Genomic DNA, 223,138 nt, shown 5'->3' with positions numbered 1-223,138 from the left:
CGCTCTTTTTCTGGGGCAGCCTGTGCGTTAATCTAAAATTTAAAATCCTTATAAAACTCCTCTAAATCGTAAATCATAAATCGTAAATATTTCTCTCTATTCCAACTCTATCGGATTATAGGGAAGTATTTTCGTTACTATTTTCTCGCCTTTCGGTACCGTTACAAGACCGGAATTACCGATAACGGCATTCGGATTATTCATCGCTGCTTTTTCCGCCTGCCGGAATTTTTCACGGGTCGTTTTAATATCCTTTTTCCCCTTACTTAAATAGATGGGACTTTTCCAACCGACCCTGTAAAGGGCTGTACATTCAAAAGAATAATCCCGGTCCGCATCTTCCACTTTCAGGATCAGCCCCGGCAAGCCGTTAAACTTCCAGGGACCGTTCGATAACGGAATATCCGAAGCATACCAGGCCGTATAGTAACGCCCCCGGAACAAACAGGTGGCTTTTTTACACAAATACCCTAACACTGTCAGTGTATCCGGCGAAAAGTTCCAATCAAATACCGGTTCCTTTTCCGTGTAAATATAGCTATTCAATAAAACTGTCATTTGTACCGAATATTGTCCCTTCGGATAATTTTTTATTACAATACTTCTATCTCCTGCTTTTTTAGTCCGTACCAAAGCGTTATTCACAATTTTCATCGTACTTAATTCCGGCCGTTTCATTTCTTCCGTCATAATGGAATCATTAACCAAATAAGTATAATTGGAATATCTTGATATTTGTTTCCCGATTTGCAATACCATATTCGATCTCGTCAAATTATCAGGATCAAGTTTATCTTTTCGTACCAATTGGCGGTAATGCACATTCAGATAAGTGTAATCCAAGGTATCACAAGGATCCATTTTACGAGGAGCATCCTGTTCTCCTCCTAAAAATACCACTTTCTGAGCATATAAAGAAAGATGCAACGAAAAGAAAAATACAAGCAAATAAATATATCTCATAATAGTTCATTTTCAAAGGGAAGAAACTCCGAAAAGCTCTTCCCATCTCATAGTTAACAATTCAGATTCTCCAAAGCTTCTAACAATTTCAGCATTTCCGCTGTCGTATCGTAATAAGAATTATCACTATAAATAATCTTCCCACAACTTAATTGAAAATACATCGGAGCTGCCACAACAGCTAACGTCAAAAAACACGCACTTACGAAAGCTATCATTCTCTTTTTCATAACTCATAAAGTTTAAGAAGCCGTTTTGAAAGATCATAAATCAACAACCGCTCTTTTTCTGGGGCAGCCTGTGTGTTAATCTAAAATTTAAAATCCTTATAAAACTCCTCTAAATCGTAAATCAAAAATCATAAATCGTAAATATTTCTCTCTATTCCAACTCCATCGGATTGTAAGGAAACTTCTTCCTGATATCGGAGACATCTTTAACTTTTCCGGAAGCTTGTATATTAAAACCGGGATTAGCCATCCCTGCCCGTTCTGCTTTCAAAAATTTTTCACGGGTCGTTTTGATCTCCTGAGGACGTTTTTCAATGTATATAGGACGTTCCCAAGTTACCCTATACAAGGCTGTGGCATCGAAAACATAGTCGCCACGGGCATCCGATACCCGCAGAATCAATCCCGGGAGACCGGTAAATTTCCAGGGACCGTTACTTACAGATATACCCGGAGCATACCAGGCCGTATAATGCCTTCCCCGAAACGTACAGGTGGCTTTACGACATTTATAACCCAACCATTCCGATTCTTCTTTTTCCAACTGCCAATTGAATACGGGACTGTCTTCCTCATAAAGATAGCGGTCGAAAAAAACACGCGACTGTACCTGAGTCCTTCCTTCCGGATGATTTTTTAAAATCGTCTGATAATCTCCGCTTTTATAAGTCCGGCTTACTGACCGATTCACTATGGCAAGTACACTTTCATCCGTATTTTTTAACTCATAAGCCACAATTGAATCATTATGTAATTCAATCCAGTTAGTATAATTGGATATCTGTCTTCCGATTTGAAGGATCATTTCCGACGTCTCATACTCATCCGGAATCAGTGTATCTTTTCGAACCAATTGACGGTAATGAACACACAGCCGAGCATACTCCAACGTATCCCGAGGCCAACTGTTACGGGACATTTCCTTTTCCAAACGTTCTCCCCCTTGTATAACATATTGTCCAATCAAGCAAAAATTATTCAGCAAACAAAAAAGAAAAAAAAGAGATTTGATTATATTTTTCATCCTGTTGTAGATTACATCTAAAAGTTTATTATAGTGTAGAAAGCTTATACTCGACAATTAACCGTCATACAAACTTTCCACACAACACTCTAATGAGTAAAAGCACTTATTTACAATGAATTTCTGTCATTACTTTGATAAAATCTGTCATATCTTTAGGATCCTTAACAGCATCATAATCTGTCATAACAGTTTTTCCACAGGATAATGAAATAGCGACAGTATAAGCCGATGCACTTAACACCATTCCTAACACAAACAATAATAAAACTAACATCTTTTTCATAACTCATAAAGTTTAAGAAGCTGTTTTGAAAGATCATAAATCAACAACCGCTCTTTTTCTGGGGCAGCCTGTGTGTTAATCTAAAATTTAAAATCCTTATAAAACTCCTCTAAATCGTAAATCATAAATCGTAAATATTTCTCTCTATTCCAACTCTATCGGATTATAGGGAAGTATTTTCGTTACTATTTTCTCGCCTTTCGGTACCGTCACAAGACCGGAATTACCGATAACGGCATTCGGATTATTCATCGCTGCTTTTTCTGCCTGTCGGAATTTTTCACGGGTCGTTTCAATATCTTTTTTCCTTTTACTTAAATAGATGGGACTTTTCCAATCAACCCGGTATAGAGCCGTACATTCAAAAGAATAATCCCGGTCCGCATCTTCCACTTTCAGGATCAGCCCCGGCAAGCCGTTAAACTTCCAGGGACCGTTTGATAACGGTATATCCGGAGCATACCAGGCTGTATAATAACGCCCCCGGAACAAACAGGTGGCTTTTTTACACAAATACCCTAACACTGTCAGTGTATCCGGCGAAAAGTTCCAGTCAAACTCCGGCTCCGGTTCTGTATAAATATATCGATTCAATAAAACCGGGATTTGAACCCAATACTGCCCTTTTGGATAATTTTTTATTACAATACTTCTATCTCCTGCTTTTTTAGTCCGTACCAAAGCATTATTCACAATTTTCATCGTACTTAATTCCGGCCGTTTCATTTCTTCCGTCATAATGGAATCATTAACCAAATAAGTATAATTGGAATACCTTGATATTTGTTTCCCGATTTGCAATACCATATTCGATCTCGTCAAATTATCAGGATCAAGTTTATCTTTTCGTACCAATTGGCGGTAATGCACATTCAGATAAGTGTAATCCAAGGTATCACAAGGATCCATTTTACGAGGAGCATCCTGTTCTCCTCCTAAAAATACCACTTTCTGAGCATGTAAAGAAAGATTCAACGAAAAGAAAAATACAAGCAAATAAATATATCTCATAATAGTTCATTTTCAAAGGGAAGAAACTCCGAAAAGCTCTTCCCATCTCATAGTTAACAATTCAGATTCTCCAAAGCTTCTAACAATTTCAGCATTTCCGCTGTCGTATCGTAATAAGAATTATCACTATAAATAATCTTCCCACAACTTAATTGAAAATACATCGGAGCTGCCACAACAGCTAACGTCAAAAAACACGCACTTACGAAAGCTATCATTCTCTTTTTCATAACTCATAAAGTTTAAGAAGCCGTTTTGAAAGATCATAAATCAACAACCGCTCTTTTTCTGGGGCAGCCTGTGTGTTAATCTAAAATTTAAAATCCTTATAAAACTCCTCTAAATCGTAAATCAAAAATCATAAATCGTAAATATTTCTCTCTATTCCAACTCCATCGGATTGTAAGGAAACTTCTTCCTGATATCGGAGACATCTTTAACTTTTCCGGAAGCTTGTATATTAAAACCGGGATTAGCCATCCCTGCTCGTTCTGCTTTCAAAAATTTTTCACGGGTCGTTTTGATTTCCTGAGGACGTTTCCATATAAAAATAGGACGTCTCCAAGTTACTTTATACAAGGCTGTGGCATCGAAAACATAGTCGCCACGGGCATCCGATACCCGCAGAATCAATCCCGGGAGACCGGTAAATTTCCAGGGACCGTTCGATAACGGAATATCGGGAACATACCAAGCCGTATAATGCCTTCCCCGAAAGATACAGGTGGCTTTACGACATTTATACCCCAACCATTCCGATTCTTCTTTTTCCAACTGCCAATTGAATACGGGACTGTCTTCCTCATAAAGATAACGGTCGAAAAAAACACGCGACTGTACCTGGGTCCTTCCTTCCGGATAATTTTTTAAAATCGTCTGATAATCTCCGCTTTTATAAGTTCGTTCCCCTGATCGATTTGATATTGCAAGGACACTTTCATCTGTGTTGTTTAACTCATAAGCCACAATGGAGTCATTATGCAGATTAATCCAATTGGTATAATTTGACATCTGATTACCAATTTGAAGGATCATTTCCGAGGCTGTAAAATCATCCGGACTTAACGTATCTTTTCGAACCAATTGACGGTAATGAACACACAACCAGGCATAATCCAATGTATCCCGAGGCCAACTGTCCCGTGACATCTCCTTCTCAAAGCGTTTCATATTACCTTGTAACGTATTCTGGGCACTCGAATGCAAACAACCCAGTAAACAAGAAAGAAAAGACAAAAACTTAATTATATTTTTCATCTTGTAGTAAATAAATTTATTGCAGTGCAGAAAGCTTATAGCTAATAATTTTCTATTTCATAAACTTTCTACACCACATTCTAATTAACACCAGATCTTATTTACAATGAACCTCAGTCATTACTTGTCTGAATTCTTCCATATCTTTATCATTGCTAACCATAGTGGAATCTGTCATTACAGTCTTTCCACAGGGTAATGAAATAGCGACAGTATAAGCCGATGCACTTAACACCATTCCTAACACAAACAATAATAAAACTAACATCTTTTTCATAACTCATAAAGTTTAAGTATTACCTACTCTATCAAAGCTTTTCGGTGTCCGCTTCTATCTATTCCGGAATAAATCATTTAATAAAATTATAAACAGAATGCCTTATATATTATCATATTTTAAACGATTTGATTATTTGAAAATATATTCTAAAAATTGATTTTTTACAATTATATATAAAAATAGTATATATACAAAATTAATTACTACAAATATTCAAATTAATTATTTTTATTATTATTTATCAAAATATACTTAACAAGCAAAATACAAACAAGCAAAAGCCACGACATGCAACTCATAACCAAACAGATACAAACCAAACAAGACATACAAACAAAAGAAAGTACATTTCGAATCTTTACACTTATTGTATTCTTACATCACGTATAATACATAGGATGTAATCAAAGAGCTATTTTCGGGAAACGAAGAGGAATATTGCGAAATAGACGGATTTTTTTTGTTTATCGGTGAATCCTGTTTATTTTTGGAAGCTCAAATTCAGGTCTATTGACTTATTTATTATCTTTGAGACTTTACTTAAAAACAGATTATTAAAACATTCAATATACCGCTGATTTATTGCGGATAAAAAATAAAAATCATGTCAACAATAAAATCATCTGAATTGATCACCAACGATGACGGGAGCATCTTTCACCTTCATCTGTTACCCGAAGATTTGGCTGATACAGTCATATTAGTCGGAGATCCCGGCAGAGTAGAAACAATTTCCGCTTATTTCGATACGATCGAACTTAAAAAAAGTAACCGGGAATTTTATACCGTTACCGGCCATTACAACAATCGCCGGTTATCGGTTGTCTCCACCGGAATCGGTCCGGACAACATCGACATTGTCATCAATGAATTGGATGCCTTGGTCAATATCGACCTCAAGACCAAGGAGATCAAACCTGATAAACACAGTCTGAACATTGTACGTATCGGCACTTCCGGCTCCGTTCAAGCCGATATACCTGTCGACTCATTCGTCATTTCAGAGAAAAGTATCGGATGTGATGGGGTTATTCGTTTTTACGGTGACAACCAAAGCGTATGCGACCGGGATTTTGAAGAAGCTTTTATCCGCCACTGCCAATGGGCTGCGGACGCCGCCCGTCCCTATGTCGTAAACGCTTCGGCATCTTTGGTAGAGCGTTTGCACACAGCAGGCCAAACCATCAAAGGTGTTACTCTGACTGCCGTAGGATTTTACGGTCCCCAAGGCCGTATCTTACGCTTGCCATTGGCGATGCCCGGTATCAACGACCGGATTACAGCATTCCGTTACCAAAATTACAAAGTGACGAATTACGAAATGGAAAGTGCCGCCATTACAGGATTGTGCAATCTGCTGGGCCACCATGCCGCTACAATCTGCCTGATTATCGCCAACCGGATGACAGGGGATGCTTCGGCCGACTATCATGGGTATATGAAAAAATTAATCGAATATACCTTAACCCAACTGACACGATAGGTCTTTTTAAAAACGAACATTTTGATTTTAGATTACTCCACAAGCCTCTCCCGTAAAAAGAGGAATCGGACATCATAAATCGTAAATTAAAAATAAATAAACATTATGATACAAAGGATACAAACCGTATTTTTATTGCTGACAGTTATCGTCACCGGTCTTTTATTCTATATGCCGGTAATTACTTTAAATATGCCCGGAGCGACACCGGAACAAACCGATATTTTTCAATTTTACACGACGAAATATATACAGGCTGGTACTCCTCCAGTATTTATTGAGTTCAATTGGTTTTCAATGGTGCTGAATATACTGATCACCGGACTGGCTTTTCTGTCGATATTTTTATATAAAAAACGTTTTCTGCAATTACGTCTCTGCCTGGTAAACATTATTCTGATGCTCGGAATCATCATACTGGTGAGTGTACAGGCATACAATATTACCAAGCCCGATGGCGAATGGCACCTCAATCTGGCTTTTGCCTTCCCGATTATCGGTATTATCCTCACCTGGCTGGCACTCCGCGGTATTGTAAAAGACATCGCTTTATTAAAATCATACGACAGAATCCGATAAAAATCACCAACTCAACTGATACATTATGAACACATTTAAGATTCTACTACTTCTACTTTTAACAGGTAGCGTTGCAGAAGTAACGGCATGTACCAATTTCTTATTTACCAAATCGGCAACTAAAGACGGTTCGACCTCCGTTACCTATTCGGCGGATTCCCACGTACTTTACGGCGAATTATATCATTGGCCGGCAACTGACTGGCCGGAAGGAGCTCTTGTCGATGTTTACGAATGGGACACCGGCAAATTTATGGGTAAGATTCCACAAGTCCGTCATACATACAATGTGATCGGAAATATGAACGAATTCCAATTGGCCATCGGAGAAACTACTTTCGGCGGACGCAAAGAATTGGAAAGCCAGGAAGGTGCTATTATCGATTACGGTAGTTTGATATATCTTACCTTACAACGGGCTAAAAATGCCCGGGAAGCCATCGTCGTAATGACCGGATTAGTTGAGGAATACGGTTATGCCAGTTCCGGGGAATCATTCTCAATCAGTGATCCGAATGAAGTATGGATCATGGAAATGATCGGTAAAGGAAACGGTGAAAAAGGGGCCGTATGGGTAGCCCGGATGATTCCGGACGGTTATGTATGTGCACATGCCAATCAAGCCCGTATCACAACATTTCCTCTTGACGGCAGGAGTTCGATTTCTTCGGACAAACTAAAAAATATTTACAACAAAGAAGTGACGACCGTTTATTCGAAAGACGTCATTTCTTTTGCCAAACAAAAAGGATTTTACCCCCAAGCAGCCAAAAACACGGACTTCAGCTTTTCCGACACTTATGCTCCGGTTGATTTCGGCGGAGCACGGGCTTGCGAAATCCGGGTATGGGCATTTTTCAACGAAGTAAATCCGGATATGGCCCAATATTGGGAATACGCCAAAGGCACCGATCTCCGCAAGGATGACAAAGGCTACGTTACCAATCGTATGCCTCTGTGGATCAAACCTGCCCGTAAAGTCGACGTACTGGAAATCATGGACTTTATGCGCAATCATCTGGAAGGCACGGAACTGGATATGCGTAAAGATCCGGGAGCCGGTCCATACGAATGTCCTTACCGCTGGCGTCCGATGAGTTATCAGTTAGACGGGAAAACCTACGTAAACGAACGCGCAACGGCTACACAGCAAACCGGCTTTACCTTCGTAAGCCAAAGCCGTAGCTGGTTACCGAATGAAATAGGCGGTATTCTGTGGTTCGGCGTCGACGATGCTGCCAGTACGGTTTACTTCCCGATGTACACTTCATCCGTCCGGGTACCCCATGCTTACGCCGTCGGAAACGGGAGTATGATGGAATTTACCAATAAAGCGGCTTTTTGGGTATTCAACCAGGTTACCAATTTCGCCTATACCCGTTACAATATCATTCATCCGGACATCCGTGAAAAACAGAAAGCCCTGGAGTCGCAATACAAAGCATTCGTAGAAATGGTGGATGCAGGAGCACTGCAAACAATAGAACAAAATCCCCGAATGACAATTGAATACCTGACTGATTTTTCCTGTAACACAGGTAATCAATTGGTAGATACCTGGCGCGATTTTTACGGTTATTTATTCGCCCGTTATATGGACGGTAACGTAAAAACCGCCATACCGGGACAGCAGAATCCCAAAGTTGAAAACCCGAAACTACCGGAATGGTATTTACGGACGATTGTGAACTATATGGGGGATAAGCAACAGGAAGTATCGGAATAAAACAACATTTTAATTGTAGATTTCAGATTGATGATTTTAGATTATACACACAAATCAACCCCAAAGAATTGTAGATTGACGATTTCAGATTAAAAGAATCTGACAACGAATCCGTTTATCGAACAATTTCAGATTCACAATTTATGTGTATGAAAATTTTGCAGTCAAAAATTATTTTTTCTATCTTTGCTGCCCGTTAGAATAATATGAGGGTTCCTGGAGACCCGGCTGAATATTATAATTACAACGTACGTAATCTCTTACAAAAAGCTCAGGTAGTAATATTGCGTTCGGTAAATCATTAAAAAATTAAAGAAATGGACTTAATTAAAATTGCAGAACAAGCATTTGCAAGCGAAAACAAAGTTGAGCATCCTTCTTTCGGCCCTGGAGACACCGTGAGTGTTCATTACAGAATCATTGAAGGAAACAAAGAGAGAATCCAGATTTTCCGTGGTATTGTCATTCAGATCAAAGGTCATGGCGATAACAAAACCTTTACGGTTCGGAAAATGTCAGGCAATGTCGGAGTAGAAAGAATTTTCCCGTTGAATTCTCCGTTCATTAAAGAAATCGAAATCAATAAAGTCGGAAAAGTAAGAAGAGCAAGAATTTATTACTTCCGTGAATTGACCGGTAAAAAAGCTAAAATCAAAGAAAAGAGATCCTGATCTTTTTTCTTTAAAAATAAAAGCTCTGCATTGCAGGGCTTTTTTTATTTTTTTAAATTTGTATGTTTTGTAATGCTTCTATAAGCAAAAGAACAAACAAAAACATCAACAAGAATTAAACGACTTTTAATATAACTCTAAAGCAATAATGCCGATACTTATTCAATAAGTCAACGTTTAAAATTATAGATTCAGAGGGACGATTTTAGATTAAAAGAATTTGACAACGAATCAGATTGTCAGGTAATTTAAAATTTACAATCTAACATTTATAATTTATATGCAGGTTTTTAAAAGTCGAAAATCGATAAAATAAATAATTATGGAAAACACGGAAATTATTAAAGTAGCCAGAGCTAAAGCCGAAAAATGGCTGAGTGACGCTTACGATAGTCAGACCCGGGAAGCTGTACGTCAAATGATAGAAGCATCCGATCCTACTGAATTGATTGATTCTTTTTACAACGATCTGGAATTCGGTACCGGCGGATTACGGGGTATTATGGGAGCAGGAACAAACCGGATGAATATTTATACCGTCGGTGCTGCCACCCAGGGTTTTTCCAACTACATCAACAAGATGTTTCCGGACGATAAAAACAAATCGGTTTGTATCGGACACGACTGCCGGAATAATTCCCGCTATTTTGCGGAAACGGCGGCGGCCATCTTTACAGCCAACGGTATCACGACCTATTTATTCGAAGACCTGCGGCCGACTCCTGAAATGTCTTTTGCTATCCGGGAACTGGGATGCAAAGGAGGTGTCATTATCACGGCTTCCCACAACCCGAAAGAATACAACGGTTATAAAGCTTATTGGGAAGACGGTTCCCAACTGATACCTCCCCATGACAAAAATGTCATCGAGGAAGTAAAAAAAGTGAAGGTAACAGACATAAAGTTTACGAAAGTACCGGAAAAAATCATCATTCTGGGCAAAGATTTCGACAAAAAATTCTTAGACAAAGTTAAAACCTTAAGTCTTTCACCGGAGGCCATCCAACACCAACACGACCTGAAAATCGTTTTTACCCCTTTACACGGTACAACCTATGAATTGGTGCCGGCTTCTTTACGCAACTGGGGATTTACGAATATCCATACGGTAGCGGCACAAATGATACCGGACGGCAACTTCCCGACTGTCGCTTCTGCCAATCCGGAAGAACCGGCAGCGTTCAAAATGGCTCTGGATAAAGCCCGGGAAATCGATGCAGACTTAGCAATGGCCTGTGATCCGGATGGAGACCGTATCGGCATCGCCGTAAAAAATGACAAAGGAGAATGGATACTGCTCAACGGTAACCAGACCAATATTATTTTTACCTACTACATCATCAGACGCCGGCAGGAACTTGGTTTGATGAAGGGCAATGAATACACCATCAAAACAATCGTTACGTCTGAATTGCTGAAAGAGATTGCTGAAAAAAATAACATTCCTTGCTATGACGTTTACACCGGCTTTAAATGGATAGCCGATATGATCCGGAAAAAAGGAGCCGACGGTTATATCGGTGCAGGTGAAGAATCATTCGGTTTCATGCCCGGTTCTTTTACCCGGGACAAAGATGCCGTGTCTTCAACCTCCCTCATGGCTGAAATTGCAGCCTGGGCAAAAGATCAGGGAAAAACGCTTTTCATTATCCTGAAAGAAATCTATGCCCAATACGGATTCTCGCAAGAAAAAATGATTTACATCGTCCGTAAAGGCCTGAGCGGAGCCCAGGAAATCAAAAATAAAATGGAGAACTTCCGCCACAACACCCCTACGGCAATCAACGGCAGTCCGGTTGTTATCAAAAAAGATTATGCCGATCTGACTGAAACAGACCTGATGACAGGAAAAACCCTAAAGATGGATTTCCCCACAACCAGTGATGTATTGCAGTTTTTCCTGGCTGACGGTTGTAAAATTTCCGTCCGTCCGTCCGGAACCGAACCGAAAATAAAATTTTATTTTGAGGCCCGGGCACAAATGAAATCTGTTGACGACTTCGATAAAGCACAGGCGGAAGCCAATCAAAAAATCGATGCTATTGTAAAAGACTTAGGGCTTGAATAATACATCGAACCGATGATTTACGATTTTAGGTTAATTCATAACCTAAAATCGTAAATCTAAAATTCTATCCTTCTTTCCGGTCGAAAAATTCCGGTTTGAAATTCACAAAATACAACCGCTTTCTGGCCCGGGTGACAGCAGTATACAACCATCTCCAGTATTCGTCTGTCAGCATCCCGTCCGCCACCCACCCCTGATCGATAAAAACGGCATCCCATTGTCCTCCCTGGGCCTTATGACAAGTAACCGCATAAGCGAATTTTATCTGTAAGGCATTAAAAAACTCATTTTCACGTATTTTCTCAAATCGTTTTTTACGAGAAGCCAAGTCTGTATAATCCGCTTCAACCGAACGGTACAAATCGCGGTTTTCTTCATACGTTAAAGCCGGCGCATCCGAAGTCAGGGTATCGAGCATCACCCAAGCCGTTATCTCCTCTTCATAACCGGCCAGCATCAACCGGGTCCGGGCAAAATGCCGTCCATAGAGTTCCGCCCGTTTTTCTATTTTCAAAACCGTAGCAATATCCCCGTTCGCGATAAAATCAATACGTTCATAATCTTTAGCCCAGAAATAATTATTTTTGACAATCATGATTTTATCTCCGCAACTGAAGTCTTCTTCCCGATATAAAATCATCCTTCGGACTCCTTCATTAAAACGATTGGCTCTTTTATTCGAACGACAGACAATCATCGTTTCGTCTACCCCGTACTTTCCGTAACAACTGTCGATTTCTTCCAGCAGTTCGGCTCCACCGATACGGCAGACATCCGGGAAACCGGTAATTTTCAATTCAGGAGTGGTTTTTCCACTACCGAGCAAATGCCGAACAGCCGTCGCATTGAATAAAATTCCCGATTGTTCTGCCTGCCTCATGACATCCGTCAATACAGCTTCGCAAATTTCCATATTATACAAAAAGCGAAGCGCTTCCGGGTCCAAAGCCGGACTTACATCCAAGCCGACCGGAGGCAACTGTGCCATATCCCCGATCAATACCAGGCGATTATTTCTTCCATTATAAACATATTCCATCAAATCGTCTAACAAATGTCCGGAACCAAAATTACTCTCCTCCCCGGAATTGGAAATCATAGATGCTTCATCGACAAAAAAAAGCGTATCAGTCCCGCCGTTAAATCCCAAATCGAACTCTCCTTCCCCATCCGTTGCCGATTTCTGACGATAAATCTTTTTATGAATGGTAAATGCCGAATGACCGGCATAGGCTGAAAATACTTTGGCAGCCCTTCCTGTCGGAGCCAACAAAACGACTTTATATTCGAAAGACAGAAGAGTATTGACGATTGCCGCCACCAAGGAAGTCTTCCCCGTCCCGGCATAACCTTTGAGTACAAACAAACTATCTTCTTTCTGTCCGAAAAAAAACTGTGAAAAAAGTCCGACGGCATTTTTTTGTGCCGGAGAAAATTCATAACCGAAATTTTTCAATACAATTTCTCCGAAATGTTTTCCTATCATCCGTAAATTTCTAATAGAATATAGCCTTTAATTTAATTTTTTTCCTAAATTTGCGAGCATGAATCAAGATTTTGCAGCGGCGTTTATATCGTTTGAAATCTAATGTAAAGATACTATTTATAGCTTATAGTGCAGCGAATATGCGCAATGTTTAACGTAATTAATTATACAAAATAACTTAATATGAAAAAGCTAATTATTCAGATTGTTTTAGCAGCTCTGATCATTTTCCTCGGTTACAAATGTTATGAGAGTATCATGGTCCCCCAACGGTTTAAAGCCATTAAAGAACAGAGATACGACAGAATTATACAGCGTCTCAAAGACATTCGTACGGCACAGGATGCTTACCGGAGTGTATACAACCGCTACACCTCCAGCTTCGATACCCTGATCAACTTTTTGAAAAATGATTCTGTAAAAATTGTCCGTTCAATCGGTACGCTGACTGACGAACAATTGGAAGCCGGCATGACAGAAGCAGAAGCTATCAAAAAAGGATTGATTATCCGTGAAGAAATCAAAGTAAATGCGCTTGCCAATACTTTCGGTGCGAATTATCCGGTTGATAATTTACGTTATGTACCGTTTACCAACCGGAAATATCAATTCAAAATGGGAGCCTCTAAAATTAAAACGGACTCCGGAGTAGAAGTACCTGTATTCGAAGCCCGCATATCCAATACTCAAATCTTTGAAGATTTGGATGAAGAATACCACGATCAGATTCTGGAAGAAAACGGAGAAAGATTGCGTTTGAAAAAATATCCGGGATTAAAAGTAGGTGATTTGCAGGAAGCAAATAACAATGTCGGTAACTGGGAATAATAACAAGCTGGCTACATGCAAAATATCTTTTATTTAGATAACAATTTTGTAAAAGAGAACTCTATTCAATATATTTTGTCCATCCGTTTTTCAACGGATGGACTTTCATTTTGCGTGCACGATAATTTCGATAAATTACTGGCTTTTTACTACCAGCCTTACAGTCTGGATTCACAAACCGAAGTCATTGCCAAAGTAAAAAAAGCAATTGTAGAGGAAGAACTGTTGAATTTACGTTACCGAAAGGTATACATCGTCCCTTGTAAAAAAGAAAAGACGCTGATTCCGGCCCATATCTTTAACAAGAATTACTTGTCGGATCTTTACCGCCTCTGCCATCATACAGAAAAAAACGATATCCTGCTTTACCGGAAAGTACGCCCCATGGAAGCTTATCTGGTAGAGTCGCTACCCCGTAGTTTTACTACTTTTCTAACCACACGTTACCAATCGATATGTATTGTTAACAGTGCTTATTCTTTTATCATTAACTCTTTATCATCGACTCTTATCAACCGGGAGCATCTGTTTGTCGATATACAGGACCGTTATTTCGACATTCTGCTAACCCGCAATAACGAAGTACTGTTATTCAACAGTTTCTCGTACAATTCTGTAACAGACATGGTGTACTACATGCTGAATTGCCTGAAAAATACGAATATCAATAAAAGCAATTTACAAACCACGATTTCAGGAACTTTAGCCAACGATCCCCATCTTTACGCGACGTTGAGTACCTATATTCCTACCATATCTGTATTAAACGATACCAATCTCAGTCAAATATTAAAAAATGACAGGCTGAATACTTCGGGATTTGTTCATTTGTTAAGTCTACATAAATGCGAATAATCAGTGGTACCCACAGAGGCCGGCAAATTTTTCCGGATAAGAATTTTACTGCCCGTCCGACAACCGATTTTGCCAAAGAAAATTTATTCAACGTACTCAGTAACTATATGGATTTTGAGGGCCTAAAAGCCCTGGATCTGTTCTCTGGTACCGGGAGTATCAGCTATGAGCTGGCTTCCCGGGGAGCAACTGAAATCGTAGCAGTAGAATTAAACTACAATCATTACACTTTTATCAAACGGACGATCTGCGAATTAGGCTTTAAAAGCATACGGGTATACAAAAACGACACATTTGCAGCTTGTAAGAAACTCCGGGGGCAGCAATTTAACCTCATATTCGCCGATCCCCCATACAACCTTCCGAGGATCAAAGAGGTCCCGGCTGCTATTTTCGATAACGACCTGCTGGCAGAAGAAGGTATAGCCGTTATCGAACATCCGGGAACGATCGACTATTCCGACCTCCCCTATTTCGCAGAACACCGGGAATACGGAAGTGTAAATTTCTCTATCTTCCGGAAAACAAAATCCTAATTGCAAATTTCAGCTTAAACCGAACTGATAACAAATCAGTTTATCAAACAACCTGAAATTTACAATCGCAATCAAAGCTTATAATTAGTTTTAAATAAAAAACCGCCCGAAAATTCCGGGCGGTCTCTTTATAAAAAGTTGAGTTTAGTTTTCCTCGTAAAGCACCTGGCAGGAACAAACCAAATTCCGGTCTCCATAACCATCGTCCACACGTCCCACCTGTGGCCAGAATTTATTTTCAGCCACCCAGGTCAACGGATAAGCAGCCTTACTCCGCGGATAGGCATGAGTCCAGGTATCTGCCGTCAATACCTTATGGGTATGAGGTGCATTTTTCAATACATTATCCGCTTTATCGGCTTTTCCTTCTCCGATTTCCAGAATTTCATCCCGAATCGTTTTCAAAGCTTCGATAAAACGATCAAGTTCTTCCTTCGGCTCACTCTCTGTCGGTTCGACCATCAATGTTCCATGAACCGGGAACGACAATGTAGGAGCATGGAAACCGAAGTCCATCAACCGCTTGGCAATATCCAGATCCGAAATACCGTACTCTTTGTTGAAACCGGTACAATCCCAGATCATCTCATGTCCAACCCGGCCTTTGGTACCCGTATATAAAATCTTAAAGCCTAACTTTTCAAATGAGGAAGCCAGATAGTTTGCATTCAATATCGCCATTTCGGTAACCATCTTCAAGCCTTCACCGCCTAACATCAGCAAATAGCCGTAAGTAATCGGGATCAGGCTGACGGAACCGTAGGGCGCTGCAGCAACAGCATGTATCCCTTTGTCTCCGCCCGTTTTCACAACAGCGTGTGTCGGCAGGAATTCTACCAAATGCGATGCTGCACAAATCGGTCCGACTCCGGGTCCACCTCCACCGTGAGGCATAGCAAAAGTTTTGTGCAGATTTAAATGGCAAATATCGGCCCCAATGGTTCCCGGACTGGTCAAACCGCATTGTCCGTTCATATTGGCACCGTCCATAAACAGCTGACCTCCGTTTTCGTGTACGATTTTCACCAATTCTTTAATCGATTCTTCGAAAATACCGTGAGTAGACGGATAGGTAATCATGGCTCCGGCCAGATTATCCCGGTTTGCTTCAGCTTTTGCCCGGAAATCGTCTACATCGATATTACCTTCTGCCGTACTGGCAATGATAACCGGCTTGAAACCGGCCATCGTACAGGAAGCAGGATTCGTACCATGAGCCGAAGCAGGAATCAGGATAATATCCCGGTGAGCATCTCCACGTGAGATATGATATTGGCGAATAACCATCAACGAAGCATACTCTCCGGCTGCACCTGAATTCGGCTGCAAACTACACCCCGCAAAACCGGTTACTTTGGCCAACATTTCTTCCGTTTCCCGGATCATCTGCTGATAGCCTTCTGCCTGTGAAAACGGTACAAAAGGATGAATAGCCCCAAATTCTGGCCAGGAAAGCGGCAGCATTTCAATAGCAGCGTTCAGCTTCATTGTACACGATCCCAGAGAAATCATTGAGGTCGCCAATGAAATATCCCGTCTTTCAAGATTTTTCATATAGCGCATCAAAGCCGTTTCCGAATGGTATAATTTAAATACGGGCTCGTCGAGGAATTCGTCATCACGCACCATTTCCGGATCCAATACCGTACGATCGTCGAGGAAACGGGCATATTCAGCTTTTTTCGCCGCCGCTTCCGCAAAAATGCCGATCACTGTATTGATCTCTTCCTCATTGATCTTTTCATCAGTCGATAAACCGACAGTGGGAGCACAACAACAACATTCACAATAGAATAAATTGATTTTCTTCTCCAAAGCCAGATCCCGGATACTTTCCAGTTTTATCCCTTCCGGTAATTCGAAACGAATGGTATCGAAGAATTTTCCGTATTTGAGCTTATAACCGTATTTCTGAATTTCTTCTGCTAAAATAACGGCAGCCGAATGGATGTGTTTCGCTATTCTCTCCAAACCTTCCTTACCGTGGTAAACGGCATAGAAACCGGCCATTGTTGCATCCAAAGCCTTAGCCGTACAAATATTGGAAGACGCTTTTTCCCGTTTAATGTGTTGTTCCCGGGTCTGCAAAGCCAAACGCAAAGCTTTATTTCCCTGTGCATCAATTGTCACACCGATAATACGTCCCGGAATATTGCGCTTGTATTCTTCACGGGTGGCCATATAAGCAGCACTCGGTCCGCCGTATCCCATCGGAATACCGAAACGCTGGGTAGAGCCGACAACAATATCCGCTCCCCATTCTCCCGGAGGAGTCAAAAGCACCAGACTCATAATATCGGCGGCAACGCTGATCAAGCCACCGTGGGCATGCACTTTTTCCGCAAAAGCTTTATAATCGCGTACCTGACCGTTAGCAGCCGGATACTGTACGATAGCTCCGAACACATCCGGTGTAAATTCAAACGTATCGTAATCCCCGTATACCAATTCTATTCCGAAAGGAGCCGAACGGGTAACCAATACATCTTTTGTTTGCGGGAACAACTGATTGTCTACAAACAATTTGTTGGCTCCGGACTTTTTCAGTTCCTTATTCCGCAAAGCATACATCATCTGCATCGCCTCAGCAGCAGCAGTAGCCTCATCCAGCAAAGAGCAGTTGGTAATTTCCATACCTGTCAACTCCAATATAACCGTCTGAAAATTCAAGAGAGCTTCCAGACGTCCCTGGGATACCTCTGCCTGATACGGCGTATAAGAAGTATACCAGGCCGGATTTTCCAGAATATTCCGGACGATTACCGCCGGAGATATTGTATCGTAATATCCCTGCCCGATAAAAGAACGATATATCTTATTCTTAGCAGCCACTTCCCGGATTCGTTGAAAAAACTCAGATTCCGTAAGCGGTTCCGGCAAATCCAAAATACTTTTTAAACGGATCGACTCCGGTACGGTCTGTCCGATTAATTCATCCAATGACTTTACTCCTACTACCTTCAACATCTCTTCAATGTCTTCCGGCCGAGGCCCGATATGCCTCCATAAAAATTTATCTGTCGCCATGTTATCCTGTATTTATATTTACTGAAAACGTTTTAAAAAATTACCTCGGTAAAATTAACTATAATTATTGTAGCGGCAAAGAAAGTGAGAAAACAAAACAAGCCGGAACGGCTAAAATATTTTAATTTCCAAAATATGAAAACAATACAGGCAACAATCGTAACAAGTAGCCGTTAATATTTCAAATAAGCCTTACTTTCGTCCTCACGATAACCTATTCTGAAAATAAGCGTTGACAGCTCAATTCGAATCAAAACTTCCGAATTTATAAAACACAATTTCATTCTCTCAGCTTTTCACCGTTTTCACCATCGGGCAATAAAAAAACATAAAAACAAGATATACAATCAATTAAACCGTATAAAGTAAAATTAAAATAAGCACCATTATATACATATTACAATACAAATTCACTACATTCAATAACAAAAATGTAATATGAATTTTACCAAATAAATCAATATACAAATTAATCATTGTAAATATAATAACATAAAAATTTGCAAATAAGACAATATTTATTTAACATTGCCAAACAAATTATAGAACACTATTTAACAATTAAACTTAAAATACCATGAAAACAACATTCTTAATGCTCACTCTTTCTTTATTCATCAGTTCACTAATTTTCAGTTGTAGTAATGAATCTGATTTCGAACAAGCTCCCGGATCTATTATTACAACCCGGGCCGATTCTTTAATTGTTACCCCGGCATACCAACGCTATTCTCAGGCCGTCAAAAAATTAGGAACAGAAATAAGGCAAAAATATTTGGCATTGCCGGATTCGAAAAAACAGGAATTCAAAAACAAACTCGCTGAAATTCAAAGAAATGATAAAAGTGATTTATCAAAATTACAAACACTAACGGATGAAGCCGGTGAGATTATCGGTATAAACTACAACCAAGAAATAAATACAATTAAAAAACTAGCGAATAATGTTTTTAAAGGCCATGCCATATCACGAAAAGAACTCATTATTGCTCTTAAAAAGAATAAATTAAGAAGCAGTTCATCTCCAGCTATCAAAACGATGGGACTCATCGAAGATTTGTGCCCGGAATTTTGTGAATATGATTATATAGGAACCCAAGGGGCATGTGATTATGACTACCTAACTCCTTTAACGCCTGCTGAAGATTATATAATCTGTTCTATGATGGCAATAAATAGATTTAATAATTGCCTAAGTGATTGTGGTAAATGATACATCTTCAAATATATTTTACAAATAAATTTTCTGTTACTTTATAAATCACCATTTATGAGTATAAAGATTTTACCTGTATTATTATTACTATCCTTATCACTGTTCGGACAAGAAAAGAAGCCCTACATTATTCGCGGAACGGTATCTGATCCTATCAATGAAGATGTAACGGTCTATCTTGAACAAATGGGATTGGCAATAACAGAGGGGTGGCCTCGTATCGATAGTGTAAAAATAAAAAACGGAAAATTTGTATTTAAGGGAAAAATAGACCACCCGGATCTATATCGGCTAGGTATAAAAGGGACAAATCCCAAAGGGACAATCCTTATTATAGAACCAGGAACAATAAAAGTAAATTTTTCACGAACCAATATAGATGTATCCGGAGGACCTATACAGGAAGATTTTGTAAAATATGTCGAATCATCCGACCATTTCGGAGATAATGTCGTTTATTTTATTAATAAATATATCGAACAGCCGGTTATCCGGACATTTGTATTCCGTTTTCTGAAAATTCCGAATTTGCAGCATGAATGTATGGACACCATTTATCCCAAATTATCCCAAGAAATAAAAGAGAAACTGGAACGGGAAAAACTCAAATGGGATAAACGATTAAAAAAGGTACAGGAAAAACAAAAACTGGAAGAGGAAAAGAACACTCCCGAAGCCGTTCGGACCGGGAAACCCTATACGGATTTCAAAGCCGAGAGTTCGGATGGAAGTACACTGCGGCTTTCTGAAATCCGGAAAGGCAAACGCCTCGTTTTACTCGACTTTTGGGCCTCCTGGTGCAATCCCTGCATGAAAGAAATGCCGAATATCATTCAGATATACAAAGACTATAAAGACAAGGGACTGGAAGTTGTCGGCATTTCTTTAGACCGGAATAAAGAAGCCTGGACAAAAGCCATTGAAAAAAATCAGATGAAATGGATACAATTGATCACTACCAAAGAACCGGTAAATGAAGATATCAGTGAGCTGTATCATGTAAAAGCTATTCCGTATACCATACTGATAGACTCGTCAGGCACAATCGTTGCCCGGAAATTACGGGGCGAAGAGTTACGGGAAACCGTTGAAAAATTATTGAAATAAATAACACCGCTTTTGTTAAAACATGTACAAAATTATTCTATCGCTTTTATGTATCCTCGGATATTCATGCACGGCTCCTAAACCGGATTTGGTATTATCTACCAGTATCTACGATTTCGGTATATTGGAAATGAATCACATTTACAAAGGGGCTGTAATCATAAAAATGCAGGAAAAGGAGTCTTAAAAATACAAGCAGTCGATCCCGATTGTTCATGTACGGATGTTTCCGTAACCAAAAAAGAACTTTCTGCCGGAGACACCTGTTTGTTGAAGTTCGTTTACAATACTCATTTGAAAAACGGAAAATATGAAAATTACATTTGCATTACAGCGAATACGGATTCTTTGGTTCATATCTTACAAATTAACTCATTAGTCGATCTGTAAAATTGTAAAAGAGCCCGTCCGACAATACAAAAGTCAGACGGGCCCGGTCACATTTTAAGTCACCCACATCAATTATGAATCAAAATGCATCAAATGCACATCCTTTTATCTTTATTCTGCTTTTCCCCATGATTTATTAGGTGCTTCTCCCATTTCCAATTCCAGTATCCCACCTTTCATAATATCGGCATGACTGATAAACGCCCGGTCATACGGTTTTCCGTTCAGACGGGCCGATTGGATATATTTGTTTTTAAGAGAGTTTCCCTTAGCCTGTACGACAAAACTTTTTCCTTCCGGCAACTGTATCTCGGAACGAGAGAATACCGGACTGGTAATAGCATATTCACCCGAAGCCGGATTTACCGGATAGAATCCCAAAGCCGTAAATACATACCAGGCACAAAGCGCTCCCCCGTCTTCATCTCCGGATAAACCTGTAGGCCGGTCGTCAAACCATAAATCAGCCAATTGACGGGTCCGGAATTGTGTTTTCCAGGCTGCTCCGGCATAATTATAAAGATAGGGAATATGGAAGGCCGGTTCATTCCCAACAGGAATCATACCGTGTAATCCCGTTGCATCCGGCATAAGTCCCATAAATTTCCATTTGTCGATATGAGAGGGCTCGTTAAATACATCATCCAGGCGCTGAATAAATTTCTTATTTCCCCCCATTAACCCGATTAACCCGGGAATATCGTGTTGTATATGAAAAACATGCACACAAGCATTCACCTCTGCAAAATAACTCCTGGCCCCGAAACCGTCACACAATTGAGGGTCAAAATCCGGGATCCACTCACCTTTCTCATTTTTAGGGGCGAAATACCCGATTTCCGGATTCCATAAATTGAGGTAATTTCTGGAACGTTTCATCAACAAATCATAATCTTCATCCTTTCCCAGGGCTTTTGCAAACTGAGCCAAACACCAATCGTCATAGCTCTGTTCCAATGTCACGGACACGGCTTGTCTTTTTTCCCATTTATGATCGACATAATCATAGGGCTCATCCTCTCCCGGTGCCAATGCCGGGAAGTAGCCGTGTTGTGCATAAAATTTATCCAGTTCACTGGCCGGTCCCGACCGCCAGGGCACCATCGTTCCTTCCAGCGCATTTTTCCTTATCCCCTCATACGCCTTTTCCAGATCGAAATTCCGAACACCTTTCTCATACGCCTCCGCAAATAAACTGGCCGTATGATTACCGATCATCGGCTCACCTTTCCACACAGCACTCCAGGAACCAACCCAATCTCCGCCCCATTCCGTCAGTTCGGGAAAATTCGGCATCCACCCCCACTGTTTATACATCTCCACATACGACTGTAACATATCCGCTTTTCGGTCCGGCTCCAATATCATACCCAAGGCATGCAGATTCCGATAGGTATCCCATATCCAATCGTCGTTATAGAAAGGGCGACCGTTATCAGCATGTATTTGCCGGTCGAAACCACTGTAATATTTACCGTCTTCGGAAAAATTCACCATTCGTTCATAAGTACGGTACAAACTGGTATAAAATATTCTCTTCTCCCGCTCCGTACCACCTTCTACCCGTATACGTCCCAAGGCTTTTTCCCATATCTGCCGGGAATCCTCCCGAATTGCAGCAAATGTTTTATTCCCGGTTTCTTTTTCCAGGTTTTGTCGTGCCTGTTCCACGCTGATAAAAGAAATACCGACACGGGCTTCGACTTCCGTCACTCTATCGGCACTCAGCCAACCTCCGATATTACTACCTTTTATTTCCGGAGCATCACCGGTACGGTCACCTTCCCAGATTCCCGCCTGCTCAAAAGGTTTATCCAGTTCGATATAAAAATATTGCCGGGCATACTCCACTTTTTCCCATCCCTTAATAATCCGGTTGTCTTCAATCTTCAATTCCCCCTCTCCTTTGATGCGAAAAAGCAGATTTGCCCTTTCCTTTTCCGGATAAACAAACCGAAACAGGCAACAGCGCTCTGTCGTCGTCCATTCGGCATCGATATCGTAATCTTCCAGAATAACCCGATGTCCCCAGGGATGCAATTCTTCCCGGCCGTGATCATACCAGGAACGGGCTTCCCGGAAGCCGGTTCTCAATTCGCCAGTCGTGGGCATTACCGATGCCGTCTCTCCCAAGCGATAACGGGGCATATTGATCGTGATCCCATACAAATGATCGGAAAGATAACGATCGTTTAAGCGCGGCTCCGTCAACGGATATATCCTTACCATTGCATGAGGACGATGTACCTGTGGCGTGACAGTCGTCAACAAAGGAGCTACCCCTCCGATGTTCGGATCGACATATTTTCCGACCTCCACATTTTCCCGACAAGCATTCAAGCATAAAAGGAACATGCCACCTGTCAATAATCTATAAAAATGCTTATTTCTCATTTTTCATCAAATTACACATATTATACATACAGGGCAATAATAGTACATATTTTCAAAGCAGACTAATACAATAATGACAGAAACTTATGAAATATTGAAATAGAAATTTTGTTAAAACAGTTGTCCTTGCCTCAGCGGCGTATTATATTTGTAAAAAAGTAAGCCTATCATACTATTTCGTATATTTGTAATATACACAAAAATAGGCTACTCAAAATTCAAATCCATTATTCATATTGAACGATTATTTTACACCTATGAAATACGTATTAAAAGAAATAACACCTCTTGAAAAAAACAGTTTATTCTGGATCCGGTATCATCCCAATCACCGGTTAAATTTTCCGTTACATTATCACGATGAATACGAATTATGCCTGATGGAACACATCTGCGGCAAACGGACGGTCGGTAATTTAGTCGAAGATTTCGGTAAATCGGATTTAGCCCTGATCGGCCCGGACGTACTCCACTGTTATAAAAGAGGGGAAGATTATAAGGACACCGTTTGCGAGGGCATTATTATTCAATTCGGAAAGAATCTGATACATACGGAAATTCTAAACACATATCAGTTCAGGGACATAAAAGCGATGCTCGAAAAAGCGGCTGTCGGTATTCAATTTTCAGCCGAAACGACGGCTAAAGTCAGAGAAAAGCTATACCGTCTGGTAAATCTTCAGGATTTTAGCGCCGTTACACTTTTTTTCGAGATTCTCAACGAATTGGCATTATCGGAAGACCAACGTATTCTGATACCGCCTACTTTAGAGGATTGCGGCGAAATCAACATACAACAAAGCCGCCGGATCAATAAAATTATTCAATTCGTAGAGAAAAACTACCAGCAAAAGATAACGCTGGAACAAATCGGGGAGCTGATCGGCATGTCGCCTTCTTCTGTGAGCCGTTTTTTCAAACAACGTACCCGGCACCGGTTTTGGGATTACCTGAATAATTTCCGGGTAAAAAAAGCCACCAAGATACTGATGGAAACAAACCATTCCGTATCGGAAATATGTTACGAATGCGGTTTCAACAACATTTCCAACTTCAACCGGGTGTTCAAAGAAAAGATGCAATATACCCCCAGTGAATACCGCAAAAAAATCCAGGATTCAACCGTTCCGTTAAACAGAGCGTAATCAAAATTTCAAGTTACAGGCTACAATCTCACTTCCTTCCGGAATGTTTCTGTAGCCCATAACTTGAAATCAAACTTCACACCTTACTTCCACAACGCTTTGATCGCAGCCTCCAAATTCATCCCCTGTGGACAGGATTCACTGGGAGCTATTCCCCGGCAGGTTTTCGGATCTCCGGGATTTCCGGTTGAAATCACCCGGGCCAGCGGCATTTCCAAATGTCCGTTAGGATCATTCTTTTGCAACCAATCATAAGCATACTTTAACCAAGCTTCCCGGTATTCGGGTTTCTGCAAATAAAACCAGGTAATTTCATCGTATCCCCAGGTATAATGATCGTTGACATTGGCTACACCGGGATGATCGCTTACACCGAAATTATCGAATTCAACCAGATAAGGCAAAGCCTGGCATTCCCAGCCGCTAGGGGTAATACATCCCAGACTACGTCCGTAAATTGCATCCAGATGTCCTTTTTCCAATATACCCTCCATCGGTTTTTTAGGCACTTCTTTAATGCGTAAAGGAAAAGAATTAAAATCCAATAAGCTGATCCCATTCACAATCATTCCGCCTGCCGGCGTATGAGCATCCAGTAATATCCAATGCCGGCGGGCATTCTCCCGGGCATAATTCCTGATCTTCACCAAAAAACTCTGCCAGGTTTCAAAATGCGGGTCATTCATCCCGATTAATGCAATCTGGCCCAAATGAACGGCCTCACATCCGATCTGCACATACGACCCGATCAGGTACATAAACCAAAGCTGGGTTTCTACCTGTGTTATATCCGGTACACTGCTTCCGGCTCCCCATAAATCCACATATTTTCCTTCCGGATTCAGCATCATTTCGTAAGAAAAATTCCGCTCTTCCACAGGTAAGCCCAACGCTTCGAATGTCCAGGCAGGAATCTTCAGGGTATTGACTTCCCGGGTTACAGCTTCAAAAGTGGCAGCCTGAAAAATAACACGTTTGTCAAAAGCATGTACTTTCTCAATCAACCCGCGTGCTCCGTTCCAAAATCCGGGATCACTCAATACCCGTTCGCCTCCCCAGCGGTAAATCGAACGGCCGATAAATTTAGCACCGATGTTCTTTATCAGTTCGATATCTTTCTCCTTATCGGCATAATGCCCGTCGTTGCAAAAAGGATCTACAGTCAAAAACTCAGACATCGTTGCCGACCGGCTCAGGTAATTCTCGAGTACCGGACGGCTGATTCCACCGTCAAAATCCCAGTTTCTATCTTCACAGGCAGTCAGCGCTCCACCCATCAGAACAAATCCCAAAATAACTTGTATCATTCTTTTCCGATTCATATCCGTCATTAAATAATAAATGATGTATTTCTTTTATATAACAACCTTTATTCAAGGTAAATTACAAGCAAAACCCAAAAGTTAATTGCAGATTTCAGATTGTAAATTTTAAATTGCCCGGCAACCCGATTCGTTATCAAATTCTTTTCATCTAAAATCGTCAATCTAAAATCTACAATTTATATAAAGGGTTAATAAGCCAACAATTTATTTCGTCCACAAACTCTTAATCGTCTCTTCCTGGGATTGTCCTTCAGGACAGGCATCTCCGGCCGTATTAGCCCGATAACGGGTATTGCCTTCCGGTAAAGTAACAACACGGCTACCGGGCATTTCCAGAAAACCTACCGGGTCTACCCTTTCGAGATAGCTATCGGCATAAACCAAGAATTCATTCCGATACGCTTCCGGCTGGCGGTAAAACCAACTGATTTCATCATATCCCCATGTAAAATGATCTGCCATATTAGCAGTTCCCGGATGGCTGCTGATACCGAAATTATCGAACTCTACCAGATACGGACAGCGGGTACAGCTCCAGCCGGACGGAGTGATTCCTCCCTGAGTACGTCCATAGATGGCATCAAGATAGAATTTTTTCAATTCTGCTTTCTCCGGATCTCCGGATATTTCTTTTATCCGCATAGGGAAAGAAACAAAATCGAACAACAATTTTCCATCTGCCAAAATTCCGTAACCCGGCATATGTCCGTCACACAATATCGTTCCCCGCCGTGCTTTCGTTTTAGCTGCTTCTCTGACCTTCGTCAATAAATCATTCCATCCGGCATATTGATTATCCTTGTCGCCCATGGCAATCAATTCGACCTGACCGAAATGGATGGCCTCAATCCCGATCTCCATATAACGTACTGCCATATAATAGAAAAACATACGGGTTTCCTCCCGGGTAATATCAGGTACACTCCCGTTTCCCCACTGATTAACCCCGTTTCCCGCCAGGTTTTTCATCGCATTGTAATCGAAATTACGGGTCTCGGGTGTTTTACCGAAGGCCGTAAATACCCAATCGGGAATCTCAATCTGATTCACTTTATCGGTCACGATTTCAAAAATACCGGCCTGAAAAATGATATCCGGGTCCTCTGCATGCATACGCTCGATCTTTGCCTTTGCATTCGCCAGCCATTGCGGTTGATTGAAATGATTTTCAAAACCCCAGGAATAAATCGCCCGGCCGATAAATTTAGCACCGATATTTAAAAGCATCCGTTCATCGTCTTCCGGATTGGGATATACCCCGTCATTAAAAAAACCGTCACTGGATAAAAATTCGGACTGTGTAATTGCCCTGGACAAATAACTTTCCAATACATTCTGTGCAATTTTACCCCCGGAGAAGGTATAATTTCTATCGATCGTCCTTCCCGGATTTTTTAGGTTATCATCATCCGAACATGAGCACAATGCCCATATCACCATTAATATTATTCCTAATTTTTTCATATCCTATCTGTTATTGAAAGGGAATCAAAACTATCCTTCAACGTCAGAACCATTCCTGCCGTTTTGATTCCCTTTCCGGTTACGAAGTCTGCTGACTCATTTAATAAAAACGTTATATTTCATGTATATAATCTTACGAATTACAGCTTGCTCAATTACAAGATTGTAAAGAATTAACATCAATCCATTCCGATTCTGCGGATTGTCTCAACAGAATTGTCGGTTGCGGCTTTTTCAGTACTCCGTTATCCAAAAAGTCCTTAATCAAACAGAACCCGATTTGATTATCCGTATTTTGCAAAGGAATAAAACCATCCGGACCTCCATTATCCATGATCGTCACATCTCCGCCGATATACTCTATCGATTGGAATCCTCCCAAACCATTCACCTTATAGTGATTCTTAATCGTAAAATTACCGCCTACATGCTTCAATCCACCGCCGGTAACCATCCAGCTATCCCAGTTCCAAATCTCACCGGCAGAAGGATCGCCGTTCAGTTCAAAATCGCCACCGACCCAAGACAACGAAGCAAAACCGATTCCGCCGTCATTGAGTGCCGTTGCCGGATCGACTTTAAAATTACCCTCTACACGGGCAATCTTACAAAAACCGGCACCGTTACTCATATCAGCCCAATAAGCCATTTTCGGGCAATTTTCAATAATCAGATCTCCGCCGATCTCTGTATATCCTTTAAAACCGTTGCAATTGAACAGCTCCGGATTGTTGCGCAACACAATTCCTCCCCGGCAATCAATCGATTCGAAGAAATTTTCCGTCGTCGTCAAAGCGGTATTTTCAATTGTCACGGTTCCCATTACAGTCGTGATTTTCGTCTTAATAAAAGAAACTGCATGATCGGTCACATCTGCACCCCGTATCGTCAAATTACCGATAATCTGCGAAGAAGGAGTAAAATTATTCACCTCCTCGAGTCCGTTCAATTCATAATCAGAAAAAGAAATACCACAAGCGGTCAACGAATTAACATCGATAACTTCTCCGGAAGCATTTACCAAAGTAATCACAGCAGTCGGTTTTACAATACCGAAATCCAGAAAGCCCTTGATCAGACAATATCCGACCTGGTTACTCGTTGAATTCGACGGTATATCGCCGACACCTTCTCCGCCACCGTTATTCACAATCGTAACATCTCCACCGATATATTGTATATTCTGGAAGCCGCCCAAACCGTTTATTTTCAAATGGTTTTTCAGGATAAAATCACCACCGACATACTTTAATCCACCGCCTCTTGCCAGCCAGGTATCACAATTCCAGAGATCCCCCTTATTATTGGCTTTATCGCCGTTCAACTCAAAATTACCGCCGACACGTGACAAACCGGCAAAACCGGCACCCCCTTCGGTCATTGTAGAAGCCGGATCGACTTTAAAGTTACCTTTTACCTCCGTAATGAAGCTAAAACCGGCTCCGGACCAGAAGGTCATTTCCGGGCAATTTTCAATAACAAGATCACCGCCGATAACCGTATAACCTTTGAAACCGTTACAATTCATCAAAGCCGGATTATCTTTCAACACAATACTTCCCTGACAATCCACTTTATCGAAAAATCCTTCCGTAGTCGTTGTCCCGGTATTTTCAAGCAACATTTTACCTTGTATCACTTTAATCTTACTTGCAATACCGGCCAGTACCGCATCATTGATATCCGATCCGCGCACAGTCAGATTCATTACGGTTTCATTGGCCGGCATAAACTTGTCTGCATCCGCTCTCGAACCGATGACATAACTCAAAATATCACCAGCCCCCATCTGACCTATACGGGAAGGATCCGTAGCCGCCTTCGGATGGTTATTCGCCAGCGTAATCGTACCTTCCATGATGCTGTTATCCAGTAAATATTTCACCGGCATAAGCCCGTAACTATCCGGAGCACCGGCTTTGTCCTCTCCGAAAATCATATTATCGCTTATCGTCAGACTACCCCGGAATATTTTCAAATGCAATAAACCGGCAATACTCTCCAAAGCCGGATTATCTTCTATGATCAAGCTACCGTTCATAAATTTAAACTGCTCCAATCCGTCGATAGCCTTCAAATTCTCATTCTCACTTATAGTAAGTCCTATCGTAATAGCACTCAAACGAGGCAACGCCAATTCTGTTATCCCTGTATTCCGGATAATCAAAGATTTCGCGTTCTGAAATTGCAAGGCAGATAAATCCGTAATATCTTCCCCCTCTATCGTCAAAGTACGGATATCCTGTGTCACTTTAAAAGCATTCACGTCTGCCTGAGAAGACAAGATATAATCTTTTCCCCTTTCCAGTTCCAACTTATCGTCGTCGCAAGCACCGGCAAACACGGCCAACAACAATAAGCCCAATCCTATCAAATTTTGTTTTAACTGTATCATAAGTATCTGATTAAAGTCTGATTATTGTTTATTCAAATCCTGTTCACGCTGCGGTATCGGGAAGAAATAAGCATAAGCTTCCTTTACTTCTTTATTGGTAATTTCCTGCATGACCCGGTTCGTCCGTCTCAACTCAAACAATCCATGCCCTTCAAAAGCCAATTCAAACGTCAACTCTTCCCATATGGCTTTCCGGAAAGACTCTTTATCCAATCCCGGTGTCAAGTCTCCCAGTCCGGCTCTTTCCCGGACAGCATTTACCCAACGATAGCCTTCTGTCGTCGGACCCGCAGCTTCGGCATAGCTCAACGCAACTTCGGCAAACCGTATCAGATAAATATTGGCACTGGTTCTGTTTGCCAATGAATTCGGATCCGTATATTTCCGGCAGAAAGGCTGATAAAATGCGTTCTCCGTCGGATTCGAGCTATTGATGTTATCCGGACTCCAGGTAGCCAGAACGGTTCCATTTTCATTATAAATCGTTGTCACCATCAATTTTTTACGTAAATCCAGATCATCGAAAGTATTGTAGAAATCACCGTCTACCCGGAACACACTCCAACAGGTCTGATTGCCGTCTATCACTTTTTGTACTCCGGCACCTCCGGTAATGGAAGAGGAAATCCATATAACAGGCAGACCTATTCCGAACATTTGAGGTAACTGTGAATAAGTACCCTCCATACCGCTGGCTTCCCGATTCATCGAAGTCATAAAGATATGCTCTGTCCCGTCGCTGAAATGATTTACATCATATACCCGCAACAAATCGGGGTCCAAGGCATACGTTGTCTGCTTATTCAATACCTCGTCGGCATATCCGGCAGCTTTGGCATACATCGCTTCATAGTCTTCCACCCAATCATATCCGGGAGCACCGGTCATTTTGGAAGAAGCCAGCGTCACATAAACTTTTGCCAGCAAAGCCTGGGCTCCGACCTTATCGGCACGTCCCTGATGCTTGGATATACCGCACAAATCGATAGCATGTTCGAGGTCTTCAATAATAAGCTGATAAATCTCCTGAATCGAACCGTAAGGGGCATTCGTTCCACTCGTACCCTGAACCGATTTTTTACGCAAAGGCACTTCCCCATATGTTCTCACCAGCATAAAGTAATTAAAAGCCCTCAAAAAATAAGCCTCTCCTAAGATCTGATTTTTATTCTTCTGATCGATATTATTCATCTTTACTACATTCTCAAGTACGGAGTTCGTGCGGTTTATACTGATATACGCATACTTGAAAAAGTACAGAAACTCATCTGTATTGGGATTGCAATCCCAGATATAGAGGTTCGTCTCGTTCACCCGTCCGTAATTCTTATATTGATTGGTCGTCACATCCGTCAGATAGAACAAAAAGCGCGCTCCGTATTCAATATAATTGATGGGAGAATAAGCATACAACAATGCCGACAAAGCATCCGCTTCCGTATTGTAGTAATTTTTATTGGAATATACTCCGTAAGGATCTTCTTCCAGAAAGTTCGAGCAGGAAGAGAGTCCCACACAGAACAGAGTTATATAAAGATATATTTTTTTCATCGCTATACTAATTTTTAAGTCCATTGACTCATTTCATATTTTAAATGTGTCATTCATTATTTCGGCTCAATCCAGATTAAAGCTTCATCAGAATTTCAACTCCAGACCCGTTGTAAAAGTACATGTACGCGGGAAGGCCACCGGTCCTCGCCCGTTTTCTCCCACTTCCGGATCGTATTCACTCACATTTGAGAATGTAACCGGATTGCTGACATTCAAATAAACCCTCAGATTTTTTATACATTTCAGATAATGTTCCGGTAATGTATACCCCAACGTAATATTCTGTATGCGTAAAAAAGAACCGTCTTCCACAAACCAGGAGGAAGCAAAATAGGATCGGTCTGCACGCAGGCTGGGACGATTATTGTTCGGAGTTTCGGGTGTCCAGCGTCCGGCCCTCAAAGAAGGAGCATCCAATTTCCTCGGAGAAAAAATATCGTTTCCGTACACACCGTAGAACATAACCGACAAATCCAGCCCGGATTTATGAGTCAGTTGTATATTCAAACTGGAAGTAAACTTCGGATTCGGGTCGCCGATAATGCGGCGGGCATCCGGGTCCAAAGAACCGTCTTCACGCAAACCGGCATAATTGAATTCTCCCGGACGGGTCATCTTTGTCGGATTAGCAGGCATATTCTGGATAATGCCGTCTACCTTATAACCGTAAAACACATTTATAGGCTGGCCGATAGCCAGGATATTCAGATAAGCATCGTTGAAGACACTTCCGCCATAAGGTTGATAGCGGACACCGTTAACATCCTCAATATATCCGGAATCTTCTTTTGTACCGATATTTACAACTTTATTTTTATTGGCACTGAATATCAAACCGGCATTCAAACGGAAAGCCCCCTGGGTAATGATACGGCCATTGATGGCAAATTCAAATCCCTTGTTCTGTATCTCTCCGTCATTTACCCACACTTTATCATACGCACTACTGGGTGTCAGTAATTTTTCACGCAACAAATCGGTCGTTACTTTCCGGTAATAGTCGAATGTCACATCCAAACGGTTGTTGAATAATGAAAAATCGACACCGATATCCACCTGTGATGTCTTTTCCCAGCCTAACTCATCGTTCGGCATACCACCCCACAATACATAGCGATCTCCGATACCTTCCCGGCCCACCTCTTTACCGACACCGTAAATGATGTATTCTTTTCCATCCACATAGTAATAGTTGCTTCCGAATTGTTCAAAAGTCTGATAAGGAGATATCCCCTGATTACCGGAAATACCGTAACTGGCGCGAAGTTTTAAATTATCGAATATACCCAGATTTTTTATAAACTCTTCTTCAGATAATCTCCAACTGACAGCACCCGACGGGAAGAATCCCCATTTGTTATTTTCTCCGAATTTCGACGAACCGTCGACACGCCCGGTAAAAGTAAACATATACCGGTTTTTATACGTGTAATTGATACGGGTAAAAGCAGATGCCAATTCCGTCTCGCTCCGGTAATTGCCGACATACCGATTTTCAGCACCGGCTAAATTCTCATCCTGTAACACATGATTCTGAAAACCTCGTCCCGTGATACTGGATCCCTTATTTACATTATCTTCATAACTTACTCCACCCATGGCAGAAAAACTGTGATCTTTCCCGAATAATTTATTATAGGTCAGATAAGCATCTACAATATAATTCAGGTAATTTCCGTTCGTCATACCGCCTTCTCCGTCAAAACGGTCACCGGCATCCGTATATTTCGGCGGATTATAGAAAGAGGTATTACTGGTACCGGCCCTCACATTCCCCTGGACGGCAAAATTCAGTCCGGACAAAATATCCCAATCGATCTTCAGCGAAGCATAAGCATCTACATTGTCGGCGACATTTTTACGTTGCTCGGTCATCATCACCGGATTCCCGTAATCTTTGTCAAAAGCCTTAAAATAGCTGCCGTCACCATTGTAAACCGGGAATAAAGGATTACGGGAATAATCCATACCGTAATTGTAATTTCTCTTACCTTTAAAAATACCGGCTTTGGTTTTGATCGACAGATTATTGGTTACATCGTTATCGTAAGACATATCAAAAGACAATTTATCATAGTCATCTCCGATTTGCATACCTTCCGCACTATAATATCCCAAACTGATATAATAACGACTTCTTTCGGTACTTCCTTCAACGCCCATATTGTAATCCTGCGTAATAGCGGTCCGGAAAATGTAATCCGACCAATCGGTATAATAGGGCCATTCACCGTCCCGTATTTCTGCAATAGAAGGATAATACGCTCCGTTCACATCCTTTTTCCCTACGTACAAAGCTTCCAATCCGGCATTTTCATACGCTTCGTTTTCCAACATCGCCATCTGCAAAGGATTTCTCCAATAATCCAGTTTCTTACTGAAAATACTGGCTCCGACTTTACCGCTGAACCAAACGTTGGCCTTATCCCCCTTTCCGTTCTTTGTCGTAATCATAATCACACCATTAGCTCCTCTCGAACCGTATATGGCCGTTGCAGAAGCATCTTTCAGCACTTCAATAGAAGATATGATATTCGGATTGATGGAATTGAGATTTCCGGCATCTCCCATAGGTACCCCGTCCACAACTACCAGCGGGGCATTCGAGCCGTTAATGGAGCTCGCTCCGCGGATACGTACAGTGGCTCCTCCCTGAGGGTTGTCTTCCGAATTATTGATAATCTGCAAACCGGCAACCCGTCCTTGCAGCAATTTCTCAACAGATCCCGAAGACGTTTTCGTAACTTCTGCTGCTTTTACCGATGCCACACTACCTGTCAGATCCGATTTTTTCATCGTACCGTATCCGACCACAACAACATCTTCCAAAAGCTGGGCTTCTTCTTCCATAGTAACATCTATCCTGGTACGTCCGGCTACCTTTATTTCCTGCGGAGCATAACCGATAAAGCGAAAAACCAGAATGCTCTGTGCATTGGCTTTTATTGCATAATTTCCGTCTATGTCTGTAGTTACTCCTGTAGTAGCTCCCTTTACCATAATGGCAACACCGGGTAAAGGCTGGCCGTCTCCTTTGCTTTTAACGACACCACTGACCGAAATATCCTGTGCCTGCAAAGCTGATATCCCGATAAATAGTGAAATCACCCAAAAGAATAATTTCTGTTTCATCATATTTAAATATTAAATCTGTTAGTAATTATACAACACCTTCATTTTTAAAACGTTTCCGTCGAAGAAAACAATGTAAAATATCAAAATTGCAATAAGCTTCAAAAATGAATTAGTGCACGTACAAATGTAATCGACATCAGAACACCATACTTATACTATTTTTACCAATCATGTTCATTTTTATACATTAACATTGTTAAGATGATTTCCATATAATAAATTGATATACAAATTATAACATTCAATATGTTAAAATCGGCGCCTACTGATAAATTCATATTTCAGATTTAAACTTATCGGTATATATCCTATCAATCTTCGTCAAAATTATACTATCCATGTATCAACTTTCATCCTAATTTTGACATGTCGAAAGAAAGCAATGCGTAACTTTTAATAAATAAAATCATGTTTGTACCTTTTAAAGAGATATTAAAAGATGCTTATTCAAACAAATACGCAGTCGGAGCCTTCAACTGTCTAAGCCTTGAAAATGCGATGGGAGCCATTCAGGCCGCAGAAGAACTACGCTCGCCGATCATCATTCAGTTGGCAGAAGTACAATTTCCCTACTCCCCTATGGAAAAAATGGCCCCTGTATTTATAGAAAGTGCTGAAAAAGCAAGTATACCCGTATGTGTACATCTGGATCACGGACAGAGTTTGGAAACCTGTGTGCGGGCCATGAAATTGGGATTTCAATCCATTATGTATGACGGCGCCAACCTTCCTCTGGAAGAAAACATCCGGAATACCAAAGAAATTGTACGTATAGCCCGGGCTTTAAACGTAGATATCGAAGCGGAACTCGGAAAGGTAGGCAATGCGAACAGCGAACAAGACAACGTATCGGATATTTTTACGGATGTCGACGAATCGGCATACTTTATTAAAGAAACCGCCGTAGATGCTTTAGCCATTGCTATCGGCAACCTTCACGGAAAATATGTAGCTACCCCGCAGCTAAACATAGAACGCCTGCAGGAAATCAACAATCGCAACAGACTACCTTTGGTATTACACGGAGGTAGCGGTACCAGTTTCGAAGATTTTAAATCCTGCATACACAACGGAATTTGTAAAATTAATGTAGCCACAGCTATCCAGATCGCTGTCACCAATAAGTTGGAGAAATATTTTAAAACAGTCTCCAATCCCAACTATATCGATATGAAATATCAGATGGTGGAAGCCTCCAAAGAAGCTGTTATTGAACACATGTTATTATTCGAAAGCAATGGAAAAGCCTGAACATTTGAGAAAAGGGATCATTTCTGCCGGTTCCTGGCTGGTCGATACCGTAAAATTTATTGACAAGTATCCGGTGAGCGGCAATCTGGTCACAATCGATAAAATCGAAATCGGCCTCGGCGGATGTGCTCATAACGTACTGGTCGATTTAGCCCGTCTGTCCACCGATATGCCTCTGTATGCCGGAGGCTGTATCGGAACAGATGCGAACGGAGATTTTGTAATGAATGAGATTACACGTTACGGAATCGATTCCAGATACATGTATCGTCTGGAACACGTACCGACTTCTTATACAGATGTCATGTCGGAAACAGGAGGTAATGCAAGCCGCACTTTTTTCCATTTCCGGGGGGCCAATGCCTGTCTCGGCCGGGAGCATCTCTCTCCGATAAATGTACCGGCACGTATATTTCATCTGGGATATTTACTACTGCTCGACGAATTGGATAAAAAAGACAGTGAATACGGTATCAAAGCCGCCCGGGTATTACACGAATTACAGAAAAAGGGATACGAAACCTCTGTAGATGTGGTGTCCGAAGAAAGCGACCGATTCCGTGAAATTATGCTTCCCTGTCTTCCTTATATCGATTATCTGATAATCAATGAAGTGGAAGCCGGAGCCTGTTGCCATACCCAATTGAGAGACGAGAAAGGTAAAATCTCATTGGAATCGGTAAAATCGACAGTCGGCCAACTCCTTGCACTGGGGGTAAACAAGGTATGTGCCGTCCATTTCCCGGAAGGCGGATATGCAGCCCGTAAACAAGGGGAAACCTGTTATATTCCTTCTATTCCGGTAGACAAAAAAGACATCGTATCCCCGGTTGGCGCAGGAGATGCTTTTTGTGCGGGTATGCTATACGCATTACACGAAAACCAATCCTTACAGGATGCCGTGATTTTCGCCAATACCTCCGCCCGGTTTAATCTCAGAAGCGCAACCAGTACCGGCGGTGCCCCCTGTTTAAGCGAATTAGAACATTTTATACATTTAAATTATACAAATCATGAAAAGAAGTGAAATAAACCGATATATCCGTGAAGCCATTCAATTTTTCGAATCCAATCATTTCTATTTACCCGTATGGGCACGCTGGTCCACGGCAGAATGGCAAAGTAAAGGTGAAGAATGTGATGAAATCCGTCAAAACAACCTGGGATGGGACATTACTGATTTCGGCAAAGGTCGTTTTGCGGAAGAAGGCCTTACCCTGGTGACCATCCGGAACGGTAATCTCAAATACGACAACAAACCCTACTGTGAGAAAATCATGCTGGTCCGGGAAAAACAAATCACACCTATCCATTTCCATTGGAAAAAAATGGAAGATATCATCAACAGAGGCGGCGGAAAACTCTGCATCCGTTTATGGAAAGCCGACCTTCAGGAAGAAAGGACAAATGAAGACTGCATTGTCAAAATCGACGGAGTAAAAACAAGGGTTCCGGGCGGTGGAACGGTTTGTCTGGAAAATGGCCAGAGTATTTGCTTCGAACCTTATATGTATCATACATTCTGGGCCGAAGGCGGCGACTGTATGGTAGGCGAAGTATCTACCGTCAACGACGACGCCAATGACAACCGTTTTTTTGAGCCCATAGGCCGCTTCCCGGCCATCGAAGAGGATTGTCCGGCTGAATATCTGTTGTGTACGGAATATCCGGAAAAGAATAATTGAACGTTTTAATTGCAGATTTTAGATTGACGATTTTAGATTATACCCCAATCCTTCGCTACAAGAAAAGAGAAAGCGTAAATCGAAAAGCGTAAATCAAAAATAAATGACCTATTAATGACAGATTTTGATTTAAATACACAAACAGTTACAGAGCGATTCTGACTTTAAACTGAAACATGCACCTGTAACCCGGAATAATTGAATTTAAATCGCAGGTCAAAAATAATCAATGTAAAAAACTGAATGTGATGGAGAAAATGATATCGCTCACCTGGACCGTTGGGTATATGGAGCAAAAGGACGGAACGCCGGATAAATACATTCCGGCTACAGTGCCAGGTGCCGTTCAACTGGATATTGCCCGGGCTGAAAATTACCCGGCGCTTTATTTCGCAGACAACTACAAAAAACTGAATTGGACAGAAGACCTGTATTATACCTATAAAACCGAATTCGCAAAACCGGCTTTATCTACCGGAGAAAAACTTTATTTTATATCCAAAGGCATCGATTACCAGTTTGAGATTTACCTGAATGATTATTTAATTCATGCTCAGGAAGGTATGTTCTCGCCCACGGATATTGACCTGACCCCCTATCTGGAACCGGATAACGAATTAAAAATCATCGTTTTTCCAGCCCCTAAAAAACACCGGGCTCCTGCAGACCGGACACAGGCCTCCCATGTTGTAAAACCGGCTGTCAGCTACCTGTGGGACTGGCACCCGCGCCTCATACCGCTGGGCATCTGGGACGACACGTATCTGGAAATAAGGCCTTGTAACTATGTTCGCGATATAAACCTGAACTACCGGCTTTCGGAAGACCTGACAAAAGTATATATCACCCCCGAGATCGAAGGGAAAAATGTAACCGGTTATTTTTACAAATGGCATCTGGTAGATCAAAATGAACAAACTTGCCTGGAATCGGCAGGTAAATTAACACCGACCCTGTCTTTGCCCGAAATGACATTGGAAAATCCGGCATTATGGTGGCCGCACGATCACGGAGAACCTTATTTATATCAATCCGTTTTCGAACTTATCGGTCCGGAAGGCAAGCTACAACAACGAATTACACAGAAAATCGGATTCCGGCGTATTCAATTAGTCATGAATGAAGGCAGTTGGAGCGAACCGAAAGAATTTCCCAAAAGCCGGAGTGTATCCCCCGCTCAATTCGAAATCAACGGGCGACGAATCTTCGCGAAAGGTTCCAACTGGGTTAATCCGGAAATATTTCCGGGAACAATCACGATGGAACGTTACGCCCACCTCATCGATAAAGCGGTGGAAGCCAACTTCAATATCTTCCGGATATGGGGCGGAGGTATTATCAACAAAGAAGCTTTTTATGAATTGTGTGACGAAAAAGGAATCATGGTATGGCAGGAATTTCCGCTGGCCTGCAACAATTACCCCGATGACCCGCACTATTTAAGTGTTTTGAAACAGGAAGCGACGTCCATACTGAAGCGACTTCGCAAACATGCTTCCATCTGCTTATGGTGCGGAGGAAACGAACTTTTCAACAATTGGTCAGGCATGACGGACCAGTCTCTTCCACTCCGGTTATTGAACAGTTTGTGTTTGGAATACGATCCATTGGTGCCGTTTAATCCGACCTCCCCGGTAATGGGAATGGCTCACGGGCATTATGTCTTCTACGATGAAGGAAAAGAAGTATTCCAAACTATGAACCAAAGTCATAACACAGCTTATACGGAATTCGGCATACCGGGAATCTCATCACGCCAGGTACTGGAAGAAATTATTCCGGCCGACGAGTTATGGCCACCACGTCCCAACAGTGCCTGGGAAGAACATCACGCATACGGAGCCTGGCACGGACAAACCTGGCTATGCGAGGACATCCTGGAAAAATATTTCGGAAAACCGAAATCCCTGGACGAATTGATCGAACAAAGTCAATTGCTTCAATGCGAAGGTTATAAAGCCATCTTCGAAGAAGCACGCCGTCAAAAGCCCTATTGTGCAATGGCTCTCAACTGGTGTTACAACGAGCCTTGGCCATCCGCAGCCAACAACTCCCTGCTTGTTTATCCTGCCGTCCCCAAACCGGCCTATTATGCGGTAGGACAATCCTGCCGTCCGGTTTGCAGTAGCGCCCGGCTAAGTAAACTGGTATGGCAGGAAGAAGAGTGCTTCTTTGCTGAGATTTGGATGCTGAACGATAAATTCGAAGATATGGACGACCGGAAGGTCATCGTGCACCTGGACACCGGTAACGAACGCATCGTCATCCTGAAATGGCATACCGGACTCATTAAAAACAACACGAATTTAGCCGGACCGACAGCCCGGTATAAACTTCCGCATATGTCAGGCGACCGTTTCAAACTCATCCTGGAAGTCGAAAATTATCCGGAATACAACTCGGAATACACCTTGCTGTACAGAGCCCATAAGAAAAAGAAAGGCGGTACAGCTATGATGAACGTTACCGATTAATTAAAACCACGATGAAAATAATATTATTCCTGATATTCGCATTTGCCTTAGGATGCATAGAAACATCGGCGAAAGTTAAACTTCCCAATATATTGGGGAACCATATGGTTCTACAGCAGAACACGATTATCAATCTATGGGGGTCAACTGATCCTGGCCGAAAGGTCAGGATCACAACTTCGTGGAATAACGCAGTTTACACGGTAAAAGCAAATACCGAGGGCGATTGGCATGCCGAGGTCCGGACCACCGTAGCCGGAGGTCCTTACCACATCATTTTCGACGACGGCGACCGCCTACGCCTGGATAATATTTTACTCGGGGACGTATGGGTATGCTCCGGACAATCTAATATGCAAATGCCGTTAAAAGGTTTTCCGGCTCAACCGGTATATCGTTCGACGGAAACCATATTAGAGGCTTGCCGTTACCCAAAGCTGCGTTTATTCACCGTCGAGCGCACGCCCAGCGATGTCCCGCAAACAGATTGTAAAGGTCAATGGCAAACCTCTTCCATGTCCAGTGCGGCAGATTTCAGTGCCGTCGGTTATTTCTTTGCCAAAAATCTGTCGGATGTACTGGATATCCCTATCGGTATGATTGAAAGCGACTGGGGAGGGACCCGGATTGAGACCTGGATGCCCCGGAGCTCTGCCCTAAAAATCGATAAAAATATACTGGCAACGGATTCGACAGCCGTTTATTTCGATAAAACCTCCGTACTTTACAACGGTATGATCGCTCCGATCACCCGCTTTACAGCCAAAGGTTTTATCTGGTATCAAGGCGAATCCAATAAAGGACATCACGACAAATACGCCGCTAACATGGCCGAAATGGTATCGAGCTGGAGACAATTGTGGGGAAACGACCGGATGCCTTTTTACTACGTTCAAATTGCACCCTTCGATTACGACATTCCGGAACATCAATTCGAAAATCATACGAATCCGATCTTATGTCCCTTGGTCGTAGAAGCCCAATTGCAAGCCCTGCAATTAATTCCGTATTCCGGTATGGTGGGAACCTCCGATATCGGCGACTCCTGTATAATTCATCCTCCCCGGAAAGACCTGGTCGGACAGCGCCTGGCCCTGTTAGCCCTGGCTCGTACTTATGGAATAGGGGGGCACGATGCCTGTGGTCCCATGTTCGATACGGCCAGATTTGAAAAAAATACGGTTTATGTCCGGTTCCGGTCAGAGTCGGAACTCACCCCTCTGGCACAATCCATTCGCGGATTCGAAGTCGCCGGAGCAGACCGTATCTTTTATCCGGCCGAAGCCAGTATATGCGGTGCTTACGAAGTAAAAGTTTTTTCTTCCAAAGTCCCGGCTCCCCAAGCTGTACGCTATGGTTTCAGAAACGTCATACAAGTAAACTTATACAATACGATGGGCTTACCGGCCTATCCATTCCGAACCGATCGTTGGAACGATTTCAAATAAACACAAATATGTACAACAACACGACAGTCTCATTTCGGGAAAAAGTAGGATATGGTTTAGGCGATGCAGCCTCTTCCATGTTCTGGAAACTGTTCGGCATGTATCTGCTGTTCTTTTATACCGATATATTCGGCTTAAATGCAGCAGTCGTCGGCACCATGTTTCTGATCACACGTATCTGGGATTCCCTTATTGATCCTTTGGTCGGTATCATGGCCGACCGTACCAAAAGCCGATTCGGAAAATTCCGTCCCTATATTTTATGGACCGCTATTCCTTTCGGAGTACTTGGAATCCTGACTTTTTTTACGCCGGATTTCAGTTCCACGGGAAAAATAATTTATGCTTACGTCACCTATGGGGCAATGATGATGATTTATTCCCTGATTAATGTTCCTTATGCTTCATTACTGGGAGTTATTTCAAATGATCCCAAAACCAGAACAGAATTGTCTTCCTACCGGATGATCTTTGCCTTTGGCGGAAGCATTCTGGCTCTTCTCCTGATCGAACCCTTAGTCGGCTATTTCAGCCACCACAGCTCCTCTCTGCCCGACATCCGATCCGGCTGGACAGCCGCAGTATGTATATTCGCCGTTATTGCGATACTTTTTTTCTTGTGTACCTTTTCATGGACCCGGGAAAGGGTAAAACCCATCCGGGAAGAGAAAAACAGCCTCAAAGAAGATTTTAAAGATTTACTTCACAACAAACCCTGGTGGATATTGCTTGCCTCCGGCATCTGTGCTTTAATCTTTAATTCCATCCGCGATGGAGGAGCAATCTATTATTTCAAATACTATGTCAGCTCGGATACCACCACGACAGTGGGGCAGTTATCGTTAACGACCCTCTATTTCGTATTGGGTCAGGCAGCCAACATTCTGGGCATATTGCTGGTCACTCCGATTTCTAACCGTATCGGTAAAAAGAATACCTATTTATACGCCATGGTATTGGCAACCGTATTCAGTATCGTATTTTATTTCGTCGGTAAAGGAGATATCATCCTGATCATGACCTTACAAATCCTGATCAGTATGTGTGCCGGCAGTATTTTTCCTCTTTTGTGGAGTATGTACGCCGATATCGCTGATTATTCAGAATTACGCACCGGCAGACGGGCCACCGGCCTTATCTTTTCGTCTTCCTCCATGTCTCAAAAATTCGGGTGGACATTAGGCGGTGCTGTGACCGGGTGGCTTTTGGCCGCATTCGGCTTCCAGGCCAACGTCGAACAAAGTCCGGAAGTTCTCACAGGCTTACGACTCATGTTAAGCATACTGCCGGCTGTAGGTACCCTCTTATCGGTCGGCTTTATCTTCTTTTATCCGCTGAATGAAGACAAACTGGAACACATCGAACAACAATTAACCGAACAAAGAAAAGGATAAAAAAACAGTCAGCATTATCGATATGCTGACTGTTTTTATATAAAAAAGCAGTTGATTTCTCAACTGCTTTGCGGGTGGAAGATCGGGCTCGAACCGACGACCTTCGGAACCACAATCCGACGCTCTAACCGACTGAGCTACATCCACCGTTTTGCTTTTGCGCTGCAAAGATAGTGACTATTTCCTTTTCTGCAAATTTTCAGAAGAATTATTTTAATTCACCAACTTTGTATTTCAAGCGTAAATCAAAAATCGTAAGTCAAAAGTTCTCTTCAACCCTGCATTTTAAAAATTTGTATCCCACCTTATTATCTGACTTTACGAACGTTTTTTATCCCGATTTAAAATCTAAGATCTCTCCACCAGCCGTCCGGCTTCATATTCTTTAGCAGCATATTCCAATTGCTCATACCATTCTTCCCCATAGCGGACGATCAACGGCTCTTTCAGAAAACGATAGAGCGGAATACCTTCCTGATATCCCTTTACCCGGGCTGCCGTACATATTTTCCATTTGTGATAGTTCAAGGCCTCAAAACCGGCATACCTGGCTACACGAATCGGATACAGATGACAGGATATGGGTTTGCGGAAAGTGCTTCTCCCTTCACTCCAGGCTTTCTCGATTGCACACCAGCAACACCCGTTTTCTTCAATTGCATAGGCACACTCCCGACCGTCAATCAGAGGCGTCACCCGGTCACCTTCCCGATCAAGCACAGAAAATCCCTGTTGTAAAACGGCTTCCACTCCCTCCGGCTTCATATAAGCACGAACGGCCTCATAATTTTCCTCAATCCGTTCGGTTTCTCCGCTCTCCAAAGGCGCACCGGCATCTCCCTCCACACAACAAGCCCCTTTGCAAGCCGCCAGGTCACAACAGAATTTTTTCTCGAGTATATCGAAACTCACAATAACCTCTCCAATCTGAAGCATAATCTCAAATTACAGAACATTCCAATTACAAATTATTCGGAAAAACGATTCATTTTTAATCGTCAATCAAAAATTGTCTTTCCCTCTGCCTTGTATCTTAAAAGTTTGTTCCTATCTTTCTATCCGGCTTTACGAACGTTTTTATTTCAATCTAAAATCGGAAATCAAAAATCGAAAAACGCTTATTTAATCAGGCTTTTCCCCGTCATATCGGCAGGCTGTGCAACGCCCATAATTTGCAATATGGTCGGAGCCACATCCGCCAAAACTCCTTCACGCAATGCGCCGTCTTTCTGATCGGTGACCCAAATACAGGGAACCGGATTCAAAGAATGAGCCGTATTCGGAGTTCCATCCGGATTCACAGCATTATCAGCATTACCGTGATCCGCAATAATCAATACGTCATAACCGTTAGCCTTAGCGGCAGTCACCACTTTTTTCACACAAGCATCAACCGTTTCCACCGCCTTTTGTATAGCTTCATATATACCGGTATGTCCGACCATATCTCCGTTAGCAAAATTCAGACACACAAAATCAGCAGATTTCAGATTCAATTGCTCCACCAATTTATCGGCAACCTCCGGAGCAGACATTTCGGGTAATAAATCATAAGTTGCAACCTTAGGCGAAGGTACCAATATCCGGCTTTCGCCTTCAAATTGGGCTTCACGTCCACCATTGAAAAAGAATGTCACATGAGCGTATTTTTCTGTCTCCGCAATACGCAATTGTTTCAAACCCGCTTTACTGATCACCTCTCCAAGAGTATTCTCCACATTCTCTTTATCAAACAAAATATGAAGTCCCTGGAAAGTCGCATCATAAGGAGTCATGCAACAGTAATACAACGGCATTGTCCTCATCTGATATTCCGGAATATCCCTTTGCGTCAAAGCAATAGTCAATTCTTTGGCCCGGTCATTGCGATAATTAAAGAATATTACCATATCTCCGGGTTGAATTAAACCTACAGGTCTTCCATCGCTGGTTACATGCACAATCGGCTTGATAAACTCATCCGTAATACCTTCGTCATACGATTTTTTAATGGCAGTCTCTACATGCTGCGTCTCAAAACCGGTTCCATATACCAGCATATCATAAGCTTCCTTCACACGTTCCCAACGATTATCACGGTCCATGGCATAATAGCGTCCGATTACGGAAGCAATGCGCCCGGCCGAATGTGACATATGCTCTTTTAAATCCCGGATAAATCCGAGTCCGCTGCGCGGATCAGTATCCCGTCCATCCATAAAGCAATGCACAAAAGTCTTTTCGATGCCGTATTCTTTCGAAATATCACACAATTTCTTCAAATGATCCAACGAACTGTGTACCCCTCCGTCTGAAACCAACCCCATAAAATGCACCTGCTTCTTATTGTCACGGGCATAGGTAAAAGCTTTTACAATCTCCGGATTCTGCAAAATTGAATTCTCTTTACAGGCCTTATTGATACGCACCAAATCCTGCATAACGACACGCCCGGCACCGATATTCAGGTGACCGACCTCCGAATTTCCCATCTGTCCGTCAGGCAAACCCACATTTTCCCCACTCGTAAACAAACGGGAATGAGGATATTCTTTCATTAATTCATCAACAAAAGGTGTCGGGGTCGAAAAAATAGCGTCCGATTTATCATGCTTACCGATGCCCCAACCGTCCAAAATCATTAATAATGCTCTTTTCATATCTTATTTCATTAATATTTCCACCACAAAACAAGTCTTTTAAAATTACAGATTTCAGATTGACGATTTCAGATTACCCCCACAATCCGGCTCCGCCCAAAAGAGAAAGCGTAAATCAGAAAGCGTAAATTAAAAATAAACAAACATATAAATTCCAAATAATTTGAGATACCGATCCGCAACCGGATTCGTTTCATCCAAATTATAAAGTTACAAGCGTTCCTGAAATTCAGGCTTACAAAGTTAATGTATTCTCCCGATTTCCCCACATTTATTTTTGATTTAGGATGTACGATTAAAAATAAATCCATTGCAAATTAAAAACCTTCTCAAACGCCGGTCCGTACGTCTGCGATTTAAAAGCAAAAATCAAATCCGATATAATACAGGTCAGAATTTTAACATAAACATCAGCTATAAATTCATTGAAATTTTTGGTTTAAAATAAAAAATTATCGATTTTCGATAAATATATATTGTTTCTTTAAAAATTAATCCTACATTTGCTTGTCAAAATAAAACAATGCACAGATAAATGACCAGAAAACAAAAAATAACATTACGGGTCAACATCCTATATCTCCTTTTTTTCGGAGTCATTATTGCTGCCTTTTTTTCCAGTTCCTTTATCAAGGATTTCAAAGAAGGTTTTAAAGAAGGTATTGAAAGTACACGGGTCAAACAAAGGTATAATCTTATCTCGGACGTTCCGTTACAAAGAAACATCGGGGTATACGAAACGTTTATCCGGCAAGACAGCAGTGTCAGCCTGGATGCCCGAACGACCGCAGTAGACATCCGCATCAGCGGCGCGAAAGCCTTTGCGGGCCCTACGATCAGCAGTATGCTTATCAGTATTTTCGGGATGCTCTGTTATCTGGCAATATTGATTATTGTGCTGATTATGCTTATTTTATTGAGAAAAAGTATTCGTTCCGGCAATATTTTTACCCGGGATAACATCGGTTTTATGCGGGCAATCGGTATCCTCCTGATTGTAGCCTCTTTGTTATCCGATCTCGGGCGCTACCTGGAAATCCAAACTTTAACGGAACTTCTGAAAGGAACCAAATGGCAGTTATCCGAAAATATTTTCAGTTTCCGGGATATATTTATGGGCGTCATCGTTTTGATCATTGCAGAAATTTTCTCCATTGGACACGATATTGCCGAAGACCAAGAATTAACGATATAACTATGGCTATTGTGGTAAATATAGATGTTATGATGGCTCGTCGCAAAATGTCACTCAACGAGTTATCCGAGAAAGTGGACATTACGCCGGCCAATCTTTCCATTCTGAAAACCGGAAAAGCCAAAGCGATCCGTTTTTCAACCCTGGAAGCCGTGTGTCGTGTTCTGGAGTGCCAACCCGGAGATATACTCGAATACCATCCGGACGAAGATAAAACATCCCCCAACATGGATAAATGATAATTAATTATTTTCAAATTCACTTTAATAACTTAACTTATGAAAAAATTATTAATTGCTCTTGCCTTCTGCCTGCCTGTATTAGCTTGGGCAGAATCCGGCAAAATCGACTTTGTCGAATACAAACTGGATAACGGTTTGCATGTCATCCTTCAGGAAGACCATACAACCCCGAACATCATTGTATCGGTTATGTACCATGTCGGTTCTAAAAATGAAAATCCGGAACTGACGGGATTTGCTCATTTTTTCGAACACCTGATGTTTGAAGGAACCAAAAACATCAAACGTCATGAATTCGATAAATATGTTACCAAAGTAGGCGGTAACCTGAATGCAAACACATTTTTCGACCGTACCTACTATTACGAACTGTTGCCTTCCAACGAACTGGCCCTGGGATTATGGCTGGAATCCGAACGGATGCTGCACCCGACCATCGAATCAATCGGCATCAAAACCCAAAAAGACGTTGTTTGCCAGGAAATGGGACAATCCCGGGACAATCGTCCTTACGGGCGTTTATTGACGGAAACCCTGAAAAAAGCATACACCGTTCATCCCTACAATCACGATGTATTGGGAAAAGAAGAACACATCCGTAATGCATCCGATCAGGATTTCATCGACTTCCACAATACATTTTATGTACCCAACAATGCGGTATTGACTATTGTCGGCGATTTCAACATGGCAGAAGCTAAAAAACTCGTACATGACTATTTCAACGATATCCCCAGCGGAGCTCCGGTTGTACAACCGACAATCGTTGAACCGAAAAAAACAGCGGAAGTCCGGGATACAGCCTACGATAACATTCAGATGCCGGCCCTGATTATGGCTTATCATATCCCGGGTATCACTTCCAACGATATGTATGCTGTAAACATGTTAAACACTTTATTGGCTCAGGGACAAAGTTCCCGTTTGTATTCGACGATTGTAAACGACAAGCAAATGGCAATGGAACTGGCTGCCATGCCTCTTCCGCTGGAACAACCCGGATTGTCTATCGTTTTAGCCCTCCCGAACATGAATGTAGAATTAAGTCAGTTGGAAAACGAAATTGACAAGGAAATCGATAAACTGCAAAAAGAACCGATTTCCGACAAGGAATTCCAGAAATTGCAAAACCAAATCGAAAACCAACTGGTCAGCTCCAATGCTACCATCGAAGACCGGGCATACAACCTGGCTCAAGCATACACATATTTCAAAAATACCAACGAAATAAACGAAGAACTGGCCAAGTTCAGATCTATTACCAAAGAAGACCTGCAAAAAGCTGCCCAAAAATATTTTACCAAAGATAACAGATTGGTATTATATTATTTACCTAAAAAATAAATCAGGCATACGTACTGAATAAAATTTAATTTAACAGTAAAAATTCGAACCAATGAAAAGATATTTTTTACTTCTGTTAGCTTTATGCTTTACAACAGTAGGCTTCTCCCAAATCGATAGAAGCAAAGCTCCCGCATCGGGACCGGCTCCGAAAGTAAACATCGGGGAATACCAGAGTTTCACACTGAAAAACGGTCTGAAAGTGCTGGTCGTGGAAAACAATAAAATCCCAAAAATCAATTTCAGTCTGAATTTTATTGTCGATCCGCTGGTAGAAGGCGACAAATCCAGTTACACCCAGATTGCCGGTGAGTTGTGGAAAAAAGCGACCCAAAAAAGAAATGCCAAGCAATTGAGTGAAGAAGTTGATTTCTTAGGTGCACACCTGGGAACCTCTTCCAGCTATGTCGGTGTCAGCGGATTGTCAAAATTCAAAGACCAACTGATGGAAATCCTGGCCGATGTGACGATGAATCCCTCCTTCCCACAGGAAGAATTCGACAAAATCATCCTGCAAACCAAATCCGGTTTACAGACCAGCAAAGCCGATCCCGGCAGCATTATACAAAACATCAAAAGCGTGACCCTTTGGGGACCGGAACATCCTTACGGTGATGTTATCACTGAAGAAACCGTAAACAATATCACGGTTGAAGATTGTAAAAACTACTACCAAACTTATATTCACCCGAGCAATGCTATTCTGGTTATCGTAGGCGATATCACTTTAAAAGATGCCAAAACCCTGACAGAAAAATATCTCGGTAAATGGAAAGGCGACAAAGCCCCGAAACACCAATATACTGCGCCGAAACAACCGCAAGGACGGCAAGTTGTATTCTCAAATAAAGATGCCGCAACACAGGCCAGTATACAAGTAACTTACCCGATCGATTACAAAATCGGCATGCCGGATCAATTGGCCCTCAATATTGCCAACCAGATTCTGGGTGGCGGTGATTTTCAGGCCAAATTATTGAAAAATTTACGTGAAGACAAAGGCTATACCTATGGCTCCTATTCATCCGTAGGTTCCAGCCAACTTCCCGGAGCCGGAACATTCACGGCGTATGCCGAAGTAAAAACCAATACGGCAGACAGCGCTGTAGTCGAGATATTAAAAGAAATGCAGAACATGGACAACGCCGATTTTAGCGATGAAGACATCTACCGGGTAAAAAAGACCTGGGCCGGCCAATTCTCCAGAAGCCTGGAAAATCCCCAGACCATTGCAGACTTTGCCTACTCGATTGAGCGTTACCAATTACCGAAAGACTATTTCACCACCTTCCTGCAACGCCTGGACAAAGTAACCAAAGAGGAAATCATTGCTGCTGCAAAAAAATACTTCCACCCGGAAAATGCTTATATCCTGGTTGTGACCGACAGAAGCATGAAACCCCAAATAGCCAAATTAGCCAGTAACGGCGAAGTCCTGGAACTGGACAGCGAAGGTAAACCGGTAAAAGAAGGTCCGAAAGTAGCTGCCGATGTTACCCCGGAAAAAATCGTTGCCGCTTACCTGAAAGCTTTGGGTGGAAACGACAAAGTAAAAGGCATCAAAGACATGACCGTGGAATCTGAAATCGCAATCCAGGGTATGGTGATCAATATCGTCAACAAACAACTTGTAAACGCCGACAAACCGATGTTCCTGATGGAAATGAGCATGGGCGGTAATACGATGCAGAAAATTCTTTTCGACGGAGAAAAGGCCCAGATCAGCGGTCCCGGCGGTAGTCAGACATTGGAGGGAAGCCAGACAGCTGAGATAAAAGAACAAGCCTATCCGGTTCTCGAAGCCGAATATACCCGCCTCGGTATCACCCCGACCCTCGAAGGTATCGAACAGGTAAACGGACGTGATGCATACAAACTGAAAGTAAATATGGGGAGTGCCGTTACATACAGCTTCTACGACGTAGAAAACGGTTTGAAAGTAAAATCCGTAGGCACCCAAAACGGTGTGACCAACGAAGTGACTTTCGAAGACTACCGGCCGACTGCATACGGACTTGTACAGCCCTACGCATCCAAAACAAGCATGCAAGGCATGCCGATCGAAGTCAAAGTCAAAGACATCAAAATCAACACCGGCCTGAAAGCCGAAGATTTTAAATAATTCTTTATCAAATGCCGGCTTTTACGAGCCGGCATTTTTTATACATTTTCCAGGCAAGTCCCGGGGCGAAATGCCAGACGGGGCAGATCCGCACCTTTCAACAATGCGATACCCTGGGGTACGGAATGAAACCGGGTGTATATTTCTTCTAAAAAAGGGATCAGCTCTCCCTCCGGGGGAAGTTTTATTTTCATCGTAAGTAACATATCGGTCACCAACATGCCTCCGTAAAACTCGAGTCCCTGAATTTCCTGAATCACTCCGCCGGTATCCACGACATCGGCAATCCGACCGTTTTCAAGTACGACGTATCCGTTTTTTACCAGGGGATAACCGGGTACAAAAATATAATTGGCAGCTATTTTACGTAAAGACATAGAAATTATTGATTTTTGACTGAATACACAAAAACAACCGTTAAACTATTTCAAACTGTTACTTTACAATTCAGATACAGCATAAATGACGATCAGCTTCACCAACTTAGAATCTAAGATTTACAGTTTTCTTTCTGATTTTGCGACACCATATTCCGACCGGAAATCAAAAACCGGAATTAAAAATCATACTTTTTATTAGCGCTTTACCGGCGACTTCACCGGAACTTTAGATCTTTCGGGCCGCAACAAAATATCGTCCGCCGGTACAATCGCAGCCTCCGCTTTCCCCGGAGACAAAGATTTTTTCAGGCGTTCTATGGTTTTAGGAGATGTATAGGGCCTGTACAAGGTCGTTCCCCAAATTCTCCCCCGCTTATACTTTAGCTTTTCCGGACGGTCGGTATCTGCAATCTTAATGATCAACCGGTTATAAGCCGAATCAACATATTGCGACCATTCGTAATGCCGCCGGACGGTATCCGAGGACATACGTATCTCCCGGACATGCAAGGTATCTTTATTATCCGGGGAGAGGAAGAATGCTACAATTCTGTTCGACCTTTTTTTCTCCAGCGTATCGAATTTTACCGTGGTTGAAAATTTGTAGTTTCCCGGCACAATACTGTCTATTTCTGTCACCCAGACCGGATTCAAAGTATCCAGCAACAAGGTGTCCGGCTGTGGGAAATAATTGATCGAATCTCCGGCTCTCAACTCGGCCAGCCGCCGGTTTTGCTCGGTCAACCGACGATTCAGGCTATCGATAACGATATCGTATATCTCATCAAACAAAGCAGCCTGTGCCGAATAATAACGCATGCAAGAATCAAACTCCGCCCGGTCTATTCCATACTTATCAAATACACTATTGTAATAAGCATAATTCCTTTTTTCATGATTGGTGCTATATCCTTGTGACAAAGAAAGAGCTCCGTCCGCCATATGCATATCGATCAGCAAAGCCGTAAACTTCTCCCGGTCGAGGGCTGCTTTTTTATGGGTACAAGCCACAATACACAGTAATATTATTACGCAGCAACCGATATCTTTCAGTATTGTTCTCATAAGCACATCTTAATTCTTTTGTACAAATCGGAAGAGAAGATAAAATCGTTCAATTCCTTGTTATCCGTATTTGCAATTTCCTCCTTTGTCCCTTCCCAGGCTTTCCGCCCTTCATTTATAAAAACAATTTTCTCGCCGATTTCAAAAACCGAATTCATATCGTGGGTATTGACGATTGTCGTCATATCGTATTCATGGGTGATTTCCCGGATCAGGTTATCAATAACGATAGAGGTCAAAGGATCCAGTCCGGAGTTCGGCTCATCACAAAACAGAAAACGGGGTTTCAAAACAATAGCTCTGGCAATAGCAACTCTTTTCTTCATACCCCCGCTGATCTCTGCCGGATAGGCATTATCGGCTCCGCTCAAATTTACCCGGCTAAGACAGGACAATGCCCTTTCGTTCTTTTCCGTCTCCGTCATATCGGTAAACAGATTCAAGGGGAATTTAACATTTTCCAGCACCGTCAGAGAATCGAACAAAGCCCCTCCCTGAAAAACGACTCCGATCTCCTCCCGTATCACTTTTAGCTGACGAATGTTCATACCCGTAATTTCCCGGTCGCCGTAATAAATTTTACCTTTATCAATTGTATGTAATCCGATCAGGGACTTCAGCAACACCGTTTTACCCGATCCGCTTTTTCCGATAATCAGGTTTACCTTACCCGAATCAAACGCAACATTGATATCGGACAACACCCGCTTTTCCTCAAACGATTTATATATTCCTTCTGCCCTGATCATTACAATAGAATTTGGGTTAATATCAGATTGGCCGTCAGAATAGCAATACTGCTGTCGACAACCGCTTTTGTCCCGGCTTTCCCGACCTCGAGCGCACCTCCCTGTACATTATATCCGTAAAATGCCGGTATCGAAGTAAATATAAATGCAAAGAAAAGAGTCTTGATAATGGAATAAGTCACATAATAAGGATTAAACGAAAAATGTAAGCCATAGAGAAAATCCTCAAAATTTACGACTCCACTTAATATGCCGGAAAATAATCCCCCCAATATTCCGATAAATACACTGAAAATATACAACACCGGATTAATAATAAATGAAGCGATGATCTTAGGTCCTACCAGATAAGAAACAGAATTAACCCCCATAACTTCCAACGCTTCAATTTGCTCGGTGATCTTCATACTCCCGATCTCCGAAGCAATATTACTTCCGATTTTCCCGGCCAGAATAAGACTCACTATCGTAGATGAAAATTCCAGTAAAAGGGTCTCCCGTGTAAGATAACCGATCAGATAGCGCGGCAAAAGCGGATTTGCCATATTGTAAGCCGTCTGTAAAGTAAGCACGGCCCCGATAAAGAAAGAAATAATTACCACGAGCATAATGGAATTCAATCCCAATTTTCCGAATTCGGCAACCAACTCTTTCACGTACACGCTTCTCTTCTCCGGACGGGAAAAGGCTTTCCGGATAAATAAAAGATAAGAGCCAAGCTTGTATAAAAATTTCATCTTACGATAACAACGGTTTTTACCGTTCAAAGTTATATGAAATAATGGTTCCTTTCGGAAATTTAAAAGAAAAATATAAATAAATCACGTATTTATTTAGTACATTCGGACAGTAGAAGTAAAAATAGAAAAATAAAAGAAATAATGAATCCAGAGTCATACTGTGTTATTATGGCAGGCGGTATCGGGAAACGCTTTTGGCCCGTGAGTAATCAGGCTTGTCCCAAACAATTCTCCGATATTCTCGGGGTCGGAAAAAGTTTTATCCGTCAGACCTATGAAAGGGTAAACCGTTTATTCGATCACGAGCATATCTTCATTGTTACAGGTAAGGAATACGAAGCCATTACCCGGAAACAAATACCCGAAATTCCGGTAGGTAACATATTGAAAGAACCACTCCGGCGGAATACGGCCACCTGTATTACCTATGCCGCTTCAAAAATAAAAAGCATCAATCCGGAAGCTACAATGGTGGTCCTTCCTTCCGACCATTTTATCACCAACGACGAAGCTTACCTGAATGATCTCCGCGATGGGATCGAGTTTGCCCGTACTCACGGAGGATTGCTGACCGTTGGGATTACTCCTTCCCGGGCAGAAACCCAATACGGATACATCCAGACCAAACCCCTGATGAAATCTGAAAAAATAAGTGCCGTTAAAACCTTTACCGAAAAACCGGACCTGGAATTAGCGGCTAAATTTTTTGAATCCGGGGATTTTTTATGGAACGCAGGGATTTTTATCTGGCAAGTACAGGATATACTGCGGGAAGTCCGAAAACACATCTATGATTTATACATACTTTTCGAAAATACAACTGCTCTCAACACACCGGAAGAACAAAATTTTATAGACAATATATACGGAAAATGCCCTAACCTGTCTATTGACTTCGGTATCATGGAGAAATCTTCAAAAGTATATGTCTTAAAAGGCAGTTTCGGCTGGTCGGATGTAGGTACATGGCATGCTTTCCACGCCCTGAAAACAAAGGACGAAGACAATAACTCAACCAATTCTACTCATGTGCTGTTCAGAGACTCACACAACTGTATCGTCAACGTACCCAGCCGTAAAAAAGTCATCGTCCACGGAGCCAACAATTTAATCATAGCCGAAAATAAAAATTACCTGATGATCTGTCATATCAAAGATGAAGACCACATCAAGCATTTCGAAAAACAATTGAAATATAAGAAATAAAAAAAGCGTCTGACTTCAGACGCTTTTTTCATTCTGTCTTTACGACATTTTATATTTTAATATTGCCAGAGATCCTGTTCCTGATTAAATATTTCGTTTTTAATCCGGTCAGACTCGAGTACAGCATCCATTCCGACGGCATAACTGCTGATCGTACGGTTATCGTATACATTAGACTCCTGAATGATCCGGGAACTGAAATAACGCTTCAGAAATATATCATCAAAGCTCAAACGAACCGCATCATTAGCCGAATTGAAAACCTTCTGCTTAGACAAAAGATCCCGGAATTCTCCGTAATCCACCCAGAACAACTGACTCTTCAAGATTCCGTCATAACTGTCCTCCTTCGTATATTCACGAACAGGACAAAGGGCTATGATACGGACCTCCAGACGGGAAGTCTTACGGTTTACATACCACAATTCCTTGATCAGCAAACGCTTTACCTCATCCGTATGAATCTCGCCCTCTACAACGACCTTCTCCATCTCGCCGGTCACCGTATTGCGCTTCGTTATCGTATCGCTCTGACCGCCGAAACGGGAAAGAATCTCATCATAACTTACAGGGGTCTGCAACTCATCGTCCGCATAAGCCGTCTTAAAGGACTTCTGTATCCCCTTCAGCAACATATCAATCAAAGACATCCGGCCATCCATCGGACGCGTCGGATAATACAAGGGAAGGTTCATCTTCTCGCGCAATACAAGTTCACGGATGATCGTACGGGCCCAGATTACATCAGAAGGATCAACATAAGGCAATACGATTGGAGCCTTTTCATCATGATCGGGATTCTTGATCACACTGTCAAAAAAAGTCTTCGAAGTCTGACCCGGGCAAAAAAAAGTACCTACTAAAAGAAGCAGCAACGCCAACAAAATTTTTGTCATATACTTATTCATTATTAATCGATTTTGAATGAGATTGAAGGAAGCTTACGCACCGAACCGTCAGGGCCTTTGACCATGATCTGCTCGATAACAAGGATCTGATTACGCTTCAGGTTACGGATCATCTTTAACTGCTCGCCAGTAAAGGAACCGCTGCGGGAAGACTGATCCTGGGCATAACCGTCGATAACGGTATACATGCTGAAACTCTGAACAATAAACTTCATATCGAAGTCGAAGTTCTCCATCTCAACATCTACTCCCCCGGCTGCAAGCAAAAGGTTCTTCTTGATCTTACCATCACGCTGACCACCCACCTTGGCTACAGGGTCAGGCACCTCTTTTACCCGGAATTCCTGCGTCTGTAATTTACGCTTCTGACCGTCGATCGTGGCAAAAACAGTGATCTCGCAATTACGGCCGGCAACCTTGGGACGAACGATATAGCTACCGTCAGAAGACTTCCGGATTTCACCGTTGCTGATCTGAGGCTCGATCACATCAGGGGACAAACCGGGAGCTGCAAGAGATACCGGATTATCGACTCCCACATAGAATACATTCATCTTCGTCGGAGAGATCACCACCGCAGGGTCTGCCACCTCGTATTCCATCGAAAACTCCCGCGGCAAGGTGGCACCCGAAGGAGAAACATAGTTGATTACACCCTTTAACCGATGGATGCCCACTTTCGTTGCCGACTCCGTATAGAGGCAATAATCTCCATTATACGATATGGAACGCCCGCCGACAATAACATCAGGACGCTGGGTCGTATCCACTGCCGCAAGCAGGATTCGTGCCTTAAAACGGTCGCCAGTAAGAACATAACGGGAATCCGGAATAACAAGGGCTTCAAGTTTATTGAATTTAAAAGACTCCGCATCGATCGAAGAATAAAGGTAGCGGATCACATCCGATTCTGTACTCAATACATTAGCCTGGTAAAAAGTCAGCATTGTGACCACTCCCACAAGCGGGATGCCCTCGAATTTCGAAGACTCCCAGGATTTAAACTCTCCGTCGACGGCCTTAGGCGCCTCTGTATCCAGGTTATGACGGATGGATACACGCAGAAGGGAATCCTTAGGATGGATAAAACTAAGCGATTTCTCCTGAAAACGATTCAGCAGTTCACGTAACTTTTTACCCTCGCCCTCTGTGATCATCACCTGACCACCGATATCAAGATTATCACGAGCCTGGATGTGCATCACATCCCCCTCAGGACCATCGGCAAGCAACACCATCTTTTTCTTCAGTTCCTCTATAAACACAAAAATATCCGAAGAAAGAGACTTGATCTCCAGTGCCTTGGCTCGGATAGGGGCTACCTTAGTGGAATTAAGGTTGTAAGCCATATCGATCTCATTGTAAGCCTCCGCATTCTTTTTATAAAAACCGGAAACTGTAGAGGACATCTTCTCCTGCACTCGGGTAAAGGCATCCAGAACGTCTGCCGACACATTCAGAGCAAGCATCGCTGTCAGTACAAGATACATCATGCCGATCATCTTCTGCCTCGGCGTTTCGGGACAATTCTTCGTTGACATCTAATACCCTGCTTTAGTTATTATTGACCACACTCAACATGTTTCCGTAAACGGAATTAAGAGAAGCCACATTATGGGCCAGCTGCTGCGATTCCTGACGGAAGAGCTTCGTACTGTCAAGACCCAGAGAAACATGTTCAAGCATCTCTCCCATATCACTCTGCATTCCACGGAATGATTCAAGGCAAGCTTTGGTCTCATTCACCTGCAATTCGTAGAGAGCATTCAGGGCACTGATATTCTTGTTTACCGAAGACAACTGCTGGGCATAACCAGATGTCTGGGATTTCACCGTCTGCAACTGTTCCTCCATCATTCGGCTCAGGGAATCGAAGCCTGAGGCTGAAGCTCCCATCGTAGAGGCCAGTTTTTCGCAGTTGAGCCTGATCTGAGAAGTCAGACTATCCGCTGAATCATGTAAGATCTTATGAAGATCGCTGCAACCCATAGAAAAAGTATTCAGGGATACCTCAAGCAATTCCCCGGCCTTCTCTGTCTTCTCGCCCAACTTCTCGAAAGAAGCCGCAGCCGTCGTTATTTTACGTGCAAAATCAGGAACGTTTACAGAAGCTTCGGCAAAATGATCGGCTGTCGCAACAAACTTATCGATCCCCTGACGAAGTTTATCCGCATCCGCATCGTCAAGACCCAGACTGACGCCGCTGACTCCACTTACAGGTGAAGCCGGAGATGAAAGACGGCCATGACCGGGCTGATTTACGCCCAATTTCTCCCCACTCGTTCCAAGCTCGGGAAAGACACGGGCCCAATCGTAATGCTCCATAACAGGCTCGAAAGCCGAAAGAAAAAATATAAAAGCTTCAACAAGCATTCCCACTGTCAATACTATCCCTGCACCGGGAAAGTGCATAATCTTAAACAAAGCACCCACTATTACTGCAGTAGCACCCCAACCATAAACAAAACCTGTAATAACCTTATAGGCTTTCGTTTGAAAAATCTTTGCCATACTATACTATATCAAAATTAAACACCATTTTAAAATTCTATTCTCGTCCTCACTGTCCGGAATCCGATAAAACTGCGGGCAGTATCCTGATATTCGTAAGAACGCACACCGTTTTGCAAATAGAAAGCCACATCCTTCCAGGAACCGCCTCTCACCGCTTTGCGTTTGAATATCCGGTTATCGCTATTTTTACTGGTCATTGAATAAGAGGGGTTCATATCATGTGTCACCTCATACGCAGATTCATCGTAATTATCAGCTGTCCATTCCGCTACATTCCCGGCCATATCGTACAAACCGTAGCCGTTAGGCTCATAAGTTCCGACAGGTACCGTAATACTACCGCCGTCGCCGATATAGTTTCCACGCATCGGTTTGAAATTCGCCATAAAACAACCTTTCTTATTCCGTGTATAATAACTCCCCCAGGGATAAGTAGCACCACTCAAGCCTCCACGGGCTGCATATTCCCACTCGGCCTCGGAAGGCAAACGCCAGTCCTGAACACGGTTGGAAGAGGCATTGTTGAACAAAGCAGTACGCCAGTGACAGAAAGCCTGCGCCTGATGCCAGTTAACGCCTACTACCGGATAATTATCATAACCCACATGTGAAAAATATTCCTTCACATAAGGCTCATTGTAGGCATATGTGAAATCCTTCAGCCAGCACAAAGTATCCGGATAGATACGGACAGACTTGCGCATGATAAAAGATGAACGCCCCTTTACCGCTTCCCGTTCGCCATTGGCATTGATTACGGTTCCCCCTTTATAAGTCCCGGTTTCCGGGTCATAAAAACGGTCATTGGCAGCAGCCTGCTTAAAGTCATACCAACTGAACTTATACACCAGCTTCCGCACATCCAGTTCGCCGGCAACAATCCGGTCGTCCCCGGCGTAATTCATACCTTCCAGGATTTCCTTGTATTCTTCATTCTTTTTTCCGTCAATACGCATTCTTCTGTCCAAAACAGGCGGCTCCAATACATTGCCTTTCCGGTCTTTCATCAGGAATTCTTCATACCCTTCATCTACCAGCCGTTGTCTTTTCATCGAATCCAGTACGGAATAAACGAATTGACGGTATTCGTCATTGGTGATCTCCGTCTCATCCATCCAGAAAGCTGCCAACGACACCGTACGTTGCGGAGCAGACATCGACCAGGCAATATCCTCATCATTCTGTCCGATATTCAGGCTACCGGTCGGAATTAAAACCATACCATACGGACGGGGCTCAAACCATCTTTTTACTTTACGCGTTCCCACCAATTCTCCGCCTCCGTTGTAAGGAGAACAGGCAACCATCATTACTGCTATAAAGAAAAATACGAACCGTTTAATTTGCATAATATTGATATTTTACAAAAATCTTACACTCTTATATATTTTCTCTCTTTTGCCGATATGCATACCAAAACAATAAGAAAGAGTCACTTCATGTGAATCTCCTGTATACCGACCGACATCACTAACATTCCAATCATAACTATATCCGATCAACACCCCGTTTTTAAGCTCAATCCCCCCCATAAATGTCAGGGCTTCCTCATAACGATAAGAAACGCCTGCCCAATATTTTTTATCATAAATAAAGTTAGAATTCACACTATACTGTGAAATCACAAAATCCGTCTTATAAAAAACAGACGGCTGAATATCCATTTTCGGAGACAAAGCAATCGTATAACCGGCTGTAAAATACATATGCCTGTTCCAAAAAAACTCTCCGATCTCTCCGATAGTCATTTTAGGCTTTGTCAAATGGCTTACAGATGCACCTGCATAATAATTCTTTCCGGACAAAAATACGCCTACACCTGCATCGAACATAATCTTGGATAAATCTACGTTCGCCGCTCCCAATGCCGGGTCCTGATCCGCAGGGGTAAACCCCGGACCTACAGGAATATGAAAATCTCCTGCAATTTTAGAATTCACAACACCTATTTTAATCCCCGCACTCAATATTCCAAAATTAAATATCTTCTTATAAGCATAATTCACCATAAAATGCAAATGACTTTGCATCCCTAACCTATCACTCATAATATTTAAACCGATACCACCGTCCACACGTCCCAAACGTAAAGGGGCATCTATATTAAAAGCATACGTCTCAGGTGCTCCGTCCATTTTTTGCCATTGGTTACGGTATATCCCTGAAATCGCCCAATTTCCCCGCTCTCCTGCAAATCCGGGATTTACCGTCATATGGTTATACATATTCTGACTAAACTGTGGGTCCTGCTGTGCTTTTACCAACACACTTATTGCCAGTAAAGCAATAACTATTAAACATCTTCTCATCGCACCATACCGAGTTTAGCAATTTGCTGTAAAAATAGATAAAATTATTAAAGCTTACTAAAAATTTATAGCAAAACTAAACAAAAAAAATTACACAACCACCTTAATTTCCTCAATTCTCGCATTTTTAACACACAAGACTTCAAAAAGATAATCTCCGATTACTATTTTTTCTCCTTCTGTAGGTATACTTTCATTGTAATACAAGAGACAACCGGCCAGGGTCTCATACTCTTCATTTTCCGGTAAATCCAATCCGTATTTTTCATTCAGGTAATCCACCTCCAGACGGCCGGAAAAAATATATTCATGATCCGAAACCACTTCTTCCTTCAAGTTGGGATGATCGTGCTCATCTTCAATTTCGCCGAAAATCTCCTCCATAATATCTTCTATGGTGACAATTCCGGCCGTAATTCCGAATTCATCCACAACGACAGCAATACTCCGCTGCTGTTTGATAAACAGATTCAGTAAATGAGAGGCGGACATCGTTTCAGGAACGATAATCACACCACTGAGAGCTCCGACAATATTCCTGGGATTTTTGAACAAAGAAGAGGAATGCACATATCCGATGATATTATCTATATTTTCCTTATATATCAATATGCGGGACAACCCTGTGGATATAAATAAATCCCGCAATTCCTCCATGGTCGCATCTATCGGCAAAGCCTTCAAATCCGTACGCGGAACAATACATTCGCGCAATTTTATTTCTGAAAAATCAAGAGCATTCCGGAAAAGCTTAATTTCATGTACTTCCTCTTGCGTCTCGTCCGCCATTTCACCTTCTTCGATCAGGTTATTCAGATCGACTTTCCCAAAGGCCCGGTTTTGTTCTGTCTGCCCCATTTTTTTACCGGTAAACAAACGTAGCAAAAGCCCTCCCAGCCACACCGAGAAATAAGTCACCGGAAAAAACAACAGATAAAACAAAAATACAGGAATAGCAAAAAAACGCAAAAAAGCATTCGGACGAAGCCGGAAAAGAGTTTTAGGCAAAAATTCGGCAAAAAACAGTATGATCAAAGTAGATATCAAGGTCTCCACCAACATCTTCATTCCCAAAGAAAGATCGCTTAAAAAACCGAACTGTCCGACCAGATAATCTTTCATAAAGATACCGTAGATGACCATGACCACATTATTTCCGACCAGCATGGTCGTAATATACATGCCCGAATTGGAAACAAACAGGTCGATCAATGCCTGGGCTATACTTTTATCCGACTTGCTGATTTCGATACGCAATTTGTTCGAAGCGACAAAAGCAATCTCCATCCCGGAAAAAAAAGCCGACAATAAAAGACAAATCAATATGACTGTTAATATAGACATCAGTTACTTGTATCCATTTCAAATTGAACCTCTCCGTCTGTTATATTCTTGAAAACCGGATGCTCCAGATTCTGATCCGATTCAAAACCGTCACTGCTTTCCAAAATATTATTCCCGTCTGTCAAACGCGTATAGCGATCGGAATATATCCATTCTTTCTTGGTATCCCAATACAATAGCTCTGTTTCCAGTTTCTTTCCTTCACTGTTTTTTACGACCACCTGATTCCGGGCCTCCCACAAACCGTCTTTGACAAAATTCTTTGCATATTTGGAATGGATTTCTCCGATCACATTCCCGGTTTTATCGTAATATATGACGTGAATTCCTTTCGGAAATTCATCATACTCCTCCTCTTCCGTATGTATTTTATAATACAAGGGTGTGTACATCCGGTATTTCACCCGGGCTGAATCGGAATAAGTCATAATCAGGTTCTCTCCCGACATTTCGGGCAAGACTTCCTGGTCGGTAATCCGGCTTACCTTCCGGATATCGTTTTTACAAGCGAAAAGCATTATTGCCCCGCAGAGGACAATAATGCTTTTATAAAAAGATTTTCGTGTTATAACAGACATATTCCGTTTACTATCTGAAACGCGCCGTTGTCGTCTCGTTAATCCAATCACCGACTTTCACGGAAACTCCGGGAGTAACGCTACGGAAAAACGCTTCGTCCTTACTCGGGAAATGCGGTGAATATACAGCAATTAGTTTATTGGCTTCTTCTGCCACCGAAGGATCAACCTGTTTTGCTTTGATAAATTTATCGACAGCAACCCAGAACACAGATGCATGATCGAAATCATCCTCTCCGTAATTCTTGCTGTATGCGGCATATGCATTTCCGATAAGTATATAAGCCACACCCATGTTCGGATTTAACTTCAAAGCCTCCAGAGCATTTTTCTTCGCTTCAACGAATTGTTTTTTGGAAAGCTTGATCTGTGCCAGTCTGAAATAATAATCAGCTTTAGCGGGATCCTCATTACTTCCTTTTTCAATTGCTTCTGCTAAATAAAGCTCCGTTTTATCAAACTCCTGTCTTTTCCAGAACAACATCGCCAGGTTATAAGCAGCATCGGCTGTCGGCTCCTGTTGATATAATTTTTCAGCCACCTGGGCAAACAAAACCTGATCTGTACATTCGCTTCTTCTCAATATACTGGCAATTTCTTTCAATGTCGCCAGATCATCCGGAGATTTATCAAACTTGGGCTGCAAAAATCCCACCAAGGTAGCACAATCGGCAACACCGGCATTAAAGAACAATGCATTCACCGTTGTTTTTACATCTTCATAAGCTTCTTTGGATTTTTCCGGAGCCTGAGCGATTCCTTTTTCAGCATAATCACTCAATTTCATATAAAGATCGACATACTCATCCTTGGTAATCATATCTTTTTTCAACAATTCATCAGCAACGGCAAATGTCATTTTTGCAGTAAGAGGATGCGTCTTCATCCCTTCCATCTGAATTGATTTTGTCAGATAGCCATAGGCCTCCTTAGCGGCATTCACATCGGAAATACCTCTCAGACGGTATAGATTAAAACCTTTTTTACCTATCGCATATCCTTCGCCCAAACGATTATGATTCCCGAAATATTTTATCCATTGATCGTAAATCATCATCAATGTATCCACATAAGCGGGATTTTTCGTTTTACTATACATTCCCATCATGATGTCCTCACCCCGGACATAAGTGTTCAACTGGAATTTCGGTGCATTATTGAACACATATCTCCATGCGGGTAATGCATCTTTATAATTTTTCTGTTTTACAAATTCTGTGTAAATGGAAGCTTGTTCTATCGTTTTCGTACTATCAAGTCCAAATTTTGAATCCAGTGTCTGGGCTTTGACAAAACTTCCCACAAAACACAACCCCAAGGCTAAAACAATAATTTTTCTCATAATTATTATTAAATTAAAATATCCGACTCATACTGCAAAAATCTCTTTTTTCAGCTTTCTGTGCAAAATTAGGACTATTTTTTTAAAATCCGCAGGATAAAAGCTACAATTTAAGATTTACTTACTTTTTTTATTGAATTCTAAAATATCATTTAACCCGATCATTCCCAACGATTCCTCGAAATGTATTCTTTCTCCCTGTAGCTTTTCGAGCAAACACAGGCTTCCGCCGGTAATCACAACCTGTCCTTCGGAAGTATAGCGGAAAAAATCATCTATATATCCTTTCACTTCAAAAACCATACCATTCACGACACCGTTACGGATAGCCTCTTCCGTATCCCGTCCACAATCCGTACATGTTCCGCGGGCCTCCACATAAGGCAGTTTCTCGGTAAACGCATGCAAAGCCCGGAAACGCATCTCCAGACCGGGAGAAATATTCCCCCCCAGAAACACACCATTCTCAACATAATTGTAGGTAAATGCTGTTCCGGTATCTATCACCAACAATCTCCCGGCCGGGTAAATCCGCCGGGCTGCCGTACAAATAGCGATCCGGTCGAACCCCAGTGTCACCGGGGTATTGTATCCGATTTCCAGCGGCAATAAAAGCCCAGGGGAAGCCTCCAGCCAAAAAACAGCTTCCCGGCGCAATCTCATCCGCAAATCCTCCTCGATCTTACCGCTCCCGGATAAAAACACATGTACCTCATGCTCTTTCCGCACATCCGTAATTGTCCGGAACAGTTCCTCCATTCCGACACCTTTTATCCGCATTTCTCCCAAATGAAAGAAAGCATATTTCAAGCGGGTGTTGCCAACATCTATCACTAAATTCATATCCCCTGAGAATTTACGGTTTCCTGAAACATCTTATCCACATACCTCGACATCTTCTCGACATTGGTAATCTCTGTAAAAATCAAAGACAACTTATCATTTTTTTCATTCATCCGGCAAGGCAGTTCCTGATGTTGTACAAACTTCAACAGGTTGGTAAATACTGTTGAAGCATAGAAAGCAGAAGAGGGTTCTGCAACAAAATACATCACCATCTTACCGTTTTTTACAAACAAACGCTCAACCCCCATTGCCACACACCGCCTCCGTACCCGGACAATTTCCATCAAACCTTTTACCTGCGGGGGTAATTCTCCGAACCGGTCGTGCAAAGCCCGGGTAAATTTCTCCAGCTCGCTGTCTTCCGATATATTATCCAATTCCCGGTACAATTTAATTCGCTCACTGACATTTTCTACATAAGACTCCGGAATCAGCACGGCAAAATCCGATTCGATGACACAATCCGTAACATACTCCTTCCGCGTATTCGATTCACCGGTATGCAAATCCGGGAATTCTTCTTCCCGCAACTCCAGTAAAGCCTCGTTCAAAATCCGCTGATAAGTCTCGTAACCGATTTCTGCGATAAAACCGGACTGTTCCGCCCCGAGAATATTCCCGGCTCCACGGATATCCAAGTCTTGCATAGCGATATTAAACCCACTCCCCAAACCACTGAAATCCTCGATAGCTTTCAAGCGGCGACGGGCATCCGGATTCATCAAATCCAACGAAGGTGTCAATAGATAGCAAAAAGCTTTCCGGTTCGAACGGCCTACCCTTCCCCTCAACTGATGTAAATCACTCAAACCGTAGTTCTGGGCCTGATTGATAATCATCGTATTGGCATTCGGAATATCCAGGCCCGATTCAATAATCGTAGTGGCAATAAGCACATCATAATCGCCCCGGATAAAATTGTGCATCACTTTTTCCAATTCTTCCCCGGGCATTTGTCCGTGAGCGATACAAGTCTTCACCTGGGGTATACTCCGATGCAGCATATCCTGTATATCCCGGATTGTATCCACCCGGTTATGAATGAAAAACACCTGCCCGTTGCGGGACATCTCGTATAATATCGCTTCTTTTATAAGCTTCTCGTCAAAACGGTGCAACTCTGTAACGATCGGATAACGATTGGGCGGCGGAGTCCGGATAATCGACATATCCCTCGCCCCCATCAGCGAAAATTGCAACGTTCTGGGGATGGGCGTAGCTGTCATCGTAACCGTATCCACATTGACTTTCAAACGTTTCAACTTCTCTTTCACGCCCACTCCGAACTTCTGCTCTTCATCGACGATCAACAATCCCAGGTCTTTAAACTCCACATCTTTACTGGTCAGACGGTGCGTACCGATGATAATATCGACTTTGCCCGCTTTCAAATCCGTCAGAACTTTCTTTATATCCGAACTTTTTTTCATCCGGCTGATGTATTCCACCCGGCAAGGCATCCCGTCAAGTCTTTTCCGGAACGTATTGTAATGCTGATACGCCAATATCGTCGTCGGTACCAATACGGCCACCTGCTTACTATCGGCTACAGCCTTGAATGCCGCCCGGATAGCTACTTCAGTTTTACCGAAGCCGACATCCCCGCACACCAAACGGTCCATCACCTCCGGACGTTCCATATCGTGCTTCACAGCTTCTATCGCTTTCATCTGATCCGGCGTTTCCTCATACATAAACGAAGCCTCCATTTCCTCCTGCAAATAAGTATCTTTGCTAAAAGCAAAAGCCGGTTCTTTTTTACGCCGGGCATATAAAGCGATCAGTTCCCGGGCAATATCTTTCACCCGGGATTTGGTTTTCTGCTTCAAACGGTTCCAGGCATCCCCTCCCAAACGGTTTACAACCGGCGCTACCCCATCCTTCCCCTTGTATTTTGAAATCTTATGCAAGGAATACAAACCGACATACAACTCGGAATTATTTTTATACACCAACCGGATGGCTTCCTGTTCCCGTCCGTCGTTGTTGATCTTAACCAATCCTCCGAAACGCCCGATTCCATGATCGACATGTACGACATAATCGCCCGGATGCAAATTTTGTAACTCACTCAATGTGATCGTCTCCCGCCCTTTCCGGATCCGCGTTGTCTGCAAGCGATACTTGTGATAACGGTCGAAAATCTGGTGCTCGGTGTACACACACATCCGCAGTTGCTCGTCTGAAAATCCTTCATGGATGACACCGTTCAAATGGGTAAACTCAATGGGAAAACCTTTATCCGAAAAAATATCCCGTAACCGTTGTATCTGCATCGCATTTACAGAGCAAACATACAATTTGTAACCGGCTTCCTGTTTGGTTTGCAATGTCTCTGCCAAAATATCGAAACGTTTATTGACAGCAGGCTGGGCATCACACTTCACATCAACGGTCATTCCCCGGAAATACACATCAGGCCCCCATTCTACCACCGAACAGCGATCTATATATCCGAATAACGTATCTTCCGGACTAAGCATGTTCTCGTCCAACTCCGACCGCAACGTTTTGATCTTATCGTACATATACATACCGTTCTTCACCCACCATACGGATTTTTCAGGAAAATAACTGAAAAGATCGGTAAACTCTACCCGGTCGGCAGCATCACTCAAATCCGGTACAATAGCGACCTCATCGATGACCTGTTCCGACAATTGCGACTCGACGTCGAAAAAACGGATACTATCCACATCATCCCCAAAAAAGTCTATCCGGACAGGCCGTTCCTCGGCAAAAGAATAAATATCGACAATACTGCCCCGGATGGAGAACTGCCCCGGTTCGTAAACAAAATCACTCCGGACGAAATTATATTGTTCGAATAGCTCCTCCAAAAAAGAAATCGACAGCTTATCACCTGTCCGGACGGTCATCGACAATTTTGTCAAAACCTTCTTATCCACAACCCGCTCGGCTAAAGCTTCGGGATAGGTAATCAACATACTGGCATTCCCGTTTACGATATTTTTAAGCACTTCCGTCCGCACGAGTACCGAATCGTTATCCTTTTCATCCTTACGGATCGCCCTGCGATAAGAAGAAGGCAGGAAGCACACCTGCGATTCGTCTGAAAATGCCAGGACATCATTATAAAAATAAGCCGCTTCTTCCCGGTCCGACAACACAACCACCCGAAAACCGGGACGGGTTTTGACCATCGCACTTACGATAACGGCTGTAACAGAGCCTACATTATTGATGAGTCTGTATTTTCCGTCGCCCCTGAGTTTTTCCGTCAACTTCTCTACCACAGGCGACGTCAGATAAGATTGAAGTATATCTTTTATATCCACTTCTTTTTTTTACAAAAGTAAAAAGTAAAAATTGAAAATTGAAAGCCGGAAATTGAAAATTCGGTTAAGAAAGTAAATTTTAAAATATAAAACGTCCGTAAAGACAGAATGAAAGGTGGAAAACAAAACTTTTTGAGAAAAAAGTAATTAACTTTGCCTGCAAACGACAAAAATCAGGAATCGAAGAACCGGAAACCGCAAAAGCCAGCGATACCGCAGACGCTCTATGTGCCGTGCATGACAGCCACACAAGCAGGATAAACACCGAACTCAAAACCTGTCATCCCCTAAAGGTATTTGCAAACGTTTAAGCTTATCCGGTACGATTTCTCATTATATCCAATATTTTATTTTACATCACAAATTAACGACCGACATCAGATATGGAAATCGTATTTTTAGAATCTTTAGGCATGTGCGAATGTAAAATCGCCCAACTTTGTGAACCTTTAAAAGCGCAAGGACATCATATAACCTTCTATCCCGACCGGAACGAAAAAGAAGAAGTACTTATCGAAAGAGCTCAAAACGCTGAAATTATTATCGTCAGCAACATTCCTCTCCGGAAAAGTTTTCTGGATGCCTGCCCCTGTTTGAAAATGATTTCCGTTGCATTTACCGGTCTCGATCATATCGACCTGGAAGAATGTAAAAAACGGGGGATCACCGTCGTGAATGCCGCGGGTTATGCTACCCATGCCGTAGCCGAGCTGGCAATAGGTATGATGATTGCCGTTTACCGTAAGATTGTAGGGGGAGATGCCATCACACGCATCGGAGGAAGCCGGGAAAGTTTTCTCGGCTCTGAATTACACCGTAAAACAGTCGGAATCATCGGCGCCGGTGCCATCGGGCAACAAGTAGCCCGATTAGCCTTGGCGTTCGGTTGCCGGGTAATCGCATACAACCGCACCCCCCGGACATTTGAAAACATTCAATCGGTTGACAAACCCACTCTTCTTCGGGAAGCGGACATCATCAGTATACACCTTCCGCTCACAGCAGAGACCAAAGATTTTATCGGAGAAGAAGAGTTTAATATCATGCAGCCACATGCCGTTTTAATCAATACGGCCAGAGGGCCGATTGTCAATAAGGACGCCCTCTATGAGGCATTGAGGAAAGGTAAAATTGCGGGAGCTGCCGTAGACGTATACGATCAGGAACCTCCGTTACCGGGAGGTTACGAATTATTCAACGCACCCAATTTATTAATGCTTCCCCACATGGGATATGCAACAAGAGAAGCTTTCGGCGATCGCATCCGGATTGTCATCGACAACATCCTTAACTGGCTGAATTCAACAACCCGATAATCAACATATATGCTAAAAAAATTACTTTTACTTTTTATCCTCCTTCCCTTGTTCGCAACGGGAAAAGATTTTCAGGTCAGACTGGCCATAAAAAACCTGCCTGAAGGCAACGTCCCTGTTCTCCTGAGGATATACAACGGCAATATGATTATGCTGGACAGTATTCCGGCAAAAAACGGAGAAATACTGACATTTGATATCCCGGACAATATCCCCCGCGGTATGCTGAAAGTCGTTCTGGGACCTTCAGCATATGCCAAATACACGAACGGCCAACCGACTGCGGTCGATTTCCTGTTTAACCGGGAAGACATCGAATTCTCCCTTGATTTCAACAACCCGGAAAAGACACTGAAAATTATCCGGTCGGAAGAAAACAAGGTTTATTTTGAAGCATTGCGGCACGAAATCCTGTTTTTCCGGAAACTGGCTTTGCTCGAGCAGGTAGTACTCCAATATCCGGAACAAGACGATTTTTATCACTCGGCTCTGAAATATTACCAGAAATACCAGACAGACCGGGAAAAATTACTGGATAGTATGTATGCAGCCCGCCCCCACATGCTCGCCACCAAAATTTTAAATACCCGCCGCCTGCCCTTTACAGCCGGAAATCTGTCTCCCACAGACAGGGACTCCATATACAAGCATCATTTTCTGGACAAACTCGAATTCAACGATACGACCTTATTGTATACAAACGCCTACACCGACAAATTATACCAATATATTCAGTTCTTTATAAAACCGAATCAAAGTCCGCGGGAGAATGAAGCTGCAATAATCAAAGCTCTGGATAACATTATGCCCAAACTGGAAAGCAATGAAATCGTCCGGACTCATCTGTTGCAGTTTCTGATTCAAGGATTCGAGAGTATGAAAATGGAAGAAGTACTGGCACACATTTCCGAAAACTACTTACAACAATGCAACAGTTCGATGGAAATTGTAAAACGCCGTTTGGAAAAATATCAGAAAATGGCTATCGGACAAAAGGTGCCCGACTTTACCGCCGTTGACGTACACAATAATCCCGTCAGCTTATATGCCGACATTCATCCCTATACTTTATTGATCTTCTGGCATACAAACTGTAGTTTCTGCCGGCAGTTTCTCACCGATCTGGCTAAACCGGAGATTCAGCAAATGCTGCAACATTACGACATCAATATTATCGGCATTTCCATCGACGACAACCGGGAAGACTGGATTAGCTATTCTGCCGGTCACAAACTGAATTTTTCAAACACGTTTATCGAAGGAGGATTTTACAGTGAAACAGCCGGGGAATATAATTTATTTGCGACCCCCAGCCTGTTTTTACTCGACAACAATCACACCATATTGGCTAAACCGCTGACCATAGAAGAACTGGTCAATGCGTTGAAGAAACTTTAAACAAACAAATAAACAGGTGGAAAAAATACCACCTGTTTATTGTTGCTTATTCTTTGAAATAAACCCTTTTTACCCGGTGTGCCACCCCTGTAAGCACCTCATAGGGAATGGTCCCCAACTTTTCAGCTAATTCGGTCACGGGAATATGTTTTCCGAAAATCTCGACCTCATCCCCGACCTGTATATCCGTTCCGGTAATATCCAACATACAGGTATCCATACATATATTCCCGATAATCGGTACCCGCAAGCCTTTTACCAACATTTCACCCGCTCCGTTACTCAAGCGGCGGTTTAATCCGTCGGCATACCCTACCGGAACAACGGCAATCCGGGAGTCTTGTCCGACAATTCCCTTACGGCCATATCCGACGGTTTCATGCGCCTTTACATTCCGGATAGAAGCAATATACGTTTTGAAAGTACTGACAGGCGTTAAAGCAGCTCCGACAGCACTGATCCCATGCAAACCGATTCCCAGACGTACCATATCGAAACTATACTGAGTAAAACGCTCTATCCCGGCAGAATTCAGAATATGACGCATAATCTTATAATCAAAATGCTCCTGAATCTGTCCGGTCATCTCAATAAACAAATCGATTTGCTGCTTTGTAAACTCATCATGTACCGTCTCATCGCTTCCTGCCAGATGAGAAAACACCGAACGTATAACCACCCGGCGCGGTTGCGCAAAAAATTCGAACAATGCCGGCATATCTTCCGGATCGAGTCCGGAACGGTTCATTCCCGTATTCAGTTTCAGATGTACCGGATAATTCCGGATTCCATGCTTCATCAATGTCCGGTCAAAAGCCTTCAATATATCCAAAGAATAGATTTCCGGCTCCAGATTAAACTCGATCATATTATCAAAAGCTTCCGGCTGAGGATTCATCACGGCGATCGGAATATCGATACCGTCAGCCCGCAAAGCCACTCCTTCATCAGCAAAGGCTACCATCAGGTAATCAACCCCCTGATATTGCAGTAAACCGGCAACTTCTCCGGAACCGGAGCCATAGGAAAAAGCCTTGACCATCACCGCCAGTTTCGTTCCTTCCGGCACTAAAGAACGGAAATAATTCAAGTTAGCGACCATAGCATCCATATCCACTTCCAGAATCGTATTGTGAGACTGCCGCTGTAAAAAACCGGCGATAAATTCGAATCTGAACTTACGGGCTCCCTTTATCAAAATGACCTGATCCCGAAAAGTTTCCCGGTCCTCCAGCCTTAAAAAACGGTCCGTATCCGGATAAAAACGAGCCTTCATCCCAAAATAAGACTTATGCTTCATCAAATCTTCTCCGATACCGATAAATAAGGTAACCCCCGCTTTTTCAAGCATTTCCGCTATCTCCCGGTAAAGCGCATCCTTATCCGACCCGGTATCGACAAAATCAGACAATACAACCGTCCGGGATTTCGCCTTATCCTGCATCGTCAATGTATTCAATGCCAAATGAAAAGAAGCTGAATCCGAATTGTAATAGTCGTTGATCAAAACACAACGGTTGATCCCCTCTTTGATTTCCATCCGCATAGCTATCGGCTGTAACCGGCTTACCTTCTCGGCGATTCTTTCCGGTGCAATCCCTTTCATCAACAACACGCATACGGCATTCATACAATTTTCATAGGAAGCTTCATCCGGAAAAGGAATATTGATCTGAAAAACATTTCCTTTATATGTAAGCTCTACCCTACGGCCTTTATCGGTTACCCCCAATGTCCTCGACTTCACTGCAACGCCATCGCCTTCTCCCCACAATATCACCTGCGCCTGCTTATCCGCAACGGATGCAATATAACTCAAAGCCTCACCTTCTCTGCCGATAATCGCATGGCAATACCGGAACAAAACGGCTTTTTCTGCCAATTTTTCCTGAAGCGAAGCAAAATTTTCTCCATGAGCATCCCCCAAATGAGTAAAAATACATACATCCGGACGGATCATACTTTCCAGACGAACCATTTCGCCTTTCCGGGAAATACCCGCTTCGATCAACGCTATCTCCGTAGATTCTTCTATACCGTACAACGAAAGCGGTACCCCCACTTGTGAATTATAACTCCGGGGACTCCGGTAAACGGCAAAATCATCCGATAACAATTGATAAAGCCATTCTTTGACGATCGTCTTCCCGTTACTACCTGTAATAGCAACAACCTCCGCCTTCATTTTTTCACGGTGAGTCCGGGCATAAGTTTGTAAAGCTTTCAGCACATCGTCCACCACATAAAATTTAGCCTCCAATGCCTCAAACTCTTTCCTCTTCTCACTCACTACAAAACTACGCACCCCCCGTTCATACAAACCTGTAATATAATCATGACCGTCATGATTATTTCCCTTCAATGCAAAAAACATCGTCGATTCGGGATTGTTCACCGAACGGCTGTCAATACTGATTTCCATCTTTATATAATTAAAAACACCATTCTCAAAAAAAACAACCGAAATCCCGGACGGATCACAGCAAAGGAGCAAACAAACGTGCCACAGACTCCCGTATTTTCTGCCGCTTCGGACGGAATTTCCATTTATGTATACTCTCTTCTACGCTGTCTCTCATATCTTCAACAAAAGAAGCCGCCAGATTTTTAGCAACATTCCGGTCGTATATAATCAAATTCACTTCAAAATTCTCGTCAAAGCTACGCATATCCATATTGGCAGTACCCACACTCGCCATCATCCCATCTACAACAATAACCTTGCTATGGTTAATGCCTTTCTGATACCAATACACCTTTACTCCGGCTTCCAGTAATTCCTCGACATAAGAACGCGAACACCACTGTGTCAGCCACGAATCGGATTTATGCGGTAACAATATGCGGACATCGATTCCCCCCATCGCCGCAGCTTTAATGCAGTTCAGCGTTGTCTCTCCGGGCATAAAATAAGGGGTAGAAATAAAAACGTATTTCTTTGCCGTATTGATCAGCGTAAAATAAGCCTGTTGTATCGAGGCCCAATCACTATCGGGTCCGGAAGCCACGGTTTGTACAATTACATTGCCGTCTTCTTTTTTATAAGGCATATAATCTTCCTTATTTAACAACAACTCCTGCCGGACAAAATACCAGTCTATCAGAAAAACAATCTGCAAAGAAGTCACAGCCTCCCCTTTCACCCGCAGATGCGTGTCCCGCCAGATCCCGATGCCGGGCAAACCGTTCATATAGCGATCTGCAAAATTCAAGCCTCCGACAAAGCCGGTTTCTCCGTCAATGACAATAATCTTACGGTGATTACGATAATTCGCCTTATCGGCAATCCGGTGAAAACGTACCGGCAGAAAAGGGTAAATCTGTATTCCGGCAGCCCGCATTTCCCGGATGTAAGTTTTCGGCAGACTCCAACAACCGACATCGTCAAAAATCACCCTTACCTCAACTCCGCTTTTTGCTTTTGCAATCAAGATATCTTTCAATCGGGTTGCGAGTTCTCCCGCTTCGATAATATAATATTCCAGGTGAATAAACCGTTTAGCCCTCCCCAATGCAGTGAAAATAGCCGGGAAAGTTTCCTCTCCGTTTTTCAATATATCCACTTTATTGTAACGCGTCAACAGTGCCTTGCTGTTATTAAGCAATAGTGTCATCAGTTTCCGGACATCCTTCATATCCTCCTTTTTCAGGAATTCCGTTTTCTGTACCCGCTGCTTCTGGTCCTCACTCATATATTGCAACCACTTCATATCCCCCAATCCCTTCATCGAAAACATCTTGATTTTACGGTAATTGACACCGAAATACAAATAAAAAATCATACCGACAAGAGGGACAAACAGCAATACCGCCACCCAGGCCAGTGTCCTTACCGGATTCCGGTTTTCCAACACGATATTGAATGCCACCATCAATACGGTAAGTAAATACAGTACAATTAAGGTGTAGATGACGATGACAGACCAACTCATATATTCGAAACAGGCTAGACTATTTATAATTAATTTCTTATTTTTGTTTTATGAATATCAGTATTTATACTTTATCCCAATACGCATCCGGCGAACTTAAAGATACATATGAGCCGGAAGAAATCCGCAGCATCTGTCGTCTCATTTTCATGGATGTCTTTCATTACACAAATATAGACATCCATATCCAAAAACACGAAAATTTACCGGAAAGCTTTCTCGGGAAATTTCAGGAAATCATAGCCCGCTTAAAACAGGGCGAACCGATCCAATATATCATCGGCACAACCGAATTTGCCGGTCTGACATTTACAGTCAATCCCTCAACCCTTATCCCCCGACCGGAAACAGAAGAACTGGTTTTGTGGATCAAATCCCTGGCTGCACCTTCATCACACATATTGGACATCGGAACAGGCAGCGGCTGTATTGCAATAACTCTCGCACATCTATTGCCTGACAGCCGGGTTACAGGCATAGACATTTCTGCCGATGCTCTGGCAACGGCTTCTCACAATGCCATGATCAATCTCACGAAAGTACAATTCCGGCAAGCCGATATCTTCGATTACCGGCCCGAAAGCGGCAGCCGATTCGACATCATCGTCAGCAACCCTCCTTATGTACGTATGAGTGAAAAGCAGTACATGCAACGTCAGGTAGTGGATTTCGAACCCCCGACCGCCCTCTTTGTCCCGGATAAAGACCCCTTGCTCTTTTACCGGCAAATTGCAAAATTCGGCCAAACCCATCTCCGCAAGAACGGACTGCTCTTTTTCGAGATCAACGAAGCCCTTGGACAAGACACCGTAGATTTATTAGCCCGGTATCCATATTCCGGCATTGAAATAAAAAAAGATTTTTTAGGAAAAGACCGGTTCATAAAATGTACCTACTAACTTCATCGCTCATGGATGCAAAAAATGCCCTCAACATCGTCGCCGGTTTATGCAGCAAAAAAGAATACTGTCTTCAGGAAATCCGGGAAAAACTCAAAAAATGGGATATTACGGAAAAAGACACAGCACGGATTTTGGATTTTCTGATCCAAAATAAATTCATCGATGAAAACCGCTTTGCTTTTGCATACGCCCGGGATAAATTCCGCTTCAACAAATGGGGCAAACAAAAAATCATATTGATGCTCAAACAAAAACAAATCCCTGCCGGCATTATCCGGCAAGCGGTCGAAACACTCGATAAAAAGGAATACGATACGGCTTGCCTGAACTTACTGCTTCAAAAAAAGAAAAGTTTAAAAAATGAAGATCCTTTAAAAGATAAAAATAAGCTCATCCGTTTTGCTCTTTCCCGGGGATTCGACTACGATACCATCCGGAATTGCTTACATCATCCGGAATTCCGGACAGGATACATCTCCCCTAACGAGAACGGGTCATGGGATGAGTAAAGACAAAACGGGCTCCTTTCTTATAACTTCGATCCACCCATATTTCGCCTCCCAGCATATTTACTGTAATCCGGCAAATGGCCAGTCCCAAACCGGTACCTTGTACATATTCGTTCAGCTTCGAGAATCGGTCGAAGACAACTTCCTGCTTTTCTTCCGGAATTCCACAACCTGTATCGGAAATAGCAAATACAACCTGTTTTTTCGCTTCGTCGATTTTCAATTCCAGCCGTATTTCGCCCGCTTCCGTAAACTTATTGGCATTCGACATCAGATTGATCAGTATCTGCTGCAAACGCTGTACATCCGTTTCCAATTCAAAACTCTCTACCGGCGGCTCAAAAACATAACTTACCCCTGCCTTTTTCGCCGGAGAGGTAGTGGCCAACACCCCCTGACAAAGTAAAATCAGATCACAGGTTTCATAGGTCAATTGAAGCTTCCCCGTCTCCAAACGGGAAATATCCAATATATCGTTCACCAAACGCAACAGCAAATCGGAATTGGTCTGTATGATCTCTACAAAATTTTTCTGCTCTTCCAAAGAGAAATCCTCCGATATCAAAACATTCGAGAACCCCACAATCGCATTCAAAGGAGTCCGTATCTCATGACTCATATTGGCTAAAAAAGCCGTCTTCAGCCGGTCCGATTCCTCTGCTCTCTCTTTAGCTGCCACCAATTCAACTTCCGAATCCTCCAGTTCGTCTTTCAACCGCTTTGTCCGTAAATAGAAATACAAGGTAATGATAAAACCGAATAACAAAAACCCGAAAGTCAAGCCGATAAAAAGCAATTGCACTTTATATTTAACCCAGAAAGAAACATCTTTATTCAAGAATTCAACATCCTTCGGCAAATCTTTTTCAGAAAAACCGAATTCCTTTACCTTTTGCAAATCGAATGAATATCCATTGGGAATAAATTGAAGTACATTTTTATACTCCCGGTTGCTATGAATAGTCTCATAAGCCTGCCTACCCAAATCTCTTCCTACATTCCGGTATTCCGGAATGTAACCGCCCAAAGCCCAATAACCCAAGCCGATTGAAGTCATCGAAAACACCGGTATTTTAGGATTGGCGGACATCATCGTATAAGTCGCATTTTTCATAAAATACCCTTCGTTTTTATCCACCCGCCAGGTTCCCATCAATATCACCGTTTTTTCAGGCAATGCCGCAATCTCGTCCACGATCGTGTAAATCGTATGCTTCCGTCCATCCAGACATATCAGGCCAAGCTCGGGGAAATGCCTCATTTCCTTCTTTACATGAGCCAATAAACTAACCCCACCGTAACTATTGTCCGAAATAAATGCAATATGCCGGACATCCGGATAAAGCCGCTGTATCAATTCTATATTTTTCTCGACATCATATTCATACAGAAAGCCACCGACCTTAAAATTACGCTCTTGCAAAACATCCATACTCTCCGGCTCCCAATCCGACAACACCACTTTATCGTCCGGCAATATAATCGCATTCCGACTTACCATTCCGCACAACAAGGGAACCTCCGGCATGATATTATCCTGGGAAATATAAGAAGCCCATGCCTCCTGTCCCAATAAAATAATCAACGAAGGTCTGTTTTTCTCCGAATACTTTACCAAAATCTCATGCATATGGGATTTCCACATCGGTGCTTCCGAAAAGCTCTTACAATTCATATTCTCGATAATCACCGGCTGCATCCCTCCCAATGATTTGTACTCTTCTATAAATTCGGAAATATTTTGAGCAGTCTGATAAGCTTCCGGATTATACGAACTAATGATCAGGATAGGCCTTTCATTTGCAACAGCCCAACAAGAGAAGGTGCGGAAAATAATCACACACAATATAAAAACACCTGTACCTAAACGTAAAATCATTCCCGTTTCTTTTTCGAATGCACGAAACAAAGATATTTAATTTAAATTCGTATTTTATATATCTTTGATTAAAATTTTCCTTATTCAGACAATTTGTGATAAAAACAGTTAATACCCATGAATATTTTTACAGAAACGGAAAAGTTAGCAGAAGCCCAGCTTCAGGAATTCGAACTGGCAAAAATTAATTATGCGAATTTAAAAAAAGCAGCCTATAAAACGATTCCCATTGGAACATACACATTCGAACTGCAATACAATCCGGACCGGATTCGTTCGACAGCAGCCAATATTACCCCCCGGGTATTGCAATCCCGAAAATGTTTCCTATGCTCTGAAAATTTACCGGCCGGACAAAAAGGTATTCCATACGGACAAGACTACAATATCTTCGTCAATCCCTATCCGATTTTTCAAAAGCATTTCACAGTTCCGGCCACGACACACTCCCCTCAGCTCATAAAAGGACGGTTTACGGACATGCTGGCATTAGCCAAAGACTTTCCCGCTTATACGATCTTCTATAACGGTCCCCGCAGCGGAGCCTCCGCCCCGGACCATTTCCACTTTCAAATGGCTCAACGCCATGTCATGCCTTTAGAAAAAGACATTCAACACGGGGAGATCGTACAACAGGGACACGCATATACGATAAGTACGCTCAACAACTATTTACGGAAAAATATTCTGTGCAGTTCCGGGGATTGTGATCTGCTTTCTTCCTTATTTACTCATATTTCAGAGATATTGGAAAATTCTATTCCTTCCTGTCCGGAACCGATGATTAACCTACTGACGTGGTACAGTGAAGGAATATGGACGGTCGCTATTTTTCCCCGGCGGGAACTAAGGCCCTGGCAATTTTTCGCAGAAGGGGCCGGAAAAATCTTGTTCAGCCCCGGTTGTGTCGACTTTGCCGGCCTGCTCGTCACCCCCCGTAAAGAGGACTTCGACCGCTATACGCCTGCACTATTGGCAGATCTTTTCGGACAACTGACCCTTACCGATGCAACCTGGAAAAATCTCTTGCCCTGTCTGCAAACTGTTCATCCCTGATTATCCGATAATCATTCCCACCACCGTCGCAGATAATAAAGACGCCAATGTACCAGCCAGCAAAGCACGCATACCGAACTTAGCCAACAAAGGCTTATTCTTGGGGGTTAAGCCGCCGATCCCCCCGATCTGAATACCAATGGAGGCAAAATTCGCAAAACCACATAAGAAATACGTACACATGATGATTGACTTTGCCTCCGCAAAAGCTCCGGCCGCTTTCAAATTAGCTAAATCCACATAGCCGATGAACTCCGTCATTATGACTTTTTGCCCCAACAAGCTTCCGGCATAAACCATATCATCAGCAGAAATACCGATTAACCACATCAGAGGAGATATGGCATATCCCAGAAGAAATTGCAGGTTCAATTCCGTATTCCGGCCATCCGTAATCTGTGTAATATATTCATTCAAACCGGTCATACTTCCGAACTTCACAAACAAATAATTGGCAAAAGCAATAAAAGCAACAAAAACCAACAACATACCGGCCACATTAACTGCCAGCTTTACCCCCTCCGATGCTCCGTTGGAAATAGCATCCAATATATTTTTTCCCACCTTATTCTTCGACACATGAATATCATTATTCACTTTTTCAGTCTGAGGAACAAGCAATTTCGCAAATACAACCGCACCGGGAGCTGCCATTACCGAAGCAGCCAGCAAATGCTTGGCAAATACCAGCCTCTGCACAGGATCCTCTCCTCCCAAAAAACTGATATATGCAGCCAATACCCCACCTGCAATTGTCGCCATACCCCCGGTCATCACCAGGAAAATCTCAGAAGGACTCATATCATCCAAATACTCCTTAATCATTAAAGGAGCCTCCGTTTGCCCTAAAAAAATATTACCGGCCACCGACAAAGATTCCATCCCTGAAATATTCATCAATTTTGTCATCACCCATGCCAAAGCGTATACGACCTTTTGAATGATTCCCAAATAAAACAACAGAGAAGTCAATGCCGAGAAAAATATAATTGTAGGAAGCACCTGAAAAGCAAAAATATAACCGGCCTTGGTCGTATCCATCAAATCTCCCAGAAGGAAAACACTGCCCGCCCTTGTGAAATCAAGAATTGTCACGAATATTTTCCCAAAAAATTCAAAAAACGCCTGTACAAAAGGCACATACAACACTCCGACTGCCAACAACAACTGTATGGTGAGTCCGATTCCGACCACTCTCCAGGAAATAGCCTTCCGGTTATTACTAAACAACCAGGCAATACCGACTAATGTTGCTATTCCCAACAAACCCCTCAATACAGACATGACAGACATGTGACTTTCGATATTGACAGCACTTTGTATACCGCTCCCTTGTTGAGCATAAAGTCCCCCTGCCGTCAAAAGTAATAACACAGGCACGAGACATAAAATTTTTTTCAACACACCGTTCATAAAATCAGATTTCTAATTTAGGGCGTGCAATTTAAACCTTTTTATGCAAAAAGCGAATATTTTGACAATATCTTTTCCCACAAAATATCGAATTTACTTTCTCAATTTTCTTGTTATTATTTCTTCATTTTTAAAATATTTGCACAATATTCAGTTTTATTATATCTTGCAATCCTAAAAACAGTAAAAACAATAGACATATGAAGACAATCAATTTACTATTCTTATTCGTACTTTACAGTATAGGCCTGATTTCTTGCCAGGAATCCGACTCCGGGCAAACAATCGGTATTATCCCTCAACCCACAAATTTACAAACGGCACAAGGACATTTTACCTTAACTTCCAAAACCCCTCTCAATATCGTAAAAGGAGCCGATGACCTCGGACCGGCCTGCAAATTTTTCAGTGAACTCGTTGCCCGTTCTTTAGGTAGTCCGTTGCTTACCGAACAGGGAGAAACGAAAACAGGTGCGATCAACATATACATCGATACGACATTAGCAAAAGAAGCATATACACTGCATGTCACCGGTAAAGCGATCGACATAAAAGCCGGTAGTTCATCTGCCGTATTTTATGCTTTCCAGAGCTTGCGCCAGATGATGCCGGTTTCAATAGAAAAAGGTGAAAAACAACCGGCCATTGAAATTCCGGATGTAACGATACAGGATCAGCCCCGTTTTGCTTACCGGGGACTTATGCTGGATGTATGCCGCCACCTATTTTCTCTGGATGAGATCAAGACATATATCGACATGCTGGCCATGCACAAAATGAATCGTTTTCACTGGCACCTGACGGACGACCAAGGCTGGAGAATCGAGATCAAAAAATATCCGGAACTCACCAAAATCGGAAGTATGCGTAAAGAAACCGTCATCGGACGCAACAGCGGCAAATACGACGGACAAGCATACGGTGGTTTCTACACCCAGGAAGATATAAAAGAAATCGTACAATATGCTGCCGACCGTTATATCACGGTTATCCCGGAAATAGAACTTCCCGGTCATGCATCTGCAGCTTTAGCTTCTTATCCGGAACTGGGATGTACCGGCGGACCGTACAAAGTAGTCGGGGAATGGGGCGTTTTCGACGATGTATTCTGTGCCGGTAATGACAAAACCTTTGAGTTTTTCCAAAATGTCTTTGATGAGATTATTCCATTATTCCCCTCGGAATACATTCATGTCGGCGGCGACGAATGCCCGAAAACGGCTTGGAAAAAGTGCCCGAAATGTCAAAAACGAATCAAAAAAGAAGGTCTCAAAAACGAGCACGAATTACAAAGCTATTTCATTCACCGGATCGAAAACTACCTGAATTCAAAAGGGAAAAAAATAATCGGTTGGGATGAAATCTTAGAAGGCGGCATATCCCAAACTGCTACGATCATGTCCTGGAGAGGAACGAAAGGCGGCATCGAAGCTGCACAGAAAGGCAACCAAGTCATCATGACACCCAACACCTATGCTTATCTGGACTACTACCAATCTCTGGATACCAAAAACGAACCTTTTGCAATCGGCGGATATGTCCCCGTTGAAAAGGTATATAGCCTGGAACCGACCGAAGGACTGACACCGGAAGAGGGCAATATGATTATCGGCGTACAAGGTAATCTATGGACGGAATATATCCCGAATTTCTCACAAGTACAATACATGGTGTTACCCCGTATGGCTGCCATTGCTGAAATCGGCTGGACCCCGGCAAAGCTTAAAAACTACGAAAACTTTGTCGGACGGACAATCGCCCTGATGGAACGTTATGACGCTTTGGGCTACAACTACGCCAAACACATTATGTCTGTGAGCGGCAAAACAAGTTTCGATGAAGAAAAAAGTTGTATCCGCCTTACGTTGGCTCCCAATTATCAACAAGCAGCCATCCATTATACTGTAGATGGCAGCACACCGACATTGCAGTCGCCGGTGTATAAAGAACCGCTTGACATTACCTCCGATTGCGATATCCGGGCCCAACTTTTCCGGAACGGTAAAGCAATAGGCAAAGAATTCAACCAATCGTTCAAAATCAGTCAGGCCGTAAAGAAAAAGGCCCGGTTACAGAATAAAATATCCGAAGTATACGCAGCCCAGGGTTCCCGTACCCTCACAGACGGCATACGTGGAACGGTAGATTTTCGCGACGGCAATTGGGTTGGCACCTGTAACGATGATATGATTCTGGTGGTTGATTTCGAACAACCGACAACTTACTCGAAAGTCAATGTCGGTTGCCTGAATAAAGCCGGAGACTGGATCTGTTTGCCTGTAGCTATCAGAGTATATGCTTCCGAAAACGAAAATGATTATACCCAGGTAGCCGAAATAAAAGATATAGCTAACCGCGAAGAATTCAAAGAAGAAGGCATTCACAATATTACTTTAAATATCGAAAACGGGAAATCCCGTTTCGTAAAAGTAGTTGTCGAACGTCAGAAATTCTTACCGGAAGACCATCCGGGAGCCGGAAACGCAGCATATGTATTCCTTGATGAAATAGAGATCGACTGAAACACCCTCATTCTGTTCACGAATTACCGGAAAATTTTATGTTTCGGTAATTCGTGAATAGAAAGGGTAAATTTCTTACACGGGCGAAACCTACAGGAAGGCAAATTTACAAGTAACTGATTTCTTCTGAAGTAAGCCCTGTGGCTTTGGCAATCACTTCCGGGTCAAGACCGAGTGCTTTCATATTCCGGGCAATGTCCTGCTGTTTTTTCTTTTCACCTTCAGCAAGCCCTTCCATACGCCCTTCTATCCTTCCCTCTGCCAGTCCCTCCGCCAATCCTTCCGCTCTTCCCTCTGCTTTACCTTCTGCCCTGCCTTCTGCTCTGCCTTCCGCTTTGCCCTCTGCTTTGCCCTCCCGGATAGCTGTATCCATAACACTTCGCTGTACCCGCAAATTTTCGATATTACGAAGATAGGCAGCACGGTCGGTTTTGCCGAGAGACGAAAATTTCAAACGCTCCCGTGCTTCGGCCAGGCCGGGAGCCTTCGCATTATCGCCGATTTCACCGGTTTTGAGAAAAGATATCCACTCATCGAGCGGAGTGATAGCTTTTTTGTCAAATTCATTTACCCGCAGTACATAATATTCAGGGAAAAGATCCCCTGCTTCCTGACAAATAAATTTCTCTGTCTGCTGTTTCGATAATTTCAGAACATCATTGTTATGAATGCCCCGAAACTCCGTCCGGCCATGATAAACATAATCCGTACCCTGTCCAAGATCGAAATAAACGATATTTACAGAGTACACCTTACGGATTTTCTCATACAGGTCACCTTCAGAAATATACTCCGTCACGGCTTTAGACACACCGTAAAGCATACGCAGGAAATAATCGATTTCACGGTTATTCTGTACTTCTACAATGATCAATTCCCCTTTGCTATCTTCAGCGAGCAAATCCACACGATTGAATTTATCGGTAATGTCCTCTTTATTACCTTCGCTTTCGAGAATATTGCAAATTGTTATCTTTTCACCCAACAGACTACTCAAAAAACCCTCCAACACCACAAAATTACTTTTATGGCGAAGCAACCGTTTCATAGCCCAGTCGAATCGTACATAATGAGGTAGTGCCATAATTCTGATTTTAAATGTAATACTATCACAAAGTTACGTATTTTTAAATTGCCGCACAAGCTAAGATTCAGGAAGTTTTTAATTTACGACCGGTCCCGCAGACATGGCGGGGTATCGTAAAAAATGCCGGTTTCCAAAAAGTAGGTGTATATGTGCATGTATTATGTATAATATGATGGATCCGGACGGATCACAAGGGGAAAGATCAGGAAACCGGCATTATATTTATATATTCATTGTTTATTATTTATATTTACATTTATCGTTTCTCTTTCTTTTTTTCCGGTTTAGCCACAACCGGGGGCTTTTCAGCCAGAGATTCCGGAGCAACAGGCCGGAGAGATACCGCACAAAGCTGATTCCCGGAACTCAAAGTTTTACAACTACCATTGAACATACCGCCTTCCTCGATTCTGATCCCGGCCACGGAAACATCCCCCGCAAGGGCTCCTTTTTCACGGATATGCAACGTCTCTCTTATCGTAAAAGGGCCTTCCGCCAAACCGGATATATCCGCTGTACGGCATTCGACGCCTTCGGAACAGATACATCCTCCGGGGCGTATGATCAGACGCCCGTCAATCTGGATCGTTCCCGAAAACTTCCCGTCGATAACCACGTCCGTATTACCGGACAGATGCCCCTCACAATGCACAGAAGCTCCGATCAGCGTCGGACTTACAGGCATGGAGATTCCTTCCTGCTCCTCTTTGGTCTTACTGAAATTCAACATACCCTTTCGTTTTTAATCTCCGTTTATTAATCCATGTTCTTTTACAACCTGCTCTGCATAATAGTCACTCCATTCACCGATATCCGAAAGTGCAGTGTCGGCTTCCGCCAGAACTCCCGAAAAGCTTTGAAGTTTACTACACAACAATTGCAAAGCCGCTTCCAGCGTCCTACGGGCACTTCCATAAACCCGCTCCCGTAAGGCTACAAATTTATCTCCACTCCACTCCCCCGCCTCTACAGAGGATATCAGCAACACGCTATCACCGTAAGTCTGTAAAGCATTCCGGAACACAACCACTTCCAGTAACGTCACCATTACCCGCGCATCCATAATCACAGCCTCCGTTCTCCGGCAAAAAGCCAGAAACACAACCGGGCTTAAGCGGCTATATTCCAGTCGTCCGATCCGGTTCATCATGCTTTCAGACTTCCATTCATATTTACATTACCTTAACTGCAACAACCGGTCTTCCAATTGCGGAAATACGGCATCCTTCAACATCACTTTCTTGTCCCGGTCAAGGAGATACAACGAAGGCATCGCCCGCAAATCGTAAAGTTCACGTTTTTTTATCTCCTGCCCCGAATCACAGCCATGCAACCAAACCGAAGGCATTCCCGTCAGATTCTCCCGCCAATGCGAAACATCCGCCCCGACACACAGCGCCAGTAAAACCAGACGCCCTTTTCGGATCATCCTCCCTGCCACCTCCGAAGCTGCAAGCTGAACCTGTGTCGCCCGGCAAGCCGGACAGTCCGGATCGTAAAAAAACAACACGATATACGCAGCTTCCACCCCGTACAGCGATTTCTTCTTCCCGGAAACCGCTGTATAATAAAAATCCGTTGCGCTATCACCTACCCTGTTCTTCAACAACTTATCATACACGTAACGGGAACGCTCCTTTAACAATTCAGGTACTTCCGGCATGGACAATAACTGTTGCAAAACCACCCCGTAAAGCGCATCATTACGATAAGGGGAATTCGGATCATAGAGGTAATGCGAAAATTGTTCCGTGAAATAATCGAAGCGGAAATTTTCCTTATAAAGAGCCCAGGTTACAGTATCTTTCCCCCCGACCTTTGCCGACTGGTCCGCTTGCCAGGCTTTTCCCAACAAACTACCGGCACTCTTGCCGGCCACCTGTCCCGGCACCTGATTCAACACCGACAAGAAATCCGCAAAAGCCTGTTCCGTCACCTCCTCATTCCGGAGCAAAACCGTATCGGAAAAGTCGAAATGATCCCAATAATGTTCCGCCAAATAAACCGTCTTCTCTTCCTCCGAACCAAGCATGGCAGGAATAACCGGTAATTCGAAATGCGTTTTTTCAGATCCCCCCTTGTCCGTAACTCTGCCGCAAGCAAACACAACACAAATAACAACCATGAACATGCATATAAGATCGTTTCTCATTTGATTATTTTTATTGCTCCCGTTAATCAATCGTTCATATAAACAGTAAATTCCGGTTTGTAAATTTTAAATTGACCGGCAACTTAATTCGTTATCAGATTTTCTAATCGTAAATCATAAATCGTAAATCAAAACAGTTCATTTACCCACGATTTACAACCTATAATCTACAATTTCCCCTTTTCTGCAGGGCCGGATTGCGCGTATAATCGTAAATCAAAAATCAAAAATCGTAAATCAAAACAGTTCATTTACCCATGATTTACAACCTATAATCTACAATTCCCCTTTTCTGCAGGGCCGGATTGTGCGTATAATCGTAAATCAAAAATCATAAATCAAAACAGTTCATTTACCCATGATTTACAGCTTATAATCTACAATTTCCCTTTTCTGCAGGGCCGGATTGTGCGTATAATCGTAAATCATTAATCGTAAATCAAAACAGTTCATTTACCCATGATTTACAACCTATAATCTACAATTTCCCCTTTTCTGCAGGGCCGGATTGTGCGTATAATCGTAAATCATAAATCAAAAATCGTAAATCTAACCAGTTCATTTATCTATGATCTACAGCTTATAACCTACAATTTCCCTTTTCTGCAGGGCCGGATTGTGCGTATAATCGTAAATCGTAAATCATTAATCGTAAATCAAAACAGTTCATTTACCCATGATTTACAACCTATAATCTACAATCCCCCTTTTCTGCTGGGCCGGATTGTGCGTATAATCGTAAATCAAAAATCAAAAATCGTAAATCAAAACAGTTCATTTACTCATGATTTACAACCTATAATCTACAATTCCCCTTTTCTGCAGGGCCGGATTGTGCGTATAATCGTAAATCATAAATCATAAATCGTAAATCAAAACAGTTCATTTACCCATGATTTACAACCTATAATCTACAATCCCCCTTTTCTGCAGGGCCGGATTGTGCGTATAATCGTAAATCAAAAATCGTAAATCAAAACACTTTCCTGTATTTTTCAGTCACCCAAACCGGTAATACAAACAAAAAGGCGATTCCCATCGACACAATCCAGGGTAATAACAATAAACCACGGAACAAATACCCCGAAAAACGTTCTGCCATTCTATTTCTATGTACCGATTCAGTTGACTGCATCTGTGTTTATGGGTTATAATTTTAATTTCATCCCTACTCAGTCCGCAACGACGGTTTTCATTTGTAAATGAAATGCACGATCCCCGCTAATGTCTTCACATTTCCGACGGCAAACACATACTCCCGTCAAAAATTTATGAATTGTAAATTACACAATTGAGTCCGTCCCAGTGTGTAATTTTTTCCTTGGGGCGTCTATCAAAAATCAATATCATCTAAAATCTAAACACCACTCCGGCCATCACCTCTATTCCCTGTTCCGAATCGGCATCCAGCAAAGACCACCGGTTGGAAGCCAGTTTCCAGCTGCAACGCAAATCGAAAGCGATACGTCCCTTTTCCCAAGGGGCATAACGGCAGCCGATACCCGGCAACACCAACCCTCCCCAGTCCTTCGTCCGGGAAGTGTTGATCTGGTCCCCGGTAATCCGGAAAACAACATACTGCATTCCCCCCGACAAATTCAGGTAGGGCTGAAGCTTAAAACCGTTCCTGCCGAATGGCAGGTAACGGGCATGTACCGTCAAAGGCAGGCTACTGTAACTGCGGTCCGAATAACCGGAAACACTGCCTCCGTCATAACGGTCCTCCGTCATCCCTTTCTCCGAAGAAGAACGGTAACCGACACCCAATCCCACCGAAAAACAAGAAGAAAAATGCCAGTCCCATTCCAGGTCTCCGCCCGAGTAACCGGCCTTCGACAAAAACTGATTCCCCAGCGGCACCGATACCCCCCAGCGAAGGGCCAGCGAATGCCTGTCACGGCATTCCTGGGCCTTCCCGGAAAGGGCAAGCGACATACAAAAGCATACGGTCAATGTCCCCGCTATAATCTTATTCAGCGCCGGCTTATTCATAAGTCTCAATGATTATTCTGTCAATTATTACCTTTGATCATAAATCTGGCTTTCGATTTGTCCGGACTGACCGTAATCTTGCCTGCATCCTTCACGCCCTGTACACCCTCCAGATTCACCATGACACTACGGGGGTCCGTTTCCAGGGAATACAATACAACACCGCTCAAATTCACAGCACTGCTGTTTCCATCAGGCAGGATTCGCAAATCGTATATATTCGTCAGAACAAAATCCTTGCCCAGAACCGCCGTACTGCTGCTGTCTACAGCTACCGTAAGCACCACATCACCACCGCTGTTATTCGTCTGTAAGGCGCCGTCTTTGGCCCGCAACAGGGAAATCTTACAGAAACCGGAGATCACATTGTTTTTGCGGCCGTAATCGCCGAGTGCCTCGATAGCCACCATCGCAGGCTGATCATACAAAAGTCCGGCACAACTCAACTGGGTAGACCCGAAAGAAAGATCCACATCACTCATTGCATAAATCTTATTGAAATCGATCACCACATTTTTCACCGATTCATAACGGGTATCTTCACGTGTCACAACATTGAACGTACCGCTGTGTTTACCCGGCTCAATAATCAGACGCGGTAAACGGCCGATTTCAAAATCCAGCCCGTCAGCCGTGCTCTTACCGTACACACCGTCGACAATAATATTCGATTTCGTTGAATTCGTCAGGGCTTTTCCGTTTGTTTTGAAGATACCGAGCTCGTAAATAATATCGCTTTCACCTTCCAGACCGGGCTTGGTCCCGATCAACTGTACCAGCGCAGGCTGATCGATGATGGTTGCCTTACTGCTGTTGCGGATCATATAACTGTTTTTCACATCGGAAAGGTCCAGGGCAAATACCCGGTCGCCTTCCAACAGATCATTGGCATTTACAGGCACCTCTACGGTGAATTTACTTACGTAACGGTCGCTGCCGTCCGTCGCCGGGATAAAAGAGAGCGTACCCGCTACCGGATCGAAGTTCACTCCTTCGGAGGCTGTAATCGGACGGGTTTTGTAATTTACCGTTACAGGAAGCGGGGCTCCCTCTTCCGAATAGGAATAACCCGACAAAGACACTGTAAATACGGCTGTCGTCGTTCCCGCTATCGGCTTCATAATCTGAATATCGCTCAGGAATACCCCGTGTGCCAGTTTGGCAATACGCGCTCCCTCACCCAGAAATACAGCCTCTCCGTTTGCCGGAAGGGACACGGACAGGAAATGAGCCGGCGCACCCTCTGTTACATAACGGTCGAACTGCAACTCGCCCAGGCCCGAAAGCATGCTCAACCGGCCGCTCATGGCACTCGCCATCAGCAAGTCGCCGCTGCTGTTAATACGCAACTCCGTATAATCCGTTGCCGTTGCTTTTTCATACAGATGGCGTCCCTGGCGGGAAAGCTTTACAATCTTGCCCTTTTCGGTAATAGGCTCGTAAAGGCTTACCACACAATCGCCGTTCAACGGATTGTGGGTCATTCCGGCGATAACGCCCTTATCGATGCTCGACGTCAGTTCCGTACCGTCGGAACGCAGCAGGGCATAATAAGAATTGTTCAGGTCATTTCCCCCCACAAGGACTTCGCCCGTAGGACAAACGATCAATTGATCAAGCTTTGTGGCGGAAGTCACCGGGATAATCTGTTTCTGAAAAACGATATCCCCTTCTTCACGGATTTTAATCACTGCACCTCCCGTTTTCTCCCCTTCTCCGACGATATAGATTTTACCTTCGTTGGTCGATATCATCTTCTCGATATGAAAGGTCCGGTCAGGCAACTGGGTAATAAAAAAAGGTTTGCCGTTTTCATCCAGGCGCACGACGGAAGCTCCCTCTTTTTCTCCGGCCGAAAAAGCCGCATGCAGGTATTCCGTATGTCCTCCCAGCACATCGATACCGGTACAGGTTTCACCTGCCGTCGCGATGTACGTATATACCAACCGGTTATCGGCCGACACCTTACACACAAACCCCGAGCGCCCACCGTCGTCTACCGGGGTATCGCCGCAAATGACAAACCCGCCGGATGCCAGCATACGACCGCCTGTTACCCGCGTACCGGGACGTCCGAAACTGATGTCGTGGGAAATTTGCCCCTGACGGGAAAGTACCAGCATCTGACCGCCCGGAGCGTCGCCGGTACGGTCAGAAGACGAACGTACCCCTGTCAGCAAAACTTTACCGTCCTTCAAAGGGAGCACATTCAGGATGCCGGTAAATTCATCCGGATTAAACGTGCGCGACAAAAGGCATTCGCCCTGACGGTCGAACCATGACACCATGACACGGCCTCCGTTTTCACCTATCGTCACCACATCCCCATTGGGAAAATCCGCACACAAACGGGTAAAACGGACGTCTTTACCATAAACATGGTCATAAACCGTGGGCATAAACTGGGCTTTCACTTCTCCGAGCAATCCCAGTATCAGGCAAACTCCCAGAGCCAAAAAGAAAATTTTGTTTGATTTCATATTGGAGTATATTTATTGTTTTTTCTTTACGATAATATCCACACGACGCGCTTTCTGGTAAGCCACGATACGCTCTTTGCGTGTCAAAGGCTTGCGCGGAGGTTGCACTTCCTTATTATCCAGTGAAAGGTAACCGGCCGGAGAAACGTAATCCTCCAGGGGAATATGCAACTGTCCGCGACCTTCCGGGAAAAAACGGGGCCGTGCCCGTTCTGCCTTAAAAAACTGTACAACGGCATTCGCCCGTTGCTCGGAAAGACGCAGATTGTATTCGGGTGTACCGAGTTCGTCGGCATAACCGATCACAGAAATCTCCGTGATATCGTCGAAACCGCGCATCGCCAGTATCTGGAAAAGGCGCTCTTTGGCCTGGGGAAGAATCCGGTAGCTGTCGAATTCGAAATAAATACTCGTCAGCAACTGGCCGGATTCGGGCAACATATAAACCGGAGTCTCTTTCACCTCCTTTTCGATGGAAGAGGTGTGTGTCTTAAGCAACCCTTTGACAAGGTTCAGGTTACCCACCATGGCCGAATATTCGTCGGAAACGCCCACGGCCGCTTTGCTGCTCAACGGCGTCGAAGCTGCATTGAATGTATAGATATCGTCTTTACCAGCAGCGCCACGGCGGTCAGAAACGAAGTAACCCGTTTCTCCGTCGAAAAACATCCCGAAATCATTGAATACCGTATTCACAGGCCAGGGATAATGATAAAGCGTCCCGGACATCACAATATTGTGACCGAAACTCACACGATAGATATCATAGCCACCGAAACCTTCCCAGCCGTTCGAACTGAAAAAAAGTGCATCACCGACGATACGCGGATAAACTTCATCCCCCTCCGTATTGATTTCAGGCCCCATATTCACAGGTTCTCCCCATTGCTGTCTCTCTTCGTCCCAGTGACACATATAAAGGTCCATACCTCCGTAACCTCCGGGACGGTCGGAAGAAAACATAAGTGATTTGCCGGCATTGAAAAACACCGGATGCGCATAGGAAACACCTTCCTGGTAGTTGAAAAGGGGAATGAAATCACTCCAGCCGCCACGCAGGGTATCGAAAACCGAATAATACAACTGATTGATAAATACGCTTTTATCCACTCCGGGTTTCAGGATACGCCCCTTATTCCGGTAAATGATCTTCGTAGCCACCATGATCTTGCCGTCATCTGAAAAAGCCACCGGACCGCTTTGCAATTCACGCGGGATATCCCGGAATATTTCGGGTCGCTGGCTGCGCATCGAGTAAAACTGGGTACGGTGATAATAAATTTTCTGAGGGTCCTGAATCATTCCGTGACTAACGGCATAAAAAGGTTTACCGTTCCATTCGCCCATCCAGTATTCCGCCTCCGGGCCACACCCTTCGAACAGCCGTACCTCATATTCCGCATCTCCCCGCCGGTAATAATGCTGCTGGTTAGCCAGCGAAAAAAGAGTGTTCAGATAACGCTGGTTGCGGCTGAAAGGCTGCATAAAAGCAAAATGACGCGCGATAACCTCCGCACGCTGATTTTCATCCCGTCCGCGCAGGGCATCGATATAATAGCACACATCACCGACACCCATCAGCGTATCGGCGGCATAAAAAACACGGTCGAAATAATCCACCGCCCTTTCATTCTGCTGTAAAAGCATATAAAAACGGGCGATTTTCAAGGCCAATACATTTTTACGCTCGTCCTGTTCGTCCAGCCGGTTATAAACCTGCTCGTAAGAACGCATGGCTTTGTCGTATTTGCCTTTGATAAAGGCCAGGTCGGCAGAGCTTTCTGTGGAACGAAACCAGAGGAAAGCACGCAGCCAGCTTTCGGCCCGGACATTCCCCGGAGCCAGAAGAAAAAGAAGGGTCAACGACCAAAAGATCACTAGTATTCGTAAATTTCTTATCATATTGCTTTAAATTAACGGAACAGATTATACACCAGATGCACCCCGAATTTGGTCGGACCTACCCAAGCCCTGGTATCTTTCAGGGAAAGCGGGACATTTGCCCATTCACCGCCCAGCTTATAGGTGTCGTACTGTAAATGGGCATATCCCACTCCCACATTCAGATCCAGGCGAAAACGCTTTGACAGGTAAAATTTATAGCCGAAGGACACTCCCGTAGAAATGCCCCAGCCCTTATAGCGTTTACTATTCCGGCCTTCCCCACGGTCCAGGCCTATATTGAAGTTTCCGCCTTCAATATAGGGACCCAGGTAAAAACCGTCATACTGGTCGTTGGTATAGTAGTATTTAGGGTTAAAATAGTAACGTACATCCAGGCTTCCGATCAGTGCCCGAAAAACCGTCTCGTTTTTCTTAAACATATAAGGAGCCCAGAGTATATCGGCATTCAAAGAAATCTGACGGCTGACCGTTTGTTCATAGCCGATGTTAGGCGTGCCTGCCAGAAGCAGGGGCGCATTCGTTTTGACAGCCTGACCGCTGACTTCACGGGATCCGAAAAAACACATCAATCCGGCGGCACACACACACAATACTTTTTTCATATTATAGTTCATTTAGTACAGAATCATTTTATTATACCGGAGTTGTTTCACCCTGTCCGATATCTTCCCATCCCACAAGCTGTACGCTTACCATCGTAAAGCCCTCGAAACAAAAACTGACCGTATGACGCGGCTCCAGAAACCAGGGTTTTGGCAACGGTTCACCGTTTCCGTCCGTCACCGGGCAATTTTCAGAGAGGTTTTTTTCAGTAAAATAACCGACCTGATCTTCCCCGCTATAGAAAAACACTTCCAGTCCGAGCGGAGGACGTTCGGGAGCGACCCCTTCCAATAAGGTTCCCGAAGAAGGCAGAAAACTATCCTTAAACTCTTCGTTGTCCGATTGATGCAAAGGCAAATAGGAAGCCTTCACCCGGTCGCCGGGCGTAAAAGTGGTGAAACTGCCGCTAAAACTCATCCGCGTCGCCAGTCCCGAATAAATCACCTCCACCCGGTCGACAACCTTCGGCAGCTTCTTAAATTTAAGTACGAGAGTCCCCAGATACACCAGGTCCTCTTTTATATCGACCGTATCGGCTACCCGGGCACCGGCATGTCCTATAGGCAACACCTCCGCCACTTTTTGCAGCATGCGGCAATCCAATTTTCCGGGAGCATAAATCCCGGCCTTCTTGTCCACCACCGGAAGAGCCAGCCAGGAATCTGCCAAAGGCTGTCCTTCCGTCACCTCGATCGTATTCAGTTGGGCGAAACACATCACATTTGTCTCTCCGGGCTTCAGTTTCGAACGGATAATACCGTCCGTCACGTAAGGCTGGTTAAAATCAGCGGCCGCAAACCGGCTGGTACGCAAATGATTGCCGGCAGCATCGTGAAAAGCCACATAGAAATCCTGGATACTGCGGTCCTTTATCTGGGGGACATAAATCCAGTAATTATTTTCGTCCAGGAAATAGTCCTTCGTACAGGATACGGCCATACAGCCAAGCAATAACCCGCCCAATAAGGTTCTGCCGTTTTTTATTATTTTATTCATTATCATCATTCCACTTTGAATTATTTGTATCCCCTGTTATGGAAACCGCCCCGCCCTTTCCGGCCTAAGTCCGCCGTCCGGAGTAATCAATATCTTACCGGATATTTCCCTTGTGCCGGCTTAAACGGGAATATCTTCCGATACGATTCCCGCCCACGGTACCAGCTCGATGTTCACATCCGCATTTCCGTACTGGCCCACCTCCGGAATACCGGGATTAGCGGGATCCTCCAGCCATATACCTCTCCGTTCGAGTGTCAGATTGATCTCCAGGATATAATTCGGGTTGACGGCCGTACTCACGGCTGCCGTCCACGCAACATCGGCTGCTGCTGCCAAACCCGTCGTATGTCCCATAGGCACATATCCGGCCGGGGCCTTGCCCGTCAGTACTATGTCAAATTTCTCGCTTCCGGTGGCAACGGAACCGCCCGGAAACATCCGGATGTCTTTCCACAGTGTAATGTGCCGGCCGGGATTCAATATCGTTCCGCCACTGTAACCGCTGGCCGGCTCCGCATCGTGAAAAGCTCCTTTCGTATAAAGTACGTCTTTGATGCCCCCGCGGACTAACGCACCGAGCGGATTCGCAGAAACGGTTGCGCGACGGATACGGAAACCGGCATCCGCATGGGTAAAATCGACAACATTGTTACCGTTTTTCGACTGATCGATACGCACGCGCAGCATCGAAATGATACGGGTCAGACGAAACGGCGCCGCAGTCAGGTCGTTGGTCTGGTCTGCCAGAATCCGGACCCCCGTTTTCTTCGCCACAAAAACCTCTGCAGACTCAAGGTAACCGGTAGACCCGGCCTCGGCTGCTCCCTGGGGGGTAAAAGCAGTATTCACGGCCAGTTTCATCAGCAGGCCCGTAACCGGCGAACCGACACAACTGTTCACATCCCAGGAGCCTCCCGTAGCTTTCTCGGCACGGATATCGGACTGCTGGGAATTGGCGATCACGTAAACGTCATACGTTTTACCCGTCGCCGACGCCTTGATGTTCGTTAATGCAAAATGCTTGGCCGCCATATCGCCGGAGACAGGAACCGGCAGTATACTGCGGGCATCCTTCACGGTTCCGTCTTCCACAAAGAGAATCAGCATATCTTTGATATTACCGTTCCAACTGGTCGTCGGCATGGCTGTTGACCGGGGTATCGCACGTATTCCGGGCTCGGATTCCAGGCTGAAAGCCATATTTACTTTACCAAAACCGTCGCCGGCAGCCCCTCCGCCGTTGTCTTCCTTGCTGCATGCAGCCGTCCCGACCGCCAACAAAGCGGTCAACAGTAACAAATAGATCGTTTTCATCGAATTCATTATTTTATGTGTCTGTTTATATGTCATTTTTTATAGATATGCACTTCTATCACATGGTCGGGAGCCATCAGGAAAACTTTCCTCCACTCGCCGGCACGACCACCGGGCCGGGTAAGGATAAAAATGTTTTCGTTCAATGAGTTCATGATTTCACCGTAGAAATAAGAAACATCGTAGGTGGAATTTACGCCCAAACCGATCCAATCCTCCGGAAGCCAATCCGCTTTATCAATCCGGCCGTTACCGGCCCTGAATTTCTGAACGGTCGCCCCGGAACGGGGTACAGCTTCTTTCACCCTGACTCTGATTTTTTTACGCAAAGTCCCGAAACGAAGAGTGATCGTATAAAAGCCGTCGGAATCCGGCTGGCCGGCTCCGTTATTTATAAAACTCAGCTCATATTTGCCGCCCCCATTATTCTTCAACTGCCAATTCGTATTACCGGTCTCGTAAATCATATCCAAAGCAGCACCCGCTCCGCCCTCCAGTACTTTCGTAACAACCTTAGTCAAAACCGTAGTATAATGACCGTCCCGGCAAAAATGGAACTCCGAAGCATTCAACCCCAGCTCATACAAGCCGTTTGTATACACCTCATTTATCCCATCCAGACCCGTCATATCCGGATCGATCACCACCGAAACGTCGTTCGCAAAGACACTGTTTTGCGCTTCGGCGAAAGTAGCATGACCGGCATTTTTCACGGCTGTAATCCGCAGACGGTAGTACACATTCCGTTCTATGTCGGCAAACGTGTTGGCAGGTGAAGGCAAAGCAATTTTATAGTAGGAAGGCAAAGTACTGCGCTGATAATACCCCTTCAGTATCAGATAAAAACCCGGACCTTTCCAGTTGACATCCCGCATGGAAGTCCGCTGTTCAAACAAATAAACCGGTTCGGACAAACGGGTGCCTGAAAAATCTACCCGCCCGGTCAGTGTCAAAGCCGCCGGATCGGGATTTGAAGCCGCCAGGCTGCCCGTTGTCGCCAGCGACATATAGCTGATCGTTTCGGCACGGAAAGTTGTATCTATAGTTGTAACCTCTACCGTAAACTTCGCCACATTCCTTTTGACCCGGACCGTTCCTCCCGTAGCCGTATAAAAAGCATTTACACTTAGCCGGGGCAGCACGATTCTTGAAGAACACATCACATAAGGAGGCGCCACCGATCCCGGAGCGCTTGCTTTTTTCAGTGCCAGAAAAGCAGATTCCCGGGATACGCCATCCTGCATACCGCCCAGCAAATCATTGGCATTAGCCACGACGTATACATAATGTTCTCCCTCCCGTTGAGGTACGGCAAACATTTGGTTGCTGCCATTGCCCGTAAACGAAACCATACGTTCCAGCACATTATCGGCGGCAGTGCCGGCTCCCGATTTTCTGAATATCAGTACCGCCCAGTTATTGATCCTGTTTTCCTCGGTTGCAGTCGCACGGGTAATCACCTCGCTCATCGATTCGGCTTTGCAGCCCAGGGAAAACAATTCCTCCCCGGTATCCGGACCGGAGACGATCTCTTCCTGACAGCCGCCAAGCAGCAACACCAGGCAGCAACACCCCCACCGGCAAATAGTTCCGACCGTTTTTTTCATAAAGCTTTCTTTCATTGTAAATTCTTTTTTGAAACTCTCCGACTTTTCAATCTTAAATCAAAAATTAAAATAGCTTCCCCATTCACCCGTCCCCTGTCTTATACTTTCATCCCGACTCATAAGCTTACCATCTGTTTCTGACACAACGGACATTGGCCACACCTCCCGGAGGCGTTGTCCCGCCGGGCTGAGTAAGACCGGCAGCCTGCCCGTTCGCAAGCCAATACAGAGCGGCATTGAAATTATTGGGTATCCCTTCACGCCCCGCCTTTAGCAAGGCATAGCCCGCTTCAGCAAGCGTAGGTAAACGCCACCCGGTTTTACCGCCCTCGGTCAGGTTCTGACAAATCCGTTGAGCCTCTGCAAAACTCACCTCCCCGGAATGATCGGCCCTGTTTACCTCCAAATGGTAATATTTTTCCAGTTTATCATCCTGCACACAAAGTACCCTGTAGCTGGACGTTCTATAATACAGCGGGATATAGAGATCACCAGGATGATGTAAATCTCCAGAAGGGAAGCCATATGTAGTACTGGCCGTATACGACTTATTGCTCCATCCCAACTCGGAAGACCATAGTATTCCATTAATCCTTTGAGCTCTCAAATAGTATAAACCTTCCCGAATCGTAGACATCCGCCAGCAGCCCCGACCTGTCAACGGGTCGTTAACAGTTCCCTCATAATAACCGGCACACCCCCTATATTCGTCCCCCTGTGAATACAACCGGATCATATCCTCCTGCGACATGCCATCATTAAAACCCGTATTCGCTTCATTCGTATACCCCATACCTTCGGCCCATGACATGGTGCTGCTCAAAAATCCGGCAGCAAAACGGGCTCCGACACAGTTGACGACCAACGTCTTTTCGATATTGTTCGCCCTAAGCTTTATCCGGACAGAAAAACCACCTCCCGTGCGCCAGTTGCCCAGTTTCAAAGCCAACTGTCCGCTTCGGTGGCTATCGTCGTCCCACACCACATCACACATAAAATCATTCCGGGCAACCGTATTCTCCCCGTTTAGCTCACGGGGCTCATCCACCCACACCTTTCCCGGCCCTGTAGCCTTAAAACTCACATACCGCGGCATACGGTAAGCTTTAAAGTCGTCGATTTTCTCCGTTTGCAGGAAAAAACCGTAGGCATCTCCGATTTCCGACTCCACAGTACGCTCATCCCAGGCTTCCACGGCAGCCTTTACCTGCCAGTCGTCCACCTGTTGCCCCAATCCGGTTACTCCCGTAAATTTGAATGTATATACCTTATTCCGGTTGACATCCCGACTTGTGTTTCCGTCAACAATATCGTTCCCCACGTTTACGGTATACTCCGAACTTCCCTCTTTCACGGTTCCCCGGTAACGGTCGGCCCGGACTGTCAATGTCATACGCCGGTTGTTAGCCGCAGCAAGCAGGTATTCGGGCACCAGCAACTGGGTTTCGAACTTATAACGGCCTCCGGTTACGGTTGAAGTCCCCAGAGGAATCGTTTTTTTCACGTAACCGGTACCGTCATAGGCTTTGGGATAAAGGTAACCGAACCCGGGTACGTTACTCAGTTCCGCTTCCCGGAAACGAAGGCTTACCCCATCCAAAACCGGATTAAGATCGAAAGACAAAAACACGCGGGCCATGGTATACACACTGCTCCGCAAGCCCGTCTTGCTGATATCGGCTCCGTTATAGAATATTTTGCCCGTCCCGTCATTCGGGGCATGTATATTTTTATATTCGTAATAACGTTGTTTAGTGGCAGTTACCGCCGGCAGGTTCCGGCTGATTTTCACGGCGGCAAAAGAAGACCAGCCGGCCACGGAAGAAAGGTCCTCCTCTTCGTCGATAACCGTATAAACATCGTTGTATTCCCCCGGATAAAGCGGTACATTGAATCCGCTGAGCCCGGTAAACAATTTATTATAACGGAAACTTTTGTTTCCGGCTTCTGTCGGAGCGGAAAACAGGATTACCCGCACTTTACTCTGTGACGACATGGCAGAGCCCAGATTAAAGGGCAGCATCCCGTTTATTCCCGGAACAGGATCAGGAGTCAGCTCTGCCTCTTCGCAGCCTGCCAGAAAACAAACGCACAGACAGAGTGCCATCCACCATTGTTTTTTACCGAATCGTTTATTCATCTTCGATTTCATATCTTTTAATTACATTAATGTAAATTCGGATCGTCAGCCGCAACTTCCTCCCAAACGGGCAAGGTTGTTACATTACATTCCAGAGACATATCGAGCGCATTCAGGATCAGTTTGACATCCAGAATCTGATTGCAGCGTACCACCGCAGGAAGCGTCTTCCGCAACCGGACAACCGTACCGTTTCCGTCTCTGAAATCGATCCCGACATCCATCTGCAGCGTAGTCAAATCCGTCGGATTGGGATTGAGTGTACCGTCTGTATTCCAGAAATCCGTGCCACGGTGGGCCGGAATAATAAATACCATCGTATCACTCCGGAAAGTGCCGTCCCCCCGGGAGGTAAAATTCAGTTTTCCCTGTAAAGGCAATGCCAGCGTATCGGGATTCGTTTTTGAGGGCAGCAATTTCCCCTCCCAATCCAGCCCCAAGGGCACCTTATAAAGACGTATGTTCTGCTCCCGCGCAGGATCGATATTACGCACACTTTCCACATACACACGCACCTTCGCCACATTGCGTGCCACATTGGCCGAATTGACGGTTACCGTCTGATCTTCCCGCACCTCAGGCAGACTGATTTTTCCGAAAAAAAACTCAGGGGCAAACGTACTTTTCCCGTTTACAACAGTCGGTACATACCGGTACATGGGTTGTCCTGACAGTGGCCGTCCGGCAACCGGATTACTCAAGGCAGCCCCCTGCGGGGACACCATCGTAAGATACCAGTTACCGGTACGTATTTTAGATGTAAGGGTCGTACCCGTGCGGTTGATTCCGTATATCTCGTAACTGAACTTACCGTTGTCCGTCCCTCCCCGGCGGGAGAGCAACAAGCGCATATCCCCGGCCGGCGAATTTGTCAAAGCCGTCCCGGAAGTTCCCACTTTCAGCGCCAGGAATCCCTGCTCCCCGTCCTCTCCCTTCTCGTAATAATCACCGCTACAGGACAACAGCCCCAGACACAAAACCATCCCCACGATTCTTTTCTTCCATAAATGTCGCATTGGTTTCAGTTTCATATATTCATATTTTATTTCAGCCGACAGATTGCTCTGACGTCTATTTTTTCTCTTCCCGCTTCCCCGTCCCTCGTTTAAACCTTATTTACAATTTCTATTATTCTTATCCATTTCACACACCCCGTCAACAGACTGTAAACCGTAAATGAAGCACACAAATCCACAATCAACTTGCGGAAACAATTGTTTTCCTAAAATCTCTCACCGGTGGCAAAATCTCCCACGGTCTGCAACCTCGCACTTTTCACTCTCTTATTTTTATCCTTTCCCGGAATACGGATTTCCCCGTCAGTATCAAAATACAATTCACCGTCCACCTGTCCGAAAACAAAAAGGGTATACCCTTCCTTCGTACGTTCGAATCCGGAGATATAAGTACCCGGATAATGCTCGGCGACAAGCATGCGGATTTTACCGGGCAACAATGTCCGGAGTCCTTCCGTCAGTTGTGTAAACAAATAACAAGCTTTGATCAATTCGCCCTGTTCGTCAAACCAAAGCTCACCGTTATGGAATACCACACAATATCTACCGCGGTACGTCAAATATTCGGGCGGAGAACAAACCCCGGAACAGGTTTCTTTCAGCAGATGCTGAATTTCGGCAGGCAGGTCCTCCAACTGGATTTTACGACCGGGCTTACTTTTCTTTGTACAGGTCACCGGCGAGGCAGCCACCACCGAAATGATACAAAGCAGGATCATTGCCAGCGTGATTATACTGATATCTTTCATAGCCTTTCCGATTAAAAAACAAGATAAAAGCCGCTTCTCCCGCCAAACCGCCTTTACGGGAGAAGCGGCAACACATTAAACAGGTAATTCCGTCATCGTCACATTACCCCACTCTACCAAATTTACCTTGATACTAAGGTTTCCGTAAGAACCCGGTTCATCCGGCGGAGTGCTATCTCCATGGCTCTGAACCGTAACGACAACATCCAGAATGTTGTTAGCCCCGATAGCCTGGCTGATCGCACCACTCCAGTATACAGGACGATTTGCCCCCAATGGTGCATCCGCACCGGCAGGAACATAAGTATTATCTTTGGTCGTACCTTTAATCGTAATATCGAATTTCTGGGCTCCCACGGTTGCAGAACCTCCCGGAAAGCAAATAAAATCCCGATAAAGAGTCACACCGTTAGCGGCATCCAGAATATCTCCCGTTCCGGTATATCCGGCAGCGGGCTCTGTATCTAAGAAAGGAAGGTTTACATAAACTCCGTCATTGCCGCCTCCGGAAATGGCCGTATAAGTATTCTCTACATTGACAGAAGGATTTATCCGACGCAAAAAGATCGATGCATCATTCTGGGTCGTAAATTTAATTTTAGTCGCATTGTCCCCCTTCAATATGAGGCGCACCCGGATCAGGGAAACAGCACGGGTCAGCCGAAACGGTGTCATGATATTATTGTCTGTATCGGGGGCAATCGTTACCTTCTGAGTGGCCATAAAAATTTCAGCAGGAGGAAGAAATCCCTCTCCAGCACCCAGTTCGGTAGGTTTAGTTGTTTTCACCAATTGCATCAGCAAATCATCCGCCAAGCGACCTTTGGCTGTCGTCACATTCCAGTCCGGACGATTGATATTAGCTGCCTGCCCGGAATTGGCAATGACATATATATCACAATTGGCAGTAGCCGGAACATTTTTCAAACTCACGGTTTTTTCACCTATATCTGCACCTGTAGGCGGAGTAACCGAACGGGCATCCACCACCACCCCAGCGGGATTAACAAATAAGACGATCAGATCCTTCACATTGTCTTTCCAGCTTGTCGTTGGTTTCTTACCGGAAGCTGTCACGGCACGGCCTTCCGGATTTTCTGAAAAGCCGAAAGACATTTTCACATTACCGGTACCCCGGTCTTTCACTACTTCTTCCTCCTTGTTACAGGACAATAAGCCCGCAGCTAACAAGGGTATTAAAACGAATAATTGCACTAATTTTCTCATAGTCAAACTTTTAAGATGATTAATAAACACACAGTTTTTATTTTTATTACACTTTTTTCGTCAAGCAGCACACCACTCTCCGACATAAAAAATCAACTCTACTTATAGATAGAGTGTGCATGAAAATAAAAAGACATAATCATATGTATATCAATACATTAACAACAAAAAGGTATAAGAAAATGTTTCAGCAAAAATTACATGTAAATCAGACATACAAACAAGCATCATAAAAATCTGTATATCTGATGATTAGAAAAATATATACTGAAACTTTGCTGAAACACAGCCAACATAATATTGTTCAAATAAGTAAAAACAAAGAACATGGGGGAAATCTTATTAAACAAATTACTTTACGTAAACGAACACCAAAGTTGTAAAAATTACCAGGTAGAAATCGACACCGGATTCAAATACCTGGAAGTTCCACCCGGCACGCACGTATATGAACCCAAACTGCAATACAACAACGTCGTCATTCTCATTGAAGGTGAATGCATTATCAGTTGCAATCAGTATGACAACCGTAAAATCTCCTCTTCGGAAATGGTGCTTTTACCCAGGGGAGCTTTGGTTGACGCTTATACCCAAAAAGACTGTAAGCTGCTGTTATTCAGCTTCGGAATGGTACGAAACGTATGCGACGTCAATATGCTGCAATCCTATTATGATTTATGCAACGATGTTCACTATGATTTCACGCCTTTGGAAATCAGACATCCGCTCAACGAGTTTATCGACCTGCTGGTGTTCTGCCTGAAAAGCGGAATGAACTGCGCTCATTTACACGAGATTAAACACAAGGAATTCTTTCTGTATCTGCGTGGATTTTATACAAAAGAAGAAATTGTACAATTGTTTTTTCCCATCATGGGGAAAAAATTGAAGTTTAAAGATATGGTTTTGAAAAACTATACCAAGGCGGAAAATGTGGAGGAATTAATCGAACTTTTAAAGATGAGTAAGAACGCATTTTATGCAAAATTCTCAAAAGAGTTCGGAATGTCGCCCAGGCAATGGATGCTGAAACAAATCCGGCACCAGGTATTTATAAAAGCTGCGATCCCGAACATCACAATCAAGGAACTGATGGACCTGTTTAATTTCGACTCTCCTGTACAATTTAACCGGTTTTGTATGCGCGAATTTAATTGTACTCCGGGAGAGTTAATCAAACAGCAACAGGAAGTTAGTCACTAATTCGCAGAAAAATAAGGAAAAAAAGGCAAGTAAAACGAAATGATAAAAGATTCGCACGTTTTGTTAATGGATATTATAACAGAGATACTATCTTTGTCCCGTGAAAAGGTATAGTCCTTATCAATTAAAGGCTGTATCTCTATCTATAAGTAGAGGGAGTGTAAATATTTAAAAACTGTTGTATTTTGGGGTCGCACTCTATCTATAAGTAGAGGAATTCTGCAAATATATAAAAAATACAATTTTATTAAAATTTTCTCCGGATTTTTTACATTTTTTCAATTTATACAACCGGCCGATTACATGTTTCTTTTTATTACTTTTGTTACGGTGTAAAATTCAAATGCTAACAAAATGAAACCACATTTTTTCCGGTTGTTGATCAACCTCATTCTTTTATCGGCTCTGGCTGTTTCCTGTAATTCCAAACCGGAAAAGGCCACGCTGACTATTTATTGTACTTCGGATGTCCACGGAACGATATACGATTACGACCTGAAACGGGATCGTCCGAACAAAAGCAGTCTGGCCAATGTGTCTACGGCAATCAAAAACGCCCGGATGCAGGACAGCAACCGTGTTATTTTTCTGGACAACGGAGATTTTCTGCAAGGCCAGCCCAACGACTATTACTATAATTTCATCGATACCGGTGTGACCAACCTGACGGCAGAAGTGATGAATTATCTGGGATACGATGCGGCATCCGTCGGCAATCACGACATCGAAGCCGGGCATCCGGTATACGATAAAATCGTTCACGAATTAAATTTCCCCTGGCTTTCGGCCAACACAATAAATACAGCCACGGGACAACCGTATTTTCAGCCTTACACCGTTATTGAGCGTAACGGACTGAAAATTGCCGTTCTGGGCATGACCACTCCCGGTATATACAAATGGCTGCCGAAAAAATTGTGGGAAGGCATGGATTTTGAAGATATGGTAAAGACAGCCCGCTATTGGGTAAGCGAAATCCAAAAGAAAGAACAACCGGATTTACTCGTCGGACTTTTCCATTCCGGCTTCAACTACAATTATGCAGGAGAAAACGCCGAAACTCCGCGCAATGAAAATGCAGGCGTATTAGTTGCCCAACAGGTGGACGGTTTCGACGTCATTATCCTCGGCCACGACCACCAGGCAAAACAAATGGAAATTACGAACAATGCCGGACACAAGGTTGTGATCCTCGACCCGAAATCCCATGCCAATTATCTCGGAAAGATTGACATTACGCTGACCCGCGTGGGAAACGCTTACGACAAAAATATCACGACAGCGTTAATCGATCTGTCAAAAATTGAAAAAGATACGGCTTACCTGAACCGCTTTGCTCCGGCTATTGAAAAGGTAAAAGCATACATCAATACCGAAATCGGAGAATTTAAAGAGCCTTTGTCCGGACGCGACGGCCTGTTCGGTCCCTCTGCCTTTACCGATTTCATCCACAACGCACAACTGGCAACCACCGGAGCCGATATTTCTTTCAGTACCGTATTACAAATGGATGCTCTCATACAGAAAGGAACTGTGACCATCCGGGACATGTTCAACCTATACAGTTATGAAAACGGACTTTACACCCTGTCTTTCACCGGCAAGGAAATCGACCGTTATCTTGAATATGCCTATGGATTGCAATACAACACCATGCAATCGGCCAAAGACCATCTGCTGCGTTTTAAAAGTGACTCTACCGGCAAGCTGCTGAAAAACAACAAAGGCTACTATATACTTGCTTCGGATTTTTTCAACTACTCCTGTGCTGCCGGAATTAAATATACCGTCGACGTCACAAAGCAACCGGGCGAACGGGTCGACATCCTTTCGATGTCCGACGGTACGCCGTTCGATGAAAACCGGACGTATAGCGTAGCCATCAACTCTTACCGGGCAAACGGCGGCGGAGGTCATTTGACAAAAGGACTGGGCTGGGATAAGGCGGAAATCGACTCCCGGATCATCAAAATCATGCCCAAAGATGTCCGTTTCTATATCACGGAATACATCCGGGACAAAAAAACATTGGACCCCCAATGCCGCAACGATTGGAAAGTCGTTCCCAAAAGATGGTTTAAAAAAGGCAAGGAAAAAGATTATCAATTGCTTTACGAACAGCATTGAGACAGTCCGGACATATTGGGATTTACGATTTTAGATTTATGATTTATGATTTATGATTTATGATTTATGATTTATGATTTACGATTTACGATTTACGATTTACGATTATAGATTATACACACTATTCTCTCCAGCGAAAAAGAGGATTCGTCAATCGTAAATCATAAAATAAACCGGCCGGAAAGTTTGACTTTCCGGCCGGTTTATTTTATGAAGCCCCGTTTACTCCGTAATCCAGGTCCAATCGTTCACGTCACACACGGCTTCCACCGTTCTTTCCACAGAGTCGGGTAAACCCGGGAAAAAATCGATACCGGTTTTCTCCTCCAACTGATCGATTGTCAGTGTCAGGCTTTTCAAATGATAAGGCTGAGAATACTCTTTGTGTTCCAACCAGAAAGCAATGGCTTTATAACTATCGTTTTTACGAGCCAAAACCGCCATATAATAATACTTAGGCACAGCTACATTATTGTGCTCCCCGGTCAGTTTGATGATCTGATCATCGGCAATCGTTCCTCCTTTGACGACATACAGCGTATCTCTCAAAGCGGCATCCTGCATCCAGGCTTTGACATCTTCCTCGAGCTTTTGCCAGATTTTCTGGTTGAAGCCCGACAATTGCGGACTCATATTGGAGTAATAAAACGTCTGCTCATTGGCTTCCTTAGAGTAACGGCGGTCGTTTGAAGCCACCAAATGCCCCCGGTCGTATCCGCTGTAATCCGTTTTCGTCGTCCGGTATTCAGCCGGCACCTGCGGATCGTCGCCCCAGGCATCCGTGCGGCTAACATTATCGGCAGCCGTCACATCATAGGCTTTAAAAGCGACCCAACGGGCATGCCGTTTGGGAAGGTTATATTCCATGCAATAGTTATGCACCGTTTTATTCTGATAGGTGACGGAATGGTCGATAAACTTGTAATCCGTCTCTCCGGTCAGACGGGGAATTTCCAGGCGACCGGCAATCACATTTGTAAAATTCTCCTCCGTTGCCTGTTGCGTAATCCGCAAAGTATCCCTGCTGGCTCCACTGGCCAGGGTAAGCAACGTATTCCGGGAAGTCCGTTCGTCGTTCGGGGCGATAACGACATTTACAACGCCATCGTCCACTCCCCGCAACGGGTCGACGTTACACCACTGACTACCGGTTCCCGAAAGGGAAATAACCCAGGACCCCTCCGCACCGACATTCAGTGTATACTCACCACCTGCACCGGGTACGGCCGACAGGTTTGATTCCGAAGACAACTCTGCCCGTTCGTCCGTATCGTCACAGGCAGCAAAAAGCATTGCGAGCAGCATTCCGCTGCCCGCAATTAAAGTTGAAACAGATTTTATTCCTTTCATTATAAACTACTGATTTCTTTTAAAGAATCTTCCACATAGGTAAATTCACCTTTACCGGTCAATTTATAACGTGCCGTATAATATTTGGTAGCACTGGACCCTTCTATACCGTATACTCCGAATTTAAGCACATAGGTAACGGGGACATCTTCCAATTGAACATCCGGATATGCACATTCCAGCATATGTAACAAAGCTTCCGGCAGGCGTTCCCACATCAAAGCCGTCAGATCTTCATCCGGCATTTCTCCGTAAGCTTTTTCATTTTGAGCTTTCCAAGCCGACGGACGGAAATCGAAATTATTCTGATAAGCAGAACCTCCATAGTAATAATCGTTATTACCGTAAGAGGTTACATAGCCTTTCCCTTTCTCTGTAACGCCTTCTTTCTGATCGATATTCTCCCATACCCAATCGGTCAGTTTCTGAAAATAGTGATTCGTCTCGGCATTTCTACCCGGCACCAGGGTAATGGTTACATCCGGACTGAATACCCATCCGTTTTCCGCCAGGGCATATTGCTCGGTCACAACGGTTACAGGCTGTGTGTTGTATGTCCATGCACCGGCTGTAAATACATATTCGTCGGCTTTCAATACCGTCGCATCCCCGTTATAATAATTATACACCACAGCCATCGTATCACCGGCCTGAGCATACGGATATTTCAATCCCAGGAACTGCGGCAAATAATTTTGAGGATCGATGGAGGAACTGAAATTATTATGTGTACCCGGTTCTCCCATTGCCTTATAATCGGCAGGATTAAGGATCGTCACTTTTTCAGGTGCCTTCCAGGCTGAACCATCGTAAACATAAACAGCATACTGAATTTCTGTAGCTACAGCAGCAGCTCTGGAAGACAATGGCGAACGGCTGAATTTATTCAGTGCCGGCACATAATCGGCTGAAGCAGCAAGGGCAACAGAAGACGAACTGCCTGCCGCCGTCACGGAAACAGCCATCGTATTAACATATTTATTACTGGAAACACCGATAGCAAATCCGGTTACCGTTACCTCCTGTCCGTTTAATGCCGGATCAACCATATCGCTTAACGGATATTGTATGCTTCCGATTGCGGTCGTCGTTCCAGCCACATTTACATTATAATAATTTCCGCTGATAGACAAGGTTCCCGTATAAGAAACAAACTTCACCTCAGGGGCTGCCAGATAAGCATCCATTGCTGCAGCATCCATCGAGGCCGCTGTCGGATAACTATAAGAGCCATGAGCCGCTAAAGTAACCGTCGACTCCTTCGGGAACTGCATCAATCCGCTATATTTTGTAGTCGTTCCGGATACGGTCATCACATCACCTGCCGAATAAGCCCCGTCGTAAGAACTTCCCAGGAATGTCAGTATATATCCCGTTCCGTCGGTAAGCAGAAATCCTTGTTTGTATTCCGCGCAAATCGTACCCCTTACCGTATATTCACCGGCCTCAGCCGCAGCTACCGTACCGATTTCATCATAGTGAGACAAAGCTACTACGTCAGTAGCCATCGTATTAACGTATTTACTGCTGGAAACACCGATAGTATAACCCGTTACAATCACTTTCTGACCGTTCAGGGAAGCGTCGATAAAACCATCAGCCGGATATTTAATACTTCCGATCGCTTTTGCTGCACCTTCTATATTGACGTTATAATAACTACCACTGATAGATAATGTCCCGACGTATGAAATATACTGTACGGAAACCCCTGTCAGATAAGCATCCATTTCCGCAGCGCCCCACTGACTCGGTACGGGTTGTGTATATTCTTCAACTCCCACTTTCGTTACAACAGATGTGTTCGGAAATTGGCTCATGCCGCCAAACTCGGTTGTCGTTCCTTCAACGGTAACAATATCTCCGATTGCATTATTTGAAGGCTTTCCCTCCAGATACACCAGAATCGAAGCGGTACCGTCGGATACCAGAAAACCATTCTTGTATGTAGCAATCACCGTACCTTTTACTTTATAATTTCCGGGGCCGGCCGTTATTACATCTCCGATCTTGTCGAAAGTTTCCTCTTCTCCGCCGCCTGAACCCGGTTCATTGGCAGAATATTTGTAAGATACTACCACATACTCTCCGGTTACGGGATTTTCAATCGCCCCTTCCAAAACTTTCGGCAGACTTTTTTCCGGACTCTTGGACGGAGTCAGGTAAGACACATCCGGAATTCCCCAAATGGTTTCATAATCCGCAGCCGTCAATTCATAAGTATCGGCAGCAGCCAATTCAGCCAGATAAGCCGGTGCATTGGGAACATAATTATAGCTTGCACGAATGGTAGCGCCCAGAGAAGCCGTTTTCCAGTTTTTTGACATAAAAAGCGGTAAAACCGTTCTCGGTTCTGCGGCAGGAGTCAGGTACTGATTGCTTTTAGCTGCTTTTAAAGCCGTTACGATCTTCTCTGCTTTCTCTTTTTTTGTCGCCTCGTCACCGGTCAGAAGGGCCATAATATCAGCCTCCTTATAACCGCTGATAGCAGAATAATCATCGGCGGTAAGCGTATAATCCTTATTCAATACATTCTCCGGCTTGGTCATATCGTCCAATCCGTCGAAGTGTTTGTCATTAAAGTCCTCACAGCTTGTCAATCCTAAAACAGAGGCCATGCAAAGATATATGAGATGTTTTTTCATATCCTATCCTTTTAAACTATCAAATTATTAGAAACTAATCTTCAGGCGAACGGAATAATTCCGGCCGAAACGGTAAAATACACGGTAAGCTGACTGCCAGTTGTGACCCGAACCGTCATAAGCATCGGAAATAGACACGCCATCCAATACATTGTTTACATTTCCGTAAATTGTACCCCATAATTTACCCAACGGGAAACGATAACTGACATTCAGATCCAGTTCTCCTGCCGAAGGCATCCGCCACGGGGTTTCGTACTTTTTATAACCGTTCATTACCAAATCGGCACCATTGTCTCCGCCGACAGAAAATTCAGCATAATTACGCATCCAATAGGTATAATCAGCACCTACCCGCAAGCCTTTTAAAGGTTGCACTTTAGCGCCGATAGCAAATGTCGTCTGAGCAGAATTTCCGACACGTGTACCGTTCAGGTCCACTTCCATCTTGGCATGATCTTCTGCCTGAATACCGGAAGCAATATCTCCGTCCATATTTTTCAACGGCTGACCAGATGAATTATAAAAATAACCGGTAGATGAACTGTTCCATTTCCAGTCTCCGATAGAAACCATACCGTTGATGTCCACATTTTTAATCGGACGGAATACAAAATCCAACTCAACACCCTGATGCAAAGCGTCGATACCGCTCATATTGATCGTTGCCCGGTCGTCATTTTTCAACGTAATCGTACGGGTCATCGTTTTATCCAACCACTCTGTCCGGTATACGTTCACATTAGCACTGAAAATAGAAGAACGGAAACCGTAACCGACTTCTACGGAAAATACTTTTTCATTGACGGCATCCGGGTTGGTGGCATTACTGTTCATTGCGTACAGGAACACCCCGCCGGAATAGAAAGGAGCACGGGAAATATAACCGATGTTGGCAAATACATTGTGTTGATCCGTCAGATTATAGTTAGCTCCCCCTTTCAGGTTCCAACCGATAAAGTTTTCTGTCTTCGATTTTTCATGCGTCTTATCGTAATAATAATGATTCTTCTGCCAATATCCGGTATTAGATACGGCACCTGCAAGGAAAACGCTCAATGCATTCCGGTTGAACTCTGCCTGCCCGAAAATACCTTCCTGCATCACATAACCGTCGTAATCCCGGTAAACGACATCCCCGACTTTCAGTTTTTGATTTACCCAGTTCGGGTCTGCACTGTTGGCATTGTTAGCCACACTCATCTGTCCCCGGTAACGATCCACAAAGAATTCGCCTCCGTAAAGGTCAACCAATTCATTGGTGTGTGTACCGTTGTAATACCGGAAGTCGATACCTCCGTAAACATCGAAATATTTACCGATAGAAGTCGTATAAGTAGACATCAAACCGTACCAGTTGTGCTCGTTCTTCGATTCGGACATGGCCATCAGCGAACCGTTATCACTGGTAGCATTCAACTCGTAAATTTTATCATAAGCAAAGGTTCCGTCTGCATTGCGGAAATAAGTATTTAATGTACCATTGCTGGAACCGTACCACATATTGGCATAATCGGAAGTACTTCCCAAACCTTTATAACCGCCTCCGCGACCGATGGAAACGTACAACACGGTAGAAAGACTGGATTTCTCATTGATCGTCCAGAAATGGTTCAAAGAAATCTGGGGTTTGTGGTATTTATTGTAGCTCGAAGTTTTACGTTCGCCGTGCAGGCCGAAACCGTAGGTCGGGTTATACCGGTACTGCCGGTCTCTGCCCGTATATTTTTCAACGTTCTGCCACCCGGCAATAGACAATCCGTCGTAATTGCTGCGCTGATTATGCCATTGCGGAGCTCCGAACACCGTAAACGACAACAGATGATTTTCATTGATCTGTTTGGAGATGTTTCCGAAATAAGAATAAGCCTCGAATTCCGTACCTTGTACATAACCGTCACCCCAGCTCTTGGCTCCCAGTAAGGTAATGGCCCAGCCGTTACGCAAACCGGTAGACACATTGAACATGATCTTGTTGTATCCGTCGTTTCCCAAAGCATAGGAAACCGATCCTCCGGCTTTGACATCCGTCGTTTTTGTCACGATATTGATAGAACCACCCACAGAAGGAGAAGATACTTTAGAAGCGCCCAAACCTCTCTGCACCTGCATCGAACGGGTTACATCCGAAAGACCGGCCCAGTTCGACCAATACAAACCGCCCCATTCCATATCATTCATCGGAACACCGTTGATCATCACAGCAATATTGGCTTGCTCGAAACCACGCAGATTAATACGGGAATCTCCGAAAGCACCTCCGGATTTCGTCGCATATACCCCCGGTGTAGATTTCAATATTTCCGGAAACTCCTGCGTAGAAAGCTTGTTTTCAATCTCAACCGGCTCGATTACGGACAATGCCACCGGAGTCTTGCGCCGCACGGCAACAGATGCCGTCACGGTAACGTCTCCCAGACCTATGGCTTCGGTTTCCATTCCTATAACCCCCAAATCCAAAGGTTGTCCCGAAATTTTTACCGTCTTTTTCAACTCTTTGTATCCGACACAACGAAATACAAGGGTTTGTGTTCCCTCTTTCGAGGTTTTCAACGTAAAACTTCCGTCCAGAGAGGAAGCAACACCTTCCGTCGTTCCCTCAACCATGACTGTCGCTCCGATTAATTCCTCTTTTGTCTGAGAATCGATGATCTTACCTTTAACGATTCCCTGAGCCATCGTTACCAATGTCAAGAAAAACAGTGGTACCATGAAAAGCAGACTTCTAATAAAGATTTTCTTCATACTTTCTATTACTTGTTAATTAATAAGTTTGTATGCACACAACCTAATAAAACGAACGTTTTTTTTAGGCACATATAAAAATTCATGACGCAAAGTTAAATAATATAAAATGAGGTTATAGTTAAAACTATAAGTTTTTTTCAATCTTAACTAAAACTTCATAATCGATATCCGAAAAAAACCTTCGTTTTATCAGTAAAATGCACAGATTTAAAGGATGTGCGTACGTATTTTTTTTATTCATTAATTAATCAATAACAACAAAATGATCAGAATTTCAATCAAACATCTGGTTTTCATAATCCCTTTGCTTTTAGGAGCCTGGGGAGTTATGGGACAGAAAACCGTGAAAGGAAAAATTGTAGATGCAGAGACAGGGGAAACCCTGATCGGAGCAACTGCCATCATCGAAGGTACATCTATCGGAGCTGCCAGTGATCCGGACGGTAATTTCACTATTTATTGTACGAAAGAAGGGAAAATAACCCTTATCTTCCGCAATGTAGGGTATGAAGAGCAACAAAAAAGCGTATCGCTTGAACATAACGTCACCGATTTAGGTGTTATAAAATTACAGGCTTCGACTGTCGGCCTGGAGGAGGTAAAAGTGACGGCTTCTATTGTCAGCAAAGACCGGGCAACCCCTATCGCTATCTCCAACATCACCCCGGAAATCATCGAAGAGCGCCTGGGCAATCAGGAGTTTCCGGAAATCATGAAATCCACGCCTTCCATATATGCGACAAAATCCGGCGGAGGATACGGAGACTCCCGTGTCAATCTGCGCGGATTCGATTCCAATAACATCGGTATACTTATCAACGGTGTGCCGATCAATGACATGGAAAACGGCAAAGTTTACTGGTCGAACTGGTCAGCTCTATCGGACGTAACTCAATTCATCCAGGTTCAACGCGGTCTGGGAGCTTCAAAACTGGCCGTCAACTCTGTCGGAGGTACCATGAATATGATTACCCGCAATACGGATGCGAAAATCGGAGGTTCCGTCTATTACGGAGTCGGTCACGACGGTTTTCAGAAAATGGCAATCAACGTATCCACCGGTTTGATGTCAAACGGCTGGGCCGTCAGTATCGCCGGCTCGACAACCGAAAGCACACGGGGATATGTCGAAGCGACCGATTACAAAGCCTGGATGTATTTTCTCAACATCTCCAAACGGATCAACGACAACCACCGTCTGTCCTTTACTCTTTTCGGCGCACCGCAATGGCACAACCAGCGCGGACAAATGCACACCATACAGGAATTCCGGGATCATCCCAGCGGCATCCGCTGGAACTCCAGCTACGGATATTTAAACGGCAAGGTATTCAACGGTCCCTACGCCTACAACGAATATCACAAACCGCAACTGTCTCTGAACCACTATTGGAAAATCGACGACCAGTCCTCTCTTTCAACGGCTGCCTATGTATCTTTTGCCAAAGGAGGAGCCCGCAGAGCGTTCGGAACCAAGAAAAACTGGCTGCAATACAACAATACAACCGGTAAACCTTATGTCGGTACAAATGCCGACACCAAATTAACCCCCGATGGCTTACTGGACTACGATGCCGTATTAAAAGAAAATGCAGCCTCGCAAACCGGTTCGTTGCTGGTGCTCGGAACCGCCGTAAACGCCCACGATTGGTATGGAATATTGTCAACCTATACGAACGATCTGACACAGGAATTCAAATTGACAGCCGGTTTGGACGGGCGGTATTACAAAGGATACCACTACAACAAAATCACCGATCTGATGGGCGGCAGTTATTATGAAGGCGATTATCTGGCTTACCAGTCCAAGGGCACTCCCAAATACAAAGGCGACCGCCTCGGTTATGAAAACACAAGCGAGGTATTGTGGGTCGGTGCATTCGCCCAACTCGAATACGTCAAAGATAATTTCTCGGCATTTTTGTCCGCTTCTTTGACGGAAAATGCCTACCGGCGTATCGACGACGGGAATTATGCTCCCGGCGATCCCATGCGTAAATCATCCTGGCAGACATTTCTCCCCTGGGGCGTCAAAGGCGGTGCCAATTATAAATTCGGCCGTATACACAACGTATTCGTAAACGGAGGTTACTTCAAACGGGCCCCTTACATGAATATCGTATTCAAAAACAACACCAACGAACTGACACCTTCCGTCAAATACGAAAGCGTATATACCTTCGAAGGAGGATACGGACTGACCTTACCCAAGCTATCCGTCAATGTCAATTATTATTACACCGAATGGAGAGACCGGGGACTGAATAAAAATATGGGAAACGGTATTTTTGCGACAATGCACGGCGTAAATGCCCGTCACCACGGGGTCGAATTCGAAGCGGTTTATAAACCGGTTTACAATTTCACCCTGAGAGGCATGTTTTCCTGGGGCGACTGGATATTGACAGACAATCCTATCGTATCGCTTTTCGACAGCAACAACAAACTGATCAGTGAAAACGACCAGTTGTATGTGAAAAATGTCCACGTCGGCAACTCGGCACAGATGACAGCCGCGCTCAACGCCTCCTACGAACCGTTCGATAATTTCAGAGTCGGTGCCGCCTGGAATCTTTTCGACAAGAACTATGCCGATTACGCCATCGAAGACCGTACCAGTTCACGGGAAGCCGGTCTGGATGCCTGGAAACTCCCGCGATTTTGCACTTTCGATGCCAATGTCAACTATCAGCTGACCCTGGTCAAAAATATCCGGGCCACCTTATATATCAATGTCAACAACCTTTTCAACACCCAATATATTGCAGACGCTAAAGACGGCGTATATCACGACGAATTTTCATCCCTGGTATACTACGGATTCGGACGCACCTGGACAATGGGTTTCAAAGTGAGGTTTTAAACATACGACAAACGAAGGAAACCGACAATCTTTAATAAAAAAAACACAATGTATTCAAACAGTCAATGGACTTATAATTTTCAAACGATACGACAATGATAAAAAGTAAATATAGCTTGATTCTCCCGGCGTTGCTTGCCTTCACAGCCTGCAACCCGATGGACGATGTGTATGATGCTTTGGATGCCGCCAAACAGCCGCTTCACGAAGATGTCACTTATACCTTTACCGCTCAGGACTATTCCAGCGTCGGTTATGTATTTAAAAACAAACACACGGCAGCCGACTCGGCTATCGCTGCCGACATCAAAAGCAATCTGCGTTTTCCCGATAAAGAAATCGCCAAAGAAGGAGTCGCCGGCTATCTGAGCTCATTATTCCCGGCCCTGAATGCCCAATCGACAGCGGCTGTTACCTATGCCATCGACGAAAGGGACAGCAGCTATCTAAAGGCCATGATGCTTTTACAGAAAGCTCCGAACTACACGCTGACACCGGCGGATTATGCGTCAATTTGGGGAGAAGCCGGAACCAATTACCTGACCCCCGGAAAAAATGCAGATAAATACCTGGAAAAAATACTGGCGACAGCCGTCACAAACGCTCAAAAAGGCGACCTATACCGGGTAACTTACAACTATTCGCCGACGGAACCCAGTAACGGCCATACTCCGGCACCGGTACTGACCTCGCTGGATGAAAATTTCGATGAAACGGTCACCGACAAAGCCGCTTTTGCCGCCGAAGGCTGGACCAATTTCGCAGAAAAAGGAAATGTCAGATGGCAGGGTAACCTATACAACGGCGACGGATACGTATCTTTTTCATCCTATAACTCGAACGAAGAAAATATCGGTTGGCTGATCACCCCGGGAATCGACCTGACCGCAGCCACAAAACCCCTGTTTGCTTTCGACATCACACTAGGTCATTACAACGCTTCCTGCCTGCAGGTTCTGATTTCCGCCGATTACGAAGAAGGCGACCCGAATCTGGCCACCTGGACGGATATTACGCCGAATTTCTATTTCGATATTCCGGCCAAAGGTTTCGGTAAAAAAATGCCGGCCGGTATCCTGGACCTGAGTGCCTATAAAACAACCGTACATATTGCCTTTAAATATACGGGAGACGGTAATAACAACAAAACGACAACCTATCAGATCGACAACCTCCAGATCGGAGAAAATATCGGCGTAACGGAAACAATACTATTAGCGGAAGATTTCGAAACGACGACACACAAAGCAACCATACAACTCACAGATTGGACAAACTCTTCCGCTACCGAAGGTGCTAATCTCTGGAAAGGTTATAATTTTGACAACAACAAATCGGCACAAATAACGTCTTACGGTTCCGCCGTAGAATTTTTCAGCTGGCTGATTACACCGGCTTTATCTGTTCCGGACGAACCGGCGCCTCTGTTCACTTTCGACATTGATGCGGCTTATTACGACACCGATTGCCTGGAAATTCTGCTCTCGGAAGATTTCGACGGCAGCCACCCGGAAACGGCAAGCTGGACAAACCTCACAAGTCATTTTACAATACCGCAAAGCAGCAAATACTCCACATTCAAAAAAGCCGGAACGGTCAACCTGAAAACCTATGCGGGAAAAACCGTCTGTATCGCATTTAAATACCACGGCGATGCAGCCGACAACCGGAACACGGCTTATGAAATCGACAATGTAAAAATACATTATTATAAACGCAGCACGACACCTGTTTCTTCGGGTATACGCCCGGCAGCTACCGATCAGGTAATACGCTTTGCCCTATACGAGTACAACGGCAGTAAGTGGGCCCCGAAAGCCAATACGGTCATTGTCAATCCGGAAGATTACGAAACGATGGGCATTACCGGCAACAGCTTTAAGGATGCTTCCGTTGCCATGCAATATTTACCGCTCTTCCTGCAACAAAAATACCCGTATACGGTTTCAGAAAAAACAATGCACGTACTATTCGAATTGAACGGTAAAACAGCCGTACAGGAATATCGCCGGACCGAAGGCAACTGGACCAATTACAACGGAGTGGTGCCAGTGACGGAGCAATACATTCACAACGGGACCAAATGGTCCTTTGATCCGACCGTCGTCTTTACGATGATCAGCAGCGATTATCAGGCCCTGGTCGATTTTGTAACCAACGATCCGAAATATAAAATTTATCTGGACGAAGCTTACCCGTCCAATACAGAATGGTGGTATGGTGCAAACGCCAAATACAACAACATCAGTATGTTGATAAAATCCCGGAAATATTACGATACAAAAGCCGGAGATCACTTCCTGGACGGCAAGGAAGATGCCGAATGCCGGGAAATCTTCCACCAAAGATTACAGGAAGGAATTGCCAACCATGTGCTACCGGCCAGATACCCGGATGCAGAAGCCATAAAGGACAATATGCAGATGTTTTATCTGGTCAAATATGCTACCTACAGCCCGACCGGTACCTGGCAAGCCAGATTCAAAGGCATTGCCAAAGGTAAATTCGAATATGTAGAAGGCTCCCAGACCGAGCTGAAATAATCCCCGCCGGATATACGAAAAGAGGCTGCTTGTATAAAGTGCCACCCAAAAGTTTTTTGTCAAACTTCCGGGGGCACTTTATTTTTTTGCCACCCTCCTTACCCGATAATCAACACATTATAAATCACAAAAAAATATTCTCTTTTACGTTGCCCTAAACACAAGGAGTGTAAAAGGAGAAAGAGAGAAAATCAGGGTAATTGATTGATAAATAGAAATGTATGTCTTTTAGTGGCTAACGATGGCTGATAGCAGAATTGCAGGAAAAAGCAGATTAGCGCATACTTTCCGTTTCTTATCCGTTACCCATTCAGATAGGCGAAAAACACAGCAAACCAATGACCTTAAACGTCTGGTTATAGCACTGTTTGTCTGTGGCTTACATTGTTCAGACAACTCACAAAGAAAGTAATTTTACGAACTAAAAATGTGAGCATTATGAACAACGAACTTAAAGTCTCTTTTTACCTCAAACGAGAGGGTAACACGGAGAGAACAGAAACAAATCCCGATGCCGTTTATCCGATTGTCGGGAAAATCATCATTAGTAATACCATCGCCCAATTCGGCTCAAAACTGAAAATCGAAGAACGACTTTGGAGTGTAAAATCAGGTCGGGCAATCGGCAAAAGCCGTGTTGCCGTTGAACTTAACAGAGAGATTAATAAAATTAATCTCTCCATACATGTGCATTACAGGGACATTTTAAAGCGAACAGGAAAAGTAACCGCTATTGAAGTGAAGAACGCCTTTTGAGTACAAAAAAATATGTTTCAAGTTTAGTTCACAATTATATTGAGATATTTTTTAGCTTTTGTAACCCCATTTTTATGCGCCAACACTAAAAAAATCAGATAAATTATCTATATTTGCAAACAACTACAGATTGCGTAGTGTTTTGCAAATGTGATTTATGGATAATTTGAAATTAGATAGAAGTAATAAATGGGATCAGTTCTTTGTCGAACTGCAATCCCAAGGACGTTATGCCTTTACATTTGAAGAAGTATGTAATCATTTCAAGTCGTCTAAAAAAACATTGCTGCAAGGTTTGTATAGATATAAAACCAAGAAACAGATAGCTCAAATACGAAAAGGCTTTTATGTGATCATTCCACCTAATTATTCAAATCAGGGAATGCTCCCTCCATATTTGTTTATCGATGACCTGATGAAGTCCTTGAGTAAACCTTATTATGTAGCTTTATTGTCTGCGGCAGCTTTGTATGGGGCAGCACATCAACAACCGATGGAATACTTTGTAATAGCAAAAACCCCGGCCCCCAGGAGTATTAATAATAAAAAATTGAAGATCTCCTTTTTTTCAAAAAACTCATGGGAGCAAGATGATATTGTTCAAAAAACAACCGACGTCGGTTATCTCAATGTTTCTTCTCCTGAATTGACTGCATTGGATTTACTAGCCTACGTCGATAAAATAGGGATGAATAGAACTGTTACTCTTTTACAAGAGCTAGTCCAAGCGATGAAAGCAACAACACTCTATAGAACAGCAAAAAGATATCCAAATACTCCTGTAATCCAACGATTGGGTTATATTTTAGATAAGACATTAAGCGAAGAAAAACTGTCTAATCCTTTACTGAAAATTTTGAATAAAAGAAATATATCTCCGGTATTATTGATTGCTCAAAAAGAAAAGCAGGGAGAGTTAGACGAAACATGGAAAGTAATTAAAAATATAGAGATAGAAAGCGATTTATGATACCCCGCCGATATATAGAAGAATGGAAAGCGGTTGCTCCTTGGCCAAATGATGCACAAGTAGAGCAAGATTTAGTTATTGCCAGGGCTTTGGTGGAAATATTTTCTGATGATCTGCTGAAAAAATCACTTGCTTTCAGAGGTGGCACTGCTTTGCATAAATTGTATTTGCAACCGCAAGTCCGCTATTCGGAAGATATAGATTTAGTGCAAATCAATTCAGAACCAATCAATCCGATCTTAAAACAAATTCGTGAACGGCTGTCATTCCTTGGGACTAAGCGAACGGTAAAACAACATATTCACAACAACACTATTGTTTATCGTTTCGATACAAGTACACAACCGGTAATTAATATGCGGTTGAAAATAGAGATTAACACTCGAGAACACTTTACTGTGCTTGGCTTAAAGGAAATCCCATATAAAGTTGAGAACGGATGGTTTTCCGGTGAATGTAATTTGACAGGATATGAACTTGAAGAATTACTGGGAACAAAAATGCGTGCATTATATCAGCGTCGCAAAGGTCGTGATCTGTTTGATTTGTATTGGGCGATGATTCACCAAGATGTGAATACGGAAAAACTAATCAGTTGTTATAAAACCTACATGGAGTACTCTGTAGGCAAACCTCCATCTCAGAAGCAGTTTCTTGCCAACATGGAAGAAAAACTACTTGACCGGGAATTTATGGAAGATATTCATGCTGTATTAAAGCCGGTAGCTGAATATGATAATGGCAAGGCTTGGGAATTAGTAAAAAAGAGATTGGTCGAAAGAGTATAAGACGGACAATACGAAACAAAATAGTAAACTACCTGAAGGATGGTCGTGGACAACATTGGGAGAACTTGGTATTGTCGTTAGTGGAGGCACACCATCTACAAAAGAGCCTTTGTTTTGGGAAGGTGATATAACGTGGGTTACTCCTGCTGATCTTTCTGATTATAAGGGAAAATATTTGCGCAAAGATTTTTGGGTAACAACGAGTAATAAGCAATTGGCCTTTTTACAACACATCGTCACAATGCTTAATCCTGAAAATGGAAGAGCAGCCGTAGTACTGCCAGATAATGTATTGTTTGAAGGGGGAGCTGGAGAATTGATACGGAAAAAAATGCCGGACAATTTGAATTTACATACAGTCCTTCGATTACCAGCAGGCATTTTTTACGCGCAAGGAGTAAAAGCCAATGTATTATTCTTTAATACTGCGAAAAAGCCTGAAAAACACATGACAAAAGATGTTTGGTTCTATGATTATAGAACTAATGTTCATCATACTCCAAAAAAGAATCCATAAATACGCCAGTTCAAATAACTTATTGTTGCCTGATAGACTTGCTCGGAATCTATCAAAAACCTTAATACGATAGGAGAATACAGATAAGACAATATAAACAGCAGAGTTGCGACCAATAATAAGAAGATAGTTCCTTGTGTAAATACCTCACCCGTTCGGAAATATTGCCCACTTCCATTATAACGGGCAATTAATACTTGCGCTCCGATACTAAAACCAAAACCTATCATATAGATTATCATATAATATGTTCCTGCTAAAGCAGAAGCAGCCAATTCCGTTTCTCCAACTCTTCCTAAATAAGCAGTATCAGTAAAACCTATTAGATATTCCACTAATAGACTGACCAAAACAGGAAGGGTAATCTTACAAATGTGTTTATAGGATATTTGCATTTTTGTTTTTTGAAGACAAAGATAGCTTGTGTGAAAATCAATAGATTGTATAAATTCGACTTTGTATTTTAGTGTTGTTTTTCATTGCTTATAATGATAGTTGTCTAAGTATTGCATAGTTAATTTATAATGCCTACATTTGTATTAGAGTTATTTGAGGCAATGGAAAAACACAGAAAACTAAAGAGTTTCGCTCATTTCTATATCGTTACCCATTGTTTTTCTCTTCTTCTTCAAAAATCTATTGCTCAATAGATTACAATCAAATTTCTTGTTACCCTAAACACAATAAAGAGCAGGTAAAAAAACGGCTCTGAAATCACCGAAAAAACGGTCAAACGGAAATCATCAAAAAAAATGATTAAATTTGTCCATAATCCATAAAAAGATATCGCATGACTAAACGGTTCATCTATCTCACATTGATCGGCCTGCTGGGGTTCCCTGTTTTCACAAATGCACAAAACCACCGGCGTTTGGAGCTGGACAACAACTGGTACTTCCGGCAATACGACACAAAAGAATGGCTACAGGCCAATGTCCCCGGTTGTGTGCATACGGATTTGCTGGCAAACGGGAAAATCGAAGATCCCTATTACCGGACAAACGAAAGGGAACTTCAATGGATTGATAAAGTTGCCTGGGAGTATAAAACAAACTTCGAAATAGACGATTCCACCTATGTCAAAAAGCAAAAACGCCTGACATTTTACGGGTTAGACACCTACGCAGATATTTTCTTAAACGGACACAAACTGGGACATTGTGACAATATGTTCCGCACCTGGAGCTATGATGTCTCGGATATGCTGAAAAAAGGCCGTAATGAACTGAACATCGTTTTTCTTTCTCCAACCGGGCAGGGGCTAAAAGAAATGGAAAAATACGGGCTGGCTTTACCGGCTGATAACGATCAAAGCGTATTGGGCGGGATGGAAAACAAGAAAGTCAGTGTCTTCACCCGAAAGGCTCCGTACAATTACGGTTGGGACTGGGGACCTCGCCTGGTGACCAGCGGCATTTGGCGACCGGTTGTACTCGAGGCCTGGAACGAAGTCAGGATTGAAGACACCTATATCCATCCGTTGAAAGTAGACAGCAAGCTGGCCCAGCTGAATGCTGAAATTACATTAACCGCCGCACATCCGCAAACCGCCGACATCGAAATCCGGCACGGTAACCGGATCGTATCGCAACAATCCGTCCCGCTGAAAAGCGGAAAAAACCGGATCGGTCTACCGATTAAAATCAAACACCCTAAACTGTGGTGGTGTAACGGACTCGGCAAACCTCATTTATATACCTTCGATATATGTGTCAAAACGGGAGCACAGACTCTTGACAACAAGCAAGTAACCACAGGATTACGCACTCTTCGGCTCGTCCGTAAAAAAGACAAGGCAGGCGAAACGTTCTATTTCGAACTAAACGGCGTACCGGTATTTGCCAAAGGAGCCAATTATATACCCAATGACGCTTTCCTTCCGCGAGTCAGCCGTTCCGATTACGAAAAAGTTATTGCAGACGCAACAGAAGCCAACATGAACATGCTTCGGATTTGGGGAGGAGGAATCTATGAGGACGATTATTTTTACGAATTGTGCGACCGGAACGGGATTATGATCTGGCAGGATTTTATGTTTGCCTGTGCTATGTATCCGGGCAACCCCGAATTTTTAGAAAATGTCCGGCAAGAAGCGGCCGACAACCTCATCCGTCTCCGGAATCACCCTTGTATAGCCCTCTGGTGCGGAAACAATGAAATCGGTGTCGCCTGGCGGCACAACAGCCCCGGAGGCTGGGGATGGAAACAAAAATATTCGACCGAAGAACAGGAAAGAATATTTCAGGCTTATAAAGATATTTTCCACCGGATACTACCGGAAGCCGTCGAAAAGTACACCGACGACATGGCTTATTGGCCCTCCTCTCCCATGTCCGGTCCGGGAGAATCGGATTTCGAGCTTCTGCCCGGAACCAGCGGAGACAACCACTACTGGGGGGTATGGCACGGTAAACACCGTCTGGAAGCCTTCGCCGACAACGTAGGGCGTTTCGTCAGCGAATACGGATTCCAGTCTTTCCCGGAATTTGAAACGGTAAAAAAATACACCGTACCGGAAGATTACAATATCGAATCCGATGTCATGGCTTCACATCAGCGCAGCGGCATCGGTAACCTGCGCATCAAAGAATACATGAGCTGGTATTACCGCGTACCGGAAAATTTCGAACAGTTTCTGTACATGAGTCAGGTGTTGCAAGCCAAAGCCATGGATATAGCCATGCGAACCCATCGCCGGGCAATGCCTTACTGCATGGGGTCATTACTGTGGCAACTCAACGACTGTTGGCCGGTAGCCAGTTGGTCGACAACCGATTATTACCACAACTGGAAAGCCGCACACTATGCCGTACGTGAAGCCTGCAAGCCCGTTATTGTCGTTCCCCGGAAAAACGGAAGTCAATTGGAGCTATGGGTGGTCAACGACCGCCTCAAAAAAGTCAAAGGGAATTGCATCGTAGAATTACAGGATTTTGAAGGAAACGTATTAAACCGGATTCAGGCTGACTTTTCAGCGGAAGGCAATCGTTCGGTGCTGATAGATCATATCGGTTCAGACCGTTTGCTAAAAAATCATCCCCGGGAAAAAACATTAGCCGTCGTCACCCTTCGCAACGGCAATAAAATCCTGGATGAACACCATGTTTATTTTACAGAACCCAAAAACCTGGACCTGCCGGCTCATCCCCGGATCACCACCCGTTACAACGAAAAAAACGGGAGAAAATTTCTGACGGTAACAACCGATAAACTGGCCTGTGATGTTATGTTCTATTCCCCCGGGAACACCGTCCGTTTCTCGGACAATTACATCGATCTGTTACCGGACAGGACATATACGATCGAATTATTTACCGATATTACCGATCCGGAGATAAAAACAAGATTTATACAGTAAGCGTAATAATAAGCCCCGCAGCAAAAATACTGCGGGGCTTATTGCATTGCCACAAAGCTTTACCGGATTTCCGATCCCGGTTTTATTTCTTTATCCGGGGTCACAAAAGAAAGAGCTCCGCCGGCATCCTCCGCCATCAGTATCATTCCCTGCGACTCGATACCTTTCAATGCTTTCGGCTCCAGATTCACCAGTATACTTACCTGCCGTCCGATGACTTCCTCCGGGGTATAATATTCGGCAATACCCGAAACCACGGTACGGGTATCGATACCGGTATCAACCGTCAGCTTCATCAATTTTTTGGTTTTCGCCACTTTCTCCGCCGCAACGATTTTACCGACCCGGATATCCATTTTCTGAAAATCCTCAAAAGTAATATCCGGTTTTGCCGGAGCAGCCGTTACATTCGCCAACTCATTCGCTTTTTTCGTAGCCAGTAAACGGTCGACTTGCCGCTGAATCTCTTCGTCCTCGATCTTATCGAACAACAAACCGGCTTCATTGATCCGGTGTCCGGCAGCCAATACATTGTCTCCCATCTTATCCCAGGACAACGGTTCCATATTCAGGAATGTCCTCAGCCGCAGCGCACTGAACGGCATAAAAGGTTCGGTCAATGCAGTCAAATCCGCCGCAATCTGCAAACAGATATTCAAAATCGTCTTTACCCGTCCTTCGTCCACTTTTATCAGCTTCCAGGGTTCCGTATCGGCCAGATATTTATTTCCCAGACGGGCCAACCCCATACATTCCTTCAAAGCTTCGCGGAAATGGAAGTTATCCAGATTCTTCTCCACCCTTTCTACTATCCGGGGTATTTCTGCCAGTACTTCCTCATCGTATGCCGTCAATTCCCCTCTTTCAGGAACAATACCTCCGAAATATTTATGTGTCAACACCAGTGCCCGGTTGATAAAGTTACCGTAAATAGCTACCAGCTCACTGTTATTGCGGGTTTGAAAATCCTTCCAGGTAAAATCGTTGTCCTTTGTCTCCGGAGCGTTAGCTGTCAATACATAACGCAACACATCCTGTTTCCCTTCAAAATCGCGCAAATATTCGTGCAACCAGACCGCCCAGTTCCGGGAAGTCGAAATCTTATCCCCTTCCAGATTTAAAAACTCGTTTGCGGGCACATTGTCGGGCAAAATATAAGACCCTTCAGCCTTTAACATTGCCGGGAAAATAATACAATGAAATACGATATTGTCCTTACCGATAAAATGAATCATCCGGGTTTCCTTATCTTTCCAGTATTTCTCCCAATCCGGTGTCAGGTCCTTCGTCGCAGAAATATAACCGATCGGCGCGTCAAACCACACATACAAAACCTTGCCTTCAGCCCCTTCAACCGGCACCGGTACGCCCCAATCCAAATCCCGGGTAACCGCCCGAGGTTGCAGGCCATTGTCTAACCAGGACTTACATTGTCCGTAAACATTACTTTTCCATTCCTTGTGCTCTTCTAAAATCCACTTCTTCAACCAATCTTCATAACGATCCAGTGGCAAATACCAATGTTTCGTTTCCTTCAATTGGGGAGTATTACCGGTTATAGCCGAAACGGGATTGATCAAATCGGTTGCATTTAAGCTCGTACCACAGGCTTCACACTGATCTCCGTAAGCCCGTTCATTGCCGCAATGCGGACATTTACCGATAATGTAACGGTCTGCCAGAAACTGTCCCGCTTTCTCATCGTAGAATTGCATAGACGTTTTTTCAATAAACTTACCTTCATCATACAGTTTTTTAAAAAAAGCCGAAGACAATTCATGGTGGGTTTTCGAACTGGTACGCGAATAAATATCAAAAGAGATACCGAACTCCTGAAACGATTTTTTTATCAATTCATGATACCGGTCTACAATATCTTGCGGAGTGACACCTTCTTTCTGAGCTTTAATCGTAATAGGTACCCCGTGCTCATCGGAGCCACCGATAAATACCACTTCTTCCCCCTTAGCCCTCAAATACCTTACATAAATATCGGCAGGTACATATACTCCGGCCAGATGGCCGATGTGTACAGGCCCGTTGGCATACGGTAATGCCGTTGTGATCAGATTTCTCTTGAAATGGCTCATATATATTCTTTTTAATGTTTTAGCGCTCAATTAAGCCGCAAATTTACAAAAAAATCGTATTTTCGCATGATTAAGTCGATTGACTTATTCAATGTTTTTATCGTACCCTTAAACCAGGACGATGAAACCCTTTAAAGAACTGATGTAGATTTTAGATTGTAGATTGTAGATTTACGATTTTAGATTGAAATGAATCTGATAACGAATTGGATTGCCAGTCAATCTACAATCTAAAATCGTAAATCGTAAATCTAAAATTAACACGTTTATTATTTTAGGTTTCTTCATCGACCGCAAGTCGGTCTTTAACTTTAGATACAAAAGTATATGCTACGTCCATCCTATTTACAAAGCGGGGACAAAGTTGCTCTCATTTCTCCGGCAGGCATTATCGATTCGCATGACATCGAATATGCCGGGCACATATTACGTTCCTGGGGATTAGAGCCTGTTATCGGCTCACATGCAACCTGTCAATGCGGTTATTTTGCAGGCACGGACAACGAACGGCTCACGGATTTACAATGGGCGCTGGATGACGAAGAAATACGTGCGATTCTTTGTACCCGGGGAGGGTACGGTTGTCTGCGTATCGTAGAAAAAGCCGATTACTCTATTTTTCAAGGTAATCCCAAATGGCTGATCGGTTTCAGCGATATTACCGTCCTGCATACCAAATTGACATCGTTAGGCATTGAAAGCATGCATGCCCCTATGCCGAAAAGTTATCGGGACACAACGGCAGAAGCGTTGTCCCACCTGAAAAATTTCTTATTCGGAGAGGTATCTCCCTATTTGCTTCCTCCCCATCCCTTCAACCGGGAAGGGATCGTACAAGCGGATCTGACAGGAGGAAATTTAAGCTTACTTCATTGCATCCGTTCTTCGGTCATCGAATACCCGACGCGGGGGGCAATCCTGTTTATCGAGGATGTCGGAGAAAATTTATATGCAATCGACCGGATGATGCAAAGTTTTAAGCTGACAGGACGCCTGGAAGAACTGCAAGGGCTCATTGTCGGAGGTTTCTCGGACATGAAAGGAGAAAACTTCGGAAAAACCGCAGAAGAAATTATCCGGGAAGCTGTAGAGGAATATGATTATCCGCTTTGTTTCGGTTTTCCGGCCGGACATATTCCGGACAATTACCCTTTGATTCTCGGATCGACAATCGAAATGAGTGTCGATAATGCGGGAAGTGAAATTACATTTCTTTAATTTATACAGGATCAGATTACAAAAATGAAAAAATATATTTGGACGGTTCTTGTTTTATGTATTTTAGCCGCTTGTCAACAGCCGGCAATTTTTGAAAACTACAAAACAATCGAGAAAGAGTCCTGGCTTATCAACGACACCGTCCGTTTCCAGGTTGACATCCCCCGGTCCGGAGAATACGATTTTAATGTCGGCATACGTCATACGACAGATTATGAAATGGCTAATTTATGGTGTTTTATACAAATAAAAGATTCGGCACAAACCATTCTCCGGGATACCTTAAATATAAAAATAGCAGAACCGGACGGCAGATGGCTGGGAAAAGGGAATTCCATAAAAACCTTGGAAACTCCGTCCCATATACATATGCTAAACGCCGGTAAATACACCTTCGACATTATTCAGGGCATGCGAACCAGATCTTTAAACGGCATCAAAAACGTAGGCCTGGTTATCCGCACAAAAGAAACCAATCACTGATCACCCGGTAAGGCACATTCTATGGCAAAAAACAAACTGGCAAAATTTGCGGAAATGGAAACATTAGAGAATGTATTCCAACCGGCTCACCGTGAAATTTTCCGCACCGATTACGATTTAAAAGGAAAATGGAATGAAAAAGTTTTCCGGAACGACCACCCGATTGTTTTGGAGATCGGTTGTGGCAAAGGGGAATATACCGTCGGGCTGGGCGAGCTTTTCCCCGATAAAAATTTTATCGGGATGGATATAAAAGGAGCACGCATGTGGCACGGTGCTAAAGGTGCGCTGGAAAAAAATATTCACAACGCCGTTTTCATAAGAGCTTATGCTGAATTTATGGAATCCTTATTCGCTCCGGGAGAAATAGCCGAAATCTGGATCACGTTTCCGGACCCCCAAATGTCGAAAGCCCGCAAAAGACTGACAGGCACCCGTTTCCTTTCCTTGTATAAAAAAATACTGAAAGCAAACGGGATTCTCCACCTCAAAACCGACAGTCCTTTTTTATATACCTATACGGCAGAATTGATAAAACACAATCACTTACCGGCCTCCGTTGTCACGGATGATTTATACGGAGGTGACCTGGACGATAAAATACTGGGCATCAAGACATTTTACGAACAACAATGGCTTTCCCGGGGCAAAAAGATCAAATACATCCGTTTTTCTCTCGAAGGGAGCGATACCCTGACAGAACCGGAAATTGCTATTGAAAAAGACGATTATCACAGTGAAGCCCGTTATATGGGGCCGACCCCTAAAAAACGAATGCTATGAAAAAACGGGTACTAATGGCCATGAGCGGAGGCATCGACAGTACAGTTGCCGCCATGTTGCTGCAAGAACAAGGATATGAGCTGGTAGGTGTTACCTATCGTACCTTCGATACGATTTCGCGGGGATGTATGGAAAAAGAAAAAGGATGTTGCAGTGTCGATTCCCTTTTTGAAGCCCAAAGAATGGCCGACGATCTGGGATTCGAACATCACATACTCGATATTCGTCAGGAATTCAAGGAAACGGTCATACACAACTTTATCGACGAATACCTGCACGGCCGTACACCCAATCCCTGTGTGATATGCAACTCGACGATAAAATGGGGCAAACTGCTTGAAACAGCAGATGAATTCGGTTGCAACGCAATCGCTACCGGACATTATGCCCGTATCGGCCGGCAGAACGAACGCTATTTTCTGCAAAAAGGAGTGGATGAAGCCAAAGACCAGACGTATTTCCTCTGGAAATTGAGTCAGGAAAACCTGGCCCGGACCCTATTTCCCCTTGGGGAACTCACCAAACCGGAAGTCCGGGCGATCGCATTGAAACACGGGTATGAGAAATTATCGAAGAAAAGCGAAAGCCAGGAAATTTGCTTCATCCCCGACAACGACTACCGGGTTTTCCTAAACCAGCAGGTTGATGATTTCCAGGGCAAATACGGTCCCGGGGATTTCGTCGATACCCAAGGGAATATACTCGGCCGTCACAAAGGTTTTCCCAACTATACCATCGGACAAAGAAAAGGCCTGGGCATAGCACTGGGACACCCCATGTTCGTCGTTGCCATCCACCCCGAAGAAAATAAAGTCGTTCTCGGAACAAAAGAGGAATTACAGGGACAAAGCTGTTACGTAAGCGACATAAATCTTATGAAATATGCCCGGATTCCCGAAGGATTGACCGTTACGGCCAAAATCCGCTACCGCAACGCAGGCAGGCAGGCTTCACTGTTCCATGAAGGGGACAAGCTGCGGGTCGTCTTTCAGGAAACCGTAGACTCCATTACTCCGGGACAAAGTGCTGTATTTTACGAAGGTCAGGATGTTGTCGGAGGAGGTATTATCGATTGATTTCGGATTTACAGTTTAAAATTTTATATGGACTATAACTTCAATACCCGGCTAAAAGGGAATCTTACCCTGACCTCTGATTTCCATGCCAATCAGGCTTTACGGAAAGACAAAACATTATACAAATTCATCTGGGTACAAAACGGGACGATCACCCTTGAAATAGACCATATCGATATCACATTGGGCAAAGATGAGCTTATTTCGCTTACTCCCCTGCACCACATCGAATTTAAAGAAATAAACGGGACCTACCTTACCCTTTTATTCAACAGCAATTTTTACTGTATTTACGGACACGACCAGGAAGTTTCCTGCAACGGATTCCTGTTCAACGGAACCTCCAGCATAATCCGGTTGCAGCTATCGGACCGCCAATCGGCCCTTTTGCATGAGATTACGGACAAACTCGACAACGAATACCAAATCAAGGATAACTTACAGGAAGAAATGCTCCGTATCCTGTTGAAACGTTTCATCATCGCCTGTACCCGTATTGCAAGAGAAAAATTTGCCATCACGACCGATAAGGAAAAAAGCTTCGACATCATCCGTCAGTATTACGTATTGGTAGATCAGCATTTCAAAGAAAAAAAGATGGTGCAGGAATATGCAGACCTGCTGCACCGTTCTCCCAAAACCCTGTCGAATCTTTTCTCGAGCTACAATCTTCCTTCTCCCCTGCGCATCATTCACGAGCGAATCGAAGCCGAAGCCAAACGACTGTTGCTTTACACCGCTAAAAATGCGAAGGAAATTGCCGATATTCTGGGATTTGAAGACTTATCCACATTCAGCCGTTTCTTTAAAAATATAACCGGCGAAAGCATCTCTGACTACCGGAAACGGGAAGTTGGGAAAAATTGACAAATGATCCGGTAAAATTGCCATTTATTCCGAAAGAGAAAACGATCATCTTTGTATCGTAAGTTTAACCTTTAATCTGAATAACATGGTAACACAAGTAAGTAAACTCGTCCACCGCTTTCTCTCATGGGCCGCCTCCAGCCAGAAACTCGGAATCAATCTGATACGTATATCCATTCTGATCATATTTGTCTGGATCGGGGGATTGAAGTTCTGGAATTACGAAGCAGAAGGCATCGTACCTTTCGTAGCCAACAGTCCGTTTATGAATTTCTTTTACAATAAAACCGCTCCGGAATATAAAGAATACAAAATGAAAGAAGGCGAATTCAATGCCGCCAAACAGCAATGGCACAAAGACAATAATACCTACGGCTTTTCACATGGTTTGGGTGTATTGATTATGAGCATCGGCATCCTGGTATTTATAGGTATGTTCTCCCCGAAGGCCGGACTTATCGGAGCCGCCTTAGCTATTATCATGACAATCGGTACGCTTTCCTTTCTGGTAACGACTCCGGAAGTCTGGGTCCCGGACCTCGGAAGCGGGGAACACGGCTTTCCCTTACTTAGCGGGGCAGGGCGACTGGTTATAAAAGACACAGCCATATTGGCAGGGGCCATTGTGCTGCTTGCAGATTCCGCCCAACGCATATTGAAAAAACAAAACTCAAAATAAACGACCATGAAACAGTATGATGCCATCATTATAGGTTTCGGCAAAGGCGGTAAAACACTCGCCGCCGAACTGGCCCGGCACAATTGGCAGGTAGCCGTAATCGAACGCTCTGAAAAAATGTACGGAGGCACTTGTATCAACATCGGTTGTATCCCGACCAAAACATTGGTTCACCAAGCTAAAACCGAAACATACAAACCTGAAATGAGCTTTGAGGAAAAAAAAGAATATTACCGCAAAGCCATTGAAAAAAAGGAAGAAGTCACGACTCTGCTCCGGGATAAAAATTACCATAATTTAGCCGACAACAAAAATATCACGGTTTATACCGGCATCGGTTCCTTTCTTAATGCAGATACGGTATCAGTCGCTATGCCGGACGGAACAACCGAACTGAAAGCCGGCAAAATATTCATCAATACGGGCGCAGAGACAGTCCTTCCCCCCATAAAAGGGATCCTTAACAATCCACTGGTATTCAACAGCACATCCATCATGGAATTGACAGAGCTGCCCCGACGGTTGGCGATCGTCGGCGGAGGTTATATAGGGCTTGAATTCGCTTCCATATACGCCTCCTTCGGATCACAAGTCACGGTTCTGGAAGGTTCTTCCGAGCTGATTCCCCGGGAAGACAGAGACATTGCCGAAGCGGTAAAAGACATTCTGGAAAGCAAAGGCATCCGGTTCGAATTGAATGTCAATGTTCAAAGCATAGAAAATACCGGAGAAACGGCAGAAATCACCTATCGGAATGCCCAATCCGGCCGGGAGCAACAGCTCAAAGCCGAAGCTGTCCTTCTGGCTACCGGCAGGCGTCCCGATACAACCGGATTAAACCTCGAAGCCGCAGGTGTCCGAACGGACGAAAGAGGTGCCATCATCGTCGATGAATATCTGAAAACCACGAATCCAGCAATCCGGGCCATAGGGGATGTAAAAGGAGGTTTACAGTTTACTTATATTTCCCTGGACGACTACCGCATCATCCGGGAAGATTTGTTCGGAGATCACAGCCGGAAACAAAGCGACCGGAATCCGGTAAGCTATTCCGTCTTTATCGATCCTCCTCTTTCCAGAATAGGTATGAGTGAAACCGAAGCCCGGCAACAGGGACTCGATATAACGGTAAAAAAATTAGCCGTAGCCGCTATCCCCCGGATGCTCACCATTAATGAGAACAAAGGCTTGCTAAAGGCGGTCATCCATACTCCGACGGGAAAAATACTCGGATGTACGCTTTTATGCCCGGAATCGAGCGAGATAATCAATAGCGTGGCTTTAGCCATGAAAGCCGGTAAAGATTATACTTTTCTCCGGGATTTTATCTTTACGCATCCGAGTATGAGCGAAGCATTTAACGAATTATTCCATTGAGATAAACACACAGGCCGGCAAGCGTATACTCCTGCAAAAAAGATCTGCGGATTTCAGTTGCCTGCCATTCCTGCTTACTATTGAGGCCCCCGGAAACCGGAGGCCTCAATGGTAAAAATACCGGTGAACTAAAAATTATAACCGGGCACGATAAGTCTTCACTTTCATCCATCCTCCTATCGTCTGGTAATTCATAATAGCCCGGTTTAATTTCTCCGTATCTTTCTGTTCCAAAGGCTCCAGTTCAATATCCTCTCCCGCTCCCTCGATTACCCGGAACTGCTCGGCCCGTTTCACCGGCGATAATATGGTCAGAATACCGTCTTCCCAATATCCCAGGCTTTGATAAGTAGCTACCAATGCCCGCGAAACATAATCCGGATCTAATATATTCTGTCCGTAAAAACGGGACTCGTAAGAGAAATGCAACAGACCGAATAAGGTCGGCATAAGATCGATTTGCGATACCAACGTATTGATTTCTCCGGGTTGTATAAATCCCGGGGCATAAATCATAGCCGGAATATGGTACTTCTCCAGGGGAATCTCTGTCTTTCCGGCACTGGAAGCACAATGGTCCGCCGTAATAACAAAAACCGTATTCTCGAACCAAGGTTGTTTTTTAGCTTCTTCAATAAACCGGCCCAAAGCATAATCGGTATATTTCACACCGCCTTTCCGGGATTTGGAATTTTCAGGAATATCGATTTTCCCGCCGGGATAGGTAAAAGGCCGGTGATTGCTGACCGTCATGATATGTGCAAAAAAAGGTTTTCCCAAAGCAGCATCCTGCCCCAACACCGACAATGCCTTCCGGTACATATCCTCATCACAAACACCCCAGATATTGGAAAAAGTAATTTCCTCCGGTGTAAAACTTTTTTTATCCACAATCTCATAGTCATTCCCCGAAAAGAAGGTTTCCATATTGTCGAAATAACTGTTTCCTCCGTAAAAATATTGTACAGAATATCCCCTTTCCTTCAACACCAACCCCGTTGAAAACAGATTTGCATTATCCGGACGCTTTATGATGCTTTGCCCGGGACTGGGCGGAATACATAAGGTCACAGCTTCCAATCCCCTCACGGTCCGGTTGCCGGCTGCGTACACTTTATTGAACACCAGACTTTCTTCCATCAACTTGTCTATATAGGGAGTAATACCGTCTGTATTACCATAACGGGATAAATAAGAAGCACTCAAACTTTCTACCGTAATCAACACCACATTTTTATGTATTTCCGGTAACGAATCCTTTATCCGGTAAGTATTACAGCGCCCGTCACTACGGTAAAACCTATTCATCATCGCCACAGCCTCATCCGCAGGTAATGTCTGGTAAAATTTATGGTAATCCAGTTCGTTATTCATAAAAGCCGCGTAAAACCGGAAAATCCCATTCGACTGTAACTCATTCACATAAACATTATCCGATGTCTGAAAAACGGTATTAAAATTCAATAGTCCGATTCCGAACAATACGCTTACGCCATATACAACGGTCACTTTCAATTTGGTAAAAAAACAGGGTAACGCACCGAATACCTTCCCGGTTTTCCGTGTCAGTACCCATGTGACAAGTGCAGATACCACAAACAAGGCCGTCATCAACGGTAACATCGGATATGACTCAAAAATATTACCGATCACTTCGGTCGTATATATCAGGTAATCTACCGCTATAAAATTATAACGCACTCCGAATTCGTTCCAGAAATAATACTCGCTCACAGCGTTCAGCAAAATCGCCGTTACGTAAATAAAAACAAGTAAATAATATTCGATCTTTCTCCACGGTTTCCGGAGTACAGGCATGAACAGCCGTAATCCGAAGCTAATGACCTTAAACCCTAAAAATCCGGCAGCGATTTTAGACGCCCCACCACCATATTCATTGAATATGGTATTGAAAAATTTCACATAACAAAACCCCAGGACCAAAGCTCCCCAGATCAAATATCCCCACGGTTTTCCGTATTTCCCTTCCGACCAGAAAATCAGATTCAGCCAGATAAAGAAACAAGCGATAATTCCGACACACAAATCGTTGGCAATCCCCAGAAAGAAGATTTCCAGCCATCCCACCAAAGGAAAAGCGACTTCCGTCTGATCATTAAACAACAATACAATCCGCAATACAAAACCGACAAGTACAGATAACCCGATTAATTTACCACATGTCGCAATAAATAAATCTTTTACACTGTTTTTTCTCATTTCACAAATCCATTAAATACGCTAAAAATTAACACAACCTTTCAATATCCTCATTATCTTTTATAAGAAGAAATCCCCCATAATAAATAAGTCAAGAGACCTATAAATTTTACAATGGCTACAAAAATAGTAATTTTCTACTCTGCATAAACGATAACTGTCAGAAATATAATCAAATATAAATATCAGGCCGGTTTTACAACACTGCGCCCCAGCCACACCGACAGAATTCCCAATGCAATACTCAACACAAAATAAGCCGTAAAATACCCCCATTGCTTGTTTTGTATCAACAAAAACATCTCATTCGAAAAAGAAGAAAACGTCGTAAAACCGCCGCAAAAACCGGTGATCAGAAAAATACTCATCTGAGCGGAAAACAAATGCATCTTTTCTGCCATACCGAAAAAAACACCGATCAGAAAACTACCGATTATATTTACAATAAAAGTGCCCCAGGGAAAAGGAAGTGAAAAAATATGATGCACCAACTTCCCTATCAGATATCGGCAGCACGAACCGATAAAGCCACCGGTCCCTACGATTAACATTGTCTTAAACATCTTTTCTTAAATCAGTATTGCATAAATCAAGGCAAAATTACACGAAAAGAATAAGAAAGACAGGATTTTCAAAGAAAGTTATAAGCAAACACCGAATTTCAGATCGTAAATTTCAGATTATCCGGACACCCGTTCCGTTATCAATTTTTTTAATCTGAAATCTACAATCTGAAATCTACAATCTAAAATTTAAAATCTAAAATCTATATGATCTATGGTCAGGCAGGTTTCACCAGGCTGCGCCCCAACCATACCAATAAAATACCCAATACGATACTCAATACCAGATAGGTTGAAAAATATCCCCAATGCTTATTTTGCAACAACAAAAACATATCGTCGGCAAAAGAAGAAAAAGTGGTAAAACCGCCGCAAAATCCGGTAATCAGAAATATATTCATATTGGTCGATATCAAATGAGCTTTCTCGGCCATTCCGAAGAAAATACCGATAACAAAGCTACCGATGATATTCACGGCAAAAGTGCCCCAGGGAAAGGGAGAAGAAAAGATGTAATGGGCCAACTTCCCCACTAAATAACGCAGGCAGGTACCGATAAAACCACCTGCTCCGGCAATAAGCATAGCTTTAAACATAGTTCTGAAATTTATAGATTAGTAATATTGTTTCTGAATGCTAAGAATCATCCGGGTTTTACGGAGTTCCCCCAGGCAGAGTTTTAAAAACCAGAGGTCCGGCGATCATTGTAACTACTCCTCCCAGAATGAGCACGCCGATGGCAACCATCAGCACCAGTTGCCCACCTCCCAAACTCAATAAAGGCGGAATAATAAAAGTAGCGATGATAGCCCCCAGCTTCCCCAAAGCCGAAGCAATCCCCTCGCCGCTGGCTCGTTCCTGAAGCGTATAAATCCGGCTGGGTAATTCGAACGTAGAAAGATGAGGACCGGCATTTAACGCCAGTTCAAACAACAAAAAGCCTCCTAACGTCACGCTTACCGGAGCCTGATAAACATATCCCAAAAGCGTAATCAGCAAACCGGCTGCACAGATAAAAAAACCCCAGGCTTGGGTACGTATCAGATTTAACCGTCTTACAATCGTCAGGCCGGCAACAAACCCCAGCAGAACAAAAATGTTAATGTAAAACGTAAAACGAAGCGATTCCACCACCCGGGGAAGGGCATTCTCTCCCTCGGGAATCAAGCCCAGGGTTAGCAGCAGAATAGGTGTAAAAATTCCGATTCCATACACCCCCATACCTTCGCATCCCCAAGGAATTCCACTGAGTACTACCCGCTTGATATTACCCCGGGCAAAGATATCCCGGTGGGAAGCTTTCGGTTGTGCCGCCTGATCTTTCTTACCGGCCAGCTCCCCGATATAAACATCCTGTCCCAGAAAATGCTTGATATTTTTCTCGGCTTCCTGTACCTTACCGTGAAGAGCCAGCCATTCGGGACTTTCCACAAACCAAAAACGGGCCATAAAGGTTATTGCGGCAAACAACGTCAAAAACAGAAATAAACGGTTCCAGATATCCGGGTTTGCGGAAATTTTCAAAACATACCAGGCCACCAGAATCATCAGGATATTTCCCAATCCCGAAGTAGCTTTAGAGACTCCCAGCATCGTACGGCGCCATTTTTTAGGCATAATTTCCGAAACATACGAAGGATCGAGTGCATAAGCACCACCGATGGCAAAGCCGATCGTGAACAAACAAATCGTCAGAACGGAAATCGAATGGCTGAAATAAATCCATAGAGAAGCACCGGCAATCATAACCGGACAGAGCCGGAAAAAAAATAAATACCCGTATTTATCACTAAGACGGCCGAAAAATAAAGACCCTAGCATGATCCCGATCAACCCCGACGCAAAAATAAACCCCTGCAACCAGGAAGACAATTCCGGATGATGTGTTATGGCAATCAACGGGGCGATAACACCTACCAGTATGGCCAAAGCTCCCCCGAAAAACTGTCCGGCAGAAGCGATGATTAAAATAAGGATATGCCTTCGGCGTAAGGGCATAGTATCCATATTGTATTTCGGCGTTTGACTTTCAACCATATTCATTTTTGATTTAGGATTTACGATTTATGATTTACGATTGACCGTTTTGCAAAGTATAAGCCGATTGTAAATCATAAACCGTAAACTACTTTATCCTTGCTGCAATATCTTTTTATCCAGATTCAGGTGTGGCAATAAGAACAACCAGGTAGCCACGCAGAACGGACCGGTTAACGTCGGAATTCCCAAGGGAGAAAAGAAAGTATCCATCCCCGCCTGAATAAATACGGTAGCAAAAATTCCCAATAAACTCCATATAGCTGTCCGCCAGTTGACCTGATAGAAGGTAATTCCGAGAGCTATACCGGTCAGGACAGGACTGAAGCCAAACAATCCATTGGCAATATCTCCTCCGTTACACTGATACAAGATGGCAACGGCCAAAGCCAAAGCAGAAGCAATGGCGGCCCAGATAGCGGCCCAATAATTACTGATAGCCAAACCGATCAGGAAAAGCAGACCGGTTACCCAGGAATTCACCAGAAAAACCTGACTGATTCCCCTCAGCCAATAAATAACCAGACTTCCGAATCCGGTATCGAATGCAGAAGAAAAATTCCCGGGAAGTTCCGGTGCCCCCAGACCGGAATCCGGCAAACCGTGCATAATACGGGCAGCCATCAATATAAACCAGGTGGTAAGCACAAAAGGAAAGGTAAACGAACTTACTTTATAGGGAGCCAGCAAATGATTCAATCCTACCATCACCCAGGTGGTCATAGAGGAAAAAACAACAATTGCCAACCACATCAAGGGTACATTCCCCAGAAAAGTCGGCAAAGCACATCCTACCAATACGCCGTTGAATCCCCACAAGCCCGCGGTTCCTTTCTCCGCCGGATACTTCAAAAGATAGCCGGTAATGGTGGACATAAATACACCTACCAAAGCTCCCCAGGCCACAGCCGGATTACCGGTTGCATAAGAGCCGTAAAAAATCCCGGCCAAAAAGAACAATCCCGTCCAGGCATTATCCTGAAACATTACCTGTCCTGTCCCTCTGCACAGGATTTTCCAAAATCCAAAAGAAAACACTTTTGGCAAAGTCACTGTTTGCGTTTCCATAGTTTACAACATTTTACTTTCACTTCTCGTTTTTCACCCTGGTTCGGTTACCTCCAGGCAAACTCTTCAGGCAAAGGTTTCCCCTTAACCTGCATCCTTACCACCGAACAAAACTGCCGGATAGCGTTTTTTACCGGAGGCGTTTCCATCCCCAATACCTTAAATATCAATCCGCAACGATTCGGCAAATAACTGATGCCGACAGCTAATCTTTGCTGATTATCAATAAAAACTTTTGTCTTCTCATAAATTTCCGCAGCCTCTTTTTCCGGAGTCAATACAATAACATTCGCAAATACATCGTAATGATGCATTGTCCCGATGCCCCGAACCGGATGTTTTTGCGGCTCGGTCACCAATTTCTCGCGGAACAGGGGAGTACCGTCGGGCCGGTGAGCCCGCGTACAAACCGAAAGCAAATCATATTCGAACAATTCCCCTTCACCGTAATACTTCCGCCCACCGGTATAAATCTCCGAATAAAATAATGTCGCAGACGGATGGATTTCTATATCCGTATCCGTAACATAACGACTGTGGCGGCAGGGGATCGTTTGCTCCGGCATATATTCCAAATAGGCATTTTCTTCCAAAACAAACGTCTGCTTCAAAGCCGAAAAATTATAAATCATCTCGGCAATCTTCGTGGCTGCCCCCGTAGAAATATAAGCATAAGCATCCTTGCGGACGGTAAACCGGTTTTCGTACCGGTCTCCGTCCACATTCGGCCCTCCTGCCGACAAGATGTATACACAGGGCATTTCGGGCATTCCCTCATCAAAATACAACTCCTGCTGTACGATGAGAGGAGCGCGTCTGTCCCAATGCCTCATGATGGACTTCTTGTCCTTATCCAATTCAAACACCAGATCCAGCAAGCCGAATTTTCCCGGCGCCCCCATCCGCATGGCTTTGGTAGGGGTCAGATAAGAACTTACTTCCCGACATTTTGCATAATCGTTCATACCTTCATTTCCTCCACTTCTTTTTTCGAAACACGGTCGAAAAGTGCCATATCCCGGATCAGAGCAACCAGTTCCTTAATCCCCTCACCGGTCATACAATTGGTAAAAACAAACGGTTTGCCCGGCCGCATCAGCTCCGAATCCCTGCGCATCACTTCCAGGTCAGCGTGTACATAAGGAGCAAGGTCCGTTTTATTGATCACCAGAATATCCGAATAAGAAATACCGGGGCCGTCCTTACGCGGAATCTTATCGCCGGCAGCAACATCGATGACATAAATAAAAAAGTCTACCAATGCCGGACTAAATGTCAATGTCAGGTTATCCCCGCCCGACTCGATCAATACGACGTCGCTATCCGGAAACTTAGCTTCCATTTCTTCTACGGCAGCAATATTCATCGAGGGATCTTCCCGGACAGCCGTATGCGGACAAGCCCCTGTCTCAACGCCGATAATCCGCTCTTCGGCCAGATATCCTTTCAGCATTTTCCGGACGTGTTTAGCGTCCTCTGTGGTAACTATATCGTTGGTAATAATTAAAACCTGCAATCCTAATTTCAAAAAATAAGGGGTAATGGCTTCTATCAGGGCTGTTTTACCGGATCCTACCGGGCCACCGACACCAATTCTGCATGTATTGCTCATAAATTCAGTTTTTAAGATTTTAAGTAAGCTAAAAATTATAATGACACATTTAAAAACTTTAATCACCTCTGTTCAAGACAGAATAAAGCCATTAAACAAGTCAACAGACTCAGTTCATAAACATTCTCATCTTTCCTTTCTCATGTAACGAAGCGACGATATCCATTTCAGGAGCAAAAGCCTGCATATCTTCGAAATTCAGTTCCTTCACGATCCTGAAATCGGCGGCAGCCTCCGTACAAAGCCGGTAAAGAATGCTTTGTGTTTCATAATGAGATACTTTTACACAACGCAAAGCTGCATTAAGTATCATATTGATGGCTCCGTATTCGATGGCCACAAACAAATCCGCTTCGGTTAAACCGTTTTGCTGGAAATAAATGGCCTGAGCCACCGGATAAGTGCCCGGCGTCTTTTCCTCGCGGATATCTTCCAACCAATCGCTCATCAACCGGTTACCGGCAATCTGCGTACAGATTTCCGCCATTTTTTTCCCCATACGGGTAAGCATCAGGCGCGCCTCCGCATTCATCTTGCATAAAATAATCTGGCGGTCGGCTTCCCGTATCATCTCGTAATTGCCGCTGGCCGCCGCCCGGTAAGCAATCAGAGCAGCAATGGCATCGCTGTAAATTGTCTGCCGGAGAGCCGTACGGGTATATTCTTCCAGACTCGGTGCGTCATATACAATTCCTTCAAATGCCGCAGTCTCCAATCCGTTTGAAAACGAAAATGTACCGACCGGGAAAGCAGAATCCGAAAATTCCAGAAGACGCATCAATCGGGTGATCTCATCTGTCATAACGTAATATTTTCAAGGTAAGATTTCAGTAGTTTGAGTGTATGATTTAATTTTTGTGCATATACCGGGAAGCATCTTGTTCCGGATGTACATGCCCGTGATCGTGCCCGTGGTCATGGCTATGCTCATGATCATGGGTAATCCCGTGGTCATGGACGTGCTCGTGGTGATGGGTAATATCTTGTGAACTCCCGCCGAAAAGCTTCCGGATTTCGTGCGGTGCCAGAAAAGGAATCACTTCCAGGCCGGATTGAAATTCATAGGTAATATCTTCAAAATGGTGAGTATCCATCACACTGGTCATTACTTTTTTATCTACCGTCAACGGTATATATAAAGTCGTCCCCTTCACTATTGCCGGCCAATGCTGATTCCCGATGGCATGTCCCAATTCGACGCAGAAACGTATGATCTCTTCCGGATTTTTTCGTACAATTTGTTGCAAATCAACGACCATCACCGGTTTCAATTCGATACGGATCACAACCGCTTTGTTTTGTGCGGCGTCATATTCGAGGATATCACCGTTTTCTATCTGACTGTGACGTTTCAACGCCACGGCATAGTCCGTTCCATCCGTACCTTTGGCAATAAAGCGGCTCTTTTGAGCAGTCCACTGATCCAGATTCAGATACTCGATTTTAGCGTTTTTTAATTTCTCTACCCAGGTAGAGTCGGTTGTCATATTTCCAATGACCTCAGAAAATATTTTCATAAAAGGTATCTTAAAGAAGAAGGGGCCCAAAAACCGGAAAAGTCAGTCTATAAAGTCCCAAAGCCGGGTTCCGATACTCCCGAAAGAGCATTGCCTGACTTGAAGGACCTTATAGACCTGTTCAGAAGATTTCCGTTTGAACCGGGCGCAACTTCATCAATGGATAAATAAATTAACTAAACCAGTAAAGTTGCCCCAGAGAGAATTTCTGTGCCGGTTTGACGTAAGCTTGCTGTCCGTCAATGAACACTTCAAAAGTCTCGGGATTAACGTCGATCTTCGGCATATTTCCATTATACACCATATGCGGTTTGCCGATCTGACGACAACCGTGTACCGGATAAACGATGCGTTGTAAACCGTATTTTTCTTTGATACCTGCATCATGAGCGACACGGGACACGAAAGAAATACAGCTCTTCGGCATGGCTGATCCGAAACTACCGTACATCGGGCGATAATAAACCGGCTGCGGCGTCGGTAAAGAGGCATTCGGGTCTCCCATATTAGCCCAGTTGATCATTCCCCCTTTAATCACTAATTTCGGTTTGGTTCCGAAGAAAGCCGGTTCCCATAAAACGAGATCGGCCATCTTACCTTTCTCGATAGAACCCAATACTTCAGAAAATCCGTAAGTAATGGCAGGATTGATCGTCAATTTGGCCAGATAACGCAATACACGGAAATTATCATTTTCAGCAGAATCTTCCGCCAATTTACCTCTCACCTGTTTCATATAGCTGGCCATCTGGAAGGCACGCATAAAGTTTTCACCCACACGCCCCATCGCCTGAGAGTCAGAAGAAACCATAGAGATCACGCCCAAATCGTGTAATATGTTCTCTGCAGCCTGAGTTTCCGGACGAACACGGCTCTCGGCAAAAGCTACGTCAGAAGGGATTTTCGGATTCAGATTGTGACATACCATAATCATGTCGAACAACTCGGCCTGCGAATTGATACCGAACGGCAAAGTCGGGTTGGTAGAGGAAGGCAGCACATTGGCCAATGAAGCCACCTTCAACAAGTCGGGGGCATGTCCGCCACCGGCACCCTCCGTATGATAAGTATGAATGGTACGTCCGTCGATGGCGGCAATCGTATCTTCCACATAACCGCCTTCATTCAGGGTATCCGTATGAATGGCCACCTGTACGTCGAATTCATCGGCTACGCCCATGGTTGCCCGGATAGCGGCAGGGGTACTTCCCCAGTCCTCATGGATCTTGAAACCACAGGCACCGGCCATCATCTGTTCCACCAAAGGCTTACGGACAGAGCAGTTTCCTTTCCCCAAAAAACCGTAATTTACAGGTAATCCGTCAATCGCCTGCAACATCCGTTTCATATTCCAGGTACCGGAAGTAATCGTCGTACCGTTCGTACCGTCAGTCGGACCGACGCCACCGCCCACCAGGGTCGTCACCCCGTTACTCAAACAATGGTAGGCCTGTTGGGGTGCAATCATATGCACATGCCCGTCGATAGCCGCCGCCGTCAAAATCAGGTGTTCGCCCGAAATGGCATCGGTAGCGGCACCCGTCACCAATTCAGGAGTCACACCTTTCATGGTATTCGGATTACCGGCTTTTCCGACACCGGCAATTTTCCCGTCTTTAATTCCGACATCGGCTTTAATAACTCCCAGTATCGGGTCGATAATCGTCACATTGGTAATCACCAGATCGAGTGTACCTCCTTCGGCTGTCGTCGTATTTGCCAATCCCATCCCGTCACGCAGCGTCTTACCGCCTCCGTAAACTATCTCATCCCCGTATACACACAGGTCTTTTGTAATCTCTACATACAGATCGGTATCTCCCAAACGGATTTTATCACCTACAGTAGGGCCGTAAAGGTCGTTATATTGTTGTCTTGATATTGTTGCCATAATTATTTCTTTTTTTGATTCTTTTTCTGAAGATCAGCTTCAGCGGCTGCTTCATCTATGATTTTAAAACCCAAATTTTTTGCATTCTCGATCGCCAGTATCCGTTTCGGGAAATAGGTCGGTGCATCTTCATCACCTGTAAAGCCCTGTACCAAACCGTTGAATCCCATCACATACTGCTTTCCGGAATAAGCAACAACTTCTACCTCTTTCTCTTCGCCCGGCTCAAACCGGACAGCCGTCGTTGCCGGTATGTTCAAATGACATCCGAATGCTTTCCCCCGGTCGAACTCCAGATAACGGTTTACTTCAAAAAAATGGAAATGCGAGCCTACCTGGATCGGACGATCACCGGTATTATGAACGACCAGTTTCGCAGTATACCGCCCTTCATTATACGTGATAGGGTCTGCACTCAATATTTCTCCTCCGACGCCTACATGCTGCTTCGGAGTAAAACCCGGTGTAATCGGTGCCTGTTTCGGAGCACCCGCTTTACTCATATCTGCCATAATCTTTGTTATTTAATAGGTTGATGAATACTTACCAAACGGCTGCCGTCGGTAAAAACTGCTTCGACCTGAATCAGAGAGATCATGTCAGCCACTCCCTCCATCACATCGTCTTTTGTCAATACTTTCGTGGAATCGGTCATAACCTGTTCCAATGTTTTTCCTTCACGGGCACCTTCTAAGGCCGCAGAACTGATGTAAGCGACAGCTTCGGGATAATTCAGCTTCAACCCTTTTTCTTTGCGCCGTGCAGCGATTGCTCCTAACGATAACAGCATTAGCTTGTCAATCTCCTTTGGTGTTAAATGCATAGTTTTCGGTTTTAATAGTTAAAAAATAATTTTTCCAGCAACGAAAGGAATTTATTTCCCTCCGACTTTAACACGAGAACTACGCTGAAAAACGAAAGTTGTTACAAATCCGGCCGGATTATTAACTTATTTATACTACGTTAACCTAAGAATTATCAGGGAAAACATCCGCTACTCCGATTCATAAAATACCTACCGATAGAAAACCGCTTGCAAATAGTAAAACATTGAGAAAATACATTCAATTAAATATCCGGAATCATTCTCCGGATTTATGACCGTTTCATCCGAAATCCCCTGTAATTTGAAACAAACGGATAGGCAATCCGTTACAAGCAAAATAAACGAAACGAAAAGCAAATGGACAAAAAAACACAACAGCATATCCGGTATCTGTTGAAAACACCGGGTATCTACCTATCGGAACACGGGACTTTCCTGTCTGGCAACATTGCCAGGGGAGGCGTGATAGAAACTATCAGCAGGAAAGCCATCTCGCCTCTCGCATCGCAGATCACCCTGCACGACAAGCGCTGTATATTTTTTCCTTGCTATCCTACTCTCGCCATCCCCCGGAACAACGCATTCCTTTATCAAAGCGATCCGACAAAGACTCCGTTTCTATTTTCGTACCGGCCCAAACCTACCGGTAAATCCCCTTTTACCTCCCCGGGAAATCTCCCGAGGCCGGTACAGATAATTCCCTGGAGCCGATTCGACCGTTCCTTTTGAAGTAAATAAATAACATTGCCGGAAGCCCGAAATGTAATGTCGATATACATTGTAAATTTCAGATTGTAAATTTTAAATTATCTGGCAACCTGATTTGTCGTCAGATTCTTTTCATCTAAAATCTGCAATTAAAACGTTCGCCTCCCGACACAATCCAAATATGCAATGAAATATACAGCCATTATTATATGGCTGACGTTATGGGTTTGCCATAATGCCAGCTACGGACAGGAGCAGAAAGCAGACACAGCCCTGGTATTACAGGAAGCAGTCGTTACCGGAAACCGTACTCTGGTGAACCGGAACAACGTCCCGATGAACATCACCGTCGTCGGACGTAATGAAATTGAAAACAGCAGCGAATCGGCCCTTTTACCGGTACTTTCCGAACGGGTGCCCGGTCTGTTCGTTTCCGAACGGGGTATCACCGGATTCGGTGTAGCCAGCGGAGCAGCCGGAGGTATCTCGATCCGCGGCATAGGCGGATCTCCCAACACCCAAATGCTGGTACTCATCGACGGCCATCCTCAATTTATGGGATTAATGGGACATCCCCTCCCCGACGCCTATGTCGCCTCCGATGTCGAGCGTGTGGAGGTTGTTAGAGGTCCCGCCTCTATTCTTTACGGTACCAATGCGATGGGAGGCGTTATCAATATCATCACGCGCAAACAAAACCGGGAAGGTTTTTCACTGAATGCCCGGGCCATGGGAGGAAGTTACAACACCCAGAAATACATGGCCAATATCGGAGGCCGTAAAGGTCGTGTAGATGCCTATGCCTCCGTCAACCACGACCGGACAGACGGCGATCGGGAAAACTCGAAATTCCATATTACCAATGGATTTGCCAACGCAGGATTACGCCTCTCCGAACACTTCCGGTTTCGCGCCGATATCAGCGTCGCCGGCTATGTAGCGGAAAATCCGGGCATGATCACGAAACCCATGTTCGACAACACAGTAGATGTCCTCCGGGGAATGACTTCGGCATCCCTTGAGAATGAATTCCGGCACCTGAACGGAGCCCTGGCTTTTTTCTACAATTGGGGCGATCACAATATCAACGACGGATACACCACCGGCGGCAAACCGCTGGACTACCGCTACCGCTCACGCGACAACGCCTATGGACTACTCTTCTACCAAATCGTAAGACCCTGGCAAGGGAATATGGTTACACTCGGTTTCGATTATAAATCATATGGCGGTAAAGCCTGGAACCGCTTTCTGAATCACGCCCCCGATAAAATCATGGTCGATACCTCCTCCTACGATCTGGGCGGATATGCCATCATGCAACAAAATCTTTTCAAGGATCGGCTGACGTTAAATGCCGGAGGCCGCCTAGAGCACAATAAATCTTACGGCAACAAATGGATTCCGCAAATCGGATTAGCTATACGTCCTACCGAAAATTTCGTCATCAAATCCAGTTTTTCCAAAGGATTCCGCAACCCGACCATCCGCGAAATGTTTATGTGGGCACCTGCCAATCCCAACCTGAAACCGGAAGAGATGACCAATTATGAAGTAGTACTGGAACATTATCTTTTCAAACGCAGCCTTTACCTGGAAGTTTCCGGCTTTATTGCCGACGGGAAGAACCTGATTCAAACCCAAATCATCAACAACAAACCCATGAATGTCAATACAGGCAGCTTCAAAAACAAAGGGATTGAAGTAGCAATGCAAGCCGACCTTTCCGGTAAATTCAGCCTTAGCGGAAACTATTCATGGCTTTATATGAAAATCCCGGTATTGAATGCTCCTGAACGCCAGCTTTACGTCAATGCCAACTTCCATACCCCCAAGTGGCAGGTTAACATCGGCTATCAATACATCAACGGCTTATATCTGGTCACCGGGAAAAATGCCAGACAGGAAGACTATGGCCTGCTGAATGCCAAGGTATCCTACAAACTGTTCCCGGCAATGACGATCTTTGCCAAAGGGGAAAACCTCACCCGGGAAAAATACCAGATATTAGACGGCTATCCTATGCCCGGAGCCATCTTCTTCGGAGGTTTGCATTTATCCATTAACCGTTAAAATCCGAATCATGAGACATAAGCTATTTTTATTGGGAATCATCTTATCACTCACGCTTACCGCATTCGCCCATTCCGGGAAACCCCGTATGTACGCAATTGTCGATACCGACTGTGCTGCCGATGATTTACGTACCCTCTGCATGTTGCTGGGGGACCATGACATCGAAATACTGGCGATCACCACCTCGGAAGGTGCCCTTACACCGCAACAGGGATACCGGAAAGTAAAAGCCCTCCTGAATGATTTTTACCATCAGGGAATTCCGGTCGCCCCAGGCAGGGAAGTACATGCCCCTGCTCCCGAATGGCGGCATATTGCCCGGGCAATTCCGTGGGGAGACAGTGTGCCCGCCGATATGCCCGAACTGACAGCCGAAGAATTGCTGATAAGAACCATCGGGAACGAAAAGAAACCGGTAACCCTGATATGCCTAGGGGCACTGACGAATATCAGTGACGCCCTGACAACCGATCCCCGTCTGAAAGAAAAAATCGAACGCCTGGTTTGGTATAACAGCGGCGCCAGTCCCATAAGCGGAATAAATTATGAAACGGACCCGGAAGCTGCCCGGAAAGTCATGGACAGCGGGATCAACATGCTGCTCGTCTCCTCTGCCGATCAGGCATCGGCGCCGGTAGACAGGCAATTCCTCACCGAGCTGGGTTATCTCCAAAATTCCCGGTATGCTCAGAAAGTCGCCGAAACACACGCCATTCCTCCGCTCCGGGAATTAATACGGGACGAACACCTCCGCATCTGGGACGAACTGACCGTACTGGCACTCAATTCACCGCAACTTTTCAACAAAGACAGCCTTTCTCCCGCAATCGAATGGTACAGCATAGACGTTCCCCGGAAAATACGCCCCATCGAACAGCAAATACTGGCTGTTTATCAGGGACCAGAAAACACCGAAGGAAAAGTATTCTACCATTTCCCCCTCGATGAAGGTTATTATATCCGCGACATTATGCCGATTATCGGACGGGCCGTTCAACGTTACGGATTAAGTGAATTCCGGGCTGCCGTTCTGACCAACGAATTACACGGACATCTCGGTATATTCGCCACCGTCGGCGTGAAAATGGGAATTCGGGCCCGGGAATATTTCGATATCGGCGTCGACGACATGCACGTCACCACTTATGCCGGTAACCGGCCCCCGGTAAGTTGCCTCAATGACGGCCTGCAAGTCAGTACCGGAGGCACTCTCGGACACGGACTGATTACAGTTGCCGAAGTAAAAGCCGGCGACACACGACCGGAGGCCACCTTTACATTCAAGAATAAAAAAGTCACCCTCCGGCTGAAACCCGAATACGAACGCCGTGTACGGGAAGACCTGAAAAAAGGGGTCGAAACCTACGGAGCGGATACAGAAGCCAATTGGCAATATGTCCGTGCTCTGGCCATACAATACTGGCTCGACTGGGACCGCCACGAGATTTTCGATATCCTTTGAAACACCTTCAATAAAGTCACGCTTGCGCTTTTACCGCTTCTGAATAGCAAATTCAAGCGTTATCGGAATTTATTTATTATTCATAAAACCGAGTGAAATGCAACTAAAATACAGCCTTATAACAACTCTATCTGCCCTGCTTTTATCAGGACTCTATCTTGGGACATACGCCCGCACCGAAACGGTCGATACAACCCTGGTCCTGCATGAAGTCGTCGTAACGGGTTCCCGCACAGAACGTCCGGTGACCCAAAGTCCGGGAAGTATCAGTATCGTCAGCCCTGTACTTCTCCGGAATACGCCGGCACAAAGTGTCGACGACATCCTGACGATGATCTCCGGTGTCAATACCACCCGTTCGGACGGTATCAGTAATATGCACACCAATGTCAGTATCCGCGGACTTGCCGGAGACGAGCAAGGACGTACCTTAGTACTTTTCGACGGCATTCCGATCAATACGTCCGATGAAGGAGGCGTCAACTGGAACAGTCTCCACATGGACAACATCCAGCGGATCGAAGTATTCAAAGGTCCCGGCTCCTCGCTCTACGGCAATAACGCTATGGGAGGAGTCATCAACATCATCAGCAAAAAACCGTTCTCCCCGTTCTCTGTCAATGCCTCCGGGAGTTACGGCTCCCTGAACACCTGGAAAACCAATCTGGGTATTTCAAGCCGGGTCAATGACAAGTTTTCCGTTTTCCTTTCCGGCTATTACAACAAAAGCGACGGTTTTAACAATGTCCCCGACAGCCTGCGGACCAACCCGGACTACAGCGTAGCCCGCTTTGTAAAAGAAGGCGGCTTATACGCCAAAATCTTATACAGTCCTACCGCACTCTTCAACATCGATCTGGCCTATGACCTTTACAAAGACAAACGGGGAGAAGGTGAAAAAATCCAAGCTCCGGACGGGGAATACCGTCACTTCAACCACCACAGGGTACAAGGCCGCTTCTACGGTGAAAAAGGTAAATTTTCCTACAACGCAGCTCTTTACTTCCAACGCCAGGACTATTTCAAACTCGACGAACGGATGAAAAACTCGGATTACCAGCGATTCGATGTCAAATCCCACCGTGACGACTGGGGTGCCATCATGCACCTCAGACTGTCCGGTAAATTCAACGACCTGGTCATAGGCAGCGAATTCAAAAACGGCAGCATCGACGGCGGTGACCATTATGTTACCTCTCCCGATAAGGTACTCAACCGGGGTACAATCCGTATCATCTCCGTATTTGCACAAGACGAACTGAGTCTTCTGAACAAGAAAATCTGGTTACAAATGGCTTTACGCTACGACAATGCTTATTTTCACAAAGGCTGGTTCGAGGCCATCGGCGAAAATGTCTCCGACTTTAACACCTACAACGGGAAATTGAAAAACAACCGTTGGGAACATTTCTCCCCCCGGATAGCCTTACGCTATAACCCAACCGAAACCATATCCGCTTACATTTCTTATTCCCAGGGATTCCGGGCTTCCATTTTGGACGATCTCTGCCGTTCGGGATGGATGTGGGTCGGCCCTAAAATTGCCAACCCCGACCTCGGACCCGAACAGATCGATAATTACGAAATCGGCGGAACCTTCCGGCTCACCGGCACCCTGTCCTTCTCCCCTTCATTTTATTACGCCAAAGGAAAAGATTTCCTGTATTATGTCGCCACCGGAGAAAAAATGTGGGGCAAACGGGACATTTTCCAACGCCGGAATATCTCCAAAGTGGATGTCAAGGGAATAGAAGCCGACTTAAACTACACTCCTGTCAACAACCTGAAAATCAACCTCAATTATTCATACAACGACGCTAAAATCAAAGATTTCAAAGAGCAGCCCGAATTAAACGACAAACTGTTGACATATGCCCCTAAACACCAGGTCAAAGGCTATATTCTCTGGACGGGCGGTATTGTCGATGCCATGTTTCGCGGACGCTATAAATCCAAACAATATACCTCCGAAGACAACTCCACTGCCATTAAGGGATTTGCGATATGGGATGCCCAGCTATCCAAATGGCTTTTCCGCCACCGTCTGTACGTCAGCGGGGAGATCATCAATATATTCAACAACCGGCACATGAACACCAAAGAGTATATGTCTGCCGGCAGACTGATGAATATCAAGCTGGCTGTCAATATAAACCGGTAAATGCAATAACCGGAAATCCGGAAATCTGAAAATAACCTCCCAGCACCGATAACCGGTTTATATTCACATTTCCGGATTTTCATTCAAACCGATACAATGAAAATATACTGTTACATTCTTTGCGTACTGCTTTGCGGTTCCTGCGGTACACGGCCCGATAAACACCCAAATACCGGCCGGGTCATTACCGATGCACTGCAAAGGGAAGTTGTCCTGCCCGATTCCATTCAAAGAATCGTCTGTATCCGGGCTTCGGCGATCCGTCTGGTCACCTATGCCGGAGGAGCCCCTTTTATCTGTGGAGTTGAAGAGCAGGAAACCCGGGACAACTGCTTCACCCACCTGTTCGCCCACCCGGAATTGAGACAAAAACCGATCATCGGCCCATCTATGGGAGGCGATCCGGAACTGATTATGGCCGCCCGGCCGGATGTAATCTTTATGTCGACCACAACGGCCGGAGATGCCGATGCCTTACAGCAACGTACCGGAATACCTGTATTTACGATAGAGTACGGAGACATCGGCCGCAACCGGCAAACATTTTACAACTCTTTGCGCTCCATAGGCGAAGTGTTGGGCACCACCCGGCAAGTAGACAGCCTGATCCGCTATACCGATCGTCAGATTGCCGAACTGGGGCAACGGGCACAATCTTCCGGCAAATCCCCCCGTATTTATGTCGGAGGCATTTCCTACAAAGGACAAAAAGGCATTACGTCCACCGATCCTTACTATGCCGCATTCGATTTTTTAAAAACCGATAATGTAGCCTCCGTAATCGACTCAGCCTACATATCTCCCATCACAGGAACGTATATCGACTGGGAACAGCTGGCAGACTGGAATCCGCAGGTAATTTTCGTCGATACCGACGGCTGGCCGCTCGTGCAGGAAGACTTTAAAACACGTAAAAGCCTGAACCGGTTGTTAACGGCTTACCGGGACCGGCAAATCTATACCCTGTGGCCGTACAACAACAACCACACCAACTTCGAGGTAATGCTCATCAATGCCTGGAATGCCGGTAAAGTGCTTTTTCCGGAACAATTTACCGATATTGACGTAACAGACAAAGCAAACGAAATTCTGACCATGTTCGTCGGTAGCCCCGTAGCAGACAGCCTTGTCCGGAATTGGGGCGACTACCGAAACGTATTCGGTACAGAAAAGAACACGTTGAATGATATGACAGATCTTTGATCCGCCGAATCGGAAAGAACTGTGGGTTCTTCAATCGGAAATCAAAATAAAACCTGTATTTACCAGAGCCTATGGACAATGAAATTTTAATACAATACAAAAAATACCGGATCCGCAACGCACGCTTTATCGTTATCCTGCTGGTGCTGCTGGCCGCCATCGCCCTGATCGCCCTGATCGCCGGCTCTCACCAGATCGGCTGGTCCGATTTATGGGCCTTGGTAAGAGGCGAAGGTATCGAAATGAACCGGCAGATCATTCTCAACATCCGCCTCCCCAGAATCCTGGCGACAATTGTCACCGGCATCATCCTGTCCATATCCGGAGCAATCATGCAGATTCTGTTACGCAACCCCCTGGCCTCTCCTTACACTCTGGGAATATCCAATGCCGCCGCTTTCGGAGCCTCCTTCGGAATTGTTTTTCTGGGGGCCGGAACGGGCATCGCCCGTTCATCCGACCTCTTTATGATCACCAATCCCTACATTGTCACAATCTCCGCTTTTCTGGGAAGCCTGCTGGGATTGGCCATAATCCTGCTCATCATCAAAATCAGACAAGCCTCCGTCGAAACGATCATCCTTTCGGGAGTCATCATCAATTCGCTTTTCGGCGCCGGTATTGCCGTCATGCAATATGTTGCCAACAACGTTCAACTGGCCTCCATCGTCTTCTGGAACTTCGGCGACCTGGGACGCAGCGATTGGAGCAAACTGGTTTTCCTGATCATCGTCCTGCTACCCGCCCTGATTTATTTCTATTACAAGCGATGGGACTATAAAGTGCTGGGCTCCGGCGACGATTATGCCCAAAGCATGGGCGTCCGTCCGCAACGCATTCGCGTCGTCGGTCTGGTCGTTACCTCGCTGATTACAGCCGTTGCCGTCTCTTTTTTCGGCGTTATCGCTTTTGTCGGACTTGTGGTTCCACACATCGTCCGTAAATTTATCGGCGACAACGAAGAATTTCTGATCACCGGATCGGCCGTATTCGGCGGTATGTTCCTGCTCCTTTGCGACACGGTAGCCCGGACGGTCATCTCCCCCGTTATTCTTCCCGTAGGCATATTGACCTCATTCCTGGGAGTACCTTTATTCCTGTTCCTTTTAACCCGAAAAAAAGTATGATGCACCTTAAAGTCGACGACATATCGTTCAGCTACACCGGCTTCAAAGCCCTGAAACACATCTCCTTCGAAGTCCAATCGGGAGATATGCTGGCCATTATCGGACAAAACGGTTCCGGCAAAAGCACCCTGCTGAAATGCCTCAACCGCATACTGAAAATCAATGAGGGCCTGATTTCCATCGGACATATTCCGCTGAAAGAGTATTCTCCGAAAAGATTATCGCGCACCGTCGCCTACATCCCGCAATCTGAAGAAATTGTCGGCGGCATCAGCGTATTCGATACCGTATTACTCGGACGCAAACCCTACATCCACAGCAAACCGACAACGGCCGATATGGAACTGGTAGCCGGCTTGCTTACCCGGCTTGAACTGGAGGCTGTTGCCATGCGCCACCTCAACACCCTCAGCGGCGGTCAGCAGCAACGCGTTTACATCGCTCGCGCCCTGGCACAACAACCGTCCATATTATTGCTGGACGAACCCATCGCCAACCTGGACATCAACCACCAGATGAAAGTGATGAAACTCTTACAACAACTGGCAGGGGAAGGCATGACGATTATCATCACCATACACGATATCAATATGGCCGCCCGCTTCTGTAACAAAGCCCTGATGCTGAAACAAGGCAACGTATTTGCATCGGGACTCCAATCCGTCTACACCCCCGAAAACATCGAAAACCTATACGACATTCAGGTAGATGTATTACACCACAAAAACTGTATCTGTATCATCCCTCAATAACCGTAATCATTATGAACCCATTACATTTTATCACTAACCTTTTACCCTGTTTTACTATGATCGTATTAGAACCCATCGGTTTCGTACACAACGCATGTACCACCAGCCAGACTCCTGAAGTCATCAAACAAGAAGTATCGGAAATAGAAATTCTCCCGGAATATGCGGAAGGTTTACAGGACATCGAGCAGGCCGAATATATCGACCTGGTCTTCACTTTCCACCATGAAAAACGGACCGAGCTCACCACCAGAATACGGACCGGTGAAACCAAAGGCATCTTTGCCTCCCGTTCCCCCAGACGTCCCAACCACATAGGCATCACCACGGTCAAACTGGTTCAGCGGGAAGGCAATAAACTGTACGTTAAAGGCGCCGACGCATTAGACGGTTCCCCGGTCATAGATATAAAATATTGCGACACCTCCGTCTTCGATCAGCAAAGTATACACCAAACCATCCAGGCCGATTCGCCCCGGATCGATATTGTCCGTAACATTCTGGCAAACAACACCAAAGAACTTCTGCTAAAAGCAGCACAACTACACGGCCACATCTGTCCGGGTCTGGCCCTGGGCGTGCTGGGGGCAACCCGGGTTATGCAATGCCTGTACAACAATCAGGAAGATCCCGGAGATTATACCCTTACCGCAGAAATGCAAAATTGCCCGGTCGACGGTGTTCTGTTCGTCACCGGCTGCACCCCGGGCACCCGTCGCTACCTGCAAGGCCCACCCGAAAATATGTGTTTTTACCTCAAAAATAAAGCCGGCAAAGGCTGGAAAGTCAGCTTCAAACCGAACAACCGGGAATACATGAGCGAGCACCTCCCCGCCAACCTATCCCCCATTGAAAAAGGCTTCGCCACCCTACAACTATCCCCGGACGAATTATTCACCATCGAAGAACTGGATTAAAACCGGCAACGGCCTTTCTCTTGCCTATACGGTCGGTAAAAGCAGAGCGAAGCAAAGGAATACAGAATTGTAGATTTACGATTGCAGATTTTAAATGAAATGAATTCGACAACAAATCAGGTTGCCCAATAATTTAAAATCTGCAATTGTAAAAGTATAATTAAAAATCTATTCCCACAGATAAACGAAAACTATTGTCCCAAAGATAGGTATTCCGGGAATGTGACACGAAATAAGCCGCGTCCAGATGAATACGCATAAAACGGATCCCGGTTTCGAAAGTAGTGTATTTACGCTGCAATCCCGCCTTCCTTTCATTAAATAGCCCACACGTCCATACACCATCTCCTGGAAACCGTATTCAAATCCGACTTTCCAAAAAATACGGTTGATTTCTCTGTCTGAAAACAAAGCGCCAATATTTCCGGGCAATGAATGATCACGATCCTCTTCTTTCAAAGAAACCAGATATTTTCCGCCTTCCAATCCCACAGATAACTGGTAACATCTCCGAAAAACACCGGTCAAACTGATACCTATCTTCAACTCTGAAGGTAAAAAAGCTTGTCGTCAGTACCGTAATTTATTTTATTGCCGACATTGGTCGCTTTTCGGTAACAATAACCTTTCCTATTGTATCCATAGTTTAATTAGAATAAATTCAAAAAGTAATAATCGCTTTTGACGCGACTTTTGCAATAACACTCAGTCATATAGATCGGATAAAGATGATCCGCCCATCTTGTATCCGTCCCGTAACATACGGGATTACGCTCATTGATAAGATTAGCTGTCACTGGTAAACAAAGAACAGGGTATGATTCTTCATGAACATGCTAAAAACTCTTAAATGTATTGTTTACATTCATTTCTCAGCCACAGCATGCCACAGATATTTGTCCACTCACGATAGGAAATACTTTCTTGTCATACTGAATGTCGTCAACTTTATACACTCTACGAGAACCATCCAAGAAGAATTTGAATTGTGGCGCACCTTGTGTTTCTTCTGCAATATATTTCAACAATTTGCCATATTATCTAATTTGCGAAGTTATGTGTGACTCTTTTATCCAATCATTCAAATCATTAAGATCGTTTACCAACTCTTCAAATGAAACAGAATCACCATATATCATGTGCAGACGCATATTCTCATAGTCGGCTCTCCACTGCTCTAAAACAGAAGCCGGAGGAACGATGTTGAGCGTAGCCGGATAAAGCGTATCATAGTCGAAACCACGTAAGCCGATGAATGCACGGCGATGCGCTACTACCTGACGGTAAAGTTCTACATCGTTTATGGCACGCCCGGCTATTGGAGTTTTCAACATCTGCCCGATGTCGTACATATGTCGCGACATACGTTCCACACGAATTAATTCCTCTGGCCTGGCAAACTCCTCATGCAGCAGGAATACCTTTTCAAGAAAGGTACGTTCAGGAAGAACGGCACGTACCATGAACTCAGGTTCTGCAAAAGGCGCCTTCGGATACACCTGGTCTATCATTGAATCAAGAGCCACCTCGCTTACAGGTTCACTCATAGACCTGCCACTTACTTCCACTTTCACTTTAGGCAGGATATACTGCCCATCCTTTCCACCTATGGAAAAGGATAAAACTGAGTCATAGTTAATGCCTATAACCTCGGGGTCAGTTGTGGTGACAGGGGTTGTATCAACATTTACCTTGAACTTTTCTTTTGAGATGCCACTCTTGTACAATTGTCCCGCCAAATCGTGTTGCATGGTCTCTCTTACAAAGGTACAGGCAGCACGGCGCAATTTGTCGCTGATTTGTGTTTTCGACAATACTCCACCGAAACCAAGATACTCCCGGTCAATGGCAATGTCTATATCTTCCGAAAAGCGATCTATCAAATGCCAGCACTTGCTCAACGATGTACCTCCCTTGAAAGACAGATGACCGGCATACGGCAAACTAAACATGGCACGGAGGACAGCCGTTACCCACCAATCCTTTTCTATGACCTCACGTTGCCGTATGTTCAATTCTGCGGAAACACGATCAAGTATATCCACGCGGTCTTCTTGTGACAAGTCTACAAATTTCACCGCTGCAATATCATTTTTACCCATGTTGGAGCAAGTATTATATCATGTTTGAAGTCTTGTTCCGAAACATGTTCTGTTATCATACTCTTGATTTTTCCCTTTTGTGTTTCCGTTATTGACTTCTCGCCAATCTCCCGCATAGCAAGTACGGCCAGTTGCATCAGTTTGGAGTGATAGGCAAAATTACCCAAATCATTACTATGGCGAAATGTAATGCTCTTCCCCTCGCCAAACTTAATCTGCCGTGCAGAACCATCTGTTATGTAAACAATGTTGGCCGGTACTTGTGTGGATAGCCCCAGCCTGTTAAGCGCATACGCTCCTGTCGGAATGATACGCGCACAGTCTCTTTGCGCAATTTTTAGGACAATGTCATCCAGTGACGGTTCACGCAATGTCCCATCCCACTTGTCATATAGCGGAACATAATAAATGCCTTTTGCAAAGCGGTACAATTTTCCATTTCGGCATAAGCGGCTTAACCCCGAACGAACTGCATCGGGAGTGCCACACATCGTGAAATCATCTGGAATGAAAATTGTTCCATCCTTAGCTTGTTCCACAATATCATACATTGCCTTGTAAGAGCTGTTTGCACCCATAGTTTTATGTTTTGCCACAAAATTACTCTTTTTTTGTGGCAAATCGTAGCTCTTATGGGATTTATTTGTTTTTTACGCTGATTTTATGATGTCTTATACTCTATCTGCTGATTCTATTATAGGTAACATAAAGTAATATACAAGGAGGTCGTTTCAACCGCCCCCTTTTGTGGATATGGGGCATATTCCGATTTAAAGACGAGGCTATTTTAATCGTATGGGAACATAACTCTTCGAACAAAAACCTTTTATTCTCTCATTTTTACAACAACAAAAATTTAAAATGCTAAATCTCCACTTTTCAGACCACTATCATCAAATCACAAGGACTTTTCTATCACATCATCCACAAACAACTGATAATCAATTATTCACATATACATTCTCTATCTTTTTAAAATTGAAAGGCTCGCTCCCTAACACAATATCATTTCCTCTTCGTAAAGTACTTTCCAACCAAGGCTTATTATAAGTCTCCCAACTGTAATCATCAAAAATCTTTGTTCCCTCTTTAATTCCTTTTATTTCTAATTGTTTTGCGATTCCACTAAACCTCTATTGACAACATGAATCCGTCCTAAATGTTCAAATTTCCGAAAACATATAATCATTTAATACATATTAATAATTTGAGCAATATGTTTGTAATTAGGTTTAGTCACAATCATTAATCTATTTATATTCATGCCAATCAAAAGGAAAATCAATCCAATATTTTCCTTCAAAAATTAATTTACCATTCAAGTCAAGATTAGACATTATATAATTTATAACATATTGTAATCCTTCAGCAAAATCATGAGTTTTTGCTGAACCGAATCTTAATCTCTGTTCGACATTATGAATATTCAAATCTGACAAAATACCGGGAATCCGGCGAAGAGGTTGTTTCCTTGCCGATCTTACTACAGTAACCGGAGAATTTATGGTCCCTGTACCAAAAAGCAAACTGTTTTCCGATGCCGGATTCCCCGTCTTCTGTGAATAGCGTACTATCAAATAAGCCATGAGCTACCTCCCGGAAGCGACCGAAAGGATGGTCCCGGACAAAATTCAGAAGGCGATCCTGACTGGATGCTGCTCTTTTAACTATGTCATATTCATCTTTTCAGGACAGAGAATTATATAATTAACGACCCTCCAAAGAAATTATAAAGTTTCAAAGAACTTAATTATCACTTACGACTTTTTTGTTTAAGTGGTGGTATTGGCTTTTCTCCATCTATTTTTTCCATCTCAATTTTTTGATACTTTAAAACAGGCTGCTTAACCAACAAAATATCCCCCTTTTTCCGAAAAAATACATCTATAAACGTTATTTGATTTATATTATCTATATAGGGTTCCATATGATCATTAACACCATTAAATCCATAATCATATATATATAAAGTATCTTTTTTTACAAGAACAGTACACTTAAAATATTTTATTTGTTTTTTAAGACCCGGATATTCTACATCTGATACAAATTTCATTAACTCATCTTGCTGAGTAGGATAATATTCATTTTTCCGATAAAATGCATCATATGCTCCCCACAATTGACTAACAAATAGCGTATTTTTTAATACATATACTTTTATTTGATATACTACAAATGAATAAAATAAATAAAAAAACAACAATATAATTAATACAGAAAATATCTTTCTCAAATTTTTCTTTTTCATCATTCACAGTATAATTTAAAGGTTTCTCCAGAACTAACCCTTTTTATAATTAAATATTTAGAAGAAACAACTTCATTCCCTTTGTAGTATTCTTTTTCTTGTATTCCCCACTTTTCATATTGTTGCGCCCGCTCCACATCATTCTGCATCAAATCTTTCAATCCTATATTAAATCCTTTAAGCTTATAATATCTAAGAAATTTAGCAAAAAGATCATAATCATCATTACTAAAATTTATTGTTCCTATTTTTCTATTATTTAAACCTAAAAATAAGAAAAAATATCCCGGATTTCCATGTATAATACTTGCAGAAAAACCTAAATATTCTGTAGACTTTATTTCATTATAATCATTATTCAGTGATAAAATAAATTCAATTGTCATTTTAAGTTTTATTCCAGATAAAATTTCTATTTCAATCTCCTCTGAGTATTCATTCATGCCCATTAAATTTAATTTTTTGACATAACTTATATTATTTCCAGATACCTGATTAGGTTTATAAATATCCAAAGAAGAATTATATAAATTAACACCTGCATCCGTAGTACAAATATCATACCCTTCCTTTATACCCCAATTAAGCAAGTTATTAATATAAACACTAACAATTTCTTTAAATGCCTCAAAATTATTAAAACGTCTCATTACATCCTCATCCCGCTCAAACACCCGCAACACTATACCCGGGTCGTGGATCACGTCCCACTGCCATTTAGCCAGCTCCCGCCCGTGGCGGTAGTCCATCAGGTTATCCGCTACGCTGCCTTCAGGCAAGCCCAAAGACTTATCAAAAGGATGGCGCAACGACAAACGACCGTGAGCCAGTTCATGAGCTGCCGCGACGGCAAATTCTTCAAAACTGCCGAAATCACGGCGGAACAGATAACCGAACTGCTTGTTTAAAGGCATAAAACCCGTATAGTTACGATCATCCCCCTGACCGCTGTATAAAAGGACGAAAAGGTAGCTCGCCTCCGGATCGATTCCGTAGTTTTCAACGTAAGCACCCTGAAGCTTTTTCATTTCATCGGTATAAGCACTGAAAACACCGCTCTTGTCTGCAAAAAGCAAAGGAGAACTGTAAGCAAACACAGACATTTTTTCGACTACGCATTCTATACCGACACGACTGTATATTTTCTCCAACTCCCCGCGTAAAGCCTCAAACTCATCCAGATCATTAGCCACCGGGACGATCTTTACCTTTATCCGGTATGACGGGTAGCTCACGATAAGCAATTTACCCAGATTATAATAACTGCCACCCGGTTTCGGGTAAAGCGCATAAAGCTCCTGACCGTCGTTCGCATTACCCCCCACCAGATTTAAAACATACCTCCCCGTGGTCTTGTCAAACTTTTCCCACTTGAATTCTGTACCCGACCGGGTTTTAAAAATCACTTTATCAGGATCGACAGAAGGGTCGTGAACCGTGATCACAGGTATCACCTTGTCCCTCTTCATCCCAAAAAATCAATTTGGTGGGAATACGACAGTCAATACAAAGTTTCAAAAAACTTAACGGTAAAAGGCCCAATGGATGTCAGGTACCCGGTCATCTTTTAATAGTAATTTCACAGACGCTAATTTTTTTCCATTCACAAGTTTGGCTTCATATAATTCATCGTAAATACGATAAATTACTTTCTCGTCCTGAATCAATACTACTTCACTATCAGCCTGCTTCGTTTCCAATTCAAAATAAACACCGGTTGAAGGATTATAGAAATACAGTATTCCAGGAGCATACATTCTCTCGTAACGAATGGCAGGAGATAATCCTGTAGCCCGATCTTGCCATAAAGAAGAACCGGGAAGCGGTTTATTTAACAAAGATTTATTATCATCCCCGATATAACCACACAACCAATCTGAAAAGCCGCGGATACGAGATAAATTACCTGATAAGATCAATTCACTCCATTCCTCCTTCTTTTTATCAAAAATAACCACTTGCCGTGTACCAAGACTATCTTTTTTTGTTTCTTTTCTACCATTCACTAAAAAGATATCATCATTATTTATTGATACAGTATGTCTTGAAGAACTATTAAATCTAAACTGTTCTGGCAATTCGTAAGGAAAACAAGGACGTTTAGAACGATCTCCAGTAACAATAATTTCCAAATAACCATCTTCTTCCCGGCTATAACTTAATATATAATCAGAACCAACTATATTTCCTCCCATAAATCCCGTCAGATAAATATTTTTATACAACTGTAAATCAACACTATCACTATATTTTAAATTATTGATTTCATAACTATTATATAATAATTGTCTTATAGGTTTCCTTTGAATAAAATCAATCGCAACCAATAATAAATCAGGTAATTTCAATAAAAAATTATTATCAGTAGCAGTGATCCCACAATCGGGTTTTCCTACCGATACTCGCCTTAACTCCATATTAGTGATATTAAACACCAAAAGACTATCATAAGGTTGTTCCTGTCGCCAGCTATTACTTTTCATCAAAGTAAAATAACCTAACTCCACATACATCTTAATATTGCTTAACTGCTCTTCTGATCCGCACAACTGGAGATGCCGGATTAAAGCTGAGGAATCTCTGTCATATCTCCACAAAACAGATTCAAACAGATCATCTGTTCTTGTTAAAGGATGACCGGTAATAAAATACAATTCCTTGTTTGATTGCCCGCAAACAACAAAATTGAAAAAAGTAAATATTAAAATTAAAAATGTCTTCATATTCCACGATTTTAATTATTCATTCTGATTACCAACTGCTTCTACGTAATTATGATTTTTACTATTCATGCGATTCAATTGCCAATAAGGTTTTAGTTCTTCATCATCAGGAACAACTAATTGATAATAAAAACCCCGACTATTCCCATTATAGGATTTTACCCACATTGCATCCATAAAAGAATAGAAACTTTGCGACAAAATACCCCAGTTTACTCCACTAAAATTCGTACTGGAAGCATGCATAAAAGTAACCCGACCTTCCAGCTGATTACTATAACTTACTATAGAATCGGTCGGATTATCTTTATACCATCTTTTCATATCCTTTTCATAGGCCAAAATTTCACTCTTCGTCATCCCTTTCTTCTCTCCCGTCAAAAATGCATAACCAACCTTTAAATTCTCCTTCCAATTCCATAAAGCTTCCGCAAAAGGACGATATTTTCCATCACGGTGCAATTCTCCACAAGAACTATTCAATACATCCAGCTGCATCAACCCCCAGCCATGAGGTGTGCCCCAATTGGGACAACCAACGCTGCTTGTCCACGCACTGCCATATTTCGTTCCAGGATTAAATTGACGATACTGAGATTCCTGACGAATCAAACGCGTCAAAAACCAGGTTTCTGTTGAATAACCTTCCTGAAATCATATAAAACATTCATATTAATAATTTAAGTAATATGTTTGTAATTTAGGTTTGGTCTCTATCATTAATCTATCTTAGATCCATGCCAATCAAAGGGAAAGTCAATCCAAATTTTCCTTCAAAAATTAATTTACCATTCAGGTCAAGCTTAGACATTATATAATTAAAACATATTGTAATCCTTTAGCAAAATCATGAGTTTTTGCTGAACCGAATCTTAATCTCTGTTCGACATTGTAAATATTCAAATTAGCATAGAAATAGATTTATAAATCGAAATTAGCAGCTTTCAGTACATCTAAAATTTAGCCCAATAATTACTTTTTGATATTTACCAAAATCACTAATACGAAAAAACATCCACCTATTATAATTATCTGATTCCAAAATAAAATCATAATTTATGCGTTCTACTACATCCACCCTCCTCACCGTTTCTCCCGCATCCAGCCGGCTTTCAAAAGTAAGTGTACAGCCTTTGAACTCATCCGGATGCTCAAGGATATAACGCTGAATCCAGCGCTCACCTTCTGCAAAAATTATTCTTCTGCAAAAATATGGAGTGTTTTATCCGTATCTAAAATATAAAGACGACCATTATGGTAGGAAAGATCAGTTATTTTTACTCCATTTGAAAAATTCAGATCAACTACAAATTCAATTTTGTAAGTTTTTAAATCAATTCGACCAACTCTGCTGCGAGGAAAATTATCTATAAAATAAATACTATTCTTTCCTAAAATACCCCATTCAGGAAGTATATCAAACTTCTTATTTTCTGCTGTCATATCTCCTTTATAAAGGATTTTCCCTTCTCCAGGATCTACTACATTGAATCGTTTGCCTCCAATATCATATAAATAGCCTGTCATTGGATCCTGTATATACCGATAGTCTGCATCTTCTATACTCCATTTTTCTTCCCCTGTCCTTGCGTCAAGGCCAAGCAAACGATATTCTTCCAAAGGCTTGATCTCTATTGATAAAATTATTGTGTTAATATAAAACAAAACATCTTTTGAAATTTCAAATTCTGAATGAAAGCTCCATAAAGAATTACCACTATTCACATCAACAATTTCAATGTCATTAAAAATATAATTTCTCAGATAAGCTATTTTCCTATCAATTATATTAAAAAGAGGATAATCGTAATTCCGTTTCCAAAGCTCTTTTCCACTCTCAGCTTCAAAAATAACGACTTTTCCTTTTTTTGTGATACGGTCGTATTTTCTTTCTAAAATCAACTTTTCTGAAAGATATAAATAAGGATTATAGAAATGTTTATTCCATATCGTCTTAAATACAAATGCATTATTATCTAATGACTGTATATTTTGATCTGTGGAAAAGTATAAAACATCATTATAGCACTCCAATAAATTAAAATGATAAAAAGCAGTATATCGTTTTATATTAAATGAATCTAGATCAATTTCTTGTAAATAATCATTTATTGAAACTATATATAAGTTATTCCGACCTATTACATATTGACCACAATTTGCTATTTCTTTAATTTTTTTCATCGAACAAAAAATATTTTATTAAAATTATTTTCTACAAAATTTAGGAAATCCTCTTTACTCCCTCCAGACCACTTCTTTATAATTTGTGGATCTATTTCAACCTTTTCCAACTCCCTTAAAAATACCTCCTTATCCAACCTGGAGATCTTACTCCCATCAAAATACCATTTGATCTGATCCAAATTATCCGCAATCTCTAAATCTTTTAAAAATTGCTTAGCAAAATTAGAAGGAGGAAGATTCTTTACAGACTTAAATTCATAATAGACAGGTCTGCTATTTTCTCCCATTCTCACTACTACATCCACCCTCCTCACTGTTTCTCCCGCATCCAGCCGGCTTTCAAAAGTAAGTGTACGGCCTTTGAACTCATCCGGATGCTCAAGGATATAACGCTGAACCCAGCGCTCACCTTCTGCAAAAATTATTCTTCTGCAAAAATATGGAGTGTTTTATCCGTATCTAAAATATAAAGACGACCATTATGGTAAGAAAGATCTGTTATTTTTACTCCATTTGAAAAATTCAGATCAACTACAAATTCGATCTTATGGGTATGTAGATTTATTAGACCAAACTTACAATCCGCAGAATTGCTATAAAAGTAAAGACCATTCGGAGATAGACATCCCTTCCTAGCCGGAAATACTTTATATTTTTCTATTTCAGAGGACAATCTTTCATAAACTAATATTTTCCCATTTTTGACATCAATTACCTGAAATAAATTTCCTCCTATTCCATATAAATAACCTTTTTCTAAATCTTGTACATACAAATAACGGGCATCTTCTATACTCCATTTTTCTTCCCCTGTCCTTGCGTCAAGGCCAAGCAAACGGTATTCTTCCAAAGGCTTGATCTCCAAAGAAACAATCAAAGTATCCTTATAATAATAAATAAATCTGGATATCGGAGGATTTTCAAAATGCAACGTGTTCAAAACTCCACCAGTCCGAGCATCGATAAAATCAATATATTTTAAAGAGGTGTCAGTAATATACAAATGCCTTCCTACATTCAATACTCCTACTCGTTTCCGAAAGATATTAGTCCACTGAATATCATTACTAGCTTCTTTATAAAAAGATACTTTTACTTCATCTCTATCCCAATCATATTTTGTTTCTATAAAGTAATCATTAAATAATATAACAAAACCTCCTCCTAAGGAAGGCCGATAAAGAATAAAAGTTTCTGTTTTATCATCATATGTATACAAATCATGATTATATAAATAGATCCGGCCCTCTAATATATCTATTGTATAAATCCCTCCCACATTCACTTTATGAAGAAGACGATAATTATCAGCAGAAAAAAATAAATACTCATCTTGTTCATTACATACTATTATCTGATCCTTATAAAAAAATGGACCATAGGTAATATCCTTTAATTCATATATTTTTTTCATACCTATTTTATTTGAAAAATTAAATCAAAGTTTTTATTTATAAAATTTATGAAACCCTCTTTTGTTTGTTGTTCTTTCAAAGTTACCCACTTTACAATAATTTTTCGATTTATTTCAACCTTTTCCAACTCCCTTAAAAATACCTCCTTATCCAACCTGGAGATCTTACTCCCATCAAAATACCATTTGATCTGATCCAAATTATCCGCAATCTCTAAATCTTTTAAAAATTGCTTAGCAAAATTAGAAGGAGGAAGATTCTTTACAGACTTAAATTCATAATAAATCATATCTTCGCCAAAACTTACTACAACATCCACCCTCCTCACCGTTTCTCCCGCATCCAGCCGGCTTTCAAAAGTAAGTGTACGGCCTTTGAACTCATCCGGATGCTCAAGGATATAACGCTGAATCCAGCGCTCACCTTCTGCAAAGTTAACACCTCTATTAAACTCTGCGATCATCGCACCCAGATTTTCAAATTTTGTTCCGGAAGATACCAATGTTTTATACCCCGACAGCAAATCAACCAGAGCTGCTGCACCGGATCCACGGTTTCCCCATATCAAATCTCCGAGCAATTCCAGTTGCAAATTGGAAGACTTAAACTTTTCATCCGAAAGCAGGTTGTTGACGGCTTTCAATATTTCGGGATTTTTGCGCAATTCTGCATAACTGTTCACTACACGCCAGGCATAAGCCCCTTCTATTTTCAGCTCATCGCCAAAGATATCGAATAACTGAGGCGTGGAAGACAAATCTGCCTTCAGTTTTGTTAATAAATCCAACTCGGATTTCCATTCTATTTCCAGATAAGCAAACATCCGCTTACTCCAGTCGACCTTCAAGGACTTATCCACCAGTTTCAGGCCTTTACCCGACTTTATCACCGCTTTCGTTCCACTGGCAAGACCTTTCGTGGCTACTGCCGGAGCTACAGGTAAAATCAGGGCTGAACTGTAAACTGCCACATTTTCCCAGTCATCGTAATAACCTGCATAAAGTGCTCCGGCTCCATCTGTAACAAAGTCAAGACCGAAAGGCATCAATAACACACCTAAAGCGTCCAGACCCGAAAGGGTTTCCCGGTAAACGACGGCATTCTTGCCACTGACAAAATACCGGGAATCCGGCGAAGAGGTTGTTTCCTTGCCGATCTTACTACAGTAACCGGAGAATTTATGGTCCCTGTACCAAAAAGCAAACTGTTTTCCGATACCGGATTCCCCGTCTTCTGTGAATAGCGCACTATCAAATAAGCCATGAGCTACCTCCCGGAAGCGACCGAAAGGATGGTCCCGGACAAAATTCAGAAGGCGATCCTGACTGGATGCATAACTTTCGAAAGCAGAAGGCAACGTTATACGCGGAGACATCAAACCCGTATAAGGATTCTGACTCATACAGGCGTTCCGACAGCCGTAGAATTCTTTCAATGCCGAAACATATTTATCAATACGGCTGTCTTCTGCAACTATCAGTTTGTAAATATAATCCTTACCGGTTATCCGGTCTGGATTTTCCATCCGGTTTGTCGCTACAAGCTCACCCTGATAACTTAAAAAATAAGAATAAACGATTTCAGGCTTAGCTATATATTTAAAGACATCGGAAACAAAATCGGTAAACGGAAGCCGTGATTTATCAGCAACTTCATAAGCTGCATAGTCCCGGGAATTAATATATTTACTGCGAGAAAGACTGCTTTCATGAAATACAACCTCTTTCCCTACAGCCACTCCCGGCATAAAGAAATAAGTCCCTTGATCCCGACCGATTCCAGGAGTATGGACATAGGGCACTGTTATTAATACGGAATTCGCAGAAAGACCGCTTTCTGCGAATACGGCTTCAGCCAATCGCGACCAGGAAGACTGATCAACCGAAATAGTGGAAACAGGGCAGCAAGCCACCACAAAACGGGCCCCGGGATTAGCCAACTCATAAGTATAAAGCTTATCCGTGATTTCATTTCCCAATAACTGACGATATGCATCTGAATTGCCACGAACTTTCCCAACAGTTTCAACCAAACCGGCAATAATTGACGTGTTTTGGAAAAATTGTTCATTGATCTCTATTGCATTGTCTCTAGCATACCTCAGATAGGTTTCGGCCACACTATTTTTCAGTACAAAATAACCGCTACCGGCAGGATTACCAGGACAATCACCGCCATATTTTCTCACCTGCACCCATTTTACGGCACTTTTATATAATACATCCGGATCAGTAGTTTTCAAACCGGAAATGTCGATCTCAGACTTCTGATAATAACAGGCGTCAAAAGTCCGGTAAATACAGGTCCGTATATCTCCGCGATCATTGTAGGTAAGCCTTACTGTTGACGACTGACCAATCGTCTGACCTGATGATGTATAGGTATCCTTATCCCATTTGAATTCTTCAAGGATTTTTTCATCTCCATCTTTATCTGTATATATCCTGAACCCATAAATATAGGGCATATCTTTTTTTATCAGGAATACCACTTTTGCACCGGACTGTAAAGGTTCTACCTTAAAGATAACTTTACCCGAAGGATCGAGCCCGATATTTTCACCTTTTGCAAGGTCACCGGCCTCCATCGTTCTATCCACTATCGCCGCATCCTCATCCCGCTCAAACACCCGCAACACTATACCCGGGTCGTGGATCACGTCCCACTGCCATTTAGCCAGCTCCCGCCCGTGGCGGTAGTCCATCAGGTTATCCGCTACGCTGCCTTCAGGCAAGCCCAAAGACTTATCAAAAGGATGGCGCAACGACAAACGACCGTGAGCCAGTTCATGAGCTGCCGCGACGGCAAATTCTTCAAAACTGCCGAAATCACGGCGGAACAGATAACCGAACTGCTTGTTTAAAGGCATAAAACCCGTATAGTTACGGTCATCCCCCTGACCGCTGTATAAAAGGACAAAAAGGTAGCTCGCCTCCGGATCGATTCCGTAGTTTTCAACGTAAGCACCCTGAAGCTTTTTCATTTCATCGGTATAAGCACTGAAAACACCGCTCTTGTCTGCAAAAAGCAAAGGAGAACTGTAAGCAAACACAGGCATTTTTTCGACTACGCATTCTATACCGACACGACTGTATATTTTCTCCAACTCCCCGCGTAAAGCCTCAAACTCATCCAGATCATTAGCCACCGGGACGATCTTTACCTTTATCCGGTATGACGGATAGCTCACGATAAGCAATTTACCCAGATTATAATAACCGCCACCCGGTTTCGGGTAAAGCGCATAAAGCTCCTGACCGTCATTCGCATTGCCCCCCACCAGATTTAAAACATACCTCCCCGTAGTCTTGTCAAACTTTTCCCGCTTGAATTCTGTACCCGACCGGGTTTTAAAAATCACTTTATCAGGATCGACAGAAGGGTCGTGAACCGTGATCACAGCCCCCACTTTGTCTTTCTTCCCCGAAGGAATGAGCTTCGCCGGAACACGGTAACTCTCCCCAAGCTGTTCGTATTTCGTGCGGATCAGATAAGAGCCGGAATAAACCGCTTTCCAGGCATCGAAGGCATAAAGACTGCCTTCCGTATCCGTAAATACGACTTCGGCCATGCGGCTGTCGAGGCGTTTGAAGTTCACCTCATCCTGATTCAGACCATCCCCGCTTTTACCCACAGGCGTCACCACCAATTGCTTTTTAGAACCGGAACCCGGATTCTCCCCGGCCCCTTCGTTCTCCGTACCGGAGCCATCCTCCGGAGCTTCTTCCACCTCATAGATATTACCTTCGCTGTCTTTTACCGTCATTGGAAAAACCGAAGGGGCATTACCGTTGTTCCCACCCGGCTCTCCCCCGCCGGGGACACTATGCCCCGTTTCGATATAACCGATAACCTGACCGCTCGCATCCGTCACTTCGATTTTACCGGTCGTCTCATCAAAAAAGAACCCGTTGTCTTTATCAATGACAAAATCAGCACTCAGGTCGGTTTTTGTGATGCCTTCCACCACATTACCCGTATGGCCGCCGCCCGTAAAAATATCGTCCATATTACCCATTCCGCTTTCTGTCGGATCGTAAACCGTTTTCACCACACCACGAATCATTCGGCGGTCGGTATTGATATAGACATTATCGAAAGTCACTTTAAAAGGCGCATAAGCCAGAAAAGGAACATGCACATAACCGTTACCCGTAAAAAAGCCCTGGCTGCCCGTCACCTCCTGTACATGTACCGGAAAATCGCCGGCTATAAACTGGTCTCCGTTCAAAAGCTCATCCAGGGGATCCTGATTGGACAAATCCACCGGACGCAACATCCCGCAGTTACGTAAACGGGTAGTATCCTCTGAAGGCAGCGTAAGGAAGGCTGTCTTTCCGAAAGTAGGCACCAAAGGCTCGCAAAAACCGCCCACACGGTATTCATACGTATACCCGGGGCGCACACCAGATAACAGGGCAGACGGAAAAGTACTCCTCACTTCAGCCCAGGTTTCAGCTCCTTTCACACGGTAAGCCACCGTATAATCAATGTGTTCCGGTGCACTCTCCCATTCCACGTGAATATATCCCCGTTCGGCCGTAGCTTTTACCTGTACCGGTTCGGGACAATAACGGGCGATACGGAAAGAACGGATCATGCTCAGCCCCTCGTTCTCAAAAATACTCACATCATCCGCTCCGTCTTTGGCCACAACACGCACAGCCCAGGCATAACGGCGGCCAGGCTCCAGCGCCGGTGCTAAAGTACCGTAGAGATAGCTTGTGGAAGTGATTCGTTCGCGAAATATTTCAGGTGACCAGGCAAAGGCCGATTCGGGAGCCAGACCGTTATCCCAAAGTTCCTTGATGATCAACTCGTATTCTACACGAGCCACCCCCGAATGTTGCGGAGTCCATTGGAACAACAGATTCAATGGCTCACGCCAGGGAATAACTTCATCCTGAAAAGGCAGGCTCAACAACGGAGGTTTCTGCAAAGCAAGCCAGGCCGTTCCGATGGCCCGTTGCGAGAGCACTTTTGAAGTGCCGTACTCCAAAACTTCTATGCTGAATTCGATCATGCCTTCCGGAAGGCGCCCACCTTTCAGATACGAATCTCCTCCCAATCCCTGCGCTAACAAATTACGGGTATCAAAATAAGGCATCAGATCATCCACCGTCAGCTTATAGGGCACATTGGGTTCGAGCGTTATCGGGGAAACCGAAGCATAAGGACGGGTCTGTATCGAAAAACCATTACCCTTTATGCTCAGGCGCAGGCGAACCGGCATCGACGGATACTGAACGTCACGATTCAGCAACGTCACGATCAGCCGCTCTTTACTACCCGATACATAGTCGCTCAGGTAGAGGCTATAAGGCGCAACAACGTTCACATTCGCCTGAACCGGATAAATATGCCCCTGACCGTAAACGGCAAAAAACAAAAACAGAGTACTACAAAATAACAGGATTTTTTTCATAAGTATGCCACCCTAATTAATCGGTATATTTTATACATTTCAACAATCTTTATCCGAAACAGATCACACAAACACAGCGTAAAACACGGTTAAACAAATCCGTATACTCATTCGACAGCCACTTTCACAGCTTCCCGTTCGGGACCGAAGATGAGATGAAGGATATAGATTCCCGGCGGGAGAGATTCATTAAAACTGAGCTCGTAACTTTCATCTCCCCGGCATTTCGATTCACGGAGCAGGACACCGGTCAGCGCATAAAGCCGCAACAAACCGTCCGATTTCCGGTTCAGCTTGACCCGGACCCGGAAATGCCCGTTGCTGGGATTCGGCCACACCAACACATCACGGATCACACGTTCGGGCCCCCGGGTAACAGGCTGACCTGAGCCTTCCGTAACGACCGACACATTTTTATAAAGAAGTTCTTCACACTTTCCCTCTACAGAACGGAGTCCAATCGTATATTCCCCGGGCCGGTCAAAAATCAGTTCGGCCATATCCCGGTCATCACTGACAATTGTTATTGTTCCGGTCTCCGGAAAAATCCATTCGCAATATTCCGGCATTGGCAGACACGTATTGACCACTTTCAGGATATCTTCCGCCTCAATCTCCGAAGCCATCGCAAAATTGGCGTCAATTTCGGCATCACTTTTACCGATTGTAACTTCTCCGTTTCCCCGGCAGCCTTTTTTCGTCACGACCTCCAACCGATACGTACCCGCTTCGGTCACCCGGATAACAGGCTGTAAACTAAATACCTCGTTATCTTTCAGCCACTTGTACCCCGTAATACGTTCCACATTCAAAGGCCTTAATTCCACTTCCTGTTCCCGGCATAAAGTACGCTCGGGTCCTAAACTGACATTAACCTGTTCCGGTTCAAACAGTTCAAACACACCTTGCCACAAACACCCGTTGGCATCGGCCACATCCACCGGATAGCTGCCGGCCGGCAAATCCTCCCGCTTCATCCTGCTATTCCCATCGGCCCAGGTGATTCTGTATTTTCCCGTTCCGCCCGATATTTGCAATACGACACTCCCTTTACCACCGTTACAAACAGGATCGGTGACTTTACTGCTGACCTCTAAAGCATCCGGAGAAACAACCGTACCCATTGCCTCGGTACGGCATCCGTGGGCATCCTTGACAGCCACCAGATAACGGCCTTCGGAAAGGCTATCGATCTCTCCCGTCCTTGCCCCGTTCGTCCAGATATATTCATACGGCAAAGTCCCGCCATTCACTACGGCCCCGGCCTTCCCATCGGTATCTCCTTTACAAAGCAAGGCCGAAACGGTCACGGCGGCCTGCAGAAGTTCCGGCTGAACGAGGCGGTATACCTCCGACCAGGCTGTAATCCCGTTGCCGTCCGTCACTTTCACCTTATACTCTCCGGCAGGAAGCTGCTCACAATTTATACCCGAAACCATAAAATCAGCATGACGCCCGGACAAACGATACCAATCATACCGGTAGTTACCGACACCACCACAGGCGGTAGCCCGCAATATACCATCCGGCACCCCGTAACAGGAAATAATCCGGACACAGGAAACAGTTACTTCGAGTAAAGACGGCTCAGTAACGGTAGCTGAAATACTCTTATTACACTGGTGGCTATCGGTTACCGTTACCGTATAATTACCGGCAGGAATACCTTCCAATGTATCCCGGTCGTTTTCCCAACCGTGCCATTCATAACGATAGGGTTGTGTACCACCGACGGGTGTTACCCAAATCATCCCGTCATCCCGCTGCCATCCGAGCGGCTGTCTGTAATCCATACTGAGCAGCAATTCATCCGGAGAATTAATTTTCACTTTTTTAGTAACGAAACATCCCCGTTTATCTGTTAGTTTTACTTCATAACGCCCCTCTTCCAGGTGCTCGATCCGGGTATCCGCCGAGCCATCGAACCAATCTAAGCGATAAGGCGCTTCACCCCCTAAGGGGATGGCCTGAATCCAACCTTTCCGATCGTATTTACAAGGTAAATGACCTATTTCAAATTCCAGACGCAAGGAATCGGGCGAATAAATCGTATAATCAGCCGACCATCCCAGATTTCCCACGCTATCGAATGCCGCCACACGGTAAGTACCGACACCGACGGATTTCAATAAGGAATCCGTTTCTGTAAACCCTGTCAAAAGATCTTCTTCTACAAAATACCATTCGAAACGGTAAGGTCGTCCGGCACCGCCTTTCACATGGGCAGTCAGCTCTGCATTGGTCTGCCCCGAACAGATGATCACTCCGCTCTCTTCCAATTCTATGGTTATCGGATTATACATCCGGACAGAATCGACAACCTGACAGCCATGAGCATCCGTTACGACAACATGAAGCGGATCTGCCATTGCCGACAAACCGGTCAGCGGATTAGCGACTGAATGATTGTAATCCCAGGCATAACGATAAGGCTTTGTACCACCTTCCGGGCTGACCGCTACCATTCCATCGTCACCGCCATATACGGAGGGAAAATCTACCTTATGCCTCACGATCAGGCTGTCCGGCTCCGTCAGGGTATCGGTTGCCGAAACGACACATCCGCGCCGGTCGGTAACCACTGCTTTATAAACGCCGTCTTCAAGACCGGCCCGCAAAGCAGCATCCTCCCGGTCAATATCTTCCCAGTAATAGCGGTAAGGGGTAGTACCTCCATCCGCCAAAGCCTCCGTCCACCCATTGGCATCATGCTTACAAAGCGGGAAATGATGACGGAATTGTAATTGCAAAGAATCCGGATGACGGAAAACAAATACATCCGATACCGCCAGGCTATCGCTACGATCCCGGACACTCACCCGATATTCTCCATCCGCAACCCCGTATAAGATACTATCGTTTGCTCCGGTTTTCCTGAAATGACCTTCACGGTCTTTTTTAAACCATTCGAAATCATGAGGGGCACCCACACCTCCGGCAAACACCGCAGCCAGACGACCATCCAAACGGCCGTAACAACTGATCGAATCACGTACCTGAATTTCCACGATAAGCGGATTGTACATCCGGGGCGTATCGCTCACAGTACAACCGTGAGCATCGGTTACCGTAACTTCATAAGGCGTATCACTGGCAGCCAATCCCGCCAGTGGATTATCCGTTGAATGATTATATGTCCATTCATACCGGTACGGTTCGGTTCCGCCTTTCGGAAATAAGCGGATCGTTCCGTCCGTCCCGCTAAAAACAGACGGAAACCGGACTTCGTGGGTGACCAGAAGACTATCCGGCTCTGTCAGGGAGTCCCGTCCGGTGAGCTGACAGCCGTGTGAATCGGTAACTGTTACCTTATAAAAACCACAGGCCAGATTACTGCGGTTAAAAGCATCAAAATCCGTCTTATCTTCCCACAGGTAATGATAAGGTTCGGTTCCACCTTCAACCAAAGCATTTATCCAGCCATTCCGGTCGTCTTTACACAACGGATCAAGATGCCCGAATTTCAATCGGAGCGAGTCGGGTTGCCTGAATATAAATTCCTGCGAAACGGCTTGATTATGTTCGGAGTCCCGAACTTCCACCCGATAAATCCCATCTCCCAAAGGTTCTGAAACAGACTCTTCTCCGGCTATTTCCCGGAATCCGTCATTTTCCCTTTTATACCATTTATAAAAATAAATGCTGCTGACACCGCCTTCGGCCAGGGCTTCCAAACGCCCGTCTGTCCGGCCGTAACAAGACACCGGTTGTTTTTCCCGAATGCCGACCATAAGCGGATACAATATCCGGGGATTGAGTTCTATTTCACACTGATGAGCATCTTTCACCACCACCCGGTAAGGCACACTATCGGCAGGCAAGTCTGTCAAAGGATTGGAAACGGAATTCCGGTAATCCCAGAAATACCGGTATGAACCGTCCGTATAGGGAGTTCCGCCCGCCGGGAAAACAGTTATTTTTCCATCAGAAACCGTCGGGCCGGAAGGGATATCCACCGTAAATACAGCCGTTAAGAAATCAGGTTCTGTGAGCACCCTATCCGTCGTTACCGAATTATTTTCACTATCGGTAACTTTAACCCGATAGGTTCCAGCCTCTAGCGGGGCTGAAATTTTTCCGTTCCCTTCTATTTCCTGAAAACCACCGTTCCCGGATTTAAACCACTGATAGCGGTAGTAGCGGCTGACACCGCCTTCCGGCATTGCTTCCAATAAGCCGTCACGATCTCCCTTACAGGAAATCACTTTTTTCACAACAAGCTTTACTCCCAATGGATAAATTACACGCGGTTCCAGTTCTATCCGGCAATCATGGGCATCCTTTACCACCACCCGGTAAGGCACACTATCCGCAGGAATGCCCGTCAAAGGGTTGGAAACGGCATTCCGGTAATCCCAACGGTAATAATAGCCCGGTGTACCTCCCGAAGGAGAAACAGCAATGCGACCATCCGAGCCGGCAGCAGAAGAGGGTAACGTAATCTGAGCCGTAGCCTGTAATAAGGGGGGCTCTGTAATCGTAATTTCTGCCGTAGCAGTGTTATTTTCAGAATCCGTTACCTTTACCTGATATCTTCCGCTACCAACACCCTGTGATACTTTCCCATTCCCCGAAATAAGAGAAAAAGCACCGTTTGACCACTGATACCACTGATAACGGTAATACCGGCTGACACCGCCTTCCGGCATCGCTTCCAATAAACCGTCCCTATCTCCCTTGCAGGAAATCACTTTTTTCACGACAAGCCTGACTCCCAAAGGATAAATTACACGCGGATTCAACTCTGTCCGGCAATCATGGGCATCTTTTACCACCACCCGGTAAGGCACACTATCCGCAGGAATACCCGTCAAAGGATTGGAAACAGCATTCCGGTAATCCCAACGGTAATGATATCCCGGTGTCCCCCCTGAAGGAGAGACCGTAATTTTTCCGTCCGAAGCATTAGCCGACGCAGGCAAAACCACCTGGGCGGTTGCAGTCAGACGAGCAGGCTGCCCGATTGTAACATTGTTTTCTGCGCGGCAATCCTTACGGTCTTTGACTTTTACCACATAGTTCTGTGCTTCTCCATAGATAACGGAACTTGTGCCCGGATTACCCGGCCATGTGTATGTATAGCCCCCGTTCCCTCCGGTAACGACAGCCTCTATTCTCCCATCGCTACCGCCATAACAAGCCGGTTCGGCCGTTTTAAAAGCAATCCGGACCGGATCGGGTTGTGTCAGGGTATAATTTGCAGAAACTGCTTTAATATCATTTCTATCGAAAACAAAGGCCCGGTAAACACCCGCATCCAAACCGGACACTTCAGCTGTCGTATAGCGTAATTTAGCCCATGAACCACCGACCGATTTATACCATTCATAACGGTATCCCCCGACTCCTCCCGTGGCTGTCGCCCTCAGTACTCCGTCTAAAAGGCCGTAACAACTGATATCTCCGGTTTTACCGATAGAAACCGACAAAAGATCGGGTTGGCGAAGCTCTATATCTACAGTACTCTGGCATCCGGCCAGATTTACTGCCGTAACCGGACTGACTTTATTGTAATTGGCATCTTTAACTGTAATTTTATACCTGCCGTCACCTAAACCGGTCAGTTTACTGCCACTTCCGGACACAGGCTGACCGTTTTTTTGCCAGGAATAAGTAAAACCGCCCGTACCTCCCCTGGCAATGACCTCGATAGCTCCATCCGTCAATCCGTATCCCCGGGGATCGGTTTTGGATAATTCCTGAAGACTTACGCCCGTTGCCGGTTGTGCTATATTTACCTTCCAGGCAGCATCCGTCATCCGGCAATCATTGGCATCCCTCAATTCTACGGTATAATTGGCAGCAGCAAGCCCGGGAACAACAGAAACAGCATCCCGTGTCACAGGATAGGATGCCGCAGTCGTATACCACGCCCTGATATCTCCCGTCCCACCCGTCGGTGTAAAAGTTATCGTTCCATCGCTTCCGCCTTTACAATGAACATCCGTCTTATTTAAACCGGATAATGATAATTTCGGAGGATCGGAAACGGTGAACTGCGCTTTATGTCTGTATTCATCACCAATATAACTCGGTATTGTCGAATTCAGAATATAACCGTTGGTATATTTCACTTCGTACCGACCGGCACTCAATCCCGTAAAAATCACGAAATTTTCCTCATTCCTCAGAGTAATAGACGGCTTATATCCCAAAGGATCATCCAGATTAGTCAACGTCAATTGTTCCGCCTCATCGGGAAATAATTTCCGATAAAAAGGAATTTTTACCTGACCGTCTTTTCCTCCGGCACATTTCGGTGGGGTTACCTGAATTGAATAAGCACTTATTGTCGGAGCCTCTATTTTCAAATCTAAAACAAGCGTACCGGCATATTTGGAATTATCTTTTTCATTACCGGTAAGACAGGGATTACCTGCCCTGACCGTCATCTTTCTTTTCTGTTTCACATTATCAAGAAAATCAGACGTACTGTTTCCACCTACCCTATAATAATTGACATCAACCTCCACGCTAGCTCCCAATCTGTCCCATTTATTTTCAGTCAATTGATAACTATAATACCAATCCCACCGATACAAAAAGTCATCTGAAAAATCCGTTTTTATACGCACATAATTTTCATTCGTTAAAGTATGATCAGCAGGATAAGAAGACAAAACCGGATTTACAGGAACTCTTTTTATAATCAATTTAGCGTTATACCCAAATAAAACAGGTGTTTGTTTTTGGAAATCGTCGGGAGCAACGGTTTCCGAACAGCCCCCGAATAATGCCCAGTTATCCATACTAACTGTCAACGTTCCTTCCCGCTTATCGTCAGCAGATCTGTTACGGGATACCGTTTTAAAGTTAATCAGCTTTTTTCCATTCGTTACAAGTCTGTAATTTAACTTCCGGGGAACCGTCGTTGAAGTACTATTCAAATTTACATTACCTTGAAAAACCCACATGGATTCACCCTCAAATTGTACATATAAAGAAAATTTATTGTCCTTATGATAGGACATAGGCTTAGGTGCCAATATTTCAAAATCAAACCAAATCTCATAATTCAGGCTATTTGCAGCCAAAGGTGTTGCCGATTGCGTATTCGCTTCTACGGGATTTTTCAAATCGGGACTATTCTCCGTAATTATTTCATCCGTCAGACAGACAGCAAGGCTATCCGAAGATTGGGCATACAACCTGCCGATATTTACCTGAAATACGATTATAAACCATATTCCCAAACTTATCCAGGAATAAACGAACTTTTTCATAATCCTTTAATTATTATTTCACGAATCCGGGAATTTCCTCCGTTTTCAAATAATGCACGTATCATATAACGATACTGCATACTTACTGCAACATCCTCATCCAACAATTCCCGCTGCCATCCGGCTACAACCTTCCATAGCGTATAAGGTGCATCCCCTTCGCTTTTGTATATTTCATAATTCTTTACTTCTTTCAAATCCGATTTCCACACCAGTTTTATCAGTAAATTTTTTTTGTCAACAACGGCATCCAAACGGGTAATACCTTCTTTTTTCTTCAGAGCTCCCGGGACAACCAGGTTCAGGGCCGGCGTCGGCAGGGACACCAAACCGCTCTTATCGACGGCAAAAATCGTATAGGCATATTTTTTACCGGGCTGTACCGACGTATCCCTATACCTGTCAGTCTGGTTTCCAGGCAGTATAATCACCCATCGGGCAGTATCCCCCGTTTCTTTTTCCTTACGGTACAACCGGTGTTCCCTTACATCTTCCGACGGACTGCAAATCCATTTGAGTTCGACACCTTCTGTTCCGATATGATAATCTGAAAAAACGGGAGATACCGGAGGTATAAAATCCGGTTTAACCAAATCCAGTCTTTCCGAAAAATCAGACTGGTTATAACGCTGATCAACAGCAACCAGATAATAATAAACCACAGGATTCAGGTTCCAGTTATCCACGGTATCTATATAGCAGGTATCCGTTACCGGATATTTTACGACCGGAACAGCTTCCTCCGTTCCGGTAAATGCCCGGTAGACCAAATAACCCAATAAATCGGATTCAGTATTTGGATTCCAGGACAACTTTACTATTCCCAGGCTATCTATTTTCCCCTGCAACCCTAAAGGGACAGCAGGCGGAACAGTATCCAGGGGCTGAATTAATACAGGATAGGAAGAACGGGATTCTCCTTCCAGTGCCACAGCTTTGATCACGAAATAACTGCCGGAATTGAGTTTATCGTATTTTAATGACCGCTGCGACGGGGAAATATCATCCGCCACCGTTCGATAAATACCATTGGCCTTGTCCGACATTCTCAACTGAAATCCTTCTATAAAACTTTCTCCCTCATTTTCAAACTGCCATTCCATTTCCAATTCACCCTTATCGTTCACTATGGATTTGCGGATAACAGGGACATAAGGCAGCATATTCACCCCTTTTCCCGATAAAGTATCGGACACCGGACCAAGCTCTCCGAATGTGGAAATTCCCCTGATCCGGTAATAAAATGTAGTATGGTTATCTGAAAGCGAGTCTACATAAAACAAACGCTGATCCCCTTCTTTTTGTCTTTCATCTATACTCGATACCGGCCGGCCTTCAATTCTGGTAAATTTTTTTCCGTCGACAGACTTTTCAATATAATAAGAGTTATATACATCAGCCAGGTTTGAATAATTCCAAGCCAGCATGACACATTTGTTATTCCACACGGCTGCCAATTCCTGAGGACGCGGGAGAGGCCGGTATTCATCCAATCCGGTAAAGGCCGACCCCAGGCGGATTTGACAACTATCCTCATAGGTTGCCGGAACAATACGGTACAGATAACGTTCACCTTTTTTCACATCAGTATCTTTATATCCCCACCCCGCCAGGCAAGCTATATCAAAGTTCTGATCCGCGGCATACAACGAGAATGTAAATCGCTGGTCGAGTTCCTGGGCCATATTAATCATACGGGCAAATCCCTGTGAATCCTCACCGGTCAACTGAAAGTCTTCCCCATAAAGTGCCTGAGCTATAATCCCCGCATTATCGTCCCTTTCAACATAGGGAATCCATTCCTGCAAGGGCAAAGCTTTCAATACTTCTACCAATACCTTTTTCTCCGGAACAACCAGCACCTCCTTTCCCCTGCTTACCGTATATCTCTCGATACGGAAACCGGACCGGTTGGTTTTTTTCCAGGCATACGGCGTATCGGCCCCCCAACGCAATAAGACGGCATCCTGCTGTACACTATAGCGTACCCTGATACTGGCCGAATCCTGTGCCACCGCACACATATCCGCTCCTATAAGCAATAATAACCCGATAATTATATTTTTCATTTTTTAAAATGTATATTCATATTCAAACAACCGGCTGCTTCCGGCCTGTCCGTCAGGCTGGATAAATCTGAAATTAACCCGGTATTTCCCGGACTCAAACGGCGGTATATTGTTATTGATAAAATCTGCGTATTTCAACAGTTCCGGTTTACCTATATACCTGTTTACCAACTGATCCCGCAGATCATAATAATCCCTGTTGTAAGCACGGAAAAGATTATAAGTATAAGGGAAATACTCACGCAGGCGGTGGTGAGCGGGATCACTTTCCAATAATGTAAGATAAACTGAATTCACCGGTATGGCTCCGGCAGGCGGAACTCCCCATTTTTCCGTATCTCTGTACCTGATGCGAATACTACCGGCCAGTGGATAATTTTTATATACCAACGGGTAAATCCATTGCTTATAAAAAGCATCGTCGAGTGTAGCCCAGGGTTTTACCAAAGGTTTGTTGCCGCTATATGCCGTACCGACAAGATCAACGGCATCAAAAGGCTCACTGTCATTCAGAATATATTCCAGATACACATAACCGGCCTCCGCATAAAACGAATGCATCCTTTTGTTTATACCTGCAATTTTTTCCCGTAAAGTAGCGTAACGACTTGTCCCGAAGGCATATTCCAGGATTATTTTTCCGTTCGCGGTCTGGGTCACCGCATTCGCTTTTGCACTTCTTATCGTGACATCATCATCACCCGAACCACCGATCGTCAACCGTTCCTCCCGGATATCAGCCGTTCCCCCCGTTCCTTTTTTCGGCAGGGTAACAATACCGAGAGAATAAGTACTTGCCTTAGAAAGTCCCGGCATCTGATAAACCAGACAGTTTATGCCGGCATCGTAACGGAAAGAAGTATTTATGCTCTGTCCGTTCTCATCAGTAATGTGAATTTCATGTTTGAAATCAGCAGAGAACAAATAAGGTTGTCCCCTCTTGAGTTGAACATACCCCCGGGTGCCTTCACCGGACAAATAATACCTTTGATCTATCACCGGATAACAATATTCAATATTCTGTAACGGTATATTATCAGGTGCAGTACCCGTCGTAAAGCCGATTTCCATTTTTTCCCGTGCCTTCTGCCCTCCTGTGTACACCACCTCCCAACGATTATTCCGGTATTCTTCAAATCCGACTTCGACGTTCACCTTCAACAACTTCTGCGGAGGTAATATATCATGCGAATAAAAGGTCACCAGATTACGCGACGTATTCCATTCCAATTTACCCGGTATTTCCTTACCTTCCTCGGAAACGATAAATTTATCCAGTATGAATCTGTAATTTTTAATCTCACCGTTATTATCTTCCATTAAAAAAGACTTATTCATCGGCATATTGAAGGCAACCTGCGGAGCAGCAAAAACATCCACATCCGTTTCTTCTGCAACCGGCTTTATATCATTGATGATAGGTACACCGATAGGACTGCCTCCCGGCAAGACAAGCTCACACTCTTCTCCCAATTTGATCTTAAGGCGCATATTTCCGCGGATCAAACCGCCTAATATATCGATCTTCATCCCCAGATACCCTACGAACCAGGTCGGATTGGGCAGCTTAGCCTGAAATAAGGTCGCTGCTCCGGCCTTAATGATGGGTATTTTTTTCCTGATAAACAAAAGCTTCAAACTGACACCGGCTTCTCCCTGCAAGTAAGCATACGCCTGTCCGTTTGCATACCACCCATCGATTCCCACCGGACCACGCCGCCCATTACACTCAGCCTGTCCGTAATCCTTCAACATAATATCAAAACCGAGTCCCGCCTGGAAATTCGCATATAAAATCAGAAAAGTAATATCCCCGGTTGCCACACTGACATCCGCGCCGAAAGCAAAACCGCCGCCTGCCTCCAATGCATTCATATCCCGCATATAATCGAGTTGTCTCAACTCGACACCCAAAATATCGGCCACCTGCTGAGGCGGTGGCGGTGAACCTTCCAAATGAGAACCGGTCATAAAATAAGCGCCCGATTTTATTTTTATCAGATTCAGCAAATTCATTTCTATACCTAACCGGTTGGAAGGAGTTCCCATATGAAAATACCAATTTCCTTTTTCTATATGCAACACTGAATGTCCGGCATTATTATTTTGCCCCCGCCCCTTTATCAAACCGGCCAATACATTGACATACAAATCAAAAGTTGCATGTAAACATTTCTGATTAAAGTCGTATTGAATCCCCATGGCAGCCAGGAACCCGCTTTTTCCCAAACTCTCCTTATCCGAATATATATCCAATGCGGCATCGGCCGGTTGATATAATTTATATTTCTGTAATTTATTCAAGCCGGAACTAATCCCCGGATGTGATGCCAAATAATTGTTTTCAACCGCTGCCAGCGCTGTCAATTTATTTTTTACCGCACTTTGAATATTATCCATACCGGGGATTTTTCCCAGAACTTTCACTTGTCCGAAAAAACCGATATAAGCCAATCCTCCCTTATCGTTAAAAGCTATTTCAAAGTCGGCTTCCCCGCTGACCACATCCGGATTTCCGATATTAAACATAACGGCAGCTTTAAACCCGAATCCACGCTTTTCATCCGGAACATACACCGTGCCTGTAGGCAATGCCGATTCCCCCATTCCCCGTTGTGCCATTTTATAATAAGCCCCGCCGCCGATCCCGCTCAAATTGAATGCAGGAGGAAAAACCGTAATGCCGCTCTTCCCGAACATCACACTCCCGTCCACCAGCCAATAGCGGAAATCTTTTTTACCAAACATAGCCCGGGCCTTCATCCCGACACCTTCCAGGCAAGTCAGCTCCAAATCCATATTTCCGGCAAATCCATCCCCATATAGCGGATCATTATTCAACAGAGTCAGGCTTCCCCTGACGGCAAATACTCCGGCAAAAGAGGTATTAACCTGTATCGCCGATATATTCAGATGATCATATTCCCAACTCTGTAAACCGCGGTCCTGTTTCATCTTACCTACAATTCCCAGGCGGGTATCCCCGGCAATGGAAAAAGGAGAAGCTCCTAAAGCCAGTTTTGCATCAAATCCTAATTCTGCTGTTAAGCCAGCCGTTTTTAATTCTATCCTGCCTACCGATAAAGGAAATCCTTTTACAGAAAAATCACCGTCATATCCCAGATATTGCACCATAAAATAGGGGGATTCGGTTTTCAAATGCATTTGTTGAAATTTAATACCTTTCAACTCGGCCACTGTCACATCCCCCTCTCCTCCCTGCATCCCTGCTTTTATCATGAGAGAACCGCTCAACATCGCCTCCGGACGGAAACGTCCGTCTTTTACTTTCATCTCCACATACGAATTCGGTAACAACTCCGCCTCAGCAGCCCATATACTGAATTTCATCGTTTCAGACTTCGATATCCGAAGCATATATTCGTTATCCGGTGAAATATAAGCATCGTAATTCAAAGGGGACTTTTCAGCCACAGGTAAACCGATCTGTCCTCCAAACCCGGCACCATTCAAATGATTTGCGATCAATTCTATTGAAAATCTTTCCACAGAAAAAGGCCATCCCCCTGCAGTCCCGTTATCAAAAGCCAAAACGTTCTGTGCCTCAAAAATCCCCGATATCCCATTATTATCGAAAAGCATGTGGTGGGAAATAAAACTCACTCTTTTACTTGTATCCCGACGGGAAGTAAATTGCCGGGGTAATGTTATACTCAATTCATTGATATAAACCCCCTTCCACAAATTTTCATTACCGGGAATCATATATTGTTCCTGATACCCGTAAGGATAACTGATATTATCGGCATTCCGGGTATCACTAAAATCAAAGATTGCATCCCGGGCCTGAAACATAAACCCATTCAAACCGATGATCTCGAACCGGGGCAATGATAAAGATACGACCATATCATTCCAATCCTGAACAATCGTAGAAAAAGAAGCCATTACTTTCGAATCCAATGCATTGCAATTACCATTTTCATCTACTTTACGGACTAATTTATCTGAAAGAATTAAATCTGCAGTAAGGCCAAGTTCTTTAAACCCCTGGCAATCGATAGACATATAAGTTTGTTGATCCCCTATACCGGACAAAAGATTAAACCCGCCTTTCAGCACCAGAGAAGCAGCTCCGTTATTAATCGGGATGGTAATATCCCCAAGCAATACCAACCGGGCATCCCCGACAATATCCCCTTCGTTCGATAATTTGATCCCCTGAGCACCGAAAAACAGTATCTTATCGCCTTCTTCACCTTGCGGAATAATTGCTCTTCCCCATATAGCCAGCTCTGCGTACTCCTGAAAAAACTGGATACTACTGATAGCCAAAGCGTAGTTGACATTACTGACCGTTCTTTTCATTCCAACCGGAAACACATTCATGTCTGCCAGAGAAAGACTTTCCACAAAATTATCCATCTGATCGAGCCGGGCAAATACCTCCACAGCCTGCTTACGTATCCCGTCCATATCTTCTTTTGCAGCATATACCTGAGTACTACTCCAATAAAGAATCAAACAGCATAAAAAAAAGAACCTGCAAAAACTGCCTTTATTTTTCATAATCGGTCGGTTTTAAAAACTATATGCATAATTAAGTGTAGTCGTAAAATCCGATGCTACCGGCTTCACCGGGACATCCCGGTTCTGGTATACCACAGATATATTAGCCGTATGATGTTTAAAAAAACGCATAACGACATTTCCCCTTGCGTTGAATACACTCCCTGTCCGTATCCCGCTATTGGAAGAAACATTATAAGAAGACGACACCCCTACCGTCATCTTATTCTTTAAAAATTTAGAGGAGGCTCCCAGATTAGGCCCCCACGTAATCATTTCCATACCGGCCATTTTATTGTATGTCAAATTTCCGGATGCCGTCAACTGTATGGCTGACGGAACAAATAGCAAAGCATAAGAAGCCGCCAGATTATAAAACCGGGATGCACTCCCCGGTGCAATAATCCCTCCCCGCTTGTCTGCTGCCTCCTGAAAACTCAGATTAAAATTCAGATTATGGCTTCTGACTTCCTCCACAGCCCAATTATATCCGATATTAACATTCACATTTTGGGACAACTGCGTAAAATCAAGGGTATCCTGATTTTCATATTTATTGGTTGCATTGATATAATCAAACTGTGATCTGATATTGGTATAACTCTGAAAACTGGAATACGATACGGAGCAATTCAATTTATCCGTCGGCACGATATTCAGATTTGCCGCTATTACCCAACGGTTTGTTTGTTCTGTCTTATTGCGGTTCAGATTATCATGCTGCATCCCAACATTCATCGAAAAATTGATTTTATCTTTCCAAAATGGCCGGGCATAATTAAAAGTAAAATTTTCAAAATCATTCGTAAAATAATACCCTCCCAAAGTCCGGTAATCCGGATCTATACGTTCGTATCCCAAACCGATGGAATTCTTTTTAAGCAAATAATTTACACCGGCTTTCAGAGCATGATATTGAACGGTCGACGTGTTACGGGTAAGTAGCCAGATTCCCAAATCTGTTTTAACGGAAGGCAAACGGATATCCCGGGTAAGACTACTGAAACCATACTCTACATTTACCGTCAGGTTATCCAATAATTTGAGGGTTACTTCACCGCTGAGGGCCAGGTTGCTTTGAGGATATATCTGCAAACTGTCCGGCTTCCATTTTAAAGATTCCGGATCATCGTGAGCATGTAACACACTGATTCCCAATAAATATTTTTCTTTCTCATAATTCAGTTTCACACCATAACCCATTCTTTTATAAGCTACAATTCCTCCAAAATTCAATGAATCATATTCGGTCTTTTTCAATAAACGCCCAAACATAAACTGAGCTTTTAACGGAAAGTTTTCCGGTTTCAATTCCAAACCGGCACCGGTAAATTGATGCCCGCTCAGTGTATAGGGAGAGAAACTCATCGATACATCTCCGATATGGGCTGTAACCCATTTATAAGACGGATGTATACTCAAACGATTCGGTAAAGTAGGATAATTATATCCATTTCCCAGATTATTGAAATTACAGGAAAAAGGAAGATTTACCTGATCGTAAATACTGATATTGACATTCCCGGAAATGACCCACATAAAAGGCTGACGACTGGAATTATCACCCGTGTAAAACACTCCGTTAGCTGCCAATCCTCCGTTAATCCGAAACAGATTTTTTTTACTGAATTGTTCTTTCAGATTATCCAAACGTACTTGTTGGGCACATACCGGTAAAGTGCTGGACATCGATACACCGAATAAGCAATAAATAAATAATTGTTTCAAGCCACGCACTTTATCCATATAAACGATATCAATTTCCGGTTCTTTCTTTCTGTATTTTCACATCTGCAAGAATATATGAATTACTTCCTGCCTGTACGAATTGCTTTATCTTAATAACTCCTTTGCGGTAATCACCGGTTTCAAACAACACCAAATGCGGAACATCATTTCCTGTAAAATAAGAGTTAAGATCTTTATCACAGTTTTCCCTAATCAGAAGCCGTTTTAACAACTCATCATTTTCCATAACATCAAACTGACCGGCTGTAAGCGCATCCGGGTTATTGATAAACCAGGAATGAGCGGCACCGGGTATATCCGGCAAGGCTTTTAATCCGACCAAATCAGGCGAGAGAAAACAACATTGGTCGAAATCGGCCAACCCCCAAAACACAAAATCAATCGTCGGTCCGGTCTCCGGAGTCAATTCTTTCATTTTCAAAACAGACCTTGTTTCCGAAGAAAAATATCCACCCACCGTATTCAACGCTGTCGTAATTCCGAATTTCAGATCCTGTATTATATACAAATTCGAATTTTCCAACACCTTTATCTCTTTGCCGACACTTTTCGTTTCTTTTCCATTCGCTGCTTTAAGCTCAACACGATATTCCCCCGGTTTGTCGAAATAAATCCGGGTATCGGCCAGGGTATCATTTTCTATTCTTCCCCCTTCCGCCTTCCATAGATATGATAAAACACCGGTACAACGAGCCGCCAATTCAATAACCAACGGAGCTTCCATATCATAATCATCTTTCCCCGGCCACCACTCGAAATCCACTGCCAAAGCAGGAAGTACCCGAATCGTATCGGTAAACTCCGCCCTCTCTCTTGTATTGAACACTTGTAAATGAACCGGATGCAATCCAGGCTCCGTAAAAACAATAACCGGAGGATTTTTTCCTTCGTAAGTTTCAGGTTGCCCGCCGATAAACTCCCAACGATACCGGGTGCCACCGTAACTGCAATTTATCAGTGTAACTTCCACCGGTGAGAAATTGTTTATAGCCACCGTATAAGTGAAACCAGCCCCAATAGCAGAATCGAGACTTACGGTCAATTCTTTTACTTTACGTTCAGTGGTGTTCCAGGCTTCCAGACGGATGGTATATGTTCCCGGTTCCTTATAAACAACTTCTTCCGGATTTACTTTATTGGATTTCAAAGGATCACCACCTTCGAATGTCCATTCATATAAATCCGCACCTGTCGATTTATTCATCAAATGAACAGTTACAGGTACAGAATAATCATTACCGGTAATCTCTACATCGAAATCCGCATTGATTCTCACAGGTGTTTCCTGATAACAGGCATATAAAAGCAGCCATATAACTGCCTTAAAAAGGTTCCTCCCCAATTTATTCATCAACTATCATTACAAAGATTAACACACTCCTGCGCCACGCCGACAAGTTTATCAGAATTTACAGTCACGCTTCTCCGGCCACACCCGGAGACACCACTCCCCTACAAACACGTCATTAAACCTTCTGTAAAAACACGACACAAACAATCAACATTCCGAGTCAAAAATACATTAATATATTTTAACATCAAAATTGTTTTCATATTATTTAAACTTACTATAAGTTTACAGCTGCTTTATTATATTCCAATAATTAAAATTCACAACAGAAATACCATTAAAATATACATAATATTGAAACAAAACAATGATGATCAGACATTTGAATCAGAACTGTTATTCAAACATGAAATAATACTTTTAAACGACCTTATTTTGAGATAAAGGGATCGAAGGTTCATAGAAATTGTAAATTTTAGATTGCAAATTGTAAATTATTGGGCAAATTGATTCGTCATCAGATTTTTTTAATCTAAAATCGCCAATTTAAAATCTGCAATTAAAACGTTCGTTTTAGGCAGTACGTCTCTTCTGCTGAATAATTTCACTCCCCAATGTATCGATCCCGGAATACATATCAACAATACAGCAACAATTAAAATCAAGCAGAATCCGCACAGTATATGTATTTCACAAAACGATAATGTCAGCAAAAACCGGGATAGACAGTCGCCGAGCCGGATAGGGGGTGTATAACGGAATTATATAAAACAAAAAAAGCAGTCACAACTTTCGTTGCAACTGCTTTTAAAATTGGTAGCGAGAGGCGGGCTTGAACCGCCGACCTCATGATTATGAATCATGCGCTCTAACCAGCTGAGCTACCTCGCCATAAAAAGAGTCTCATTTCTGAGACTCTTTCTTTCAAAATTCGGCACCTACCTACTCTCCCACCCTAAGGGCAGTACCATCGGCGTGAAAGGGCTTAACTTCTCTGTTCGGTATGGGAAGAGGTGGATCCCCTTTGCTATAGGCACCTTTTAATGTCTTTATCAGTTCAATATGTTAATCCCTGAAAAGGAATTTGACAAACATCGGGAAATCTACAAAAATATCATCCACATTATAAAGCTTTCAGGTTATTAGTATTGCTCAGCTCTGCCGTCACCGGCCATACACCTGCAACCTATCTACGTTATCGTCTATAACGACCTTTAAAGGATATTTCATCTTGAAGACGGCTTCGCGCTTAGATGCTTTCAGCGCTTATCACGGCCATACTTAGATACTCAGCAGTGCAACTGGCGTCACAACTGATACACCAGAGGTATGTCCAACACGGTCCTCTCGTACTAGTGTCAGGATCTCCTCAAATATCCTACGCCCACAACAGATAGGGACCGAACTGTCTCACGACGTTCTGAACCCAGCTCGCGTGCCACTTTAATCGGCGAACAGCCGAACCCTTGGGACCTTCTCCAGCCCCAGGATGTGACGAGCCGACATCGAGGTGCCAAACCGCTCCGTCGATATGAGCTCTTGGGAGCGATCAGCCTGTTATCCCCGGAGTACCTTTTATCCTTTGAGCGATGGCCCTTCCATACGGAACCACCGGATCACTATGCTCTTGTTTCCAACCTGATCGACTTGTGGGTCTCACAGTCAAGCACCCTTATGCCATTGCACTCTACTGGCGGTTACCAATCGCCATGAGGGTACCTTGAGAAGCCTCCGTTACGCTTTTGGAGGCGACCACCCCAGTCAAACTACCCACCATGCAATGTCTCCCTATAAAGGGATTAGACCTCAGATAAGCAAAGGGTCGTATTTCAACGGCGGCTCCACGAACCCTGACGAGCCCGTCTCATAGCCTCCGACCTATCCTACACATCACTTACCCAAAATCAATGCAAAGCTGCAGTAAAGGTTCACGGGGTCTTTCCGTCCCGTTGCGGGTATCCGGCATCTTCACCGGAACTACAATTTCACCGAGATCATGGCTGAGACAGTACCCAGATCGTTACACCATTCGTGCAGGTCGGAACTTACCCGACAAGGAATTTCGCTACCTTAGGACCGTTATAGTTACGGCCGCCGTTTACTGGGGCTTCAATTCAAACCTTCGGATTGCTCCTGAGCTCTCCTCTTAACCTTCCAGCACCGGGCAGGTGTCAGGCCATATACATCATCTTACGATTTAGCATAGCCATGTGTTTTTGGTAAACAGTCGCCTGGGCCATTTATCTGCGGCTGGTATCACTACCAGCGTCCTTTATCCCGAAGTTACAGGACTATTTTGCCTAGTTCCTTAGCCATGAATATCTCGAGCGCCTGAGTATTCTCTACCCGGTCACGTGTGTCCGTTTACAGTACGGGTCATTTATACCTGAAGCTTAGCAGATTTTCTTGGTAGTTAAATTACCTGCATTATCCGCGCTACCGAAGTATTGCGGTACTATCGCCTTTCACCTCTGCCTGCGTACTTGACTACAGGCATCTATGGGTACGGGCTTCAACCTCCTATTCCGTCAGGAGGCAGCAGTGTCATCGCTACGTCTCTGCATCGCAGTATAAATGAGTACAGGAATATTAACCTGTTGGCCATCGTCTATACCTGTCGGCTACGACTTAGGACCCGACTTACCCCCGGATGATTGACATTGCCGGGGAATCCTTGACCTTACGGCGTGCGGGGTTCTCACCCGCATTATCGTTACTTATGCCTACATTTGCTTTTCCGTACGCTCCACAATACCTCACGATACTGCTTCGACGCTGAACGGAATGCTCTCCTACCACTCTACTGTTACGTAGAATCCATAGCTTCGGCTGTATGCTTATGCCCGAGTATTATCCATGCAGGACCGCTCGACTAGTGAGCTGTTACGCACTCTTTAAATGAATGGCTGCTTCCAAGCCAACATCCTAGCTGTCTAAGCAGTCCCACCGCGTTTTAATGTCAACTCAGCATACAATTGGGGGCCTTAGCTGATGGGCTGAGTTCTTCCTCTTTCGTCCACGGACCTTAGCACCCGTGGGCTCACTCCCTGTCTTTAAAGTCTTAGCATTCGGAGTTTGGCCGGATTTGATAGGCGGTGAAGCCCTCGCATCCAATCAGTAGCTCTACCTCTAAGACTAAACAACAGAGGCTGCACCTAAATGCATTTCGGAGAGTACGAGCTATTTCCCAGTTTGATTGGCCTTTCACCCCTACCCACAAGTCATCCGGAAGCTTTTCAACGCTTATCGGTTCGGTCCTCCAGTTTGTGTTACCAAACCTTCAACCTGCTCATGGGTAGATCACTAAGGTTTCGCGTCTACCACCACCAACTTGACGCCCTGTTCAGACTCGCTTTCGCTTCGGCTCACGTACCTAGAAGTACTTAACCTCGCTGGTGATGAGTAACTCGTAGGCTCATTATGCAAAAGGCACGCCGTCACCCCAAAAAGGGCTCCGACCGCTTGTAGGCGCATGGTTTCAGGGACTATTTCACTCCCCTGTTCGGGGTGCTTTTCACCTTTCCTTCACAGTACTGGTTCACTATCGGTCTCTCACTAGTATTTAGCCTTGCCGGATGGGCCCGGCCGATTCAGACAGGATTTCACGTGTCCCGCCTTACTCAGGATATCACTATGCATTATAAACTTACATGTACGGGATTATCACCCTCTCTGATCACATTTTCCAATGTGTTCCATTTCATTTATTTCTGCAATATTGTGATCCTACTCCCCCGCCACTGCCGAAACAATGACGGTTTGGGCTGTTCCCCGGTCGCTCGCCGCTACTGGGGGAATCACTATTGTTTTATTTTCCTACAGGTACTTAGATGTTTCAGTTCCCTGCGTTCGCTTACCTGACGGTATAGTACATCTTCAATGTACTGGGTTGCCCCATTCGGAAACCTCCGGATTTACGGTTATTTGCACCTACCCGGAGCTTATCGCAGCTTATCACGTCCTTCATCGCCTGTGAGAGCCTAGGCATCCACCATACGCCCTTAATTGCTTTTATAATTTATACTTGCTACTCTCGTATATTCAATATCTCTATTGTATACTATTTGTTATAGCTGTTATGGATCATATTTCCATAAATTTCCCAATATGTCAAAGAACTTAAATGAAGGATCAAAGGAATCGAACCTTTTATAACGCTAACCTGCGATCCGGTATATATTTAGTGAAAAATTAGCAAGTGCATGATATAACAAGTCTCCAGAAAGGAGGTGTTCCAGCCACACCTTCCGGTACGGCTACCTTGTTACGACTTAGCCCCAGTTACCAGTATTACCTTAGGCCGATCCTTGCGGTTACGGACTTCAGGTACTCCCGGCTTCCATGGCTTGACGGGCGGTGTGTACAAGGCCCGGGAACGTATTCACCGCGCCATGGCTGATGCGCGATTACTAGCGAATCCAACTTCATGGAGTCGGGTTACAGACTCCAATCCGAACTACGACCGGATTTCGAGATTAGCATCCTGTCACCAGGTAGCGACCCTCTGTACCGGCCATTGTAACACGTGTGTCGCCCTGGGTGTAAGGGCCGTGCTGATTTGACGTCATCCCCCCCTTCCTCTCACCTTACGGTGGCAGTCTCAATAGAGTGCCCAGCATTACCTGATGGCAACTAGTGATAAGGGTTGCGCTCGTTATGGGACTTAACCCGACACCTCACGGCACGAGCTGACGACAACCATGCAGCACCTTGTAATCAGTCCCGAAGGAAAAAACTGTTTCCAGTTTATGCAGAATACATTTAAACCCAGGTAAGGTTCCTCGCGTATCATCGAATTAAACCACATGTTCCTCCGCTTGTGCGGGCCCCCGTCAATTCCTTTGAGTTTCATCGTTGCCGACGTACTCCCCAGGTGGCTCACTTAATTCTTTCGATTAACCCCTAACTCTATATCGCTAAGGGCCGGTGAGCATCGTTTACGGCGTGGACTACCAGGGTATCTAATCCTGTTCGATACCCACGCTCTCGTGCATCAGCGTCAGTTACAGTCTGGTAAGCTGCCTTCGCTATCGGAGTTCTAAGTTATATCTATGCATTTCACCGCTACTTAACTTATTCCGCCTACCTCGTCTGTACTCGAGCTCTACAGTATTAATGGCGAGTCCGGGTGAAGCCCGGATATTTTACCACTAACTTATAGTGCCGCCTACGCACCCTTTAAACCCAATAAATCCGGATAACGCTCGCATCCTCCGTATTACCGCGGCTGCTGGCACGGAGTTAGCCGATGCTTATTCGTAAGTTACAGTCATCGCGCTACACGTAACGCTTATTCTCCACTTACAAAAGAGGTTTACAACCCATAGGGCAGTCTTCCCTCACGCGACTTGGCTGGTTCAGGCTATCGCCCATTGACCAATATTCCTCACTGCTGCCTCCCGTAGGAGTCTGGTCCGTGTCTCAGTACCAGTGTGGGGGACCTTCCTCTCAGAACCCCTACCTATCAAGGACTTGGTGGGCCGTTACCCCGCCAACTATCTAATAGGACGCATGCCCATCCTGTACCTCAGAAGATTTAAATCAAAATAGATGCCTATCATGATTACTATGGGATATTAATCCACGTTTCCATGGGCTATCCCCCTGTACAGGGCAGGTTGCATACGCGTTACTCACCCGTGCGCCGGTCGCCATCAGTCGGTATTGCTACTGACCATGCTGCCCCTCGACTTGCATGTGTTAAGCCTGTCGCTAGCGTTCATCCTGAGCCAGGATCAAACTCTTCATAGTAAAAAAAACTTGTAAAATTATATTCCTTTGCCCAGTTATATCCGTCCGAAATGGTTGATTTCAGGACTCGCACTTGCTTCATTTTGTCACTACAATATGTTAAAGAACTTCTGTCGGTCTTGACCGCTGTTTTTTAGCGGAAAGTGACGGCAAAGATAAGGCGATTCATACAAACTTCCAAATCCTGACCGCTCTTTTTTTTCAAAACTTTTTTCAAGAACTGACTCCCCGATTACCCCGCTGCCATAACCTCTATCTCTCGGAAAGCGGGTGCAAAGATAACGCAATATATAAACCATTTCCAAATTTTTTAATCAATTTTTTATGGAAAAATGAAAACTTTTTTTCAATATACTGAAATTCACATAAATACAAAAAGACTTTTTGAACAGAAAAACAAGACGAAAAAAGGAAAAGCGGAAAGAAGTACCACAAATCGTAAATCAGAAACGAATTACATAAGCATAAAAATACAAAAATGCAGCGGAAATTTCCGCTGCATTTCAATATTGATTCAGTCGTAACACATCACTTTACGCCTTTCACCTCATCAAATCCTTTGCCGAACACGCCCATTACCGTATTCATGGTCATAAACACATTCGAATCGACTCTTTTTGCAATTTTCAGCACTTCAATCGCTTCATTTTTACGAACGACTATAATCAGCATTTTTTTAGCCTGTCCGGTATACCAGCCGGTACAATCGACAACGGTCACGCCTCGCACAAAACGTTCGGTAATCCGCTCGGCGACCTCCTCGTATTTCTCGGTAAAGATAAACAATTGAGCAGACTGCTTTTTCCCCGTAAGCACGAAATCGACCGTAAACGACACCACGCCCATCATCACATAACCGTACATCAGACCTTCGATGTTGAAATTGATAAGTAAACTGGAAGCGATGATTCCGCAATCACAATACATAATCATTTTCCCGGGACTCACATTCCTGTACTTGGTCACCAACATAGCTACGATATCCGTTCCCCCGGTACTTCCTCCCTGTGCCAGCGCCAAAGCGATTCCGGCTCCCGTCAGGATACCGGAAATAACAGCACACATAAAACGGTCGGTGACCAGGGATTCCGGAAACAAAGGCTGTAAAATTCCCAACAGGAAACTACCGACACAGATAGCAAAGATCGATTTGATCCCGAATTTAGGTCCCAGTACCTTCAAGGCAATGGAAATCAAAACCACATTGATTAAAAAGTAACTGACACCGACGGGGATAAGACCGTCTGTCAGATAGTAAATAACAGTACCCACACCGGTAGCACCTCCTCCGACAATTTTATTCGGAATCTGAAAAGCTGTCGCCGAGAAGGCATACATCAGCATCCCCAATGCGATTATCACATAGGACTTAATTTCTTCTAATATTCTATTCATCGGTTATAATATAAACTACACCACAAAAAACAGGATGCCTGAACGGATTTCAACACACCGTTCAGACCTCCCGTTGCTTTAATTCTGTTGTTTGGCCCAGGTGTCTTTCAGAGCCACCGTCCGATTGAACACAAGTTCACCCGGACGGGAATCTTTATCTACACAGAAATATCCCAAACGCTGGAACTGGAAACGATCGCCCGGTTCGGCTTCTTTCAGGCCCGGTTCCAGCTTACATCCCTTCATGATCTTCAAAGAATTTTCGTTTATAAACTCTTTAAAGTCCACATCCTTGTGTCCTGCCGGATCTTCGTCTTTAAACAAACGGTCGTACAGGCGCACTTCAGCATCCACAGCATCGGCGGCAGAAACCCAATGCAAGGTACCTTTTACCTTCCGGTTGCTGGCCTCCGTACCGTTACCGCTACGGCTTTCCATATCACAAGTACAATGTATCAGCGTAATATTTCCGGCTTCGTCCTTTTCAACACTTTCGCATTTTATAATATAGGCACCTTTTAAACGGACTTCTCCTCCCGGGGTCAGACGGAAGAATTTTTTAGGTGCATTTTCCATAAAATCATCCCGTTCGATGTACAGCTCTTTGGAAAAGGGCACCATTCTGACTCCGGCAGCCGGATCTTCCGGATTGTTCTCGATAGCCACCAACTCCCCTTTCTCCGGATAATTATCCAAAACGACCTTCACCGGATCCAAAACAGCCATGACACGAGGTGCGGTTTTATTCAGATGCTCCCGTACACAGAATTCGAGTAAGGCCATATCCACAACAATCTCGCGCCGGGCAACGCCGACTTTCTCGGCAAAGGCCCGAATCGATTCCGGCGTATATCCCCGCCGCCTCAATCCGCATATCGTAGGCATCCGGGGATCGTCCCAACCGGCAACATATCCTTTCTGTACAAGTTCCAGCAACCTCCGTTTGCTCATTACTGTATAATTCAGATTACGACGGGCAAATTCGATCTGCCGCGGGCGGTATTCCGTATCCGTCAACTGATCGAGGAACCAGTTGTATAACGGACGGTGGATTTCGAACTCCAACGTACATATGGAATGAGTTATCCCTTCCAGATAATCGCTTTGTCCATGTGTAAAATCATACATCGGATAAATACACCACTTATCTCCGGTACGATGATGGCTACTGTATATAATACGGTACATGATCGGATCCCGCATCAGCATATTCGGAGAAGCCATATCTATTTTCGCCCGCAATACCCTCGAACCTTCTTTAAATTCCCCGTTCTTCATCCGGCGGAAAAGGTCCAGATTCTCTTCTATGCTTCTCTCCCGGTAAGGACTGTTCACTCCCGGCTCATTGATCGTTTTACGCCCGGCACTGATCTCCTCTGCCGTCTGATCGTCCACATAAGCTTTCCCCTCTTTTATCATCTGCTCCGCCCAGTCATACAATTGCTGAAAATAATCGGAAGCATAACGTACCTCTCCGTCCCATTCAAACCCCAGCCATTTAATATCTCCCTGAATTGCATCCGTATATTCGACATCCTCTTTTACGGGATTGGTGTCGTCAAAACGCAAATTACATTTTCCGTTATATTTGGCAGCAAGTCCGAAATTCAGACAAATCGAAGTGGCATGCCCGATGTGAAGATACCCGTTAGGCTCCGGCGGGAAACGGGTATGAACCCGGCCGCCGTTCTTACCTTCGGCAATTTCCTCTTCAATAATTTGCTCAATAAAATTCAGCGATTTGACTTCATCTTCCGTTTCGGAGATGTGATGATTTGTATCCATATGATATGCATTTATATTTTAAGCCACAAAAGTAAGTAATTTATGAGAGTTTTAAAAGTTTACGTATATTTGCGACGATGAAAAAATTAATTTACATACTGATTTTCGGTGCCCTCCATTTGAGCGGATTCGCTCAAAGCAGACTCCAGAACCCGGCAGGCACAAGAGACGGCAACAGTCCTGATATTTCTCACAGAGATTCTGTAAAAACGCCTAATATACCGCATTTCAGAAAAACCTGGCAATGGCGGCACGACGGTGTTTACACCGAAGATATTCCGTTGGATACCACGTTAGACAACGCGCACAATTACAATTATATTTTCAGAAAAAGTATTGCAAACACGTATTTAGCAAATTTCCCCTCCCCGTATATTTCCGATATTTATATCGAGCGGGCGAAGGAAGAAGATTTTTATCCGCTTACCAATATCCGTGCCTATCTGTTTAAACCCGTGGATGCACTGAATTTCAATACCACCACCCCTTTTACCCAACTGACTTACAAAACCGGGGGCGGTAAAGGGAAAAACGAAACTTTTCTGGACATCTGGCATTCCCAAAACATTCGTCCTTACTGGAATGCCGGTTTTCGTTACAACCTGATATCCAGTGATGGCCGTTACATGAATCAAAAAGCAAAAGCTTACAATGTATCTTTTTTCTCTTCTTATGAATATGAAAGATGGGTTGTCAATTTCTTTATCAATCAAAACAACGGAAAATTCAATGAAAACGGAGGTATCGTAGATAAAAAATACATCCGCGACACCACCATCAACGCTGAGAATATTCCGGTGAATCTGTCCAATACGACCAATAGTTACCGGAATTTCAATTTCTACACGCAAGTACAATACAACATCGGAAAAGAAAAAGAAGTGGCCCGCAGCAAAGACACAACGATCACTTATCCGGCCAAAGCCATTCTGGCGGTAAAAGTTGAGGATAATGTGCATCGTTTTAAAGAAGCGAGTGTCAACCGCGACTTTTTCCCCCATACTTATCTGGACACGATAAAGAGTGCCGATATGCAGAGCAACCGTCTCTATAATCTGAGCAGTAAATTTGTTGTAAATGAACACCCTAAATACAAATACCTGCCGGGCATATATGCCGGATTGGACTTCGAATACCTGGATTACACCGGGCGTACCTCGCTGGATACGATCAATAACCGGGGCAAAGACCTTTATACGGGTACCTGGCTGACGGGCGGCTTATTCAATGTCGATACAACTGCACTATTCAATTTCGATGCAGCCGTCAGGCTTTGTCTACTGGGAGATTATATCGGTAATTTTACCGTAGAGGGATTTTTGCGTCAATATCTCAGGAAAGACCGCAGTTCCTATATCAGAGTCGATGCGTCTATCGAGTCCAAAACTGTCAATCCTTTTTTCTCCCGCTATATCGGCAACCACGACTATTGGGAAAATAATTTCAGCAACATAAAAACATTCAGTGTCGAAGGCCGTTATATCAACGAACGTTCACGGACCGAACTCGGTGTCGGCTGGAACAATACGATCGATTATGTGTATTTCGATACGGCTGCCATGCCTGTTCAAAGTTCTAAAAATTTAATGGTACTCACCTTGTGGGGCAAACAAAAATTCAAAGCCGGAAATTTTCATTTCGATCAAACGGTATACGTGCAGAAAAGCACCCAGGAAGATGTACTTTCTTTGCCTACGGTAGCTTTGTATTCACACAATTACTACCAGAATGCTTTCTTTAAGAAAGTATTGAAGTTCGTCATCGGTATCGATTTATTTTACAATACAAAATTCTATGCCGACAAATACCAACCTTCGTCCATGCAATTCTACAACCAACGGGACGAAAAAACAGGAGGCTACCCCAAAGTCGATGTATTTCTGGATTTCGGCATCAAACGTGCTCATCTTTTCCTGAAATACGAACATGTAAACTACTTTATCACGAACGGTGAATATTTCAGCGCTTTGGATTATCCGATCAATCCGGGGATGTTCAAATTCGGACTTTCCTGGAATTTCTTCGACTGATTAATCCGGGAATACGATTTTTGTTCGGCATTTTTTTTATATCTTTACCCAATGCCACTGAAAAATATCGTAATATTTGCCCTTATTTCTCTGTGTTTTTCCTGTAAAGAAAAGAGGAAGAAGCCGGATTTCATCTATCCGGCACCGACTTCTATTGAAAAAGTTCTTCTCCGGGGACATCTGGATATATCCACTTTTTATTCCACAACAGATTATTACGTTTACAAAGGTATTCCCCGTGGTTTTCATTACGATCTGGCCAAAGATTTCGCCTCTTTTTTAGGGATCGATTTACACATTGTCGAAATCAATAATAACATCGACAGCCTCATCCACCACCTCGAAGAAGGGAAATTCGACCTGATTGCCGTCAGCATGACGGAAACTCCGGAAAGAAAAGAAAAACTCAATTTTTCAAACCCTTTTTTCAAAACAGGGGAAGTATTGGTGCAAAATAAAAACAATACAATCCTCCGGGATGCGAAAGAACTGGACGGAAAGACAGTCTTTATCAAAAAAGACAGCCCCTACCGGAAACTGGTTCAGCAACTCGAGGATTCTTTGAATATTCACATCAAAATCTCCGAAATCACAGATTATTCTTCCGAAGACATCCTGCATCTCGTAGAAACCGGAGAGATCAGGCTGACGGTCATGGATGAGAATATTGCCAAAGCATTGTCCACCTCTATGAAAAATCTGGACTACTCATTGCGGCTGAACAACAGTATTTCCGTAGCCTGGGCTACTCCCGCAGCCGACTCGACCTTAACGGAGGAAATCAACCGCTGGCTGATCCAGGTAAAAAAAAGCGGCAAATTAAACTACCTTTATAAAAGGTATTTCAACAACTCCGCCAATCCTACTTCCAAATATACATTATTAAAAAAAGGCGATATTTCCCCTTTCGATGAAGAACTGAAAAAAGAGAGCAAATTTCTCGATTGGGATTGGCGGTTATTGGCGGCTCTGATATACAACGAATCCAGATTCGATCCCGAAGCGGAATCTCAGGTCGGAGCTTACGGATTAATGCAGGTGATCCCGGAAACAGCCAGTATGTTCAACGTATTCGACTATTTTCAACCGGACAGTAACATTTATACGGGTGTACGCTATTTAAAATATCTGGATAACATTTTTCTGCAATATCCGATAGCAGAAAAAGAGAAGATCAAATTTACACTGGCTTCTTACAATGTAGGCGCCGGTCATGTCAAAGACGCCATGCGATTGACGCAAAAATACAACAAAGACCCTTACAAATGGGACAATAACGTAGCTTTCTACCTGCAACATAAATCCGATCCGGAATATTACCGGGACTCTCTTTCTTTCAATGGATATTGCGACGGCCAGCAAGCTGTAGACTACGTACGAAAGGTATTGGAAACTTACAACAACTACAAACACATCAAACGTTAGCGCAAAAAGAGCAAAAAATGTTTGTACGAATATTGATTTACTGTTTTTTTTTAAATATCTTCGCATTGTCGTATTTAAGGGATTTTTAATATTTAAACGCATGCCTTACAGAAGATTACCAAATACAGATGCAGCGAGAATAAGGGCTTTGAAAACGGCCTTGCGTAAAGGAGAACGTCTGGATGACATCAATATGATGGCATATTCTTTTCCATTAAAACAAAAAATCGACATATTTTTACCCAAATTCGAAGTGGCTATCACCAACTCCAAGGCAGCCCGGGAAAAACAAATAGAAAACAGCCAGAAATTCTCCGAACTTACCCGCAAAGCGCGGTTATATGTTTCTCATTTCATACAGGTATTGAATTTTACGATTGCCCGGGGAGAACTCAAACCGCAGGCTCGGGTCTATTACGGATTGGAAGAAGAAGATTCCAAGGTTCCTTCTTTATTGACAGAACAGGAGTTGCTCAACTGGGGGGAAAGAGTTATTTCCGGAGAGCAGGAACGTCTGAACAACCGCGGAGGTAATCCGATTTACAGCCCAGCAATTGCTTTGGTACGTGTCAACTATGAAAACTTTAAACAAGGCTACGAATTTCAGAAAAGATTGCAGGCCAATTCTGCCCGTTTCAGTTCAGAAGTTGCACAATTCCGGGATGAAGCAGACGCCTTGATATTGAATATATGGAATGAGGTGGAGAGTTATTTTTCCAGTGTAAAGGACGAAGAAGAAAAAAGGTATATGTGTGAAGAATACGGCCTGGTATACGTATTCCGCAGAGGAGAAAAAGAACGCATCAAACGCAAAAAAGAAGCAGACGAGATTACCTTGAAACTCCCCTTCCAATCATAAAAAGAAATGCCGGCTACGACCGGCATTTCTCTTTTAACGGACATCCCTCACAGGTCCCGTCCTTACAATTTCTATTCTTTCTCTTTTTTTTCCTATACAAACGGTTAAACATCCCCCAAAGTGCGATCAGGATAATAATTCCGACAATGATCTGCTGCCACATAATTCCGCCTTTTTAGAATCCGACTTAAAACAATCTTCCGATCTGGTATACGCAAAAAGCAACCAGCCAGGCCAGGGAAGTGGTATAAAACATGGTAAAAAAGGCCCATTTCAGGCCGGCTTCCTTTCGGATGGCAGCGATAACAGCCATACAGGGGAAATAAATCAATATAAACAACATGAAACAATAAGCCACCAAAGGAGTAAATATCGATTGTCCCTGCGCATCTTTCTGATTCCGTAAAGTTTCTGCCAAAGTCTGGGTGTTTTCTTCTGCATCCGGTACATGATAGAGTATTCCCATCGAACTCACGACAATTTCCTTAGCAGCTAATCCGGTAACGATACTCACACCCATTTTCCAGTCGAATCCAAGCGGAGCAATCACCGGTTCTATCGCCTTTCCCATACGCCCGATATAAGAATTTTCCATTTGCTCCGGACTCTGTTTTTCATATTCCGGACGATGGGGATAATAGCCCAATGCCCAGATCAGGATAGAAGCAAATAAAATGATGGTTCCCATCTTCTTCAAATACTGTCCGGCTTTAGCCCACATGTGTAACAGGGTATTACGCATCGTCGGCATCCGGTAAGGAGGTAATTCCATGACAAAAGGATCGGAAACTTTATGAAACATCAGCTTTTTCAACACCAAAGCCGTCAAAATGGCGATCCCGATTCCGATCATATACACCGACAGCAATATAAGTCCCTGATTCACCGGAAAGAAAGCCGACACCAGCAAAATATAGACCGGTAAACGTGCGCTGCACGACATAAAAGGAGTGATCAGCATGGTCAGCAACCTTTCCCTACGGCTCTCCAGGGTACGGGTGGCCATTATAGCCGGCACATTGCATCCGAAACCGATCAGCAAAGGAATAAATGATTTCCCGTGTAATCCGATCTTATGCATCAGTTTATCCATAATAAAAGCTGCCCGGGCCATATATCCGGTGTCTTCCATCAGGGAGATAAAGAAGAACAAAATGAGAATATTGGGCAAGAACACAATCACCCCCCCGACTCCGGCAATCACACCGTCTACAATCAGATCATTCAGAGGTCCCTGAGGCATTACATGGGTCACCCAATTCCCCAGGGCATCTACCCCTTGCTCAATCCAGTCCATAGGATAACTCCCCAACGAAAAAGTAGCCTGAAACATCACCCACATAAACAACAACAATACGGGAAAACCCAACCAATGATGGGTCAACACGGTATCGATGGCATTGGTCAACTGCCTCTTGTCCCTGTCCCCCTCCGTATAAGTCTCTTTTAAGGCTCCCCGGATAAATCCGTATTTGGCATTGGTAATAATAGTACGGGTATCTTCCTTAAATTCCTTTTCGAGTATTCCGATGTATTTCCGGGTAACCTCCTCGATCCGGGCATAATTAGGCACCTTTTTCAGCATTTCTTTTGTAATCGAGTCGTCTTCGATCATCTTTATAGCCAGATAGCGGGGAGCAAAACGGTCTGTAATATTCCGGTTGGGAACAATCGTTTCCTTTATCTTATCTATGGCAGTCTCGATCTCCACACCGTAATTGATATGGATGTGACGGGAAACCTCGCTCTTATCTTCAAAAACCTCTATGATTTTACTAAGTACAGCCTCGATACCGCTTCCCTGGCTCGCAGTCGTAGGAACGATCGGAATTCCCAATAATCTCCCCAAATAGCCCTCGTCCAGTACAGCTCCTTCCCTACCCAGCTCATCATACATATTCAAAGCCATTACCACCCGGATATTCATATCGATCAACTGGGTCGTCAGAAAAAGATTCCGTTCCAGATTCGAAGCATCTACAATATTCAACACGATATCGGGATGATGATCCGTTATATACGTACGTACAAATATTTCTTCCGCCGTATATTCCGTAATCGAATAAGTACCCGGCAAATCGATCAACCGGATCGTGTACCCTTTATGTTTAAAAACAGCTTCTTTGGCATCTACCGTCACCCCGCTGTAATTGCCGACATGTTCCCGTAATCCCGTGGCACGGTTAAAAAAAGACGTCTTCCCGCAATTCGGGTTACCCACCAAAGCGATCTCAATCGTATTGGCTTTCTCCCGAATGACATTCCTCACACTATCATCGGAAAACGTTCCGTTATAAGCAGAAGTGTCCGAATGCTCTGCCCATGATCCGGTAACATCCATTACCTCGATGAGCTCCGCCTCACTACGGCGTAGGGAGATATGACCGTCCATCAATTTATACTCGATCGGATCGCGCAGGGGAGCATTTTTAATTACAGTAACTTTCTCCCCTTTGACAAACCCCATTTCCACAATCCGATTGCGGAAACTACCATGCCCATGTACTTTGACAATCACACACTCATTCCCCGTCGGAATATCGGCCAATCTCAAAAAATGATTTTTCATGCCTGCAATTTATTTCGCGCCAAAAATACATATTTCCCGTGACAAATGAAATCCCCATAAATGGGGAGGCAAGAAAGAAGCAGACAGGCAAAAAGGCGTAAAAAATCCGAGAAGTTCTGGCGTTTTCCCGGAACCAAGAGAAACAAAACATTCTCTTATTCCAACCCAAAACTTTTCGGATATTATATAACAAACAAATTTAATTGACTTTCAAAGCCCAGGCATCAAAAAACTGAGCATATTTTTCCCGGATTTCAAATACTTTTGCCCAGGCTTCTTCACGCTGACTGAAAGCTACGGCACTTACCCGGTACATGCCCTGTTCATTCTGCATGATCTTAGCTTCTTTAAATCCCTGTTTTACCAACCGTCCCTGCAATCTTTCCGCCCTTAATTTACTTTTGAAACTACCTAAAATGACATGATAAGGCTTACCCGTCTCGCCAACCCCCAACATGGTTTCTTCCCGTTCGGGAGCTACCAACATCTCAGGCCGGGGTTCTACCTTCGGCGTAGTATCCAACTGCACCGTATCTTTTTTCACTTCAGGTTCCGGTTTTTTCACCGGTACCACAACCGTTTCGGCCGGTACTTCTTCCTCTTTTACTTTTTTCTTCTTATCCTTATGACCGAACAACAGGTTTATACCGAAACGTCCGCCCAAAGATTGCGTACTCGTATAATTCGCCCCCATGACGTTATCCGTTGAAGCATAAAATTGAACAGGTCCTGCCTTTGCTGTAATTCCTACACCGAGATTTACATAATTCCCCGGCATAACCGTATATGAAACGGCAGCACTCACATTCCGGCACAAACGGGCATCGGCAGAAGCCGTAAAAGAAGGATAAAAGGTTTTATCCATCATCGTCATCCGCAAAAGTCCTCCGACCGTCAGCATCTTATGTACATCATAGGTGGCACCCAGATACATTTTCGAATGCAACATCGTCGTATATCCGCTGTTTCCTTCTTTTAAACGGAAATTATTTTTTAAGCTATCGATCATATCATCGAAAGCATCGTCTATCGAAACATAGTTTTCATCGTTGGAATTACCGCTATTGGAAGCATCTGCTCCCGTCCAGTCGAAAGTCGTATTCTGGGTAAAACGGTAACCTTTCCCTCCCCAATGGATGAAACCGGCATCTATAATACTGGCATAGAATTTCACTTTTTCATTAAACTGATATTCCGCCCCCAAATCCAAAGCAAATCCCGGATTTTTCGTATTCAATACCATGGAAGTATTAAAATCATCGACATCGGCATCCAGGTCATCCCATTCTACAAACCCATCCTTCAATTTATAATCCAGCGTAACCGGTGCCGATATGCATATATCCTGCTCCGAGTGCAACAAAAGACTGCTTCCGTCGCTTTTCGTATTTACGCTTATTTTGGACTTTTTCATATCCACATTGGCAATACCCAGCAAAAATTTAGCCCGCCCGCCGACAGTCCATTTATTGTTCAGCTTTTTCGACAAACCGAAAGCGAACTCGTCATACAGACTCGCTTTCAGCCCAATTCCACCCAAATCAAAGTTTTTTCCCAGATAAGGAGCATTTCCGTTTTTCAAAAAAGTAAAAATATCTTTGCTGGTACGAAATACGACATCGTTTTTCTGCGTAATATCCAAAGTAGCATACCAACTTTTAAATCTGATTCCGACAGTTAAAAGGGAATTTTCATTGAATAAGCTGACGATATTATTTTTCCGCAACGATTTATACATGCGGTCGATATCTACATACAAGGAATCATTTTTACCTTTTCGTATCAGATCGTCTATCCCGAAAGAGGAATTCATGTAATTAACCGATATACCACTCAATGCCGGCAATCCGATCCATACTTTGTATTCAGGCTGATAGGAAGGATTTATTCTGACTCTTTGCGGTAAATTCGATAAGTAGTAAGTAACATTGTTACCATCCTGCCCCTTTGTAACCTCTGCCAAAGAAAGGACGGCAAGCAATACAAGCACACAACGCTTCATCTTTATTCTCATAGATATCTTAAAATTTACAAACGCATCTTTTCAATTTGCAAATCTATGTTAAAATATCAACAAAAACAAAAATGAATTTATAAAGTTACAAAAGTTTATCGGCTTTATGCCTTTCCATCAGATATCATACCCCAATTCCAGCTTCGCCACCTCACTCATCCGATCCGGTCCCCACGCCGGTTCAAAAACCAAATTGACGGTAACACTGTTAATGCCTTCGATTTCCATCACAACATCGTGCACTTGTTGCACGATCTCATCAGCAATAGGACAACCGGGGGCTGTCAATGTCATTTCGATAATCACTTCCGAAGGTTTGGGGAACTCTATATTATAAATCAAGCCCAAATCCCAGACATTAACAGGAATTTCAGGATCATAGACCGTACATAATTTCTCGATGATCAAATCTCTTATCAAGCTCGCTGCCATACAGTCAGGTTTATACTATTTTTAATACGATAATTTCTGCATTATCCGGCGGAAAAAGCAATTCCGTACATCTTTATCTGCTTCACCATGGACAAAAGTCCGTTTGAACGGGTCGGCGACAAATGCTGTGTCAGCCCGATCTCATCGATAAAATGCAAATCGGCCTTTACGATATCCTCCGGCTTTTGTCCGGAAAACACCCGGATCAGTAATCCGGCAATCCCTTTGGTGATAATCGCATCGCTATCCGCCGTGAAGTAAAGCAATCCATCTTTCATTTCCGCATGAAACCATACTCTCGACTGACACCCTTTGATCAGATTATCTTCCGTTTTATGCTGCTCAGCCATATCGGGCATTGCCGTCCCGATTTCGATCAGATAAGCATACTTGTCCATCCAATCTTCATAAACCGAAAACTCCTCGGTAATTTCCCGCTCTATTTCTTCTATTGTCTTCATTCTATTTACAAATTCCGGATCCGGTAATTCAAATTTCAACAAAATTACAACAGTTTTACCCGATACCGAACATTTTGGCGACTCTTTTTATACCTCCGCACAAAATATCGATTTCTTCTTCCGTGTTATACATTCCCAAAGAAGCCCGTACCATCCCCGTTACTCCGTAATGTTGCATAACCGGCTCGGCACACAATTGCCCGGTACGCACGGCAATCCCCATCTTATCCAACAGAACGCCCATATCTGAATGATGAATATCCCCTACGGCAAAAGAAATAACCGACGACTTACAGGCAGCCTCTCCAAATATACGCATTCCCGGAACCTCTTTTATCTGCCGCATGGCATAGGCCAGCAATGCATGCTCATAGGAAGCTATCTCCGGCAAACCGATCGCATTCACATATTTCAAGGCTTCACCTAAACCGATAATTCCGATAAAGTCAGGGGTTCCGGCTTCGAATTTAAAAGGCAGCTCGTTATAAGTCGTTTTCTCAAAACGTACCTCCCTGATCATCTCTCCCCCTCCCTGCCAAGGAGGCATCTGCTCCAGTAATTCTTCCTTACCGTATAAAACACCGACTCCGGTCGGTCCATATATCTTATGTCCGGAAAAAACAAAAAAATCGCAATCCAAAGCCTGTACATCCACAGCGATATGCTGTACAGCCTGAGCCCCGTCAATAAGAACCCGGGCTCCGACGGCATGTGCCTTGCGGATGATCGTCTCCACCGGATTCACCGTCCCCAATACATTCGAAACATAAGCAACTCCCACCAGTTTTACCCGATCGGTCAGCAAACGCTCAAAGGCCGCCAAGTCGAGCTCCCCCGCCTCGTTAAACGGGACCACTTTTAGTTTTGCACCTTTGCGTTCACACAACATCTGCCAGGGAACGATGTTGGCATGGTGTTCCATCTCCGTCACCAAAATTTCATCTCCTTCCCCGATAAAAGCCTCCCCAAAGGTATATGCAACCAGATTTATACTTTCCGTGGTTCCCCGGGTAAAAATAATCTCTTTTTCCGAAGCAGCATGAACAAATTGCTGAACAACACGGCGGGCTTCCTCATTGGCATCGGTACATATATTACTTAAATAATGTACCCCCCGGTGCACATTCGAGTTGTAACGCAAGTAATACTCGGTCATTTTATCGACGACCTGACGGGGACGTTGGCTGGTAGCTCCACTATCCAGATAAATCAACGGCTTCCCATATATCTCTTCCTGAAAAATCGGGAAATCGGCCCTTATTTTACAAATATCGAACATCTTACAAAATTTGAAAACCGAAGTTTCTCATTGATCTACTTCTTACATTGCATCAGGCAATTATAACATTTGGAAAATTCACCCCGGAAACGCTTATCGATCAAATCATCGATCTTTACCCGCAACGGCTCCAGCTTCACCCGGCGCACAATGTCATGGGCAAACCCAAACATCATCATCATCCGGGCCTCTGCCATACTGATTCCCCGGGAACGAAGATAAAACATCGCCTCTTCATCGATTTGTCCGACCGTCGCTCCGTGACTGCATTTCACATCATCGGCATCGATGATCAATTGCGGTTTTGTGTTCACCCTCGCCGTATCTGTCAGCAGCAGATTATTGTTTGCCTGATAGGCCTCTGTTTTCTGAGCATCGGGCTCCACACGGATACAACCGGAGAAATTAGCAACAGAAGCATCGTCCAATACACCTTTAAAATGCTCGTTACTGGTACAATGAGGCGCAATATGGTCTATATAAGAGTAATTGTCGACATGCTGGCTTTTATCCAAGATATAAATTCCATACAAATGGCATTCCCCTCCCTCTCCATTCAGGGCAACATACTGGTTGTTCCGGATCATTCCCCCATACAATGTAACCAGATTACTTTCAAAAACAGAGTTACGCTGCTCGGAAATCAGCAACGAATTAATTTGAGAGGCCCCCAAATGCTGATTCTGCACCTGATAATAATCGAGATGAGCTCCTTCCCCCAAATACACTTCCGTTGTATTATTCATCAGGAAACGATTGTCCGAAAGCGTATGGTCGCATACCAGCATCGTAGCCTGTGCACCGGCTTCCACCACAATCAGATTTCGTTGGAAAGCCATCAAATCGGCTTTTGCCCGCAACAGATTCACGACCTGTAAGGGGCGCTCGACAACTGTATTTTTCGGAATATATACAAACAAGCCATCCTGGGCAAAAGCCGTATTCAAAGCAATCATGCCATCCTTTGCCGCTGCAGGAGTATAACGGTTATAGTGAGACTCCAACAGATGCGGATATTTGACGCCCGCTTCCTGCAAGCCACAAACAATCACCCCTTCCGGTATCTCTATCGGCGCATTTTCTTTGAAATACCAACCGTTTACCGTCAATATAAGATTCGTCAAAAGATCCGGAACCGCACAGCGGAACACCTCCTTCAAATCGACATCCTGCGCTATATACTTCAATACGATTTTGTAATCCAGTCCCAACACCGACGACAAATCGGTATACCAATAATCTTCCGTTTTATACGGGACACCTCCCAGCGCTTCAAAATGCCGAAAAGCTTCTTCCCTACAAACGTTCATCGCTTTTCCGCATCCGTTCTCGAGCAAAGGACGTCCTTCCCGGAAAAGATTTACAAAATCATTATTTATTTTTTCAATTTCAGCCATAAACATTCAAATTTCGAGTTAAACCGACACTCTGCCTACCCCGTCGCTTATAACCCCTTTTTAATCCAATCGTAACCGTATTTTTCCAATTCAGCCACCAATTCTTTTCCGGCCGTCTTTACAATTTTACCGTCATACAATACGTGTACCACATCCGGTACGATGTAATCCAGCAAACGTTGATAGTGAGTAATGACGATCGTCGCATTATCGGGTCTTTTCAATTTATTCACACCTTGAGCGACGGTACGTAACGCATCGATATCCAAACCGGAGTCCGTTTCGTCGAGAATAGCCAGTTTGGGTTCCAGTACGGCCATCTGAAAAATTTCATTTCTTTTTTTCTCCCCTCCGGAAAAGCCTTCATTCAGGGAACGGTTCAACAACTTACTATCGATACCAACCAACTCCATTTTTTCCCGGATCATTTTCAGGAAATCACCGGCCGGATAAGGCGGCAAACCGTCGTATTTACGATGCTCATTGACCGCTGTTTTCAAAAAGTTAACCGTACTCACTCCCGGTATTTCTACCGGATATTGGAAACTCAGAAAAATCCCCTCTCTTGCCCGGTCTTCAGCCGGCAATTCCAGTAAGTTTTTCCCGTTAAATTCAATCTCCCCCTGTGTCACCTGAAACCGCTCACGTCCCGTCAAAACAGCAGATAATGTACTCTTACCGGCTCCGTTAGGTCCCATGATTGCATGTACCTCGCCGGCTTTCACTTCCAGGTTGATCCCTTTCAATATTTCTTTTCCGTCAACGACGGCATGTAAATCTTTTATCTTTAACATAGCTGTTCAATTGAAAACTGAAAATTGAAAATCGAAAATGACTTTTCTTTTTCTCCTTTCAATATATTATCATTTCTATTCTCTTTCTGCGTTTAAATACCTCATCCTACGCTGCCTTCCAAACTGATCTGCAACAACTTCTGGGCTTCTACGGCAAACTCCATCGGCATTTTATTGATCACATCCCCTGCATATCCTTTTATTATCAAGCCGACAGCATCTTCTGTCGATATTCCCCGCTGGTTGCAATAAAAAATCTGATCTTCTCCGATTTTAGATGTAGTAGCTTCATGCTCCACCTGAGCCGTCGGATTTTCAATTTCCAAATAAGGGAAGGTATGAGCACCGCATTTATCCCCTAACAGCAAGGAATCGCATTGGGAATAATTCCGGGCATTTTGACAGGTCTTCACGACCTTGACCTTTCCCCGGTAGGAATTGCTGCTATAACCGGCCGAAATACCCTTCGATACAATCCGGCTACGGGTGTTATTTCCGATATGTATCATTTTAGTACCTGTATCGGCCTGTTGGTAGTTATTGGTTACTGCTACGGAATAAAATTCGCTGACAGAGCCGTCTCCTTTCAAAATTGTACTCGGGTACTTCCAGGTAATAGCCGATCCGGTTTCTACCTGCGCCCAAATCAATTTGGCGTTCTCTCCCTTACATATTCCCCGCTTGGTCACGAAGTTATATATTCCGCCTTTGCCTTCCTTGTCCCCCGGATACCAATTCTGTACCGTACTGTATTTTACTTCCGCATTTTTCTCGATCACGATCTCTACAATTGCAGCATGGAGCTGATTCTCATCCCGCTGGGGTGCGGTACATCCTTCCAGATAGCTGACATAAGAATCGTCTTCGGCAACAATCAACGTCCGTTCAAACTGGCCCGTTTTAGCCGCATTGATCCGGAAATAAGTAGACAACTCCATCGGGCAACGCACTCCCTTGGGGATATACACGAAAGAACCGTCGCTGAAAACAGCAGAGTTCAACGCAGCAAAAAAATTGTCGTTGTACGGAACAACCGTTCCCAGATATTTTCTGACCAAGTCCGGGTGGTTTTTCACGGCCTCGGAAAACGAGCAAAAAATAACCCCCCGCTCTGCCAACGCTTCCTTAAACGTCGTTTTTACAGAGATACTATCCATAACAGCATCGACAGCCACACCTGCCAATGTCTTCTGCTCGTTTAAAGGAATCCCCAGCTTATCGAAAGTCGCCTTCAATTCCGGGTCCACATCCTCCCATTCTTTTTTGGCTTCCTGCCTGGGAGCAGCATAATAAATAATATCCTGGTAATCGATCTCCGGAATATCCAGTTGTGCCCAAGCCGGCATTTTCATCGTCAACCATTTCCGGTAAGCTTTCAACCGGAATTCCAACAACCACTCCGGTTCCTCTTTTTTTGCCGAAATCGTCCGGATCACCTCTTCACTCAATCCCTTCCCGATTGTATCCGTCTCCACATCGGTTACAAAACCATATTTATAGTCGCTCCCGGTAACTTCCTGCAATATATCGTCTTGTTCTTTAGCCATATTTTCTGTTTCATTTTATGCTAATCCCTGCAAAATTACAAAATATATTTAACACAGCCATCCTTTATTCCTTTGAACCTCTCGTCAATTATTTTTATTACAGGATAAAGATTAACTATATTGTACCCTTCTTTTTTTACATTACTTTTGTAATACCTTATTTTAATTTTCAATTATGGCAAAATACACGGAATTATCTGAAGTAGGTGAATTCGGATTAATCGAACATCTTACCAAAACAATCCAGTTGAAAAATCCGTCTTCCTGTAAAGGTGTCGGAGACGATGCCGCTGTATTGGATTACGGCTCAAAAAAAATATTGGTCAGTACGGATATGCTGATTCAGGGGATTCATTTCGATCTGACCTATACTCCTTTGAAGCATCTGGGATATAAAGCCGTCGCTTCCAATGTCAGCGATATTTGTGCTATGAACGGCACCGCCCGGCAAATCACCGTTTCCCTCGCTCTCTCCAATCACTTTTCCCTGGAAAGTGTCGAAGAGCTGTATTCCGGAATATACCTGGCCTGCGAGAAGTACGGCGTCGATCTGATCGGGGGAGACACCACATCCTCCAAAACCGGTATGTGTATCAGCATTACCGTTCTCGGAGAAGCGGACGAAGAGCAAATCGTTTACCGCAACACAGCTAAGGAAAACCAACTGATCTGTGTCACCGGAGATCTGGGAGCCGCTTACATGGGGCTTCAACTGCTGGAAAGGGAAAAAACGGTCTTTTCCGGCAATGAGCAAGCTGTACAACCGGATTTTTCAGGTTACGAATATATTCTGGAAAGGCAACTGAAACCCGAAGCCCGTGTCGATATTATCCGGACATTACGGGAAAAACACATACACCCCACGGCAATGATCGATATTTCAGACGGGTTATCCTCCGAAATCATGCACATCTGCAAAGCTTCCGGTATCGGCTGTAAACTTTATGAAGAAAAAATCCCCATCGACTACCAGACCTATAAAATGGCGGAAGAACTGAATATGAACGCCACGGTCTGCGCCTTATCCGGAGGAGAAGATTACGAATTATTATTTACGGTTCCCCTGGAAGTTTTCGACCAAGTAACGTCACTTCCGCATATCAGTGTCGTCGGACATACGACTCCGGTAGCAGAGGGTTACCAATTGAGGACCCGGGATGGCAATTCGTTCGAACTGAAAGCACAAGGCTGGACAAATTTCAGTGCCACAAAGGAATAAAATACATTTTCGATCAATACGGAAAACAGAACCGATGAAAGACCTGAAATTATTATTGGAAGAAATTCAACACTATTGTGAAGAAGGTAACCGGAAAGCTTTAACCTCGTCCCTTCGGGAAGTTATGCACCACCGGCAAGACTATTACCACGACAGCATTACTTATGATTTGCAAGACCAATACAGCGATACCTTGTTTAAAATACTGCTGCTCGAACTTGACGAAGAAGAGGAAGACAGTATCGAAACAGCAGAATTGGCTTACACCGGACTCGGCTCGGTTTTAAACGACTCCCTGCGGACTTCTCCCGAACACTACAAACGCAGGTTGCTGTTGTTGCATTATTTCAGCGACTATTTTACCGATGCCATCATCGAAATATTCCTGAAAAAATACCGGGACGACAACAGGCTGGAAGCCCGTAACCTGGCACTCGAATGTATCGGTAAAATGCAGATAGCGGATATGTTGTGGCTGGAAGAAAATTTCCCGGAGTTTATCGACAGCGACGAACAGGTCAACGAAGCTTGCAATGCAGTTGAAATAAATCCGGACATGACCGATCCGGAATACCGGGAAGCAATTTTGCTGCACAAAGTTCTTTTGGCCTTCCTAAAAGCAAAATACAAAAAATGAACCGCCTGACGACGGTTCATTTCATATTGTAAAATCTAATTCTTTTTGAATTTAATCTCCCTCAAAAGCATCCCGGGATAAAAAGTACCGCCACTCACCTTCTTGAAACGGGTTTCATTCAGATTTGCTCCGCTTGCTTTTTCTTCCACAGCCATATAGCGGTTATCCCAGATCGTTCCCTCCGGTTTTACGACACCGACTCTTTTATAGCGGGTGCGGCCGTTCTCATCCTGATATTGCTCCAACACCTCAAATTTCGATTTACTGGTCAGCCCTTCCTTCAAACCGATCTGTGCCGCAATATAAGGCTCTACTTTTAAAATCGGCACTTTCACTTTGAACTCTTCGTGTTCTTTTTGCAACTCGACAATCGATTTATCCAGGGCACGGGTACAAACTTTACGAATCATCTGACTTTTCAAAGCATCGTTATTGGCAGCTTCGATCCCGTTCATCGAAGTCTTACCGCTATCGATAATCTGATGCCCGATATATTTCAACCTGAATGTCGTCCGGTCTTGCTGAAAAGCAGCTATTTTATGAGGCTCCAGGGAGGAAGCGTCCGTATAATAATCCTGGTAAAATGTATTGGCAACCTCCTCATTCCATTCCAAGCGATACAGATAAGAGGTAACGATAACCCTGAAACCGGCGATCATATTGGCAAAATCCTGTGCCGTATTCCCCAGGGAAGTAATCGCTTCTCCTGTATCTCCTCCTACCGCGGCCCCAGCTATTTCACCGATCCCCTGCAATATGGACCCCCACATTTTTCCTCTTTCTTCTTTATCCACATACCGGATGTCATTGACCATAATAAACGTATTTCCGACCAACTCCTCTCCGGCGTCAGCCAAAAGCCCCGTTCCCCGCACACTGGCTTTAGCCAGTTGCACATCCAGTTCGGAAGCATTGTAATGTCCCCGGTAAGCCACCAGACTCATATCAAAAGTTCCGTTTCTTTTATCCCGGTTGAACCACTTGGCAACCACACGTCTGGCTACGGCATTACTATCCAAAAAAGTCGTCAGGGTACTCCATTCTTCATTCGTTCCTCCCCGTTTGGCTTTATGCCTATAAGGGCTTTGCACCGTTTTTACATTCAAATCATGATTATCGAATTTATCCGGAGTAGGCATAGAGATAAATACGTCCTCTATATCTTTTCCGAATTTGTCCGAAGGATGAGTTATCAGCATTGTATATAAAGAACTCCGGCGATATTTAGATCCGCTTTCCTGCCCCCAGGAAATATTCATAAAAAAAACAGTATACGCCAAAAATATAAATATGATTTTCATAAGTCTGATTTTATCTCTATTTGTTTTTAATAATCCCATACCTGATCCGGAATGACATCCCCTATTCCGAATAAATTTCCCAATCCTTTCTGCAATGCTTCCCGAGCCTGCTGGTCACCGCTGAACAATACCGGCACAACCTCCAAACCGGTCGTGTCAATAAGCCCGAATTTCCCGCCGGATACAGAATTATCCCCGACATTTATTTTTCCTCCCAGATTGACCCAAACCATACCGTCCGTCCATTGAGAGCCGACATAATTGTATTTTACAGGAGCAATGACCCGGCCATGTATATCAATATACCCCCACAATCCTCCGTCTATGGTGCCTTGATTATTAACAGCCTGGCCTCCGATATTTACGGCCACCAATCCGTTATCCAATATATTACTGAGGACATCGTACTGAAAAGGCAGAACAGGCTGTCCCTGCCAATCCACGAATCCCCATTTCCCGTCTTTTTTAGCCAATATTCCTTCCTCCGTATGCTTCAGCTTCATATCGTCGTATATGACCGGGACAATTTCTTTTCCGTTCTTATCGATATAACCGAATTTCTGATTATTGGAAACAATCGCCCGGTCTCCGGACCATTCCCAATATTTATCGTAAGTTTTGGAAACCATTTTCCCCGTCTTTTTATCATACAAAGCAAATTTAGTTCCGTTCTTTTTCCACCTCACTTTCTCCAAAGATTCCCTATAAGCCTGACGTGCTGCAGCCACATCGTCATACTTTAAAAACGCAACCTCCTTGCCGGCGGCATTGACAAGTCCGAATTTCCCGCCGGTAACATTTCCTTCTGCATCAATCGACCCTCCCGCATTCACCCAAATCACATCGTCCTGACAATCTGAACCGACATAACTATATTTAGGTACACAAATAATACGACCTTTCTTATTTACAAATCCCCATTTGCCACCCCTGATACTTTTATCCGTACTCTCTCCCCCCACGTTTACACCTATCAACCCATTCGAATACGAATCCGTCACAAAATCATATTGGAAAGGAATAACCACTCCCCCTTTCCAGTCTATAAATCCCCATTTCCCATTTTGTTTAGCCAATAAACCGCTCTCCGTAAAATCCAGTATAAAATTTTCATAAACAACCGGTAACATCTCTTGCCCTTGTTTACCGATAATACCGAATTTCTGATCATTTCTCACCCAAGCCCGGTCGCCGAGCCAATCCCCAAACTGATCATACACGGCAGAACTCAAAGCATTACCATCGGCATCCGCCAAAAAATACTTTCCGTCTCTTTCCTGCCAAACCACATTTTCTTCCGGCTGCTGCCCATACACAGACAAACAACCGATCAGTAAAAAACAAAAAAGTAGTTGCTTGTAAATAAAATTCATACCACAAATTTTTAAATTAGCACTTTTTAAAACACCACCTGAAATAAAGAAGGCCTTAATTTTAGATTTACGATTTTAGATTTACGATTCACGATTTACGATTTTAGATTATACGCACATCCCTTTCTTGTAAAAAAGAAGAATTATAAATGATAAATCAAAAATAAAAGCACGATTAAAACCTTCATATAAATTGTAAATTTTAGATTGTAAATTTTAAATTATTGGGCAAACTGATTCGTTATCGAATTCTTTTAGTCCAAAATCGTCAATTTAAAATCTGCAATTAAAACGTTCAATTTTTCTGTCAAATATAAAAATTTAATCAGCGACCTGCTACTTTTTGTTCCTTTTTTTTAATATATGTAAAAATCAATACACCAAAAGCCAGAAAAGTAAAAGATCAGCAAATCACAGGCAGAATTTAAGATATAAAAAAACTGTCCGGAACTTCTTCCGGACAGCTTAACATTACTTTCACCAATCAATGATGAGAATTAAATCTTCTTTCTCCTCCGTTGTTTCTCTGGAAAGGTCTGTGATAATTTCTTTCTTCTCCTTCTTCTCTCGGCCGTGCTTTTTTCACAACAATTTTTCTGCCTTGGAATTCTGTTTCATTGAGAGCATTGATAGCATTCATTCCTTCTGTTTCGTCTTCCATTTCAACGAAACCAAAACATTTCGAATTACCGGTTTCACGATCAGTAATAACTTTTGCAGAAGTTACTGTCCCATGCTCTCCGAAAAGAGCAGCCAAGTCCTCCCCAGTGGTGGTAGAACTCATTTTTGCAACAAAAATATTCACAATAAAAAAATTAAATTAGTAAAACATGTAGAAAGATACGCAGGCCTGCTTTTTTTAGTTACAAAAAAAGAATCCGGAATTCCTCTACCGCAGCAAATATAAACTAAATTATTAATTATCAGAAATAAAAAAAACCAATATTTTTTTCAGAAAAATATTTTTCATTTTATTCTTCATTTTATTTGCATTTTCAGAAAAAGTATCTACATTTGCACACGCAAAAAGACGGTGTCATAGCTCAGTCGGTAGAGCAAAGGACTGAAAATCCTTGTGTCCCTGGTTCGATTCCAGGTGATACCACCCAAAAAAAGAGAGTTGCATTGCAACTCTCTTTTTTTAATTATTCTGATCTTTCCTGAATTCTATCGAATAAGTGAAACTATCTGCCCGGTAATATCCGATATTGAATTCGACAGGCATATCCTGTACGTCGTATACATATCTTTTTCTGACCAATATCGGTTCTCCTTCCTCGATATTCAATTTATCCGCATATTTGCCGGGGCAATGTCTGGCATTGATTTCTTCCCGGGAAATACCCACTTCTATATCGAATTCTTTAGATAACATGTCATACAAAGGCTGACTGAAATCCTCCTGCCCGGTAATACCGATCCGGGGATTGAAATACGAAATAAAATACACGAAAGGAAAATCCGTTTTTCCTCTCAGTTTCTCCATACATAACACCTTCGTACCGACCGGTACATTAAAAAAATTAGCCACATTATCGGAAACAGATTGCCAGCTTACATGCAATTCGAAATTTTTTATCTCTATCCCCAAAGCTTTCATCTCCCGTGTGAAACTCGTCCAGTTCCGGGCATTACTATATACGCCTTTAGGTGCAACGACTGTTCCGTAACCTTTTTTACGAATCAAGCGCTGCTCAAAAACCAAACGATTGATGGCCTGTCTTAATGTATTACGGGAAATATTCAATTGTTGAGCCAACTCCACCTCATTGGGCAATAATTTCCCATGCTGATATTCCTCCTGCGAAATAAGCGACCTCAACAGGTTTTCGGCCTGCACATGCAGGGGGATAGTGCTGTTATGATCCAATTTTAACGACATAATCTCTACATTTGTCCCAAACATCTCCTACAAAGATAAAAAAATTTAATCGTTTTAACTAAAAAATCATGAAAGTGCCTCAATTAGTACAAATAAAAGGCCGGCTTATCTGATACGTAGTCACAAACACATACAATTCCCAAAAGAATGTGGAAATCCGGCACAGCCTTATTTCCACATCTCGTCACATCACTATTATTGGGCATAATAAGGCGGTTCTTTCACCCCCCAGGTCTCAGCCGGTTGCCGGCCCATTTTCAATTTCAACACACCGCCTTTGTAAATATCCTCCCGGTATATCCAGCAATTATCCAAATCCTTCCCATTCAGAGAAGCAGATTGTACATAGTAAGCATCGGGGCCGTTTCCGGTCGTCTCGATCACAAATTTACGTCCGGAAGCATTTACCGGACTCAAACGAATCTCAATCCGGTCGAAAAGAGGACTTCCCAACTGGTAAGTGGGATGTACCGTTGCTCCGCCCTGTACATCGAACAGCCCCATAGCAGTCATGACATACCATGCTCCCAATTGTCCCTGATCTTCATCCTGCCCGTAACCATATCCATGTTCTCCGCTCACACCGTAAAACTCATCACAAATCAAACGGGTCCATTTTTGAGTCAGATAAGGCTTTCCAGAAAAATTAAACAACCAGGAAATATGCAGACTCGGCTGATTGCCGTGGTTATACGGACTTTGCAAACCGGAGAAAGCATTTACGACTTTACCCCCGCCAAAAATAGTCTGGCGGGCAACAGTAAATATGGAATCCAGCCGATTGTTGAATTCATCTTTTCCTACTTTCCGGATCAAGCTCTGGGGGTCCTGAGGAACAAAAAAGGTATACTGCATCGCATTCCCTTCCTGAAAACCCCTCCAGGATTCCAACGGATCGAATTTATCGATAAAGGCACCGCCGACTACCCGCGGCCGAATCATTTTACATTCCGGATCGAACAATTTCTCCCAGCCTTTCGACAATTCTTTCAAACGCAGGTAATCTTCCTGTTTTCCCAACGCTTTTGCCCATTGGGACACCGCATAAGCACTAAAACTGTATTCCAGGGTATGAGAAGCCGAAAAAGTAGAGCCTCCCGGGTGCGTACCGAAATGATAGCTGTTTTCATAAGGAACGTACCCGAGTTTCACAAACTGATTCACATCCATTTTACCCGCTCCCTCGATACGTCCTTCCGAACCCAACTCATTTTTTAAAGCAGCCTGATAAGCTTTTTCCACATCAAATCCCCGAAGCCCGCTTTGATAAGCTCCGGCAAATGCTATACTCATCATATTCGTTCCGACACCGGAAACATACTTACTACAGGCAATACCGTCTCCCAGCCATCCGGCATCCTCATACACCAACAACTGACTACTGATAAAATCATTGTAATATTCGGGAAATGCCAAAGCCCATAATGGGGTCAGGTTCCAGTAAGCTCCCCATACGGCATCCGTATTATAATGGTTGTGTTTGGGATTACCGTGCCGGTCTTTTTCAATTTGTCCTACCGTGCCGTCGTTTCTGGGGTATGCCCCGTTAATATCACTGACGATTCCCCGTCCCAACAAAACATGATAGAGTCCGGTATAAAATTTAATCTTGCTTTCATTCGTACCTCCGCTCACCGATATTCTGCCCAGATTTTCTTCCCATTTGGCCGTTACCTTCTTCAATGCCCGCTCAAAAGACAACCCGGCAGCTTCCGTTTCGAAATTCAATTTTGCATTCTCAACAGAAGTATAGGAGAGTCCGATTTTCACATCGATTACTTCCCCTGCCTTCGTCTTATAATTCAAGCTCATTCCGGCACCGGCACCTTCAATCTCCGCAGCCTGCCGTATTTCGCCGTCCCGGTAAAATACATCCACACTTTCCGGTGTCCGGCTCAACCGAGCATAAAAATACATATTCACAGTAGCTCCGGCCTGGTATTTTTTCACGTATTCCGGTTCCGTTATGACATATCCTTCGACCACATCCTTTCCATCCCACTTCACATAAGCATTCCGTACCGCACCGCTTTCCCCCAAACGGTTACCGACGTCGAAAACAATACGGGACATATCGGAAGCCGGGAAAGTATAACGTTGAAATCCGACCCGGGTCGTGGCCGTCAATTCGGCTTTCACATCATAATCTTTCAATACGACCGAATAATATCCCGGGCGGGCTTTTTCCGTTGCCTTGTCAAAACGGGAACGATACCCTTCCTCCGGATTTTCCAATTTTCCGGGATTCGTTTTTAACGCTCCGACCACCGGCATCAACACGACCCCTCCTACCTGAAACTCATGGAAACAGGGAAACCCATCGATGGAAGTATGTCCGTCTTCATAACCGACAGCCTCCCAGCCTTGTACATTCCCATAGCTCCCGTTTGTCGACGCTCCTAACTTGGCCATCCCGAAAGGTTCTGCCGCCGGAGTATAAAAAAACCACCGGCTATGCACCGATCCGATATTCGGATTCACATAATCTATCGGCTTCAAACTTTCCGCCCGGCTTTGCCCCAGCAGCCCAATACACAATACTACCCATATATATTTTCGTATCATCTTCTTTCTTTTTATCAGATTTACTCTATTTCACCCCGGATCATAGCAGCCCGGGTATATACCTCAATCATACAAGACTCATCCAATAACCATTTGGGTTTTGTCTTTTCGTCGTTTCTTCCGGTCCAGTCATTGTAAATCAAACCGGCCACATCCCGGGCATGTTCCCAGGCATAATCCGCACTGGCAATAATCGCATCTACATACTTAGTGTCCCCGTCGATCTCATACAAATCCTGATATCCCCGGAAAAGAACCGTCACAAACCAAGGGAGGTCGCTTATATAAACCACACCTTCCGGTGTTGTTTTAACATAATACCGATAACTTCCTTCTGCCATCTCCCGGGCCTCTTTCAAAAATTTCTCTTCCCCGGTAAACCGATACAAGCGCACGGCAGCCTGAATCATTGTTCCCGTATTATAGGTATAGGCATGTTGTTGTACCTCGCCTTTTTCCGTCAATAAAGAATTCCAGATAATATTCAACGAATCGTCCAATAAATGTTCCATCATCCAATTGTAATACCGAAGCCCTAAATCCAGGTATTGCTGCTCCTTTGTTTCCTCATATAATTTCAAAGCCAGGACAGTAGCTTTACCGTTCGAACAAGCCGGCTTCTGATCCTTATGCCCTTCCAGCCAGGAAACAGCGCCGCCGTAATTATCGTCCCACCCGCTCATAATGAAAGTCATCACTTCTTTTGCTTTAGCCAGATATACCGGATTTTTCGCCGACTTATAAGCATCAATATAATCGATCCCCACCAAACCGTTATCGTCATAATAACGGTCGACTTTTTCAAAGCATACCGGATAGGCCTGATATCCCGGAGGGGTACGCTGATCATCATAATACATCTCTACGGCCTTCACCATAGAGTCCTGATAAACGCTATAATTCCGGGGATCCAGCTCGGCCAACAGGTTTACGGACGAGAAAACACCACTCATCGGCCACAAAAAAGATACTTTCTGAGCTTTTCGGGCACTGTCCTGAAAATAGGTCAAATCCGGTTTATACGTATTCGGATAATATTCCGAAAACAACCCGTACTCCTTTACCCGATAATTATTCCATACCTTTTCAAACATCGTTTTGGCCTTATCCAGATAGGGAGTCGGTTTCTTCGCCACCTGACATCCTCCGGCCACAACACAAATCCATGCTATAATCAAAAAATTCCGCATTCTATTTTTTATTTTAAGATTTTAAGTCCATTGTTTATTAAACTCTGCCTAAAAATTGCAGATTTTAGATTTACGACTTTAAATTGAATCCGCAATCCTCCCCTTTGTGAAATCTGCGATTTCAGATTAACACGTTCGCATTATCCGCGGATTAGCGAACCTTCGGTTCTGCCAAGTGCGGCTTTGCTACTGTCGAGAGAGTTTAAGGCTGTCGAGAAAACCTAAAGTTCCTATCCGTTTTTCAATCTAAAATTTAAAATCTACGATATTTCAGTTTACTTCTTCTCCTGCATACAAAGCCAATGCACCGTACGATTCAATAACGGCGTCCTGCATCAGCAGCGAATAATACCGTTTCGCACTGGCACCCGTCCAATCTTCATAAAAGAATCCTTCGTCCGTCCGGGCATTGTCGTATCCGTTATTGATAAATTTCTGATAAGCCTTGATCCAGGCATCGGCACCCCGGTGCAAAGGTTGTAAATCAATATAAGCCCGTAACAACTTGGTATTAAACCAGGGATCGTTGTCGGGATAAGCCAATGTCACCCCATTCCGCGTCCGGACAAAAAAATCGTATCCACCCTGTGCGGAAGCGACCGCTTCCGTCAAATACCTTTGCTCACCGGTAATGCGATACAAGCAAATCCCATTCTGCACCATGACGCCGGTGTTGTATGTCCATTTGGTTTTATTGATCTCTCCTTTGGCATTTATATCATTCCAATAACATTTGTCCGAAGGATCTAATAAATTGGTCCGCAACCACTCGTACAAGCGCTTTGCAAAAGCCAATACTTCGGCTTTTTCAGAAGCCCCGCATACAGCATAATATTTCAACAAAAACTGCGTCGCATATCCGTTGGAACAACTCGGTTTATTGGAATTGGGTTCTCCTGTCATATTTTTCTGATCTTCATTCCACCATAAGGCTCCGCCCAATACATTGTCTTCTCCGCTCTGTAAGAATTTAACAATCCGACCAGCCCGCTGCAAATAATCGGCATTTCCTGTCACTTCATAAGCCTCTACCAAACTGATTCCGACAATCGAATTATCATCATAAAAACGGGTTCCGCCTCCGGTAGTCCCATCTGTCGAAGAGCCATATCCTCCGATATTGTTGCCATTAGCCCCATTTCTCCAATATTTTTCAAATCCGTTTACCATTTCCGGATAACCGACATCATATCCCAATTGAGTCAATAAAGCCGCTGACGATACCAGTCCGTCGTAAGGCCACAGAAAAGAGTATTCCGGATCGCCGGACTGGGAGGGAAAACTCTCTTTATACAAACCGGAATTACCGTGTTTGTAATACCTCTGTACCAAATCGAACATCTCTTTGGCCCGTTGATGATAAATAACGGTTTCCTCACCACCACCGGAAGGATCATCGGGATCATCATCGCCGGGAGACCATTTTTCCGAACCGTCACTACATGCCATAAACAGCAAACCCAACATCAAATAACATATTTTTTTCATACCTCGTTGTTTTTAAGTCCCCGGGAAATCAAAACACCATTTTCCCTTAGCGACTGTGAATGGATATTTTCGGATGAGAGTCAAAAGTCAAAAATCCAGGGACTTCTGACTTCCGACTTTCAGTTTCCATTGCCACATGTGTGGCAATCGTCATCTACAGAGGGAGGACATCGCTAAACTGATGCACCATCAACCCCTCTATATTCGTATTAATCGTAACAGTACATCTCTTTACATCAAGGCTACCGCTCATCTTCCACAAGTGATCCCACTGGCTCCAGCCGAACTCGCCCAGTTCATAGAACGACAACGGTTCGTTTCCTGTCGGACGTTCCGCAGATACATTATCCATACGTCCCCAGCCTACTTCTACACCATTTACCGTCGCAATAAAATAATACCGTTCCTCTGTCCAACCCAGCCAATCCGGAGGATTGGTATTCGGACGATCCGGCTGTACAAATTCGATGGCCACACCGGTAGCTTTGAATA

The 223,138-nt window shown here is 43.8% G+C and carries 159 protein-coding genes, 3 tRNA genes, 3 rRNA genes and 2 pseudogenes (1 of these 167 cut by a window edge); 60 read left to right on the top strand and 107 right to left on the bottom strand.

What is annotated here, in order from left to right; genetic code table 11:
• Positions 1–96: 96 nt before the first annotated feature.
• The 8 genes from BN8908_RS17885 to BN8908_RS17860 all read right to left on the bottom strand — a co-directional run bounded on the left by BN8908_RS17885 (position 97) and on the right by BN8908_RS17860 (position 5,048).
• Positions 97–963 (bottom strand): GLPGLI family protein, encoded by an 867-nt coding sequence (locus BN8908_RS17885; RefSeq protein WP_068692003.1) that lies wholly within the window; start codon positions 961–963, stop codon positions 97–99.
• 53 nt (positions 964–1,016) lie between these two features.
• The gene (locus BN8908_RS18665) at positions 1,017–1,193 is read right to left on the bottom strand and encodes a hypothetical protein (protein ID WP_154670142.1); all 177 of its coding nucleotides are present in this window, start codon (positions 1,191–1,193) and stop codon (positions 1,017–1,019) included.
• Positions 1,194–1,344: 151 nt separating this feature from the next.
• The gene (locus tag BN8908_RS17880) at positions 1,345–2,217 is read right to left on the bottom strand and encodes a GLPGLI family protein (protein ID WP_068692001.1); all 873 of its coding nucleotides are present in this window, start codon (positions 2,215–2,217) and stop codon (positions 1,345–1,347) included.
• Positions 2,218–2,323: 106 nt separating this feature from the next.
• Positions 2,324–2,503, bottom strand: a complete 180-nt coding sequence (locus tag BN8908_RS17875) for a hypothetical protein (RefSeq protein ID WP_068691999.1) — start codon at positions 2,501–2,503, stop codon at positions 2,324–2,326.
• 144 nt (positions 2,504–2,647) lie between these two features.
• The gene (locus BN8908_RS17870) at positions 2,648–3,514 is read right to left on the bottom strand and encodes a GLPGLI family protein (protein ID WP_068691997.1); all 867 of its coding nucleotides are present in this window, start codon (positions 3,512–3,514) and stop codon (positions 2,648–2,650) included.
• 53 nt (positions 3,515–3,567) lie between these two features.
• Positions 3,568–3,744 carry a hypothetical protein gene (locus tag BN8908_RS18660; protein ID WP_154670142.1) on the bottom strand — a complete coding sequence of 59 codons (177 nt, stop codon included), beginning with the start codon at positions 3,742–3,744 and terminating at the stop codon, positions 3,568–3,570.
• A 151-nt stretch (positions 3,745–3,895) separates the two neighbouring features.
• A complete protein-coding gene (locus tag BN8908_RS17865; protein WP_068691995.1) occupies positions 3,896–4,771 on the bottom strand; it encodes a GLPGLI family protein in 876 nt (291 codons plus the stop codon).
• A 97-nt stretch (positions 4,772–4,868) separates the two neighbouring features.
• The gene (locus BN8908_RS17860; RefSeq protein ID WP_068691993.1) at positions 4,869–5,048 is read right to left on the bottom strand and encodes a hypothetical protein; all 180 of its coding nucleotides are present in this window, start codon (positions 5,046–5,048) and stop codon (positions 4,869–4,871) included.
• A gap of 607 nt (positions 5,049–5,655) precedes the next feature.
• Between BN8908_RS17860 and BN8908_RS17855 the strand changes: the two genes are divergently transcribed.
• From BN8908_RS17855 to BN8908_RS17835, 5 genes are all read left to right on the top strand, one after another.
• Positions 5,656–6,534: a nucleoside phosphorylase gene (locus BN8908_RS17855; RefSeq protein ID WP_068691991.1), complete on the top strand. Its 879-nt coding sequence runs from the start codon at positions 5,656–5,658 to the stop codon at positions 6,532–6,534.
• Between the two features lie 105 nt (positions 6,535–6,639).
• Positions 6,640–7,113 carry a DUF4293 domain-containing protein gene (locus BN8908_RS17850; protein WP_021988816.1) on the top strand — a complete coding sequence of 158 codons (474 nt, stop codon included), beginning with the start codon at positions 6,640–6,642 and terminating at the stop codon, positions 7,111–7,113.
• A 25-nt stretch (positions 7,114–7,138) separates the two neighbouring features.
• On the top strand, positions 7,139–8,839 hold the full coding sequence (locus BN8908_RS17845) for a C69 family dipeptidase (protein WP_021988815.1): 1,701 nt from the start codon (positions 7,139–7,141) through the stop codon (positions 8,837–8,839).
• A 317-nt stretch (positions 8,840–9,156) separates the two neighbouring features.
• Complete coding sequence (gene rplS, locus BN8908_RS17840; protein WP_021988814.1) at positions 9,157–9,510, top strand: 50S ribosomal protein L19; 354 nt, start codon at positions 9,157–9,159, stop codon at positions 9,508–9,510.
• Between the two features lie 322 nt (positions 9,511–9,832).
• Positions 9,833–11,578, top strand: a complete 1,746-nt coding sequence (locus tag BN8908_RS17835) for a phospho-sugar mutase (protein ID WP_021988813.1) — start codon at positions 9,833–9,835, stop codon at positions 11,576–11,578.
• Positions 11,579–11,642: 64 nt separating this feature from the next.
• On the opposite strand, the gene BN8908_RS17830 is transcribed toward BN8908_RS17835, so the two are convergent.
• Positions 11,643–13,064: an ATP-dependent DNA helicase gene (locus BN8908_RS17830; RefSeq protein ID WP_021988812.1), complete on the bottom strand. Its 1,422-nt coding sequence runs from the start codon at positions 13,062–13,064 to the stop codon at positions 11,643–11,645.
• Between the two features lie 183 nt (positions 13,065–13,247).
• Between BN8908_RS17830 and BN8908_RS17825 the strand changes: the two genes are divergently transcribed.
• Genes BN8908_RS17825 through BN8908_RS17815 form a run of 3 tightly spaced genes read left to right on the top strand, consistent with a single transcriptional unit; the run spans position 13,248 to position 15,283 of the window.
• Entirely contained in the window at positions 13,248–13,892 is a 645-nt protein-coding gene (locus tag BN8908_RS17825) for a hypothetical protein (RefSeq protein WP_021988811.1), read from the top strand.
• 15 nt (positions 13,893–13,907) lie between these two features.
• Complete coding sequence (locus BN8908_RS17820; RefSeq protein ID WP_021988810.1) at positions 13,908–14,747, top strand: DUF3822 family protein; 840 nt, start codon at positions 13,908–13,910, stop codon at positions 14,745–14,747.
• A complete protein-coding gene (locus tag BN8908_RS17815) occupies positions 14,738–15,283 on the top strand; it encodes an RsmD family RNA methyltransferase (RefSeq protein ID WP_068691989.1) in 546 nt (181 codons plus the stop codon). Before BN8908_RS17820 ends, BN8908_RS17815 begins: the two co-directional genes overlap by 10 nt.
• Positions 15,284–15,427: 144 nt before the next feature.
• On the opposite strand, the gene gcvP is transcribed toward BN8908_RS17815, so the two are convergent.
• Positions 15,428–18,310, bottom strand: coding sequence for an aminomethyl-transferring glycine dehydrogenase (gcvP, locus tag BN8908_RS17810; RefSeq protein ID WP_021988808.1), 2,883 nt, complete (start codon positions 18,308–18,310; stop codon positions 15,428–15,430).
• Positions 18,311–18,887: 577 nt separating this feature from the next.
• Between gcvP and BN8908_RS17805 the strand changes: the two genes are divergently transcribed.
• Genes BN8908_RS17805 through BN8908_RS19185 form a run of 4 tightly spaced genes read left to right on the top strand, consistent with a single transcriptional unit; the run spans position 18,888 to position 21,023 of the window.
• The gene (locus BN8908_RS17805; RefSeq protein ID WP_068691987.1) at positions 18,888–19,523 is read left to right on the top strand and encodes a hypothetical protein; all 636 of its coding nucleotides are present in this window, start codon (positions 18,888–18,890) and stop codon (positions 19,521–19,523) included.
• Positions 19,524–19,580: 57 nt separating this feature from the next.
• Entirely contained in the window at positions 19,581–20,633 is a 1,053-nt protein-coding gene (locus tag BN8908_RS17800; RefSeq protein ID WP_068691985.1) for a TlpA disulfide reductase family protein, read from the top strand.
• A gap of 22 nt (positions 20,634–20,655) precedes the next feature.
• Positions 20,656–20,820, top strand: coding sequence for a hypothetical protein (locus tag BN8908_RS19020; protein ID WP_235837461.1), 165 nt, complete (start codon positions 20,656–20,658; stop codon positions 20,818–20,820).
• Positions 20,757–21,023 (top strand): DUF1573 domain-containing protein, encoded by a 267-nt coding sequence (locus BN8908_RS19185; RefSeq protein WP_392389388.1) that lies wholly within the window; start codon positions 20,757–20,759, stop codon positions 21,021–21,023. Before BN8908_RS19020 ends, BN8908_RS19185 begins: the two co-directional genes overlap by 64 nt.
• Positions 21,024–21,134: 111 nt before the next feature.
• Here BN8908_RS19185 and BN8908_RS17795 read toward each other — a convergent pair whose 3' ends face one another.
• A complete protein-coding gene (locus BN8908_RS17795; RefSeq protein WP_082989311.1) occupies positions 21,135–23,417 on the bottom strand; it encodes a GH92 family glycosyl hydrolase in 2,283 nt (760 codons plus the stop codon).
• 257 nt (positions 23,418–23,674) lie between these two features.
• On the opposite strand from BN8908_RS17795, the gene BN8908_RS17790 reads away from it, so the two are divergent.
• Complete coding sequence (locus BN8908_RS17790; protein ID WP_021988804.1) at positions 23,675–24,562, top strand: AraC family transcriptional regulator; 888 nt, start codon at positions 23,675–23,677, stop codon at positions 24,560–24,562.
• Between the two features lie 83 nt (positions 24,563–24,645).
• On the opposite strand, the gene BN8908_RS17785 is transcribed toward BN8908_RS17790, so the two are convergent.
• The 5 genes from BN8908_RS17785 to BN8908_RS17765 all read right to left on the bottom strand — a co-directional run bounded on the left by BN8908_RS17785 (position 24,646) and on the right by BN8908_RS17765 (position 34,435).
• The gene (locus tag BN8908_RS17785) at positions 24,646–25,869 is read right to left on the bottom strand and encodes a hypothetical protein (protein ID WP_235837460.1); all 1,224 of its coding nucleotides are present in this window, start codon (positions 25,867–25,869) and stop codon (positions 24,646–24,648) included.
• A gap of 222 nt (positions 25,870–26,091) precedes the next feature.
• Entirely contained in the window at positions 26,092–27,351 is a 1,260-nt protein-coding gene (locus tag BN8908_RS17780) for a hypothetical protein (protein WP_068691981.1), read from the bottom strand.
• 151 nt (positions 27,352–27,502) lie between these two features.
• Positions 27,503–29,746 (bottom strand): hypothetical protein, encoded by a 2,244-nt coding sequence (locus BN8908_RS17775; RefSeq protein ID WP_068691980.1) that lies wholly within the window; start codon positions 29,744–29,746, stop codon positions 27,503–27,505.
• Between the two features lie 21 nt (positions 29,747–29,767).
• Positions 29,768–31,297 (bottom strand): RagB/SusD family nutrient uptake outer membrane protein, encoded by a 1,530-nt coding sequence (locus BN8908_RS17770; protein WP_068691978.1) that lies wholly within the window; start codon positions 31,295–31,297, stop codon positions 29,768–29,770.
• An 87-nt stretch (positions 31,298–31,384) separates the two neighbouring features.
• Complete coding sequence (locus tag BN8908_RS17765; protein WP_082989309.1) at positions 31,385–34,435, bottom strand: SusC/RagA family TonB-linked outer membrane protein; 3,051 nt, start codon at positions 34,433–34,435, stop codon at positions 31,385–31,387.
• Between the two features lie 408 nt (positions 34,436–34,843).
• Between BN8908_RS17765 and BN8908_RS17760 the strand changes: the two genes are divergently transcribed.
• The 6 genes from BN8908_RS17760 (at position 34,844) to BN8908_RS17735 (ending at position 42,687) form a co-directional block, all read left to right on the top strand.
• A complete protein-coding gene (locus BN8908_RS17760) occupies positions 34,844–35,686 on the top strand; it encodes a class II fructose-bisphosphate aldolase (RefSeq protein WP_068691976.1) in 843 nt (280 codons plus the stop codon).
• On the top strand, positions 35,673–36,713 hold the full coding sequence (locus BN8908_RS17755; protein ID WP_068691974.1) for a carbohydrate kinase family protein: 1,041 nt from the start codon (positions 35,673–35,675) through the stop codon (positions 36,711–36,713). Before BN8908_RS17760 ends, BN8908_RS17755 begins: the two co-directional genes overlap by 14 nt.
• The gene (locus BN8908_RS17750) at positions 36,700–37,371 is read left to right on the top strand and encodes a D-lyxose/D-mannose family sugar isomerase (protein ID WP_068691967.1); all 672 of its coding nucleotides are present in this window, start codon (positions 36,700–36,702) and stop codon (positions 37,369–37,371) included. Before BN8908_RS17755 ends, BN8908_RS17750 begins: the two co-directional genes overlap by 14 nt.
• Before the next feature lie 248 nt (positions 37,372–37,619).
• Positions 37,620–39,845 (top strand): glycoside hydrolase family 2 protein, encoded by a 2,226-nt coding sequence (locus BN8908_RS17745; protein WP_068691965.1) that lies wholly within the window; start codon positions 37,620–37,622, stop codon positions 39,843–39,845.
• An 11-nt stretch (positions 39,846–39,856) separates the two neighbouring features.
• Positions 39,857–41,293: a sialate O-acetylesterase gene (locus tag BN8908_RS17740; RefSeq protein WP_068691963.1), complete on the top strand. Its 1,437-nt coding sequence runs from the start codon at positions 39,857–39,859 to the stop codon at positions 41,291–41,293.
• Between the two features lie 8 nt (positions 41,294–41,301).
• Positions 41,302–42,687, top strand: a complete 1,386-nt coding sequence (locus tag BN8908_RS17735; RefSeq protein WP_068691961.1) for an MFS transporter — start codon at positions 41,302–41,304, stop codon at positions 42,685–42,687.
• Positions 42,688–42,759: 72 nt separating this feature from the next.
• Here the strand turns inward: BN8908_RS17735 and BN8908_RS17730 are convergent.
• From BN8908_RS17730 to gpmI, 3 genes are all read right to left on the bottom strand, one after another.
• Positions 42,760–42,835: transfer RNA gene (locus BN8908_RS17730), tRNA-His, on the bottom strand.
• Positions 42,836–43,035: 200 nt separating this feature from the next.
• On the bottom strand, positions 43,036–43,623 hold the full coding sequence (locus tag BN8908_RS17725) for a DUF3109 family protein (RefSeq protein WP_021988791.1): 588 nt from the start codon (positions 43,621–43,623) through the stop codon (positions 43,036–43,038).
• Positions 43,624–43,805: 182 nt separating this feature from the next.
• Positions 43,806–45,326, bottom strand: a complete 1,521-nt coding sequence (gene gpmI / locus BN8908_RS17720; RefSeq protein WP_021988790.1) for a 2,3-bisphosphoglycerate-independent phosphoglycerate mutase — start codon at positions 45,324–45,326, stop codon at positions 43,806–43,808.
• A gap of 535 nt (positions 45,327–45,861) precedes the next feature.
• Between gpmI and BN8908_RS17710 the strand changes: the two genes are divergently transcribed.
• Genes BN8908_RS17710 through BN8908_RS17695 form a run of 4 tightly spaced genes read left to right on the top strand, consistent with a single transcriptional unit; the run spans position 45,862 to position 50,229 of the window.
• Positions 45,862–46,521, top strand: coding sequence for a DUF2975 domain-containing protein (locus tag BN8908_RS17710; RefSeq protein ID WP_021988789.1), 660 nt, complete (start codon positions 45,862–45,864; stop codon positions 46,519–46,521).
• A gap of 2 nt (positions 46,522–46,523) precedes the next feature.
• Positions 46,524–46,760 (top strand): helix-turn-helix domain-containing protein, encoded by a 237-nt coding sequence (locus BN8908_RS17705; protein ID WP_021988788.1) that lies wholly within the window; start codon positions 46,524–46,526, stop codon positions 46,758–46,760.
• Between the two features lie 39 nt (positions 46,761–46,799).
• On the top strand, positions 46,800–48,107 hold the full coding sequence (locus BN8908_RS17700) for a M16 family metallopeptidase (protein WP_021988787.1): 1,308 nt from the start codon (positions 46,800–46,802) through the stop codon (positions 48,105–48,107).
• A gap of 52 nt (positions 48,108–48,159) precedes the next feature.
• Positions 48,160–50,229, top strand: a complete 2,070-nt coding sequence (locus tag BN8908_RS17695) for a M16 family metallopeptidase (RefSeq protein ID WP_021988786.1) — start codon at positions 48,160–48,162, stop codon at positions 50,227–50,229.
• Between the two features lie 38 nt (positions 50,230–50,267).
• On the opposite strand, the gene BN8908_RS17690 is transcribed toward BN8908_RS17695, so the two are convergent.
• The 4 genes from BN8908_RS17690 to BN8908_RS17675 all read right to left on the bottom strand — a co-directional run bounded on the left by BN8908_RS17690 (position 50,268) and on the right by BN8908_RS17675 (position 53,160).
• A complete protein-coding gene (locus BN8908_RS17690; protein ID WP_021988785.1) occupies positions 50,268–50,606 on the bottom strand; it encodes a hypothetical protein in 339 nt (112 codons plus the stop codon).
• Between the two features lie 198 nt (positions 50,607–50,804).
• Positions 50,805–51,674, bottom strand: a complete 870-nt coding sequence (locus BN8908_RS17685) for a DUF4296 domain-containing protein (protein ID WP_068691957.1) — start codon at positions 51,672–51,674, stop codon at positions 50,805–50,807.
• Complete coding sequence (locus BN8908_RS17680; protein ID WP_021988783.1) at positions 51,671–52,423, bottom strand: ABC transporter ATP-binding protein; 753 nt, start codon at positions 52,421–52,423, stop codon at positions 51,671–51,673. Before BN8908_RS17680 ends, BN8908_RS17685 begins: the two co-directional genes overlap by 4 nt.
• Positions 52,423–53,160, bottom strand: coding sequence for an MlaE family ABC transporter permease (locus BN8908_RS17675; protein WP_021988782.1), 738 nt, complete (start codon positions 53,158–53,160; stop codon positions 52,423–52,425). Before BN8908_RS17675 ends, BN8908_RS17680 begins: the two co-directional genes overlap by 1 nt.
• Positions 53,161–53,331: 171 nt before the next feature.
• On the opposite strand from BN8908_RS17675, the gene BN8908_RS17670 reads away from it, so the two are divergent.
• Positions 53,332–54,369: a mannose-1-phosphate guanylyltransferase gene (locus BN8908_RS17670; RefSeq protein WP_235837459.1), complete on the top strand. Its 1,038-nt coding sequence runs from the start codon at positions 53,332–53,334 to the stop codon at positions 54,367–54,369.
• A 56-nt stretch (positions 54,370–54,425) separates the two neighbouring features.
• On the opposite strand, the gene porN is transcribed toward BN8908_RS17670, so the two are convergent.
• The 10 genes from porN to mfd form a co-directional block, all read right to left on the bottom strand.
• Positions 54,426–55,265 carry a type IX secretion system ring subunit PorN/GldN gene (porN, locus tag BN8908_RS17665; RefSeq protein WP_161945893.1) on the bottom strand — a complete coding sequence of 280 codons (840 nt, stop codon included), beginning with the start codon at positions 55,263–55,265 and terminating at the stop codon, positions 54,426–54,428.
• Positions 55,266–55,279: 14 nt separating this feature from the next.
• On the bottom strand, positions 55,280–56,818 hold the full coding sequence (porM, locus tag BN8908_RS17660) for a type IX secretion system motor protein PorM/GldM (protein ID WP_021988516.1): 1,539 nt from the start codon (positions 56,816–56,818) through the stop codon (positions 55,280–55,282).
• Between the two features lie 13 nt (positions 56,819–56,831).
• On the bottom strand, positions 56,832–57,788 hold the full coding sequence (gene porL / locus BN8908_RS17655) for a type IX secretion system motor protein PorL/GldL (protein ID WP_068691951.1): 957 nt from the start codon (positions 57,786–57,788) through the stop codon (positions 56,832–56,834).
• Positions 57,789–57,817: 29 nt separating this feature from the next.
• Positions 57,818–59,140: a T9SS ring complex lipoprotein PorK/GldK gene (porK, locus tag BN8908_RS17650; RefSeq protein ID WP_082989308.1), complete on the bottom strand. Its 1,323-nt coding sequence runs from the start codon at positions 59,138–59,140 to the stop codon at positions 57,818–57,820.
• 12 nt (positions 59,141–59,152) lie between these two features.
• Positions 59,153–60,100 carry a PorP/SprF family type IX secretion system membrane protein gene (locus BN8908_RS17645; protein ID WP_021986569.1) on the bottom strand — a complete coding sequence of 316 codons (948 nt, stop codon included), beginning with the start codon at positions 60,098–60,100 and terminating at the stop codon, positions 59,153–59,155.
• Positions 60,101–60,190: 90 nt separating this feature from the next.
• Positions 60,191–61,444, bottom strand: coding sequence for a hemolysin family protein (locus tag BN8908_RS17640; RefSeq protein WP_021986570.1), 1,254 nt, complete (start codon positions 61,442–61,444; stop codon positions 60,191–60,193).
• A complete protein-coding gene (lptC, locus tag BN8908_RS17635; protein ID WP_021986571.1) occupies positions 61,444–62,022 on the bottom strand; it encodes an LPS export ABC transporter periplasmic protein LptC in 579 nt (192 codons plus the stop codon). Before lptC ends, BN8908_RS17640 begins: the two co-directional genes overlap by 1 nt.
• A gap of 10 nt (positions 62,023–62,032) precedes the next feature.
• Positions 62,033–63,364 (bottom strand): tetratricopeptide repeat protein, encoded by a 1,332-nt coding sequence (locus BN8908_RS17630; protein ID WP_021986572.1) that lies wholly within the window; start codon positions 63,362–63,364, stop codon positions 62,033–62,035.
• Positions 63,365–63,481: 117 nt separating this feature from the next.
• A complete protein-coding gene (locus tag BN8908_RS17625) occupies positions 63,482–64,207 on the bottom strand; it encodes a type III pantothenate kinase (RefSeq protein WP_068691946.1) in 726 nt (241 codons plus the stop codon).
• Complete coding sequence (gene mfd / locus BN8908_RS17620; RefSeq protein ID WP_021986574.1) at positions 64,204–67,509, bottom strand: transcription-repair coupling factor; 3,306 nt, start codon at positions 67,507–67,509, stop codon at positions 64,204–64,206. The genes BN8908_RS17625 and mfd overlap by 4 nt, the downstream gene beginning before the upstream one ends.
• A 413-nt stretch (positions 67,510–67,922) precedes the next feature.
• Between mfd and BN8908_RS17615 the strand changes: the two genes are divergently transcribed.
• Positions 67,923–68,825: an NAD(P)-dependent oxidoreductase gene (locus BN8908_RS17615; protein ID WP_235837458.1), complete on the top strand. Its 903-nt coding sequence runs from the start codon at positions 67,923–67,925 to the stop codon at positions 68,823–68,825.
• A gap of 9 nt (positions 68,826–68,834) precedes the next feature.
• Complete coding sequence (locus BN8908_RS17610) at positions 68,835–70,223, top strand: redoxin domain-containing protein (RefSeq protein ID WP_068691943.1); 1,389 nt, start codon at positions 68,835–68,837, stop codon at positions 70,221–70,223.
• A 46-nt stretch (positions 70,224–70,269) separates the two neighbouring features.
• Here the strand turns inward: BN8908_RS17610 and BN8908_RS17605 are convergent, their stop codons facing one another.
• Together BN8908_RS17605 and cls are read right to left on the bottom strand one after the other, a co-directional pair.
• A complete protein-coding gene (locus BN8908_RS17605) occupies positions 70,270–72,645 on the bottom strand; it encodes a bifunctional UDP-N-acetylmuramoyl-tripeptide:D-alanyl-D-alanine ligase/alanine racemase (protein WP_068691941.1) in 2,376 nt (791 codons plus the stop codon).
• Between the two features lie 55 nt (positions 72,646–72,700).
• On the bottom strand, positions 72,701–74,155 hold the full coding sequence (cls, locus tag BN8908_RS17600) for a cardiolipin synthase (RefSeq protein WP_068691939.1): 1,455 nt from the start codon (positions 74,153–74,155) through the stop codon (positions 72,701–72,703).
• A 50-nt stretch (positions 74,156–74,205) separates the two neighbouring features.
• Here cls and prmC point away from each other — a divergent pair, with 50 nt between their 5' ends.
• Positions 74,206–75,054, top strand: coding sequence for a peptide chain release factor N(5)-glutamine methyltransferase (prmC, locus tag BN8908_RS17595; RefSeq protein WP_021986579.1), 849 nt, complete (start codon positions 74,206–74,208; stop codon positions 75,052–75,054).
• Positions 75,055–75,065: 11 nt separating this feature from the next.
• Positions 75,066–75,566 carry a regulatory protein RecX gene (locus BN8908_RS17590; protein WP_021986580.1) on the top strand — a complete coding sequence of 167 codons (501 nt, stop codon included), beginning with the start codon at positions 75,066–75,068 and terminating at the stop codon, positions 75,564–75,566.
• Here the strand turns inward: BN8908_RS17590 and BN8908_RS17585 are convergent.
• Positions 75,538–77,445, bottom strand: a complete 1,908-nt coding sequence (locus BN8908_RS17585) for a sensor histidine kinase (protein ID WP_068692436.1) — start codon at positions 77,443–77,445, stop codon at positions 75,538–75,540. The genes BN8908_RS17590 and BN8908_RS17585 overlap by 29 nt on opposite strands.
• Before the next feature lie 117 nt (positions 77,446–77,562).
• Here BN8908_RS17585 and BN8908_RS17580 point away from each other — a divergent pair, with 117 nt between their 5' ends.
• Entirely contained in the window at positions 77,563–78,501 is a 939-nt protein-coding gene (locus tag BN8908_RS17580; protein ID WP_068691935.1) for a DUF4922 domain-containing protein, read from the top strand.
• On the opposite strand, the gene BN8908_RS17575 is transcribed toward BN8908_RS17580, so the two are convergent.
• The gene (locus BN8908_RS17575) at positions 78,502–79,914 is read right to left on the bottom strand and encodes a NupC/NupG family nucleoside CNT transporter (RefSeq protein WP_021986583.1); all 1,413 of its coding nucleotides are present in this window, start codon (positions 79,912–79,914) and stop codon (positions 78,502–78,504) included.
• A 200-nt stretch (positions 79,915–80,114) separates the two neighbouring features.
• On the opposite strand from BN8908_RS17575, the gene BN8908_RS17570 reads away from it, so the two are divergent.
• Complete coding sequence (locus tag BN8908_RS17570) at positions 80,115–82,436, top strand: beta-N-acetylhexosaminidase (RefSeq protein ID WP_068691934.1); 2,322 nt, start codon at positions 80,115–80,117, stop codon at positions 82,434–82,436.
• A gap of 106 nt (positions 82,437–82,542) precedes the next feature.
• Here BN8908_RS17570 and BN8908_RS17565 read toward each other — a convergent pair whose 3' ends face one another.
• The 15 genes from BN8908_RS17565 to BN8908_RS17495 form a co-directional block, all read right to left on the bottom strand.
• Positions 82,543–83,520: an Rpn family recombination-promoting nuclease/putative transposase gene (locus BN8908_RS17565; RefSeq protein WP_068691931.1), complete on the bottom strand. Its 978-nt coding sequence runs from the start codon at positions 83,518–83,520 to the stop codon at positions 82,543–82,545.
• A 259-nt stretch (positions 83,521–83,779) separates the two neighbouring features.
• The gene (locus BN8908_RS17560; protein WP_068691929.1) at positions 83,780–84,253 is read right to left on the bottom strand and encodes a bactofilin family protein; all 474 of its coding nucleotides are present in this window, start codon (positions 84,251–84,253) and stop codon (positions 83,780–83,782) included.
• Positions 84,254–84,265: 12 nt separating this feature from the next.
• Entirely contained in the window at positions 84,266–84,673 is a 408-nt protein-coding gene (locus BN8908_RS17555) for a hypothetical protein (RefSeq protein WP_068691928.1), read from the bottom strand.
• Between the two features lie 27 nt (positions 84,674–84,700).
• Positions 84,701–85,675: a DUF5106 domain-containing protein gene (locus BN8908_RS17550; RefSeq protein ID WP_082989307.1), complete on the bottom strand. Its 975-nt coding sequence runs from the start codon at positions 85,673–85,675 to the stop codon at positions 84,701–84,703.
• 1,350 nt (positions 85,676–87,025) lie between these two features.
• The gene (locus BN8908_RS17545; protein ID WP_021986590.1) at positions 87,026–87,667 is read right to left on the bottom strand and encodes an outer membrane beta-barrel protein; all 642 of its coding nucleotides are present in this window, start codon (positions 87,665–87,667) and stop codon (positions 87,026–87,028) included.
• A 20-nt stretch (positions 87,668–87,687) separates the two neighbouring features.
• Complete coding sequence (locus BN8908_RS17540; protein ID WP_068691923.1) at positions 87,688–90,147, bottom strand: Calx-beta domain-containing protein; 2,460 nt, start codon at positions 90,145–90,147, stop codon at positions 87,688–87,690.
• A 12-nt stretch (positions 90,148–90,159) separates the two neighbouring features.
• Positions 90,160–92,049 (bottom strand): OmpA family protein, encoded by a 1,890-nt coding sequence (locus BN8908_RS17535; RefSeq protein ID WP_082989306.1) that lies wholly within the window; start codon positions 92,047–92,049, stop codon positions 90,160–90,162.
• Between the two features lie 11 nt (positions 92,050–92,060).
• Positions 92,061–92,654: a DUF3575 domain-containing protein gene (locus tag BN8908_RS17530; protein WP_021986593.1), complete on the bottom strand. Its 594-nt coding sequence runs from the start codon at positions 92,652–92,654 to the stop codon at positions 92,061–92,063.
• A 31-nt stretch (positions 92,655–92,685) separates the two neighbouring features.
• A complete protein-coding gene (locus BN8908_RS17525; RefSeq protein ID WP_148453413.1) occupies positions 92,686–93,651 on the bottom strand; it encodes a hypothetical protein in 966 nt (321 codons plus the stop codon).
• Positions 93,652–93,771: 120 nt separating this feature from the next.
• The gene (locus tag BN8908_RS17520; RefSeq protein ID WP_021986595.1) at positions 93,772–94,968 is read right to left on the bottom strand and encodes a hypothetical protein; all 1,197 of its coding nucleotides are present in this window, start codon (positions 94,966–94,968) and stop codon (positions 93,772–93,774) included.
• 32 nt (positions 94,969–95,000) lie between these two features.
• On the bottom strand, positions 95,001–96,590 hold the full coding sequence (locus BN8908_RS17515; protein ID WP_068691915.1) for a hypothetical protein: 1,590 nt from the start codon (positions 96,588–96,590) through the stop codon (positions 95,001–95,003).
• Between the two features lie 109 nt (positions 96,591–96,699).
• Complete coding sequence (locus BN8908_RS17510; protein WP_068691913.1) at positions 96,700–98,727, bottom strand: hypothetical protein; 2,028 nt, start codon at positions 98,725–98,727, stop codon at positions 96,700–96,702.
• A 14-nt stretch (positions 98,728–98,741) separates the two neighbouring features.
• On the bottom strand, positions 98,742–99,746 hold the full coding sequence (locus tag BN8908_RS17505) for a hypothetical protein (protein ID WP_148453410.1): 1,005 nt from the start codon (positions 99,744–99,746) through the stop codon (positions 98,742–98,744).
• Positions 99,747–99,937: 191 nt separating this feature from the next.
• Positions 99,938–100,480 (bottom strand): PepSY-like domain-containing protein, encoded by a 543-nt coding sequence (locus BN8908_RS17500; protein WP_068691909.1) that lies wholly within the window; start codon positions 100,478–100,480, stop codon positions 99,938–99,940.
• A gap of 75 nt (positions 100,481–100,555) precedes the next feature.
• Complete coding sequence (locus BN8908_RS17495; protein ID WP_068691908.1) at positions 100,556–101,707, bottom strand: FimB/Mfa2 family fimbrial subunit; 1,152 nt, start codon at positions 101,705–101,707, stop codon at positions 100,556–100,558.
• 327 nt (positions 101,708–102,034) lie between these two features.
• Between BN8908_RS17495 and BN8908_RS17490 the strand changes: the two genes are divergently transcribed.
• Together BN8908_RS17490 and BN8908_RS17485 are read left to right on the top strand one after the other, a co-directional pair.
• Positions 102,035–102,910, top strand: a complete 876-nt coding sequence (locus BN8908_RS17490) for a helix-turn-helix domain-containing protein (protein ID WP_068691906.1) — start codon at positions 102,035–102,037, stop codon at positions 102,908–102,910.
• Between the two features lie 354 nt (positions 102,911–103,264).
• The gene (locus tag BN8908_RS17485) at positions 103,265–105,037 is read left to right on the top strand and encodes a bifunctional metallophosphatase/5'-nucleotidase (RefSeq protein ID WP_021986602.1); all 1,773 of its coding nucleotides are present in this window, start codon (positions 103,265–103,267) and stop codon (positions 105,035–105,037) included.
• A gap of 222 nt (positions 105,038–105,259) precedes the next feature.
• Here the strand turns inward: BN8908_RS17485 and BN8908_RS17480 are convergent, their stop codons facing one another.
• The 3 genes from BN8908_RS17480 to BN8908_RS17470 are packed head-to-tail and all read right to left on the bottom strand — an operon-like array spanning position 105,260 to position 111,777.
• Entirely contained in the window at positions 105,260–106,387 is a 1,128-nt protein-coding gene (locus BN8908_RS17480; protein WP_021986603.1) for a DNA/RNA non-specific endonuclease, read from the bottom strand.
• Positions 106,387–109,032, bottom strand: coding sequence for a single stranded DNA-binding domain-containing protein (locus BN8908_RS17475; RefSeq protein WP_068691904.1), 2,646 nt, complete (start codon positions 109,030–109,032; stop codon positions 106,387–106,389). The genes BN8908_RS17480 and BN8908_RS17475 overlap by 1 nt, the downstream gene beginning before the upstream one ends.
• A gap of 27 nt (positions 109,033–109,059) precedes the next feature.
• On the bottom strand, positions 109,060–111,777 hold the full coding sequence (locus tag BN8908_RS17470; RefSeq protein ID WP_021986605.1) for a TonB-dependent receptor: 2,718 nt from the start codon (positions 111,775–111,777) through the stop codon (positions 109,060–109,062).
• A gap of 265 nt (positions 111,778–112,042) precedes the next feature.
• Between BN8908_RS17470 and BN8908_RS17465 the strand changes: the two genes are divergently transcribed.
• The 6 genes and pseudogenes from BN8908_RS17465 to BN8908_RS19015 all read left to right on the top strand — a co-directional run.
• Entirely contained in the window at positions 112,043–114,643 is a 2,601-nt protein-coding gene (locus BN8908_RS17465; RefSeq protein ID WP_021986606.1) for a TonB-dependent receptor, read from the top strand.
• A gap of 95 nt (positions 114,644–114,738) precedes the next feature.
• Complete coding sequence (locus tag BN8908_RS17460) at positions 114,739–117,186, top strand: choice-of-anchor J domain-containing protein (RefSeq protein WP_068691900.1); 2,448 nt, start codon at positions 114,739–114,741, stop codon at positions 117,184–117,186.
• 438 nt (positions 117,187–117,624) lie between these two features.
• Positions 117,625–117,942 carry a hypothetical protein gene (locus BN8908_RS17455; RefSeq protein WP_074042473.1) on the top strand — a complete coding sequence of 106 codons (318 nt, stop codon included), beginning with the start codon at positions 117,625–117,627 and terminating at the stop codon, positions 117,940–117,942.
• A gap of 157 nt (positions 117,943–118,099) precedes the next feature.
• On the top strand, positions 118,100–118,912 hold the full coding sequence (locus tag BN8908_RS17450) for a type IV toxin-antitoxin system AbiEi family antitoxin domain-containing protein (protein ID WP_068691898.1): 813 nt from the start codon (positions 118,100–118,102) through the stop codon (positions 118,910–118,912).
• Entirely contained in the window at positions 118,909–119,700 is a 792-nt protein-coding gene (locus tag BN8908_RS17445; protein ID WP_068691896.1) for a nucleotidyl transferase AbiEii/AbiGii toxin family protein, read from the top strand. The genes BN8908_RS17450 and BN8908_RS17445 overlap by 4 nt, the downstream gene beginning before the upstream one ends.
• 178 nt (positions 119,701–119,878) lie before the next feature.
• Positions 119,879–120,211, top strand: a pseudogene (locus tag BN8908_RS19015) (HsdM family class I SAM-dependent methyltransferase); the annotation flags it as partial.
• Here BN8908_RS19015 and BN8908_RS17435 read toward each other — a convergent pair.
• Positions 120,202–120,612 (bottom strand): annotated as a pseudogene (locus BN8908_RS17435) (MATE family efflux transporter); the annotation flags it as partial. The pseudogenes BN8908_RS19015 and BN8908_RS17435 overlap by 10 nt on opposite strands.
• A gap of 395 nt (positions 120,613–121,007) precedes the next feature.
• Here BN8908_RS17435 and BN8908_RS17430 point away from each other — a divergent pair.
• The gene (locus BN8908_RS17430) at positions 121,008–123,575 is read left to right on the top strand and encodes a beta-mannosidase (protein ID WP_068691893.1); all 2,568 of its coding nucleotides are present in this window, start codon (positions 121,008–121,010) and stop codon (positions 123,573–123,575) included.
• Between the two features lie 59 nt (positions 123,576–123,634).
• On the opposite strand, the gene metG is transcribed toward BN8908_RS17430, so the two are convergent.
• Positions 123,635–125,665: a methionine--tRNA ligase gene (metG, locus tag BN8908_RS17425; RefSeq protein ID WP_068691892.1), complete on the bottom strand. Its 2,031-nt coding sequence runs from the start codon at positions 125,663–125,665 to the stop codon at positions 123,635–123,637.
• A 327-nt stretch (positions 125,666–125,992) separates the two neighbouring features.
• Between metG and BN8908_RS17420 the strand changes: the two genes are divergently transcribed.
• From BN8908_RS17420 to BN8908_RS17390, 7 genes are all read left to right on the top strand, one after another.
• On the top strand, positions 125,993–126,883 hold the full coding sequence (locus BN8908_RS17420; RefSeq protein WP_021986610.1) for a S66 peptidase family protein: 891 nt from the start codon (positions 125,993–125,995) through the stop codon (positions 126,881–126,883).
• 24 nt (positions 126,884–126,907) lie between these two features.
• Positions 126,908–127,366 carry a gliding motility lipoprotein GldH gene (locus BN8908_RS17415; RefSeq protein WP_021986611.1) on the top strand — a complete coding sequence of 153 codons (459 nt, stop codon included), beginning with the start codon at positions 126,908–126,910 and terminating at the stop codon, positions 127,364–127,366.
• Between the two features lie 21 nt (positions 127,367–127,387).
• Positions 127,388–128,149: a tRNA (guanosine(46)-N7)-methyltransferase TrmB gene (trmB, locus tag BN8908_RS17410; protein WP_068691891.1), complete on the top strand. Its 762-nt coding sequence runs from the start codon at positions 127,388–127,390 to the stop codon at positions 128,147–128,149.
• On the top strand, positions 128,146–129,225 hold the full coding sequence (mnmA, locus tag BN8908_RS17405; protein ID WP_068691890.1) for a tRNA 2-thiouridine(34) synthase MnmA: 1,080 nt from the start codon (positions 128,146–128,148) through the stop codon (positions 129,223–129,225). Before trmB ends, mnmA begins: the two co-directional genes overlap by 4 nt.
• A gap of 27 nt (positions 129,226–129,252) precedes the next feature.
• Positions 129,253–130,092: an AraC family transcriptional regulator gene (locus tag BN8908_RS17400; protein ID WP_068691889.1), complete on the top strand. Its 840-nt coding sequence runs from the start codon at positions 129,253–129,255 to the stop codon at positions 130,090–130,092.
• Positions 130,093–130,177: 85 nt separating this feature from the next.
• Positions 130,178–130,771 (top strand): DUF417 family protein, encoded by a 594-nt coding sequence (locus BN8908_RS17395; protein ID WP_021986615.1) that lies wholly within the window; start codon positions 130,178–130,180, stop codon positions 130,769–130,771.
• 6 nt (positions 130,772–130,777) lie between these two features.
• Entirely contained in the window at positions 130,778–132,148 is a 1,371-nt protein-coding gene (locus tag BN8908_RS17390) for an FAD-dependent oxidoreductase (protein ID WP_068691888.1), read from the top strand.
• Positions 132,149–132,283: 135 nt separating this feature from the next.
• Here BN8908_RS17390 and BN8908_RS17385 read toward each other — a convergent pair whose 3' ends face one another.
• The 12 genes from BN8908_RS17385 to BN8908_RS17330 form a co-directional block, all read right to left on the bottom strand.
• Complete coding sequence (locus tag BN8908_RS17385; RefSeq protein ID WP_068691886.1) at positions 132,284–134,368, bottom strand: LTA synthase family protein; 2,085 nt, start codon at positions 134,366–134,368, stop codon at positions 132,284–132,286.
• 185 nt (positions 134,369–134,553) lie between these two features.
• On the bottom strand, positions 134,554–134,931 hold the full coding sequence (gene crcB / locus BN8908_RS17380) for a fluoride efflux transporter CrcB (RefSeq protein ID WP_068691884.1): 378 nt from the start codon (positions 134,929–134,931) through the stop codon (positions 134,554–134,556).
• Between the two features lie 218 nt (positions 134,932–135,149).
• Positions 135,150–135,527 (bottom strand): fluoride efflux transporter CrcB, encoded by a 378-nt coding sequence (gene crcB / locus BN8908_RS17375; RefSeq protein ID WP_021986619.1) that lies wholly within the window; start codon positions 135,525–135,527, stop codon positions 135,150–135,152.
• Positions 135,528–135,585: 58 nt separating this feature from the next.
• On the bottom strand, positions 135,586–136,968 hold the full coding sequence (locus BN8908_RS17370; protein ID WP_068692435.1) for an MFS transporter: 1,383 nt from the start codon (positions 136,966–136,968) through the stop codon (positions 135,586–135,588).
• A gap of 93 nt (positions 136,969–137,061) precedes the next feature.
• The gene (gene yut / locus BN8908_RS17365) at positions 137,062–138,036 is read right to left on the bottom strand and encodes an urea transporter (RefSeq protein WP_021986621.1); all 975 of its coding nucleotides are present in this window, start codon (positions 138,034–138,036) and stop codon (positions 137,062–137,064) included.
• Positions 138,037–138,083: 47 nt separating this feature from the next.
• On the bottom strand, positions 138,084–139,001 hold the full coding sequence (locus BN8908_RS17360; protein WP_021986622.1) for an urease accessory protein UreD: 918 nt from the start codon (positions 138,999–139,001) through the stop codon (positions 138,084–138,086).
• A complete protein-coding gene (ureG, locus tag BN8908_RS17355) occupies positions 138,998–139,648 on the bottom strand; it encodes an urease accessory protein UreG (protein WP_021986623.1) in 651 nt (216 codons plus the stop codon). The genes BN8908_RS17360 and ureG overlap by 4 nt, the downstream gene beginning before the upstream one ends.
• A 109-nt stretch (positions 139,649–139,757) precedes the next feature.
• On the bottom strand, positions 139,758–140,450 hold the full coding sequence (locus BN8908_RS17350; RefSeq protein WP_068691882.1) for an urease accessory protein UreF: 693 nt from the start codon (positions 140,448–140,450) through the stop codon (positions 139,758–139,760).
• Between the two features lie 46 nt (positions 140,451–140,496).
• On the bottom strand, positions 140,497–141,165 hold the full coding sequence (locus BN8908_RS17345; protein WP_021986625.1) for an urease accessory protein UreE: 669 nt from the start codon (positions 141,163–141,165) through the stop codon (positions 140,497–140,499).
• Positions 141,166–141,337: 172 nt separating this feature from the next.
• Positions 141,338–143,056, bottom strand: coding sequence for an urease subunit alpha (locus BN8908_RS17340; RefSeq protein ID WP_021986626.1), 1,719 nt, complete (start codon positions 143,054–143,056; stop codon positions 141,338–141,340).
• 2 nt (positions 143,057–143,058) lie between these two features.
• Positions 143,059–143,568, bottom strand: a complete 510-nt coding sequence (locus tag BN8908_RS19205; protein ID WP_021986627.1) for an urease subunit beta — start codon at positions 143,566–143,568, stop codon at positions 143,059–143,061.
• 8 nt (positions 143,569–143,576) lie between these two features.
• Positions 143,577–143,879 (bottom strand): urease subunit gamma, encoded by a 303-nt coding sequence (locus tag BN8908_RS17330; RefSeq protein ID WP_021986628.1) that lies wholly within the window; start codon positions 143,877–143,879, stop codon positions 143,577–143,579.
• 360 nt (positions 143,880–144,239) lie between these two features.
• Between BN8908_RS17330 and BN8908_RS18655 the strand changes: the two genes are divergently transcribed.
• From BN8908_RS18655 to tsaA, 8 genes are all read left to right on the top strand, one after another.
• A complete protein-coding gene (locus BN8908_RS18655) occupies positions 144,240–144,611 on the top strand; it encodes a hypothetical protein (RefSeq protein ID WP_147379514.1) in 372 nt (123 codons plus the stop codon).
• A 165-nt stretch (positions 144,612–144,776) separates the two neighbouring features.
• A complete protein-coding gene (locus tag BN8908_RS17315; protein ID WP_068691875.1) occupies positions 144,777–146,663 on the top strand; it encodes a TonB-dependent receptor in 1,887 nt (628 codons plus the stop codon).
• A gap of 10 nt (positions 146,664–146,673) precedes the next feature.
• Positions 146,674–148,128 (top strand): nucleoside hydrolase, encoded by a 1,455-nt coding sequence (locus BN8908_RS17310; RefSeq protein WP_021986631.1) that lies wholly within the window; start codon positions 146,674–146,676, stop codon positions 148,126–148,128.
• 97 nt (positions 148,129–148,225) lie between these two features.
• Positions 148,226–150,289 (top strand): TonB-dependent receptor, encoded by a 2,064-nt coding sequence (locus tag BN8908_RS17305; protein WP_021986632.1) that lies wholly within the window; start codon positions 148,226–148,228, stop codon positions 150,287–150,289.
• A 96-nt stretch (positions 150,290–150,385) separates the two neighbouring features.
• Positions 150,386–151,492, top strand: coding sequence for an ABC transporter substrate-binding protein (locus BN8908_RS17300; RefSeq protein ID WP_021986633.1), 1,107 nt, complete (start codon positions 150,386–150,388; stop codon positions 151,490–151,492).
• 71 nt (positions 151,493–151,563) lie between these two features.
• Positions 151,564–152,619, top strand: a complete 1,056-nt coding sequence (locus BN8908_RS17295; RefSeq protein WP_068691873.1) for a FecCD family ABC transporter permease — start codon at positions 151,564–151,566, stop codon at positions 152,617–152,619.
• On the top strand, positions 152,616–153,371 hold the full coding sequence (locus BN8908_RS17290; RefSeq protein WP_082989305.1) for an ABC transporter ATP-binding protein: 756 nt from the start codon (positions 152,616–152,618) through the stop codon (positions 153,369–153,371). Before BN8908_RS17295 ends, BN8908_RS17290 begins: the two co-directional genes overlap by 4 nt.
• A gap of 56 nt (positions 153,372–153,427) precedes the next feature.
• On the top strand, positions 153,428–154,288 hold the full coding sequence (gene tsaA / locus BN8908_RS17285; RefSeq protein ID WP_235837457.1) for a tRNA (N6-threonylcarbamoyladenosine(37)-N6)-methyltransferase TrmO: 861 nt from the start codon (positions 153,428–153,430) through the stop codon (positions 154,286–154,288).
• A gap of 1,037 nt (positions 154,289–155,325) precedes the next feature.
• Here the strand turns inward: tsaA and BN8908_RS17275 are convergent.
• The 21 genes from BN8908_RS17275 to BN8908_RS17160 all read right to left on the bottom strand — a co-directional run bounded on the left by BN8908_RS17275 (position 155,326) and on the right by BN8908_RS17160 (position 196,184).
• Positions 155,326–156,366, bottom strand: coding sequence for a nucleotidyl transferase AbiEii/AbiGii toxin family protein (locus BN8908_RS17275; RefSeq protein ID WP_068692431.1), 1,041 nt, complete (start codon positions 156,364–156,366; stop codon positions 155,326–155,328).
• The gene (locus BN8908_RS17270) at positions 156,363–156,968 is read right to left on the bottom strand and encodes a DUF6088 family protein (RefSeq protein WP_068691866.1); all 606 of its coding nucleotides are present in this window, start codon (positions 156,966–156,968) and stop codon (positions 156,363–156,365) included. The genes BN8908_RS17275 and BN8908_RS17270 overlap by 4 nt, the downstream gene beginning before the upstream one ends.
• Positions 156,969–158,143: 1,175 nt before the next feature.
• Complete coding sequence (locus tag BN8908_RS17260) at positions 158,144–158,644, bottom strand: hypothetical protein (RefSeq protein ID WP_068691862.1); 501 nt, start codon at positions 158,642–158,644, stop codon at positions 158,144–158,146.
• Positions 158,641–160,110 carry a hypothetical protein gene (locus tag BN8908_RS17255; RefSeq protein ID WP_068691859.1) on the bottom strand — a complete coding sequence of 490 codons (1,470 nt, stop codon included), beginning with the start codon at positions 160,108–160,110 and terminating at the stop codon, positions 158,641–158,643. The genes BN8908_RS17260 and BN8908_RS17255 overlap by 4 nt, the downstream gene beginning before the upstream one ends.
• A gap of 54 nt (positions 160,111–160,164) precedes the next feature.
• Positions 160,165–161,364, bottom strand: a complete 1,200-nt coding sequence (locus BN8908_RS17250; protein WP_068691857.1) for a hypothetical protein — start codon at positions 161,362–161,364, stop codon at positions 160,165–160,167.
• 15 nt (positions 161,365–161,379) lie between these two features.
• Complete coding sequence (locus tag BN8908_RS17245; RefSeq protein ID WP_148453407.1) at positions 161,380–161,985, bottom strand: hypothetical protein; 606 nt, start codon at positions 161,983–161,985, stop codon at positions 161,380–161,382.
• Between the two features lie 573 nt (positions 161,986–162,558).
• Entirely contained in the window at positions 162,559–163,548 is a 990-nt protein-coding gene (locus BN8908_RS17240; protein WP_068691853.1) for a PQQ-binding-like beta-propeller repeat protein, read from the bottom strand.
• Positions 163,545–163,856, bottom strand: a complete 312-nt coding sequence (locus BN8908_RS17235) for a hypothetical protein (protein WP_148453404.1) — start codon at positions 163,854–163,856, stop codon at positions 163,545–163,547. The genes BN8908_RS17240 and BN8908_RS17235 overlap by 4 nt, the downstream gene beginning before the upstream one ends.
• 116 nt (positions 163,857–163,972) lie before the next feature.
• Positions 163,973–164,965, bottom strand: coding sequence for a hypothetical protein (locus BN8908_RS17230; protein ID WP_068691849.1), 993 nt, complete (start codon positions 164,963–164,965; stop codon positions 163,973–163,975).
• Positions 164,966–164,967: 2 nt separating this feature from the next.
• Positions 164,968–170,391: a fibronectin type III domain-containing protein gene (locus BN8908_RS17225; protein ID WP_068691848.1), complete on the bottom strand. Its 5,424-nt coding sequence runs from the start codon at positions 170,389–170,391 to the stop codon at positions 164,968–164,970.
• Positions 170,392–170,498: 107 nt separating this feature from the next.
• Positions 170,499–177,614 carry a hypothetical protein gene (locus BN8908_RS17220; RefSeq protein ID WP_068691846.1) on the bottom strand — a complete coding sequence of 2,372 codons (7,116 nt, stop codon included), beginning with the start codon at positions 177,612–177,614 and terminating at the stop codon, positions 170,499–170,501.
• Positions 177,611–179,683, bottom strand: a complete 2,073-nt coding sequence (locus BN8908_RS17215; protein ID WP_021988509.1) for a fibronectin type III domain-containing protein — start codon at positions 179,681–179,683, stop codon at positions 177,611–177,613. The genes BN8908_RS17220 and BN8908_RS17215 overlap by 4 nt, the downstream gene beginning before the upstream one ends.
• Positions 179,684–179,686: 3 nt before the next feature.
• On the bottom strand, positions 179,687–184,213 hold the full coding sequence (locus BN8908_RS17210) for a hypothetical protein (RefSeq protein ID WP_021988510.1): 4,527 nt from the start codon (positions 184,211–184,213) through the stop codon (positions 179,687–179,689).
• A 12-nt stretch (positions 184,214–184,225) separates the two neighbouring features.
• Entirely contained in the window at positions 184,226–185,959 is a 1,734-nt protein-coding gene (locus BN8908_RS17205; RefSeq protein WP_082989304.1) for a hypothetical protein, read from the bottom strand.
• 10 nt (positions 185,960–185,969) lie between these two features.
• Positions 185,970–187,313, bottom strand: coding sequence for a PKD domain-containing protein (locus BN8908_RS17200; RefSeq protein ID WP_082989303.1), 1,344 nt, complete (start codon positions 187,311–187,313; stop codon positions 185,970–185,972).
• Between the two features lie 754 nt (positions 187,314–188,067).
• Positions 188,068–188,144 (bottom strand) — tRNA-Met (locus BN8908_RS17195).
• A gap of 38 nt (positions 188,145–188,182) precedes the next feature.
• A 5S ribosomal RNA gene (rrf, locus tag BN8908_RS17190) occupies positions 188,183–188,294 on the bottom strand.
• A gap of 81 nt (positions 188,295–188,375) precedes the next feature.
• Positions 188,376–191,269 (bottom strand): 23S ribosomal RNA (locus BN8908_RS17185).
• Positions 191,270–191,475: 206 nt separating this feature from the next.
• Positions 191,476–193,004 (bottom strand): 16S ribosomal RNA (locus tag BN8908_RS17180).
• The 16S, 23S and 5S rRNA genes sit together here with 1 tRNA gene alongside, the layout of an rRNA operon.
• 528 nt (positions 193,005–193,532) lie before the next feature.
• Positions 193,533–194,399 carry a YitT family protein gene (locus tag BN8908_RS17165; protein WP_021986789.1) on the bottom strand — a complete coding sequence of 289 codons (867 nt, stop codon included), beginning with the start codon at positions 194,397–194,399 and terminating at the stop codon, positions 193,533–193,535.
• A 78-nt stretch (positions 194,400–194,477) separates the two neighbouring features.
• Positions 194,478–196,184, bottom strand: coding sequence for a glutamine--tRNA ligase/YqeY domain fusion protein (locus BN8908_RS17160; RefSeq protein ID WP_068691840.1), 1,707 nt, complete (start codon positions 196,182–196,184; stop codon positions 194,478–194,480).
• Positions 196,185–196,261: 77 nt separating this feature from the next.
• Here BN8908_RS17160 and BN8908_RS17155 point away from each other — a divergent pair, with 77 nt between their 5' ends.
• From BN8908_RS17155 to BN8908_RS17145, 3 genes are all read left to right on the top strand, one after another.
• Positions 196,262–198,214, top strand: a complete 1,953-nt coding sequence (locus BN8908_RS17155; RefSeq protein WP_068691838.1) for a putative porin — start codon at positions 196,262–196,264, stop codon at positions 198,212–198,214.
• Between the two features lie 51 nt (positions 198,215–198,265).
• Positions 198,266–199,639, top strand: a complete 1,374-nt coding sequence (locus tag BN8908_RS17150) for an MltF family protein (RefSeq protein ID WP_068691836.1) — start codon at positions 198,266–198,268, stop codon at positions 199,637–199,639.
• Between the two features lie 100 nt (positions 199,640–199,739).
• Positions 199,740–200,498, top strand: a complete 759-nt coding sequence (locus tag BN8908_RS17145; protein ID WP_068691834.1) for a hypothetical protein — start codon at positions 199,740–199,742, stop codon at positions 200,496–200,498.
• Positions 200,499–200,511: 13 nt separating this feature from the next.
• Here BN8908_RS17145 and BN8908_RS18290 read toward each other — a convergent pair whose 3' ends face one another.
• The 9 genes from BN8908_RS18290 to sufB all read right to left on the bottom strand — a co-directional run bounded on the left by BN8908_RS18290 (position 200,512) and on the right by sufB (position 210,991).
• On the bottom strand, positions 200,512–200,661 hold the full coding sequence (locus BN8908_RS18290; RefSeq protein WP_021986794.1) for a FeoB-associated Cys-rich membrane protein: 150 nt from the start codon (positions 200,659–200,661) through the stop codon (positions 200,512–200,514).
• Positions 200,662–200,685: 24 nt separating this feature from the next.
• Positions 200,686–203,067, bottom strand: a complete 2,382-nt coding sequence (gene feoB / locus BN8908_RS17140; protein WP_187373432.1) for a ferrous iron transport protein B — start codon at positions 203,065–203,067, stop codon at positions 200,686–200,688.
• A gap of 199 nt (positions 203,068–203,266) precedes the next feature.
• Complete coding sequence (locus BN8908_RS17135) at positions 203,267–205,081, bottom strand: DUF5723 family protein (protein WP_082989302.1); 1,815 nt, start codon at positions 205,079–205,081, stop codon at positions 203,267–203,269.
• 117 nt (positions 205,082–205,198) lie between these two features.
• Entirely contained in the window at positions 205,199–205,513 is a 315-nt protein-coding gene (locus BN8908_RS17130; RefSeq protein ID WP_021986797.1) for an iron-sulfur cluster assembly protein, read from the bottom strand.
• A gap of 41 nt (positions 205,514–205,554) precedes the next feature.
• Positions 205,555–205,974, bottom strand: a complete 420-nt coding sequence (locus BN8908_RS17125) for a SufE family protein (RefSeq protein WP_068692423.1) — start codon at positions 205,972–205,974, stop codon at positions 205,555–205,557.
• A 55-nt stretch (positions 205,975–206,029) separates the two neighbouring features.
• Positions 206,030–207,253 carry an aminotransferase class V-fold PLP-dependent enzyme gene (locus tag BN8908_RS17120; RefSeq protein ID WP_021986799.1) on the bottom strand — a complete coding sequence of 408 codons (1,224 nt, stop codon included), beginning with the start codon at positions 207,251–207,253 and terminating at the stop codon, positions 206,030–206,032.
• A gap of 35 nt (positions 207,254–207,288) precedes the next feature.
• Positions 207,289–208,650: a Fe-S cluster assembly protein SufD gene (sufD, locus tag BN8908_RS17115; RefSeq protein ID WP_068691830.1), complete on the bottom strand. Its 1,362-nt coding sequence runs from the start codon at positions 208,648–208,650 to the stop codon at positions 207,289–207,291.
• Between the two features lie 47 nt (positions 208,651–208,697).
• Positions 208,698–209,444 (bottom strand): Fe-S cluster assembly ATPase SufC, encoded by a 747-nt coding sequence (gene sufC, locus BN8908_RS17110; RefSeq protein ID WP_021986801.1) that lies wholly within the window; start codon positions 209,442–209,444, stop codon positions 208,698–208,700.
• Positions 209,445–209,545: 101 nt separating this feature from the next.
• Positions 209,546–210,991: a Fe-S cluster assembly protein SufB gene (sufB, locus tag BN8908_RS17105; protein WP_021986802.1), complete on the bottom strand. Its 1,446-nt coding sequence runs from the start codon at positions 210,989–210,991 to the stop codon at positions 209,546–209,548.
• A 175-nt stretch (positions 210,992–211,166) separates the two neighbouring features.
• On the opposite strand from sufB, the gene thiL reads away from it, so the two are divergent.
• Positions 211,167–212,210 (top strand): thiamine-phosphate kinase, encoded by a 1,044-nt coding sequence (gene thiL, locus BN8908_RS17100; RefSeq protein ID WP_068691828.1) that lies wholly within the window; start codon positions 211,167–211,169, stop codon positions 212,208–212,210.
• A 34-nt stretch (positions 212,211–212,244) separates the two neighbouring features.
• Entirely contained in the window at positions 212,245–212,847 is a 603-nt protein-coding gene (locus tag BN8908_RS17095) for a hypothetical protein (RefSeq protein ID WP_021986804.1), read from the top strand.
• A 35-nt stretch (positions 212,848–212,882) separates the two neighbouring features.
• Here BN8908_RS17095 and BN8908_RS17090 read toward each other — a convergent pair whose 3' ends face one another.
• The 3 genes from BN8908_RS17090 to BN8908_RS17080 all read right to left on the bottom strand — a co-directional run bounded on the left by BN8908_RS17090 (position 212,883) and on the right by BN8908_RS17080 (position 216,326).
• Positions 212,883–214,148, bottom strand: a complete 1,266-nt coding sequence (locus BN8908_RS17090) for a hypothetical protein (RefSeq protein ID WP_021986805.1) — start codon at positions 214,146–214,148, stop codon at positions 212,883–212,885.
• Between the two features lie 26 nt (positions 214,149–214,174).
• Positions 214,175–215,521: a WG repeat-containing protein gene (locus tag BN8908_RS17085; protein WP_021986806.1), complete on the bottom strand. Its 1,347-nt coding sequence runs from the start codon at positions 215,519–215,521 to the stop codon at positions 214,175–214,177.
• 484 nt (positions 215,522–216,005) lie between these two features.
• Positions 216,006–216,326, bottom strand: a complete 321-nt coding sequence (locus tag BN8908_RS17080) for an RNA recognition motif domain-containing protein (protein WP_068691826.1) — start codon at positions 216,324–216,326, stop codon at positions 216,006–216,008.
• Positions 216,327–216,553: 227 nt separating this feature from the next.
• Between BN8908_RS17080 and BN8908_RS17075 the strand changes: the two genes are divergently transcribed.
• Positions 216,554–216,626: transfer RNA gene (locus BN8908_RS17075), tRNA-Phe, on the top strand.
• A 36-nt stretch (positions 216,627–216,662) separates the two neighbouring features.
• On the opposite strand, the gene BN8908_RS17070 is transcribed toward BN8908_RS17075, so the two are convergent.
• From BN8908_RS17070 to BN8908_RS17050, 5 genes are all read right to left on the bottom strand, one after another.
• A complete protein-coding gene (locus tag BN8908_RS17070; RefSeq protein WP_068692419.1) occupies positions 216,663–217,403 on the bottom strand; it encodes a GntR family transcriptional regulator in 741 nt (246 codons plus the stop codon).
• Between the two features lie 195 nt (positions 217,404–217,598).
• A complete protein-coding gene (locus tag BN8908_RS17065; RefSeq protein ID WP_148453401.1) occupies positions 217,599–219,968 on the bottom strand; it encodes a GH92 family glycosyl hydrolase in 2,370 nt (789 codons plus the stop codon).
• A 20-nt stretch (positions 219,969–219,988) separates the two neighbouring features.
• Positions 219,989–221,170: a glycoside hydrolase family 76 protein gene (locus tag BN8908_RS17060; protein ID WP_068691824.1), complete on the bottom strand. Its 1,182-nt coding sequence runs from the start codon at positions 221,168–221,170 to the stop codon at positions 219,989–219,991.
• 258 nt (positions 221,171–221,428) lie between these two features.
• On the bottom strand, positions 221,429–222,646 hold the full coding sequence (locus tag BN8908_RS17055; protein ID WP_021986811.1) for a glycoside hydrolase family 76 protein: 1,218 nt from the start codon (positions 222,644–222,646) through the stop codon (positions 221,429–221,431).
• Between the two features lie 154 nt (positions 222,647–222,800).
• Positions 222,801–223,138, bottom strand: partial view of a SusE domain-containing protein gene (locus BN8908_RS17050; RefSeq protein WP_148453398.1) — the 3' end only. The gene runs 799 nt beyond the window's last position; only the last 338 of its 1,137 coding nucleotides appear in the window; its start codon lies off the right edge, out of view — the gene reads right to left on this strand; the stop codon is at positions 222,801–222,803.

It is taken from the genome of Culturomica massiliensis (assembly GCF_900091655.1).
GTDB lineage: Bacteria > Bacteroidota > Bacteroidia > Bacteroidales > Marinifilaceae > Culturomica > Culturomica massiliensis.
This window is presented reverse-complemented; position numbering and strand designations above follow the sequence as displayed.

What these genes read in the sequence shown, in the direction of transcription:
- BN8908_RS17500 (WP_068691909.1), bottom strand. Translation starts at nt 100,480, where the DNA reads ATGAAAGATATCAGTATAATCACGCTGGCAATGATCCTGCTTTGTATC.
- BN8908_RS17860 (WP_068691993.1), bottom strand. Translation starts at nt 5,048, where the DNA reads ATGAAAAAGATGTTAGTTTTATTATTGTTTGTGTTAGGAATGGTGTTA.
- BN8908_RS17675 (WP_021988782.1), bottom strand. Translation starts at nt 53,160, where the DNA reads ATGAAATTTTTATACAAGCTTGGCTCTTATCTTTTATTTATCCGGAAA.
- BN8908_RS17470 (WP_021986605.1), bottom strand. Translation starts at nt 111,777, where the DNA reads ATGAAGAAAATCTTTATTAGAAGTCTGCTTTTCATGGTACCACTGTTT.
- BN8908_RS17390 (WP_068691888.1), top strand. Translation starts at nt 130,778, where the DNA reads ATGAAACAGTATGATGCCATCATTATAGGTTTCGGCAAAGGCGGTAAA.
- BN8908_RS17680 (WP_021988783.1), bottom strand. Translation starts at nt 52,423, where the DNA reads ATGATCAGGGCAGAAGGAATATATAAATCGTTTGAGGAAAAGCGGGTG.
- prmC (WP_021986579.1), top strand. Translation starts at nt 74,206, where the DNA reads ATGAATATCAGTATTTATACTTTATCCCAATACGCATCCGGCGAACTT.
- BN8908_RS17515 (WP_068691915.1), bottom strand. Translation starts at nt 96,590, where the DNA reads ATGAAAGAAAGCTTTATGAAAAAAACGGTCGGAACTATTTGCCGGTGG.
- BN8908_RS17725 (WP_021988791.1), bottom strand. Translation starts at nt 43,623, where the DNA reads ATGCTTCAGATTGGAGAGGTTATTGTGAGTTTCGATATACTCGAGAAA.
- BN8908_RS17585 (WP_068692436.1), bottom strand. Translation starts at nt 77,445, where the DNA reads ATGATTTTACGTTTAGGTACAGGTGTTTTTATATTGTGTGTGATTATT.
- BN8908_RS17255 (WP_068691859.1), bottom strand. Translation starts at nt 160,110, where the DNA reads ATGAAGAGGGACAAGGTGATACCTGTGATCACGGTTCACGACCCTTCT.
- BN8908_RS17305 (WP_021986632.1), top strand. Translation starts at nt 148,226, where the DNA reads ATGCAACTAAAATACAGCCTTATAACAACTCTATCTGCCCTGCTTTTA.
- BN8908_RS17885 (WP_068692003.1), bottom strand. Translation starts at nt 963, where the DNA reads ATGAGATATATTTATTTGCTTGTATTTTTCTTTTCGTTGCATCTTTCT.
- lptC (WP_021986571.1), bottom strand. Translation starts at nt 62,022, where the DNA reads ATGTCTGTTATAACACGAAAATCTTTTTATAAAAGCATTATTGTCCTC.
- BN8908_RS17785 (WP_235837460.1), bottom strand. Translation starts at nt 25,869, where the DNA reads ATGATACAAGTTATTTTGGGATTTGTTCTGATGGGTGGAGCGCTGACT.
- crcB (WP_021986619.1), bottom strand. Translation starts at nt 135,527, where the DNA reads ATGTTTAAAGCTATGCTTATTGCCGGAGCAGGTGGTTTTATCGGTACC.
- BN8908_RS17485 (WP_021986602.1), top strand. Translation starts at nt 103,265, where the DNA reads ATGAAACCACATTTTTTCCGGTTGTTGATCAACCTCATTCTTTTATCG.
- BN8908_RS17370 (WP_068692435.1), bottom strand. Translation starts at nt 136,968, where the DNA reads ATGGTTGAAAGTCAAACGCCGAAATACAATATGGATACTATGCCCTTA.
- BN8908_RS17830 (WP_021988812.1), bottom strand. Translation starts at nt 13,064, where the DNA reads ATGATAGGAAAACATTTCGGAGAAATTGTATTGAAAAATTTCGGTTAT.
- BN8908_RS17735 (WP_068691961.1), top strand. Translation starts at nt 41,302, where the DNA reads ATGTACAACAACACGACAGTCTCATTTCGGGAAAAAGTAGGATATGGT.
- BN8908_RS17240 (WP_068691853.1), bottom strand. Translation starts at nt 163,548, where the DNA reads ATGAAAAAAATTAAAGAAATAGCAAATTGTGGTCAATATGTAATAGGT.
- BN8908_RS17215 (WP_021988509.1), bottom strand. Translation starts at nt 179,683, where the DNA reads ATGAAAAATATAATTATCGGGTTATTATTGCTTATAGGAGCGGATATG.
- BN8908_RS18660 (WP_154670142.1), bottom strand. Translation starts at nt 3,744, where the DNA reads ATGAAAAAGAGAATGATAGCTTTCGTAAGTGCGTGTTTTTTGACGTTA.
- cls (WP_068691939.1), bottom strand. Translation starts at nt 74,155, where the DNA reads ATGAGTTGGTCTGTCATCGTCATCTACACCTTAATTGTACTGTATTTA.
- BN8908_RS17130 (WP_021986797.1), bottom strand. Translation starts at nt 205,513, where the DNA reads ATGGCAGCGAGCTTGATAAGAGATTTGATCATCGAGAAATTATGTACG.
- BN8908_RS17800 (WP_068691985.1), top strand. Translation starts at nt 19,581, where the DNA reads ATGAGTATAAAGATTTTACCTGTATTATTATTACTATCCTTATCACTG.
- BN8908_RS17775 (WP_068691980.1), bottom strand. Translation starts at nt 29,746, where the DNA reads ATGATACAGTTAAAACAAAATTTGATAGGATTGGGCTTATTGTTGTTG.
- BN8908_RS17645 (WP_021986569.1), bottom strand. Translation starts at nt 60,100, where the DNA reads ATGAGAAGATGTTTAATAGTTATTGCTTTACTGGCAATAAGTGTGTTG.
- BN8908_RS17510 (WP_068691913.1), bottom strand. Translation starts at nt 98,727, where the DNA reads ATGAAATCGAAGATGAATAAACGATTCGGTAAAAAACAATGGTGGATG.
- feoB (WP_187373432.1), bottom strand. Translation starts at nt 203,067, where the DNA reads ATGAAAAATCATTTTTTGAGATTGGCCGATATTCCGACGGGGAATGAG.
- BN8908_RS17150 (WP_068691836.1), top strand. Translation starts at nt 198,266, where the DNA reads ATGCCACTGAAAAATATCGTAATATTTGCCCTTATTTCTCTGTGTTTT.
- BN8908_RS17065 (WP_148453401.1), bottom strand. Translation starts at nt 219,968, where the DNA reads ATGATACGAAAATATATATGGGTAGTATTGTGTATTGGGCTGCTGGGG.
- BN8908_RS17685 (WP_068691957.1), bottom strand. Translation starts at nt 51,674, where the DNA reads ATGAGAACAATACTGAAAGATATCGGTTGCTGCGTAATAATATTACTG.
- BN8908_RS17525 (WP_148453413.1), bottom strand. Translation starts at nt 93,651, where the DNA reads ATGAATAAAATAATAAAAAACGGCAGAACCTTATTGGGCGGGTTATTG.
- trmB (WP_068691891.1), top strand. Translation starts at nt 127,388, where the DNA reads ATGGCAAAAAACAAACTGGCAAAATTTGCGGAAATGGAAACATTAGAG.
- BN8908_RS17340 (WP_021986626.1), bottom strand. Translation starts at nt 143,056, where the DNA reads ATGGCAACAATATCAAGACAACAATATAACGACCTTTACGGCCCTACT.
- gpmI (WP_021988790.1), bottom strand. Translation starts at nt 45,326, where the DNA reads ATGAAAAGAGCATTATTAATGATTTTGGACGGTTGGGGCATCGGTAAG.
- BN8908_RS17780 (WP_068691981.1), bottom strand. Translation starts at nt 27,351, where the DNA reads ATGAAAAAATTAGGAATAATATTAATGGTGATATGGGCATTGTGCTCA.
- tsaA (WP_235837457.1), top strand. Translation starts at nt 153,428, where the DNA reads ATGATCGTATTAGAACCCATCGGTTTCGTACACAACGCATGTACCACC.
- BN8908_RS17805 (WP_068691987.1), top strand. Translation starts at nt 18,888, where the DNA reads ATGAAAACAACATTCTTAATGCTCACTCTTTCTTTATTCATCAGTTCA.
- BN8908_RS17445 (WP_068691896.1), top strand. Translation starts at nt 118,909, where the DNA reads ATGATACCCCGCCGATATATAGAAGAATGGAAAGCGGTTGCTCCTTGG.
- BN8908_RS17490 (WP_068691906.1), top strand. Translation starts at nt 102,035, where the DNA reads ATGGGGGAAATCTTATTAAACAAATTACTTTACGTAAACGAACACCAA.
- BN8908_RS17505 (WP_148453410.1), bottom strand. Translation starts at nt 99,746, where the DNA reads ATGAAACTGAAACCAATGCGACATTTATGGAAGAAAAGAATCGTGGGG.
- BN8908_RS17155 (WP_068691838.1), top strand. Translation starts at nt 196,262, where the DNA reads ATGAAAAAATTAATTTACATACTGATTTTCGGTGCCCTCCATTTGAGC.
- BN8908_RS17055 (WP_021986811.1), bottom strand. Translation starts at nt 222,646, where the DNA reads ATGAAAAAAATATGTTATTTGATGTTGGGTTTGCTGTTTATGGCATGT.
- BN8908_RS17815 (WP_068691989.1), top strand. Translation starts at nt 14,738, where the DNA reads ATGCGAATAATCAGTGGTACCCACAGAGGCCGGCAAATTTTTCCGGAT.
- porM (WP_021988516.1), bottom strand. Translation starts at nt 56,818, where the DNA reads ATGTCAACGAAGAATTGTCCCGAAACGCCGAGGCAGAAGATGATCGGC.
- BN8908_RS17290 (WP_082989305.1), top strand. Translation starts at nt 152,616, where the DNA reads ATGATGCACCTTAAAGTCGACGACATATCGTTCAGCTACACCGGCTTC.
- BN8908_RS17085 (WP_021986806.1), bottom strand. Translation starts at nt 215,521, where the DNA reads ATGAATTTTATTTACAAGCAACTACTTTTTTGTTTTTTACTGATCGGT.
- BN8908_RS17430 (WP_068691893.1), top strand. Translation starts at nt 121,008, where the DNA reads ATGACTAAACGGTTCATCTATCTCACATTGATCGGCCTGCTGGGGTTC.
- BN8908_RS17330 (WP_021986628.1), bottom strand. Translation starts at nt 143,879, where the DNA reads ATGCATTTAACACCAAAGGAGATTGACAAGCTAATGCTGTTATCGTTA.
- BN8908_RS17145 (WP_068691834.1), top strand. Translation starts at nt 199,740, where the DNA reads ATGCCTTACAGAAGATTACCAAATACAGATGCAGCGAGAATAAGGGCT.
- BN8908_RS17865 (WP_068691995.1), bottom strand. Translation starts at nt 4,771, where the DNA reads ATGAAAAATATAATTAAGTTTTTGTCTTTTCTTTCTTGTTTACTGGGT.
- BN8908_RS17095 (WP_021986804.1), top strand. Translation starts at nt 212,245, where the DNA reads ATGAAAGACCTGAAATTATTATTGGAAGAAATTCAACACTATTGTGAA.
- metG (WP_068691892.1), bottom strand. Translation starts at nt 125,665, where the DNA reads ATGAGCCATTTCAAGAGAAATCTGATCACAACGGCATTACCGTATGCC.
- BN8908_RS19020 (WP_235837461.1), top strand. Translation starts at nt 20,656, where the DNA reads ATGTACAAAATTATTCTATCGCTTTTATGTATCCTCGGATATTCATGC.
- BN8908_RS17070 (WP_068692419.1), bottom strand. Translation starts at nt 217,403, where the DNA reads ATGTCGTTAAAATTGGATCATAACAGCACTATCCCCCTGCATGTGCAG.
- BN8908_RS17700 (WP_021988787.1), top strand. Translation starts at nt 46,800, where the DNA reads ATGAAAAAATTATTAATTGCTCTTGCCTTCTGCCTGCCTGTATTAGCT.
- BN8908_RS17555 (WP_068691928.1), bottom strand. Translation starts at nt 84,673, where the DNA reads ATGATGAACCGGATCGGACGACTGGAATATAGCCGCTTAAGCCCGGTT.
- BN8908_RS17870 (WP_068691997.1), bottom strand. Translation starts at nt 3,514, where the DNA reads ATGAGATATATTTATTTGCTTGTATTTTTCTTTTCGTTGAATCTTTCT.
- gcvP (WP_021988808.1), bottom strand. Translation starts at nt 18,310, where the DNA reads ATGGCGACAGATAAATTTTTATGGAGGCATATCGGGCCTCGGCCGGAA.
- BN8908_RS17875 (WP_068691999.1), bottom strand. Translation starts at nt 2,503, where the DNA reads ATGAAAAAGATGTTAGTTTTATTATTGTTTGTGTTAGGAATGGTGTTA.
- BN8908_RS17570 (WP_068691934.1), top strand. Translation starts at nt 80,115, where the DNA reads ATGAAGACAATCAATTTACTATTCTTATTCGTACTTTACAGTATAGGC.
- BN8908_RS17610 (WP_068691943.1), top strand. Translation starts at nt 68,835, where the DNA reads ATGCTAAAAAAATTACTTTTACTTTTTATCCTCCTTCCCTTGTTCGCA.
- BN8908_RS17220 (WP_068691846.1), bottom strand. Translation starts at nt 177,614, where the DNA reads ATGAAAAAGTTCGTTTATTCCTGGATAAGTTTGGGAATATGGTTTATA.
- BN8908_RS17120 (WP_021986799.1), bottom strand. Translation starts at nt 207,253, where the DNA reads ATGTTCGATATTTGTAAAATAAGGGCCGATTTCCCGATTTTTCAGGAA.
- BN8908_RS17565 (WP_068691931.1), bottom strand. Translation starts at nt 83,520, where the DNA reads ATGGCACTACCTCATTATGTACGATTCGACTGGGCTATGAAACGGTTG.
- porL (WP_068691951.1), bottom strand. Translation starts at nt 57,788, where the DNA reads ATGGCAAAGATTTTTCAAACGAAAGCCTATAAGGTTATTACAGGTTTT.
- BN8908_RS19205 (WP_021986627.1), bottom strand. Translation starts at nt 143,568, where the DNA reads ATGGCAGATATGAGTAAAGCGGGTGCTCCGAAACAGGCACCGATTACA.
- BN8908_RS17465 (WP_021986606.1), top strand. Translation starts at nt 112,043, where the DNA reads ATGATCAGAATTTCAATCAAACATCTGGTTTTCATAATCCCTTTGCTT.
- BN8908_RS17495 (WP_068691908.1), bottom strand. Translation starts at nt 101,707, where the DNA reads ATGAGAAAATTAGTGCAATTATTCGTTTTAATACCCTTGTTAGCTGCG.
- sufC (WP_021986801.1), bottom strand. Translation starts at nt 209,444, where the DNA reads ATGTTAAAGATAAAAGATTTACATGCCGTCGTTGACGGAAAAGAAATA.
- ureG (WP_021986623.1), bottom strand. Translation starts at nt 139,648, where the DNA reads ATGAGCAATACATGCAGAATTGGTGTCGGTGGCCCGGTAGGATCCGGT.
- BN8908_RS17845 (WP_021988815.1), top strand. Translation starts at nt 7,139, where the DNA reads ATGAACACATTTAAGATTCTACTACTTCTACTTTTAACAGGTAGCGTT.
- BN8908_RS17880 (WP_068692001.1), bottom strand. Translation starts at nt 2,217, where the DNA reads ATGAAAAATATAATCAAATCTCTTTTTTTTCTTTTTTGTTTGCTGAAT.
- BN8908_RS17590 (WP_021986580.1), top strand. Translation starts at nt 75,066, where the DNA reads ATGGATGCAAAAAATGCCCTCAACATCGTCGCCGGTTTATGCAGCAAA.
- BN8908_RS17770 (WP_068691978.1), bottom strand. Translation starts at nt 31,297, where the DNA reads ATGAAAAAAATATATCTTTATATAACTCTGTTCTGTGTGGGACTCTCT.
- BN8908_RS17750 (WP_068691967.1), top strand. Translation starts at nt 36,700, where the DNA reads ATGAAAAGAAGTGAAATAAACCGATATATCCGTGAAGCCATTCAATTT.
- BN8908_RS17710 (WP_021988789.1), top strand. Translation starts at nt 45,862, where the DNA reads ATGACCAGAAAACAAAAAATAACATTACGGGTCAACATCCTATATCTC.
- BN8908_RS17625 (WP_068691946.1), bottom strand. Translation starts at nt 64,207, where the DNA reads ATGAATTTAGTGATAGATGTTGGCAACACCCGCTTGAAATATGCTTTC.
- BN8908_RS17230 (WP_068691849.1), bottom strand. Translation starts at nt 164,965, where the DNA reads ATGAAAAAAATATATGAATTAAAGGATATTACCTATGGTCCATTTTTT.
- BN8908_RS18665 (WP_154670142.1), bottom strand. Translation starts at nt 1,193, where the DNA reads ATGAAAAAGAGAATGATAGCTTTCGTAAGTGCGTGTTTTTTGACGTTA.
- BN8908_RS17535 (WP_082989306.1), bottom strand. Translation starts at nt 92,049, where the DNA reads ATGATAAGAAATTTACGAATACTAGTGATCTTTTGGTCGTTGACCCTT.
- BN8908_RS17575 (WP_021986583.1), bottom strand. Translation starts at nt 79,914, where the DNA reads ATGAACGGTGTGTTGAAAAAAATTTTATGTCTCGTGCCTGTGTTATTA.
- BN8908_RS17580 (WP_068691935.1), top strand. Translation starts at nt 77,563, where the DNA reads ATGAATATTTTTACAGAAACGGAAAAGTTAGCAGAAGCCCAGCTTCAG.
- sufD (WP_068691830.1), bottom strand. Translation starts at nt 208,650, where the DNA reads ATGGCTGAAATTGAAAAAATAAATAATGATTTTGTAAATCTTTTCCGG.
- BN8908_RS17560 (WP_068691929.1), bottom strand. Translation starts at nt 84,253, where the DNA reads ATGTTGAATTTCAGTAAGACCAAAGAGGAGCAGGAAGGAATCTCCATG.
- BN8908_RS17225 (WP_068691848.1), bottom strand. Translation starts at nt 170,391, where the DNA reads ATGAAAAAAATCCTGTTATTTTGTAGTACTCTGTTTTTGTTTTTTGCC.
- BN8908_RS17345 (WP_021986625.1), bottom strand. Translation starts at nt 141,165, where the DNA reads ATGAAAATATTTTCTGAGGTCATTGGAAATATGACAACCGACTCTACC.
- BN8908_RS17760 (WP_068691976.1), top strand. Translation starts at nt 34,844, where the DNA reads ATGTTTGTACCTTTTAAAGAGATATTAAAAGATGCTTATTCAAACAAA.
- BN8908_RS17530 (WP_021986593.1), bottom strand. Translation starts at nt 92,654, where the DNA reads ATGAAAAAAGTATTGTGTGTGTGTGCCGCCGGATTGATGTGTTTTTTC.
- BN8908_RS17415 (WP_021986611.1), top strand. Translation starts at nt 126,908, where the DNA reads ATGAAAAAATATATTTGGACGGTTCTTGTTTTATGTATTTTAGCCGCT.
- BN8908_RS17295 (WP_068691873.1), top strand. Translation starts at nt 151,564, where the DNA reads ATGGACAATGAAATTTTAATACAATACAAAAAATACCGGATCCGCAAC.
- BN8908_RS17825 (WP_021988811.1), top strand. Translation starts at nt 13,248, where the DNA reads ATGAAAAAGCTAATTATTCAGATTGTTTTAGCAGCTCTGATCATTTTC.
- BN8908_RS17260 (WP_068691862.1), bottom strand. Translation starts at nt 158,644, where the DNA reads ATGATGAAAAAGAAAAATTTGAGAAAGATATTTTCTGTATTAATTATA.
- BN8908_RS17670 (WP_235837459.1), top strand. Translation starts at nt 53,332, where the DNA reads ATGGCAGGCGGTATCGGGAAACGCTTTTGGCCCGTGAGTAATCAGGCT.
- BN8908_RS17795 (WP_082989311.1), bottom strand. Translation starts at nt 23,417, where the DNA reads ATGAGAAATAAGCATTTTTATAGATTATTGACAGGTGGCATGTTCCTT.
- BN8908_RS17755 (WP_068691974.1), top strand. Translation starts at nt 35,673, where the DNA reads ATGGAAAAGCCTGAACATTTGAGAAAAGGGATCATTTCTGCCGGTTCC.
- BN8908_RS17460 (WP_068691900.1), top strand. Translation starts at nt 114,739, where the DNA reads ATGATAAAAAGTAAATATAGCTTGATTCTCCCGGCGTTGCTTGCCTTC.
- BN8908_RS17705 (WP_021988788.1), top strand. Translation starts at nt 46,524, where the DNA reads ATGGCTATTGTGGTAAATATAGATGTTATGATGGCTCGTCGCAAAATG.
- BN8908_RS18655 (WP_147379514.1), top strand. Translation starts at nt 144,240, where the DNA reads ATGGACAAAAAAACACAACAGCATATCCGGTATCTGTTGAAAACACCG.
- porK (WP_082989308.1), bottom strand. Translation starts at nt 59,140, where the DNA reads ATGCAAATTAAACGGTTCGTATTTTTCTTTATAGCAGTAATGATGGTT.
- BN8908_RS17455 (WP_074042473.1), top strand. Translation starts at nt 117,625, where the DNA reads ATGAACAACGAACTTAAAGTCTCTTTTTACCTCAAACGAGAGGGTAAC.
- BN8908_RS17250 (WP_068691857.1), bottom strand. Translation starts at nt 161,364, where the DNA reads ATGAAGACATTTTTAATTTTAATATTTACTTTTTTCAATTTTGTTGTT.
- BN8908_RS17200 (WP_082989303.1), bottom strand. Translation starts at nt 187,313, where the DNA reads ATGAATAAATTGGGGAGGAACCTTTTTAAGGCAGTTATATGGCTGCTT.
- BN8908_RS17690 (WP_021988785.1), bottom strand. Translation starts at nt 50,606, where the DNA reads ATGTCTTTACGTAAAATAGCTGCCAATTATATTTTTGTACCCGGTTAT.
- BN8908_RS17125 (WP_068692423.1), bottom strand. Translation starts at nt 205,974, where the DNA reads ATGAAGACAATAGAAGAAATAGAGCGGGAAATTACCGAGGAGTTTTCG.
- BN8908_RS17350 (WP_068691882.1), bottom strand. Translation starts at nt 140,450, where the DNA reads ATGACAGATGAGATCACCCGATTGATGCGTCTTCTGGAATTTTCGGAT.
- BN8908_RS17360 (WP_021986622.1), bottom strand. Translation starts at nt 139,001, where the DNA reads ATGAACGATTATGCAAAATGTCGGGAAGTAAGTTCTTATCTGACCCCT.
- BN8908_RS17835 (WP_021988813.1), top strand. Translation starts at nt 9,833, where the DNA reads ATGGAAAACACGGAAATTATTAAAGTAGCCAGAGCTAAAGCCGAAAAA.
- BN8908_RS17695 (WP_021988786.1), top strand. Translation starts at nt 48,160, where the DNA reads ATGAAAAGATATTTTTTACTTCTGTTAGCTTTATGCTTTACAACAGTA.
- BN8908_RS17135 (WP_082989302.1), bottom strand. Translation starts at nt 205,081, where the DNA reads ATGAGAATAAAGATGAAGCGTTGTGTGCTTGTATTGCTTGCCGTCCTT.
- BN8908_RS17850 (WP_021988816.1), top strand. Translation starts at nt 6,640, where the DNA reads ATGATACAAAGGATACAAACCGTATTTTTATTGCTGACAGTTATCGTC.
- BN8908_RS17520 (WP_021986595.1), bottom strand. Translation starts at nt 94,968, where the DNA reads ATGAAAACGATCTATTTGTTACTGTTGACCGCTTTGTTGGCGGTCGGG.
- BN8908_RS17765 (WP_082989309.1), bottom strand. Translation starts at nt 34,435, where the DNA reads ATGATGAAACAGAAATTATTCTTTTGGGTGATTTCACTATTTATCGGG.
- BN8908_RS17400 (WP_068691889.1), top strand. Translation starts at nt 129,253, where the DNA reads ATGGACTATAACTTCAATACCCGGCTAAAAGGGAATCTTACCCTGACC.
- BN8908_RS18290 (WP_021986794.1), bottom strand. Translation starts at nt 200,661, where the DNA reads ATGTGGCAGCAGATCATTGTCGGAATTATTATCCTGATCGCACTTTGG.
- BN8908_RS17315 (WP_068691875.1), top strand. Translation starts at nt 144,777, where the DNA reads ATGAAATATACAGCCATTATTATATGGCTGACGTTATGGGTTTGCCAT.
- BN8908_RS17820 (WP_021988810.1), top strand. Translation starts at nt 13,908, where the DNA reads ATGCAAAATATCTTTTATTTAGATAACAATTTTGTAAAAGAGAACTCT.
- BN8908_RS17395 (WP_021986615.1), top strand. Translation starts at nt 130,178, where the DNA reads ATGGTAACACAAGTAAGTAAACTCGTCCACCGCTTTCTCTCATGGGCC.
- BN8908_RS17420 (WP_021986610.1), top strand. Translation starts at nt 125,993, where the DNA reads ATGCTACGTCCATCCTATTTACAAAGCGGGGACAAAGTTGCTCTCATT.
- porN (WP_161945893.1), bottom strand. Translation starts at nt 55,265, where the DNA reads ATGACAAAAATTTTGTTGGCGTTGCTGCTTCTTTTAGTAGGTACTTTT.
- BN8908_RS17545 (WP_021986590.1), bottom strand. Translation starts at nt 87,667, where the DNA reads ATGAATAAGCCGGCGCTGAATAAGATTATAGCGGGGACATTGACCGTA.
- BN8908_RS17165 (WP_021986789.1), bottom strand. Translation starts at nt 194,399, where the DNA reads ATGAATAGAATATTAGAAGAAATTAAGTCCTATGTGATAATCGCATTG.
- BN8908_RS17640 (WP_021986570.1), bottom strand. Translation starts at nt 61,444, where the DNA reads ATGTCTATATTAACAGTCATATTGATTTGTCTTTTATTGTCGGCTTTT.
- BN8908_RS17450 (WP_068691898.1), top strand. Translation starts at nt 118,100, where the DNA reads ATGGATAATTTGAAATTAGATAGAAGTAATAAATGGGATCAGTTCTTT.
- mnmA (WP_068691890.1), top strand. Translation starts at nt 128,146, where the DNA reads ATGAAAAAACGGGTACTAATGGCCATGAGCGGAGGCATCGACAGTACA.
- BN8908_RS17385 (WP_068691886.1), bottom strand. Translation starts at nt 134,368, where the DNA reads ATGAGAAAAAACAGTGTAAAAGATTTATTTATTGCGACATGTGGTAAA.
- BN8908_RS17855 (WP_068691991.1), top strand. Translation starts at nt 5,656, where the DNA reads ATGTCAACAATAAAATCATCTGAATTGATCACCAACGATGACGGGAGC.
- BN8908_RS17310 (WP_021986631.1), top strand. Translation starts at nt 146,674, where the DNA reads ATGAGACATAAGCTATTTTTATTGGGAATCATCTTATCACTCACGCTT.
- BN8908_RS17605 (WP_068691941.1), bottom strand. Translation starts at nt 72,645, where the DNA reads ATGGAAATCAGTATTGACAGCCGTTCGGTGAACAATCCCGAATCGACG.
- BN8908_RS17745 (WP_068691965.1), top strand. Translation starts at nt 37,620, where the DNA reads ATGGAGAAAATGATATCGCTCACCTGGACCGTTGGGTATATGGAGCAA.
- BN8908_RS17550 (WP_082989307.1), bottom strand. Translation starts at nt 85,675, where the DNA reads ATGAGAAACGATCTTATATGCATGTTCATGGTTGTTATTTGTGTTGTG.
- BN8908_RS17790 (WP_021988804.1), top strand. Translation starts at nt 23,675, where the DNA reads ATGAAATACGTATTAAAAGAAATAACACCTCTTGAAAAAAACAGTTTA.
- BN8908_RS17740 (WP_068691963.1), top strand. Translation starts at nt 39,857, where the DNA reads ATGAAAATAATATTATTCCTGATATTCGCATTTGCCTTAGGATGCATA.
- BN8908_RS17090 (WP_021986805.1), bottom strand. Translation starts at nt 214,148, where the DNA reads ATGAAAATCATATTTATATTTTTGGCGTATACTGTTTTTTTTATGAAT.
- BN8908_RS17210 (WP_021988510.1), bottom strand. Translation starts at nt 184,213, where the DNA reads ATGAAAAATAAAGGCAGTTTTTGCAGGTTCTTTTTTTTATGCTGTTTG.
- BN8908_RS17160 (WP_068691840.1), bottom strand. Translation starts at nt 196,184, where the DNA reads ATGGATACAAATCATCACATCTCCGAAACGGAAGATGAAGTCAAATCG.
- yut (WP_021986621.1), bottom strand. Translation starts at nt 138,036, where the DNA reads ATGGAAACGCAAACAGTGACTTTGCCAAAAGTGTTTTCTTTTGGATTT.
- rplS (WP_021988814.1), top strand. Translation starts at nt 9,157, where the DNA reads ATGGACTTAATTAAAATTGCAGAACAAGCATTTGCAAGCGAAAACAAA.
- BN8908_RS17205 (WP_082989304.1), bottom strand. Translation starts at nt 185,959, where the DNA reads ATGGATAAAGTGCGTGGCTTGAAACAATTATTTATTTATTGCTTATTC.
- crcB (WP_068691884.1), bottom strand. Translation starts at nt 134,931, where the DNA reads ATGTTTAAGACAATGTTAATCGTAGGGACCGGTGGCTTTATCGGTTCG.
- BN8908_RS17300 (WP_021986633.1), top strand. Translation starts at nt 150,386, where the DNA reads ATGAAAATATACTGTTACATTCTTTGCGTACTGCTTTGCGGTTCCTGC.
- thiL (WP_068691828.1), top strand. Translation starts at nt 211,167, where the DNA reads ATGGCAAAATACACGGAATTATCTGAAGTAGGTGAATTCGGATTAATC.
- BN8908_RS17540 (WP_068691923.1), bottom strand. Translation starts at nt 90,147, where the DNA reads ATGAAATCAAACAAAATTTTCTTTTTGGCTCTGGGAGTTTGCCTGATA.
- sufB (WP_021986802.1), bottom strand. Translation starts at nt 210,991, where the DNA reads ATGGCTAAAGAACAAGACGATATATTGCAGGAAGTTACCGGGAGCGAC.
- BN8908_RS17630 (WP_021986572.1), bottom strand. Translation starts at nt 63,364, where the DNA reads ATGAGAAAAATTATTGTTTTAGCCTTGGGGTTGTGTTTTGTGGGAAGT.
- BN8908_RS17475 (WP_068691904.1), bottom strand. Translation starts at nt 109,032, where the DNA reads ATGAAAAAACATCTCATATATCTTTGCATGGCCTCTGTTTTAGGATTG.
- BN8908_RS17270 (WP_068691866.1), bottom strand. Translation starts at nt 156,968, where the DNA reads ATGGGTGCAAACAGCTCTTACAAGGCAATGTATGATATTGTGGAACAA.
- BN8908_RS17480 (WP_021986603.1), bottom strand. Translation starts at nt 106,387, where the DNA reads ATGAAAGGAATAAAATCTGTTTCAACTTTAATTGCGGGCAGCGGAATG.
- BN8908_RS17615 (WP_235837458.1), top strand. Translation starts at nt 67,923, where the DNA reads ATGTGCGAATGTAAAATCGCCCAACTTTGTGAACCTTTAAAAGCGCAA.